Source organism: Microbacterium flavescens, assembly GCF_018588945.1.
In the GTDB taxonomy this organism is placed as follows: Bacteria; Actinomycetota; Actinomycetes; order Actinomycetales; family Microbacteriaceae; genus Microbacterium; species Microbacterium flavescens.
This window is the reverse complement of the sequence record NZ_JAFIWA010000001.1, coordinates 57,672-280,959: the sequence shown is the minus strand read 5'-3', so window position 1 is coordinate 280,959 and position 223,288 is coordinate 57,672. Positions and strand designations below refer to the sequence as shown.

The window sequence follows — 223,288 nt, the reverse complement described above, 5'->3', positions numbered from 1 at the left end:
TCCAGCTCGCGGTCACAGTGGTGGGTGGCCTGACCCCCGCCGGCATTCTCGCGATCTTCAGCCGAGGTCTAGGCGCGGCGCGAGGCCGCGTATCTGACCACCCGGAGAAGCCTGGCCGGGGAATCGAAGATAGATAGTCGCCTCAGCAAGGACGACCACGCCATGCTGACAGGGGCCGGCCAGAAGCTGAGCGCCTGTCTCCTCCAGACCTCCAGGAGCACCAGCGCCGCTGAGCAATTGGGAAGGACCCCCTGGGCGCAGCGCGCCCAGGGGTCCCTCCCGTGGTAGGACGCGTGCCGTCAGACACAGATCGAAGCATGCGGGCGTGCATGCATGGACCCTGCGGAGCCACCCCGACCGTGACAGAAGCCCACCTCAGCTAGCTGCCTGGGTCTCGACGACGCTCAGGATCTTCTCGAGACCGCCCGGCTGCTCTGCGCCCAGCACTGTCTGGAAGTTCGTCTGAGCTGCCACATTTTTCACGGGTGTAGTGAAGCGCTTTCGCTGCCGATCGAGCGGCACCGCAGTGATGCGGTTCTTCTCCGTGGAGAACCCTCGGAGGCCTCGGTACCCCTGGGGCACATCGTGGTGCAGTTTGGCTCGGTTCCCGCTGTCACCTGCGACAGCCTCACGAGGCCGCGGCTTGGATCAGCGGTCCGATGCCGTTTCGCACCGCAACAGGCATGCTCCGCAACGTGAAGTCGGTAATTGAGAACAGCAGAGCGTCAAGTGGCACCCCGCGCAATGCTTCGCTCGCGGCGGCCGCGTTTTCCTGCGACTTGATATCTTGCAACGTGGCAATTAGCACATCGCGGACATGCCAGCGGTTGTGGTTGGCGCCGAGACGCGCGAGCGCGGCAACAACCTGCCCCAGCACTCGTGAATCGTTCGTCGCGGTGATCACACGACGCATGAAATCCGCCAGGACGTCGCAATACTCAAACGTGAAGCTGTTTTCCCCGACGTAGGCCGTGAACCGTTCGATGACGCGACCGAACGCCTGGCGGTCGTGCGTCCAAAACCACTTGATGGACGCGACGTTCATCCACGGAAGCACCCGAATGAGTGCTTTCATGTCGTCTTCATCGTCCTCGTTCAGCGCGAGAGCCCATTCCAGGATCTGGACTAGGTCATCGGGTGCTGGACGGCCGAGTACGCGGTCGCGGAGGCGCTCTGCCTGCTCAGCGCGCGACTCCCACGCTTCATGATGGACCTTGGTTCCGAGTGCCCGATCAAGCGCATCCATAAACTCGCCCACCGACTGGTGCCGCGCCGCAGGATCGTTTGATGTCGCCTTCTCGATCACTGGTCGGAGCACGCCACCGGGCGGAATCTCCGGGCTAACGGGGAGTTCTCCGGTGGTCAGCTCCTGCAGGACCTTTCCAAGGCTGTAGATATCGGAAAGCGCGTTGGCGCTTCGAGCGCTGTGCCACTGCTCGGGTGCGGTGTAGATCCATGATCCGAGCCCCTGTCGAGCGGTCGACGTGAGAGGACTCGAGTCTCGCTCAGCCTGAACCGCGAGGCCGAAGTCTGAGATCGCCCAGCTGTCGGTCTCGCCATCACGCGATTCGAGGCGGAGGACATTGCCTGGCTTGAGGTCTCGGTGGTAGATCCCCTGCTCGTGAATGTACGCAAGGCCGGCACAGATCTGGCGCATGATGTCGACGATAATCGGCGGGTTCTTGTTGATCTGCGCCACGTAGTCGCTCAGGCTGCCTTGTGCGAGCGGCATCGCGTACCAAACATCGCCGTTGTCCGATGTGCCTTGCGCCAGCACAGGCACGACGTTGGCATGTGAGAGCCTCTCCATCATTCGGAGCTCGCGTTGGAATCGCTTGATCGCCTCGTCCTCGACGCCTGCCATATCGTGCAACATCTTGACCGCGACTGGATCCGCTGTCTTCTTATCTATAGCTCGGTAGACATTCGCGAACCCGCCACGACCGATCTCGGGAAGTTCGAGGAGGAAGCGGGCACCGAGCGTCCTGTTGGCTTCCGCTGCGGTTGGACGGCCCGCCTTGACCGAGCGAAGGCCCGAGTTTTGCCATGCATGGACGATATCCAGATCCCAGATAGGCCCTAGGGCGATCTCTCCGATCGGATCCGGGAAGTCTGGCCGCTGCCGGAGCACGGTGATCCTGGCGGCAGACACGCCCAGTTCCTTCGCCACTTCACTCGACCCGCCTAGCCGCATGTTGACCCCCATAATGGTTGTTGACACTTAACAATATCACTATTGGTTGTCGTAAGTTCACCATTACTCCGGCGTAGTTTCCGTCTCGTCGCGCGGGCTGAACGCCGCGGCTTCGAAAGCCGCAAGTGCTCCGAACGCTCCCGCGGGAAGATCGCGAAGGTGACGTCGCACCGACGCAAACGACCCGATGAGGGCTTCCCACGACTCCGGGTCAGCGGGGATCGGCATTTGGATCTCTCGCACGCCGTCGATGTAAAGCCGACGACGTACTGCGCCGCGGCTCTCCCGCTCGATCTCTGCTCGCCCCTGCTCGCTCTTGAGGAACATCAGAAGAAACTCGGCATCAAATGGTGCGTCCGGCGAAAGATGGAAGACCGTGTAGTCCGGGCTCACCCATCCCGCTTCGTCCTCCCGTCGACACAGCGCGATGGAACCGACATTCACACGCATCGGATTGAAAACGAAGTCTCCGGGTCGAATCTCGCGGTAGCGGGATGTGTCCCTCGCCGGAGCACCCTTGAACGGCGCGAGACCACCGTCGTTGCTAACGCCCACGAACTTGTCCGGCGTCGTCTTACCAGCGCGAGCACCGGCCTCAACGATCCAGGGACCAAGCTCGGTTGCGGCACCAAGCGGGTAGTCCTGAAGGTTCGCGTGTGCATCGGACAACGCCTCGGTGAGCTCAACGAGCGTCTGCAGTCGCACGTGCAGCGACTCAAGCCGTTCGCCCGCAGTGGAAGCATCACTTATCGATCCCGCTCCCGGCCACGGGATGTCGAGGTCGAAGCCGCGCTCGACGATGGTGTCGTAGTCGACCTCCCAGGAGTACTCGTCCGCGACGCCGTCGATGAGCCAAGACTCGACGCCCGCGAGGGTCGTGGCTGTGAGTGGATTCGTTTTGCTGTAGGAGCGCTTCCCTGCAGGCGAAGGCACCTGGTAGAAGCGGATACCGGAAGTCCGACCGCCTTTGCTGAAGAAGATGAGGTTGGTACGCGTGTCGGCTGCGGTCGGGAACACACCAGTGGGAAGGCGGACAATCGCCGACACCGTGAACTCGTTTAGGAGCCGACGGCGAACTGTGGAGAACGCCGTTTCGGTGCGATAAAGAATCCCGTCTGGGAGCACGATGGCCGCTCGCCCACCGTCGCGGAGCTTCGCCATGCAGTGCTGCAAGAACAGGAGTTCAGTCGCAGCGGACTTGCTTGGGAAGTTCTGCTGGACCTGCGGGTTCTCGGTCCCGCCGAACGGCGGGTTCGTAAGGATGACGTTGAACTGTTCGCTGGGGTTGAAGTTGCGAGCATCCTGCTCGAGCGTGTTCCGCCGCACGATCTGCGGATCCTCAACCCCGTGCAGGATCAAGTTCATCGTGCCGACAAGCGCAGCGATCTCGCCGGACTCTTGGCCGAAGAACGAGTTGGCGTTGAACTGATCTTGCTGTTCCGCAGTCTTGCTCTGAGGGGCCATATGCGTCGCGGAGCCGACCAAGAAGCCAGCCGATCCAGAGCAGGGGTCGTATACACGTTCCCCGAGCTGAGGGTTGATGATCCGGACCATCGAGTCGACGACTGGACGCGGAGTGTAGAACTCACCCGACCACCCTGCGTCGGCTGTCTGGCCGAGGAGGGTCTCGTAGATCACGCTCATTGCGTGATGGTTGTCCAGCGAGTGGAAGTCGATCGAGTCAACAATCGTCACGACTTCTTTGAGCGAGTAGCCCGACTTCATCACTGTTCGCACCTCCGCAAAGATCGCGGCGATGCGCTCAGCGCGAGGGCTTCCAGCAAGTGCTCGCAGGCACGGAAGCAGCTGATCGCCGACGAAGGCGATGAGGGCGTCGCCGGTGAGATCGCGGTCACGCGCCCACGTGCCCCACCTGAAACCCTCGGCAAGGAGCGGTCGATAGTTCTTGCCGTCGATCTTCGCAATAGTCTCGCGTTCCTCCTCCAGGGAGTCGAAGACTTTCAGAAACAGAAGCCAGGTGAGCTGCTCAAGATATTTGAGCGCGTTTTTTGTATTGTCGTCGGCCCGCATTTTGTCGGAGGCGGACTTGATCTTGAACTGGAGTTCCGAGAGCGTCATGCTGCTGTTTCTGTTTCGAAGAGGACGGTCTGAACCGTTTGAAGGAACTCGGCGACGGCGTCAACGCCACCGAACATGCGGCTGACGCCAAGTACGCCGCCCCAGTCGCCAGTGAACGGGGTGAGGGTGAAAAGCTCACTGCTAGCGACTTCAGCAACGCCACCGAGCCGGAACTTGTCGATCACTGCCGCATGGAACTCGGCGGATATCTGCGGGTAGCGAGTCTCCAGCTTCGGAAGTGCCGCCGAAGCTCGAGCATCCAGGCTGAGTGGCGTCGCATCGAATCCGACGGTGGCCACCAGGTCGAATGCCTCGACGTCGAGACGGCCAAGCACTAGCCCGAGCAGATCAGGAGTGACCTGACGCATGGCGAGGTACTCCTCGAGACCCGATCGAGACGCGCGCACTTGCCAGATCGAGCGCAAGCCGTCGAGATCCGGCACCCGCTCCGTAATCACGGACCGGGCGCGCGAGAGGTACTCGGCCGACTGAAGAACGTTGCCGTTACCAAGATCGACTTCCACCTCGTCCGCGATTGAGACGTCGACACCTGAGATGCGGACGCGGCGGTCTCCCTGTGATGGGTGCCGTAGCACGACGACCATACGCTCCGACTCGTCATCAGTCGTGTCCACGCGGAGCTGCCGGCGCGTGAAGCCGCTCGCCGTCACAAATACGTCAAGCACCGCAGCCGGGAGGTTCAGGACCTCGAATGCCCCGTCGTCGTCGGAGCGCGTTTCCATCAGCAGGCGGCCCGTGAGACGAACAGAGATCGAGGCGCCGGGGACCAAGTCGCCCGACTCTTCGTCTTGCACAACGCCGGCGATCGTCCGCGTTCCCGTCGTTGGGCCCGCGACAACCGGAAGCGTGGGCAGGTCCCAGTCGTCGAAGAGTCGTGTTGCGTTCGTGTAGTCAATGACGCGGAAAAAGGTCTTCTTCGTCAGGTCGTCTAGCCGGCTTCCGCGACCGATGATCTGCTTGAAGACTGTCACCGAGCCAATCGGTTTCATGAACACGATGTTGCGGACGGACGGCGCGTTCACACCGGTCGATAGAAGGTCGACAGTCGTGACGACGACGGGTTCGCTGCCGCTCGCGAGCTGGAACTGCTCGAGCAACGGCATGGCGTCGCGCTCCTCGCTGACGATGCGCGCGGCGTACAGGTTCTTCCCCGTTTCCGACCCGAGGAGACGCTGCATCTCGCTTCGGACCAGTTCCGCGTGCTCCATCGTGACGCAGAAGATCATGGTCTTGTCGAGCGCGCCATGCGTGCGGAGGACACCACCGAGGTGCTCACACATCACGCGGGTGCGGTCGGGCACGACGATGGCCCGCTCGAACTCCCGCATGTCGTAGGTGTCGCGTGGGGTCGTACCCTCGGGCACGATCAGCTCCGCGCCCTTCTCGACTTCTTCGCCGATGACGAGTCCGTCGTCGACGGTCGTACTGACCCGGAGCACCTTGTATGTCGCTAGAAAGCCATCGTCGATCCCGCGGCCGAGCGAGTACTCGTAGACGGGCCTCGGCTGCCCGTCGTGATCGAGGTTCTCCGCGGCGAAGTAGGCGAAGGTATTGATCGAGTCGTCTTGTTTGGGCGTAGCGGTCATCCCGAGATGGAAGGAACCATCGAAGTGATCGAGGATCGCACCCCAGTCGCCGTAACCGCTGCGATGGCATTCGTCGATGATGACGATGTCAAAGAAGTCCCTCGGATACTGCTCGTAGACCTTCGCCCCGTTAGCGGCATCGGCGTACAACGACTGGTAGATCGCGAAGTGCACGTCGCGCTGGAGTGGCACCCGCCCGTTCACCACGACACCCCGGCGATCGCCGAGGCCGCCGAACTCGTTGTAGGCCTGATCGCGAAGGCTCACACGGTCCGCGATGAAGAGGACGCGCTTGGCGTAGCCGCTGGCCAACAACTTGTGCACGAGGTTGAACGCGATGAACGTCTTGCCCGTGCCGGTCGCGAGTGACAAGAGGGCGCGAGACCGACAGAGAAGTATCTGTTCGATGGCAGATGAGACGGCACGCTCCTGGTAATAGCGCATCGATGGCGCACCTGGCATGGCGAAAGCAGGTTGCAATAGCGGATTCGGAACCGTCTCTCCCGATCGCGATGTGACATGCGCGCCGCGCGTCGGTCGCTCCCCGCGCCACCGCTCGAGGAGCTCAGCTGGGGTCGGAAATGTGTCGAGGCGTCGAACCGATGCCGAACGAGTGTCCTGTTCAACGATCCCGTGGCCGTTGCTGGACAGCGCAAACGGGGCATCAACATCGTGGGCATACGCCAGCGCCTGCTGGAGACCGGCTCCGGGAGCGTGGTCCTCATCCTTGGCTTCGAGTGCAGCAAGGATTGCCCCTCGCGGTTCGGCGCGCAGCACGTAATCCACGAACTGCGCCTCGTCACGAACAGTCTGCTCACCTAGGAGCCGAAGCCGACCTGCGCGGTACTGGTACTCGCGCTCGATGAGCGCATCGGTCCATCCCGCCGCCGCGAGCAGGGGGTCGATGAGCTGGGTGCGCGTATCGCGCTCGCTGAGGGTCACAAGCCGATTCTGACACAGAATCCAACCCGATGGCCACTATCTGACCATATTGGTCTGAGTAGAGGTATTAACGGATCCATGACCATATTCGTGCCTTCGAATCGACCCAGGGCCTGCCTCAGGCGTCAGGTGCAGGGATCGCCGCCGCGACGGTCCGGGCGAGTGATCGGAGTTGGCGCCTTCGGATACCCGCTCGCCATCTTCTTGCGCGTAGCGGCCGGAAAGGGATCGTGGTGCCCTCGGCTGTCCGCGGGACTCGCTCGGCGTGCTACATCGGCCAAGTTTGCGTCTTGGTCTCGCTGGCCCTCTTGCGGCTGATCTCCGCAGCGCGCTTCCGCATCGCATCGCTGTAGTGGATGTGCTCGACGTCGGTGAGGTCTCGCGACTGCAGGGTGAGCTGGAGCTTGGCGAGCGTCGTGCGCCAGGAGTCGGTCATGGTCAGTCCTCACGGGGTCGGGGGCATCGTGCGTCGGCGTCGACACTAGCGAGAGCCTCTGACGCGGGAAGCTGCGGCCGAACGCCTACGACCGGAAGGGAGCTCATCGTGCGCGCGTGCGTCCCGGTAACGGGCATCGCGCGAAGACGGATCGTTACCCAGACTCACTGCTCGACTCTGCCTCGGGTAATGCACCTTCCTCGACGAGAAGGAGCTGCTGGATTTCTCCTGACGGTAGTGCGATGTAGCGAAGCTCGGGCGCGCCTTCGCCAACATGTTCGTCGCTTGAAGATGCAGGCAAAGCCTTTGCCCGGAGCCTGCGCTGCCGGGCTTCGACCGACTTGTCCGACTTGATCCAGCGATCCTGGGCCACACCCCACCAGCGGCCCTTCAGCTCGATTTGGCTCAGACGATCCGTGAGGCTCGTCTCGATCTTGTCCGCTTTCTCGAGCTGCTCAGCTTTGCTTTCGAGGTCTCGGCGGAACGCCGCATAGGGATTCGACGGGTCATCGAGCGCGCTGCTCGCGGCGTCTGCGAGCAGCGCCCTCCGATACAAGGCGTTCGCCACTCTCGCCAGGTAAAGCTCGCCGATGAAGTAGTCGACGTCCCTCGTCTTGCCGCCAAGCGCCGCCTCGAGTCGCCGGAAGTCGACCTTGCCGTCATCGCCGAGGAGCTGGTCGATCACGTCGCGGTTTTCGTGGAGGAACTGCTGCGACGTGTGGAACTCGTCATATGCCCGCGCCGTCGCGATCTCAAGGTTCGGCTTCTTGCCGTCAAGCAGGAGGCTGATCGCCCTCGTCAGCTGACCGTCGAGACCGCGCTGGGACGCAATGCGCTCTTGATACGCACGGAGCTCCTGCCGGCCGAGTATCGTCTCCACCTTTCGCTGGAAGGCACGGTGTTCTCGCTGGGCGATCATGTCGACGACCATCACCGTTCCCGCTACGGCGAAGAGAGGCCATCCCGCAGCGAGCGCCCCGCCCGCAGCCACCGGCTTGAGGAGCGCTTGAGATGAGATGTGCGCGCCGTTGTGTGCCCATCCGCGGAACATACCCGGGGAGCCGACGGCCTGAACAAGCTTCTCCCCCGCCGGCAAAATCACTTTGAAGAGCGTGGGATCTTTGGGGTGGATAGCCTTGACGATCTCCACGAGCGACTGCTGCACGGTCGAGTTGACAGGCACCATTCGGTACCTCGTCAGTTCCGCCTGGCTTACGGGGTAATACTCGAGAGCAAGCGGCGTGGCCGTTTGCTGGAGGGCCGCGAGGATCGCGCTTGGGGACGAACCGGCATCAAAGACATCCTGCGGAACGACGACTCCCGCCACCGGCCACTGGGCCACGCTGCTGCTCATCGCCGCGGTGTTGGCCCGGGTGCGCCGACGGAGGAGGTACGAAGCGACCCCGATGCCGACGACGCCAACGACAATCGCGGCGACGAGAAGAAGTTCAGTCGGCATCTCCCTATCCCCCGAGGAGAGTTGCGTAGGCGTTGATGGCGAACGTCCCGGCTACTACCACGACGCCGATCACCACCGTCATAGCCCACAGCACGCGCACACGTCGCGCCCCGCGAACTTCGCGACGGAGCGCAGCGAACCCTGGCAGGTTTACCTGGAGTGCTTCCCCGGCGGCTGCAGTCCAGACTTCTGGGCGCGCCATGGTCTCGGCGAGGTGGTCGCGCACGTCAGGATCGAGCATTGCGGGGCGGCGGTTGAGCCAGCGAACAAATTCAGTGTGACGCAGCACTGCTACGTCCGCGGGTCGCTCTCGAATCGTGATGCTGCGGATGCCGACGAGAACGATCGCGGGGTGAGCGTCGACAGGTATCCCTGCGACCGAGGTCAGTTCGCGCGCGACGCGTTGCGCCTCGTAGCGGGCGTTGCGCAGGTGGTCGGTCTTCTGGCCGTTGACCAGCAGTCGTTTGCTGCCGACCCAGATGCGGGCACCTTCGTGGAACTTCGTGTTGATCGTGAAGACGCCCGCCGCGCCGATGACGACATGATCGATGTCGCTGCCGCGGTCGCCGATTGGGACGGAATGCAGCACCGTCCATCCAGGACCGAGCTTCGCCAACTGCTCTGCGACCTGCAGCTCGCCGAGTGCACCGAGGTACCACGGCTGCGAGTCGTCCGAGAGCGGCGATCGACCGAGCATGCGCGCCACACCCGATCGCGCGGGTACGGTTGCCTGGGCTTGCAGGCACGCGGCGATCACGGCCGCGGCGGGGATGCTTCCGAACTGCTCCGTCGCGTCAGTTGCGGTCATCGGCGCCGACGCCGTCGGGTCGGTGTGAGCTGGAGCCAGAGCGCTCCGACGACAATTCCCACGAAGAGAAGCGCCACCCACGGGTTCGCCGTCAGAGCTGCCCACATCATCCCGAATCCCGTGGCAACGCCGTCCCCAACGACTTCCCCATAGTCGACCATTCGGTCAGCCTACGGCTTGGCATCGACAGCGACCGTCGAGACGCGATCTCGCTCTTGTCCATCCCGGGCGGGGCCCATGAGCGGCCGCCCGCCGCCGTCGTGAATGCGAGCCAGCCCGCGCCCTCCGAAATCCAGCGCTTAGCGATGTGCTCGCATCACCACGCTCGCTCGACGGAGACGACCAGCTCGGTACAGATGGTGCGGAGAGCACTCGGGACAGGGTCGGTGGAGTCCGGGTAGGGGTCGCCGGCGCTGTAGATGCGGACGGCCTTGAGACCACCCTCGCGGGTGATCGAGCGGTAGTCGGGCGGGAGTATCGGGTCGACGTGCGCGCCTCCGAGCAGCGCAAAGGCTGATCTACCTCACCGCCCTCCGGCTCGTCGATGACGCGCCGGAGTCCGAGCAGCGTCACTCGCCTGAAGGCTCCGCCTCAGGCGCCGGCGACTTCAGCCTGGGGTCATTCAGGATGAATCGCTCGATCTTGTTGTTGATCAGCATGCGGATCTTCCGCTTCTGTGGCCCCGTGATCTTGTCCTTGTCGCGCATGTTGAACATCTTGAGCAGGAAGACCAGGTCGTTCTCGCCATCGCCGTCGTTGTACTGGTCAGGCATGAAGGCGCCCTCTCATACAGGTACTCGAGCACGGAGCGAGAGAAGTAATCAGATGTCATCGTGATGGGCGCTACCTGCTGCACAGCGATGCGCAGCTTGAGGAGGTCGGTGTAGAGGTTCACCTGGGCATCGAGGTCCTTGCTGCCGAACTTCTTCACGCACTTACTGCCGATCGGGTGCAGGATCGCCCCGTTGCGGCTGTTCTCGATGGTGAAGAGCTTCACGAGTTCGGGCTGCCCGCAGACGCAGACCCCGTCACCGGATGAGTCTTCCTCAAGCGCGACGACCTCCCACTCCGCGATCGCGGAGCCCAAGTCCTTCGACACTGACGCGCTGATGAGCCTGCGCGACAGTACCTCGAAGCTGTCTGCAACCATGTCCTCGCCCTCCGCCCGCGACAACAGTACAGAAGGCGTCGGGCGTTTGGGGCGGGGCTCGTGGATCGTGCGGAAACTCGAGACCAGCGGCCGAGAGTCAGGCCACTGGTAGCCATTGCCGCAGGTCGCGCGACGTGCCTCGCCCAGGCCGGTCACCGCACCGGACCGATCTTGATAATCGTCTTCGGGCCGATGGTCTCACAGCGCGGGATCAGCCGAGCCGAGACTGCACCCGTTGGATGGACTCGGCTCAATCGGTCGATGGTCTGCCGCTCACAGGCACTCCAGGGCTCCTCGCGCGGATGCGAGCGCGAGGATCCTCCATGACCCAATCAGTCGAGATCAATTGGGTACCGATCTCCGGGAGTCGCGAACTCGGCTACCTGCACGTTGAGGGATCCTTATCGTTCGATCGGGGCCCGCGCGCGCTCGCTTCGTTTGACGGTCTCCCCAGGGCGTGACGGGGCCGGCCGTTGCACGGCGCCGATCAGCATTAGTTCGACCTGTTTCGCGGTGGCGATCGCATCCGCATGCTTGAGGGACGCCCCGATCGACGTCTCGAGCACCTCCTCGATCGCGGAGCGGACGACGATCACTTCCGCCGGTTGACGAGGCTTTCCGCGACGGACGCGAAGGGTGTTCTCGAGCGTCGCGTCCTCGTGAAGCCGCGTGCGGTTACGGCCGAGATGCAGTTCGACGGCCGCGATCAGTTCAGCGACTCGACGCTCTCTCGCTGCCCGCTCAGCGGTTGATTTCGCACTTCGCACAGCTGCGCCGATCTCTCGACTGGTCAGCAGATCGACGCGTTTCATCCGCTCAGCCAGGACCTCGGCCGCACGAGCGTACATGAACTGCCGCGCATCGACTGGCGGCAGGCCTACGCGGACGCGGGTCGCGACGTAGGACTCCGCGAACCCAAGCAAGCGATCGCCGTGCTTCACCACTTCCTCCGACAACATCTCGGTGAAGATCGTGAATTGACGCAGTCGCTCTGGTAGTGCGGAGTCCCCGAAATACTCATCAGCTGATCGAGCATTCGCGCGTCTCTCGGCCGCCGTTGTGCGGTGTACGCGCTTGGGCGGCAGACCTGCTCGCTCGAGCCGGCGAGCCAAGCGCTTCGCCGCGGAGTTCGCATCGAGATCTGCCTGGTACTTCTCGGGATCGCTTCGCCGCTTCCGCTGGATCTCGGCAGTGCGCTCCTTGTTTCTGTCGGCCCACGCCTTTCGAGCCCGCCTCATCTTCTCGGGTGCGGAGTCGCGCCACGCGGTCGCGCGATCGTTGAGCTCCTCGCGATGCGTCCCTCGGTAGCGCGCGTAGTATTCCTGCAGTTTCTCGCGGTTCGCGGCGGCCCATCCTCGCCTGTAGGCCCGGACCTCGTCGGGGTGCGATACCTTCCAGCGCTTCGAGGCTTCGTTCGCCCGGCGACGCTTCTCCTTCAGCCGTCCATTCCGCGCGGCCGATCGCCGCGCTGATTCCCGGTTTAGCTCTCTCGAACGTTCGAGATTCTGCTCTCGCCACCGCCGGTTCAGCTCTCGAACCCGCTCGGGATTCGCTTCCTTCCATCGCCGCGTCGAAGCGGCGTGCTGATCGGGATGTGCGCGGCGGTATCGGCGGTTTCGTTCGCGGGCGGCCTCAAGATCACCATCCGCGCGATAGTTCTCTCCCGGTTCGGGCGCGGGCGGATGTGCGGAGTCATTCAAACTGTCGCCCATCGACTGGCTACTCCCCCGTCGGGTCCGGAGCGAGTTCAATGATGAGCTCGATGAGTTCAGCGCGATGAGCCGACGGGTTCGTGATGACGCGCCCAACCACGAGCCGCAGTTCCTCGAGGTCCGCGGCATCCAGCGCCATCACGGGCTCCAGGCAGTACGTGAGGTCGTTCTCAAGGCTGTAGTCGCGGTCGTCGACCGCGATCTCGGGGTAGTAGAAGAGCGACGCCAGCCCGGTTCGTTGCAGAAGTTCGTCGAATTGCTCTTGGGGCAGACTCATCAAGACCTCCGGGATCGATCGCCAGACCTGTGCACAGCCAGACTGGCCCGAATAGGAGGTGAGCGTACTCCCCCACGCGGCGGCAACGATCAGTGGAGAACTCGCGCCGGCGTCCGTGTCATCCGTCCGAGCGCCACGCCGTCGCTCATCACAGGCACTCGCGCACTGCGCCACGCTCTCGCCTCACGGGTGCGCACACGAATTAGCCAGATGAGGCTCACAGGGCCGGCGAAGACGAACTTGGCCGCGTTCCAGAGGAAGAGCAGCACGAGCAGGTTCACCCATCCTGGTGCGCCCTGTTCCGTCAGTCCCGCGCACAGCGCGGCCGCGAAGACGTACATCGCGGCGAGTGGAAGCGACAGCATCCCCCATTTCAAACCACGCCGAGTGAAGATCCTGGCGAGGAGGATGTTGGTCGGCATGTACCGACGTAGAAACGAGCGGAGTCGGATGCTGAGCATCCAGATTGCTCCGAACATGCGGCTGCCCTCCATACGTTCGGCAACGAGAACCTGGAAGGACTGGCCGGAGGGCCGTCGTGCCATCGCCACGAGCGACGGCGCATATGAGATTGCCTACTGCCGAGTGTAGAACCGGGCGACGACATGCAACAGGCCTACCTGCGCGGCGCACTCAGGTTGCGAGCGCTCCCCCGCGATCCGAGATTCTCGCCATGCTCGTCGCGGGCCAACCGCCGGGCTGCACCCATGGCCATGCGTGCCTGGACTGCGTCGCGCTCCTGAGCGGTCGTCACCGGCGCGGGCCCCAAGGGAGTCTGACCGGTGATGCCATACCGGTCGCGATACGCAGCGACAACGCGAGCCTGACGCCGCCATGCCGACCGGCTCGCTCCGTCCGGTTCCACGCCCAGGGTCGCGACCCACGACTCGCCGCCTCGAAGGGCCCTCTCGACGAGTTGTTGCGCGCGACGCTCCATGAGCCCGCGTCTCTCATCCAAGGCGCGACGCATTTCTGACGTCATCGCACCGCGGGCATCGGGAATGAGTCCAGCAATGAAGCGCGGAGCCTTCCTTCCCATGCCACGCGTTGTCTCGTGAGCGATCGCCTTGTCGAGCCTCGAGAGGAGCACCGCCGCGATATCCCCCGCACCGGCGAGGCTTCGCGCACCGACGAGCGCGCGGAGCAGGAGATCGACATCGTGATGGCGGGCCTCGGCACGCCTGAGACCGGCTGTCAGGGGCCCGAACGCATCAGAGCCCACGACCGCCGCCACGTCCGCAGTCGACAGCCCCGAACTTTGAACCAGCGACAACCAGCGATCGTGCTGCGCATTGGCCGCAATCGTCTCGTATTCGGCGGCGAGCTGGGCGATGCTCCCCCAGCGGTCCTGCTCGACGGCCATCGTCTGGTGTGCGGATAGCTCGGCGCCGACGTGGTTGAGCACGCCCCGCAGGATGGTCTGTGCGTTCGCATCGGACGGGTCGCCGGGGTGCGGCCCGGTGTGCGCGATCTCAGGACGATCGACGGCGACGTAGGCGATGTTGGACTCCCGCCCGCGGGTCATCGCGACATATAAGCTCTCCCGCGTCATCCCCGACCGCGCCACGACGTGAGCGGTGTCTGTCGTGATTCCCTGGGCGCGGTGCGCGGTGATCGCGTATCCCAGATCGACGTGCTCTGCGACATAGGCCGCTGGCAACATGATCGCCTGACCCGCAGGTCGATCGGCGCGACGGACCAGCATCCGTCCGTCGCGGAGGACGTCAATGACCCTCCATCTGTCACCGTTGCGAACCCATGAGCGGCCGGTTCGCAGATTCCGCTCGTTCCGCCGAGTGAGAACGATGTCGCCTGCCGCAGCGGCGGTACCGGCGCGCAGTGCGACCTCTGTGGTTCCGGAGATGTCACCGTCGACGATGCGCTCCGCTCGCGCGCGCACGTTCAGCACCGAGACAGCCTCATTCGAGTCGGCCACGAGGATGCTCGACTTTCCGCGACGAACGTCCTTGCGCCAGGCGAGGTAGGCCGCGCCGATCATTTCCTCAGATTCGCCATCCGCCAGCCGGTCATGCTCCGCGTAGATCTCGACCACGTCGATGTCGCCGTCCCTCAGCTGGACGGATGCTTGCTTCTCCCATGCGTGCCTGAATCGGTGCACATCGATGAGCTCGGGCACGTCGTCACGGTCACTGACGAGTAGGGCGAAGGCTCCGCCCGCTTCCACAGCCTGGAGCTGGGCATGATCGCCGACGAGGAGCACCTTGGCGCCGGCATCCTCGGCGAGGCTCGTGATGCGATCCAACGAGAGGGTGCCCGCGAGCGAGGCCTCGTCGACAATGACGAGCTGACCACGCGAGAACCTCTCCCCCCGAGTCAGGTGATTCGTCCACCATTTCGCGGTGTTCTCGGTCGGAATCCCCAGGTCTTCGGCGAGGACATGTGCAGCCGCGGCTGACGGCGCGAGACCCACGACGGATCCGTTGCCGTAGACCGCCTCCCAGGAATCGCGCAATGCGCGCATGGCAGAGGTCTTGCCGGTGCCGGCGGCGCCGACAAGCAGATCAACCGTGCGTCCGGAGTTCGCGATCTGGCTCAACGCCGCGACCTGATCGGGCGATAGTGCCTCATCGCCAATTTGCCTGCGAGATCTGGATGACCATGCGGGGGTCAGACGGGGCGCACTCATGTCGCGAGCCCGGTCAAGGATGCGGGACTCCGCATCGAGCAGGAGTCGGGCTGTGTAGACAGCACTTCGCCGGGCTCGGAAGACAGACGAACCGTCGGAACGCTGGAACGCGAGGGGACTCTCGGCCATCTCCGGCGGCGAGAGTCGGAGCGATGCGTTCTCGGCGGCTGCGGCGACGAGCTCGACAGCCGTCTCGCGATTGGATGCCGAGACGAAGCGCATCGGCATTGTCTGGCGCGCAGCCTCGGCGATGAGATTCCAGTGCCGCCAGGTTGTGCGCTTCTCGGCGACGGCAGCCATGACGTTCTCGCCGAGAGTGGCGATGGCGTCGAGGGAGAGGTCGGTAGCGTGCATCGGAGGAATTTGCGAATCGCTTTGCGTAGCGACCAATTCGGCCCATCGTGTCGCATCGCTGCCGAGCACCTGCGTCGCACGTTGCCGCCATCCCGCGCTGAGGTCAGCGAGCGAGTGGACCTGCTTCTCGGGGCGAGTAGCGAGAGTCGCCTGCGCGCGCAGCTTCATGATGGTGGCCGGGTTCGGGCGATGTCCGTGCGCCGTGACGAACGAGTCGATCAGCCGGTCGGTCTCATCGTCGATCGCCTGCGATCGCGTCGAGAAGTGGGCGATGAGTTCCTCGGGGACAGCAGAGATCGACCACGCCGGGTTTCGGTCACGGCCGCGATCTCGCGGCTCCCATCGCACGCCGATCGCACGGGTCAGCTCGTCGGTGAAGATCGCTTCGTGCAACTCCGAGAGCGCAACCACCGCCGCATGCAGCGGTCGACCGTCGAGCGAGCGCCACTTGTCGTCGAGCCCGGTCTGCACCTTGTTGCTCACGACGACGTGAGTGTGCAGATGGGGATCGCCCGCGCGACTGTCGAAGTGATCGAAGGCTGTTGCGATGATCCCTTTGACGCTCACCTGTGCAACCGCCCCGTCCCCGGCTGTCGCACCGGTACGCGTGGCTGCAACCTCGCGCTCCATGTAGGCAACAACGTGCGCGACAGCGCGGTGATGTGAGTTGACGATGAGCGCTTGCGTGGTTGCGTCTGCAACACCCCACAACACGCTCGCCGACTTCGGGATGGAGAAGGTGAAGTCGAAGCCGGCGACCGCTCGTTGATGGGATGCCGGCGCCTCATCTTCGTCGCGAGCGTTCCCATACTGGGGATATGCGCGTCCCAACGGATCCCCCGTGACGGGATGCCGCCCCATCCCGATCAGCAGCTGCAGCTGGGACTCGGTGACGGTGTCGCCAACATTGATGGTGCTTGCCAGCGAGGCGACGCCGGCCCCCACCCATTGGCCCGGCGGGGTGCCCGCTTCGCTGTAGTACCGAGTCAGTGGAGTCGAGAGCGACCGGGCTCCGTCTCCAGCGGCGACGGTGCGGAGGAAGTACTTGTACCCATCGCCTGCGCTCATGACCCGCATCGAGACAGTCACCGCGGCACCTCCGCTCCTCACGGAGGAGGTGCGCATCCTCGATCTGCAAGAGGCGTGGCACCTACTGATAGCGGGCTGCCTCGGGATCAAACCGGACCTCACGGACGCTGCGCTTCGCCTCAGTCGAGCGGCAACTGAGCCTTCAGCCAGGACGAAACCACGGTCTGCCAACGGTCGGAGTCGGAATTCCAGGTCATCGTGTGAGCGGCATCGAATTCTTCGAGCTGAACGGTGTCGGGAAGCAACCCGGCGAACGAACGCGCGACGCTCAGGGGCGCGGAATCATCGCGGGTGCCGTGCATGACGAGCGTCGGAGTCTTGAGCTCGTGGGCCCGCGCTATCCAGTCGAGCGCGCGGAGGGGAACTGGGGTGGGGAGTCCGATCGCCCGCGAGAGCGGAGCGAGTGTGAGCCAGGGCACGGCGAGCAGTGCAGCCGATGCTGGTAGGCCGGCACGAACGCAGTTCGCCCTGAGCGTCGCGACCCAATCGAGGACGGGTGACTCGAGGACGAGGGCATCGACCTGCCCTCGGCGCGTTGCACCGGCGACGAGCTGCATTGCGATCGCAGCCCCCATGGACCAGCCGAAGAGCACGATTCGTCGGGCTCCATGGTCGAGTGCAAATTGCACGGCTGCATCGACGTCTTGGGCCTCCGTCGCGCCGAGCATCGATCGCCCTGATCCGACGAGCGGACCCTCATCGTCGTTCCGGTAGCTCACGACCAGCGAGGTGTAGCCGAGACCAGCGGTGAGACGCGCTGCGCGAAGGGTGCCCGAGCGAGGGCTGCCCATCCCATGAATGTGGATTGCCCAGGTCGTCGCGCTGTCCCCATCGCCGTCAATGAGCCACGCAGGCGCCAAACCCGCGGGTGTCGAGACCTGAACGTCCAATGCCGCGAGCCCGGCCGCTGCTGGAGTCGAGAAGAAGATCCCGCTCCACGACACTCGATCGCCGCGTGACGGGGCGAGTCCGGGTGACATTCCCGTGAGCCGACGCGCGACCCTGTCCGGCCCACGATCGATGACTTGCTCGGAGAGCTGCGCCCAGCCATTCGCCTCGAACAGCAAGAAGTACCGGCCCGGAGCCGTCGTCTGCCGTGTGCGGTCGAGCACGATGAGGACGGCGGCGTCCTCCTGCTCGACATCGCGAACCGTCAGATCGAAGCGTCGAGCCGACGGTGGCGCGGTCAGCCGGCGTGCGATCAGTCCGCCGAGGCCGATCGCAGAAACGGCCGCAGCGCTGATCGTCCACGCCAGCACTCTCACCGACTGCACCTCTCGGCCCGCCCCTCTCTTCCGCGATGAGACTGACTCACCGCGCCTCCGAGCCAAGCAGATGCGCCTCCGCGCGTTCCAGTAGCTGGCGGTCATCGATCGTCGGATCGAACGTCACTCGGGGATCGATCATCGCGTCCCGAATCTCGACGACCTCGCGGTGCAGCACCGTCTCCGGGTCCTCCGGCCGGACGGTCGTCGGGCCGCGCTGGCTTAACCCTGGGCGGACTCGGTTCGCGGCATCCCACATCGGCGAGAGCTGCTCCACGTAGTCTCGCGTGCGCGCCAGTCGCCTCCTTTCAGCCATGTAGCGCAGAAACGGCTGACCGGCCAGGCCGACGCAGAGGAAGGCGAACGTGAGCAAGAACAGAGGGTAATAGAGGGTCCCGACCCCCAGCATCAGCTTCAGGTTCCCGGCGAGGTGTGCGATATCCATCACGATGACGACGATGCTCAGCGCCACCCCGAGCAGGGCGCCGATGATGAGTGAGGCAGCGGGAAGCCGCTGGATGCCGCTGCGAAGCCGATATTGGCGGATCGCGACCGCTGCCATGGCCGTAATCACGACTCCGAAGTACGTGAACTGGATGATCGAGTAAGCGGCCGCCGCCGGCTGCGCTCCGAGGTCGAGCATGAAGTTGGTGGTGGTCGACCCGCGATCGATGAGCGCGAACGAAACCACGATGCCCACGAGCGCGGTGACCAGCGTGATCGGCCCCAGTGCGATGCGCACAGGAAGCGGGTGATACTCGGCGACTTTCATGATGCCCCGGCCGAGGAAGAACAATCCGACCATAAGCGCGGCATCCGCGATCAGGGTCCCGATGTTCGAGCCGCCTAGTGCCGCGTCGACCGCCACGTACACGGCGTCAATGCCGAGGGTCATGGCGATCGCGATCGTGGTCGCCGCATAGGTGATGCTGCGTTCTGCTCGCCGGCGGCGAAGGACGAGCAGGCTGATCACCAGCACCCACATCAGCGCCGCGATGATCGGCTGGATCATCCGAATATCTCCAGATAGCGAGACTCCGCGAACGCCGACCCTCTGATAGCGGCTGCCAAATGATCAGCGAGCGACTCGGCGGCGATCTCGCTCTCGCTGTCCAGATCCTTCCTCGCCAGAAGGCGTCGACGAGTGTGCGGAGGAATGTCGGGAAGCAATGAATCGTCGTTGGAGAAGTCCTCGTCGTCACCATGGCCCAGGAGCATGTGCGCGAACTCATGCAGGACGAACTGCTGGCGGTGCAGGAGCGACTCGGTTGGGGCGTGGATGACGATGTCCTCGCTTTCCTTCACGAACCACAGGGCGCAGATCCCGTCTTGCTCGCCGAGGTCAGCCAGTTCGACTACTCGAAGAGTCCTTCGACGACGTTCTTGAAGGACGCTGACCAAATCATCGAAAGTGAAGGCGCTGCCGAGCGCGAGATCTTCCATGGCTGTAGAGACAGTCCGTTCGATATTCACGTGTCATCACTCCCTTCCGGGAGCATGCGCGCGGTCGGCGCGGCGAGGACCGGCGTGGGCGCTGCTCAGGTTTGTGTCATGTCGTCATCCAGGAACTTGCTGATCGCTTGCAACGCCTTCGGTGAAACATCGCCCAGTGTGCGCGCAGCATACGACTTCACCTTCGCGGCGCGCATCGAGCGGACAAGATCGAGCTGCGCGTGAACCTTCTCGGGGATCGGTGCCCCCTCCTCACCCAGAAGGAACGGCGCATCGACGTCGAAGAACGCCGCCAATCCGTCGACGATGAGGGGATCTCTCACGTAACGGTGCCCGTTCACCATGTACGTCCAACGCGATCGCGAGAGGTTCGCTCCCCGCGCCTCGAGGAACGACGCAATCTGCGCATACGTCGGTTCGGCGCCGGACTCCGCTATGGAGACATCCAGCAGGAGTCTGAGGCGCCTCGCAAGATCGGCCGCCGCCGCTCCGTTTTCGTCTTCTGTCATGTCTACTGGACCACCCATCGCCCTCGGGCAGGCAAGGCATCGTCGCTCGATTGATAACGCAGCCCATTGGTTGGGCATGATCAAACTACTCGTTGCGCATGATCAACACAAGGTATTGCGCATGCTCAACCAATGGTGCTAGACCAGGAGCAGGCGAGCATTTGAGCATGCTCAATTGGAGGCGACCCAGGACCGGATTCGATCCACCAGTGCGTCGGCCACCCGCCGGCACTCAGAGCGCGTCGCTCGGCCATCTGCCGAACGACCAGAGCTTGCACTCCCCCATTCTGATGACCCCGCCACGGCGGTGCGGTCTGACGGAGTGCCTCTTCTGCTCCCCATGGAGCACCTACGTGTCACGTAGCGCGCATCGCGGCGCGCCGTCACTAGGGAAGGTGAACGCCGTGTCCGACCAGTCGACAAGGTCCGATTCCGAATCCAGGCTCAGCCAGTTGCACGACCGACTCGTGCAATCCGTCGAAGCCCTCATCGACAGCGACGACTGGAAGCGCGCACTCGAGTTCGCGGCCAACTTCCGCTCGCGGTCTTTCAACAACACACTGCTGATCTGGGCGCAGCACAGCGCCGCGTTCGAAGCCGGCACTGTGTCGGAGCCGATGCCGACGTACCTCGCAGGCTTCAAGCAGTGGGAGGACCTCGGGCGCAGGGTCATCGCGGGTCAACACGGTTACATGATTCTCGCCCCCAGGACTGCGCGATTCGCGACGTCTACACCGATGGATGCCTCGTCCTGGCGCCGACTCGAACTGCGCGAGCGCCCTCGACCAGGCGAGGCCGTGCGCTCAGGAGTGGTCGGTGCTCGGCCGGCCTACGTGTGGGACGTCGCCCAGACGAGCGGCGCGCCGATTCCCGAGCAGCCCCGCCCCCAGCTGCTCCAGGGCGCAGCTCCTCCAGGCCTGTGGGATGGACTCGCGGGGTTGATCGAGCACGAGGGGTTCAGGGTGTCACTCGTGGCTGATGCGACTCGGATCGACGGCGCAAACGGCCAGACCGACTTCGTCAGCCAGCGTGTGAGCATTCGAGAAGACATGGATGCCGCAGCCAGGACGAAAACGCTGGCGCATGAGCTCGCCCATATCCGACTGCATGGGCCGGATCACCCTGGGCTCACGCATCGCGGTATCGGCGAGGTGGAGGCCGAGTCGGTTGCACTCATGATCGCGGCGGCCCACGGCATGGACACTCGCGACTACACGGTGCCGTACGTCGCCGGGTGGGCGACGACGGTCCCCGATGCAAGTGCCGTGGCCGTCGTGCAGCGGACCGGGGAACGCGTACGGCGTGCAGCAGTTGCCATCCTGGACGCCCTTCCGACCGAACAGGTCGGCGCGGGAAATCCGCCCGGTTTGGATCGCTCGGGGCCCGCCGCAGATCTCTCTCGTGCGGGTGCTACCCGGCCACCGAGTCGACGCGGCGCGCTGCACGTCGGAGCGCGGGGGCTGTCATGAGCATTGCCGATGTGCTCATGACGGTCGCTCGCCTCGGCACTCGCGAGGCCGCGTATGAGTTCGCTGCGGCGGGCCTGCCGATCTTCCCTTGTGAAGCCGGCGGCAAACGACCGCTGACTCGCGCCGGCTATCTCGACGCCACTCGCGACATCAACGCGGCTTCCGATTGGTGGCGACGCTGGCCTCAAGCGAATATCGGGATGCCGACGGGAAGACTCTCGGGCATTGACGTCGTCGATGTCGATGTCAAAGGCGAGACCTCCGGCTTCCCTATGCTCCACCGCGCCGTCGACGAGGGTCTCTTGGAAGGCGAGATTGCGCGCGTTCGCACACCGTCGGGCGGCATGCATATCTACTTCCCCTCTACGGGGCCAGACTCGCAACGATGCTGGCAAGCAGCGGGCGCTCACATCGACTTCCGCGGCGACGGCGGCTACGTGATCGTGCCCCCTTCGGTCGCCGTGGTGCAGAGCGGAGTAGCCGCCTATCGCCCCTTCTCACTTTCGTCCGCGCCCGCGCAGCCGATCGACGCCGCCGCACTGCGAGAGTTCCTCGATCCCCGGCCAGTCCGGCAGGAACGCGCCGCGGCCGGCGCAGTCAGCGGCGAAGATCTCGCTGTGTGGATGGCGAGGCTGCGGGAGGGCGAGCGCAACCACGGGCTGTTCTGGGCCGCGTGCCGATTGAGCGAATCGGGCGTGATCGCAGAGGCCATCGTCGAAGTTCTCGGTCCAGCTGCAGAGCGCATCGGACTGGACGCGCAGGAAGTCGAGCGCACCGTCTCCTCGGCGTGCCGCCACACACACTCCGCCCGCCGCGACGGCACGGCTCCGCGAGCCACGAATCACACCCCTCCGTCCGCGTCATGCAGCGGGCCGAGGAGGCTCCGATGAACCGAACTGGACCAGGCGGGATCCGGCTCGCGATGCTGACCGCGGTCGTCGGGACAGTATTCATCGCGGCCGGAGCCTTCTGGTTGTCGTTCACGTCGCTGGCCGACCTCGCACGGCGATCCGGCTTGGGCGGCGAGCAAGCATGGGCCTGGCCACTGATCGTCGATGGGATCATCGTCGTCGCGACCGTGGCCGTGGTCGTTCTCGGTGGATCACGGGGTGCGTGGTACCCGTGGATGCTGCTCTTCGCGGGCGCCGTGATCTCGGTCACCGGCAATGCCCTGCATGCTGTCGTAACCGCGACATCCGAGGTGCCGCTCGTGCTGGCAGCCGCAGTCGCCGCGATCCCTCCGCTCGTCCTGCTCGCGATCACACATCTCACTTCGGTGCTGACTCGGCACGCATCTGTGCCGGCGCTCTCGCCGGCGAGCGTGCCCCTCAAGGCCGAAATGACGCTCGACGTCGACTCCACGCCCCCGACAGATTCCAGCGCTGGACCGGTGGGCGCCGTGGAGCTGCACGCATCGGGTTGGTCGAACCGAGCGATCGCCCGACACCTCGGCGTGCACCCCTCGACCGTCGGCAGATGGCTTCGAGACCACGTGGCTGGACCGCAACCGCAGAGCGAACTACCAGAAGGGGGCTGAGCCATGGACGACCGATATGTCGACGAGGGAGCGGACGGGGGTCGGGAGCCGATCGGCGATCGGCCGACCGATCGGATGCCGGAAGGCCTTGAGCACGACGCGCATCGCCGTATTCTCCATACAGCCGAAGGGCAGGCGCAGGCGCCTCGCGGGATGCTGTCTGACCGCGGAGTCGCATGGGTCCGCATCTCTGACCTCATCAGCTCCGGCGCCGGCCGAGTCGCGGGCCGCGGCATCGACTTCGAGGCGGAGCTCGCGCGTCGCCTGCGACACCCCGCGGATGTCACGCGCCGCGCGATCCGTGATCGCAGCTCATCGCTGCCACCGCTCGATGCGTTCGGTCGGAGCCGTCCGCGCAGCGGGCACGAGGCACTCGGATCGAGGTGACGAGATGTATTCGGACTCCAGCCAATGGTCGGTCGGCCGTGCGGAGGACGCGGCGCGCACCTCTTCAACAGGAGGTGCATCGATGCAAGATTCGATCAGGGAGCGCGAGCTCACGTATGAGGACTCGGAAGGCCTGCGCGCAGTCCTCGAACGAATCAGCGGCAGCGAGGGCTCCTCATGGCAGTCCGATCCAGAAGTCGCACAGCTGATGACCTACGCGGCGCGCAGATATGCGGCGCTCGCGCGCAAACACGGACTGGATCCCTGGGAAGCGGCCGGATTCGCGTTCGATGCCATGCGCGGGGCATCCACGCGTCGTGCCGAGGATCCCTGGGCCATCGTCACGCGGGCTGTGCAGGTCACATGCGTCGCCGAGGAGCGGGCACGGGGACTCATGTGCTCCGTCCACCAGGCCCGCCGGCCGCGGTACTCAGTGTTCCATGACGCGGAGCGATTCAGCGACCGCGAGAATGCGCTCGTCGACTATCACCCCGCGTTCCGAGTCGACCCTCCGGACGACGAGTATGACGACCGATCCTCGCTGGTCGAGTCGGCGGTCGAGGACACGATCGCGCTGCTCAACCTCGTCGGTTGGCCGGCCGACACGGCTCGCGCCGGAGTGGAGTACATCTGTGCTCGGCTCGCCGACGCTACCTCTCGCGCATCCGCCTTTGAGCAGCTCCGGCGCGACCACGCTGCTCGAGCGCTTCTCGACCTCCGCCAGACCTCATGGCGGGCAATGCTCCGTGCACTGCTCGGTTGCCCCGATCCCGCTCAGGAGCACACGGCGGCCGGCCGCGGAATCCTTCTGCGTCTCTTGGTGGGGGAGTCACTGGAAGCCCTTCTGCACGACGATCGCCTCCTTGCGGACCTCCTCAGAAATCTGCCCTGCCGACGATCATGAAGCAACAAGGCCACATCGAGCTTGAAAGATCCGTCGACTCCATCCGCGTCGGATCGCGGCACCGCCTCGACCTGGGCGACATCGACGCCCTTGCCGACTCGATCGACCACCGAGGATTGCTGCAGCCCATCACCGTTACACCGGAAGGCGTGCTCGTGTGCGGCGCCCGACGACTCGCCGCGCTGCGTCAGCTCGGCGTCCGAACGGTCAATGTCTGGGTAAGGGCCGGCATCTCGGATCGACTCACGCAGCTCCTGGCCGAGCAGGACGACAACGCACTCCACAAGCCGCTGTCACCGACCGAAGCGGCTGCGCTCTACCGAGAGAGCAAGGCACTGCTGGTCGAGGATGCCGCGCGGCGCCAGAGCTCGTCTCGCTTCGGAGCCAGCGCCGAAGCCACTGGTCCGAGCGGTGCCGTTACGCTAACGGCACCGGCCAAGAGGAACGACGGAGACACTCGAACCCAGGCCGCACTGCTCGTCACGGGACGCCGCTCGTTCACCACGCTCGAGCGCATCGGTCGGTTGCAGGAGATCGCCTCAGACGAGACCGTCACCGTTGAGATCCGTGATCGAGCGAAGGCTGAACTCGCCGCCATCGAAGGCGGGGCCCCGGTCTTGCCGGCCTTCCGCAGAGTGAGCGGGACTCAGATTCTGGCAGAGCTCGACGCTGTGGCGGACTCGACCGATCGGTCGCCCGATACGCGGACCGCCGCCGCCGAGGCTGCGACGCAGATCCGGGAAGGCAACGAGCCATCCTGGGGTGAAGACCCCCGGCAGTTCGCGATCAAGGCGCTCGGCCGCACCCAGGTCGATCGGCCCGCGATCAGCCTCGCTCGGCGCCCCATACCCGCCGAGCTGAAGCGATTCGTCTTCACCTGGGACGACCTTGCCGACTGGTGGGACACCTACGACCCGTCGGTGATCGCTTCCGGTCTCACCGACGACGAATGGCATCGGTTCGAGCAGACTCTTGACGGGACGATCGCGTTCGCTGCTCGGGTTCGTGAACTTCGCCGAGACGCATCAACCGTCGAGCGACGCGTCGGCTGAATCGTTCCCGCGGGTGTGCGCGCGCACCTTTCCCTCGACTCCTTGCGGTACGACTCGACGGGATACCAAATGAACGCTGTGCGCCGCCGCCGAACGATTGTGGCCATGACCATCTCAGTCATCGGCATCTTGGCCCTGCTCGTCGGCGTCGGGGTCTATGGCCTTCTTCGAGGACCGTCCGCAACGCGGAACTCGGCGACGCCAACCAGCTCGGACACCATTGCGCCGACCACCGCACCCGTAGCAGAGCCGCGGCCGCTTGCGCCCTCCCCGCACTCCGAGGTGTTCGCCCGGACTGTTGCAGCCCGGCTCTTCACCTGGGACACCCGGAGTTCTGCAGGACCCTCCGAATGGGCGCAGGTACTCATCGACGTCGGGGATGACGAGGAGGTTGCGGGGCTGGCGTCCGACGTTCGCGCGTATCTGCCCTCGCCGGAGCAGTGGGAGCAGATCAGCACGTATGGCACCCGGCAGTGGCTCACGATCGGCTCCGTACGCGTTCCGGACTCTTGGGCGACTGCTGTCGCGCAAGCCGCGCCGGGGCAGCTTCCGCCTGGGGCGATCGCGTACACGATCGCCGGCACACGGCATCGCGCCGGCACATGGGCCGACCAGCCTACGACCACCGAAAGCGCCGTGACGTTCACTGTCTTCATCGCGTGTCCGCGTGCCGAGGACTGTCGGCTACTTCGACTCTCGCGCCTGGACGAGCCGCTCGGGTGATGCGATGGCGAAGCTCTTCGGCATCGTTCTCGTCCTCGTCCTCGCCGTGCCTTCCGTCGGGCTCGTCACGGTAGCGACAATCATGAGCCCAGCCATCACGTCCTGCACCGTCTCCAACCTGCTCATCGGCACGATCCCCGAGTCACTGACCACCCGAACCCGAGACGGCCACACCGTCACCCTGAACAGACAGCAGCTGACGCATGCGGCGTCGATCATCACAGTCGGCGCGCAGACACCCGGTGTCGGTCGCGCCGGCGTCCTCGTCGCGCTGATGGCCGGGCTCACCGAGTCGACACTTCGGATGCTCGCCAACTCGGCGACCTACCCGGAATCGATGACCTATCCCAACGACGGCGATGGCTCGGACCACGACTCGCTCGGCATCTTCCAGATGCGGCCGGCCGCGGGCTGGGGCGGCGTCGCCGACTTGATGGATTCGATCTACCAGGCGCGAGCCTTTTACGGAGGGCCGAGCGGCCCTAACGGTGGATCGCCACGGGGCCTGCTCGATCTCGCCGGATGGCAGTCGCTCGACCCGGGCGTCGCCGCTCAGTCCGTCGAAGTCAGCGCGTACCCGGACCGCTACCAGAACTATCAACCCGTCGCGGAGGCGATTCTGCAGGGACTGACCCGTGCACCATCGACGGCGGGTGATGGCGGTGGCGTCCTGGTGCCCGAGACGACGCGGGTGGTGTTCCCTCTCACTGCGAACAGCTACACCGACACCTCCAGCTACGGGTGGCGCACCGACCCGTTCACCGGCAAACGCACCTTCCACGAGGGCAGCGATCTCGCCGCCCCGGGCTGGACCCCAATCCTCGCGATCGCTGACGGTGTCGTCACCTTCACCGGCCACCGCGGCGGCTACGGCAATCTGATCATCCTCGAGCACACCGTCGGTGGTGAACGCGTCGCGTCGTACTACGCGCACATGTGGGATGACGGCGTGCACGTCGCAGTCGGCAGTACGGTCGCGGCCGGCCAGCACATCGCAGACGTGGGCTCGTCCGGGCGGTCGTCGGGCGCGCACCTGCACCTCGAGATCCACCCAGGAGGGGAAGCATCCCCATCGGTAAATGCCGTCGAATGGCTCGCCGAACACGGCGCCGAGGGCCTCACGGGTGCGGGTGTTGTTCCCGCCGGCTGCATCGCATCCAAAGGATGACCATGGACGTGTTCCCCGACTTCGGAGCCGTGGGCGGCGCCGCCCAACTGCGCGAGATCGTTGGCGCGCTCATGATGTTCGCCCTCATCACCTCGGTACTCATGCTTGTCGTCTGCGCCGTCGCGTGGGCGTTGGCGGCCAGCAACGGCAACTACCAGACCGCTTCTCGCGCCCGGATGGGCGTCTGGCTAGCGTGCGGAACCGCCGCACTGGCCGGTGCGGGAGTCGCCCTGGTGAACTTCCTCCTCGACGTCGGCGCCAGCCTGTAGCGGTCCCGCTACGTCAGGTAGCACTGGCGCTCCTCTCTTGCGACACCCATTCCGTCAACCGAGGAGCGCATCGTGATCGACATCGACCCGAACGGCACAGGGCTTCCTGGCATCGAGCAGCTTCGTGTCATCGTCGGCGCCGCGATGACCATCGGCCTCGTGCTCGCTGTGCTCGCCCTCATCGTCGCGGCGGTCGTCTGGGGCTTCGGCGCCAACTCGTCCAACCCCCACCTGGCCTCGCGCGGAAAGACGGGCGTGCTCGTCGCCTGCGGTGCCGCGATCGTCTGCGGCGCCGCAGTCACGCTCGTCAACTTCTTCTGGGGCGTCGGACAGACGGTCTGAGCTGATCCGCGATCGAGGGGCGTGCGATGAGCAGCGTCTGCGAAGTTCCAGTGATCGCCACCGTCTGCGACGCGGTCGGCGACAGCACCGCCTCGCTCATCGCCGCGCCGTTCGACTGGCTCGCCTACGCGATGGGTTCTGCGGCCGCCTGGCTGTTCGAAGCAGTCTGGAGCGCGTTCGACAGCACGACCTTCGTCGACATCAGTGCCCCCGGGTATGTCGATGTGTTCAACGTGCTGTTCGGTGTGGCCGTGTTCGTCACACTCATCTTCTTCTGCCTGCAACTCATCACGGGGCTCGTGCGACGCGACCCGGGTGCCCTCTCCCGAGCGGGTCTCGGACTGGCCAAGGCGATCCTGGGATCCTTCGTCGTCATCTCGCTCACCGGCCTGCTTCTCGAGATCACGGACCAGCTCGCGGTCGGTATCGTTCAAGCGACCGGCAACACCATGGCCGGCATCGGCGACCGGATCGCCCTTCTGGTCGCGGGACTTGCCGCGATCAATATCGCGACGCCAGGTGTCGGCGCGATCGTCACGATCTTCCTGGCGGGTCTGGCGATCAGCGCCGCCGCCATCGTGTGGTTCTCGCTCCTGATCCGCAAGGCACTTCTCCTGGTTGCGATCGTCTTCGGCCCGATCGCCCTCGCCGGCGCCGCATGGGACACGACGAAGGGGTGGTTCGGGAAATGGGCCGCGTTCGTCGTGGCGCTGATCTTGTCAAAGCTCGTCCTGGTCGTCATCTTCCTGGTAGCTGTCGCCCAGGTGTCTGCCCCCATCGATGCGGACCTGGCGTCGATCAGCGACCCGATCGCCGGCATCGTGCTGATGTTCATCGCCGCGTTCGCGCCCTACATCACGTACAAGTTCCTCAGCTTCGTCGGCTTCGACATGTACCACGCGATGTCCAGCGAGCAGGAGGCGAAGTCCTCCCTCAACCGGCCCGTCCCTGTTCCGACCGCACCGATGGCGGACAGCGCGGCGAAGATCTTGGGTGCTGCCGGGAAAGGCGGTGCCTCCGCTACCGGCGGTGGCGCAGCATCCAGCGCCGCCCCTGCCGCGGGCGGGGCAACGACGGCGGGCGCGGTCGGCTCCGGCATCGTCGCCGGCGCGGTTGTGGTTCACGGGGCAGCGACTGCCGGGCCGAAAGTGGGCGGCGCGGTCGCTCGGACGGCGGATGCCCCGATCGACGGCGCCGGTGCGACTGCTCCCCTGCCAACAAATCGTGCGGTCGGCAATCTGCATGACGCGCCCGCGGTGGGCGCCGCGCCCTCGCATGCGTCATCCGCGCCCCGCCCGCCCGCGCGGCTGCCCGAACGTCAAGGAGGACCCAGGCCGTGACTCGACCAGATCCGAGCTCAGCGTTCGAGTTGGGGGCGGTTCAGTTCTCTCGCCTGACCCGTCGCGGCATCCTCCTCGGCCTCTCCCTTCCTCAGCTCATTGCCGTCTCGATCGCCCTGCTGACCGTCGTTGTGTCGCTCTACACGTCCGGCGCGGGCGCGGTGATGTGGACGGCGCCGCTCTGGGGATCGGCACTCCTGGTCGCGACCGTCGGCGTGGGCGGCCGAAAGATCGTCGAGTGGACGCCCATCCTCTACCGGTGGGCGCATCGCGTGGTCTTCGGGCAGCTCAGCTACCGCAAACGGGTCGAGCGTCCACGCCCGGTCGGGACACTCGCTCTCCCCGGGGATGCGGCCTCCCTCCGCGAATGGCTCGATGCCGAATCGGGTGCGGTGATGATCCACGACCCCCACCTGCAGACGCTCACCGCGGTCCTCGCGATATCCCACCCGGCCTTCGTTCTCCTCGATCCGGCCGAGCAGCACCGCCGGGTAGCAGGGTGGGGTCGCGTGCTCGCGGGATGCTGTCGATCCGGCCGCATCTCACGGCTGCAGGTATCCGAACGCACGCTCCTCGACGCGGGGACGGGGCTGGAAGACTGGTGGCATCACCACGGCGTCGATGACGACAGTTGGGCCGCCGCGACCTATCGCGAGCTCATCGAGCGCGCGGGACCCGCCGGCGAAAGGCACGCGACCACCGTCAGCATCGCTCTGGACATGACGGCGGCGGCACGGCAAATCCGCGCGAGCGGTGGCGGCATGCGCGGCGCGGCAAGCGTCCTCCGACAGGAGATGACCGCGCTCACCTCAGCGCTTCGAGCCGCTGACCTTGGCATCGGGGACTGGCTCGACCCGAGCGACCTCGCCGTCATCCTGAGGTCGGCGTACGATCCGGCGGCGAGTCTCGATCTGGAGCGGCATCCGCCCACCGGACGTGTCCTCTCGGATGCCGGGCCGCTCGCCGTCGCGGAGAGCTGGGAGGGCCTGCGCACCGACACGGCGCACCACACGGTGCTGTGGATCAGCGAGTGGCCCCGCTCGCAGGTCTTCCCGGGCTTCCTCTCTCCGCTCGTGCTCTCCAACGGCGTCCTCCGCACGTTCGCGCTGCACTACATCCCGGTGCGTTCCGATCACGCGGCACGCGACATCCGTCGAAAGAAGACGGAGCTGATCAGCGACGCGCACCAACGGCGACGCATCGGACAGATCGAGGATGCCGCGGCCACCGCCGAGTTCGACGACGTACTGCAGCAAGAGGCCGACCTCACCGCCGGTCACGGCGTGCTGCGCGCCATCGGCCTCGTCAGCATCTCGGCGGCGACACACGCGGAACTGGACGTCGCCGTCGCCTCGGTCGAACAAGCCGCGATCCAAGCATCGTGCGAGGCCCGGAGACTCGTCGGCCAGCAGGCGCAGGCGTTCACCGCTGCCGCGCTCCCCCTCTGCCGACCGGCATGACACGTACCGGCTGAATCGAGTGGACAGGACAAGGTCATGGAACGAAACGAAGACGCCCACCGCGTCGCTGCGCACGCCTCGAGCGGGATGCGCGACCTCGCGCACTCGACGATCGTGATCGACGACCCGGCTGATCTCTACCCGTTGATCGGCGAGGTTCTCAGCACGGTCCGATCGCTCGCCCAGATCACCGATCAGCTCGCCCGTGCACACATGCACCATCGCGGGAGTGCTCGCACCGATGATGGCGACGCGACACTTGGCGGGCGAACGTCGGACAGTGCGGCATGGGCTCTCACTCGCGCGCGCGAGCTGCTCGACGCCGCCGAGGGAGCCATCGATCAGGCATCCAAGGACGCGGGACAAGTGATGTGGATGCCGGCATCCCGCACTGAGCGCTGGGTGAGCGTCGTCTTCCTGCAGGGCGCGGACGCAGACCAGATGCTCGGGCTCATCCACCAGCACGGTGCTGTGTCCGCGATCAGTCATCTTGTGCAGTGGGATCGCGGGGACGAGACCACCGAGGCCGCGCTCGTCAACGGCTACGTCTATGAGGGGATCCCGACGTGTCCGACGGATGTGGTCGCCGAAGACCACGAGATGGGATACGCGCTGAAGTACAACGGGACGTTGGGTTACGTCAGCTTGCTGCGGCGCGATCAGCGGGATGCCGTCGAGCACCGCCCGGTCGAGTCGGTTCAGACCCCGGTGGCATCGAGCACGTCGTGGTTCGTTCCGGCGTGGTTCGCGTCACCGCGGCCCGGTCTGAAGGACCACGTGCGGAGCCTGTCATTGTGATGGGCGACGAGCATCTTCACGCGACGACGCTGATCAATCCGCGCGAGGAGCATCGCCGGGACCGTCGCGGTCGCGAACGCGTGGTCGCCCGGCTCCAGACCGATGCGCGCAGGGCGGGTGCGCGCGAGGCGAAGAACCAATTGGCCCTCGAGCGGGCCGAGGCGCGAGCATCCGCGTACCTGCCCGCCTCCGGCGAGCCCGGTCGCGCCGCCTTGCGTACGCCCGGTCGGCTGCGCCTGCCCAAGCATCAGGACACCTCGGCCACGCTGGCGGGGCACTACCCATTCCTCGCCGAAGCGGGCCTGGGCTCGGCCGGGGTCTTCATCGGACAAGACCTCTACTCCGGAGGCTCATTCGTCTACGACCCGTGGGTGCTCTACCAGCGTGGGCTGATCACCGCCCCGAATGTGGTGCTCGCCGGGATCGTGGGATCGGGCAAGTCCTCGCTCGCCAAGTCGCTCTACACTCGCTCGCTTCCGTTCGGTCGACGAGTGTATGTCCCCGGCGACCCCAAGGGTGAGCACACCGCGGTCGCTGAAGCTGTCGGCGGCCGAGCGATCATCCTCGGCCACGGGCTCCGCAACCGTCTGAACCCGCTCGATGAAGGACTCCGGGCATCCTCGCTGTCCGACGCGGAGTGGGCCGCGCAGATCGCGGCCCGTCGACGAGACCTGATCGGCGCTCTTGCCGAGACGGTGCTCGAGCGTTCGCTCACGCCACTGGAGCACACCGCGATCGACCTTGCCCTCACCGACGTCGTACGCAGTGCGGATGTGCCCATCCTGCCCATGGTCGTCGAGCGGATCCTTTCCCCCGCCCCCGCCGCGGGACGTGACGACCGCTTGGCCGAGGACGGCCGGCTCGTGGGGCACGCCCTCCGGCGCCTCGTGGCGGGCGACCTCGCCGGCCTTTTCGACGGGCCGTCCACCGTACGATTCGATCCGTCCCTGCCGATGGTGTCGCTCGATCTGTCGCGGGTGGCCGAGAACTCCACCCTCATCTCAGTCCTGATGACCTGCTCGTCAGCATGGATGGAGTCGGCACTGGCCGACCCCGCCGGCGGGCAGCGCTGGGTGATCTACGACGAAGCGTGGCGGCTCATGGCTTACCCCTCGCTTTTGCGGCGCATGGATGCCCAATGGCGGCTCGCACGTCATTACGGGATCGCGAACATGCTCATCTTTCACAAGCTCTCCGACCTCGACAACGTCGGCGACTCCGGTTCAGCGATGCGCGCCCTCGCCTCATCGCTCCTGGCCAACGCCGAGACGCGCATCGTGTATCGGCAGGAACCCGATCAGCTCGGCGCAACCGGGGCTGCACTCGGTCTGACCCGCACCGAGATGAACCTTCTCCCGGCCCTCGGCACCGGTCAGGGTCTCTGGCGGGTGAAGGACCGCAGCTTCGTCGTGCAGCACCAGATGCACCCGGACGAACTCGCCGTCTTCGACACCACCGCCCGCATGACGGGATAGCCGCGGGTGCGACCCACGCACCTGTTCAACACAAAAGGAGGCATCATGGCCGACTCGTTCTCCGAAGACCGACTCGCCCGCATCACCCTGGCCGCGGCTTCCGAACCCGGCGACGCCGTGACCGGCGCTCTCATCGCCAGAGTGGGGGCCGTCGAAACCCTCGCGCTCGTGAGCGCCAGCGGGCCGCTGCCGGGGGCGATCGACCCCGCGGAAGCCGGTCTATGGCGGCGCCGGCTCGCACCCCGCCTCGACCCCGGGCACGGGGACCGCATCCGGGAGGACATGAATCGTCGCGACCTCACCGTCCTGACCGTCGAAGATCTGAACTGGCCCGCGGAACTGCAGCAGCTCGGCACTCATTCACCGATCGCGCTCTGGCTGAGCGGCCGGCCGAGCAGGCTCGAAGGCGCGACCGCCAACCGGATCGCACTCATCGGAGCGCGCGCCGCCACCAGCTACGGAGAGCACGTTGCCACTGAACTCGCCGCTGACCTCGCCTCCCAGGGGCGGATCATCATCTCGGGTGGCGCCTACGGCATAGATGGGGCCGCCCACCAGGCGGCGATGGCAGCGCATCCAGGTGCCACCGTCGCGGTACTCGCGACGGGTCTCGACCGGCTGTACCCGGTCGGCAACCAGCCCCTGTTCGACCGAATCAAGGAGTCCGGCGGTCTGCTCGTCAGCGAGCTGCCCCCGGGATCTGCACCCACCCGCTGGAGATTTCTGCAGCGCAACCGACTTCTCGCCGCCCTCGCCGGCGCCACCGTAGTGGTCGAAGCCGGGTATAGATCCGGCTCGCTCAACGTGGCAGGGCAAGCACACTCGCTGGGAAGACCGATCGGCGCCGTACCCGGACCCGTGACGAGCGCTGCGAGCGCCGGTTGCCACCGGCTCCTGCAGGAAGGGATCGCGACCATCGTCACCGACGCGCGAGACGCGACCGACCTTCTCGACTCCACGAACACGACGAGCCCGGATCGTTTCGTCGACTTCTCCTCATCTCCGGGTCGCCCGCGCCGCCTCGAACCCGACATCAGCCTCTGATGGAGCACTCGCGTTCGGTGACGAGATGAGCACTTCGAAGCCGATCACCTCGCACGGCGACGAGCTGACAAACCTCGGTCTGGGGCTCCTCCTCGCGGGCGCCGGCCTTGCGGTGATGCTCCGCGTCGCAGGTGGTTTGGCGGCGTGGATGACCGGCATCCCCCAACCCGTCGCGGGCATCGATGCCGGCCTCGCTGTGGTTCTCGACGCGTCCGATCCCGCGGCTGCGCTGCACGCCCCGGGACTCAATCCCGTGGCGTACTGGGGCTGCGTGGCGATGCTGATCCTCGTGGCCGGAAGCGGGATCGTGCTCGGCTGGCGACTCCTGCGTAGGACCCATCGACGGTCGACCGCCGACCCGTACCGGATCCCTGGAATCGCGGGAAGTCAGGACGTCGCGAAAGCGGCCTCCAAGTCCGCGCTGATGAAACGCGCAGCGCACTTGCGACCATCGCTGACAAACGCGAAGCCCACGGACGTCGGCTACCTGATCGGACACTCCCGCTCCTCCGCGGTCTGGGCGAGTGTCGAGGACTCGATCCTCGTCATCGGCCCACCACGGTCGGGCAAGGGCGCGCACATCGTGATCAACGCGATCCTCGACGCTCCGGGAGCGGTGGTGACGACATCCACCCGCCCCGACAACCTCACCGCAACGCTGCAGGCTCGCGCGCGGATCGGCCCCATCGCCGTCTTCGACCCACAGCAGCTCGCCGATGGAGTGCCGGCCGGCCTGCGCTGGTCACCGATCCGCGGCTGCGAGAACCCCTTGACCGCGATGATCCGTGCGGCCGGCCTCGCGTCAGGTACCGGGTTGGCGGCCGGCGGTGTGGAGTCGGGCGGATTCTGGGAAGCGAAGACCCGCACCGCGTTGCAATCGCTCCTGCACGCGGCCGCCCTCGCCGACCGTCAGCCCAGCGAACTCTTCCGCTGGACGCTCGACCCCGCCGTCGCAGCGGAAGCCGTGGCGATCCTCGTGAACGAGCCCCGGGCGGCGACCGGCTGGTCCGACTCGCTGCAGGCCATGCTGGAGTCGGATCCCCGCACCCGCGATTCCATCTGGCAGGGAGTTTCTCTGGCGCTGGGAGCCTTGGCCGACCCGCGGGTCCTCGCCGCTGTTTCCCCCGCCGATGGCGAATCCTTCGACCCGGAGACCTTCCTCCGCAGCAACGGAACCCTCTACCTGCTGGCAACGGGCGCCGGCGCGAACAATTCCGCCGCACTCGTTGCGGCCTTCGTGGAAGATGTCGTGGAGTCGGCCCGTCGGATCGCTGCGCACAATCCCGGCGCTCGCCTCGACCCCCCACTCCTGCTCGCGCTCGACGAGATCGGAAACCTCGCGCCCCTGCCCTCACTCCCCACGCTGATGGCGGAGGGCGGCGGCACCGGGATCACGACCATGCCGGTCCTGCAGTCTCTCACCCAGGCCCGCTCGAAATGGAGTGACAACGCGGCCGGCGCGATCTGGGATGCCTCGATCGTCAAGATCATCCTCGGCGGCGCGTCCAACTCCCGCGATCTCCAAGACGTCGCAACCCTCATCGGCGACCGAGACGAGACCACCGACTCCACGACGGTTGGTGACCGCGGCTCCCGTTCCTCGCAGCGCTCGATTCGACGCGTCGCCATCATGCCCCCGGACGTCATCAGAACTCTGCCTTTCGGTACCGGCCTCGTGATGCTCCGCGCTGCACCACCCATCGTGACCCGGCTTCGAACTTGGACCTCGCGACCCGACGCGAAGACACTGCTGGCTGACCGCGCCTTGCTCGAGGCGAAACTGCAGGAGCCGTCAGCCCAAATCATCGACGTATCTGACGTCGATGCCGAGGAAGTGGAGTAGACGGCGTTGAGGGGTGTGTCTGGTGATGTCTCCGCTCAACTTCAGGATCGGTGTTGTTCATCGCGCCCACCCGTGACCGCGGAACAGCCGGAGCCGGGCGACGCCCGATTCCAGTGTTCGGGGATGCCTGGCTCACCTCTTCCATGAAGCGGATCCCCCGCTTGAGCTAACGCGAGAGGTCAGTCCCATGGCTCTTCACACTCAGCAGTCCATCTCGGGCTTCATCGCCACCGATCCGCAGCGGACCACCACCGAGAACGGCGACGCGCGTCTGTACGTGCGGATCGGGCAGCCCCATTTCCGCCGCAACGATGACGGATCGTTCACGGAACTCGAGCCGAGCTTCCACGACATGGTCGCCTACCGCGCCACCGCGGAACGCGCACTCGCCAGATTCGCGAAGGGCGACAGCTTCATAGCCGAGGGCTACACCCGGACATTCCCGGTCGAACGCGACGGTCAAGTCGTCGAGGCCGAAGAATTCGTCGCAAAGAAGCTCGGCCACGACCTCGCTCGCACCAACTACGACGTCGACCGCGGCCGACGGGCGGGAGCCCCCGCGCGAGAGTCGATCGATCACGGCGCACCCGCCAACGAACCCGTGCGGCAAAGCCGCGTCGTCCGCGCCCTCGGATTCTGAGGATGACGATGTCGCCTCACCCAGCTGGTCCCAGTCGGGAGGAGCCTCCGGCGCGCTTCGGCTCCACGGACGCGGATGAGGACGACGGACCGACGACGGCCGACCCGCCCCACCCGGTCAACTGGAACCTGCTGAACGCCGAGGAAGCAGAGACGGCGTGGATCGCACTCAATCGATGGGTGAACTGGCTGCGTCGCACATATGGCCTCCCGGCATCCGTCATCCCACCCCTCTGGCACCGCCACCCTGAGCTCGTCTGGGAACTATCCGCGCTGCACCTGCACTGGCTCTGCGCCTACGACCCCGACCAGCACGGATCCGCCCCGATTGGATGGCTCCGCGACTTCGCTGACGCCCGCGAACGACTCCACGACTGGGTCACCAACTGCGGAACACGCCTCGACCGCGATCGCGCTACCCGGCAAGCCTCTTGGCCGGGAGAATCTCCAGCCGAGACCGTCGAGGACGTCGTCATCAAGAATCGCGACGAAGACTTCATCGCCTTCGTGGTTGGCGAAGTGGAAACGCGACGCGCGGCGGAGCAGGCGTTCTATGCGGCGATGCCTGACGGCGGAGGGTGAAAGAATCCGGCGGACGGCCGGCCGTCCCGGACCATGGCCGCCGCGCCTGCACTCGCCGACCAATGGAGCACCGAGGCGGACGAGCAGCATAAGAGCTCGCGCCACCGACCACGGAGAAAGAGGGAGCCTCCGAGGGAACGCAGGGTGGCGCGCATGGCGCTGGTTCGCCCACGCGTCCCACCTGTCTAATAACCAACTTGAAAGCTGCAACGCGAGTCGTCGGTTTCAACACGTAGTTACGAGAAGCCATGACGGGTCAGGATCGCGCACCACCAGACTCATCGGTACTGCTCGGGTCGAGACGCGTCATAAGGCAAGGGATTCGAGACAGCTGGCGGCCTCCACAGCGCGAGCGATCAGGGAACTCTCTCCCCGGCCCAGGTAGTATCTGCGTATGAGCGTAGATAAGCAGAATTGCGGGTACCGACCGGATAGCTCTTACGTGGAGCTGGCCGTCGAGGTGTTCGGGATGCTCGCAGACGCGACGCGGGTGCGGATCGTTCTCGCTCTCCAGGAAAGCGACGAGCTGTCCGTGAACAGTCTCGCCGAGGTTGTCGAGAAATCGCCCGCGGCGGTGTCGCAACACCTCGCCAAGCTCCGTCTGGCCCGCATCGTCTCGACTCGTCAGGATGGGCAGAAGGTGTTCTATCGGCTTGAGAACGAGCACGCATCCCGGCTCGTGGCAGACGCCATCTTCCAAGCCGAGCACTCTCTGGGTGGCACTCCCCGACACCATCATGCGGATCGAGTGCGCGAATGACCACCGACCACGAGCACCCCCATGAGCACGGGCACGGGCCCGGCGGGCACCCGCACCATGGGGACGACCACGGGCACGGCGCGCACAGGCACCCAACGGGGTTCAAAGGCTTCCTGTATGGACTGTTCGTTCCGCACTCCCACGACGCGGCGGACTCGATCGATGATGCGTTGGAGGCGAATAAGTCGGGCATCCGCGCGCTCAAGATCAGTCTTCTCATCCTGCTCGCCACCACCGTCCTTCAGGCAGTCGTGGTCTTCTTCAGCGGTTCCGTGGCACTCCTGGCAGACACGATCCACAACTTCTCCGACGCACTGACCGCCGTCCCATTGTGGGTGGCGTTCGTGCTCGGCCGCCGGGCGGCGTCACGGAGATACACCTACGGGCTGGGCCGTGCCGAGGACATCGCCGGCTTGTTCATCGTTTTCGTCGTCGCGCTCTCGGCGATCGTCGCGGCCTGGCAGTCCATCGACCGGATCCTGCACCCGCAGCCCCTCGATAACGTTATTTGGGTGATCGCCGCGGGCATCGTCGGGTTCCTCGGCAACGAGATCGTCGCGATCTACCGGATCCGCGTCGGCCAACGGATCGGGTCGGCCGCTTTGGTCGCGGACGGTATCCATGCCCGCACCGACGGATTCACCTCACTCGCCGTCGTCGTCGGCGGGGTCGGGGTGCTGATGGGCTTCCCCCTGGCTGATCCGATCGTCGGCCTGATCATCTCCGCAGCGATCATCGTGCTCCTGATCGGCACCGTCCGCAGCGTCGGCCGCCGCCTCCTGGACGGTGTGGAACCCGAACTCGTCGACAAAATCACGCACGCCCTGGACCACGTCGATGGCATCGATCGCGTCGACCGCATCCGGCTGCGCTGGAACGGGCACCGCCTCGAGGGCGACGCGATCCTCACCGTGAACTCGCAGGCGTCACGGGAGCAGGTGGAGATGATCGGCACCCAAGCGGCCCAAAGCGTCCGCGCCCACCTCCCGAACATGGACGAGTTTCTCGTGAGCACCCAAAACCACAGCAGGCCCTCCTACCCTCCCGGCAGGGATTAGGACCTTCAGTCGGTTTGCGTCGGCGCGGACGCGGTGATCGCCCGGGGGCGTTCACGTGCTGGCGGCATGAGGATCAGTGTGCGGGGTGCGGGTGGCCGTAGCGGTGGGGATCCGCGTCGAATGCGGCGGCACAGCCGTGTGAGCAGAAATAGAACGTGGCTCCATCGTGCTCGCGGGTGGTGACCGCTGTTTGCGGATCGATCTGCATCCCGCAGACCGGGTCGGTGACAAGCGTTACGTTCTCGGTGGTGTTCTCGTTTTGGTGTGACATGGAGCTTTCTCCTGGTGTGCTTGCTGGTTTCGATCTCGACTGCCAGATGACACTCGAGGCCCGCAGCCGCGTTGGCGCCGCCTGGGGCTACGGGCTGGGCCTCACGATCGACCGGCGCTGGGAACGGGAGTCACGGACGGGGAGGCCGCTGCCGCAGGTGAGGCCGGAGCAGGCAGCCGGAGCCGCTTCAGCATGAGCGCGTTGACGGCGACGATGACGCTCGAGCCGGACATGGTGATTGCGGCGATCTCGGGGGTGAGCATGATGCCCAGCGACGGGTAGAACACGCCTGCGGCGATGGGTAGTGCGACGGCGTTGTAGCCGATGGCCCATCCGAGATTCTGGCGCATTTTGCGGACGGTGCCTTTGCCGATGCGTAGCGCGGTTGCCACGTCGAGCGGGTCGGAGCGCATCAGTACGACGTCGGCGGTTTCGATGGCGACGTCGGTGCCGGCTCCGATCGCGATGCCGAGGTCGGCTTGTGCGAGTGCGGGGGCGTCGTTGACGCCGTCGCCCACCATGGCGACCTTCTTGCCTGAGCGTTGCAGTTCGGCGATCTTGGCGGACTTGTCCTCGGGGAGCACTTCGGCGATGACGGTGTCGATGCCCAGCAGCGCGGCAATGCGTTTGGCCGTGGGTTCGTTGTCGCCGGTGAGCATCACCACCTCGATGCCGGATTCGTGCAGTGCGGTCATCGCTGCGGCGGCGGTCTCGCGTGGCGCGTCGGCGAGGGCGATTACGCCGGCGGCTTTGCCGTCGACGGCGAATGCGATGGCGGTGCGTCCGGTGGCGGCTAGTTCGTTCTGGGCGGCGGCGATGGAGCTGATGTCGATTCCTTCGTCGGCCATCAGTCGGGCGTTGCCCATCACCACGCGGCGGCCATCGACCGTTGCAACGGCACCGAGGCCGGTGACGTTGCGGAATGAGCTGGCTGTGCGACGGGGGATGTTGCGGGCGTCGGCGTAGGCGACGACGGCTTTGGCGAGGGGGTGCTCGGACTCGCGCTCGGCAGCGGCGGCAAGGGAGAGAAGTTCGATGTCGTTCATCCCGATGGGGATGTAGTCGGTCACTTCGGGTTCGCCCTTGGTGAGGGTGCCGGTCTTGTCCAGGACCACAGTGTCGATGTGCGCGGCGGACTCCAGCGCGCCGGCGTTCTTAAACAGCACGCCGCGTTTGGCGCCGAGGCCGGTGCCGACCATGATTGCAGTCGGTGTGGCCAGGCCCAGCGCGTCAGGGCAGGTGATCACTACCACGGTGATGGCGAACAGGATCGCGGTGGGCACCGGGGCGCCGATCAGCCACCAGACCAGGAAAGTGACAGTGCCGCCAATCAGGGCGACCAGCACCAGCCAGAAGGCTGCGCGGTCCGCGAGCCGCTGCCCGGGGGCTTTGGAGTTCTGCGCCTCCTGAACGAGAGCGACGATCTGGGCCAGCGCGGTGTCGGCACCGACCTTGGTGGCCCGCACCCGCAGCGTGCCGGTGGTGTTGACGGTGGCGCCGATGACCGTGGACCCGGCGGTCTTGACGACGGGGAGGCTTTCGCCGGTGACCATGGATTCGTCGATCTCCGACGCGCCCTCCTCCACGGTCCCGTCTGTGGGGATCTTCGCGCCGGGCCGGACCAGCATGAGGTCCCCGGGGATGACATCGGAGGTGGGCACCTCGAGCTCTTCCCCGTTTCGGAGGACGACCGCGCGGGGCGGGGCGAGCTCGAGGAGGGTCCGGATGGCGTCGTTCGCGCCGCCGCGGGCGCGCATCTCCACCCAGTGGCCGAGCAGCACGAAGCTGGCCAGCACCGTGGCAGCCTCGTAGAACACTTCCCCGCCCCCGGTGAGGGTGACCACGACGCTGTAGAGCCAGCCGGTGCCGACCCCGACGGCGACCAGCACCATCATGTCCATTGTGCGAGCCCGAAGGGCACGCCAGGCGCCGTCGAAGAAGATCCAAGCCGAATAGAAGATCACCGGCAGGGAGAGGATCAGCGAGAACCAGTCATCGCGGAGCCCGAATGGTGCCGGAACGGTGAAGCCGAACACTTCCCGACCGATCGGGGACCACAGGATGATCGGCACCGACAGGACAGCGGCAACGATGAACCGGTTGCGCATATCGCGGATCATCGCCGCCATCGACATCCCCGCATGGCTCCCGCCGTGCCCCATCGCATCCTGGCTCGTACGAGCAGGCATCCCCTCCCCATGCCCGCTGTGGGCATCGTGCCCCGAAGGCTCAGCAGGGGCCACCGCATGATCGTGCATCGGCGTGCCCGCGTCGGCGCCGTGACCCGGGTGCGCATCTGCGGAAGGTCGGGTGGGCGCCACCGTCACGCCTGCGTCGTGTGCGTGGTCGGGGTCATGAGAGGGATCGCAGATGTGCTCGGGGACGGACTGCCCGGCGCAGTGGTAGCCGCAGTCGATGATCCACTGCCGCAGCTGTGCTTGTGAGGTGAGCTGCGGGTCGTAGGAGACGTTTGCGGTCTGGGAAACCGGGTTCGCCTCGACATCCGTTACCCCGGGCTGGCGGAGAAGCGTCGATTCGACGATCGACTTCGACGATGCCCAGGAGACTCCCTCGACTTCCAGGACGACTGTGCGCGTAGTTCCGTTCATTTCTGTTCTCCTGCTCCGTGATGCCGATGCGGCGTGCTCAAGAGGTGGGCTCGGTTCTGATGACGACTCGCCAGGTGTTCCCTGCGTCAGATGTGGTGCGGACTCCGCCCTCGTCGGCGATCGCGACGATCCCCTCCCAGCTGACGGCGATCGCGGACGCGGTGCCGGTGGCGTGCCCGGCAGTCCTCCACACCGCGTCGGGCGTTGTCGCCCCGGTCCAGATGGTGCCGTCGGTATCGACGCCGATGATCCCTTCCTCCACCGTCGGATCGGCCGTGATGACCAGCAGCGCGGGCGCGTTCGGCACAGGCGAGAAGGTGGTGCCGCCGTCGCGACTGACCTTCAGCCCGTCTGGGGTGGTGGCGGTGACGATGTCGGCCTGGGTGGTGTCGATGCTGATGTCACGGGCGGTCAGCGGGACAAGATCCGCCCAGGTCTGCCCGGCATCGGTACTCTCCGCCAGGACGGCCCGGTCCGAGGGGAGCCCGAGGAGGATCTCGGGTGCGGCGGGGGTGGCGGCGAGCATATGAAAGTCGGTGACGCCCGCCAACGACACCTGCTCCCAGCGGGCCTCGCTGTAGCGGACCAGGCCCACGTTGGGGGCTGTGAACGTGTGGTCCTGGTTGGCCGGGTCCGGGTGGCCGGACGCGAGGATCGTATCCCCCTGGACGGTGAGTCCCATCGCATCGAATGTGGTCTTACCGACGAGGGAGACCTCATCGGTGGTGAGGTCGACCAGATAGACACCGGTGTGCGCGCCGACCAGCAGCGCCCCGTCCAGGTCGAACGCGACATCGTGGACATGCGGAATGAGGGCGGGTGAGGCATCGCTGTCGGGGGACGCGGTGCACGCGGTGGCGGTCAGGGTAAGCGTCGCGGCGAGGGTGGCGACGGCGAGGGTGCGGGTGTGAGTGGTCATAGTGGCGTTCTCCGGAGGCAGCGGGCCGGCCGTCGGGTGCGGCCGGCCACTGCCGGTCAGAGGGTCGCGAGGATGTCCTCCATGGTGGCGATCTCGGTTGTCTGCGAGGCGATGATGTTCTCGGCAAGGGTGATCACATCGGGGTTCTGCCCGTTGTCGACCTCGTCTTGGGCCATCTCGATCGCACCCTCGTGGTGGACGATCATCTGCTCCAGGAACAGGCGGGATGCCTCGGCACCGGTGGCGTCCTCGAGGGCCTGCATGTCGGTGTCCGACATCATCCCCCCGTGATCCATTCCGTCCATGTCCCCCATCGGGGTGCCCCAGTCATCAAGCCAGGACTCCATCAGCTCGATCTCCGGGGCCTGAGCGGCTTTGATCTGCTCGGCGAGGGTGAGCACACGTTCGTCGATGCCGTCCTTGGCGAGGATCATGTCGGCCATTTCAACGGCCTGTTCGTGGTGCGGGATCATCATCATCGTGAACTGCATGTCGGCCATGTTCACGTCGGCGGCCGGGGATGCGGATGCCGATGAGCCCATTCCGGGCATGTTGTCCATCCCGCCACTGCTGGTGGTACTGGCGCAGCCGGCAAGGGCGAGCAGGGCGGTCAGGGTGATCGCGGCGGTTGCCGCGGCACGGTTGTTCATTAGAGGTCTCCTCAGTCGTATGTGAGGCGCACGAGCCGGTGCCCGGGCGCGCGAATGCTGTGCCCACCCGCAACGGGGTCGGCTAACAGCACTCCTCAGGTGCGACTGATGCAGAGAACCAGAAGAGACGGTGGTCGAGGAAGGACAGCGGCACGGGCGATCAGGGCCGGGCCGGCGCGCAGCGCGGCCCCCCAGGTGATGCCCACGCGCGGGAGGAAGAGCAGCAGCGAGACGATCAGGAGCGCGAGGACGCAGGCCATCGCCAGCATGCTGGCGTGCCCGCCACAGTCCGCGCAGTCCCCGTCGGTCGCCGGCTGGGTGGTGCCGTGGTCAGTGACGCCCACGCTGGCGGTGCCGTGCTCGTGCATCGCGGCCGCGGTTGCCGGTGCGGCGGTCTCGGTGTGACTGTTCAGGGAGTGCATCGCGAGCAGCCCGACGATGATCGCGGCAGTGACAGCGATGAGCAGCAGGACCGAGTGGCCCAGCCCGCGTGGGCCGGGGCGCAGACGTTGTGCCAGAGCGATCATCGACATGTCACCTCCCTCGTGTCCAGGGTAGACCGGCTCAGGCCGGCTGCACTGTCCGGTCGGCCGTCGCGGGCGCCGCAACAGCGGGTGCGGGGTGGGGGCGGAAGCTGCGCAGGCGGAGACTGTTGGTGACCACGAACACCGAGGAGAGCGCCATCGCGGCCGCGGCAACCAGGGGGTTGAGCAGGCCGAGCATCGCGATCGGGATCGCGGCGATGTTGTACGCGAATGCCCAGAACAGGTTGCCCTTGATGGTGCCCAGTGTGCGGCGGGACAGCCGGATCGCGTCGACCACGACGAGCAGGTCGCCGGAGGCGATCGTGACATCGGAGGCGGCGATCGCCGCGTCCGTGCCGCCGCCCATTGCGACACCGAGGTCCGCGGCGGCCAGGGCTGCGGCGTCGTTGACGCCGTCGCCGACCATGGCGACGACCCGGCCGGCGGCTTGCAGCTGACGGATCACCTCGAGCTTCCCGGCCGGGGTGACCCCGGAGCGGACCTCGTCGATGCCGACCTGGTTGGCGATGTGCTGCGCGGCGCCGGCGTTGTCTCCGGTGAGCAGCACCGGCGAGAGACCGAGGGCGCGGAATCGTGTGATTGCTTCGGCGCTGGTCGGCTTGACCGTGTCCGAGACGGCGATGGTGCCGAGGAACTCGCCGTCGCGGGCGACCGCAATCACGGTGGCACCGGCGGCTTCGAGGGTCTCTGCCTCTGTGCGGTGGGTGATCGACGGATGCACGCTCCACTGATCCTCAACCCACAGCGGCCGTCCAGCGACCACCAAGGCGCCGTCGACGACGGCCTGCACACCGAAACCGGCATGGGACAGGAAAGACTCGGCCTGCGGCGGGATGCCGTCGGCAGCGGTCACGATGGCACGGGCGACCGGGTGCTCCGAGCCCCACTCGGCCGCCGCCGCGGTGGCCAGGAGATCCTCGACGGTAACGCCGGGTGCGGGTGAGACTGTGGTGACGGTCATCGTGCCGTGGGTGATGGTGCCGGTCTTGTCCAGCACGATGGTGTCGACCTGGCGGGTCTGTTCAAGCACCTGGGGTCCGCGGATCAGGATCCCCAGTTGCGAGCCGCGGCCGGTGCCGACCAGCAGTGCGGTCGGTGTCGCCAACCCCAACGCGCAGGGGCAGGCGATGATCAGAGTCGCCACGGCCGCAGTGAACGCAACCTCGAGTGACCCGCCGACCAGCAGCCACCCCACGAACGCGACGATCGACAGGACGATCACGATCGGGACGAACACACCCGAGACCCGGTCGGCGAGCCGCTGCACCTTCGCTTTGCCTGTCTGGGCTTCGTCCATCAGCCGTTGCATCCGCGCGAGTTCGGTGTCGGCACCGACGCGGGTGATCTCCACGATCAGGCGTCCGCCGACATTCACGGTCGCGCCGATCACGCGGGAACCGGTGGTCACCTCGACCGGGACGGATTCACCGGTGAGCATGCTCGCGTCGATCGCGGATGCCCCATCGACCACGAGGCCGTCGGAGGGGATCTTCTCCCCGGGGCGCACCAGCACCCGGTCGCCGACGATCAGCTGGGAGACGGGGACCAGTTGTTCGACGCCGCCGACCAGGCGCGTGGCATTCTTCGCGCCCAGGTGCAGGAGTGCGCGGAGCGCTTCGGTGGAGGATTTCTTGGCGCGGGCTTCCGCGTATCGGCCGGCGAGGATGAACACCGTGACGAGGGCGGCGACTTCGAGGTAGATCTCGCCGCTGCCCGCTTCGGGGCTGCCGAACAGGGTGAAGGTCATGTGCATGCCGGGCATCCCGGCCATCCCGAAGAACAGCGCATACAGGGACCAGCCGAACGCGGCGATCACTCCGACGCTGATCAGCGTGTCCATCGTCGCAGCCCCGTGGCGGGCGTTCACGAACGCGGCCCGGTGGAATGGCCACGCCCCCCACACCGCCACCGGGGCGGTCAGCGTCAAGGCCAGCCACTGCCAGTACGTGAACTGCAGCAGCGGGATCATCGACATCAGCGCGACCGGCACAGCCAACGCGGTGCTGATCAGCAGTCGGCGACGCAGCGACACCAGCTCGGGGTCTTCCGCAGGGGTGTCGGTCGATGTGGGCTCGGGCGCGATAGGTGCCGGTAACGCCGCGGAGTATCCTGCGGATTCGACCGCCGCGATCAGCTCCGCCGTCTCGACACCGTTCGCGCGGACGCGGGCTTTCTCGGTCGCGTAGTTGACGGTCGCCTCAACGCCGGGGAGCTTGTTCAGTTTCCGTTCGATCCGCGTCGCGCAGGACGCGCACGTCATCCCGGAGATCTCGAGCTCCACATCGAGCGCGCTCATGCCGGGCTGCCGGCGAGGGCGTACCCCGCCTCCTCCACCGCGGCGCGCACGCGTGCCGCATCGATCGGGGCGGCGCTGTGAATGGTCACACGCGAGGAGCCGCCCGCGTTCAGATCGACCGACACGTTCTCAACCCCGTCGATCGCGGTGATCTCCTCTGTGACGCTCATCACGCAGTGCGAGCAGGTCATCCCGTCCACCAGAACATCCTGTGTGGTCGTCGATACGGCAACGCGCGTGTCGGTGGCGGACGCGGTGGAGCAGCAGCTGCAGCCGGCGGCGGCGGCGGAATCGGTCAGGCCCAGGTCGGTGCGCTCGTTCGTGGTCATGATGGTGTCCTCTCGGTCGGGGGGGTGTGGTTAGGAACGGACCAGGCGGGCGATCGCCTCGTTCGCTTCACGGATCTTCTCCGCAGCGACGGCGCCGCCCTCGGCGGTCGCTTCCGCGACGCAGTGCGACAGGTGATCGGCCAGGAGGGACAGCGCCACCGTCTCGAGTGCGCTGGTCGCGGCAGAGACCTGCGTGAGGATGTCGATGCAGTACTTGTCGTTCTCGACCATCCGCGCGATCCCGCGCACCTGACCCTCCGCGCGGCTCAGCCGCTTCAGAAGGTCGTCCTTGTTCCCTGCGTACCCGTTCATATCTCGATACTATACCCCCCTAGGGTAATTTGGCCTGATCGCCACTGATCCTTTTGGTATTGAAAGGCGCTGGCGGAGGATGAGGGAATGAACATCGAGGTCCTGCACATCGAGGACTGCCCAAGTTGGATCGAAACCGGGAGCCGCCTCCGCGAAGCGTTGGATGCGACCGGGTTCAGTGAGACGACCATCACGTACCGACTGCTCGGCACGTCCGCGGACGCAGCCCAGGTCCCCTTCGCGGGTTCTCCCACCATCACGGTCGACGGCCAGGACTTGTTCCTCAGTGGCGGGCGCACCGTGGACCTCGCGTGCCGGGTCTATCTGACTCCCACCGGGCTGGCAGGACTCCCCACGACCGAGCAGCTCATCGCAGCGATCGACGCACATGGACACTGACGCGGCCGTCCGGTGTTCCTGCTGCGGCCGAACCCTGCCCCGACGCAGAGTCCACGCGCTGCACGGCACCGCCGGATACGTGTGCCGGCGCTGCGGCCTATGGATCGCGCTGCGGCTGCACAACGACCGACGCGCGGCCGACTGACCACTCGCCAGGCGAACGCGCGGACCTGCTCCCGACCGAAACGCTATGTAGTCGGGTGCGAGTGCCGGTGGTGGCTGTCGGGATAGTGCTCGTGCGTATGGGTGAGCTCCGGGTAGCGCAAGACGATCCCCATCGGGGGCGCGAATATCAACCTTCGTCGCCGTCCGCGCTGCGCTCCGAACGGGCTTTGTGATCCGTTGGCTACGTGTACGCGGACCGAGGTGAATCAGTCCGTCAGCGCCCGGTTGAGGCTGCCTAAGGGGCCGTGCGGTGGCGGGTTCCAGCGCAACGGGGCGCAGGGGAACCAGCGGGCCGGGAGATACAATGGGCGCGAAATGAATCTCCCCGAGGATGTCCAGCCACGCTCGGACAACCGGGTTGTGTTGGCAGTGAAGGTCCTCACCACCTTTCTGCTTCTGGTAGCCGTTGGTGTCGTCGCTCTCGGCTCTCATGAGGGGCCGGGCGGGCTGGCCGAGGCCGGGCCGTCCGTGGCCGTTATCGCCTCGGACGCCGCGGCGAGTCAGCAGGTTGTCGCTGCTACGTCGGTGACCGATCCCGCGGCTGCCGCGTTGATGACGCTGTGCGCGTTCATCGCTGCGTGCTGTGCTTTCCTTGTTGCTGCGCGGTTCACGTGGAGGCGCGCCGGGCGGGGGCCTTTCTTGGCGGTCTCGCCGCGAGGTTCCCCACGCTGGTCGATACCCGCCGGTCGCCTCCCTCATCACCTTTCGCTTTCTCAGCTGTCGATCAGCCGCACCTGACTCACGGCCCCTGCAGGGCTACCTGCCCCTGTACCGGGGCTGTTCCGTGTGTGCTGAGTCGATTGTGTGAGGAGTGCTGTGAAGAGCCATGTGAAGCCGCTGGTCGCGACAGCGGCGGTGCTTGTTGTGTTTGTTCTTGCCGCGGCGATCTGGGTGATGGTGAATCGCCCCGCGGCCGCGGATGTGTCCGGAGACCCTCCCCCGACCGTCCGCGCGGACTCGCATGTGCTCGATGACGGCGGCGAGGGGGCCGTTGTGGTGGTCGAGTTCCTCGATTTCGAGTGCGAAGCGTGCGGGGCGGGGTATCCGTTCGTCGAGCAGTTGCGCGAGGAGTACGCCGGGCAGATCACTTATCTGGTCCGCTACTTTCCGTTGCCGGGCCATTTCAACTCAACAAATGCGGCAGTGGCGGCCGAAGCCGCAGCCCGGCAGGGCAAGTTCGAGGAGATGTACCACTCACTGTTCCGCTCTCAAGCGGACTGGGGTGAGGCTCAGGAGTCCCAGGCCGCCCTGTTCCGTTCCTTCGCGGAGGACATCGGGCTGGACATGCCCACATATGACGAAGATGTCGCAGACCCGGAGACGGCCGCCCGTGTCGGCTCCGACTTCGCCGACGGTCAGGTTCTCGGCGTTTCCAGCACACCCACGTTCTTCGTCAACGACCGCCCGCTCGAGTTGACTAGTTGGGCGGATCTGACGGACGCGATCGATGCGGAACTCGCCCGATGACTGGGAGCAGCGGCGCGCGGGGGGCCCGCGACACGGACAGGAGCAGGATCATGAGACGTAAGCGGGCGATCATGGTCGCCTTGGTCGTGGGCGCGGTCGCCCTGGTCATCGACCGGGTGACGAAGGCAATGGCGGAAGCGTGGCTGGAGCCGGGGGCGTCCGTCCCGGTCCTGGCCGATCTGCTGAGCCTGCGGTTGGTCTACAACCCGGGCGCCGCGTTCTCTCTTGGTGCTGGCAGCACCTGGATTCTGACTGTGCTGTCCCTTGTTGCGGTCATCGTGACGATCGTGTTCGCGGTTCGGCTTCGCGGCGTGTGGTGGGGAATTGCTTTGGGGTTGATCCTCGGTGGGGCCCTCGGGAACCTGCTCGATCGGCTGTTCAATCCGCCCTCTTTTGGGCAAGGGCATGTCACCGACTTCATCGCCTACGGCGACCTCTTCATCGGGAATGTCGCCGACATTCTCCTGGTCGCCGGCTTTGGCCTCATCGGCGTGCGAGCCGTCATTGGGTCCCATGATCGCCGGGCGGATGCCGCGGATGCGGGTGATGCCCCAGCTCCGGCGGATGCCGGGAACGGCGACCGGTGATGCGAACTCGACAGGCACGTTCGGCGAGGCTGAGCTGGGTCACGGCCCTGGGCTTGGCCCTGCTGCTGGGCGTGAGTGGTTGCGCGGCGACGGATGAGCTCGCCGCGCAGTACCGGTCAGGATCGAATAAGGGATACATCTCGGGGGATGGTCGCGTGGTGGAGATCCCCGCCGAGGACCGGGGGAACCCGGTCGTTTTCGAGGGTGTCATCGAGACCGGCGAGAAGGTCAGCAGCGACGACTACCGCGGGCAGGTTCTGGTGGTCAACTTCTGGTACGCCGCCTGCGGGCCGTGCCGGGTGGAAGCCCCTTACCTCGAAGAGGTTTACCAGGAGTTCGCGGAAAACGGCGCCGACTTCCTCGGCGTCAACACCTACGATCAGGCGGCCACCGCTCTTGCCTTCGCTGACACCTACGGGATCACTTACCCCAGCGTGATCGACGCACGAAACGGTCAAGTCAAGCTCGCGTTCGCGAAGGTCACCGCCGTCCTGGCCACGCCCACCACTCTGGTCGTTGACCAGGAAGGACGTGTGGCGGCTCGGATCTCCGGCCAACTCGACGGGTCGTCCACGCTGCGCGCCATTGTCCGCGACGTGATCAAGGAAAGCTCCTGATGGATCCCGGCGCGATCGTCTACGACGGAGCCCTCCTGGCCGCGATCCCCATCGCCGTGCTCGCCGGCCTGCTCTCGTTCCTGTCCCCCTGCGTGCTCCCCCTGGTCCCCGGCTACCTCGGGTTCGTCTCCGCAATGGCCACCGGTGGGCCCGGGACACAGACCTCCGGGGCCGCAGGCACGGGGGCCGCAGGCACGGGGGCCGCGGCGACAGCGGCGACGCTCGTCCAGCCACGGCGGAGACTGATCACGGGTGTCCTGCTGTTCATCTCCGGGTTCACCATCGTGTTCCTCGTCGCGTTCGTGATCACCGGATCTCTCGCGCTCTATCTGATCGAGTACCGCGACATCATCATCCGCGTCTCCGGAATCTTCGTCATCGCGATGGGCCTGGTCTTCATCGGCGCGTTCGGAACCCTGCAGCGCACCGTCCGACCCACGGTGCGCACCAACCTGGGTCTGGCCGGCGCACCGCTGCTGGGCGCGGCGATGGGAATCGGCTGGGCACCGTGCATCGGCCCCACCCTTGCCACCATCCTCGTCATCGCCGCCAACACCGGTGACGTAGCCCGCGCGGCCACGCTCGGCATCGCCTACTCCCTCGGCCTCGGCATTCCCTTCCTGCTGATCGCACTGGGCATCGGGTGGGCAAGCAGTGCCACCACCTTCCTCCGCCGCCACGTGCGCACCATCAACCTCATCGGGGGGGCCCTGCTGATTCTGCTCGGAATCCTCATGGTCACCGGCGTCTGGACCGCCGTAATGTCCACGCTGGGATCCCTTGTCGGAAGCATCCAACTCCCGCTCTGACCAAGGACATCCGCGCCACCCCGCCCGGTGAACCGCCCATTCTGGGCACCCTCATCCTGGGGACACCGCACGCGCTCCTGTTCTACCAGCGCTCGGGTCCTGCGGGCCGTCGGCTATCTTCCCGCCGCGAGGGGCCCGGTGTGAACTCCCGAGAGGACGGCGCTGCCGAACGACTCAGGTACCCGATGACGCGGCGGGCCGCCGAGAGTAGCGTCCTGATTGGCGGCAGCCGCCGCCGTCGCGAGAATCCGAAGGAGTTGTGCCGTGAACTCGATGATGATGGACATGATGTCCAAGGACATGGCCAAGGCCGGCATGAGCACGACGGATATGTCGGTCCTGGAGGCCTGTCTGGACGCCTGCTCGGCGTGCGAGCAGGCGTCCATCGTGTGTTCCATGGAAATGACGCCGTGCGCTCCGGCCTGCATGAACTGCGCGGCAATGTGCAACACGATGATGAACTGCATGCTGCGGATGCAGGGCATGACGCGGGAAGTGACCATGTCGATGCTGGACGCGACTATCGCCGTGTGCCAGATGTGCATGGACGAGTGCATGGCGCACGCAGACGACAGCGAAGTCTGCAAGATGTGTGCACAGTCCTGCAAAGCATGCATGGACGCCTGCATGGCACTCAAGAACAGTTTGATGAAGATGGCCTGACCGGGTCGGCAGGGTTCGATCCGCGCACCACGGCCCTGAGCAAACCCGATCCGTCCCCGCCGTCCCGCCCGTCCGGGACGGCGGGGCTAGCTCCGAGCTAACTCCGCGGTAGAGCCGTGCGCCGCCGACACCGGCGGCCGTATCAGGGCCTTGCGAGCGCCCCTGTCTCGGATTCGATCGCCCCCACGATGCGCAGGTCCTTTGAGCGCGCGGCGCGCAGCGCGTTGAGGATGATGACGAACTCTGAGGCCTCGTGGATGAGGACCACCATCGCAAGCCCGAGAACACCGAAGAGGGCGAGCGGGATCAAGACGCCGATCAGGACGAGGGAAACGACCACGTTCTGGAGCATGATTCGCCGGGTTCGGCGAGCGTGCGCGAATGCGCCGGGCAAAAGACGGAGGTCGTCTCCCATCAGCGCGACATCAGCCGTCTCGATCGCTACATCAGCGCCCATCGCGCCCATCGCAACACCCAGATCCGCTGTTGCCAGAGCGGGGGCATCGTTGACACCGTCACCGATCATCGCAGTGACGCGGCCGGTGCCGCGCAGCTTCGCAATCAGCTGCGACTTGTCCTCCGGCCGCAAGTCCGCGTGGACTTCGGTGATCCCGACCTGCTGCGCGAGCGCGTTGGCCGTCGCCTCGTTATCGCCGGTGAGCATCGCGACCGTGTAGCCGCGTTTGCGCAGGGTCGCCACCACTTCGGTCGATTCGGGGCGCAGCTCGTCCCGGACGGCGATCGCTCCCAGCACGGCACCGTCGCGTTCAACCAGAACGGTCGTGGCACCCGCGCCCTGGAGCCTTGAGACGTCGGCGGCCAGCGCACCGGGCTCGACCCATCCCGGTCTCCCCACCCGGATCGGCACGCCGTCGACGGTGCCGGTCAGACCCGCCCCGGTCACAGCGGTGACATCCTCAGCTACTCGTGGGGTGCCGGCGACGTCGAGGATCGCACGCGCTAGGGGGTGTTCGCTGCGCGCTTCCAGCGCCGCGGCGAAGGCCAGCACGTCGTCCTTGGAGTGCCCCGCGGAGACCGCGACTTCGATGACGACGGGCTTGTTGCGGGTGAGCGTGCCGGTCTTATCCAGCGCGATCGTGCGGACCTTGCCGAGGGTCTCGAGTGCTGTGCCGCCCTTGACCAGCACCCCGTGCTTGCTCGCGGCACCGACCGCGGCGACCACGGTCACCGGAACCGAGATCGCCAGCGCGCACGGGGCCGCTGCGACGATGACGACGAGGGCGCGTTCGATCCAGAACGCCGGGTCGCCGAAGATCGCACCAAAGATCGCGATGAGTGCGCCGAGGATCAGGATGCCGGGAACGAGGGGCTTGGCGATTCGGTCGGTGAGTCGCTGGGTCGAGCCTTTCCGGGACTGTTCCGTCTCGACGATGTGCACGATCCGGGCCAGGGAGTTGTTCTGAGCGGTTGTGGTGACCTCGACCTCGATGGCGCCGGTGCCGTTGATGGCGCCGGCGAACACCTCATCGCCGGGGGAAGCCTCAACCGGCATCGATTCGCCGGTGATCGCGGACAAGTCCAGGGCCGTGCGACCCGTGCGGATGATGCCGTCCGTGGCGAGTCGCTCGCCGGGCTTGACGAGCATCAGGTCGCCGAGGACCAATTCCGCGGTGGCAATCGTGCGCTCCGCGCCGTCGCGGCGCACGACAGCCTCGTCCGGGACCAGGTCGAGCAGTGCCCTGAGGCCCCGCCGAGTCTTGGCAACGGAGTACTCCTCGAGCCCCTCGCTGAGGGAGTAGAGGAAGGCAAGTGTTGCAGCCTCTTCGAACTGCCCCAACGCTGCGGCGCCGACCGCGCCGACCGTCATCAGGGTGCCGATGCCGATCTTGCCCTTGAACACGTCCCGCACAGCACCCGGCACAAACGTGGCGGCGCCGGCGATGAGCGCCGCGATGCTCAGCCAGAGCTCCCACGACTCGAAGCCGGCGAGCCCGAGCAGGAACCCGGCAAGAAGTAGCGCTCCGGACAGAACCCCGAGACGGATCTCGTTCACCTGCCAGATGTGCTCCACATCGTCATCGTCATCGTCATCATCGTCGGCGTCGTGGCGCGCGGCGGCGAGTTGGGTGCGGTCGGAGTCAGGGTCGAAGTCCTTGGGTGTCTTTTCGGGGTCGCTCATCATTCGCCTTCTGCGTCACGGTGATCTTGAAGGGCGTCACAACGGACCTGGATCCACGTGCGCGCTTTCATCGGTAGTCAACGATAACAACGTTGACTTCTGTTGCATACTCAGTTCGTCGAGTGGGGTGCGCTGCTGATCGGCACTCGGGGAGTCCGCGCACGCCAGCAAGGTATCATCGGCAAATGACGATGCTGACGTCGGCGGCCGCTCGGGCCGCCTTGGAGCCCGCGGTCTCACTGTTCCATGGCCTCGCGGATCCAGCGCGGCTGGCCATTCTGCAGCTGCTCATGGGGGGCGAGAAGAAGGTGGTGCAGATCACCGATCATCTCGGACTGGCACAGTCGACGGTCTCCCAGCACCTCGCCTGCCTGCGCGAGTGCGACCTAGTCAACGTGCGGCCGGAGGGGCGATCCTCCCTGTACTCAATCGCCCACCCCCAGCTCCTGGACATGCTTCTCTCGGCCGAGCAGTTGCTCGAGGCAGCCGGCGACAAGGTGGTCCTTTGCAAGAACTACGGGACCACGGCGCGATAACGACTGTGGGGGCGCGTAGGCCCGCCTGCTTAGGTATCTAGTCCCGGCAACGCGTTCGAAAGCGGCTGAGGCGTCCCAATTTCCCGGAACTGAGCGTAGTGGCCGGGCTTGCTGTCAACGTAGCCGTGAAGAACGACGGTCGTGCCAGCATGCATCCATCCGTGGATCTCCTCGAGCTGTTCCGCCCGAACCCGCACCTCAACGCGGCCAATGCGTCCGCTACTCGGACCGGGAGCCTGCACAACAATCTCCCCGAAGGGATCGTTCGGCTCGTGCTCGATTCGAATAATTGGCCCCACAACAACCCGGAGCGGGTCCTTCTGTGGGTCGGCGAGAATCCGGACGGCAGTCTGAATGTGCTGACGTGCCTCGGTGGGTATGACGACCCGCGAGGGTATCTCCTCGCCCACTGGCGCAGCTCCAGCCCACGAAAAGCGCATCTCCAGAAAGGAGATGTCGGGTTCTGCTAACGCCTCTCCCACCTTGGCAAGCAGCTCCTTTGTTCCGCCGGCGAAGACCATGGGCAGCAACGAACGCGACGTCGGCTCTACATCAGGAGTGACAACCTGGCGTTCGAACGCAGTGAGCGCCTGTGCCAACGTCCTGGTGACGCGTCGCTCATCGCTTTCCGGGATGACACTGTCAACGCCAGGTAGCGTGGCATGCTCCGTCGGCGACGGTTCCTGAATGTGCACCAGCACCGGGAAAACAAAGCTGCCCATCTCTGTATGGCCAAGTCGAGCGGCCCTGGCCACATCGTCGCCGAGCTTGGAGTAGTGGCGACCGATGCTCTGACGAGGTCGACGTGCCGCAGTTGCCGCAGCGCGGATCATGCCGAACGCAGAATTGATGACGGTCGCCGCTGACTCCAGCGGTATCGTCTCACCAGTGCTGTTGACGCGGAATCGCATCACGTCGTAACTGGTCTGCTCAATGGAACGCTCAACATCGACGGCCGTCTCCGCGTACGGGGCGCCGATCCGCTCCAGGACGCCGGCCCATTCCAATGTGTCCCGGCGCAGTGAATGAGGAACATAGAGTTCGGCAGAACCGTCAGGAAGGCTCCACAACGCAGCGCGGTCACTGGTGCGCACCCGGATCCAGCTACGTCGCAGCAGCAAGCCGGTGACGTCGGCGGCGGCCGTAGACGCCGGCATGCTAAGGCTGGCCTCTCGAGTCACCGGCGGCGCCACGGGACGGAAGGGCCGGGGCGTCACAGTGTCGCCCCGTCCGCGATCGCGTAGGCAAGGTCACGCCAGTCATAAACCGTCTCGCTGGTGATCTTGTCGGAGGCCGTGAACTTCATCGACTTGGTGTGGATGGAAGCATTGAACCGTTGTCCGAAGGCAACCGTGCGGTGGCGGGTGAAGCTCGGATCGTGTTCCAACCAGCTGGGGATATCCGCAGGCACCTTCACGACAACGACGAACACCGTGGTGTCGCTCTCCGCCCACTTTGCGACCCACTCCGGCTTCAGCTCCAAGGTCATATTGCCGTTGCCGACCTTGTATTTCGACGTGCACTTGATCTGAACGCGAACGGGCATCCGTGGATATTCGATCGTCGCGTCCACGGCGAGATTGTCGCTATCTAGCGAGCCCTCTTTGAAGTCGACGCCCGCGTGCGCACACAACGACTGGAGGTACGCGACTCCGTACCGAGCCTTACGCCCGTTGTCGTCAAAGCGGTGGTTTGCGGACTGAGCGAGACGGTCGCCAGGAATACCCGTCACCGTCGTCATGAGGCTCACTATATGGCGCGGACGATCTCCGCCTGATCACACCGAATCGATCTCACCTATCACGAGCGTGCTGGTGTCTAGCCCCGGCTCCCTCGGCGATGCGAGTCAGCGTTTCCTCGGCCGGCAACGCCGCTTGAACTTGTGGAGACAGTTCGTATCGGGAGACAGCCATCGGCTGCGCGGTTCCCGCCAGGGCGTATCTGACAACGGTCTCGTTTTTATCCGCAACGAGCAACATGCCGACGGTGGGGCGGTGTAGATCCGGGCGGCGGAGTCGGTCATCGACGAGAGCAACGTAGAACCCAAGTTGTCCGGCGTCACGGGGTTCGAACTTCGTGGTCTTCAGCTCGATGACGACGTATCGGAGTTGTTCCACGTGAAAGAACAGAAGGTCGACGTTATTCCCACCTCCGAATAACGTCGATACTTCCGACTCTCGGATTATTCCGATGGCCGCTTGACCTGCTCTGCGACAGGGTGCAGCCATCTGTCTGGCTCGGAATAATCTGCGCGCGCCCCAGAAGCTACCAAAGGGTAGTCGTCGGCACCTTTCCGCGGGACGGTAATGAGGTCGCGACCGTCATTCGGGGCGGTCCGCGACACCGTCCGATAGGAGGTTGGGGTCGTGAATGACGAAGCATCCGAGGTTGCCGAGGGCGTGTTGGCAGAGGCCACGCGAATCGGCCTGGCGCCGGGCTCGATCCGGTACTACCGGAGCTGCTGCCGGACCGTGGTTTGGTTCTGCCGCAGCCGAGGAATCGATCGGCTGACCGAGCGGGCCGTGGAGGAGTTCCTGGCGGCAATGGATGATCGAATGCGCCGAGGTGAGATCCGTTCTGTGTTGCGATCGAACTTGGAGAAAACTGCCCGGATGATGCTGGAGTTCCAGCAGACCGGCGCGGTCGTGTGGAAGCGGCGAAGGTCAAAATCGAGCCTGAGCGCGTCCGGCACGGTGGTTCTCCGCGACTTCGCTGAGTACGAGCAGAAGGACCTCGTGACCGGATCGGTGCGTGTTGTGGTCGCTGAAGCCCGAGGGTTCATCAGTTATCTGGAGCGCGTCGGCCGTTCGCTGGAGTCGGTCTCTGTCGACGATGTCGGAGCATTTCTCGTCGAAGCGAGGCCGCGTCACGCATCGGGCATGGGAAACACGGTGTGGGCGATCAAGCGGTTCTTCCAGTTCCTGAACCATCAGGGCGTGACCGACTTGAAGGTCGATGCCCTGCTGGCGCGGGTCGGGCCGAGACGGACGCGGGCGCTGCCCTGCTTCACCCTCGAGGAGACTGGCCGGATCGTCGCGGCAATCGAGACCGAAACCCCACACGGGAAGAGGGACTACGCGATGGTCCGGTTAGCGCTCTCGACCGGGCTTCGCTGCTGCGACATCGTGTCACTACGGCTCGACGAGATCGACTGGCACAGGGATGAGATCCGCGTGGTGCAAAACAAGACCTTGGCGCCGTTGACGCTGCCGTTGTCGGCGGAAGCCGGCTACGCGATCGCGGACTGGCTCCTGCAGGGAAGACCCGATTGCAGTGCGCCCGAGATATTCGTCCGTCTCTACGCTCCCTTCACGAAGCTGACGGGGCCAACGGGGGCTCTCATCATGGGTCGATGGCTTGACGAGGCCGGCGTGTCGCACCGCGCATATGACGGCAAGACGTTCCACGCTCTGCGACGCACGATCGGCACCCGACTTATCGAGTCAGGCGCCGAACTCGCGCTGACCGCGCAGCTGCTCGGTCACGCCAGCGTTGACTCCTCTCGGCGCTACATCGCGCTGGCCGACGAATCCCTTAGGGACTGCGCACTGCCTCTCGACAGCTTTGCCCCAGCGAAGGAAGGCCCGCGATGACCATCACATTCAGCAGCGGCTTCGCGACTCATATTGAGGCGATGCTCGAATGGCGTACAGCTCTGGGCTACTCGCGCCGCACACTCGCGTATCCGATGCTGAGCTTCGACCGATATTGCGTGGCACACCCGAACGGCGAGCCGATGCTGACCCGGGAACTGGTCACCGCCTGGTGCCGAGAAGGCAAGCGGACCGAATGGCCTGCGTACAAGGCCCACGCGATCCGCGAGTTCGGCAGGTACCTGCAACTGGTCGGCGTCGAAGCCTTCGTGTTGCCCGCGCAGTGGATCCGACCGCACCGCAGGAAGCTGCCCCACATGTTCAGTGACAGCGAACTGGCTGCCTTCTTCGCAGTTGCTGACTCGGTCACTCCGTCAGGGACCAACCCATTCCGTGAATACACGATCCCGGTGCTGTTCCGGCTGATGCTGGGTTGCGGGTTGCGGCCGCAAGAAGCCCGCCTGTTGCGTCGCGGGAATGTTGACCTTGGCGGCGCGATCGTGATGATCGAGCAGTCGAAACGGAACAAAGACCGCCGTGTCCCGGTGGACACCGGCATGGTCGCCCTGCTGGCTGGGTTTGACGAGCTCGCCGATCTGCGCCGACCCGGGCGGGAGTTCTTCTTCGAGGACCACCCCGGACAGCCCTACCCGGCTCGCTGGGTCACGGCCCACTATCACCGATGCCGTGAGAACGCTGGCGGTGTCGCACCCGGTTCCACGCCGTACACGCTGCGCCACAACTACGCCACCCGCACCCTGACGCGATGGGTCGAGGATGGCCGCGACCTCAACGTGTGGCTGCCCTACCTGTCGGCCTACATGGGTCACGACACCTACTCGGCGACTGCCTACTACATCCACCTGCTCCCCGAGCGTCTGGCCGCAACAGGCCTGACCAGCGCCGCGGGCATCATCCCGGAAGTGACATCATGACCACCCACACCGACAGCTTCTACCGGCACCTGCGCGAGTGGTTCACCGTCTTCATGCCCCGGCAACGCGGAGTCAGCCCTCACACGATCACCGCGTGCCGCCACACCTGGAACATGCTCCTGGGCTACGTCGCGGAGACCCGCGGGGTTCCGCTCGAGCGGGTGACGTTCGCGATCGTTGACCGGGTCTGCGTCCTCGAGTTCCTTGACCACATGAGGGCAACGCGTTCGTGGACCGGAACGACCTACAACCAGCGGCTCGCCTGCATCCGGTCCTTCTTCCGCTACGCCGCTACCGCCGAGCCAATACTCGCCGTCCACCTGGCTGACATCATCGGTGTCCCGCAACTGAAGACCGTAGCGACCAAAGCCGTCCACTATCTGACGACGGGCGCCGTGAAGGCGCTGCTCGCCGCGCCCGACCTCGCCACGAAGATCGGCCTTCGCGACCAGTTCTTCATGATCCTGATGTATGACCTCGCGGCCCGCGACGGTGAGATGCTCGCCCTGACCGTCGGTGACATCGATGTCAGGCGACTCACCGTCGACCTGATCGGGAAGGGCGCGAAACCGCGGCGGCTACCTATCACCAGCGAGACCGCTGCCCACTATCGCCGCTACGCCGAGGTGTTCCACCCCGAGCCCGCCGCTGACCAGCCGTTGTTCTACACGATCCACGGTCACCGCAAGACGTCCATGTCCGACGACAACGTCGGCCGATTCGTGCGCCAACATGCGAGCAGAGCCCGCGAGAGCTGCGCGGAGATCCCGGAGAAGGTTCACCCGCACATGCTGCGCCACTCCCGTGCCATGCACCTCTACCAAGCGGGCATGCCGCTGGCGCTGATCACCGAATGGCTCGGGCACACCGATCCCGAGACCACGCTCATATACGCCCACGCCGATACCGAGATGAAGCGTCAAGCCCTCGCCAAAGCCAGCGGTGGCGACACCACCAGCCCGCCGGCCATACCGATGTGGCACGACCGAGAAGACATCATCCGGCGACTCTGCGGACTCACCACGTGACCGGAGCATCCCGACCGACCGATGCTTCCATGTGGCGGGCGCGACGCTCGGTGGGCCAAGGCGTTCATTGCCCGCAAAATCCTTACGGAGCGGTGACGCGAGTAGACGTCAGCTGGCGTGCTCGTCGGGCGTGCTGTCTCCGGGCTGGACGGTCCAGGCGGGAGGCTCGTCCTTGCCGGTCGCTTCGTCCTGTTCGGCCTTGTCGCTGGTTTCCTGGGTGATGCCGGGTGCATGGTGAACGGGGGCGTAAATCGCGTAGAGGCGCAGCGGTTCGTCGCCGGTGTTGATCACGTCGTGCCACGTGCCGGCGGGGACCTGGACAGACCACCCGTCGGAGACGATTTGTTCGAAGTCGAGCTGGTCCTTGGCCGGGCCCATGACGGCCTTGCCGTCTCCCGCGTCGAGGCGTAGGAACTGATCGGTGTCCGGGTGGACTTCCAGGCCGATGGACTCCCCGACCGGGATGGACATCAGCGTGACCTGCAGGTACTTCCCGGTCCACGCCACGGTGCGGTAGTTCTCGTTCCGCCGGGTGGCTTCTTCGATGTCGAACGCGTTCGGGCGGGGCCCGACGTCGTTGATGGTCATTGTGTTCTCCTTTTGTGCTCGGACTTCGATTCCAAGTCAGGGTCATTCTTCTCGGGGAGTCAAGGGTGGGTGGGTTCGGCGAACCTCGTGGAGGCGAGGAGAGCGAGTACGGCGCCGGCCGCTGCACCGGCAGGTTCGGCGCCATCAGCACCGCGCCGAGCCCGACGCTCAGCACCAGGCACCCACCGAGCGCCCGCAGCTTCCGTTCCGGTTTCGTCTGCCATGACACTCAATCTACGACGGGAGCGTGTTGACGGATACCGCGCCTCGCGGCATCCGTCAACGTCCGTCGTGATCCGGTTCGGGATCCTGCGGTCCGCTCTCATCGTCGGGGGCTTCGCCGATGCCTCCGATGTCGCTGCGCATACTGCCGGTCTCGGCGTCGACCGCCGCACCCACCGTCGGCGGGAAGCGATCGGGCGGGAATCGTTCTGACATGCCGTGCTTCTGCATGAGGTCGCGGATCGGGCCCTTCACTTCGGCGAGTACCAGTTCGATCCCCCGCTGCTCGAGATACTCGTCGAGATCGACGAGGTCGTCCATCGCCGTCGTGTCGATGTCGGTGATGGGCTCTGCAGCGACGATGACCGTGCGGACCTCCGGGGCGCCGTTCGCGGCTTCCTTCGCCGCCTTCGTCACCACCGACCTCACCCAGCTGTCGAAGATGCCGGAGTTCGCGAAGAAGAGGGGGGCGTCCCACCGCACAATCACCGCGCCCGGGATCCGCTCCGCCTCGGGATTGCGGCGGCGGTCATGGTAGCCGCGCACACCGGGGATGCGCCCGAGCTCCGCGCGGTACGGGCGCCACGCATGCAGCACGACGGCGAGGAACGACAGGCCGATCGCAACCAGGATTCCCGCGAGCACGCCCGCAAGGAACACCCCCAGGAAGGAGGCGACCGAGAGCAGGGCATCCTGCCGGTCGATGTTCCAGAGACGCACCCACCCGGGGACGTCGATGAGGGTGATGACGGCGGTGATCACCACGGCACCGAGCACCGACTCCGGAAGGTACTGCGTGACGCCGGGGATGACGATCATGAACGCGAGCACCAGGAGCGCACCGACGACGCCCGCGAGCTGCGAGCGCGCACCCGCCGCCTCTGCGACGGGGGTGCGTGATGTCGAGCCCGATATCGGGAATCCGCCCAGCACGCCTCCCGCGACGTTGGCGATCCCGAGCCCGGCCATCTCGCGGCTGCCGCTCACCGTCTCGCCGCGCCGTGCGGCGAGCGTGCGGGAGAGCACGCCGGTGTCAGCGAACGCAATCAGGGCCACCCCGACGGCAGGTGCGGCGAGGGCCGCGGCATCCGCCCATTCCAGCCCGCTCAACGCGGGCGTGGGGAAGCCTTGCGGCATCTCGCCGACCACCGGGACGACGCGGCCGAGGTCGAAGACCGCAGTGATCACCATGGCGCCGACGACGACGACGAACACGCCAGGGATGCGCCCGCCCCACACGACGCGGAACAGGAAGATCACGGCGATCGCACCCACTCCGAGAAGTGCAGCGGGGATGCCGATACCACCGCCCGCGACGGTCGCGGCGATCCCGCCGACGTCGCGTAGCGGGTCGCGCGCTTCGATCGAGAAGCCGAGCAGCTTCGGCACCTGCGAGACGATGACGATGAGGGCGATGCCGTTGAGATAGCCGATGCGGATCGGCTTCGAGAGCAGATCCGTTACGAAGCCGAGGCGGAGGACGCCTGCGACAATGAGGATGGCCCCAACCATGACCGCGAGAAGTCCGGCGAGCGCAACCGCGCGTTTATCGTCGTCGAGCGCGAGGGGGATGACGGCGGCGGCGATGAGAGGAGCCAGTGCCGAGTCAGGCCCAATAATCAAGATCTTGGACGGCCCGAAAAGGGCGTAGGCGAGAAGGGGCACGATCGTCGCGTAGAGGCCGGTGTAGGCGGGCAGCCCGGCAGCCTGCGCATAGCCCATACCGGCGGGCACGAGCAGCGCCGTCAGGACGAGCCCCGAGCGGATGTCAGGCCACAACCATGCGCGCCTGTATGCGAGCGCCGTGTCCAGGCCCGGGATCCAGCGGCGTAGCGTCCGCACGGCACCGGTCACAGCGTCAGAGGCTGCGCCAGCACGGAAAGGGATGCCGAGCTCGCAATCATGGTGAGAGCCTACGAGCAGTCGCTGCAGACGCGTGCTCTGGCCAGTCGCGCTGGAGCGGAGTACCGTTCCCCACATGGACTAGCCAAGGGATCCCGTCGCGCTGGAGGCCAGTGTCTGTTGGCGCTTGCTTCGCACTGCCTCCCTCGGGCGACTCGCCATCGCGGCGACGAGCGGGCAGAGTCCTGACGTCTTTCCGGTCAACTTCAGCGTCCACGAGAACACCATCGTGTTCCGCACGGCCGTGGGAACGAAACTGTCGGCCGTGACGAACGGTGCGATGGTCACCCTCGAGACCGACGACGTGGACACCGACACCGGCAGGGCATGGGGCGTCGTGGCCAAAGGCCGTGCTGAAGAGACCTCTGTCGAAGACGGAACTGCCCAGGCTGCTGTTCCCGGTGCAGCCTGGAGCCAAGGAACATATCGTGCGCATCGATGTCGATTCGATCACCGGGCGACGGTTCAGAATCCAACTCCCCGATACCTCGGGATTGTCCCTCGACGAGGCCATGCGCGCCGGCCTCGAATGAGAGCACCGCACAGCGCTCCCGATGAGGTTCACGACCGCATGGGCCAGCGCCAGTCGGCGACCTCGGGGATGTCTTCGCCGTGCTCGCGCGTGTACTGGCGGGCGCGGATGCGGCGATCCTGCAGCTCCTGCCGAAACCCGGCGTACCGCTCGGCGAACCCCGGCACGCGGTCGATGGCGTCGATCGCGAGCCGATACCGGTCGAGGTCGTTGAGCATCACCATGTCGAACGGCGTGGTGGTCGTGCCCTTCTCCTTGTAACCGCGCACGTGCAGGTGCACGTGTCCGGCGCGTTTGTAGGCGAGCCTATGCACCAGCCACGGGTAGCCGTGGAAGGCGAAGATCACCGGCCGATCCGTCGTGAAGATCGCGTCGTAGTCATCATCGGATAGACCGTGGGGGTGCTCATGCGCGGACTGCAGTCGCATGAGGTCGACCACGTTCACAACCCGCACCTTGAGATCGGGAGTGCCCTCGCGCAGCAGCGATGCCGCGGCGAGCATTTCGAGCGTCGGAACATCCCCCGCCGCCGCGAGCACGACGTCCGGGGCTTCGCCGGCGACATCGGTGCCGGCCCAGTCGAAGGTGCCGAGTCCGCGCGTGCAGTGGCGGATCGCCTCGTCCATCGTGAGCCACTGCGGATGCGGCTGCTTGCCTGCCACGACCACATTGACGTAACCGCGCGAGCGCAGGCAGTGGTCGTACGTCGACAGCAGCGTGTTCGCGTCGAACGGCAGATAGACCCGCACCACCTCGGCGCTCTTGTTCACGACGACGTCGAGAAAGCCGGGGTCCTGATGCGTGAACCCGTTGTGGTCCTGCTGCCACACGTGACTGGACAACAGGTAATTGAAACTCGCGATCGGCTCTCGCCACGGCACTTGCGCAGCTGCCTGCAGCCACTTGGCGTGCTGGTTGAACATCGAGTCGACGATATGGATGAACGCCTCGTATGAGGTGAATACCCCGTGCCGACCGGTGAGCAGGTAGCCCTCGAGCCAGCCCTGGCACTGGTGCTCGCTGAGCATCTCCATGACGCGCCCCGCCGGCGCGAGGTCGCGATCGACGGGCAGTGTCTCGGCCACCCACTGCTTCGCGGTCACCTCGTACACGGCTGGCGCGAGCCGGTTCGAGGCGACCTCGTCGGGACCGAACAACCGGAAGTCGGTGGGATTTCGCCGGATAACCTCGGCCAAGAGCCCTCCGAGCACACGTGTGGCCTCGGCATCCGTCGCCCCTCGCTCGCGCTCGTCGACATCGACGGCCCCGTCACGGAAGTCGGGAAGGTCGAGCGGATGCCGCACCCCGGCGTTTGCGTGCGGCGAGGCGCTCATGCGCTTGTCGCCCATGGGTGCCAGGGCGATCGTGGTGGGCAGCGGGGAGCCGTCGCCGCCGAAGAGCTTCTCCGGTCGGTACGAGCGCAGCCATTCCTCGAGCAGCGCGCGATGCTCGGCGTTGTCGCGCACGCCCGACAACGGCACCTGATGCGACCGCCACGTCCCTTCGACCGGTTCGCCGTCGACCTGGGCGGGGCCGGTCCATCCCTTCGGGGAGCGCAGGATGATCATCGGCCACCGCGGACGCGTCTCGTCGCCATCGTTCGCCCGCTCGCGGATTGCGGCGATGCGATCGAGCGCATCGTCGATCACTCCGGCGAAGGCACGGTGCACCCGGTCGTGCTCATCGGATGCCTCGAACCCGACCAGCAGCGGCTCGTACCCGTACCCGCGAAACAGATCGAGCAGCTCCTCGTCGGGGATGCGCGCGAGCACCGTCGGGTTCGCGATCTTCCACCCGTTGAGGTGCAGGATCGGAAGCACCGTGCCGTCGGTGAGGGGATTCAGAAACTTGTTCGAGTGCCAGGCCGTCGCCAGCGGACCGGTCTCGGCCTCGCCGTCGCCCACGACGCCGACCACCGTCAGGCCGGGGTTGTCGAACGCGGCGCCGAATGCGTGCGACAGCGAGTAGCCGAGCTCGCCGCCCTCGTGGATCGACCCGGGTGTCTCGGGCGCCGCGTGGCTCGGGATGCCGCCGGGAAAGGAGAACTGCCGGAACAGCCGCTGCATGCCCGCTTCGTCGCGCGTGACCTCCGGGTAGCGCTCGGTGTACGTGCCGTCGAGCCACGCGCCCGCGACCATCGCCGGTCCGCCATGCCCGGGACCGGCGATGTAGAGCGCGTCGAGCTCGCGCTCGCGGATCGCGCGGTTCATGTGCGCATAGATCAGGTTCAGGCCGGGGACCGTGCCGAAATGCCCCAGTAGACGCGGCTTGATGTGCTCATTGGTGAGCGGATGCCGCAGCAGCGGGTTGTCGAGCAGGTAGATCTGGCCGACTGACAGGTAGTTCGCGGCTCGCCACCAGGCATCGAGGGCCTCGATGGTCGCGTCGTCGATCGGCACGGAGGTCTCCTTCGGTGGCGTTGTCGGTCCGCTGCCCACGCTACGGGTCCTTCCCGTCGGAGAATAGGACCAGGCTGATACCTGGCTTGTCCAGTATGGAGCACCACTCCCTTCCAAGACGGGGACTCGCGAGGTGCCTCACAGCGCCGCCGCGCTCTAGCCTGGGTGCACGACATCGAGCGATACGGGGGTTCTCATGGCCGCTCACTGGGGAAGCGGTTCTACTCCATCGCTCGCCCGAACGATCGCGCGCATTCTGCTGCTCGTCGCTTCCGGGGTACTGGGCTACTTTCTCTTCCTGGTTGGTGTGCTGCTGCTGCGGAGCCGCGGAAAGCCGAAACCCATTGTCGACGAAAATGGGCGGCAGCTTCCCGGCAGCATTTCAGAGAAGATCCGCGTCGACATCAACGGTGTGCAGCAGGGGATGCTCATCAAGAGTGCAGACGCAGCACATCCGGTGTTGCTATACGTACACGGGGGATGCCTGACTACTTCCTCACCCAGAGATACCCGACCGGAATGGAAGGGGAACACTCCCAATACGACGCCATGATCACCGCCATCGACCAGGCCGTGACCACCATCCAACAGATCACCGCCACCATCGACGAGAAGTGACGCCGGCCAGAGACCAGAACGCAAAGCTGTGCAAGTCGGGACTGCAGACGACTGTGCAGGACCACAGAGTCGTCACCGGCGACTCCGGACAGTGATACCCGGCCTCCGCGTTCCGCCGGAGACCAGTTCTCGCAGGACCCAATCCGCGAAAGCGCCCGGTGAGGGTGGGGAGCAAACGCAAGAGCTCTCAGTCGTCGGTCTCTCGCACTCTGATCCGCCACATGTTCACGTGGCGCATGTGGTGAGTTCACCTCTTGCCCCAACGGACGATTCCCGCTCAACTATCTGCAGCACGTTCCGCGCAACGTATCGCGGATGCGCAGCTTTACGTGGATCAGACAGCAGCTCATTATCCCGAGCCCGCCATGTGACTCCCCCACGCCGCAGTGGCCCGCTTACACGGCGATCGGAATAATACGAGAATCGGAACAATCGACGTAGAAATCGTCTCCATCGACTTCGAAGTGGACCTGGCGCCCGACGAACGCGAACCCTGCGCCGAGTTCACGGAGGGTGTCGACGATGCGTGCGGTGAGTCGTTCTTCCAGGTCGCGTTCGGTGGTATCGGCGCCGATGGCGAGAAAGTCGAGCGCGAAAGGGTCCTTCGTAATCTGTTGCGCGAGTTCGGAATCGACCGTCTCGAGCGCAGAGGAGAAGTTAGTGGGGGCGGCACCCTCGCGGTCATTGAGGCGGGTGCTGATCTGGTGGGTGAGCACAGCTCGGCTCCACCCGTTCTGGACGTCCTTGCCTGCGTACCAGTTCCGGAGCTCGGTGTTGTCGAGTTTGTCGAGGAGGTCGATGATATGGCTCCACGGCAATTGTCCAATGGGCTGTTGGACAATTGCCGCCTCGTCCGGCCAGGCCTCGGCGAACTTGCGCATGTAGAAGAGATTGGCGCGTGAAAATCCCCGCATCGAAGGGAACTCGGCGCGGAGATCGTCGGCGAGCCTGCCCATTACACCGCTCCCCCACGGCTCTGCCTTCTGTCGTTGCAGGATGGTTTTGCCGATGTGCCAGTACAGGCTGATCAGTTCCGTGTTGGCTTTGCGTTGCGCGGCAAACCGGGCCTCGCGGACACGTCGCTTCAGAGCGTCCAGCGTCTGCGCGTAGTCCGAGGGTTCGATCATTGCCACGCTTCCAGCATCCCCTAACCGCCCGACAGAGAAGTCCAACGGGCCATTGGACAATTGAGACCATCCAGGCGGCCGCCGGGGTGCGTGCTTCTGCCGCGTCAATCCAGCGGTTCGATAAGCGTTGGGTCGCTGGGGTCTGCGGTGCGAGTGTTGTTGACTTTCCGGGCGACGTCGTAGCTGGTGATTGTTCCGGCCACCCGGTCGGATTCGATGGTGAGCAGCTGCACCATGTCAGCCTTGCCGTCGTCGTCGAGCTTCTCCGGGGACAGGTATTCGTCCCACACTTCCGATTCGAGGAACACCGGCATCCGGTCGTGGATCTCCCCCGACGCGTCTCGTGCCGGCCGGGTGATGATCGACGCTGACACTTCCCAGTCGTCCTCGATCTTCCGGGCGGTGTAGATCCCGGCGGCCGCGAGGAGCCCGCCGTCTTTGGAGTGCAGGAAGTGCGGCTGCTTGTTGCCCGCGGTGCCTGTCCACTCAAAGTATCCGCGCATCGGAAACAGCGCCCTGGAGGATGCGAACGCGCCTTTCCAGAGCCCGTTGGTCGCGACGGTCTCGATGCGGGTGTTGAAGTTCGGGCGTTTGGAGTCCTTCATGAACGACGGGTGGAAGTTCCACACCGCCGCGTCGAGCTGCCGGCGGAACTCCCCCTTCGCCGGGTCGGCGCGTTCCCGTACGATCGGCACGATCTGGGTGGGCGCGATCGAGTACCTGGGGGTCCAGTCGCGGAAATCGCCGCCGTCGGCGACGAACTCGCGGATGATCTCATCGGTCTTGGCGTTCAGGGCAAATCTTCCGCACATGTCGCCCATTCTCCGCCTCCCGGCCGACTGCGCAGCCTCTTCTCGGCAGGCCGCCCCCGTGTCCTCAGTCGTGGGCTTCTGCGGTCGGTTGCTCGGGATCTCGCAGCCCTGCGACAGGGAGCTGCTGGCTCCACCAGGTGTCGTTTCCGCAGGCCGGGCAGGGGCCCATCGTTCCGGGGGCGAGGCTGGATTGCACGGCGACGAGTCCGCACTGCGCGCATTGCCAGACCTTCTGCTGGCCGGCTCTCATCGCGATGGTCGTTTTGAGCTCGAGCCCGAGCAGGGTGGGCTGGGTGTTCAGCACAGGGATCTCCTGGGGTGTCAGAACAGCGGCGCGAGGGGTGCGTAGTCGGGTCCGGGGATGGGTTCGGTGGTGACGGGGTGGATGCACGGTTCGCCTTGCTTGCCGCGGGGGTAGCGGTTCCGCACCTCGAGGTCGGTGTCTGCGACGCACCACACGATCTGCGCTTTCCACGATGTCGCCAGTTCGATGACGGCTTCCTCATAGGACTCGGCCCAGATCCCGATGATCCGACCGGTGTCGTTCTGTCCGGTCCACCACGCCCGTCCCGGTCCCGATGCTCCGTGGCGGGTCGCGGGTGGGGATGCCGAGCCGGATGAGTTCGGCGTCGATGGCGGCCCATTCGCGGCGCACTGTCTCGTTGGTCGCCCGTTCGACGTTGCCGGTGGTGGCCATGACGCGCTGTGCCGCCTCCCACAGAGTGACCAGGTCCGTGTTGCTTTCGCTCATCGCCCTCTCCCTTCACCGTTTCCCCGGCGTCGGGCCGGACACGTAGTGCCGGTGCCAGCGGAGGCGGCGCAGTGCCCGAAAGGAGCGGTTGCTAAGCGGATCCCGGAGCGCAGCGGAGGGTGGAGTCTGCAAAGAGCGACCGGAGAGAACGGAGCCGAAGGAGCTGGCTTAGGCTCGGAGTTTCCGGCTCGACCCTTGGGATCAAAGGACAGGCCGCGTAGCGGCGCGTTTAGTCGGTCGCAGGCCGGCTGCCTCTCCCCGGTTTGTCTGGGACTCTGAAAGCGCTGTGACTGGGTGGACACCGCGCGGCTGCGGTGGGAGGTTGGGCACATGAAGAAGCGGGAGCGGATCGCACGCGCCGCCGCGATCTCGAACGGCATGGTCTGGTTCGGCCTGTCGGTGTTTCTCGGGATCTTCGCCGTGCAGCTGGCACCGGCGGCGTTCGCGGGCGAGTGGTACACCATCGCCGGCTGGGTGCTGATCGCTCTCGCCGCGCTCGGCCTGCTCGTGATGGGCCTGTTTGAGCAGCGCACGATGCGCGCCGCGCGGATGAAGTACCGCCCCGCCCCCTGACCGACCGTGGACTACCTGGACGACGCCACCCAGCCCCACTGCCCCGAATGCGGGACAGTTCTGCACCAGCTTGAGTCGGCGTTTTTCTGCCGCTCCTGCGACTTGGTGTTCCTCCCGCGCGTGGATGCGCCCGACTAGCGCGAGCTGACACCCGACCGTCGTGGGGGTGCCGTATTCTCAAGACTCGGCCGGAGGAAGGAACCCGGCCCAGGGTGACCAAGAACAAGCGCTACGAGAAACACTATGACGCGCTGAACTATCAGCGCATCGCGCAGTCAGTCGCGCAGGACAGCCCGTGTACTCTGCCCGCTTCTGCCTATGGGCCGCAGCCGCTCGAGTGGGCGCGAGGCCGTGCGCCGGAAGTGTTGGCGTGGATCAGCTGGCGCGACGCTCCTGCGACGAAGATCCCCGCGGTGGCCGCGGGCTGGAACGACCGCGTGGTGATCGTGGAGTGGGAGGCGCCCGGTGGCCGGCGCAGCGTCGTCGTGTGGCGCAACGCCGTAACGCGCCGCTCCCCCGGGCATGACAGAGGGGGCGAAGCTTCCGCTCCGTCCCCTCCATGACGCCTTCATTCGTTGTCGTAATTGCTGCGTCCGAAGATGAGCATGAGCCCCTTACAGACCGCACCAAGGACAACCACGAGGACTAATCCTGACCAGATCCAGTCTGTGGGTTCCATGATCATTCGGTGAGCTTATAAGCGGCCACGGACGCGAACATCACGACGTCTCGCGGGGGGTGCGGGTGACGACGGCGGTCGCGCGTCCGAGGTCCGGGCCGATGTGTGTGGCATCGATCACGCGGCGGTAGACCACTCCCCCATCGGTGCCCTCGAACGACGCGTCTCGCTCATGACCGACCACGATCACCGCGTCGCCTTTGTGCAGCGACGACGCAGCCCCGACGCCGAGCTCAAACTTCGCTTCGACAGAGTGAGCTCAGCGGCTTCAGCCCCTCTACGCGCTGGTCGCCGCGGTATTCGGCGGTGTTCTCCAGCACGGTGAGCTTTGTTATGGAGACTTTGCCCGCTGCCTGCACTTCGGGGTCAGCGCCCAGGTTTCCAGTGATGAATCGAACGGACATTTCAGTACCTCTTTCTTCTAGCGGTGGGTGATGAGTCGGTCGATCTGGTCAGGCCGGAAGCCGCTCCAGTGGTCCTCGTCGGAGACGACCACGACCGGCGCTTCGCTGTAGCCGAGATCCTCGATCACGTAGTCGCGAGCTGCGCTGTTCTCCCGGATGTCGACCTCGGTGAAAGGGACGCCCTTCTGCTCGAGCACGCGCTTGGTCATGGTGCAACGGATGCACGCCAGCCCTGTCGTGTAGACCACAACTTCTGGCTCGTTCATCTGCTCATCCCTTCCCTGATCAACCGTTCTTCTTTTCAGATAGAGGCCCGTTCCCACGCCGCGTTGCGCTCCACTACGCCAAGGAGGTTGCGGAACCTCCAATGGTCGCGAGGGTCGGCCGAGGTCTTCGCGGTGGTTGAAGGTGGCAGGGGCGAGAAGATGCTGGATCTCCATGCCGGCTCCGCTGATTCGCTTGTGTCAGTCGTCGGGCGCGAACCGCTCGAGCACGGCTGCGGGAATGGGATTCACCGTCCGGTCAGGCTCCGCGTAGTGCTCCTTCGTGGTCTTCGTCGAGGTGTGCCCCAGGACGCCGGCCGCGGTCTCGATGCCGAGTTCGTTCGTGAGCAATGTGGCCCCAGTGCGTCGGAACGCGTGGGGTGTGATCTCGAGCCCTTCCAGCCCGGCAATCTTGAGCATCTCCCGGAAGGTCCGTCGCACATTGTGAGGCGCGAGCGGGGTGCCCTTCCGAGTGAAAAAGAGCAAATGCTCGGGTCCCTCCCCCGCGATCAACGCGAGCCGCCGCCGGACGACCGCGGCAGCGAATGGCGGAATCGCGACGACACGGTTGGATTCAGCTGTCTTCGGCTGGGGCTGCCGCAGCACACCAACGCCCTTGCGGACGACGATGGTCCCGCAGACATGCACAGTAGGCGGACTTGCGGTCATGTCGACATCGCATTTCCGGAAGGCCAGGGCCTCCCCGATGCGAGTGAGCGAGCCGAGCATCAGCTCAATGATGTCTCGCACCTGGCCGTCTGGGTGGGGGCCGAGCACCCCGGGCTGGGTTCGCCACTCTCGCGCCGCGGTTCGGATCGCGAGGATCTGTTCCGTCGTCAGCGCCTTCGGCACGCGCTTCGGCTTCCTCAGTCGAGAGGTGTCTTTGACAGGGTTCCGATTGATGATCTCGCGGCGGACACCGAACCCCAGCACAAAGCTCAAGATCGTCCGTGAATGCTTCGCACGGGGGTAGGACTTCGCAAGCTGGGTGTTGAGGAAGCGCTCGACACGGCCCACCGTGATCTCGCGCAGGGTGAAGTGCTGGAAGGTCGGTAGTACGAGCGAGTAGTACTCGCGCTCGTACACCTCCTTCGAGCCATCCGAAAGGGCCGGGTCGGTCTTCATCGCTTCCAGCCAGGCCGTCCCGAGCTCCACGAATCGCGAGTCCGCAGTGATCGCGGTACTGTCACCACCGATCCGCATGCGGTCCGCAAGCTGGGTCTTTAGCTCCGTCTTCGCGGCCCCCGCGGACTTCCCGGTCGCCGTCACCTGCCGGGTGTGCCCGTCCCAGTCCCGGAACCGCGCGGACGCACGGAATCTGCCGGACTGGAGCTTGCGCGTGGTGATCTCACCGAACGTTCCGACAGGCAGACGCGGACGGCCAGCCATCAGAGGTCACCGCCCTTCGGTGCAGCGACAGGCTCGGGCTCGTGTCGCTCATGCAGCCACCTGCGAATGTCCGATGGAGCGAACCGCAGCTCTCGACCCACCGGAATGCCGCGCGGGCCGCGCCCCTCGGCGCGCAGGTCATATATGGCCTGCACACGCAGGCCCAGGTAGTCGGCGAGTTCGCTGGTCGTCAGCAGTCGCTCGAGGCCGAGCTCTGCGAGCTGTTCGCTGTTCATATTCAGTAGGTGACCTAGGACTCCCCAGTTCAACCGAACCGGAGCGAGCACCCTACTTCTGAATGACGGCTCAAGACCGCCGTGGATGCGAAAGCGTTGGATAAGTGATGAACTCATCGAGTTCTTGTCCCTTCGTAGGGACAAGAAACCCTGGTCATGCGAGGTTTTCTGTAGCAGGAGCGGGGCTTGAACCCGCGACCTCACGATTATGAGTCGTGCGCTCTCACCAACTGAGCTACCCTGCCGCGTGACATCTCACGATGCTACGAGCCCCGAGTCAGGATTGAACTGACGACCCCTTCCTTACCATGGAAGTGCTCTGCCACTGAGCTATCGGGGCGTGCTGCCCGCACGCGGGCAACTAGAAGAGGATACCAGAGCAACAGCACCTCTCTGAATCGAGGTCAGCCTCCGGTGTGCTCTCGCAGCCACGGCAGCGGGTCGATCGCGGTCTTGCCGTTGAGGAGGATCTCGAAGTGCGTGTGGGCCCCGTACGAGCGGCCGGTGTTGCCCGTGCGACCGAGCACCGTGCCCACCGTGACCTGCTGACCGGTCGACACCTGGATCGACCCGTACTCCATGTGGGCGTAGTGGCTGGAGACCATCTGGCCGTCGATCACGTGGTCGATGATGACGTGCACGCCGTACGCGCCGCCAGCCTCGGACGCGACGCGGACGGTGCCATCGGCGATCGCCTGGATCGGGGCACCGGCGCCCGGTGTGAAGTCGATTCCCTCGTGCATGCGGCCGGACCGCATGCCGAACCCGTACGACATGGTGACGCCGACCGCGAAGGGCCACTGGATCGCCGCGTTCGGGTCGTTGACGAAGAGGTTCGAGAAGTTGCGGATGCCGGCCTCGGAGGCGAGTTCGGCGATCGTCGTGGTGCCGTAGTTCTCGGTGCGGTCGAGCGTGTCGGGCGCGATGCCGGCGGGCGCGACATACGCCTGGATCTCATCGGCGTCGACCTCGGTCACGGTGCCGGCGCCCGGCGCGATGATCGACAGCGTCGCCTCGGCGCCGTTCGCGGCGGCGACAGCCTCGGCGGGGGTGGTCATCCCGACGGTCATGAGACCGACGATGCCCATCACGCCCACCGAGAACGACGCCGCCGTCGCGCGCTTGAACGCGGTGCCGCGGCTTGCTCGCGCCTTGCGCGTGGCAGTGTGCGCGGTGGGTCGCGCCTCGGGCTCGGCAGCCGGCTCGCCCTCTTCGACCGTCTCGGGCTGCTCGCCCTGGACGGGAAGCTCACCGGTGAAGGAGAACAGACGGGCGGCAGCTTCGAAATCGTCGACATCGGATGCCTCGACCCGCGGCTCCGCAGACTCGGGGGCGGCCGGCTCGGCAGTGACCGGCTCGGCGACGACCGTGGGCTCTGCGACCGGCGTCTCATCGGGAACGACCTCGAGCACGACCTCTTCGGTCATCGGCGCGACGATGGGCTCGAGCAATTCGAACGGCTCGGCGGGCGCGAGGACGGCAGGCTGCTCGGTCGTCAGGGGGCTGCGGCGCGCGCGGCGGCTCAGCGGCGCGGCGGCCACAGGGGCCGGCGCGACGGGCGCGGCGGGCAGGTCGGTGAGCGGCTGTACGTGCACCGGGGTCTCGGCCTCGGCCGGGATCACCGGAGCGTCGACCGGCGCGGCGGGCGCGGCATCCTTCTGCTTGTCCTCGACCGGACGACCCCACACGACAGCGGGACGATCGGAGGACGATCCGGCGGCCCGGCGGCGGAGCTCCGCGCGCGATGTCCCGAGGGTCTCCGACGGGACCTGGACGGGCGTCGAAGAGGTACGGCTGGAACGGCGCGTGGGCGCAGGCTCAGCCATCGGGGCATCAAAAGGCAAGCGGGGAAAGCTCTCGGGTCGTGTCGCTCGGGGGGCAACGGTACGGACGTCGGGCAGCTGACGACTTCCGCCGTTCGGGTGGCGAAAGTAACGATCGGGTAAACACTACCCCGGGCGACCTGAGAATGCCATGAGCGCTGTGGACAAGTCCCCCGTTTCGTACGGAATCCTTGCGAAACACTCAGGCTGCGTCCGAGAGCGCGGCAGCCACGAGGCGCTCGAAGATGACGGGGGTGGACGCCACGGTCAGGTGCCGCGACCGCTCGGAGTCATCACGGACGAACGTGAACGACCCGCCGGCCTCGGTCACGAGCAGCGAGCCGGCCGCGTGATCCCACGGCGCGAGACCTCGCTCGAAGTAGCCGTCGAGCCGGCCGGACGCCACCCACGCGAAGTCGAGCGAGGCCGCGCCGCCGCGGCGGATGTCGCGCGCCATCGGCATCACGCGACCGACCCGCGCGAGATCGCCGGCATGGGTCGTGGGGTCGTAGCCGAAGCCCGTGGCCAGCAGGGCGCCGGCGGCCGACACCTCCGCGTTCACGGTGAGGGCCTGGCCGTGGAGCCACGCGCCCTCGCCTCGCGCGGCATGGAACAGCTCACCCGACGACGGCGCGAAGACGGCCGCCGCGACCGTCTCCCACTCCCCCGGCACGGGTTCGCCGATCACGGCGCCGATGCTCACCGCGTACGCCGGGATGCCGTACGCGTAGTTGACCGTGCCGTCGATCGGGTCGACGACCCACGTGACGTCGCTCTGCCCCCGCTCGGCGCCGGTCTCCTCGCCGAGGAAGCCGTCACCGGGCCGGGCGTCCGCGAGGCGCGCCCGGATCAGCTTCTCGACCTCGCGGTCCGCCTCCGTCACGATGTCGGCGAGCGCCGTCTTCGTCGCGGCGATGGCGACACCCTCGGACCGACGCTCCCGCGCGAGCTCGCCGGCCTCGCGAGCGATGTCCATGGCCAGCGATTCGAGTTCTTGCGCAAGGGTCATACCCTCACGCTAGCGACCACCCAGGGTCGCGGCATCCGCTCACCCGGCTCTCACCGGCCGCCGCCGCACCCGCGATGATGCTTCCCCTTCGACACGTCGATCTTCCAGACCTCCCCGTCGAGCGTGACGACGAACGCCGTGTCGCGGGAGAAGTCGACGGATGTCGGAAGATCGAGCCCTTCGGCGATGACCGAGAACGTGCCGTTCCGGTTCGCCTTCAGCAGCTCGCCGCTGTCCGGCAGCGCCGGCGAACCGGGCTCCACGTCATCGCCCGGCGAGTCGCCCTGCGACAGCGCATAGAGCCCGCACTTCCCCCATTCGACGTCGACGAGCAGGCTGCCACCCGAGGCGACGTCGCGGGGCTGCGGATTCCGCAGGCCGAACGACACCACCTTGCCGTCCGCCGGAAGGTGCGGCAGCGCGCCGGCCTCGGCCAGGTAGACCTTCGAACCGCGGACGTCCAGCCCGGTGGGAACGATGTTGCCGTACTGCGCCACGAGGCTGATCTCGCCTGAGAGCTTCACCTTCAAGAGGCGGTTCATATGGCCGTCGGTCACGAGGAATCCGCCGCGGGTCTCCTGCATGGCGAACTGCAGGCCCGCGGGCACGAAGTAGTCGAGGTCGGGCGGCGGCGGATTCTCGACGGTCCACGTGCCGAGGTCGGCGATCACGGTGAAGCCGTCGGAGTCGTCGACCCGGTAGATGCCCGCGACATCGTCCGTCGTATTGCCGGGCACTCCGTTGCCCACCAGCGTCACCAGCACGTAGGCCGTCCTGCCGATGAACGCGACGTCGATCGCACCGCCGAGCGGGAGGATCGCGGGCGGCAGGCCGGTGACGAGCGCCGACTTCGCACCCGTTCGAGGATCGATGCGCGTGACCTGGCCGATCACGCCTTCCGTGACGTACAGGGCGCCGTCCGGTCCGATCGTGCTGCCGCTGGCACCCTGCAATCCCGAAGCCAGGAGGGAGGCGGCGGGTTCGTCGCCGCCATGATGCGATCCCCCGGCCACCGCCGTCGCCCCCGCCGCGGGCGCGAGCAGCGTCGTCATCGTCAGGGCCGTCACCACGGCGGCCGTCAGCATCCTTCTCTTGATCCCCATGAGAGCCTCCTGGCCTCGGCATTCGTCAGCGCAGGTCGCCCTGCGGTTCCGACCGTCCTCCGGCAGGCGAGCACGGTCAACGTGCGGCGGCGCCTTTGAGGATCGCCCGTCGGAAAATGAGGGGGTGGGGCCTGCGATCTGAGGGTCGCCGGGCGAGGCATCCGCTCTCTCGATGCGGGGGACAGGCCCGAGTCGCGCACGAGTCCGGGCTAGCGTGGGGGGATGGCCGAGGATGCCCGCGCACACACCCATGACGTCGTGATCGTCGGCGGAGGCCACAACGGCCTCGTCGCCGCCGCCTACCTGGCTCGAGCCGGGCATTCGGTCGTCGTGCTCGAACGCCTCGACCATGTCGGCGGCGCTGCCGTCTCGGAGCGTCCGTGGGCCGGCGTTGACGCCCGGCTCTCGCGCTACTCGTACCTCGTCAGCCTGCTGCCGCAGCGCGTCATCGACGACCTCGGCCTCGACATCCGGCTGAAGCGGCGCAGGTACTCCTCTTACACGCCCGATCCCGGCGACCCGTCGCGCGGCATCCTGATCGATACAGCGGATGCCGCGGCCACCGCGTCCTCGTTCGCCCGCGTCACCGGGAGCACGAGTGAGGCCGATCGCTTCGCCGCGTTCTACGAGCGCCTGGCGCCGGTCGCCCAAGGGCTGTTCCCCACGGTCACCGAGCCACTCCTGCGCGCGGGCTCCGTGCGCAGCCTCATGGGCGACGTGTGGGCCGACCTCGTGGAGCGTCCGCTCGGGGCCCTGCTGCGCTCGTCGTTCGAGACCGACATCACCCGTGGCATCGCGCTGACGGACGGGCTCATCGGCACCTACTCGTCCGCTGACGACGAGAGCCTCCGCCAGAACCGGTGCTTCCTCTACCACGTGATCGGCGGCGGCACCGGCGACTGGGACGTGCCGGTCGGCGGCATGGGAGCGGTCAGCGGTGAGCTCGAGCGCGCGGCGCGAGCGGCGGGAGCCGAACTGCGCACACGTGCCGACGTCACGTCCATCTCGCCCGACGGCGAGGTCGAGGTGGTGCGCGACGGCGAGCGCGCCGAGGTGCTGCGCGGACGCGTCGTGCTGAGCGGCGTCGGACCCGCGGTCCTCGACCGGCTGCTCGGCGGCGCGGGCGAGCCGGCAGCCGACGTGCCCGAGGGCGCCCAGGTCAAGGTGAACATGCTGCTGCGGCGGCTCCCCCGGCTGCGCGACGCGTCCGTCGACCCGGCGGCCGCGTTCGCCGGCACGTTCCACATCAACGAGACGATGACCCAGCTCGACGACGCGCATCGGACGGCGGCGGGTGGCGGCATCCCGGATCCGCTTCCGGCCGAGATCTACTGCCACTCGCTCACCGATCCGTCGATCCTCGGTCCCGAGCTGAAGGCATCGGGCGCGCAGACCCTGACCTTGTTCGGCCTGCAGGTGCCGCATCGGCTGGTGGCAGGGCAGGATCGGGATGCCGCGCGCTCGGCGCTGCTCGCGGCCGCCCAGGCTTCGCTCGACTCCGTGCTGGCCGAGCCGATCGCCGACGTCGTTTTCGAGGCCCCCGATGGGTCGCCCTGCATCGAGGCGCGGACCACGGCCGACCTCGAGGACTCGCTCGGGATGACCGCCGGCGACATCTTCCATGGTCCGCTGTCGTGGCCGTGGGCGAGCGACGATGAGCCGCTCGAGACTCCGGGGCAGCGCTGGGGCGTCGCGACCGCGCACGACCGCATCCTGCTGTGCGGGTCGGGAGCCCGCCGCGGCGGAGCGGTCAGCGGGATCGGCGGCCACAACGCGGCGATGGCCGCGGCGGAGCTGCTGCGGGCCTGATCGGGAGACGCGCCGGCCCGGCCCGCAGCGTCCCGACTACTGGTGCGGCGGAAGCGGCGGCGGGGGCGGGTAGCCCTCGTAGCCGGGCGACTGCGCGGGCGCGGACGGGGCGGACGGGGCGGCGGGCTCCGGCGAGGCGGGTGCCGGCTGCGGCGCAGCCTGGGGGGTACCGAACACGTGCGCTCCCGGAGTCGGGTAGCCCGAGTAGTAGGCGTTCCAGTCGGGCGAGCCGTCGGGCAGCATCGGCAGCGGCGTGATGCCGTCGACGTAGTTCGGCCACGGCAGCAGCTCCTGCTGCGGTGCGCCGGCGGCGGGCGCAGCAGCCGCCGCCAGTGCGCCGTATGGCGGCAGCGCCGCAGCCCGGGGCCGCTTCGGCGCGAACAGCACGTTGACGAGCGGAATGAGGGCCGTGCCCACCGCTGCCAGAATCGCGACGGCGACCACGACGCGCCAGTAGATGTCGGGGAACCAGAGGTACTCGCTCAGCATCAGCGGCAGGATCAGCAGCACGACGAGCGCCACCACCAACACGATCGTGATGATCGCGACGGTGCGGGTGAACGGCGTGTCGTACCGCTGCAGTGCCTTCATGTAGAGGCGCACGTGCAGCAGTGCGAGCTGCAGGATCAGCACGATGAAGAGGAACTGGACGAACCGGGTGAAGCCGTCCCACGAGTAGCGCTCCGGCATCCAGATCAGCACGGCGCCGATCAGGAGGATGAGGATCCAGGTGCCCATGCTCGCGAGCGCGAACCAGGCCGGCCGCCGCGGCGCGAGATGCGCGTCGAGGATGGTGACGCCTGCGAACGCGACGAGCAGGAGGATCGTGAGGAACGCCTTGCCGACGATGTCGTTCTGATCGCCCACCAGCACCCACACGACGCAGACGATCGCCGAGGCGATGAGGGCGCCGATGGCGACCCAGATCGCCGCGCGCAGCAGCGACGAGACAGGCGCGTCAGCCTCCTGCGGGTGGGCCGGGGCGTGGGGATCGGGCACGGTCATGGCGGTCCTCTCTCTCGCGGGGCACTGCGTCCGCACGCTTATCCTGGCACGTTCACGCAAGCCCTTGCTTCGGGACGGATTCGTCTGGACGCTGGTGAGATCGCGGCGATCGGCCGGTTGGACGAGAGACGGCGAGCGTCGCAGCGCGAGCGATCTGGAAGGTGAGCCCGGCATGTGGGTCGAGTGTTTCGAGAACGATGTCCGATTTGACGGCGACACCCTCGAGGAACTCCTCGACAGGTTCCTCGAACACGTGCGTGCAACCCACGACGTGTCCTATCCCGATGAGGAATTGCTGGTGTGGGCGCGCAATTTCGCGGAGGCCTCCGTCCGTGCGGACGGACCGCTCGAGCGGCTTCCGTCGATCGGGCCGATCGAGGTGCATCCCGTCACCGAAGAGCGCATCGACGATTGGCTTCGGTTCTTCGATCGCGATGCCTTTCCAGACAACCCCGACTGGGGGTCGTGCTACTGCCTGCACCCTCACACCGGCGACACGCCCGAGCGGCCGTGGCGCGATGTGCGCGCAGATATGGTTGAGCGGCTACGGTCCGGAGTCACGCTGGGGTATCTCGCGTACGTCGGTGGCCGACCGGCGGGCTGGGTCAACGCATCGCACCGATCGACGTACGCGAAGTACGACGGCATCGATCGCGATGGCCCCTCTCCAGGAACCGTCCTGGGAGTGTCGTGCTTCGTGATCGCTCCGCCGTTCCGACGCCATGGAGTGGCGTCGGCGCTTCTGGACCGCGTCATCCGAGACGGCGAGGCGCGCGGGGCGCGATATATCGAGGGATACCCACGCCGTACGGAGCTCGGCGACGATTCGACGTCTTTCTGCGGGCCGCGGTCGATGTTCGATATTCGCGGTTTCTCCCCCGTCGAGCACCACGACCGATTCACGGTTCTCCGAAAGCCCGTATAGCCACTTGCCTCCGCTAGCGTGCAGGGGGAGGTGCGATGACGACGCTGACAGCCGCTGCCGACACACCGGCCGCGGTGCGGCCGGGACGGCGCGACCCGATCCTGCCCGCGCTGATCGCCGGTGCACTCGGATTCGTCGCAGCCGTCGCTCCCGCGGCGATCGCATCGTTGGCCCCTCCTCCCGCCAGCGACGTCGTGTTTCCTGACGAGGTCGCGACCTACACGTGGTTCACCGCGCACGGCGACCTCGGGGTGGCGGCGTCGGTGATCTACCAGAACGGCATCGGAGTGGAGTTCATGGACTTCCCGCAGGCCGTGGCGCTCGGCGTCGACGGCAGCACGTACCGGCGCATCGGGATCGCGGAGGGGCGTTCGACTCCGACTGACCAGGGCGACCCGGCGGCCATGGTGCTGTCGGCCGATGGGACGTTCGCTGTGATCGCGGGCGCGAACGGTCATGGCAGCGTCGCCGTCCAATCCTTCGTCGACGGGACCACACGAGAGGTTGAGATCGGGGTCGGGCGCAGCGCGGTGCCGTTGAGCATCGCCTCCGACGGCGATCACGTCCTGGTGCTCGTGGGTGATGGTGAGCTGAGCAGGTACACCGATCCGGCAATGAGCGGCACGCTGGCGATGCTCGACCTGTCGACGGGCGACCTGCTCGAGTATTCGCTCGAGCGGGTGACGTCCGCGGCTGTGTCACCGGACGGCAGCCGCGTCGCAGCGCAAACGTCGGAGGGCCCGGTGGTGATGGATGCCGCTGGGCGCGATCTCCGCGAACTCCCTTCTGAACTGAAGGGGCAGGCGTTAGGAGACGACGCCTGGTCGCCCGATGGCACGCGCCTTGTGACACTCGTCCACGAAAGCGAGCGGGTGGATGAACCTGCGGGCAGGAGGCTGACGACCTCCGCGACGATGCAGATCTCCGAGCCCTCGACCGGCGCGACGACGCTGCACCGGCTGGCGGGCGTGGAGTACGCGGCGGCCCTCGGCTGGCGCGACGACGGAACGATCGTGCTGCAGACATACGCCGACGACAACAGCGCGAAGTTCCAGTGGCTGGATGCGGACACGGGCGCCGTTGAGACCTTCTCGACCTACGAATCGGGTTTCACCGGGGCTTCGATCGGCTCCGCCGACCTGGCGCGGGATCTGGTCCCGGAGTGGGTGGTGGAACCGCGCCCTGTCGACCAGGGGTGGACGGCCGGCATCATCGCAGGCACCATGGTCGGGGCCATCGCAGCTTTCGCCGTCTGGATCCTCGCGCGGCGTCGTGCGACCTAGCGCCGCGCGATGCGTCCGTCGTGCCCGCCGGCCCCCCGTCGACCAGGCTCGGTCCCTCTCGCCGGTCGCTTCCCAGTGGCGCGCCGGTTAAACGAAAGAAGCCCCCGCGAAGGGGGCTTCTGTGGCGAGTGAGGGATTCGAACCCCCGAATGCTGAGCAGTCTGATTTACAGTCAGATCCCTTTGGCCGCTTGGGTAACTCGCCAGACGCATCCGTCCGACTTGTACAGACGACCGGAGGCGCGATTACACATCTTACGCTGTCTCACCCACTGCTCGAAATCGGCTCGCGAGCCGGATCGATCAGGTGCCGAGCCGGTCCATATCGAGTGCATTGAGCGCCGCCGGGGTGCGCAGCAGCGCCCCTTCGAAACGGCAGGTCGCGGCCGCGGCATCCATCGCACTCTTCAGCGTCTCGGCCCACTCTTCTTCGATCTGCGGCTCGCGGTCGAGCACCGCCTCGACGGCCGCCGCGAAGGCGGCGTCGCCCGCGCCCATCGTGTCGACGATCCTGCCGGGAAGCGCGGACACCGGGGCGGTCACCACGACATCGCCGCTCTCGAGGGTCGCACCTGCCGCGCCTTCCGTCGCCAGGACGACCGCGACTCCGAGGTCGACCAGACGCTCACGCAGCCAGTCGAGGGGCTGGCGATAGAGCAGCGTCGCGTCGTCCTCGCCGACCTTCACCAGGGTCGCACCGGCGGCGAGCCGCTCGAACCCGCGGACGAAGGCGTCCTCGTCGCGCAGCATGCCGCTGCGGGGGTTCGGGTCGATCGCGACGGGCACCCGCGCTTCCCGCAGCGCATCGGTGAGTTCCGCCGTCTGCTCGGCATCGTCGAAAGCGAAACAGCTGACGACCACGACGGGCGCGTCCGAGATGGCGCTCTTCTCGTCGGCACCGAAGCGGATGCGGCGCTGCTGCGACGCTTCGTTGAAGACGTACTCCGGCTCGCCTCCCCCCGCGCGCACGCTGATGGCACGGGCCGTGCCGAGCGGCGACGGAGTGGCCACGAGGTCGACGCCGTAGTCGCGCAGGTACGACCGAATGTGATCGCCGGCCTCGTCGTCGCCGACCATCGCGAGGAGCGTCGTGGGAACCCCGAGGCGGGACAAACCGACAGCGACGTTGAGCGCAGCTCCTCCGACGAACTCGCGGACACCGTTGTCGTCGCGCAGCTCGTCGATGAGCGCATCGCCCACCACGACCACGCGCCCGGTGGTCATCGCCGGCTCCCGGCGGTCTCGAGCACGCGCTCGACGAACGCCTCTGCACGGCGACGGGTGCCGTCGATCTTCAGGTCCACGCTCGCGCGCACCTCATTCGGAGCGAGCGGAAGCGCGAGCCGGACGTTCTCATGGCACGAGAGGTCGGTGCAGATGTAGGTGCCCACGCTGTCGCCGGCGTGACCGGCATCCCCCGCTTTGCGCGCGGTGAAGAGCGCGACCTGATCAGCCGGCTGCATCGTGTGGCAGAGGTTGCACATCGCCGAACGGGCGCTCGACGTGCCGTCGGCCGCGCGCAGCACCACGCCTCTCGGCTCGCCGTCGACCTCGGCGATCACGTAGCCGCGGCCGCGCGTGCGCGGGTCGCGCCACGCGAGGAAGTCGAGGTGATCCCAGTCGGCCAGCAGGAAGTCGGTCGGCAGGGCGACCAGTCGCAGCTCGTCGGGTGAGGCGTTCACGAACGCGGAACGCACGTCGTCTTCGGTCAGTGGGCGCATGGCACCTCCTCGCGCCCAGTCTACGAACGTGGGGCGATCTCGATACACCCGCTTCGCGGGCACTCGATCAGCGGGAGGTGTGCGCCGCGGGCACTCGATCAGCGGGAGGGGTGCGCCGCGGGCACTCGATCAGCGGGAGGGTCAGCGGGGGGTGGCCGGCTCCGCCGCGTCGTCCACGTCGGCGAGCTCGTCGTCGGACGCACTCCCGCGCTCGCGGATGAGGAAGCCGAAGCCGAACGCGATGAAGAACATCAGCACGCCGTAGACGGCCGCCGGCAGGCTAAGTTCGACCGACCCCAGGACGGTCTGCGCGATGACGATGGCCAGCGTGGCGTTGTGGATGCCGATCTCGAAGGATGCCGCGATCGCCTGTCGCTTGCCGACCTTGAGCAGCCGGGGCACGAGGTAGCCGATGGTGAGGCTGATCAGGCAGAAGACGATCGTGATGATCGACAGCCGTGCGAAGTTCTCGACGAGCAGCGTCCAGTTGGACGCCACCGCGCCGGCGATGACGACGATCAGGATGATGATCGACGCGATGCGCACCGGCTTGTCCATCGCCTTCGCGAACGCGGGCCACAGCCGCCGTACGACCATTCCGATCGCGACCGGAACGAGCACGATCGCGAACACCTCGAGCACCTTCGACCACTGCATGCCCAGCTGGCTGTCGAAGGGGTTGAAGTAGACGATCGCGAAGTTGGTGATGAGGGGCAGAGTCACCACCGAGATCACCGAGTTGACCGCCGTCAGCGAGATGTTCAGGGCGACGTCGCCCCGGAACAGGTGGCTGTACAGGTTCGCGGTGGTGCCGCCGGGCGATGCGGCGAGCATCATCATGCCGACCGCGAGCACCGGTGGCAGCTGGAACGCCAGCACGAGACCGAAGCAGATCGCGGGCAGCAGGATCAGCTGGCAGAGCAGCGCGACGATCACCGCCTTCGGCTGCTTCAGGACACGGGCGAAGTCGCCCAGGGTGAGGCTCAGGCCGAGGCCGAACATGATGATTCCGAGGGCCACGGGCAGGCCTATGGTGGTCAACGCTGACATGGCACTCAGTGTGCCCGATGCCGCGACCCCGTGTCACGCACCTGTGGAATCAGGAACGCCCGGTCAGTCCCCCTCCTTCACGATCTCGGCCGGGGTGTGCTCGTCGGCGCCGACGACCCCGCGCGGGACGTCGGCGGCCTCGTGCACCACCGCCGACACCGGCGCCGGCGCGCTCACGCCGGGCAGGATCCACACCGCGAACGCGGGGCCGTCGGCGGACAGGAGCACCGACCCGTCGTCGGCCACCGCGAGCGTCACGTCGCCGAACGCGGCCTCGGCGGACTCCGCGCCCGGGAGCGCGCCCGCCGGGATCGCGGCATCCGCATCTCCTCGCGTGGCGAGGACGAGCACGCTCTGCTCCGTAGACTCCCGCGCGAACACCACTGTCTCGTCGTCGACGTGAACCCAGCGGAATCCGCCGTCGTGGAGCGCCGGATGGCGGCGTCGCAGCGCGATGAGCTCGCGATAGAGGGCGAGGCGCTCGGCGACCTCGGGGTCGCCTTCGGTCCCCCACGGCATCGGCGTGCGACTGGCCTCGCCGTCGGCTCCGACCAGTCCGAACTCGTCGCCCGCGAACACCACGGGCAGTCCCGGCATCGTGAGCGAGAGGCCGCCCGCGACCGGGACCGTGCCGGGCGCCGCGTTGGTCGCGAAGCGAGCGGTGTCATGGGTGTCCAGGGGCTGCATGTTGCCCAGGCGCACGCGCCACGGGATGCCGGCCGTGAACCGCGTGACGGCCTCGGCGAAGTCGCGCGCCGTGTAGCGCGGGATGCCGCCGATCGGCTGGCCGAAGAACCACGACTCCGTCATCTCGCGGCCCTCGGCGTCGAGATACGGCGTGCCGGTCGGCTCGCTGAGCCATCCCCACACCGGCCGCGTGAACGACGGGTACGTCATCGCCCCGTGCCAGCCGTCGCCCTGCAGGTCGCTCACGGCGTCATTGGTCGACTCGCCCAGCAGGATCGTGTCGGGGTTGATCTCGAGCATGGTCTCGCGCAGCAGTTGCCGAACCTCGGCGTTCAGGTCGACGTCGCCGAGGCGCCCGGTCATGTTCGCCACGTCGATGCGCCAGCCGTCGGCGTTGTACGGCGGCTTCAGCCACTTCGCCACGACCGAGTCCTGGTCCGTGACGAAGCGGCGACGCAGCTCCTCCGACGACCAGTCGAACTTCGGCAGGCTGGCGTACCCGAGCCACGAGACGTACTCGGTGTTCGCGTCGTCGGTGAAGTAGTAGAAGTCCTCCTCGGGCGCCCCCGGGTGCCCGAGAGCCGCCCGGAACCACTCGTGGCTGTCGCCCGAGTGGTTGCTCGTGAGATCGCCGATCACGCGGATGCCGCGGCCATGCGCCTCCTCGACGAGCCGGACGTACGCCGCGTCCCCGCCCAGCAGAGGGTCGACGCGCTCGAAGCTGCCCGCGTCGTAGCGGTGGTTGGACTCGGCCGGGAACACCGGGGTGAGGTAGAGCAGGTTCACGCCCAGCGACACCAGGTGATCGAGCTTGTCGATCAGCCCGGGGAGGTCGCCGCCGTAGAACTGCTGCGAGCGCGCCGGCATCACCGGATCGACCGGGTCGGTCCACTGCGCGGGGATCGCCCACGCCGGCGCGGGGTGCGCATCCGCCTCCGCCGAGCGGGCGAACCGGTCGGGGAACACCTGGTACATCACCGACTCGTTCAGCCACGCCGGCGGTGCCGGATGGGCCACCAGCGCGAAGTCCTCGGCGTCGAGGGTCTCGATGCGGTGCAGGCCGGTCTGATTGAGCCACTCGACGCGGCCGTCGCCGTGCTGCAGCATCCATCGATATCCGTGCCGGCGGTTGCGCACCGTCACCGGCGCATCCCACCACTCCCAGCCGTCCGCGGCACCGGCGGGCGCGGCGTCGGTCCACTCCGGCTCGTGATCGGGGTTCGAGCGGGTGCGCACCGCGGCGAGCGGTCCGTAGCCTGAAGGAACACGCAGCCGCACGGTGACGACCTCGCCGAGGTCGGGAGCGAGGTTCGACACATAGAGCGACGAGCCGTCGTGATGGGGAACAAGGGTCATGACATGCCTTTCGAACGGGTCGGCAGCGCGCGCCGCCGGATGCGACGTGGTTGCACGGCCCGAGGCCATGACAGAGCCCTTGAGTTGTGAGATCCAGGATGCCGCGGTCCGCGGCATCCGTCTACTTCACGCTGCCCGAGACCAGACCGCCGGCGATGTAGCGCTGTGACACGAGGAAGAAGACCATCACCGGCAGGGCGGCGAGCACCGCACCGGCGGCGAAGACGCCCCAGTTCTGAGACATGAAGCCGGAGACCAGCTGGAACAGCCCGATCGCGACGGTCTGCTGCGCCGGGTCGTTGAGGATGACGCTCGCGATGGCGAATTCCCCGATGATGCCGATGAACGTCAGCAGGCCGATGACGACGAGGATCGGCGTGACCAGCGGCAGCATGATCGTGAAGAAGACACGCGCGTGGCCCGCGCCGTCGATCTTGGCGGCCTCGTCGATCGCCGTCGGCACGGTGTTGAAGAACCCGTACATGAGGAACGTGTTCACGCCCAGCGCGCCACCGAGGTAGATCATGATCAGGCCGGCGTGGGTTCCGAGGCCGATGGCCGGGAACACGTCGCTGATCTGGATCATGAGCAGGAAGATCGCCGTGATCGCCAGCAGCTGCGGGAACATCTGCAGCACCAGGAGCGTGGCCAGGCCGAAGCGGCGACCCGTGAAGCGCATGCGCGAGAACGCATATGCGCCCAGCGCGCACAGGAGCACGGTGAAGACGCTCGTGACGACCGCGATGACGAGCGAGTTCGCGTACCACTGCGGGTACGGGAGGTCGGGGTCGGTGAAGAGCCGGATGTAGTTCGTGAAGTCGACCTGCCGGAACAGCTGGTTCGAGCCGGTCAGCGTGCCGATGGGGTTGAGCGACACCGAGAGGATGTACAGCAGCGGGAAGAGCGCGAACACGATCGCCGCCCACGCGACGAGGTGGCGCCAGCCGGTGTCGGCGAACCAGGCGCGGAAGGAGCGTCGGCGGTCGGTCTTGGTGCGGCGTGTCGGCTTCTGGGCGAAGACGGTGATGCCGTCGGCGCCTGAGAGGTCGACGCTCTCGACCTCGCGGACATTCTGGTTGAGATCGCTCATCAGTTCAGGTCCTCCAGTGCCTTGGTCTGCCGGAAGCTGATCACGGCCACGATCGTGACGATGACGAAGATCAGGATGGAGAGGGCCGACGCGAGGCCGAGGTCGCGTCCGCCGCCGCCGCCGAACGCCACCTTGTAGACCATCGTGATCATGATGTCCGTCGCGCCGATGTCGAGCGTCGTGTCGGTGAACCGTGGATTGCCTCGGGTGAGCATGTAGATCACGCCGAAGTTGTTGAAGTTGTAGGCGAACGTCGCGATGAGCAGCGGCGCGACGGCCACGAACAGCAGGGGCATCTTCACGGAGCGGAAGATGCGCCAGGCGCCGGCGCCGTCCATCTTCGCCGCCTCGACGATGTCGTCGGGCAGCGACTGCAGCGCGCCCGTGCAGACGAGGAACATGTAGGCGTAGCCGAGCCACATGTTGACGAAGATGACGCTGAGTCTCGCCAGCCACGGATCGCCGAGCCACGGGATCTGGGCGCCGCCGAGCAGCACCTCGTTGATGAAGCCGAACTCGGTGTTGAGCATGCCCGCCCACACGAGACCGGTGAGGTAGGCCGGGAACGCATACGGGAGGATCACCAGCACGCGGTAGATCTTCTTGCCGCGCAGCGTCGGGTGGTTGAGGACGATCGCGAGGAAGAGACCCAGCGCGAAGCAGACGAGCGTCGAGAGCGCGGCGAAGACGAAGGTCCAGATCGTCACGCGCAGCAGCGGGTCGCGGATCTGCTCGTTCGTGAAGGCGAAGGCGAAGTTGTCCCAGCCGATCACGACTCGCCAGCCCGGCGTGAGGGTCTCGCCGCTCTCGGCGCGGAAGTTGCCCTCGCCGTCATCGGCGAAGACTTCACCGGTGTCGGTGTTGGTGAAGGTGTCTGCGGCCTCGTCGTACTCGAGGCTGGAGGTGAAGACGTAGGCCTTTCGTCCGTCCGATGTGCGGAGCGTGCCATCGTTGATGTCGTCGCTCACCGGCACGTTGAGCGCGAGGACCTCGTCCTGGAAGCGGATGATCTGGTTGAGGTTGAGCTGGTCCCAGCCGTCGGGCGCGCTGGAGGCGTCCTGGAGGGGCTGCTCGTTCGTGCCGAAGGCGGTGCCGCCGCCGGGCTCGGCTACGAGGAGTCCGAACTGGTCGGCCTGCCGGTAGACCTCGACCGTGTACTCGGGCGAGTCGGGCACGCGCTCCTGCGATGTGCGGACGATCTGCTCGATCGCATCCTGCTTGGTGCTGTTGTGCTGGTCGCCGGCGTTGGTGAAGGCGATGTACCCGGTGTAGATGATCACGAAGATCTGGAAGACCGCGAGGAACGCGAGCCCCGGCGCCAAGTACTTGCCCGGCAGGAGTCCGGGGCGCAGGTAGAGGTAGTTCACCCCGGCGACGACCAGGAGCAGCACGCCGGCGGCGATCCAGTCGCCCTTGGCGACGAGCACCCAGACACCGAAGACGGTGAGGGCGTCGATGATCGCGAGCAGCACGACCTTCACGACGAGGGCGACGATTCCCCCGGACGTGAGTCGCCGTGCCGGCTTGTGGAACGGATCGTCGCCCCAGGCACTCGGTGCCGCGGGCTTGGTCGCGGCGGACTTCACATCGGCCATGGAGGGACGCTCCTTCATCGCAGGTCTTCGGGATCAGAGTAGAGAGAAGGCGGGTGGAGCCGTGAGAGGCTCCACCCGCCTGTCACTTCGGCTGTCAGCCGATCTTGGACTGGATGTTGGTCGCGGCGGTCTCCCAGACCTGCGCCGGCTCACCCTCGCCCTTGATCAGCTGGAGCTCTGCATTGCCCCAGTCCGACCACACGGCGCCCATCTCGGGGATGGCGGGCATCGGAGCACCGGTCTGGCCGATCGCGCCGAACGCCTCGACGTCGGGGTCGGCTGCGGCAGCCGTCTCGTAGGCCGCGATCAGTGCCGGCGGGCGACCGCCGACCTCGAACAGGCTCATCTGAGCGTCCTCGGTGCTGAGGTAGTTCACGATGAAGTCGGTCGCCGCGAGAGCGTTCTCCGACTTGCTCGACAGGAAGAAGCCGTTGACGCCCACGAACGGACGGGCCTCCTCGCCACCGGCGCTGGGAAGCGGATCGATGGCGTAGTTGATGCCGGCCTCGGAGATCGCGGGGATGTTCCACGGACCGGTGAGGTAGTACGGCGACTTGCCCGCGATGAAGAACTCACGCGCCTTGTCACCGTCGATGTTGGCGTTGAGGATGCCGTCGGCGCCCCACTGCTTGAGTGCCGTGGCGAACTCGACGCCCGCCTCGTCGCCGAGCACCAGTTGCGACGGGTCGTACGAGCCGTCGGCGTTCTGAGCGAACACCTGCGAGCCGAACGAGGTCTGCAGCGGGTACAGGTGGTACGGGTCACCCTGCTCGGGCGAGAGCCCGACGAGGAACGGGTACTCGGTGGCCGCGGCCTTGCCGTTGGCGATGACCTCGTCGAACGTCTCGACGGGCTCGGCCACGAGGTCGGCGTTGCGGACCAGGGCGACGTTCTCAATCGAGTACGGCACGCCGTAGACCTTGCCGTCGTACGTCATGGCCTGAAGCGCCGCCTCGGCGAAACCGTCGGAGACGTCACCCAGCTCGAGCGGCGCGACGACGCCGGCCGAGACGTACGCGCCGAGCTTGTCGTGGGGGCTGACGATGACGTCGGGGCCCTTGCCGGTCGGAACCTGGCTGATGAAGTCCTGGTCGACCGTGGCGAAGTCCTTGGTGACCAGCTTCACCTCGACGCCGGTCTCCTCGGTGAAGGATGCCGCGACATCCTCGAGCGCGGGCTTGCGCTCGATGTCGACCCAGACGGTGATGGGGGTCGTGTCTGCATTCTCGCTGTCGTCGCCGCCGTTGTCTCCGCCGCCGCTTGCGCAGCCGGAGAGCACGAGCGCGCCGCCCGCGATGAACGCGCTGATCGCGAGCGCGCTCTTCTTGTTCACCTTCATCGGTGTGTGCCTCTCTCAAGTGCTGTTGGGTAAAGACCGGCCCGGGCCGGCGCACTGCACCGTCGAAGGCCGTTCTTCTGCTCGCAGAAAATGCAAGCGCTTACATTGTTATCACGATCGGTCAGAATCGCAACCCGCGATTGAGGCGATCGATACGAGTTCGTAACGTGCGATTAACGCGGATCGTCCGCGAAATGGCGCAATCTGCAAGCGCTTCCAAGCGGTTCCGGGTCTTCGCAGCGCCATGTGCGCGCGGATAGACTTCCCGGTATGGCTGATTCTTCGTTCGACATCGTCAGCAAGGTGGACCACCAGGAGGCGGAGAACGCGCTCAACCAGGCCCGCAAGGAGATCGAGCAGCGTTACGACTTCAAGGGCACCGGCGCCTCCGTCGAGTGGAGCGGCGAGTCCGTCCTCATCAAGGCGAGCACCGAGGAGCGCGCGAAGGCGGTGCTCGATGTCTTCCAGTCCAAGCTCATCAAGCGAGGCATCTCGCTGAAGAGCCTCGAGTCAGGCGAGCCCTTCGCGAGTGGCAAGGAGTTCCGGATCGTCTCGACGATCAAGGACGGCATCTCGTCCGAGAACGCCAAGAAGATCTCGAAGCTCATCCGCGACGAGGGCCCGAAGTCTGTGAAGTCGCAGATCCAGGGGGACGAGCTGCGCGTGCAGTCGAAGAGCCGCGACGATCTCCAGGAGGTCCAGCGCATGCTCAAGGCCGCCGACCTCGACGTCGATCTGCAGTTCGTCAACTACCGATAGCCCGCGCCCGCCCTCGGAAAGGTGAGCCGTATGCGGTTCCTCCGATCCATGTGGGCGTATCCGGTCATCACGGTGACCGTCATCGTGCTGGGAAGCGTCCTCGCACTCGTGGCCGCGGGCGACCTGCTGCTCGCTCGCGGGATAGCGGTCGTCTGGGTCGGCGCGGTCGTGATCTGGACCATCGTCGGCATGGTCCGCGATGTGCTCAAGGGCCAGGTGGGCCTCGACATCCTGGCGGTGGTGGCGATGGTGGCTACCCTGGCGGTGGACGAGTACATCGCATCGCTGATCATCGTGCTGATGCTCTCGGGCGGCGAGGCGCTGGAGGACTTCGCGCAACGGCGTGCCAAGCGCGACCTGACCGCGCTCCTCGACCGTTCGCCCCGGATCGCCCACATCGTCGAACACGCAGGCGACGCCGGCGCACAGGGAGCCGAGGTCGCGGACGTCACGGTCGACGAGGTCGTCGTGGGCGACGTCCTCCTCGTGCGGCCGGCAGAGATCGTCCCCGTGGACGGAGTGCTGCTCTCCGACGACGGCACCTTCGATGAATCCTCCCTCACCGGAGAGAGCCTGCCGGTGAGCAAGACCGTCGGGGACGAGGTGCTCTCCGGCTCCATAAACGGCAGCCGGATCGTGCGCATCCGGGCAGCGCGAGGCAGTGCAGACAGCCAATATCAGCAGATCGTCGCCCTCGTGCGCGCGGCGCAGGACTCTCGCGCACCGGTCGTGCGCCTCGCCGACCGATTCGCGATCCCCTTCACCGCGGTCTCGCTGGTACTGGCGGCTACGGCATGGGCGCTTTCGGGCGATTCCACGCGGTTCGCCGAAGTGCTGGTGCTGGCGACGCCGTGCCCACTGCTCATCGCGGCGCCCGTGGCGTTCCTCGGGGGCCTCTCGCGCGCTGCCAAGGCCGGTGTCGTCATGAAGGGCGGCGCGGTGATCGAGCAGCTGGCCGGGGTGCGATCGGCGGCCTTCGACAAGACGGGCACTCTCACACGCGGAAAGCCGGTGGTGGCGGCGGTGCGCGCCGTCGACGGCTTCCCGCCCGATGAACTCCTGCGACTGTCCGCCTCCGCCGAGCAGTACTCGACGCACGTCCTCGCCGACGGCATCCGGCAGGCCGCGGCCGAGCGAGGCCTCACGCTCCTCGCCGCCGAGGATGCGAGCGAAGTCGCCACGAACGGAGTGACCGCACGACTGGGCGGCCGGACCGTCGTCGTGGGCAAACCCGCCTACGTCTCGTCCATCGCACCCGAGACGCAGCGGACGGAGCTCGCTCCTGGACAGGCCGCGGCCTACGTCGCAGTCGACGGCCGCTACGCGGGAACGATCCTGGTCGCCGACGAACCCCGGCCCGAATCGCGGGCGGTGATCTCGTGGCTGCGGAGCAACGGGGTGGAGCGCATCACGATTCTCACGGGCGACGCAGAACCCACTGCCCGGTCGGTCGCAGATGCTGTCGGCATCGAGGAGATCCACGCGGAGCTGCTCCCGGGTGAGAAAGTGCAGCTCGCGGCCGAGCTCAGCCCGCGGCCCGTGCTGATGGTGGGCGATGGGGTCAACGACGCGCCGGTGCTAGCGGCCGCGGACATCGGCATCGCGATGGGGGCGAAGGGCGCAACCGCGGCAGGGGATGCTGCAGACATCGTGATCCTCGTCGACTCGATCGCCAAGGTGGTCGACGCCATCGCCATCGCCCGGCACACTCTGCGGGTCGCGCTCACCGCGATCTGGATCGGCATCGGGCTGAGCATCGGACTGATGCTCGTCGCCATGACCGGACTCATCCCCGCGGTCGCGGGGGCGCTGGTCCAAGAACTGGTCGACCTGGCGACCATCCTCTACGCGCTGCGAGCGCTGCGGGGGCCCGTCAACGCCCTCCCGCCAGCGACCGAAGCGGTGAGCGGCTCCAGCGTCGGCACTCCGCGCAAGTCGTGAACATCGGCCGGCCGAATGGACCTGGTCGGTGGTCCCGCGCCTACGCTCGGCGATACGATTTCGGTATGGCCACTCCTCACCCGGGGCAGCGATACGCGACCGATTCACCCGCTCCTCACTCGAGTTCTCAGGTCGATACCCATGAGCACTGATATCACCGCCACCCTCGCCGAACTCGAGCAGGCCGCCGGCCGGCCGGAGCGGTTCAGCAGGGTCTTTCTCGAGGTGCTGCCGGTGACGGGTGCATCCGTGTCGACGATCGGCGATGTGCTGGGCAGCGAGACCATCTCGGCGACAGACGATCTCGCCGGCCGCCTCGACGAGTTGCAGTTCGACCTCACCGAGGGTCCGTGCTGGGACGCGATCCGCACGGATTCGGTGATCTCGGAGCCCGACTTCACGGGTAAGGGCGCCCAGCGCTGGCCCACCTTCGGGCGGGCGGTCCCCAGCGGCGAGGTCGCTTCGATGTTCGCCTTCCCTCTCTCCGTCGGCGAGCTCCGGTTCGGTGCGGTCGACCTGTATTGCCGGTCCACGACCACGCTGGATCGGCGACAGAGTGCACTGGCGACGGCCATGACGGAGGTCATCGGCCGGCACGTCCTGCGTGAGGCGCTCGGCCCGGCCGACGGGGGTGCCGCGGCGAGCAAGTACTCGCGACGCATCGTCCACCAGGCCACCGGCATCGTGCTGGCTCAGCTCGACCTCCCGCCGAACGACGCACTGCTGGTCATCCAGGCGCGGGCCTTCTCGACCGGCCAGAGCATGATGGACGTTGCGCAGCAGATCGTCGACGGCGGACTGCGGTTCGATCGCGCCGGTGACGGCGAGGCAACCTCGTGACTTCACTGACCCGCGAGGCGCGCCTCCTCGATCTCTTCGCCACCCTGGCCGACACACTGACCGACGACTACGACGTCGTGGATCTGCTCCAGACTCTCGTGGAATCCTGCAAGGAGCTGCTCCACACCGACGACGCGGGCATCCTCCTGGCTGACGCCGACGGCGATCTCGAGCTCATCGCGTCGACGAGCGAGGCCACGCAGCTCGTCGAGGTGATCCAGCTCGCCGCCGAGGACGGTCCGTGCATCCAGTGCTACCGCACCGGCAAGCCGGTGTCCGTGGTCGACATCGCCGCCTCACACGAGTGGCCGGCCTTCCGCAGCAGCGCGGCCGCCCACGGGTTCGCCGCCATCGACGCCATCCCGATGCGCCTGCGCAACTCCACCATCGGCACGCTGAACCTCCTCCGCTCCGAGCCTGGTGCGCCACTCGCCGAAGACCTGACGGCCGCGCAGGCCCTCGCCGACGTCGCGACCATCGGCATCCTCCACGAGCGAACGGTTCGGGAGGCCGAGACGCTCTCGCAGCAGCTTCAGACAGCGCTCAACAGCCGGGTGACCATCGAGCAGGCCAAGGGCGTCGTGTCGTTCACCGCTGGCGTGCCCGTCGACCAGGCGTTCACGCTGATCCGGCGGTATTCCCGTGCGCATGGGCTGCGTCTGAGCGACGTGTGTGCACGGATCGTGCGTCGGGACCTCAGCATCACCGCCGCCGACGTCTGACACGCTCGCGCGCTGGGAGGCGGCATCCGACTCTCGTTCGCTCACGGGAATCAGCCCATCGGCGCGTTGCTCCCCCGCTCGAAAACTCGCCTGAATACTAGTGTCGTAACGGAGCCTCACCCCCAGACCCCGGGTGAGCCCTACGCGACGACCGGCTGCTCTGGTGGGCCTGAGTCGTCGCGTCCTCCGACCGCGGGTCTGGAGGTGATGCGCGATGGGTCAGCTGTTCTACGACGACTCCCCCGAGCCGATCGAGATCGACGACCGTCTGCTGGCTCACCTCAAGGTCGTGGTCTTCGCCAAGCTCCGGCGTCGAGAGCCCCTCACACTGTCCTGGGCTCACTCGCCGGAGGCCCCGGGAGGAAGCTCCACCCTGTGGGTGCATCCTTCGATCCCGCTCCGCTTCATCTTCGACACGCCGGAACGACCCGAGCTCAATCGCGAATGGCTCAGAGTTCTCGCGGCATCGGCGAACCTGACACACGGCATCCAACTCGCGCGCGACGACGACGACGGCGACGGTGGCTCGCTCAGCGTGCCTCCTGACCAGGGCTGAGGGGCGTCGACCGGCGGAAGCGCCTCAGATCTCGTCTTCCGCTGCCACCAGGTACGACATTTCCTCGGGGCTCAGCGGCGCGTCGCCGCTCGGCGTCAGCCCTCGCGCACGTTCGCGAAGCTCGACCAGCAGATCGTCGTCGTGCAGCTCGTCGTGGTTTCCCGCGTGATGCGCCGCAGCGAGAGGGATGCGCCAGCCGACCGTGAGCCGCACGAGACCGACGCTCCCGTGATCGTCGGTCTGGACATACGGGACGTCGACGACGTCGACGCGCTGCTCGTTGGCCAGCGCGACCCCGAAGCTCAGCACCGCGTCCGCGATGTCCGCCCCGGTGAGGTACGTCCCCGCACCGTTCGACAGCAACTTCACCGAAACCCCCGTCCCCTGTCACATTTCTGTGCCGGGGTCTCGGGCACAGCGCAAGTCTACGCCTCACGCGTCGGGGCGGGGCCAGGCGAAGCGAGCGCCCCGACTGACGGAACGACACTTGTCAACCCCATGGGCGGCGGGTGGACCGCCCGCGCATGCTGGCTCCGTGAAGCACCTCTCCTTCGCTGACAAGACCTTCTTCGTCGACGACGCGACCGCCGACACCATGATCGAGTACGCAGGCGTGCTGGGTGCAGAGAACACCGCAGACACCATCCGGATCCGGGGCATCGGGCCCGACGGCAACGAAGTGGACATGGACTTCGTGCTCAACTCCGCCACCAACCTCATGTCCGAGTCGACGAACTCCGATCTCCAACCGCCCACCAACGAAGAGGCGGTGGCGTATATGCGGGAGCGCATCAGCGTGCTGCGCCTCGGCACGTCGGGCCTGCCGCTCGACGAGGCGGAGTCGCTCGCCGCCGAAGACTTCTGAGCACCCGACCTTCGGCGCCGTACCGCGCCGCCGGCTGATGCACCCTGGCGCCGCCTCCCACCCGGGTGCACAATGGGCGCCATGGCCGTCGACCCGCCCGTCGACCGGGAAGCCGACGACGCCTCACCCGAGCCGCATTCGCCGGAGTCCGACGCTGCGCTCGCGCGACGCGCGCAGATCCTGGCCACTGAGCACTGGGGTCTGCTCGCCGCGCGCGGCACGGCGCAGAGCGAAGTGCTCACCCGGATCACGATCTTCCTGACGCTGGTCTCGGCCGGCCTCCTCACGATCGGGCTGCTCGGGCAGGCCACCGGGTTCGATGACTGGTTCGCGGCCGCCGCGCTCTCGATCCTCGGCTTCCTCGCCCTGGTCGGGCTCATGACGCAGATGCGGGTGTTCAACGTCGCCGAGGAGGACCTCATGTACGTCGTCGCGATGAACCGCCTGCGCGGCGCGTACGTCGACCTCGATCCGAAGGTGGAGCGCTATTTCCTCGCGGCGATCGCCGACGACCAGCCCGGATCCCAGCGCACCTACTCGTTCCTGCGCGCGCGCAGCTTCAGCCACCTGTTCGGCAGCTCGTTCATCCTGATCATCGTGGTGAACGCGTGCGTCGTCGGCCTGCTGATCGGAAGCGTGATCCTGACGGCGGGCGGCACGATCGGCTGGGCCATCGCCGCCGGCGCCATCGCGGGCGCGCTGCTGATAGTCGGCTTCGCGCGCTACGGCTTCTGGACGTACCGCGAGGCTTGGCGCAACCACCGGCCGCTGCGAATCACACCGGATGTCACAGCGCCCGCATCCACCGCTCCAGCGTCCGATACGCCGAGCTACGAGCGTCCGGACGCGACAGGAACACGTCGTGGATCGCGCCGTCGATCCGCCCGATCGTGACGAGCCTGCCGATCCGCGTCGCGCTCTTGGCGATGTCGTCGACGACGATCACCGAGTCCGTCGACGTCATGGTCTCGTTCCAGGCGAGCGGGGGCGTCGAGCGGGTGGACAGCAGCACGAGGGCGGGACACCCGACGTCCACACCCGCGGCGACCCGCCGGTGGCCGTCGAGGATCGCCGCCAGCCAGGCGGGTCGCGTGGGGAACCCGCGCTCCGGTCGCCAGTCGGCCCGATCGAGGGCGAGGGGCAGCACTCCCAGCTCGGTCTGCGCTCGCGTGTAGAAGCCGAGGTCGACGGCCGGCTGATGGCCTCGCGGATCAATCCGGGCGCGGGCGCTCACGAGCGGAGCGATCGCCTGGCGTCCGACCGCCCCGAACTGGAACTCGAGCCAAGGACTGTTGAGCACGAGTGCGCTCGTACGCCCCGGGTGGCGCGCCGCCCACAGCGTCAGGGTGAGCCCGCCGGTCGAGTGGCCGAGGAGCACCAGCCGACGGCGGGGCGCGGCATCCGTCCCATGCCCCATCGCCGCGAGCGCCGCCTCGATGTCGGCGTCGTAGTCGTCGAGCGCATCGATGTAGCCGGGCGCGTCGTCGGGACGCAGGCTTCGGCCGTAACCGTGCAGATCGAGGGCGTGGAAGCGGGCGCCGAGGCCGGTCCAGAATCGGGCGAGGTCGGCCTGGAAGAAGAAGTCCGACCAGCCGTGCACGTAGAGCACGTCGACGTCGCGCAGGGGCTGCAGCACCGCCACGACCGGATTCGGCAGGAGCCGGACGAGCGTCGCCGAGAGCGGTCCGTCCTCATCCTCGACGCCGAGATCGAGCGCGAGCTGCTCGAACGGCTTCCCGAGGACGTCGGTCTGCCACTCGCCCGCCATGACCCGAGCCTATCCAGGCGGGCGGCCCTCACCGGGGACGACCGCCCGGCTGCGCCTCAGTCGCGCGAGATGGTCACCATCTCGTCACGAGGAACGACCTTGACGCGGGCGCGGCCGTGCGGCGCGCCGAGCGCCATCTCGTGCTCGTCAAGGCGGTGCCAGCCGTCGAGGTCGGTCCAGATCACGCCGCGCGACGCGAGGAGCGCAGGGATCGCGTCCTCGGACGGGTCGGCCGGCTGCCACCACGAGCCCTGGTCGTTGATGAGATGCCGCACGGTCTCCATCGCGTCGGACTTGGTGTGGCCGATCAGGCCCACCGGGCCGCGCTTGATCCACCCCGTCGCGTAGACGCCGGGCACGCGCTCGTTGGACTCGCGACGCAGCACCTGGCCCTCGTGATTCGGGATCACTCCGTGGCGCTTGTCGAAGGGCACGCCGGGCAGCGGCGAGCCGAAGTAGCCGACGGCGCGGTAGATCGCCTGGATCGCCACCTCGCGCACCTCGCCCGTGCCGACGACCCCGCCCTCGCCGTCGGGGCGCGTGCGCTCGTAGCGGAACGCGCTGACGCGGCCCTCGGCATCCTTCACCACTTCCAGCGGCTTGGCGTAGAAGTGCAGATGCAGGCGACGGGATGCCTCGCCCCCGGCGTTGTTGACCGAAGGGCGCTTCCGCCACGACTGCAGCACGCGATCGATGACCATGACCTGCTTGTTGCTGGCGATCGCGGCCTTCGACGCGTCGTCGTAGTCGAAGTCCTCGTCGTAGACCACCATGTCGACGTCGCGCAGCTCACCGAGCTCGCGCAGCTCGAGCGGCGTGAACTTCACCTGAGCCGGCCCGCGACGACCGAAGACATGCACGTCGGTGACGGGGCTGGCCACGAGGCCCGCGTGGACGTTGTCGGGGATCTCGGTGGGCAGGAGGTCTTCGGCGTGCTTGGCGAGCATGCGCGCGATGTCGAGCGCGACGTTGCCGTTGCCGATGACGGCGACCGATTCCGCGTCGAGCGGCCACTCGCGCGGCACGTCGGGGTGACCGTCGAACCAGCTCACGAAGTCGGCGGCGCCGTACGAACCCGTCGCGTCGATACCGGGGATGTCGAGGCCGGTGTCGCGCACCGCACCGGTAGCGAAGATCACCGCGTTGTAGTGGTGCTTGAGGTCGTCGAGCGTGATGTCCTCGCCGAAGCGCACATTGCCGAACAGGCGGATGTCGCCTCGGTCGAGCACCTCGCGCAACGCCGTGATGATGCCCTTGATGCGCGGGTGGTCCGGGGCCACGCCGTACCGAACCAGGCCGTAGGGAGCGGGGAGCTGCTCGAAGAGATCGATCGAGACGTCGAACTTGCGCTCGGCCTTGAGCAGGATGTCGGCCGCGTAGATGCCTGCCGGGCCCGCGCCGACGATCGCCAGTCGGAGCTTGGTCATGGTGATCCTTTCAGGGTGCCTCGCTCGTTGAGCGAGCGAAGCGACGAAACGGGGTCGGGCCTCAGCTCGAGCGGTCGGCGACGGCCTGCGCGAATCGCGTCAGCCCCTCGCGCACAGGGCCGTCGGGAAGGGGCTCCAGCGCATCCACGGCTTCTCGCGACCACGCGTTGGCGAGGTCGAGAGTCGCCTGCGTCGCCTCGTGCTCGCGCAGCTCGGCGAGAGCGTCGTCGAGGATCGCGGGGTCGGCGCCGTCGGAGATGCGGGCGACGCCGTCGTCGATCTCCTGGCGCAGGGCGATCGCCCCGGCGTCGGTGCGCTGCCCGAGGACGAGGTAGGGCATGGTGGGCACGCCCGCACGCAGGTCGGTGCCGGGCACCTTGCCGGTCTCGTCGGGGTCGGCGGAGAGGTCGATGACGTCGTCGAGCAGCTGGAAGGCGACGCCCGCCTTCTCGCCGAACGTCACCATCGGCGCCTCGAACTCGCTCGGCCCGTTCGAGAAGATGACCCCCGCCTGCGCGGCGGCGGCGATGAGCGAGCCGGTCTTGTCGGACAGCACCCGCAGGTAGAAGTCGACCGGGTCGTCGCCCTCCTGCGGGCCGACGGTCTCGTGCATCTGGCCGAGCACGAGCCGCTCGAAGGTGTCGGCCTGGAGCTTGATGGCGGCATCGCCGTACCGCGCCATGATCTGGCTCGCCCGGGAGAAGAGGATGTCGCCGGTGAGGATCGCGATGCTGTTGCCCCAGATCGCGTGGGCGCTGGGCACTCCGCGGCGCTTGTCCGCGGCATCCATCACATCGTCGTGATACAGCGAGCCGAGGTGGGTCATCTCGAGCGCGGTCGCCCCGTCGATGACGCGATCGGTCGCGCCGTCGCCGAGCTGAGCCGTGAGGAGGGCGAGCATGGGGCGGACGCGCTTGCCGCCGGCCTCGTAGAGATACCGGCTGGTGGCGTCGGCGAGCGAGTCGGCGACGCGCAGCTCACGCTCAAGCGCGTCGTCCACGCGCTTCAGGCCCGCCTCGACCGCGGAGAAGAGCTTGCGAGACCTCGGTCCCGCGAAGACGCGGTCGGTGAGGCCCAGCTTGCCCGCGATGCGCGAGCCCGGCGCTGAGGGAGTCACGTCCCCAGCCTACCGGGGCTGTGTTCGGCCGAGCGCCGCGCGCTCAACGGCCGGCGGGGGCGGGGGTCGGCTTCGTGGCGCGGTGCAGGGCGACGATGCCCATCGAGAGATTGCGGTGCGCGACATCCGTCCATCCCGCCTCGCGGATCCACGTCGCGAGCGTGCGCTGGTCGGGCCAGTCGCGGATCGACTCGTTGAGGTAGTCGTACGCCTCGGCGTTCGAGCTGACCGTCTTGGCGACCACCGGAAGCACGCGGTCGTTGTAGAAGCGATAAAGCCCGTTGAAGACGGGCGACGGCGGATGCGAGAACTCGCAGATCACGAGCCGGCCGCCGGCCCGCGTGACCCGCAGCAGCTCGGCGAGCGCCTTCTGCGGCTCGTTCACGTTGCGCAGCCCGAACGACATCGTCACCGTGTCGAACTCCTCGTCGTCGAACGGCAGGTCGGTCGCGTCCGCCTGGACGAAGGACAGGTTCGGGATGCCGCCATGCCGGCGCCGCCCTTCGGCGATCATCCCCGGCGAGAAGTCGGCCGCGACGACGTCCGCGCCGCTGCGGGCGAGGGCGACGCTCGACGCGCCGGTGCCGGCGGCCAGATCGAGGATGCGCTGGCCCGGCCGTGGCGCGACCGTCCGGGTGGTCGCCGCCCGCCAGAAGCGGTCGTTGCCCATGCTCAGCACGGTGTTGGTGCGGTCGTAGGCCGGCGCCACCTGGTCGAACATGCCGCTGACGCGCGACGGGTCCTTGTGCAGGTCGGCGCGGTTCGGCTCGTTCTCGGAGGGGTGGGACGCCACCCGTCGAGTCTAGGCGGCGGGCGGGTAGGGGGCGGCCGGAGTCACTCCAGGCCGAGCTCGGCGAGACGGCGGAGCCAGTCCTCCGCCGTCGCCTCGTCGAACGGCGGGGTGCGCTGGAGGACCTGCTGCTCGAGCTCGGCGGCGAGCGCCTCCAGTCGCTGGACGAGGTCGATCGGGTAGTCGTACGCGACGCGGTGCTCGTCCCACTCGTCCTCGTCGTCGATGTAGACGCCGCGGTCGGTCCGCTCGACGACGTCGAGGTCCATGTCGATGCCGGTGGGCTCGCTGCCCTGCCAGCGGAGGTCCCACGCGATGTCGATGTAGACGCGGGTGTGATGCGGCGCCGCGTTGTGCGTGTAGGCGTAGTCACCGCTCGGCGGGAGCAGGGTGACGTTCGGATGCTCCGGCTCGAAGACACGGCCGGGTCGGGAGCTGTCCCAGCCCGGCAGCTGGCCGAACCAGTCGCCCCAGCGGTCGCAGCCGAGGTACACGCACTCGTGCACCCAGTGGGGTCCGCCGTCCCATTTGCGCCAGCGGAAGAGCAGGCGGGTGCCCGGAGCGGGGCGTTCGGAGACGGCGTCGTCGGTCACGTGGCGAGTCTAGGCTTGTCGTGTGACCTCTCCGCTCCGCCTGCCGAAGCTGGTGGTCGAGACCCGTGAGATCGCGGCCGTCGACGATCTGCTGTCGTACGCCGATGCGGATTCACCGCTTGCCTGGCTGCGCCGGGGCGAGGGAATCGTCGGCATCGGTCAGGTCGGCGGCTTCGAGACAGGCGGGGCCGGCGATGCCGTGCCCGGCGGTGCGTTGCCGGGCGCCTCGCAGCCGAGCCCGGCCGACTGGTGGCGCGCGACATGCGCCGACGCCGAGATCGATGATCCCGTCGGCCTCCACGGAACGGGTCTCGTCGCCTTCGGCGCCCTCGTGTTCGACAGGCGGTCGGCAGCGTCGAGCCGTCTGATCATCCCGCAGGCTGTCATCGGGCGGCGCGGCGGGCGAACGTGGCTCACCCGCATCCGATCCTCGGTGGGCTCGCTCACCGACCCGCCTGCGCAGCCGGTGCCGTACGGCCCGTACTGGTCGGCCACGCTCGGCCCCGGCGCGCTCGACCCCGAGGGGTATCAGGCCGCCGTGCGCGCCGGACTCGACGCCATCGCCGCCGGCGAGGTGGGCAAGGTCGTGCTCGCCCGCGACCTCGTGGGCACGGTGCCCGCCGGATCCGACCTGCGACGACTCGTGCGCGCGCTGTCCACCGGCTACCTCGACACGTGGACCTTCGCCGTCGACGGCCTGATCGGCGCGAGCCCCGAGACGCTCGTGACCGTGTCGGGCGGGGAGGTGACCGCCCGCGTGCTGGCCGGGACGTTCCCGCGCGGCGCCGACGCAGACGACGACGCCGCGGCATCCTTCCGCCTCTCCCACAGCGGGAAAGACCTCGACGAGCACCAGTACGCCGTGCAGAGCGTGCTCGACGCGCTCGCCCCGCACGTCAGCTCCGTACGCGCCGACGACGAGCCGTTCGCGCTCGAGCTGCCGAACCTGTGGCACCTCGCGACCGACGTCGCCGGCGAGATCGCCGACCACGCCTCGGCGCTCGACCTCGTCGCGGCCCTGCACCCGACTGCGGCGGTGGCCGGAACGCCGACGGATGCCGCGCTCGAGGTCATCCGCAGGCTCGAGCCCTTCGACCGACGTCGCTATGCCGGTCCGGTCGGGTGGGTCGATGCGAACGGCGACGGCGAGTGGGCGATCGCGCTGCGGTGCGCGCAGATCGGCGCAGAGCCTGCTCGGCGCTTCGCCGAGTACAGCGACACCATCCCGGTCGTTGCCCACGCGGGTGCGGGCATCGTGGCGGGCAGCGACCCCGAGACGGAGCTGCTCGAGACCCGGGTGAAGTTCCGCCCGATCGTCGACGCCCTCGCCTGAGCGCGCTCGGGCAGTTGCCGTCAGCCAGCTGGCGTCAGGCCGACGACCGCGTTGCGACGACGGGCCGGTCGACCGCGGCCGAGCGGCGCGCGACACCGACGACGAGGATCGACTGGGTGCTCATCGCGACGACGATCAGCAGTCGCTGGACGAGCCCGGCCATTCCCTCGTTCCCGCCCGCACCGCTCGCGTCGAACGTCGCCATGAAGATGGCGAAGAGCAGCAGCGTGACGACGCCGCCGCCCAGGGCCACGCGAGCGAGCGCGCGGTCGAGCTTCCGCAGGGAGCCTCCGGCGAAGATGAAGCCGACCGCGGGCAGCGGGATCGCGAGGAGGAAGCCGAGCAGGTGCAGCATCATCGCCTCGAGCGTGAACGCGCCGCATGCGATCATCCCCACGCCCATCAGCGACATGAGCACGGCCGCGGCGATGCCGCGCCGGCCGAGGCTGCGCCAGACGCCGGCCGACGCGAGCGTGCCGACCAGGACCAGGATCCCGCCGACGATGAAGGCGCCGTTCATCCACGGCCCGGTGACGCCCAGCCCGAGCCCGCTCACGGGCTGACTGACCCACGAGTACGGGGCGATGACGGTGCCGAACAACTCGTAGCCCGGGCTGATCGCGCCGAGCACGAGCCAGGAGACCGTGAACAGGATCGCGCCGACGGGCACGAGGAGCGCGAGACGGGAGTGAACAGGCACGGGTCAGGACTTCGTGTCGGGGCCGAAGAGCATCCGCGCGAGGACGAGCATCATCGCCGCGAAGCCGCCGGCGAACGCCACCGGCGCCCACCACCAGCCCACGGTGAAGACGAGCACCGCGACCACGGCGAACGTGACGATCCAGATCGCGACCGTGTAGATGCCGAAGCGCGCGGCGGTCTCGGGCTCGCGCTCGAACCGGTTCGCGGGCTCGCGAGCGAGCGCCTGGCGGGTCCACGCCTTGTGACGGTTCGTCTGGCTCGCACCGAGGAACGCGAACAGGATGATCGACGCGATCACGCCCAGCGCCGCGAACACGACGCACCAGACCGGAAGCGCGCCGACGGCGACCATGAACCCGAACGCGATGCCGTAGGCGGCGAGGAAGGTCGCCCCGGCGAAGCTGCCGGCGCGGTTCTCGGGCATCGGGTGGTTGGTCGTCGTCTCCTGGGAGAGCGTGTCGCCGACGAGGAGTCCGAGGCCGGTCGACGCCATCCCGAACAGGCCGATGATCGGGCCCACGACGAGCGGGATGACCCCGGTCGCCCCGAGCACACCGAGCACGATGCCCACGATCGCCGCGAGCGACCAGACCACGGCGCGCACGACATAGCCGACCTTCGGCTTCACGCGGTAGCGCTGCTGCAGGGCGGCGTAGTCCTCACGATGCACCGAGGCCGCGGCATCCGTCGACTCGTCCACCAATTCGCGCACGTCGCCCAGCTCCGCGACCGCCTGCCGGGCGGCGTCGGCCGGCGTGCGGCCCGCCTCCTCCAGCTCGGCGGCGCGGGCGAGGAGGTTCGCGCGCACCTCCTCCTTGAGGTCCTGTGCGTCAGGGGTCATGTCGACGCCCCGGAACGCCTCGTCGAGGAGGCGATGGATGTCGGTGTTCTCTGTCATTTCTCCGTGCCCTTCACGTCGAGAAGCGAGTCGATGATGCGGCGGGTGGCGTTCCACGCCGCGACGTTGTTGCTGAAGACCGCGCGGCCGGCGTCGGTGATCCGGTAGTACTTGCGCCGGCCCCCCTGCGTCTCGTCGCCCCAGTACGACTCGACGAGTCCGTCTTTCTCGAGGCGCCGGTAGGTGGCGTAGAGCGTGGCCTCTTTGATCTCGTAGTCGCCGCCGGTCGCGTCGCGGATCGTCTTGTAGATCTCGAAGCCGTACTGGTCACCGCGCCGCAGCACGCCGAGCACGATCGTGTCGGTGTGCCCGCGCAGCAGATCGGCTGCGAACGCGTCGTCCTTTGTCATGTCAAGTACTGTACCAGATCAACTACCTGATCGGATACCCATCTATACCGCATCCACAACGCGGATCTAGACTGCGGGCATGTCGTTCGATGTCGCGGCCGAAGCGTACGACCGGTTCATGGGGCGCTACTCTGTGCCGCTGGCCGAGACCTTCGCCGACTGGGCGCGGCCGCCCGAGCACGGCCGCTCGCTCGATGTCGGCTGCGGTCCGGGCGCATTGCTCGGCGTGCTGTCACGGCGGTTCGGCCCCGACGACGTCGCCGGCGTCGACCCCTCCGAGAGCTTCGTCGCGGCGGCACACGAGCGTCACCCGTGGGCGGACGTGCGCCACGGCAAGGCCGAGGCGCTGCCCTTCGACGACGACACGTTCGACGCGACGCTGGCCTCGCTCGTGGTGCACTTCATGACGGATGCCGCGGCCGGTGCCCGCGAGATGGTCCGGGTCACGCGGCCCGGAGGCGTGGTGGCGGCGTGCGTGTGGGACTTCTCGGGTCAGCGGGCCCCGCAGTCGGCGTTCTTCTCGGCACTGTCGGAGGTGGCCGACGGCATCGACGATGAGACCGACCGTGCGGGCGCCGCGGCGGGCGACCTCGGCGCTCTGCTGCGCGGCGCCGGGTGCGCCGGGGTCGAGGAGACGGAGCTGTGTGTCGACGTCTCCTACGCGGGGTTCGACGAGTGGTGGGAGCCGTACACGCTCGGGGTCTCCCCCGCCGGCAAGCAACTGCAGGCGCTGCCGGAGGAGCAGCGCGTGCTCGTGCGCTCGCGGTGCGCCGGGCTGATGCCTGCCGGGCCGTTCACGGTGACGGCCACCGCCTGGGCGGCGCGGGGCATGGTGCCGCGCTGACCCGCGGACCAGGTCAGGTCAGAGCGAGGCGCTTCTTCTCGGCCTCGACGTCGAAGGTCGCCTTCGGCCACTGCGGATCGATCTGCTCGAGAGCTTCGAGGAGCAGATTCTGCACGGCGAGGCGCGCGTACCACTTGCGGTTGGCGGGAACGACGAACCAGGGGGCGTGATCGGTCGACGTGCGCTCGAACACCAGCTGGTAGGCGTCCATGTACTTCGGCCACAGCTGCCGCTCGTCGACGTCGCCGGGGTTGTACTTCCAGTGCTTGTCAGGACGGTCGAGCCGCTCGGTGAGCCGCTCCTTCTGCTCGTCGGATGAGATGTGCAGCATCACCTTGACGACGCGCGTCCCGCCCTTGACGAGCTGCTCCTCGAAGGTGTTGATCGCTCCGTAGCGCCGCTCGATCTCGTCAGGCGGGGCGAGCTCGCGCACCCGGCCGATGAGGACGTCCTCATAGTGCGAGCGGTCGAAGACCCCGATGATGCCCGGCTCGGGCACACGCTTCGCGACGCGCCACAGGAAGTCGTGCTCGAGCTCCTCCGGCGTGGGCTTCTTGAACGCCGTGATCGCGACCCCCTGCGGGTCGACGGATCCCACGACGTGGCGGACGATTCCGCCCTTCCCTGCCGAGTCCATCGCCTGCAGCACCAGCAGCACGGCGGCGTTCGTCGCGTCGACGCGGCTCCGGGCGAAGAGGCGCTCCTGGTACTCGTCGAGCTGCGTCGAGCCGGCGGCCAGATCCTCGGCCGCCTGAATCTTGTCGCGCTCGTACCCCGGTGTCGCCTGCGCGTCCACGTCGGCGAGCCGGAAGCCCTCCCGCACACGGAGCAGCTCCGTGACGTCGCCGGTCCAGTGCTTCTGACTCTTCGCGATCATGTGCCCATCATGCCCACCCCGGCGGGTGCGCGCACGCGGCGGTGCGAAGTCAGGAGAGCGGACGCCGCGGCTAGCGCGCGAGCGGAACCTCGATGAGCTGGCGCCCGCCGACCGGCGAGGTCAGCGCCTGGTCGAGAGCGACGCGGGTCGTCACGCGCTGGTACTCCCACCCGTACGCGAGCGCGAGATGCTCGAGCCGCACGGAGTGCGGCGTGTACAGCACGCGGTTCATCGCCTCGGAGCCGGCCACCCCGGCGACTTCGAGGCCGTCGAAGATCGTGCCGCCTCCGTCGTTGCCCACGATCACCTGGATGCGCGGCTCGGGCTCGCCGGGTGGAAGGAGCAGCGCCCCGACGTCATGCAGCAGGGCCAGGTCGCCGAGCAGTACGCGCGTGATGCCCGCCCGGCCCGCGGTCTGGCTGGCGATGGCGATGCCCGTCGCGGTGGCGACCGTGCCGTCGATGCCCGCGAGGCCGCGGTTCGCGTGCACCGGCACCTTCTTGCCGCCGAGGACGCCGTCGGCCACGCGGACCAGGCGCGAGGAGCCGAACACGAGCCGGTCGTGGGGCCACGTCGCGCGCCAGACCGCGTCGACCAGCACGGCGCGGTCGACCGGTGTCCGGACCGCGGCGAGCTCGGCGGCGATCGCGCCGAGCCGCTCCTCGGGGACGGCGGAGACCAGCCCCTCGGCGTCGGGAGGCGGCGGAGCGAGATCGACGGATGCCTCGCGCGACGCCTGCAGCCACGCCCCGAGCCACTTCCGATCGGCGTCTCCGGTGGCGACGGCGACGGTGTCGACGGCCGTGGTCGCGCCGTTGAGGTTGAGGGGCTCCCCCGGCCCACGGAGCGCGACGACCTCGACCTCGGGGTCGGAGAGCAGGGCGGCGACCTCGCGGCTGAGGGTGGGATGCCCCAGGACGACGACGCGCTCCACGCGGCCGCCGAGCTCGGGATCGCGCAGCAGCGCCCGGTACCCGTGGACGAGGTAGCGGCCGAAGCGTGCTCCGCTGACGATCTCGGCGATGAGGGGCCAGCCGCCGGCGTGCGCGAGCACCTCGGCGTCGGGTCCGGCGTCGGATCCGGCGACGACCACCGTGCGCGGCCCGCGGGTGAGGAGGAAGGGCTGCTCCTCGGGATCGTCCGGCACGTCGGAGACCCCGATGCCCCCGCCACCCTGATAGAGCGCACCGGATGCCTCGTCCTCGCCAGCCTGATCGGGCACGGGCGGGCCGTCGGGGTCGTCGTCGACCGTCGCCGCGAGCTCCGCCGTGGGCACGCCGAACCAGGCGGGCAGGTCACCCGCGAGCGGTTCGCGGTAGGGAAGATTGAGGTGCACCGGCCCGGCTGAACGCAGCCCTGCGCCGAGAGCGGCTGCGACGGCCTCCTCGGCGACGCGACGCAGGATGACGCTCTGCTCCTCGTCGCCGTCGGCATCGCTGCCCTCGGGCACCGGCAGATCGGCCTCGTAGCGGACGCTCGGCGAGAACATGCCGGGCTGCCGCGTGGTCTGGTTCGCCCCGACGCCGCGCAGCTCGGGCGGCCGGTCGGCCGTGAGCAGCAGCAGCGGCACGCCGGCGTGGTGAGCCTCGAGCGCGGCGGGCAGCAGGTTGGCCACCGCCGTGCCGGAGGTGCAGATCACGGCAGCCGGCATCCGCGACTCTCGTCCGATCCCGAGCGCCGTGAAGCCCGCGACGCGCTCGTCGACGCGGACGTGCAGGCGCAGCGCATCGCGGCGCTCGAGTTCGGCCGCCACGAGGGCGAGCGCCTGGGAGCGTGAGCCGGGGCTGAGCACCACGTGCTCGACGCCGAGTTCGACGAGTCGGCAGAGCAGTGCCGCGGCGGCATCGGTGGCAGCGGAGGCGAGTCCGCTTCTGCCGGTGCTCACGTCAGCTGACGGCTCCGCGCTGGCCGCGCTCGTCACCTTCGTCGGACGGGCGGACGGGCGGGTCGGCGGGGGCGTCGGGCGAGGGCGTCACAGCACCCGGCGCTGTGCCGGGGGCGGTCGGGCCGGCTGCGGCAGCGGGTCCGTCGATGCCCCAGCGGGGGTCGTCGTCTTCGGCGTCGAGCTGCGCGAGCTCTTCCTCGAGACGGCGGATGCGCTCGTCCTGGTCACTCACTGCGCCGAGGCGCCCGAGGAACTCGGGATCGTCGTCGGGGGCGCGCCGTGCGGCGATCGCGGCGCGACGGGTGCGACCGACCAGCAGCCAGAGGACGCCGCCCAGGACGGGGATCAGCACCACGATCAGGATCCAGATGGGCTTGCTCACACCGCGGTGCCGCGTGGGAGGCTGCACCGCGCAGTCCACGATCGTATAGACCCAGAAAGCCGTCGCCACCAGGGCCAGGATGAGCAGGGCCCGTGTCATGCCCTCCATCCTAGGCGAGCAGGACGCGCCGCGGCCCGGTCGTGACCGAACCGTCTTCTCCGGACGGGGTGCCCGCCGGTCCGCACGGCGCGCTCGATTACGATGGTCGGGTGAAATCCCGCTCTGCCCTCGTCTACACGGTGCTGCGGCTCCTCGCCTTCCTCGTGCCGTTCGGCCTGCTCATGCTGCTGCCGATCATGCGCGAGTACTACTGGCTCGCCGCCATCTTCGCCGCGCTCATCGGCTTGAGCCTGTCGATGATCTTCCTGCGCAGGCCGCTCGATGAGATGACCACGGGCCTGGCCGAGCGCCGTGATCGGGTGCGCGCTGAGCGTGCGGTGAAGGACGAGGACGTGGAGGATGCCGCGACCGGCTCCTCCGAGTCCCGCTCCGCCGACTGATCCGGGCCGCCGCGCGGCGAGCGCTCAGCCGATGAACGCCCACGCGAGGAACGCGGCGTAGGCGATCGACGTCAGCGACGTCAGGCCGAGGGCGACCACGAGCTCGCGCGGGTCCCGGTACGTCCACACGATGAGGATGGCCGGGATCGCCGCCAGCAGCACCAGCAGCGACAGCCACGCGATGGGGTAGAAGAGCGCGAGGTACGCGGCGATGACGAACGGCACGAGCACGAAGATCGTGAACAGCCAGCGCGTGGCGGTGCGCCCGATGAGTGTCGTGAGGGTGCGCTTGCCCGCGGCGCGGTCCTGGTCGATGTCGCGGAGGTTGTTCGCGAGCAGCACGGCGCACGCCAGCAGACCCGCGGCGACCGCGCCGAACCACGCCTCCTGGGGCAGGGCGAACGCCTGCACCCACGTCGTCCCGAGGGTGGCGACGAGACCGAAGAACACGAACACGAAGAGCTCACCGAGGCCGTAGTAGCCGTACGGCCGCTTGCCGCCGGTGTAGAACCACGCGGCGAGGATGCACAGGGCGCCCACGGCGAGGAACCACCACTGCTGCGTGCGGATCGTGAGCGCGAGTCCCGCCACGGCGGCGATGGCGAAGAAGACGAGCGCCACGGCCAGCACGACCCGCGGCTTCACCTTGCGCGAGGCCGTGAGGCGGGCCGGCCCCACGCGGTGGTCGTCGGTGCCGCGGATGCCGTCGCTGTAGTCGTTGGCGTAGTTCACGCCGATCTGCAGCGACACCGACACGATGAGGCAGAAGAGAGCGATCACCCAGTGGAAGACGTCGGCGACGAGGATCGCGGCGGCGGTGCCGATGATGACCGGGCTGATCGCGAGGGGCAGCGTGCGCAGGCGCGCGGCGCCGATCCAGTCGCGCGCGGTCGCCGGCTCGACGGCACGGGGGTCGCCCGACTGACGCGGCTTCTGCGGGTTGCCGCGCGGGGGCTGCTTCTTGGGTCCGGGGTGCTTGCGCTTCTTGCTGGAAGTTCCTGCCACGAGTCGTCATCCTAGAGGGCCGCGCGCCGGGCCGTCACGAGGCGGCGCCGGGTTGTGGACACCCGACCCCCCGGTCGTTGAGCGAGCGAAGCGAGACGAAACGCCCCTCGCGGAGCCACCGCGTTTCGTCTCGTCGCTCCGCTCCTCGCTCAACGACCTGAGGGGGGAGCCGAGGTCAGTGGAGGGCAGCGACCGCGCGGCGGATGGCCTCGCGGTCGGGCTTGCCCGAGGGCAGCGTCGCCAGCTCGTCGACCAGCACCAGCCGCGCCGGGCGCGCGTGGGCTCCGATCGCCTCCTTCACGGCGGCGCGGGCTTCCTCGAGCTGGATCGACTCGCTCCGCCGCAGCGACTCGCCCCTGGTCGCGACGACGACGGATGCCTCGCCCCAGCGCTCGTCGGGCACGCCGACGACCACCGCGTCGGTCAGGCCGGCCACGGTGCGGACGATCCGCTCGACACGGTCGAGGGAGACGTTCACCCCGCCGGAGACGATGACGTTGTCGATCCGTCCGCGGACACGCAGGACGCCGTCTTCCAGAAGACCCGCGTCGCCGGTGCGATACCACCGCGTGCCATCGGGCGAGCGGGGGAACGCGGCATCCGTCAGCTCTCCATTACCGAGGTATCCCTCGGCCAACACGGGGCCCGAAACCTGCACCTCGCCGCGCAGCACCCGAAGGTTCACCCCGCGGAGCGGCACCCCGTCGTACACGCAGCCGCCGGAGGTCTCGGTGGACCCGTACGTGCGGACGATGCGCGCACCCGCGGTCTCGGCTCGCTCGAGGGTCACCGGCGGCAGCGCCTGCCCGCCCACGAGTATGGTCTCGAACGAGCGCAAAGCGGTCAGCACCGTTCGGTCCTCGTCGGCGGCGTCGAGCAGGCGTGACAGCTGTGCCGGGACGAGCGACGTATAGGTCGGGATGCGCTGGCCCCGATCACTCGAAGCCATCATGGACGCCGCTGCGGTGAAGGACTGCGGCGTGAAGGAGCCGCTGAGGATCGCCGGCTCGCGATCGGCGACGATCGAACGCACGAGCACCTGCATGCCCGCGACGTAGCTCGCCGGGAGCGCGAGCAGCCACGCGCCCTCGCCCACCCGGTCGGCGGTGGCCAGCGCGCTGGCGGTGAGCGCGTCGCGGCTGAGGACCACGCTCTTGGGCACGCCGGTGGAGCCCGACGTCGTCACCACCACGGCGGTTCCCGGACGCACCTCGCCGGGAAGCTCGCTCACCAGGCCGAGACCGAGAGCAGGGCCGGCGCCGTGCAGGGCGCTCTTCAGCGCGCGGAGAACGTCGCGCGGATCGTCGCCGGTGACGGGCTCGAGCTTCATCGGCTCAGTACTGCCACGGATACGGCGACCAGTCGGGGTCGCGCTTCTCGAGGAACGCATCGCGCCCCTCGACCCCTTCGTCGGTGCCGTAGGCGAGCCGGGTCGCCTCGCCCGCGAACACCTGTTGGCCGACCAGGCCGTCGTCGACGGCGTTGAACGCGAACTTCAGCATGCGGATCGCGGTCGGCGACTTCGTGAGGATCGTCCGCGCCATCGCGATCGCCTCGCGCTCGAGTTCGGCGTGCGGCACCACACGGTTCACGGCCCCCATCTCGTACGCGCGCTGCGCCGAGTACTCCTCCGCGAGGAAGAAGACCTCGCGGGCGAACTTCTGCCCGATCTGCCGGGCGAAGTACGCCGAGCCGTAGCCCGCGTCGAAGGATCCGACATCCGCATCCGTCTGCTTGAAGCGGCCGTGCTCGGCACTCGCGATCGACATGTCGCACACCACGTGGAGGGAGTGGCCGCCGCCGGCAGCCCACCCCGGGATCACGGCGATCACGACCTTCGGCATGAACCGGATGAGCCGCTGCACCTCAAGGATGTGCAGCCGCCCGGCGCGCGCCGGGTCGGTGACCGTGTCGGTCTCGGAGTACTTGTAGCCGTCGCGCCCGCGGATGCGCTGGTCGCCGCCCGAGCAGAACGCCCAGCCGCCGTCCTTCGGGCTCGGCCCGTTGCCCGTGAGCAGGATGACGCCGATGCCCGGGTTCTGACGGGCGTCGTCGAGCGCCCGGTAGAGCTCGTCGACCGTGTGCGGGCGGAAGGCATTGCGCACCTCGGGGCGATCGAACGCGATGCGCGCGATGCGCCCGTCCTTCGACACGTGCGAGGTGATGTCGGTGAAGCCGGATGCGCCGGGTGCCGGCATCCACGTGTCTTCGTCGAAGAGCTCGGAGACCATGGGCTTCAGCCTAGAGCGCGGGATGCCGCGACTCATGCGCCGTTCTTGGCGTCACGCCACCGCAGCCACGACTTCACGAGGTCGTAGTCCCAGTCGGGACCCTGGAACGCGAGTGTGAAGAGCCGCACGCCGGCGTCGTACAGCTGGTCGCCGGATGCCTCGTCCCGTCGGTGCAGCTCATTCGACACGACGAGGTTCGAGGTGTCGCGCTGCTCCTTCTCGGCCCACCGCTCGATGACGTCGAGCTTGTGGGGCAGCTCGTCCGGCCGCACGAAGCTGTGCCAGATGTCGGCGTGCCGGGCCACGAGCCGCAGGGTCTTCTGCTCGCCCTTGCCGCCGATCATGACGGGGATCCGTCGCGTCGGCGCGGGGTTGAGCTTCTCCCAGCGCGCCTCGACGCGGGCGAGGCCCTCGGCGAGGTCGTCGAGCCGCGAGCCGGCGGTGCCGAACTCGTAGCCGTACTCCTCGTAGTCGCGGGCGAACCAGCCTGAGCCGGTGGCGAAGACGAAGCGGCCGGTGCCGTCCTTCGCCGAGATGTGGTCGATGGTGCGCGCCATATCGGCCTGCAGATCGGGGTTGCGGTAGCTGTTGCAGTTCACCAGTGACCCGAGCTCGACGCGCTCGGTCTGCTCCGCCCACGCGGCGAGCATCGTCCACGACTCGAAGTGCAGGCCGTCCGGGTCGCCCGACAGCGGGAAGAAGTGGTCCCAGTTGAAGAGGATGTCGACGCCGAGGTCTTCGAGCCGGAGGACGGCGTCACGGAAGGCGGAATACGGAGCGTGCTGCGGCTGCAGCTGCACGCCGAGGCGCACCGGAGTATCCAGAAGGGGCATGGGAAAAGCCTAGGGCGGGTGAGAGGCCGGAGGCTCCGGCATCCCACCCGCCCCGTTTCCATTCAGCGCGAGCGGTGCGCCTTGAGGAAGGCGTCGACACTGTCCCATACGGCGATCGCGATGATTCCGAAGCCGAAGAGAGTCGAGACGACCGTGCTGACCGTGTCGGCGGAGTCCGCCGGGATGATCGCCGGGTAGAACTCGGGGTTGATCAGCTGCTGTTGCGCGAGCAGCCAGAGTGCACCGCCGGCGATCACGAGGTTGAGGAACACGTTGACGGTCGCAGATCCTGCGTCCCACCGGCCCTTGGCATAGACCGAGATGGCCAGAAGCGCTTCGAGCACCATCAGCACGAACAGCGCGCCGATCCACCACGGCCACAGGTCGGGCGACAGGAACGGCATCCAGCCCTCCGCCGAGGTGTACACGAACCCGATGAAGTGGTCCCACAGGACCGCGCCCGCAGCAAGGGCGAGGAAGACCAGCGACGCGACGAGGTCGCTGAGGCCCGCGCCCCGTTCCCTGATCTCGGGCAGATCGTCGGGCGTCCATTCCCCGACGATGCGGGGATCGTCTCCGCGCTCGGAGCGCTCGACGATGAAGAAGACCAGCGTCGTCCAGAATCCGATGTGCACGATGACGCTCAGCGTGACGGAGACGACGGCGCCGACCGTCGTGCCGAAGTCCTCACCCGCGAGTGTCTGGGCGAGGGCGACACCGAAGGCGGCGCACGCCGGCACGATCGCCCACAGCAGCTTGAGCAGGCGCCACCACGTCAGGTAGTAGCGCGGGCCGATCAGCCAGAGCGGCCGCTCGGTGTATCCGGCGGCGAGTTTGTCAGGATCGCCGAGCTCGGTCAGCACAGCGCGCTCGGCTTCGTCGAGCGCCTGGCCCTCGGCGACGCGGGCTTCGATCTGGTCGTCGATCGAACCGCGCAGCTCGGCGGCCAGATCGGTGCGCTGAGCCTCGGGGACGGTGCGCATCGCGGCGTCGACGTAGCGGTCGATGAGTGTGGCGTTGGTCATGTCAGTCCTCCTCTGAAAGGGCGTCGATCGCCGTGGCGATCGCGCGGAACTCGTCGGTGAGAGCGCCCGCGAGACGCGTTCCCGCGGCGCTGGTGCGGTAGAACTTCCGAGGCCGGGCCTCGTCGGTGTTCCACTCGCTCGTGAGATGCCCCTGCTTCTCGAGCCGGCGCAGCAGCGGGTACAGCGTGTTCGCATCGGTGGGGAAGCCGCGCTCCCCCAGCTGCTCGAGCAGTCCGTACCCGTACCCCGGCTGCTCGAGCAGCCGGAGGCAGGCCAGCACGATCGTTCCGCGCCGCAGCTCCTGCAGGTGCGTGTCGAGGATCTCGGATTCGCTCATGTCTCACACTGTACTGTGCGACACACACTATAGGCAAGCACACATTGTAATTGTCGTCACGTTGTTTGCTGGCGGCCACTCCGCGAGGCCGCAAGTGCCTTGAACCGGCGACCCCGCGGTTCAAGACTCGGGTGATGGTCTTCATCGGATACCACGCCTCGCACGAGCAGCTCCCCCCGAGCGCGCTGCTGACCTCCGTCGTCGGCGCAGAGAACGCCGGCTTCGACGGAGCGATGTGCTCCGACCACCTCGCCCCGTGGGGAGTCCGGCAGGGCGAGTCGGGCTTCGCGTGGTCGTGGCTCGGCGCGGCCCTCGCCTCGACGTCCTTCTCCCTCGGCGTAGTCAATGCCCCCGGTCAGCGCTACCACCCGGTCGTGATCGCCCAGGCCATCGCCACCCTCGAGGAGATGTTCCCTGGCCGGTTCTGGACGGCGCTCGGCAGCGGCGAGGCGATGAACGAGCACGTCACCGGCGACCCCTGGCCGTCGAAGGACGACCGCAACACGCGGCTCGAGGAGTCCATCGACGTCATTCGGCGCCTGCTCGCGGGCGATGAGGTCACGCACGACGGGCACGTGCGCGTGCACCGCGCCCGGGTGTGGTCGCTGCCCGACGCGCCCCCGCCGCTGTTCGGTGCGGCGGTCAGCGCTGAGACGGCGGGCTGGCTCGCCGGCCGCGTCGACGGCCTCGCCACCGTCGCCCAGGACCCGGAATCGCTGCGCCGCGTCGTCGAGGCCTACCGCTCGGCCGGCGGAGAAGGACCGTGCGTCCTGCAGGTCCACCTGTCGCTGGCGGAGACGGATGCCGCAGCCCTCGCCCTCGCGAAGGATCAATGGCGGAACGGCCTCATCGGCCCCCCGCGAGCCTGGGACTTCGACCAGCCCGAAGACTTCGACGCCGCGGTCGGCGATCCGGACGAGGGCGAGCTGCGCAAAGCCGTGCTGGTGGACACGGATGCCGCGGCCCTCGCGCAGCGGATCACCGAGCTCACCCGCATCGGCTTCGACCGCGTCTACCTGCACCACGTCGGCAAGGACCAGAACGCGTTCCTCGATCGCGCCGCGTCCGAACTGCTCCCGGCCCTACGGAGGTTCCAGTGAAGATCACCGACACGAGCGATCTGTGGTGGAAGACGAGCGTCGTCTACTGCCTCGACGTCGAGACCTACCTCGACTCCAACGGCGATGGCATCGGCGACCTCACCGGTCTCGGCAGTCGCATCGACTACCTCGCCGACCTCGGCGTGACGTGCCTGTGGCTCATGCCTTTCTATCCGACCGCCGACCGCGATGACGGCTACGACGTGACCGACTTCTACGGCGTCGATCCGCGCCTGGGGACGCACGGCGACCTCGTGGAGATCGTGCGCACGGCGCGCGACCACGGCATGCGCGTGATCGTCGACCTCGTCGTGAACCACACGTCCGACAAGCACCCCTGGTTCGTCGCCGCGCGGCGGTCGAAGACGTCCCCCTTCCGCGACTTCTACGTGTGGCGCGACGAGCCGCCCGAGAATAACGTGAACGCCGTCTTCCCCGGTGAGGAGAGCACCCTGTGGGAGCTCGACGAGAAGACCGGGCAGTACTACCTGCACAGCTTCTACAGCCATCAGCCAGATCTCAACATCGCCAACCCGACCGTGCGCGACGAGATCGCCAAGACGATCGGCTTCTGGCTGCAGATGGGCATCTCGGGCTTCCGAGTGGACGCCGTGCCGTTCCTCATCGAGGTGCCGGAGGGCAAGGAGTTCGCCGATCCGCACCAGTACCTGCGCGACCTGCGCCAGTTCCTCCGGCGGCGGTCCAGGGAGGCCGTGCTGCTCGGCGAGGTCAACCTGCCGTACCGCGAGCAGACCGCCTACTTCGGCAGCGGCAAGGGCGAGGAGCTCACCCTCCAGTTCGACTTCAACGGCATGCAGGCGATGTACCTCTCGCTCGCACGGTCCGACCCCCGGCCGCTGGCGAAGGCGCTCCGCGCTCGGCCGGCCATCGCGACCGAGGCGCAGTGGGCGAACTTCGTGCGCAACCACGACGAGCTGACGCTCGACAAGCTGACCGACAAGGAGCGCGACGAGGTCTTCGAGGCCTTCGCACCCGACGAGCGACAGCGCGTGTTCGGTCGAGGGATCACGCGCCGCCTGCCCCCGATGCTGGGCGGAGATCCACGCCGCGTGCGCATGGTCTACAGCCTGCTCTTCTCGCTTCCGGGCACCCCGGTGCTGTTCTACGGCGAAGAGATCGGAATGGGCGAGAATCCCGACGTCGCCGGGCGCCTCGCCGTACGAACGCCGATGCAGTGGAGCGACGCCCGCAACGGCGGCTTCTCCACGGCGGCTCCCTCGCGACTGGCAGCACCGCTGCCCGAAGGCGGGTACTCCCCCGCCCACGTCAACGCGTCGGCTCAGCTCAACGACGAGGAGTCGCTGCTGCACTTCATCCGCCGCCTGGCGGCGCGCTACCGGATCTCCCCCGAGATCGGGTGGGGCGAGGTCGAGATCCTCGAGCACGATGCGCCGTCGGTGCTCGCCCACTCGGTGAGCGCGGACGTCGGGCGCATGATCGCCCTGCACAACTTCGCCGACGAGCCGGCACGGGTGACGCTGTCGCTGGCCGAAGAGCCCGACGGCACACAGCTCAGCAACCTCTTCGGCCCGGACCGCTTCGAGCTCGACGACCGTGGGCGAGTGGAGTGCGAGCTGCCCGCGTACGGCTGGGCCTGGATGAGGGTGGCTCGGCCCGGCGACGGACGCATCGGCTGAGGCGGTTCACAAATGTGATTGCCGAGCCGCCCGCCCCGTGCGACGATGACCCGAAGGAGGCCACCATGACCGCCAAGCCCTCGCTGTTCACCCGCATCCGGCACGCCGTGTTCGGCAAGCCCTTGAGCCACGAAGAGGCACAGGCGCGTCACGAGGCGCAGGTGGCCGCCGCCCGCAGCGCCGGCGAGGCGAACAACCGCTCTGGCGCGCGGTCGGTGCAGAACCAGACGTATTACTTCTGACCTGGGCATGATGGGTCGCGTGAGCAACTCCGTCCCGCCTCTATCCGAACTCCTCGCTTCGGCGCGGGTCGTCGCACTGCCCCTCGCCGCGCGCTTCCGCGGCATCGAGGTGCGCGAGGCGCTGGTGTTCGAAGGCCCGGAGGGCTGGACCGAGTTCTCCCCCTTCGCCGAGTACGACGATCGCGAGGCGGCCACGTGGCTCACCGCCGCCATAGATTTCGGATGGATGCCGCAGCCCGCCGCCGTCCGGCAGGAGATCCCGGTCAACGCGACGGTGCCGGCGGTGGCCGCGGCATCCGTCCCCTCCGTCCTCGCGCGCTTCGACGGCTGTCGCACGGCGAAGGTCAAGGTCGCCGAGGGCGGGCAGCGACTGTCGGACGATGTCGACCGCGTGCGCGCGGTGCGCGAGGCCATGGGGCCGGAGGGGCGCGTGCGCGTCGACGCGAACGGCGGCTGGAACGTCGATGAGGCCGAGCGGGCGCTGCACGCGCTTGCCGAGTTCGATCTCGAGTACGCCGAGCAGCCGTGCGCCGCCGTCGACGAGCTCGCCGAGCTGCGCCGCCGCGTGAAGTACATGGGCATCCCGATCGCTGCCGACGAGAGCGTGCGGAAGGCGTCGGATCCCCTCGCCGTGGCGCGCGCCGGTGCCGCAGACCTCCTCGTCGTCAAGGCTCAGCCGCTCGGCGGCGTGCGGCGAGCGCTGGCGATCGTGGCGGAGGCCGGGCTGCCGGCCGTCGTGTCGAGCGCGCTCGACACCTCGATCGGGCTCTCCATGGGCGCGGCTCTCGCCGCCGCGCTTCCCGAGCTCGACTACGACTGCGGTCTGGGAACGGCCTCGCTGTTCACCGCCGACGTGACGACCCCGCCGCTCGCACCCGTGGGCGGGATGCTGCCGGTCGGGCGCGTGGCGCCCGACCCGGAGCTGCTCGCTCGGCACGAGGCATCCGCTGACCGTCGTGAATGGTGGCTCGACCGGCTGGCGCGCTGCCACGCCTTGCTCGCGGGCGCCGCGATCTGACCCGCTGCCGATCGGTGCGGCGGCGGACGCTCAGTCGCCCGACGGCTCGATGAGCAGCTGCGCGACGCGGGCGAGCTCTTCGTTCGTGGCGCGCTGCAACTGGGCCTGGTCGGCGCCGGCCATGACCGACCGCACGGCCGCGCCCTCCCATACCGTCAGCATGAGGCGTGCCGCGTCGAGCGGCTCGAGCCGGAAGGTGAACGCCTCGGCGCGCCCGATGTCGTCGATGATCTGCGCGACGCTCTCCAGCATCTCTTCGGTCTGCGCCAGGTACGCAGCGGCGAGCGCCGGCGTGCGCAGCGCGTGGATGCGGATCTCGCTCATGAGCAGGACGCCCAGGCGGTCATCCGCCGACATGTCGAGCACCTGCTGCACGATCTGGAGGGCGTTGGCGGGGACATCGGCGAACGCACCGTCGCGCTCGAGCTCGGCGACCCGTGCGCGCACCGCGGAGACGCGCTCGCGCGACACACGTGCGGCCAGTTCGAGGAACAGCTCGTCCTTCGTCTCGAAGTTCGAGTAGAACGCACCACGCGTGAAGCCGGCGCGGTCGCAGACGGCTTCGACGGATGCCGCATCCAGCCCCACCTCGGCGAAGACCTGGGCGGCGGCATCCAACAGCTTCTGCCGCGTCGCCTCGCGGCGAGGCGACGTGACGCTCGTGTCGCTCAAGAGATCCTCCTTCGCCAGTCTCACACGCAGTACTCAGTTTCAGGACGGCAACCCGCCTTACGATACACTCATGTATCCGATACAGCGCTGTATCGCAATCTTGAACCCGTCCTGAACGCGGAGGCGCTGTGTCCACCCTGCTGTATGCCCTCGGCCGTTGGTCCTACCGTCACCCCTGGCGGGTGCTCGTGGCCTGGGTGCTCCTGCTCGGCATCGCCGGCGGCGGCGCGCTGGCCTTCATGAAGGGCACCGACAACTCCTTCTCGATCCCCGGGACCGAGGCGCAGGAGGGCATCCAGCTGCTCGACCGCAGCTTTCCGCAGGCCAGCGGCACGAGCGCGCAGCTCGTGATCGTCGCCGCCGACGGCGAGACGGTCACCCAGGACCCGTACGCCGCCGAGATCGACGACACGGTGGCTCGTCTCGAGGACATCGACGGCGTCATCGCCGTCACCGATCCGTTCAGCGAAATGGTCACGGGCATGGTCTCGGACGACGAGTCCGCCGCCATCATCCGCCTGCAGTTCGACGGGCAGTCCACGGACGTCTCCGACGAGACCAAGGACGCTCTCGAGCAGGTAGCCGACGACCTTGGCGAGACGCTGCCCGACGGCTCGCAGGTCGCCATGGGCGGCGATCTGTTCTCCACTTCGGTTCCCGCGCTGTCCCTCATCGAGGCGGTCGGCGTGCTCATCGCTCTGTTCGTGCTCATCGTGACGTTCCGCTCGGTCGCGGTCGCGTGGTTCCCGCTCATCTCCGCGCTCATCGGCGTCGGTCTCGCGATCGCGCTCATCTACGTGTCGACGGCGTTCGCATCGATCTCGTCGACCACGCCGATGCTCGCGATCATGCTCGGGCTCGCGGTCGGCATCGACTACGCCCTCTTCATCGTCGCGCGACATCAGGACCAGGTGCGCACCGGCGTGGAGCCCGAGGAGTCCGCCGCGCGCGCCACCGGAACCGCCGGCTCGGCCGTCGTGTTCGCCGGCGTCACCGTGCTCATCGCGCTCATCGGACTGGGCTTCGCCGGCATCCCGTTCCTCACCACCATGGGCATCGCCGCGGCCGTGGCGGTCGCCATCGCCGTGGTCGTGGCCATCACCCTGACGCCGGCGCTCCTCGGCTTCGCCAAGGGCCGGGTCGCCGGCTGGGGGCACGCCACGAAGCACCGCGGTGTCGCGCTGCCCGTCGGGCGACGCGGATCACGCGCCGCCGGCGACGAGGCTGAGACGGAGACGGATGCGAGCGAGGCACCCGTCGCCACGGCCGCGCCGAAGAAGATGAACCGCTGGGTCATGCTCGTCACGAAGCATCCGATCGTGACCACCATCGCCGTGATCCTCACGCTGGGCGTGATGGCGATCCCCGCGGCGAGCCTCGGACTCGCACTGCCCAACGCGGGCCAGCAGCCCGAGACGAGCCAGGCGCGTCAGGCCTACGACCTCACGGCCGAGCACTTCGGCGCGGGGGCGAACGGCCCGCTCATCATGACGGGGACCATCGTCACGTCGACGGATCCGCTCGGGCTGATGGCAGACCTCGCCGACGAGATCGAGCAGGTCCCCGGCGTGAAGGAGATCGCGCTCGCGACCCCGAACGAGACGGCCGACACCGGGCTCATCCAGATCGTGCCGGAGACGGCACCCGACGACCCGGCGACCGCCGACCTCGTCCGGGAGCTGCGCGCGCTCGCGCCGGAGCTGGAGGAGCAGTACGGCGTCGACCTCAAGGTGACCGGTTTCACCGCCGTCGGCATCGACATCTCCGACCGCCTGGGCGCGGCCCTGCTGCCCTTCGGCATCTTCGTCGTAGGCCTGTCGCTCGTGCTCCTGATGATCGTGTTCCGGTCGATCTGGGTGCCGATCAAGGCCGCCCTCGGCTACCTGCTGTCCGTGCTCGCCGCGTTCGGCGTGGTCGCCGCCGTCTTCGAATGGGGCTGGGGCGCCGACCTGCTGCACGTGACCCGCGAGGGTCCGGTCATCAGCTTCATGCCGATCATCCTCATGGGAGTGCTGTTCGGGCTCGCCATGGACTACGAGGTCTTCCTCGTCAGCCGGATGCGGGAGGACTACGTCCACGCGCGCCGCGCCACGAAGGGACACGCGACGCGCAGCGACCGCGACACCGCGCTCGGCGCCGTGCGCTCGGGCTTCACCGCCTCAGCCCGCGTCGTGACGGCTGCCGCCGTGATCATGTTCGCCGTGTTCGCCGCTTTCGTGCCCGAGGGCGACTCGTCGATCAAGCCGATCGCGCTCGGCCTCGCGGTGGGCATCGCCGTCGACGCGTTCCTCGTGCGCATGACGCTCGTGCCGGCCGTCATGGCGCTCCTGGGTGAGAAGGCGTGGTGGATGCCTCGCTGGCTCGAGCGGGTTCTGCCGCACTTCGACATCGAGGGCGAGGCGGTCGAGCGCGAGCTCTCCCTGGCCGACTGGCCCGAGCCGAACACGACCGCCGCGGTCGTGGGTGAGGATGTGGCCGTCCGCGCCGACGGCGGCGCGGCGGGCGACGTGACGCTGTTCGACGGCGCGTCCTTCCGCGTCGAGCCCGGCGGCACGCTCATCGCGACGGGCGACCCCCGTGCCGGCCGTGCGTTCGGGCTCGCGATCGCCGGCCGCGTCGCGCCGAGCGACGGGCGGCTGCGCGTGGCCGGGCACCTGCTCCCCGAGCGGGCGGCGTGGGTGCGTGCCCACGTCGGTGTCGCGATCCTCGCCGACTCGGACGATCCCGTGGGCGAGCTGCGCCGGGCACTGAGCGGCCGCACGACCCTCGTCGTGATCGACGGCCTCGACACCCTCGACGCCGCCGACCGCGACCAGGCCGCCGCGCTGCTGCGCGATGCCGAGGCCGCCGTCCGGGCGCGGTCGGACGCGGCATCCGCTCGTCTCACCGTCATCGCGACCGCGAGGATCGAGGGTCCCGCGCTCGCACTCCTGGCCGATGCCCGCCGGTCCGGCGTGAGTTCGCTCGCGCTGCGCGCCGCGACCAGCCCCGATTCCTCCTCTCTTGTCGCCGAGGTGACCGCATGACCCTCCACATCGAACGCGCGCGCTCGCGCCGGCCCGTGACCTGGCTGACGCTGATCGGCGTGCTCCTGCTGCCCGTCGTGATCGGCGGCGTCCTCGTCGCCGCGCTGTACAACCCCGTCGAGCGTCTCGACGGCCTTCAGGCCGCCATCGTGAACGAGGACGAAGCGGTCACGATCGACGACCAGCTCGTCCCGCTGGGGCGTCAGCTCACCGCGGGTCTCGTCGAGGGCTCCGACGAACAGCCGAGCAACCTCACCTGGACCATCTCCAACGCCGACGATGCGGCGGAGGGTCTCGCCGACGGCACCTACGCGGCGGTCGTGACGATCCCCGAGAACTTCTCGGCGGCTGCCACGTCGACCCAGCCGGGCGAGACGCCGGAGCGCGCGACCATCGAGGTGCAGACACCGCCCGACAGCCTCATCGTCGACGACGCCATCACGGCTCAGGTCACGACGGCCGCGGCATCCCTCATGGGCGATCAGCTCTCGCAGGTCTACCTCGAGAACGTCTTCCTCGGCTTCACGACGCTGGGCGACCAGCTCGGCGAAGCCGCGTCGGGCGCGCACGAGCTCGCGGACGGAGCCGGCCAGGCCGCTGACGGCGCGACCCAGCTGGCCGACGGGATGCCGCAGCTGGCGTCGGGTGCCGACGGTCTCGCGACGGGAGCCGGCGACCTGCAGAGCGGCCTGGATCAGATCGCGGGCGGCATCTCAGGTGCGGCCGGCGGGGCGCGCGACCTCGCGGCCGGGCTCGACACGGCGGCCGCGCAGGTCGTCAATCAGGAGCTTCAGGATGCCGCGGACGCGACCGCGAGCTACGCCGGCGCGGCCGCGGACGAAACCCTCGCCCTCGCCCTGCTGCTGGGCAACGACGACCCCGCCAACGGTCCGCTGGGCCTCGCGCAGACGCTCGGCGGGCTCGCCCAGCAGTGCGTGGCGTCGGGCGGCTCGGTGGAGCTCTGCACACAGGTCGGCGCCGCCGCCGCGACCGCGGGCGCGGCCGCCCAGAACGCGGGAGCCGCGGCGACGAGCGCCGGCTACGCGGACGGCTACGCCGCCGGGACCGCGTCGGGCATCTCGGAGCTCATGTCGCAGACCAGCGCGGGGCTCACCGAGGCTGCGGGCGGCGCGCGCTCGCTCGCCGGCGGCCTCGACCAGCTCGCCTCCGGAACGACGCAGTCCGCCGACGGTGCGGGTCAGCTCTCGTCGGGCGCGTCGCAGCTGGCGGGCGGGATCGGCCAGGCGGGCGAAGGGGCGACCTCGCTCGCCGATGGAGTGACGGCCTTGGCCGACGGCACGTCGACGCTCGCGGACGGCCTGGACGAGGCATCCGCTGCTCTCCCGTCCTACTCGGACTCCGAGGCCTCCAGCCTCGCGGAGGTCGTCGCGAACCCGGTCGAGGCCGAGGGCGTCGGCACGTCGCTGTTCGGCGCCTCGGCAATCCCGCTGCTGTCGACCCTCGCGCTGTGGTTCGGCGGGCTCGCGACGTTCGTCGCACTGCAGGCGGTCTCGCGGCGCGCGCTGACGGCGCGAGAGCCGTCGGTGCTACTGGCGCTGCGCGGGTTCGCCCCCGCGGCGGTCCTGGGTGCGGCGCAGGGTCTCCTCGTCGCCGGCGTCGTGCAGCTAGCGGCATCGTACGAGTGGAGCCAGTGGTGGGCGTTCGCCGGCGTCAGCGTCGTCGCGGGCATCGCGTTCGCCGCGGTCAACCAGGCGCTGGTGGCCGTCTTCGGCGGGGCCGGGCGCTGGGCGTCGGCGCTCATCGGCGTGCTGGCCGTCGCGACCGGCGTGGTCTCGACGGTGCCGGGCGTGCTGGCCGACCTCGCGGCGCTCATGCCGACGTCCCCCGCGTACAACGGGATGGTGGCCGCGCTCACCGAAGCGGGTGCGATCGGCGCGGCCTTCGCCGGGCTCGTCGTCTGGACCGTCCTCGCGTTCGGCGCGACGATCCTCGCGGTCGCGCGCCGGCGCACGACGTCGGCGAGGGCGATCCTCGAGGCGGCCCCCGCCGCGGCCTAGCCCTCACGCGCTCCGGGCGCCCCGCCCCCACCTTTTCGTTGAGAGTCCAGGACCCGCCGTGGTCGCCCGCCCTGGCGCGGCGTGTCCTGGACACTCAACGGGGTCGGACCGGCCGGCTCCGACCCCGCTCGGCCTCGGCTCGCGCTCGCGTGGCCCCCGGCTCGGCCTCGCGCTGCCCCGGCTCGCCCTCGCGCTGCCCCGGCTCGCCCTCGGGTCGCCCCTTCTCGTTGAGAGTCCAGGACCCGCCGCCTCTTCGCCCGTTTGCGCGGCGCGTCCTGGACACTCGACACGGTGTGAGGCGTCGGCGTCCGTCCTCCACAAGGGCAGGGCGAACGGACCAATGCACCGATTCGGCCGAGAGCGCCACAGGGTCGCACCGAGGACGGCTCCGATGGACGGGTGAAGCCATCCCCGCTGCCGCCGGAGTTCTCCGACGTCGCCTTCACGGTCAGCGAAGCGCACGATGCGGGCTTGCGCCCGCGCAGACTCCGGGCCGCCGATCTGCGCACGCCGCACCACGGCGTGCGCGCGCCCGCCGATGCGGTCAGCGCGTCGCTCGAGGCACGGTGCGGAGACCTGCTTCCGAGGTTGGAGCCGCTCCACATCTACGCCGGGCCGACCGCTTTGGCGCTCTGGGGCGCCCCGCTTCCCGGCTGGACCGAGCGATACCTCCACGTCGGTGCGCTGCTGGGAGTCCGAGAGCCGCGAATTCCGGGTGTCGTCGGGCATCGATTCGCCTTTCTGCCCGAAGACGCGACGCTCCTTCGCGGACTTCCCGTCCCGCCGCCTGCCGAAGCCTGGGCGCAGTCAGCCGATCGCTGCGGCTCGCCGAACCCGGAGCGCGGTCGATACGAGCGCAGCCGGCGTCCGCCAGATCCGCTGAAGCGCAGATTCCTCACCGTCGACGAGTTGACGGCTGCTGCCGACTACCTCCTCACCGACGGACTGGCCGACCGTGAGGAGCTGGTGCGCGTTGCGGAGGTCGCGCGGCGACGTGGCGCGGTCGCCCTTCGTGAGGCCGCCGAGTTCGCGCGAGCGGGTTCCGAGTCGCCGAAGGAGAGTGAGCTGCGGCTGCTTGTCGTGCGCGGAGGGCTGCCCGAGCCTGAGCTGAACTGGAACTTGACCGACGCCTCGTCGGCTCTCGTAGCACGTCTCGATCTGGCATATCCGCAATACCGCGTCGCGGTCGAGTACGACGGGCGACACCATGCCGAGGCATCCCAGTTCTCACGCGACGCCGACCGCTGGGCTGCGATCGCCGACCATGACTGGATCCTCATCCGCGCAGTCGCGCACGACCTCGCCGACGAGCCCCGCCGCCTCCTCCGTCGGATCGAACGCGCTTTGCGTTCGCGAGGCTGGCCAGACGACTGACCCTCGCCCGACGCTCTGGGCGTCCCGCCCACCCCCTTGTTGAGTGTCCAGGACACGCCGTCGACCAGCCCCAACGCACGGCGCGTCCTGGCACTCAACATGAAGTGGCCGCGGAGTGGCGGCGCGGGCTACGGTGCGGTGCCGCGCCGGCATGGCCCGCCCACGCGGCGTCGGCCCCGGGTTGAGTGTCCAAGACACGCCGCCGAGCGGCCTCGGCTCGCGGCGCGTCCTGGACACTCAACATGAAGCGCAGGGCGCAGCGGCGGGGGTCAGCTCAGGCCGGAGTACGCGTGCAGGCCCTTGAAGAACATGTTCACGATCGTGAAGTTGAACAGCACGGCCGTGAAGCCGATGATCGACAGCCAGGCCGACCGCGATCCGCGCCAGCCGCGCGTCGCGCGGGCGTGGATGTACCCGGCGTAGAGGACCCAGATCACGAAGGTCCAGACTTCCTTGGTGTCGAAGCCCCAGTACCGGCCCCACGCGTCGTTCGCCCAGATCGAGCCGGCGATGAGGGTGAACGTCCAGAAGATGAACCCGAGGATCGCGAAGCGATACGCGAGCGACTCGAGGGCGTCGGATCCGGGCAGGGTTCCGAGGAACCGCGGACCCGTCTTGACAGGCTGAGCGGATGCCTCGGCCCACGCCGCGGCGAGCGCGAGCACCTTGCGCTCGCGCCGCGCCTGCATGAGCTGCAGCACCGACAGCCCGAAGGCGAGGGCGAACAGCGCCGTCGCCAGCGTCGCCACGAACACGTGGATGACCAGCCACACTGACTTGAGCGGGTCGGCGAGCGGCGTGATCTCGACGTAGAACGCCAGCGTCGACGCCCCGAGCAGCACGAGGGTGAGACCCGTGATGAACGAGCCGAGGAAGCGCAGGTCGTAGCGGATCAGCACCACGAGGTAGACGGCGACGATGAGCATCGTGCCGGTGAGGGCGAACTCGTACATGTTCGACCACGGCACGCGTCCCGCCGCGATGCCCCGTGTGACGTCGCCCGCGACGTGGAACAGGAAGCCCAGCACCGTCAGCGATGTACCGATGCGCGCCCACACGAACCGCTTCCGGCGTCCGATCGGGGCGTTGAGGTTCGCCTCCGCTGCCTTCTCCTTCGCGCGCAGCTCACCGGCCGAGTCGCCGGCCGAGGCGCCGCCCGCGGCGACCAGTTCGCGTTCGCGCACCTTCAGCTGCGCGTCCTTGGCGTCGACCGCGTCGGCCCCGCGGCGCGCGAGGTCGACGGCGTACGCGATGAAGGCGAGCGCGTAGATGGTGATCGCGGTCCACACCAGCAGCACCGACACGGAGTCGAGCGTGAGAGCGGAGGATTCAGGCATTGTCTCAGTCTACTTTCGGGTGTGTCGGCGACTGCAGGCCGTCGCGGTGACGCTGGGCGAACTGTTCGACCGCGGCCGCGAGCGTCGGGTCCTCGCCGCGGGCGAGCCCGGCGTACTCGACACCCAGCGTGCGACCGCGCGGGGTCACCTTCACCCACATGCGCCGGCGGGGCACGAAGAGCGCGGCGAGCAGGCCCGCGGTCGCGAGCACCGCGAACACGAGCACCCACGTCGCCGCGGCATCCCGGTGGATCGACAGCGACACGTAGCGCTTCACCGACTGCTCGTATCCCTGCGCTCCCGCGGGCGACTCGTTCTCGAACGTGATGGTGCCGTACCCGTCGGGCAGGTCGACGGTGTCACCGGGAGCGAGCTCGATCGGTTCGACGTCGGTGCCGCGCCCGGCCAGCTGGGTCATGTCGGAGGGATCGAGCGTGTAGACCGACCGCGGCGTGCCGTCGTCGATCCCGAGGTCGCCGACCCAGACGTTGAGCGAGACGACCGGGTTGACCAGCGCCGGGAAGGCCGACGCGAACGCGCCCGTGTGCAGCGGGGCCTGCGTGGGGTAGAAGAAGCCCTGCAGCGCCATCTGGTCGGGCAGCCCGTCGGGGATCTTCACGACCCCGAGCGAGGTCATGTTGGTGTCCTGCGGCAGGAAGGGGACCGACTCCGAGAAGACGATCTCGTCGTCGGCGTTGCGCACGGTCAGGGTCGGCGCATAGCCGTTGCCCATCAGGTAGATGCGGTCGCCGCCCATGTCGAGCGGGTGGTTGACGCGCACCTCGCCCGTGCCGGCCTCCTCACCGGCGTACTGCGTGGTCAGGTGAGCGACGAAGTCGCCGGCCTGGCCCTGACCCTGCGCGCCCAGCGGCTGGTACGTGACATCGAAGCGATCGAGCGTCAGCGCGTACGGATCCAGCTCCTCCTCGTGGACGAAGCGCCCCGGGTTGAACGACGTGTAGTCGAGCATGGTGTTCACGAAGGTGCGGCCCTCGATGATCACCGTCTGCCCGGTGTAGGTGAACCCGCCGCCGAGGCCGACCGCGAGCAGCACCCCCACGAGCGCGGCGTGGAAGACCAGGTTGCCGGTCTCACGCAGGTATCCCCGCTCGGCCGACACCGACAGCGCCGCACCCGAGTCGTAGCGCTCGACGCGGTAGCCGGACTTCTTGAGCTGCGCCTGCGCGGCCTCCATCGCCGATGCGGCGGCGGCCGCGGCATCCGTCTCCGACTCGAACTCGACCGTCTCGGAGCGGTGCGCGTCCAGGCGTGCGAGCCGGGCCGGCGTCCGCGGCGGCTTCGCGCGAAGCGCCTTCCAGTGGTGCTTCGTCCGCGGGATGACGCACCCGATCAGCGAGACGAACAGCAGGATGTAGATCGCCGAGAACCAGGGCGACGAGTACACGTCGAACATGCTCAGGTTGTCGAGCACCGGCGCGAGGTCGGGGTTGTCGGCGAAATACTGCGTGACGCCGTTGGGGTCGGCGCTGCGCTGGGGCACCAGCGAGCCGGGCACCGCGGCGATCGCGAGCAGGAGCAGCAGCACGAGGGCCGTGCGCATCGAGGTGAGCTGCCGCCAGCCCCAGCGCAGCCAGCCGACGACGCCGAGCGCGGGCTGGGAGATGTCTCCGGATGCCTCGGCCTCGGCGTCGGCGTGATCGGAGGGCCGCAGCGGGTCGGCCGTGGTGGCGCCGGCCTCAGAGCGGGAGCGGGACATTCGCGAACACCCCCTGCAGGCTCGCCATGATCTGGGTCCAGACGCCGGTCACCATGAGCACGCCGAGCACGATCAGCAGGGCTCCTCCGATCAGGTTCACCACGCGGATGTGGCGGCGGATGAACGTCACCGAGCGCGTCGCCCACCCGAATCCGAGGGTGAGGAGGACGAAGGGGATGCCGAGACCCAGCGAGTACGCCAGGCCCAGGGTCGCCGCGCGCGCGGCCGATCCGGAGTCGAACGCCATCGCGAGGATCACGGCGAGCGTGGGGCCGATGCACGGCGCCCAGCCGATGCCGAGTGCGATGCCCAGCAGCGGCGCGCCGATGAGGCCGAGGTTGCCTCTCACCTGCGGGCGGGCGATGCGCTGGGCGAGGCCGAACACGCCGATGAAGACGAGCCCCAGCGCGATGATGACGACGCCGAGGATCCGCGTGATGAGGTCGGCGTACTCGATGAAGAAGCGGCCGAGCGTTCCGCCGAGCGTCGCCACGCTGACGAACACGAGCGTGAAGCCCGCGATGAACAGCAGCACGCCGACGAGCAGCCGGCCGCGTCCGGGCTCGGGCGCGTGCGCCAAGTCGGCGCGTTTCGTCTCGTCGCTGCGCTCCTCGCTCAACGACCCGGATGCGCCGCCGGCCGTGACGGCCACGGGTGCCGGGCGCGGGCTCACCGCGCCGCCGATGAACCCGAGGTAGCCGGGCACGAGCGGCAGCACGCACGGCGACAGGAAGGACAGCAGCCCCGCGAGGATCGCGATCGGCACGGCGACGAAGAGCGACCCGCCGGCGACGAGGTCGGCCGGACTCACGACTCCTCCAGCGCGTCGCGCACCAGCGTCTGCAGGATCGACGCGCTCTCGAGCTGGCCGATGATGCGCGCCGCCACGCGCCCCTGCTTGTCGAGCACGAGCGTCGTCGGCGTCGCGTTGATCGGCGTCTTGTCGGCGAAGGCGAGCTTGATCGCGCCGTCCTGCGCGGCCATGAGGCTCGGGTACGTGACGCCGTACTGCTCGGCGAAGGCCGTCGCGGTCTCGGGTGCGTCACTCGTGTTGATGCCGATGAACGACACGTCCTTGCCCTCGAACGACGCGTTCGCCTTCTCGAGCGACTCCGCCTCGGCCCGGCACGGACCGCACGCGGCGTACCAGAAGTTCACCACCACGACGTCGCCCGCAACGTCCGCGCTGCCGAGCTTCTCGCCCGTCTCGGTCGTGCCCTCGAAGTCGACCGGCTCGGTGCGCTCAGCCTCGGGGATCTCGACGATCTGGAACCCGTTGGCGGCGATGAACCCCTTGTTGTCACCGGCGCGGTACTGCTCCGCGAGGGGGTCGTTCGTGCACGCGGCGAGCCCGCCGGCGAGCGAGAGCACGAGGAAAGTGGATGCCGCAGCCCGCCCGCGCCGACTCCCCGAGCGCTCGCGCGCCCATGCCCGTGCCCCCATCACACCGCTCCCACGTCGACCGAGCCCGACAGCGACGCCGGCTCGGCGTACGCGATCTCGGTCCACTTGCCGCCCGTCATCTCGAAGCTGGTCACGCTCGACAGCGCGCAGCGGCGCACGCGAGGGTCGTGGCGCAGCGGCAGCGCGGCGACCGCGAGGTGGGTGATCCAGATAGGCAGCTGGTGCGACACGATGACGACGTCACCGGAGGGCGCGGCATCCCACGACTCCGTCATCGCCTGATTCATGCGACCGACGACGTCCGCGTACGGCTCGCCCCAGCTCGGGAGCGCGGGCTTGCGCAGGTGGCGCCAGTTCCAGGGATTGACGAGGGCGCGCGCCATGCGACGGCCCTCGAAGACGTTGGTGGGCTCGATGACGCGCTCGTCGATGCGCGGCTCGAGGCCGAACAGCTCGGTGAAGGGCTCGGCAGACTCCTGCGTGCGCTGCAGCGGCGAGCACACCAGGGCGGTGACCGGACGATCGAGCGACTGCACGTACTCGGCCGCCTGTCGGGCCATGCTGCGTCCGTCGACGCTGAGTCCGTACCCGGGCAGTCGTCCGTAGAGCACGCGGCGGGGGTTGTGGACCTCCCCATGGCGCACGAGATGGAGGCGATCGGCGGGCACCCGCCCAGTCTACGTGGGCGCGATCTGTGGGGCGGCTGAGCGTCAGCCCGCGCGCTCGGTCACCGACTCGCGCGCGTCGTCTTCGACGGGGGAGCTGCGACGACGGGACGCCGCGACCGCCGCCCGCGTGCGGACGAACCCGAACCATGCGACCGCCAGGGCGGCCCCGCCGATCACGAGATACTGCAGCACATCCGCGTACCGCTCGATGATGTGCCACGACTCGCCGAGCAGGTACCCGGCGAGGACGAAGACAGAGTTCCAGATCAGACTTCCTGCGCCCGTCAGGAGGATGAACCGCCATACCGGCATGCGCGCGACGCCGGCCGGGATCGAGATGAGGCTGCGAAAGATGGGGATCATCCGGCCGAAGAACACGGCCTTGCTCCCGTGGCGGTGGAACCAGCCGACGGTGCGGTCGACGTCCTGAGGGTTCAGCAGCGGGACGCGCGCGGCGACCCGCCGCAGCCGGTCGACGCCGACCGATGCACCGAGGCCGTAGAGGAGCAGGGCACCCACGATCGACCCCGCCGTGGTCCATGCCAGCGCCTCGAACAGCGTGAACGATCCGGCACTGGCCGCGAGGCCGGCCATCGGCAGCACGACCTCACTCGGCAGAGGCGGGAACAGGTTCTCGAGGGCGATGGCGACACCGGCCCCCGCGGGGCCGATGACGTCCATGAGCGAGACGGTCCAGTCGAGGAGGCCCGAGAGCCACGAGGTGTCGGACGAGGTTTCGGTCATCGGGGGCTTCGCCTTCGGTGATCGGATGCCGCGGCCCGGCCGGGCCGCCTCAACGACGCTAGACGGCCGACGCGGGGTGTTTCCTGGGTGCAGACCCCCGGATCCCTGCCCGGGTCGCCCCCGCCGGCTCTGGCAGGCGTTGAACCCACCCGCACGTAGACTTGTGCCTCGTGACTGAACGCGTCCTCGTCAACCAGCTCCTCGGCCTCGCCGACGGCCCCGTCTCCGTCTCCGGATGGGTCGAGACCGTCCGCGATCAGAAGAAGGTGCAGTTCGTCATCCTTCGTGATGAGACGGGCGCGGTGCAGCTGGTGAATCCGGCCACGCGTCCGGCTGAGGACGGCTCCGAGCAGGATGCCGCGGCCCTGGCTCTCACCGACCTCATCTCGAACCTCTCGACGGGCACCTTCCTGACCGTGACGGGCCAGCTCAAGCACGACGAGCGCGTGAAGCTCGGCGGCGTCGAGATCAAGATCGGCGCGCTCGACATCGCCGCCGCGGCCCTTCCCGAGACGCCCATTGCAGCCGACTCCGGTCTCGACAAGCGCATGGACTGGCGCTTCCTCGACCTGCGCCAGCGTCGCAACAACCTCATCTTCCGGGTGCAGACGACCCTCGAGCACGCCATGCGCTCGTACTGGGTCGACCGCGACTACATCGAGGTGCACTCCCCCAAGCTCATGGCATCGGCATCCGAGTCCAACGCCGAGCTGTTCGAGGTGCCCTACTTCGAGGACAAGACCGCTTACCTCGCCCAGTCGCCGCAGTTCTTCAAGCAGATGGCGCAGGTCGCCGGCTTCGGCAAGATCTTCGAGATCGCCCCAGCGTTCCGCGCCGACCCCTCATTCACGAGCCGCCACGCGACCGAGTTCACCTCGATCGACGCGGAGATCAGCTGGATCGACTCCCACGAGGACGTCGCCGCGATGCAGGAGGAGCTGCTCGCCACGGCGTTCGCCGCCGTCAAGGAGAAGCACGGCGCCGAGATCGAGGAGCTGTTCGGCATCGAGGTGCAGGTGCCGGCCATTCCGTTCCCGCGCATCCCGCTCGCCGAGGCGCTCGAGATCGTGAAGAGCCGCGGCTACGAGGTGCCCCGCACCGACGGCGACCTCGACCCGGAGGGCGAGCGTCAGATCTCGGCGTACGTCGAGGAGACCTACGGCCACCAGTTCGTCTTCATCACCGACTACCACCCCGAGATCCGCGCTTTCTACCACATGCGCGACGAGGAGACCGGGCTCACCAAGAGCTACGACCTCCTGTTCAACGGCGTGGAGATCACGACGGGCGCGCAGCGCGAGCACCGCGTCGACGTGCTGATCGAACAGGCGAAGGAGAAGGGGCTCGAGCCCGAGCACCTCGACTTCTACCTCGACTTCTTCCGGTACGGCGCCCCGCCGCACGGCGGCTTCGGCATGGGCCTCGCGCGAGTGATGATGCTGCTGCTCGGCCAGGACTCGATCCGCGAGGTCACTTACCTGTTCAGAGGCCCGACGCGCCTCGCCCCCTGACCGAGAGCCCGGGGCGGGTCGTCAGCTCGGATCTGGCGCCGCGCCGAGCGCCGCGCGTAGCCGATCCGGCGACACACGCCAGTGCCCGTGCAGCTCTCCGCCGACGAGCACGACCGGGATCTTCTCCCACCACTGCGCGTAGAGCGCGGGGTCGTCGGCGATCGACAGCTCCTCGACCTCGACGGAGTCGTCGGGCAGCTCGGCGAGAACCGTCTCGATCACCTCGCGTGCCACATCGCACAGGTGGCAGTCGGGCTTGCTGATCAGCGTGAGGGTGGTGGACACCGGCCGGCTCACGCCTCCACGGGGTATCCGGCAGCGATCCACTCGTCGGTGCCGCCCTCGACGTTCGTCGCCTCGTAGCCGCGAGCGGCCAGCGCCTCGACCACGCGGCCGGATCGCCCGCCCACTTTGCAGATCACCGCGAACGCGCCGTCGGGCAGCTCGTCGAGGTGCTCGCCGAGCGTCGACATGGGCAGATTGACTGCTCCGGGGACGCGCCCTCCCTCGAACTCCCACGTCTCGCGCACGTCGATCACGGGTGTGCCGGGGTTCTCGCGGAGCTGATGGACGGTGATCGACTGCATGGCGGCCTCTCGCGTGCGGGGATGACGGGTGGATACACGAAGCGCCCATCCGGAGACAGGCGCTTGGTGTCGGTGCCGCTTTACTTCTTGTTGCGGCGCTGGTGGCGAGTCTTGCGAAGCAGCTTGCGGTGCTTCTTCTTCGCCATGCGCTTGCGGCGCTTCTTGATGACTGAACCCACGGAAACCTCACAATGTCGGGGTCTGGGCGCGACGCGTGCGCGACCGGGAACGGGCAGATGCGAAAAATGCCTCGGGACAGTCTAGCCGACGTCGGCGATGGGCCGTTGCAGAGCTTCGGTCACCGCGGATTCGGGAACCCGGTAGCTGCGACCGAAGCGCACCGCCGGCAGCTCGCCCGAGTGGACGAGGCGATAGACCGTCATCTTCGAGACGCGCATGAGTTCTGCGACCTCGGCAACGGTCAGGAAGCGCACGTCGGGCAGTTCCGGCATGTCAACCCTTTCCCCAGAGTGATCGGGGCTCGTTCCCCAGTGCTGAGCACACTCTAGAGGGCAGGAGGGACACGTGTAAACCTGTGTGACTCGTGGGGATCCTGTGATCCGTCGGCTCAGGCACCGCCCCGCAGCCGCGCGCGGCGCTCGTGCGCGTCGCGGGCGGCCTGCCGCTCCGCCTTGCGGGCGTCGCGCAGCGCCTTCTCCGCCGCGTGGACCGCCTTGCGGGCCTCACGGAATCTCTTGTCGTCGGCGATGTCTGCGTCGTCCATCCCCGTCCACGGAGCGCGCTCCGCGTGGCGTCCCTGCTCCACCGCGGAGATGTAGGCCGCGACGCCGTCGAGGCTGCGTTCGAGGTTGAAGGCGAAGGGGTCGGACTGGTCGAGGAAGACGCCCGCGTCGATCGCCGCGCGCAGATCCGGATAGGCGTCGGCCGTGATGAGCTGGCGGTAGAGCGCGTCCTCGAAGCGCGTGATGTCGTCTTCCCGCACCCCGCGGTCGCGCTCCATCCGGGCGTAGCCGGCCAGCACCATCCCGGTCCACCGTGCGTGGCCGGTCACGAGCAGCATGACCGACAGACGCTCCTCGTAGGTGAGGCCGGTTTCGGCGAGCGCGTGCAGGCCGGCATCCATCCAGGCGGCACTGTTCGGCGTGGTCGGCGAGCCGGTGATGGGCACATCGAGCACCCACGGGTGCTGCAGGTAGCGCTGCACCTGCTCCTGATAGAGCGCCTGCAGCTGATCGCGCCACGTGCCGGCAGAGCGACTGGCATCGCTGGGGATGCCGGTCGCCTCCTCCTGCATGAGAAGCAGGAGGTCGTCCTTGGCGGTGACGTACCGGTAGAGCGACATCGGCGTGTAGCCCAGGCGAGCGGCCACCGCCGCCATCGAGACCGCAGCCAGCCCATCGGCATCGGCGATCTCCATGGCCGCCTCGACGATGCGCTCGACGCTCATCTCCCGCTTCGGCCCGCGCTGCGGGTTCGCCGCCACACCCCAGGCGAGGGCGACGCCTCGAGGCAGCTCGATCTCCGCAGCATCCGTCATGGCGTCAGTCTAGGACTGTTTATACGGTAAACAGTCTGGTACGGTCATAAACAGTTTCGGTCATACACAACACTCTGCCCCATACACAGTGAAGGGATCCTCATGGCACACGACAGCACTCCACCGGCCATCGACGTCCGCGGACTCCGCAAGGCCTTCGGCACACAGGTCGTCCTCGGCGGCCTCGACCTCGCCGTGCATCGCGGGGAGGTGTTCGCGCTGCTCGGCCCGAACGGAGCCGGCAAGACCACGACGATCAACGTCCTGACGACGCTCACTCGTCCCGACGCCGGAACGGTGACGGTGGCCGGCGTCGACGTCGCCGCCGATCCCGACGGCGTCAAGCGGCGCATCAGCCTGACAGGTCAGTCCACCGCCGTGGATGACGTGCTGACCGGCATCGAGAACGTCACGATGCTCGGCCGGCTGTCCGGTCTGTCACCGCGCGCGGCGCGAGCGCGGGCCGCCGAACTGCTCGAGCGCTTCGAGCTGTCGGATGCCGCATCCAAGCGCGTCGGCGCCTACTCCGGCGGCATGCGGCGCCGCCTCGACCTCGCTCTGAGCTTCGTCGTCACTCCGGAGGTGCTGTTCCTCGACGAGCCCACCACAGGTCTCGACACGCGCAGCCGGCGCGAGCTGTGGGACGTCATCCGAACGCTCGCCGCCGCAGGGACGACGGTCTTCCTCACGACGCAGTACCTCGAGGAGGCCGACCAGCTCGCCGACCGCATCGCCGTCCTCGACGGGGGCCGCGTGGTCGCGACCGGGACCGCCGCGCAGCTCAAGTCGCGCGTCGGCGGCGACACCGTCGAACTGCACGACGCCCACGGCGACCTTCTGCGGGAGGTCCCGACCGACGGCAGCGTCTCCGACCTGCGTCGCGCGCTCGACGTCCTCGACGAAGCCGGCGCCGAAGGCGTCGTCACCCTGCGGCGTCCGAGCCTCGACGACGTGTTCCTCGCCCTCACCTCGCCCGAAGCCCGCCGCACGGCGGCTGCCGAAAAGGAGATCGCATGACCACCCTGACCATCGCCCCCGAGGCGCCCGCGCTGCGCCCCCGCATCGGCGGACTCGTCGCGGAGAGCGTGTTCGTCGGCCGGAGTCTCCGGCACTCGCTGCGCGACGGCGAGTCGCTGCTGATGGCGATCATGCTCCCGGTCCTGCTGATGCTGCTGTTCACCTACGTGTTCGGCGGGGCGATCGATCCGACCGGCGGCTACGTCGACTACGTGGTGCCTGGGATCATCCTGCTGTGCGCCGGGTTCGGGGCATCCAGCACAGCGGTCTATGTCGCGAGCGACATGAAGGCGGGCATCATCGACCGCTTCCGGACGATGCCCGTCAGGGCGAGCGCGGTGCTCACCGGACACGTCGTGGCGAGCCTCCTCCGCAACCTCGTGGCCACGGGCCTCGTGGTCTGCGTCGCACTGCTCGTGGGCTTCCGCCCGACCGCCGGCGCGTGGGGCTGGATGGGCGCACTCGGGATGATCGCGCTGTGGATCCTCGCCATCACCTATCTGTTCGCCGCCCTCGGCCTCGCATCGAAGAGCCCGGAAGGGGCGAACGCCTACGGCTTCATCATCCTGTTCCTGCCATACCTGTCGAGCGCGTTCGTGCCCGTGGACACGATGCCGCAGTGGTTGCAGTGGGTGGCCGAGAACCAGCCGGTCACGCCGATCATCGAGACCATCCGCGGCCTCCTCATGGGCACCCCGATGAACGGACAAGCCTGGTGGGGCATCGGCTGGTGCGTCGCGATCCTCGTGGTCTCGTTCGCTTGGGGCGCCTGGTTGTTCCGTCGCAAGGCCGGAGCGCGCTGAGGCTGGGGTGCGCTACGGCGTGTCAGGCCGGCGAAGCATGCCCCCGGCGGCCTCCTTCGTCGGTCGCCTCCCGCCAGACCCGATGCCAGCTTCGCCGGCCTGACACGCCTCCGCTCTCGCGTCGGCGGGGTTCCGTCCCTGCGGGTCGGGTGAGGAAGAGGGTAAGGGGGTCAGCGACCGGGGAGCTTCTTCAGGGCATTCTCGATCGCGTACTTGGCGGATGCCGCGGCCCGGCCCACCACGTCGGCGGCATGAGCTGCGGAGTCGGGCAGCGAGCCGGCGTACTGCGGCGCGTCCTCGTCGCCCAGGAACGGCACGAGCCAGTCGTCGACCTCGTCGAGCGGCTCGGCCGACAGGCTGTAGTAGCGGTGCTGCCCCTCCTCGCGCACCGAGACCAGGTGCGCCTCGCGAAGCACCTTGAGGTGCTTCGACACCGTCGGCTGACTCGCCCCGAGCTCGTGCACGATGTGCGAGACGCTCGTGCCCCGCTCCCCCGCGGCGGCACGGTCGAGCAGGAGTCGCAGGATGTCGCGACGTGTGCCGTCCGCGATCACGTCGAAGATGTCCGCCATGTGCTCAGATTAGTCAAGAGCCCCGCGGAGTACCATGACGGGAGTCTCGTGGCGAAGGGGGCGACATGGCGACTGACCCGGCTGGGTCGCTCGTGCGCCGCGCCACGTCGGCGCTGAAGGCCGCGTGGGACCGTCTGCGGAATCTCACGACGTCCTCCCCCGCGCGCTTCGCGGTGCTGGTGTTCGCCTCGCTCATCCTGCTGTTCACCGCCCTGCTGTCGCTGCCCGCGGCCAACGCCGACGGTCGCCGCCTGCCCCTGGCCGATGCGCTGTTCACAGCCGTGTCGACCATCTGCGTGACCGGACTCACGACCGTCGACATCGCCACGACGTTCTCGCCGCTGGGCAAGGTCTTCATCTTCATCGGCGTCAACATCGGCGGAATGGGCGTGCTGACGCTCGCGTCGATCCTCGGCCTCGTGATCTCGAAGCGGCTCGGCCTGCGCGCCAAGCTCATCGCCGCGAGCGACTCGAACCCGCTGCGCTCGCACGGCGGACCGGTCAACGAGGGGCAGACCGTGCGACTGGGCGAGGTCGGCACGCTGCTGCGCACCGTCGCCCTGTCGACCCTGCTCATCGAAGCCCTCGTCGCCATCGCGCTCTACCCCTCCCTGGTCTTCGCGGGCATCCGCCCCCTGGAGGCCCTGTGGGAGGCGCCGTTCTACGCGGCGATGGCCTTCACCAACACCGGCTTCACGCCGAACCCCGGCGGCATCGCCCCGTTCGCCGACGACTACTTCCTCCTCACGGTGCTCATGGCGGGCGTCTTCCTCGGCAGCATCGGCTTCCCCGTCATCTACGCGCTGTGGAAGAACTACTGGCACGTGCGCCGCTGGCCGCTGCACACCAAGCTCACGATCATCACGACGGTCCTGCTGTTCTTCGCGGGCGCGGGGGCCTTCCTCGCGCTCGAGTACAGCAACCCGAAGACCTTCGGCTCGATGGACGCGTGGGACACCACGTTCCAGGCGTTCTTCCTCTCGGCGATGACCCGCTCCGGCGGGTTCGCCGTCGTCGACATCGGCGATCTGTACGGCTCGTCGGTCATCGTGGGCTGCATGCTCATGTTCGTCGGCGGCGGCTCGGCGTCGACCGCCGGCGGCATCAAGGTGACGACGCTGGCCGTGCTCGCCCTCGCGGTGTGGTCCGAGGCGAAGGGTCGCCAGTCCGTCGAGGCGTTCGGCCGCCGCATCCCGAGCGACGTGCAGCGCGTCGGCCTCTCGGTCGTCGCGTGGGGCGCCACCATCGTCGCGCTGTCGACCATCACGATCGCGCAGATCAGTCAGGCGCCGGTCTCGAACGTCCTGTTCGACGTGATCTCCGGGTTCGCCACGGTGGGCCTCTCGACCGGTCTCACCGCAGAGCTCAGCGACCCGGCGGTGTACGTCATGGCCCTGACGATCTTCATGGGGCGAATTGGTACAGTGACACTCGCCGCGGCGGTGGCCGCGACATCCCGTTCGCAGCTGTACTCGCTGCCGGTGGAAAGGCCGATCGTTGGTTGAGCGCATCAGGAGCGACGCACCGGTTCTGGTGATCGGACTCGGACGGTTCGGCGCCGCCTGCGCCGGCGAGCTCGACCGGCTCGACCGCGAGGTCCTCGCCATCGACGAGAACCTCGAGCTCGTCCAGAAGTGGTCAGAGCGCGTGACGCACACGGTCCAGGCCGATGCCCGCAACATCGACGCGCTCAAGCAGATCGGCGCGCAGGACTTCCAGGTCGCCGTCGTCGCGGTCGGGTCGTCGATCGAGGCATCCGTCCTCATCACCGCCAGCCTCGTCGACCTCAAGGTCCCGCAGATCTGGGCGAAGGCGGTCTCGCAGTCGCACGGCAAGATCCTCGCCCGCGTCGGCGCCAACCACGTGATCTACCCCGAGCGCGAGGCCGGCGAGCGCGTCGCCCACCTCGTGAGCGGCCGCATGCTCGACTTCATCCGCTTCGACGACGACTTCGTGCTCGCGAAGATGTACCCGCCGAAGTTCATCCGCGGAGTGGGACTCAACGAGTCGGGCGTGCGCACCAAGTACAACGTGACCGTCGTCGGCGTGAAGAGCCCCGGCAAGCCGTTCCGCTACGCCGAGGCGAACACGGTCGTGACGAATCACGACCTCATCATCGTGTCGGGCACGAACTCCGACATCGAGCGCTTCGCCGCCCTCGACCGCTAGCGGATGTCGCAGCCCGGGACGAGACTCGGGTGATGATCGAAAGAGCTGAAGCGGATGCCGCGGCCCGCCGCTGGATCGACCGCTACGTACGCGCGTGGAACAGCAACGACGAGGTCGACATCCGCGCACTGTTCACACCGGGCGCACGGTACGCCTACGAGCCGTGGCGACGACCCATCGAGGGCGCCGACGCGATCGTCGCCTCCTGGCTGGAACGGCGCGACGAACCCGGCACCTTCACCTTCGAGGGTGACGTCGCAGGGGTCGACGGGCGCACGTTCTTCTACAGCGGCGTGACGCGCTACGACCCCGGCACCGTCTACAGCAACCTGTGGATGGTCGAGCTCGCCGACGACCTCGAGCGGGCGGAGTCGTTCACGGAGTGGTGGATGGACCAGGCCGAGAAGAGCGGGGACTAAGCGCCGGCGGCGAGTTCCTTCGCGCGCTCGAGCGCGGCGTCGGTCGCGCGGGCGAAGACGTCATCGAGCCGGGCGTCCTGCAGCACCGCAACCGCGCGCTCGGTCGTGCCCTTCGGGCTGGTCACGCGGCGACGCAGCTCAGCAGGGTCGTCGCCGGATGCCTCGAGCAGCGCCGCGGCGCCGATGAATGTCTGCTCGGCCATGAGCCGGGCGTCCGGCTCGGAGAACCCCTTGCCGATCGCTGCCTTCGTGAACTCCTCGACGACGAGGAAGAAGTACGCCGGACCGGAGCCGGAGATGGTCGAGAGCGCATCGATCTGCGACTCCACCACCTCGATCACGGTGCCCACGGTCTCGAACAGCCGGCGCACGACCGCCACGGCGGCGCCGTCGGCGTGCGTGCCGGCGGCCAGCCCCGTCACGCCGCGGCCCACGAGCGACGGGGTGTTGGGCATCGAGCGCAGCACCGCGATGTCGTCGCCCAGGAGCGACTCGAACGTCGCTACGGTGACGCCGGCCGCGAGGCTCACCACGATCGTCCCCGGGCGCAGCGCCGGCGCGATCTCGCGCACCAGGTCGGGCACCATGGCCGGCTTGACCCCGACGAGCACGATGTCGGCGGCAGCTGCGGCATCCGTGTTCCCGGTCGGCTGAGACTCCAGGGCGATGCTCGTCACCCCGGCGAGGCCCTCGAGCTCGGCGGCCTTCGCGGCGCTGCGGTTGGTGGCGGTGACCCCGCCCGCCGCGAGACCGGAGCGGACGAGGCCGTGCAGGATCGCACCGCCCATCGAGCCGGCGCCGAGGATCGCGATCGGGGGAAGGGCAGGGGTGTCGGTCATGGCGCCATCCTACGAGCGCGCGGGCGCGGCATCCGATCTTCTTCAGTCTTGACTTATATAAGTCACGATGCAATCATCACCCTATGCACGCACTCGATGTCCTCGGCGATCCGGTTCGCCGGCGCCTGCTCGAACTGCTGGCGGACGGAGAGCGAAGCGCGGGCGACCTGGGTGAGATCGTGCAGGGCGAATTCGGGATCTCGCAGCCCGCCGTCTCGCAGCACCTCCGCGTGCTGCGGGAGTCGGGCTTCGCCATCGTGCGACCCGAGGGCACACGGCGGCTGTACGCGATCGACCCTGCGCCGCTCGAGGCCGCAGACGGCTGGTTCGATCCGTTCCGGCGGATGTGGCAGCCCAAGCTCGACGCCCTCGGCACCGAGCTCGCGCGCGGAAGGCGGGCACGCCGGCTGGAGGCCGACGCGCCGACCGCCGACCCCGAAGAACCGGCAGCAGACGCCGGCACCAACGACAACGGCAGCACCGACACCGAAAACGACAAGGAGACCTGACATGGACGTCAACGCCCAGATCGAGGCGGTCGACCGCACTCTGCGCACCACCGAGCTGGACGGTGAGCAGGCGCGGGTCCAGTCGCTCGCGCAGACCTACCCCTCGCCGCTCGACGACGTGTGGGATGCCGTGACCACCGGCGAGCGCATTGCGCGATGGTTCGCTCCGGTGGAGGGCGACCTGCGCCTCGGCGGCCGCTACCAGGTGGTCGGCAACGCGGGCGGCGAGGTGCTCGCCTGCACTCCCCCGCACGATGATTCGGCTTCCTACCGGGTGACGTGGGAGTACGGCGGTGCCGTCTCCTGGCTGGAGATCAGCCTGACGCGGGTCGACGCCCAGAGCACGCGACTCGAGCTCACGCACACCGCGCAGACCGAGGGGCTGCCGCCGGGATTCTGGGAGATGTACGGCCCGGGCGCCACCGGCGTGGGCTGGGACATGGGACTCCTCGGCCTCGCACTGCACCTCACCTCCGGCGAGCGCATCGCACCGGAGGATGCCGAGGCCTGGCAGGTGAGCGACGAGGGCAAGCGATTCTCGCGCGCCGCGGCCGACGGCTGGGCGAAGGCGCAGATCGCGGATGGAGCGGATCCGGATGCCGCGACCGCCGCCGCGACGAACACCTACCTCTTCTACACCGGGCAGACGGCCGAGGAGGCGCAGGACGAGTGACCAACCTGAGAGTCCATTCACCCTCACGCTCGGCAGGTCTATAGTCGAGACAGCGGGGGCGAGGCGTCCCCGGCGCGACAGCGGAGGACCCGATCATGACCCTCTTCGATGGCATCACGCAGCGCGTCATCGAGACGCCGCGGCTGAACGTCAGCATCCTGGAGCGTGCGGGCGACAGCGACGCGACACCCGCCGATCGCACGGTCGTCCTCATCCACGGCAACGTCTCGTCGTCGCTGTTCTGGCAGGAGCTCATGCAGGACCTGCCCTCCGATCTGCGCGTGATCGCGATCGATCTCCGAGGGTATGGCGGGAGCGAGCACGCGCCGATCGACGCGACGCGCGGCCTCCGCGACTTCAGCGATGACGTGCACGCGACGCTCGAGGCACTCGGCATCCGCCGAGCGCACCTGGTCGGGTGGTCCATGGGCGGCGGCGTCGTGATGCAGTACGCGCTCGACCACGGTGCGCTGAGCCTCACCCTGGAGTCTCCGGTCTCGCCCTACGGCTTCGGGGCCACCCGTCGTGACGGCTCGCGGCTCTCCGACGATGACGCGGGCTGCGGCGGCGGCGGTGCGAACCCCGACTTCGTCCAGCGGCTGATCGATCACGACGAGTCCGACGAGGCTGCCACGTCGCCGCGCAACGTGTTCCGCTCGAGCTACGTCGCTCCCGGGTTCGTCACCGAGCACGAAGACGTCTGGGTCGCCTCGATGCTCACGACCTCGACGGCGACCGGGAACTATCCCGGCGACAGCACGCCGAGCGAGCACTGGCCCGGCTTCGCCCCCGGCACCATCGGCGTGCTCAACACCATGGCGCCGAAGCACTTCGACGTGTCCGGCATCGCCGACCTCGCCGACAAGCCGCCGGTGCTGTGGGTGCACGGCCTCCTCGACCCGATCGTCTCGGACGCGTCGCTGTACGACTTCAACAACCTCGGCAAGCTCGGCATCGTGCCGGGATGGCCCGGCGACGAGGTCGCCCCGCCGCAGGAGATGGTGTCGCAGATGCGCGACGTCCTGGCGCGGTACTCGGCCGGCGGTGGCGACGTCACCGAGATCGCCCTCGAGGACGTCGGCCACACGCCGCACCTCGAGCGGCCCGCCGAGTTCCGGCACGCGCTTCTCACCGTCATCGGATACGTCGGACCATCGGCCCACCCGGCGCCGCCGACCGAGGCGATCATCATCCGCTCCGCCGACTGATCCGATCGCGATCGCGCTGACCAGCGGCCGCGGCATCCGTAGACTCGTCGCATGAGTGCTTCCGGCGGCGGCAAAGCGATCATCGCGGCGTTCCTGGCGAACATGGGCATCGCCCTGGCGAAATTCATCGCATGGTTCATCTCGGGTTCGGCCTCGATGCTCGCCGAGGCGATCCACTCGGTCGCCGACTCGGGCAATCAGCTGCTCCTGCTGCTCGGCGGACGGCGCGCCAAGCGCGCAGCCGACCGCGACCACCCGTTCGGGTACGGCCGCGAGCGCTACGTCTACGCCTTCGTCGTCTCGATCATCCTGTTCTCGGTCGGCGGCCTGTTCTCGATCTACGAGGGCATCGAGAAGCTCACGCATCCACATGAAGTCACGAACTACTGGGTGCCGATCGTGGTGCTCGTGGTCGCCATCGTGCTGGAGTCGTTCTCGCTTCGCACCGCGGTCAAGGAGAGCAACCACATCCGCGGACGCCGCCAGTCATGGGTGTCGTTCGTGCGGCATTCGAAGGCCCCCGAGCTTCCCGTGGTCCTGCTCGAAGACGTCGGGGCCCTCATCGGTCTGATCTTCGCCCTGTTCGGCGTGGGGATGACCGCCGTCACGCACAACCCGCTCTTCGACGCCCTCGGCACGCTCATGATCGGCACGCTCCTCATCGTCATCGCGATCGTCCTCGGCATCGAGACCAAGAGCCTCCTCGTCGGCGAGGGTGCGACGGTCGCCGACCACGACCGCATCGTGAGCGCGATCACGGACGGCCCCGAGATCGAGAAGCTCATCCACATCAAGACGCTCTACCTCGGCCCCGACGAGCTCCTGGTCGCGGCCAAGCTCGGGTTCTCGTCCGACAAGCCGCTCGCGGCGGTGGCCGCCGACATCGATCGCATCGAGACACGCGTGCGCGAGGCCGTGCCGACCGCGCGCGTGATCTACTTCGAGCCCGACATCTACCGCCCGGGCGACGACCCCGCGCCGCCGACGTCCGACTTCGTCATCCGCTCGGCCGACTGACGCGATGGAGTACTGCCTCTTCACGGAGCCTCAGCAGGGCGCCACGTACGACGATCAGCTGGCGTTCGCCCGCACCGGCGAGCGACTCGGCTTCGACGGGTTCTTCCGCTCCGACCACTACCTGCACATGGGCGACGGCGACCCGCTTCCAGGCCCGACCGACGCCTGGACCACCCTGGCAGGGCTCGCCCGCGAGACATCCCGCATCCGGCTGGGAACCCTCGTGTCGTCGGTCACCTACCGCCAGCCCGGCATCCTCGCCATCCAGGTCGCGCAGGTCGACGCGATGTCGGGCGGCCGCGTCGAGCTCGGGCTCGGAACGGGCTGGTTCGAGCGGGAGCACCGGGCCTACGGCATCCCGTTCCCCGCGAAGCGATTCGACGTGCTCGAAGAGCAGCTCCACGTCATCACCGGCCTGTGGGGCACCCCCGCCGAGGAGCGATTCTCCTTCTCAGGCTCTCACTACGAGTTGACGGATGCTCCGCCCCTGCCCCGTCCGGTGCAGGAGCGCATCCCGGTGATCGTGGGCGGAGCCGGTCCTCGTCGCACGCCCGAGCTCGCCGCGCGCTTCGCCACGGAGTTCAACATCGGTTTCCGGCCCGAGCACGAGATCGCGGAGCGGTTCGCCGGCGTGCGCGCCGCCTGCGAGCGCGTCGGTCGCGACCCGAGATCGCTCAAGCTGTCGGTTGCCCTGCCGACGCTGGCCGCGGCATCCGCTCCGGAACTCGACCGGAGGGCGGCGAACATCGGGCGCACCGTCGACGAACTTCGCGGCGACACGAACATCGTCGGCTCGCGCGACGAGATCGTCGCGAAGGTGGAGCGGCTCGCCGCGCTCGGGGCCGACCGCGTCTATCTACAGCTGATGGACCTGCAGGACGTCGAGCAGGTCGAGTATCTCGGACAGGACGTGCTGCCGCACCTGCCGCGGTAGGTCAGCGCCGCGTGATCGGCAGCCGGTACGAGGGCAGTCCCCGACGCCGCACCATCCACTCGGCCACCACGAGATTCGGCAGCCAGCACAGGAACGGCACCGCCGCGTACGCGTTCGCGAACGCAGGATCGAACTCCCAGGGCTGACCGAGCAGCAGCGGTGCGAGCAGCAGCAGCGGCAGCCAGAGTCGCAGGGTCACCCCGGCGTACGTGAGGCTGTAGTTGCGGATCATCCACGCCTGGTGACTCGGCACGTCCCGACGCCGGATCGCCCGGTAGGCGCGCCAGCCCGTGATCAGCCACAGCACGGCGAGCGCACCGAATCCGAAGAATCCGACGTACCCCGCCGGGCTCGAGGGGGCGATCACGAGCCCCGCGACACCGCCGACCGCGACCCCGGCGAGGTACACGCGGCCCGTCAAGCGGTGCACTCGCGGCGCGCGCTCGCGCAGGCCGCGCCAGAACTGCAGCGCGCCGAGGACGAGCGCGGTCGCGCCGCCGACGATGTGCACGTAGAAGGCGGCCTGCACGAACATCGGCGCCTCGGCGTACGTCGGGGCGAGTCCGACCTCGTCGCCGGCGAGCTCCCGCAGCGACGCGGTGAAGTACGGCACGGCGGAGAACGCCACGACCGCCAGCGCGGTGAGCAGCACGAAGGCCCATCCCACGCGGCGGCTCGCGGGCGAGACCGGCGTGGCGACGGGGGCGGTCCTGACGGGTTCGATGAGGCGGGTCACGCCTGTCACGGTAGGGACGCGGCGCCCCCGCGGGCAGGGGGCAGACCCCCGGATGACCCGTGCGTGAACCCCCGGATTCCCGCAACCACTGGTGCCTGTCGCCGTCCGCTCGACAGGAGTAGCCTGCGGTCATCGATTGCGGGGTGGCACCATGCCCGACCGGATCCATGCGCGGCCGCTCCACGTCGCGATCATGACGCTCCTCACCGCGACGCTGTGCGGCTGCGCCGCCGCCTCACCGTCGCCCACGCCGGTCGACGTGTCGCTCCCCCAGGCCCCGTCGACGCTGCGATCGATCATCGAGGCGGAGGCGGAGCATCCGGTCTTCGAACTCGTGCAGGAGACGACGGACTTCGACGGCGACCACGCCGACGTCGTGTCGTACGTGAGCGGCGGCCTGGAGGTGCGAGCGGTGATCCGCCGGCCGCCGTCGGGCGCCGCGGACAGCCCCGCCATCGTCTTCGTGCACGGAGCCGTCGACCCCGACCAGTATTCGGGGCTGACGGAGTACGACGACGTGATCGATCATCTCGTGGCAAGCGGGTACACAGTGGTGGCACCCGACCTGCGCAATCACGGCGAGTCGGACGACGACCCCGCGTGGGAGACGGACATGGACGTCGGATCGACCCTCGATGTCGTCAACGCGGCCCTCGCGACCGCCGCCGATCCGCTCGTGGACGCCGACCGGGTCGCCCTCGTCGGGCACTCCCTCGGCGGTGCCGTGGCCGTCAAGGCGGCCGTGGTCGCACCGGACTCCGCCCGGGCCGTGGCCGCTCTGGCCCCCTCGCACGTCGAACCGTGGGAGGACGTGAAACACTACATGGCCGGCACCCCGCTCTACGACGCGATCGTGGGTGCGCACGGCGATCCCGACGAGTCCCCGGAGTTCTGGAGCGATGTCTCGGCCCTCACCTTCGTCGACCGCATGACGGCACCGCTCCTCGTCGTCCACGGCACGCACGACGACATTGTGCCGATCGGCTGGTCGCGGTTCCTCAACGCGCAGTGGACCGAGGCCGGCAGGGACGTGACGCTCGTGGAACTCGACGAGGTGGATCACAGCATGGGGGACGTCGCCGCGGTGACCAGCCTCATCACCGACTTCCTCGCCGAGACGATGCCCTGAGGACCCATCCGGCGCAGGGGTCAGCGCCGCGCGTCGAAGAAGGCGCGCAGGAGAGCGGATGCCTCGCCCTCACGCACCCCGGCGACCACCTCCGCGCGATAGGGCAGCCGGCGGTCGCGCACCACGTCGTACATCGATCCGGCGGCGCCCGCCTTCTCGTCCCAGGCGCCGAACACCAGCCTCGACACGCGCGACTGGAGCACGGCTCCCGCGCACATGACGCAGGGCTCCAGGGTCACGACCAGCGTGCAGCCCTCGAGGTTCCACGAGCCGAGGGAGGCGGCGGCCGCGCGCAGCGCGACCACCTCCGCGTGCGCCGTGGGGTCGTGCTCGACCTCGCGGAGGTTGCGGCCTTCGCCGATGGCCCGGCCTGCGGCATCCGTCACCACCGCCCCCACCGGCACGTCGCCGGCTTCACCCGCGGCGACGGCAAGCGCGAGCGCCCGGTCCATGGCGGCGAGGTCGGCGGGGTCGAAGGTCACAGCACGAGCGTAGGGCCGACGGCGTCGTGCGCGAACTCGCCGCGGGTGCGCGGCCCGCCACGCACTACCCTGGGCGTATGCGCCTGCACGTCGCCGACCACCCCCTCATCACCCACAAGCTCACGGTGCTGCGCGACCAGCGCACTCCGTCGCCGGTCTTCCGCCAGCTGACGGAGGAGCTCGTGACGCTCCTCGCCTACGAGGCGACCCGCAGCGTGCGGGTGTCGCCGCTCGAGATCCAGACCCCGGTCACGACGACCACGGGCGTGAAGATCAGCGAGCCCCGGCCGCTCGTCGTGCCGATCCTCCGCGCCGGGCTCGGCATGCTCGAGGGCATGGTGAAGCTCATCCCGACCGCCGAGGTGGGCTTCCTCGGGATGGTGCGCAACGAGGAGACGCTCGAGCCCTCGACCTACGCCGAGCGGCTGCCCGACGACCTCAGCGACCGGCAGTGCTTCGTGCTCGACCCGATGCTCGCCACCGGCGGCTCTCTGGGCGCGGCGATCGAGTTCCTTTTCGCCCGCGGCGCGCAGGACGTCACCGCGATCTGCCTGCTCGGCGCCCCCGAGGGCGTCAAGGCCATCGAGAAGCAGGTCGACGGCCGCGACGTGACCCTCGTGCTCGGCGCGATGGATGAGCGGCTGAACGAGAAGGGCTATATCGTGCCCGGTCTCGGCGACGCCGGAGACCGGCTGTACGGAACCGTCTGACGCAGGGCCGTCGGCCCCCGTGACCGTCACACGATGCTCACGGTGCGGCGATCGGATGCTGCGACGGCGGTCACCTCGCCGGTGGTGAGCCCCCGGCCCATCACCGCGATGGGGGTGAGCGCCCGGCCGTTGAACCGCGTCGCCGTGACGGCGGTGTACGCGCCCATCGCCGGACTCACCAGCAGGTCGCCGACGGCGAGCTCGGGCAGCAGCACCTCGCGGGCGATCACGTCGGAGGAGTCGCAGGTCGGTCCGCCGAGTGTCGCCCACCGGTGGCTCGCTGCATTGGACGGACCGTCACGCAGCTCCTCCTCGGCGAACACGAGCGGGTGGACGTCTTCCGCGACCACGTTCGAGTACGACCCGTAGACCCCGTCGTCCAGGTAGTACCAGCGTCCGTCGCCGCGCTCGGCGACACCGACCACGCTCGTGACGAGCGTCATCGCCTCGGCGACCATCACGCGTCCGGGTTCGGCGATGATGTCGAGTCGGCCGGCGTGCGGCTCGAGGATCGGCCGCAGACGGGTCGCGACCTCTTCGACGGTCGCGCTGGGCGTGTCGTACGCCACCGGGAATCCCCCACCGATGTCGAGAGTGTCGAAGCGGACCCGGAGCCGGCGCTCGAGGTCGTCCATCAGAGCGAGCGTCTCACTGACGGCGTCGGCGAACCGGGCGGGATCGTCGAGCTGACTGCCGACGTGGAAGCTGAATCCGGCGATGCGCAAGCCGCGTCGCTTCGCCTGCTCGACCAGCCGCGCGGCCTCGAACGGGCCCACGCCGAACTTGCTCGACAGGTCGCTCTTCGCGTGCGGGCTGCGGTACGCGAGCCGAACGAGCAGGCTCACGTCAGCCGGCGCGTCGGAGAACTTCGCGAGCTCGACCTCGTTGTCGACGACGAACGTGCGGACGCCCGCGGCGAGAGCGGCGACGATCTCGGAAGGCTTCTTGACGGGGTGCGTGTGGATGATGCGCGCCGCAGCGATGCCGCGGCGCGTGAGCAGGTCGAGCTCCTCGCCGGTCGCGATGTCGAACCCGCTGCCGACGTCGTCGAGCGCGCCGATGACCGCGTCGTGTGCGAGGGCCTTGACCGCGTAGTGGAAGCGCACGAAGGGCAGGGCGTCCCGCAGCCGCCGGTACTGCCGCCGGACCCGCTCCGGGTCGAGCAGCAGCAGCGGTGTGCCGTGCAGGGCGAGCGCCGCCCGCGCGGCGTCGGTGGCGAGGAGCGCGGATGCCTCCGCCCGACGCCTCTCGATGAGAGTGCGCGCCGCGCGCCGCTCGGGGCGGGTCTCGGTGTCGATCATGAGGCCGGCTCCTCGGCACGGGAGCCGTCGCGCAGGCCCGTGCGAGCGGTGAGCGTGAATGCCCCGGCGGCGATCGCGTAGAAGACGACGTCGGCGACCACCTTGCCGGCGAGGAGGCCCCACAGCGGATCGGCGAACAGCCAGACTCCCGCCAGCAGCAGTGCGGGCCGGACGAGCAGGGTGTCGAGAACTTCGGCGATCCCGAACTCGGCGAGCAGCAGCATCACCGTGCGGGCGAGGGCCAGCCGGCGGGTGCGCGAGATCGGGGATTGCTCCACGTAGATGGTGACGGCCAGGACGAGGTAGAAGCCGAGGGTCTCGCCGACGAGGGCGGCCAGGGCGATGACGGCCGCGTTGTCGGTCCAGATCGTGACGCCGAGGCCCGCCAGGAGCATGGCGGCGGTGCCGACGATCTCGGCCGGCAGGTAGCGCCTGATCCAGAAGACGATCCCCCGACGGCGCGCGGCGGGAGCAGCATCCGCAGTCGTCTGCTGTGCTGCAGTCGCGGCGTGGGCGATCGTGGCCATGTCGCACCCCCTCACCCGTGAGAGAGGGTGGCGCGGAGTGCGTGATACCCGAAAGAAAGTGCGGCATCCGCCCCTCGCCGAACGAATGCCGCACCCGCGCCTAAGCGACGCTAGGTCAGCGTACGCGGGGGAAGGGGACGCCGAGATGGGGTTGACATGCTCGCGCCGGTTGTCTAGGGATCAGCTGTCGAGGAGGGGGTCCTGCGGATTGCGCCTGCCGGTCTCCTGCTCCCAGAACTCCAGCTGCTGCGTCAGGGCCTTCGCGAGCTCGAAGACCTGCTCCGGAGGGATGCGGATCCGGCTCACCACGCGCGCGGGCACGATCGTGTGCCGCTCGCCCGTCTCGGCGTCGACCTGCTCGCGCGGGGGCTGCGCGAGGGTGAGGAAATCCATCACGAACACGGTGGGCGTGTGCCAGACGTTGGCGAAGTCGGCGTAGGCCCCGCCGATGTGCTCCGGCGGAAGGTCGATCTCGAACTGCCGGGGCGCTTCCTCGGCCATGCGCACCTCCTGGGTCGCTGTGTGCGCGAGTCTACGCGCGGCTCAGCCGCGGCCGACCAGCCGGGCGAATCCGCTGAGACGCGCGACCCCCTCGGGCGTATAGGGCAGATCGTCGAGCAGCGCCGGCGAGTGCACCAGGTATGCCGTGTGCTTGGCGCGGGAGATCGCGACGTTGAGCCGGTTGCGCAGCAGCAGGAACTCGAGCCCGCGCGGCGCGTCGCGCCCCGAGGACGCGGCGAGCGACACGATGGCAACGGCGGCCTCCTGCCCTTGGAAGCGGTCGACGGTGCCCACCGGGATGGCGGCGTATCCGGCGGCGGCCAGCGCCTCCTCGACCGCGACCTGCTGCGCGTTGTAGGGCGTCACCACGATGATGTCGCTCTGCTCCAGCGGCCGGGCCGGCAGCGGCGTGGTCGTTCCGTCGTCGTCCACGCGGATGTCGGTCCACGCTCGGCCGATCAGGCCGCGCACGATCTCGACGACCACGGCCGCCTCCTCGGGCGACTGCGTCGCGTTCCCCCGGTGTCGGACCGGAAGGGGACGCAGGCCGGGCTCGATGCCATCGAGGGTGCGCAGCGCGGTGGAGGGGTGCGCAGCGAGCTCGCCGCGATACGACAGCCGCGACACCGGCGAGGCCACCGCGGGGTGCATCCGCCATGTGCGCGCCAGGAAGTAGCCGTACTCGGGCAGGACGACGTCGGCGCCGTCCATCACCCAGCCCAGCGCCGACGTGTCGACGGGTTCGGGGTGCGTGCCCTGGCTCACCTGGGGAAGCTGCTGCGGGTCTCCGAGCAGCAGAAGGCGCGGCGACGCGAGCGACACCGCGATGGTCGAGGCGAGCGAGAACTGCCCGGCCTCGTCGATCACCAGGAGGTCGAGACTGCCGCGCGGGATGCGGCCCTGATGGCTGAAGTCCCACGCCGTGCCGCCGACCACGAAGCCGGACTCTGCGCGCTCGGCGGTGAACTCCGCGATGCCGTTCTTGCGCAGCGGGGTGAAGCAGTACTCCTCGCGCTCCGTCTTGGGCGCCTTGCCGACGAGGTCTTTCGGGACGCCCGCCGAGACGATCCGCTCGAGCATGTTCTCGACGACGGCGTGCGACTGCGCGACCACTCCGACCTTGAACCCGCGCTCGCGCACGAGCCGGGCGATGACGTGCGAGCCGACGTAGGTCTTGCCCGTTCCGGGGGGTCCTTGCACCGCGAGGTAGCTGTGGTCGAGATCGGCGACCGCCCGCACGATCGCGTCGACGTCGTCACCGGCCGAGGCGGGGAGACCGCCGGTGAGGGTGCGCGGTGGACGGCGGGCGAGGATGTCGGTCGCCGGGTCGCCGGGAAGCGACGGGGCCGCCTCGATCACGGCGTCGGCCCAGGCGTCGATCGCCGACTGCTGATTGCCGGCGGAGGGCGGGGCCATCGGCGTGAGTGCGATGGGCAGCCGGGACCAGGTGACGCCGTCGACCGCCGTCTCCTCGACGAGGGCGCCGTCGTCGAGCACCTCGAGCACCGTCACCGACCGGTACGAGTGGATCCACCGCGGGGAGCCCTCGAAGGGGTAGGGGGCGGGCAGCTCGTAGAGCGCGAACGGCTGACCGCCCTCGCTCAGCCGGGTGCCGGGCGCCAGCTCGCCGCGGAGCTCGACCGTGCGGCGCTCACCGCCGCGACCGCTCTCGGCGAAGTGCCAGTCCTCGACCACCCGCGAGCGGGCGGGATCGATCACGGCGACGTCGCGGGTCTCCTCCCACAGCGAGACGGGCTCGCGCAGGCGCAGGAAGTGGGTCGCCCAGAACGTCTTCGACTCTCGCGGGTAGTAGTCGATCGCCGCGGCCCCGAGCCGCAGCGCCTGCGCGTCGGCGGAGTCGACCGGATGCTCGAGCGCGAGCCGATCGAGCGCGGTCGCGCGGGGCGACGGCTCGTACGCCCGTTCGTCGGGCTCGCCGTTCGGCGAGGGCCGGAGCCCGGCCTCGCGCGCACGGTCGACGAGCCAGTCGCGGAGCCGGCGCGTCGACACGCAGTCGTAGCGGTTGTAGTCGGCGAGGTCGTCGAGGATCTGCTGCGCGGCCGGCTCGTCGCCGTCGGCGGCGAGCGCGCGCGCCTCGACGTACCGGACGATCGAGTCGTCGCCCTTCTGCACGTCGCTGGTGCGCACCTCGTCGCCCATGTAGAGCGGCTCGAGCTTCTTGATCGAGTACGAGCGCGAACCCACCCTCAGAGCGCGGCGGACGATCGGATAGAGGTCGACGAAGATGCCGTCGCGCAGCAGCCGGTCGACATCGGCCTCGCGAACGCCGTGGCGCGCGGCCATCGCGAGCAGGTGCGAGGGCTCGTACGGCGCGTAGTGGTAGATGTGCATGCCGGGATGCTGCAGTCGCCTCAGGTTGACGATGTCGAGGAAGGTCTCGAGCGCGCGCTTCTCATCGGCGAACGTGTGAGCCCACAGCGCGCTGTACTGCTCGCGCTCGTCGACCCACCCGAACAGGTAGTCGATGCCCCACTGGGTGAGCTCGCCCTCGCGGCCCGGCTGCGGCGCCTCGGTGTGCAGCGGATCGCCCTCGAAGTCGAAGAACAGATCGCCGTGATCGGGGCGCGGCAGGGCGCCGAGAGCGGTCGGCGCGACGACCTCGAACGTCGGCAGGGGCGGCGCGGCGGAGTGGTCCGACGGCGCAGCGACGAGCGGGGGCGTCCCGGCGGGACTGTCGAGCTGCAGCCGCGCCTGGGTGCGCAGCATCCCGAATGTGTCAGGGTTCATCCCGACCGGACCCCGCGAGGCCATCGCGAGCTCTTCGATGGTGCGCACGCCCGCCGAGCGCAGTCGCTGCCGCTGGACGGGGCGCATGCCGGCGACGAGGAGGAGGTCGCGGGATGCCACGACCTCGGCGTCGCACGTCGCGCACCGGCCGCACGCGACGACGTCGAGCTCGCCCCGCGGGTCGCCCCACGCGATCGCCTCGCCGGCCCCGCCGAGATCGAGCCGCCGGTCGGCGATGAGGGCTGCAAGGCGCTCGCGACGCAGGCGGAAGACCGGAAGGAGGTCGTCGACCTCGTGCTCGCTGACGCTGCCGTCGCCGAGCAGCAGCTCGACGCGATCGGACCGGGCAACGCCGAGCCGGTCGAGCTGGTCGACGTACGCCGCGAGCTGCATGAGCGCCGTCACCCGGGCGTGCCGCGCGAGCTTGGTGTCCTGCACGACCCACCGGCCGTCGGCGTCGCGCACGAGGAAGTCGGCGAACCCCACGAAGTCGGACGTCGCGAACGCCGCCTGGTAGACGACGTCGGCGTCGGACGCCAGCGCCGCATCGGTCAGGGCGACCACCTCAGAGAGGGCCGCGGCGTCGGAGGAACGTGCCTCCGGGATCTCGACGACCCCGTCGCCGAAGCGCTCGACGTACTCGGCGAGCACGCGACGCTCGTGCACCGTGCCCAGGCGCCCGGCGCGCACCAGGGTGAGGTCTTCGGGCTCTTCGACCGCCGCCACACGCCCCAGCCGGGCGTCGATCGCACGCAGCCACGAGAACTCGCACTCGGCCGCGGCCTTGAGGTCGCTCGCGCTCCAGACGATCCGGCCCTCGTCTTCGATGTATCGCATTCCTGCCCTTCTCCTCCACGACCCTAGCCGCGGCATCCGACAGCCCTTCCCCGCCCCACCCACCCCCCGTTGAGAGTCCAGGACACGCCGCGCCCGGACCCGGCCGGGCGGCGTGTCCTGGACGCTCAACGGTGGGGCAACGCGTTTCGTCTCGCTTCGCTCGCTCAACGACTCGGGGCCTCGCTCGCTCGACGACCCGGCGCCTCGCTCGCTCGACGACCGATGGTTCCGGTCGTTGAGCGCGGGCGCGGAGCGACCGAGACGAAACGCGTCGCCGGAGCGCAAGCCCTCGCCCGGATCGGGGCCGCCCTGCCAGACTGAGGGGATGAGCCTCCCCTTCGAGAGCGCCTACCGGCACGGGTTCGCGCGCATCGCGGCCTGCACCATCCCGATCACGATCGCCGACCCGGCAGCCAACGCCGGTGCGGTGCTCGCCACCGCGCGCGAGTGCGACGCCGAGGCGGTCGCCGTCGCCCTGTTCCCGGAGCTGTGCCTCACCGGCTACTCCATCGAAGACCTGGTGATGCAGGATGCCGTGCTCGACGCCGTCGAAGCCGCGATCGAGCGGCTGGTCGAGGCATCCGCTGATCTCTTCCCGGTGCTCGTCGTCGGCGCGCCGCTGCGCCACCGCAACCGCCTCTACAACTGCGCGGTCGTGATGCACCGCGGCGAGCTGCTCGGCGTCGCGCCCAAGTCGTACCTGCCCACCTACCGCGAGTTCTACGAGCGGCGCTGGTATGCCGCCGGCGACGACCAGCTGGGCGACGACATCCGCGTCGGCGAGCTCGAGGCGCCGTTCGGGCCCGATCTGCTCTTCGAGGCGCTCGACGTGCCGGGCCTCGTCGTCCACGCCGAGGTGTGCGAGGACGTGTGGGTCCCGATCCCGCCGTCCGCCGGCGCAGCGCTGGCCGGGGCGACCGTGCTGCTCAATCTCAGCGGCAGCCCGATCACCATCGCGCGCGCCGAGGACCGCAAGGATCTCTGCCAGTCGCAGTCGCTGCGCTGCCTCGCCGCGTACGCATATGCCGCCGCCGGCATGGGCGAGTCCACGAACGATGTGTCGTGGGACGGCCAGACGATGATCTACGAGGGCGGCAACCTCCTGGACGAGACGGAGCGCTTCCCCGACGGACCGCGCCGCTCGGTCGCCGACGTCGACCTCGACCGCCTGCGGCAGGACCGCCTGCGCCAGGGCACGTTCGACGACAACCGCCGCACCTACGACCCGCAGTTCCGCGTCGTGCACTTCCTGCTCGAGCCGCCCGCCGCCGACATCGGCCTGCGCCGCGCGCTCGACCGCTTCCCCTTCGTGCCCGACGACCCGGGGCGCCTGGCCCAGGACTGCTACGAGGCCTTCAACATCCAGGTGTCCGGACTCGTGCAGCGCATGCAGTCGATCGGCGGCCCGAAGCCCGTCATCGGCGTGAGCGGCGGTCTCGACTCGACGCACGCGCTGCTCGTCGTCGCGCGCGCGATGGACCGCATGGGCCGGCCGCGCAGCGACATCCTCGCGTACACGATGCCGGGCTTCGCGACGAGCGACCACACCAAGTCCAACGCCATCGCCCTGGCCGAGTCGGTCGGCGCCTCGATCGAGACGATCGACATCCGGCCCCTCGCGACCGAGATGCTCGAGCGCCTCGACCACCCGTTCGCCGACGGCGAGCCGGTGCACGACATCACTTTCGAGAACGTGCAGGCGGGCCTGCGCACCGACTACCTGTTCCGCCTCGCGAACCACCACGGCGGCATGGTGATCGGCACGTCCGACCTGTCCGAACTCGCCCTGGGCTGGGCGACGTACGGCGTCGGCGACCACATGAGCCACTACGCCGTGAACGCGGGCGTGCCCAAGACCCTCATCCAGCACGTGATCCGCTGGGTGATCTCCCACGAGGGCGAAGGCTCGACGGATCTGTCGGCCGACGCCAAGCGCGTGCTGCAGTCGGTGCTCGACACCGAGATCAGCCCCGAGCTCGTGCCCGCCGGGCAGGACGGCAAGATGCAGTCCACCGAGGACCGCATCGGACCCTACGCGCTGCACGACTTCGCCCTGTACCACGTGCTCCGCTTCGGCTTCCGCCCGTCGAAGATCGCGTACCTCGCCGCGAACGCGTGGGGCGACAAGGATGCCGGAGCCTGGCCTCCCGGCTTCCCCGCCGACGACCGCTTCGCGTATGACCTGCCGACGGTCGCCACCTGGCTGCAGGTCTTCCTGCGGCGCTACTTCGCCTTCGCGCAGTTCAAGCGCTCGGCGATCCCCAACGGACCGAAGGTGTCGCCGGCGGGCTCGCTCTCACCGCGCGGCGACTGGCGCGCGCCCTCCGACGGCAACGCGAACGCGTGGATCGCCGAGCTCAAGGCCGCTCTCCCCGAGCTCGTGGAGGAGTGAGCGGATGCCGCGGCCGCGGCATCCGTCGCCCGTATCGTCCGCTCAGACCGGCGCCGCGCCGTACGCGAGCGTGATGATCCAGCTGTCGCGCGACAGGTCGGCGAGCCGGTAGTAGACGCGGCGGTCGGGGATCCAGCCCTTGGTGCGCGGGCTGTCCAGCCGCACGTGATCGGCCGCCACCCGCGCGCCGCGGCCGTCGGCGTCGCGCACCGCCTGCACGCGCGTCCAGTGCTGCAGGAGCTGGTCGACGTCGCTCGCATCGTAGAGGTGCGAGTGCCGCTTCATCTCGCGCAGCGTCGGCTCATCGGGGTGCGCGTCGCGCAGGTCGAGACCCAGCGGGATCGCGGGGTCGGCGACGGCGACCACCGTGGCCGCGCGGAAGTTGGCGTTGCGGATGCCCAGCGGCACCTCCTGCCCCTGCACCTCTGCGGTGAGCTGGGTATGGAAGCCGAACGTGGCCGGGGCCTCGCGCTCGATGCGCACGTCCTTCGGGTCGACGCCGAGCTGCGACGCGACGATCTCCCGCGCGAGCGCGCGCTTGCGGTCATGCTCGGACAGCTTGGGGTCCCACCCGAGCCGGGCCGTGATCCCCGCCGGAGTGTCCAGAAGCACCGATTCCATGGTCCACCTCTTCCCGCGGGCGCTCCGCTCTCTCATCATGTCGCGGGTTCCCGGAACGAGGAAGGCGCCGCGCGAGGGATGCCGCGGCCCGGCGCTACGCCCGGTCCGCGGCATCCGCAACCCCCGTGCACCACAGGTCGGGGGCGGTGCCAGGATGGTGCCATGGCCAGACGCGCGACCGTGGTCGGCAGCGGACCGAACGGGCTGTCGGCCGCCGTCGCGCTCGCCCGCGCGGGCTACGAGGTGCAGGTGCTCGAGGCGTCGGCCACCGTGGGCGGAGGTGTGCGCAGCGCCGAGCTGACCCTTCCCGGGTTCGTGCACGACGTGTGCTCGGCGGTGCACCCCGCCGCCCTGTCGTCGCCGTTCTTCCGCGCGTTCGGACTCGGCGAGCGCATCGAGTGGATCCGTCCCGACGCGTCGTACGCCCAGCCGCTCGACGGCGGGCGCGCCGCGATCGCGTGGCGTGACATCGAGCGCACGGCCGAGGGACTCGGCCGCGACGGCCGGATGTGGCTCGCGGCGCTCCGCCCGCTGAGTTCGCACCTCGACGCCGTGGTCGACTTCACCGGATCGCAGCTGCTGCGTTGGCCGCGGCATCCGATCACCACCGTCCGCTACGGACTGCGAGCCCTTCAGCTCGGCTCACGCCTCGGCCGCGGAACATTCTCGACCGAGGAGGCGAACGCGCTCCTGGCGGGGGTGCTCGCCCACTCGAACTCGCGGCTCCCGAGCGTCGGGGCGTCGGCATCGGGGCTGTTCCTCGCCGCGCATGCGCACGCGACCGACGGATGGGCCTTTCCTCGCGGCGGCGCGCAGCGCATCGCCGATGTGCTCGCCGACGACCTCCGCGAGCACGGCGGCACGATCGAGACCGACCAGCACGTCACGACCCTCGACGGCCTCGACTGGGGCGACCCCGCGGCGGGCGACCTGCTGCTCCTCGACACCAGCCCGCGCCTCGCGCTCACGCACCCCGACATCCCGGCGCGGTACGCGAGTGCGATCAGCCGGTACCGCTACGGCGCGGCGGCGGCCAAGGTCGATTTCGCGCTCGACGGACCCGTGCCCTGGGCGCATCCCGACGTCGCGCAGGCGCCGACCGTCCACCTCGGCGGGACCCGGGCCGAGGTGGAGGCGAGCGAGAACGCCGTCGCCCTCGGCGTGGTCACCGACCGGCCGTACGTGCTCACCGTGCAGCCGACGGTCCTCGATCCGAGCCGGGCACCCGCAGGCAAGCACGTGCTGTGGACGTACATCCACGTGCCGGCGGACTCGACGCTCGACGCGACCGACCTCGTCACGCGTCAGGTGGAGCGGTTCGCCCCCGGCTTCCGCGACCGCATCGTCGCGACGAGCGCCATGACCGCGGCCGAGAGGTCCGCATACAACCCGGCAGACATCGGCGGCGACATCCTCGGCGGAGCCTTCACCTTCGCGCAGGCCGTGCGCCGGCCGACCGTCTCGCCGACGCCCTGGCGCACGCCGATGCGGGGCGTCTACCTCGCATCGGCGGCCTCGCCTCCCGGCCCCGGCGTGACCGGCATGCCGGGGTGGTATGCGGCCCGGCAGGCGCTGCGCGACACCCAGGGCGTCCGCCTGGCGCCCGAGGATCTGTTCCGGACGTGACGGCATGGACGGCTTCGCAGCGGTCGACTTCGGGTTCGCGCGGGAGGTGCTCCAGCGGGGCATCGCCGCGCTGTACGTCGTCGCGTTCGTCTCGACGCTGAACCAGTTCCGTCCGCTGCTCGGCGAGCACGGGCTGCTGCCGGCGAACGAGCTGCTGGCCTGGGCGAGGTCGTCGGCGCGCGGGCGGCGCCTCCTGCATCCCACCCTGTTCCGGCATGTGGCGTACTCCGACCGCCGGCTGGTGGCCCTGTGCTGGGCGGGCATCGTGGTGGCGGCTGCGGTGGTGTGCGGCATCCCGCAGCTGTTCACTCCGTGGGCTCCGATGGCGTGCTTCCTGGCGCTGTGGCTGGGGTACATGTCGATCGTCAGCGTCGGCCAGACGTTCTACGGCTTCGGCTGGGAGATGCTGCTGCTCGAGGCCGGCTTCCTCGCCGCGTTCCTGGGGTCGGCAGCAGACCCGCCGCCCACCGTGGTGATCGTGCTCTTCTGGTGGCTCGTGTTCCGGCTCGAGTTCGGGGCCGGGATGATCAAGATCCGCGGCGGCCGCGAGTGGCGCGACCTGACCGCCCTCACGTACCACCACGAGACCCAGCCGATGCCCGGGCCCCTCAGCCGGCAGGCGCACCTCCTCCCCCGCTGGTTCCACAAGGCGGAGGTGATCGGCAACCACTTCGCCCAGCTCGTCGTGCCCTGGTTCCTGTTCGCGCCGATCCTCGGGCTGTGGGTGCCCGGACCAGGTCCAGCGATCGTGGGGGCGGTCGCCGGCGCGATCGTCATCGCGACCCAGCTGTGGCTCGTACTGACCGGCAACTTCGCCTGGCTCAACTGGATGACGATCGTCCTGGGCTTCTCTGCCATCGGGCTGCCGTCCGCAGACGGGTCGCCTCCTCGGCAGGACCCGCCGTGGACCGTCGACGGTCTGCCGCTCCCCTGGCTCATCGTCACGTGCGCCGTCGGAGCGCTCTTCGCGGTGCTGAGCTGGTGGCCGCTGCGGAACCTCTTCGCGCACCGGCAGCTCATGAACGCGAGCTTCAACCGGTGGCAGCTCGCGAACGCCTACGGCGCCTTCGGCACGGTCACCAAGCAGCGCATCGAGATCGTCATCGAGGGGACGAGCGACGACGACCCGGATGCCGCGACCTGGCGCGAGTACTCGTTCAAGGGCAAGCCGGGCGACGTGCGGCGCGTGCCGCGGCAGTTCGCTCCGTACCACCTGCGGCTCGACTGGCTCATGTGGTTCCTGCCACTCGGCCGCTCGCTCGACGACTGGTTCACGGTGCTCCTGATCCGATTCCTCGAAGCGGATGCCGCGACCCTGCGCCTGCTCGCCGACGATCCGTTCCGCGGCGAACGGCCGGTGTGGGTGCGCGCCGTCGCCTATCACTACCGCTTCACCACCCATGCGGAGTTCCGCGTCACCCGCGCGCGCTGGCATCGGGAGCTGCGCGGAATCGTGCTCGGTCCGATGGCGCTGCGCCCGGGGTGAGTCATCCGAGCGCTGCCGGTTCCGCGCGCGACGGGCGGATGTTCAGGCGCGGGCGACGACAATGGAGGGGTGAAGCTCCTCGTCGCGGCCCTCGAGGCCGAACTCGTCGCGTTCCCCCTCGATCTCCCCGGCTTCGACCGGCTCGTGACCGGTCCGGGCAAGCTGCAGGCCGCCTACGCGCTGACCCGCGCCCTCGACGCCCGCTCGTACGACGAGATCGTCGTGGTCGGGACCGCCGGCGCCATCGATGCCCGCCTCGACGCGGCCGTCTACGAGATCGACGCGGCGATCCAGCACGACGTCACCGACATCGACGGCATCGTGGGCCAGCACGTGTCGCTGCCCACCCGGGTGGAGCTCGGCCGCGAGGGCGTGACCATCGCGACCGGCGACCACTTCGTGGACGACGCCGAGGCGGTGTCGGTCATCCGTCCGCTGGGCGCCGGCCTGGTCGACATGGAGACGTACGCCTACGCGTGGGTGGCCGAGCAGTTCGGCGTGCCGATCCGGGTGCTCAAGGCGGTCTCCGACCGCGCGCAGGACGACGCGATCACCGACTGGCGTGCCACCGTGACGGCCTGCAGCCACCAGCTGCGCGACACGATCCGCGACGAATACGGCGTCTGACCGTCACTCCCTGCGCGAGAACATCCCGCGCAGCACGAAGAAGACGACGACCGCGACGACCGCGACGATGACGAGCTTCCCGATGAACCACAGCAGTGAGAACAGCACATCGACCAGCACCCAGGCGATGACGATCGCGGCGATCACTCCGAGTACGGTCCAGACGGTGCTCTTGTTCACCCTGACAGCCTAGATAGTCTGGAGGGCCCGCGGGGTTCGTCCTGGCTTCCGCGCGTCCGCTTCCGCAGCAAGGAAATCATGAGCGACCCCACGCCTCCGCCGTCCGACGGCTCGACTCCGCCGGTCCCCGACACCACCCCCGAGGGCACGACGCCTGCGCCGCCGGCCGACGCACCGCCGAGCGACGCGCAGCCTACCGAGGCTTACGCGCCGGCTGACGCACAGTCCACCGAGGCTTACCCGCCCGCCGACGAGTACCCGACCGCCGCGTACCCCGACGACCAGCCGACGGCTGCGTACCCGCCGGCCTACGGGCAGCCCGCCCAGCCGGGGTACGGGCAGCCGGCACAGCCCGGATACGGGCAGCCGAGCGACCCCGCCGCGTACGGCCAGCCGGCCTACGGCCAGCCCGCGTACGCGACCGCCGTCGCCGCACCTGCAGATCTCTCCGGCCGTCCCCGCACGCTCGGCTGGGTCTCCCTCGGTCTCGCGATCGGCGGTGCCGTACTCGTGGGCGCGGCCTACCTTCCGCTGGCGTGGGTCTCGCTGGTCCTCGCGCTGCTGGGCGGACTCCTCCTGCTCGTCGCGCTCGTCCTCGGCATCATCACGCTCGCCAGCAAGAAGCAGGGCGGCAAGGGGCTCGGGATCGGCGCGATCGCGGTTTCGGTCCTTGGCGGCATCGCCTGGATCGGCGCCGTGACGCTCGCCTTCCTCTGGATCGGCCTGGCGGCCGTCGGGTCGAACTCCGGCGACGCGCTCGATCCGGCGCCGAGCGTCTCGGAGTCGGCGCCGGCCGAAGAGGGCGCCGAAGAGGGCTCGGAGGGCGAGGCATCCGGCACCTACGACGAAGCCGCGTACCTCGCGGCGGTCCGGCCGGAGATCGTCGCGATCATGCAGGAGATCGACCCCAGCATCAGCGAGGAGATCACGGCCCAGTTCTACACCGACGAGATGCTGGTGTCCGTCGGGCAGAGCGTCCTGGTGATGGGCGACGCGGGCGTCGAGGCCGCGATCACCGGGATCGTGCAGGGCAGCGATGGAATGTTCGATGAGGAGCAGGCGACGCGCTTCATCACGACCATCCACGAGGCCGCGAAGCAGCACCTCGTCGAGTAATCGACGAAACGAGGAGGGCGGGCCGGTTCACAGAACCGGCCCGCCCTTCTGCGTCAGCCCGTCATGACACCCACTGCGTCTTGGCCCACGTGAGCGACGCCAGCGTCGCCTGACCCGACAGCGACGGGTGGAAGTAGTCGCGCGTGGAGATGTCCGCCCGCGTGAACGCGTAGCCGGCGACCGTCCCGCCGTCGTGCCGGCACCACGCGTACGCCGAGCATGCTTCGACGAGTGCCTGGTTGTACTCGTCGACCCTCTGCTGCACGGCCGCGCGGCGCTGGACGTCGGCGGCCTTCGTGCTGGACGGGTTCGCCAGCATCGACTTGCAGGTCCCGAGCAGGGCCCATGCGAGCCGGGCGCTGATGCTGGACCTGTTGAGCTCGTACATCCGCTGCAGGTTCGGGATGCCGGCCACGAAGACCTGTGGAGCGGCGGCGCTCTTCGACAGCGTGGCGAGGGCGGTCTGCACGTTGGTCTTGAACGTGGCCGTCGGGGTCATCGCACCGACGGTCTTCGTGCAGGCGTCGTTCGCGCCGATCTCGATCGTCACGTACTGGGCCCCCTGCGCGACCGCCTTCGCGACCTGTGCGTTGAGCGCGCCCGACGCGGCCCCCGCGACCGCGTTGTTGTAGCCGACCGCGTTGTCGGGCGCCGCCGTCGCTCTCAGGCGGAGGAGATGCGAGCCCACCGAGGCGCTGGACCCCGTCGCCCATGAGTTGGCCGGGCAGTTGATGAGACTGCTGCAGGTCATCGAGGCCTGGGTGATGGAGTCGCCCAGGGCGGCGACGACCCGGACGTTGTCGGGCGGCAAGGGGGCCGCGTAGGCGGTGGTGGCGGTGAAGAGGCTGCCGGTGACGATGACCGCCGAAGCGGCGAGCGTGGCGAGGGCGCGGCGCGCCCGGGTAGAGGTGCGCATGTGGAGGTACTCCGTACGGCGTCGTGGAATGAAGCGTGCGCGGCGCGCAGCCGCGACCGGACGGAGCCGGCGAGTCGGGCACGATCGCATCCCCAGGAGCGATCCTGCGCGAACCATACACCCGTGTATCGGCGGGGACAATGGGCGGCTCAGACGAGCTGTCGCGCCTCCTGGCGGATCACGCTCGGCCCCTGCACCGTGGCCTCGACGGCGAGCTGCGCGGGGAGCTGCTCCTTCATCGCGGAGACGTGGCTGATGAGCCCGACCGTGCGGCCGCCCTGGCGAAGCTCGTCGAGCGTGCGCATCGCCAGCTCGAGGGTCTCGTCGTCGAGCGAGCCGAAGCCCTCGTCGATGAACAGGGTGTCGAGCCGGACGCCGCCGGCCCGTGCCGTGACCACCTCCGCGAGCCCGAGGGCGAGGGCGAGAGACGCCAGGAAGGTCTCGCCGCCCGACAGGGACTGCGCCGGCCGGGCGATGCCGGTGTGGGCGTCCATGATCGCGAGGCCGAGCCCCGACGACGCGCCCCGCGCCGCGAGGGCGTCGCTGTGCTGCAGGCGGTACCTGCCCGACGACATGTCGGCCAGGCGCAGGTTGGCCGCCTCGACGATCTCCTCCAGCTCGGCCGCGAGCACGAACGATTCGAGCGTCATGCGGTGCGTGTTGGGCCCGCGTCCGGCCACGGTGTGGGCGAGCCGTGCGATGACGGCGTAGTCGTCGGCGAGGCCGGCGATGGCGTCGTGGGCCGCCGTCGCACGGACGACGAGGTCGGTGAGCCGCTCCGCCGTCTGCGAGGCGTGCGCCGCTCGGTCGACGGCCGCGCTCCACTGGTCGCGGGCGGCGTCGCGGGCGCGTGCCGCGGCGGCGACGTCGGCCGGCTCCTCGGGCGTCCCGGCGAGCTCGAGTTCCAGGTCGCGCAGGCGGTCACGCTCGGTCCGCAGCGAGACCTCGTGCTCGCGGATGCGCTCCTCCAGCGCCGCGCGCACATCGGCAGCGCGCAGCGCCGCGGTCGCGTCGGCGGCGTCGGCGAAGTCGGATGCCGCGACCCGCGCATCCCTGTCGGCCTCCGTGGTGCGGGCCGTCGCGCGAGCCGCGTCGGCGGACGTCAGCGCATCGAGGAGGGCGGTCGCGAGGGCGCGTCGGGCAGTGGCGTCGGCGATGCGCGCCGCGACGCTGTCGAACTCACCGCGTGCGTCGTCGACGGCGCGGCGAGCCGAAGAAGCGTCGGCCGTCAGCCCGGCGAGGCGTTCACGCAGAGTGCCGAGCTCGGCGGCCAGGGACTCGCGCTCGGCACGGGCCTCGGTTTCGGCCACCGCGAGCTGGGCGCGCTCGGCCGTCAGCCGCTCACGACGCGCGACGGCCTCGGTCGCTGCGACGACAGACGCCTCCGCGGTCGCGAGCTCGGGAGTCAGCTTGTCGACGTCGGCGCCCCCCGCTCGGGCGACCGCGGCCGCGAAGGCGGCGCGCGCCTCCTTCGCGCGCGCGGCGACGAGCTTCTCCGCTTCGGCGGCCACATCGCGGGCCTGCTCTGCGGCGGTGATCTCGTCGTCGGAGACCGGCGCCTCGGTGATCGGGGCGGGTGTCGGATGCTCGGTCGCTCCGCACACGGCGCACGGCTCGCCGTCGGCGAGACCGGCGGCGAGCTCCCCCGCACGGCCCGCGAGGCGTCGCTGCAGGAGGGCGGTGACGGCTGAACGCGCGTCGTCGAGCTCGGCGCTCGCCCGGAGGTACGCGGCGTCGGCGTCGCGCGCGGCGTCGCCCAGCCGCACGGCGTCGTGGGCGGCGGTCAGCCGGACCGCGAGCGCGTCGCGGTGCGCGGTAGCCGCCTCCAGGCTGCCTGCCGCGCCCTGAGCCGCGCTGAGGTCGTCGTCGATCGTCGCCAGGCGTGCCGGGAATGCTGCGCGCGCCTCGTCGAGGCGGCCGAGGATCTCGTCGTACTCCGACGCGCGGGCCGCACCCGCGGCGAGCTCGGCGGTCAGCGCGGCGAGTTCGCGTTCGCGGGCCTCGGCGGCCGCCCACACGGCGAGGTCACCGGTCAGCTGCTCGACGAGCGCCGTGAGCGCCGCGAGCGACTCGTCCGCCGCGGCAGCGTCGGCTGCACCGGAGCCGCTCCACTCGGCACGCGCGCGCTCCACGCGCGCCTCGGCGTCGGCGGCTGCCTGGACCGCCGTCGCGGCGGCCTCGATCGGCGCCCGCAGCGCTTCGGCCGCGAGGGCGCGTCGCAGGGACGCACGGTCGGCGGCGATGGCCGGCTCGGCCGCCTCGAGCGCGGCGAGCGCAGCCCGCGACCGCGCCCGCTGCTCCTGCTTGTCGCGCAGCGCCTTCGCGGCCGCGTGCGCCGCCTCAGCGGCGCGGTGCGCCGCGTCGGCGTCGGCGCGCTCGCGCGCGAGCGTTTCGACGCGGTACTGCGCGCGCTGGACTCCCACGTCGGCCGCAGCGAGCCGATCGGCCGGCGCGCTCGTCTCGGCGGGAGCCGTGCCTTCGAGTTCTTCGGCAGCCAGGAGCCGCTCGGCCTCGCTGAGGAGGAGCTCGACGCCGTCGCCTGCCGCGGCGAGCTCGCGCTCGGCATCCTTCCTCCGCTGTTCCAGGGCGAGCTGGTACGCCTCGTACGTGCGCGTGCCGAACAGCCGGCGCAGCAGCCGCTGCCTGTCGTCGTTCTTGGCCAGCAGGAACTCGGCGAAGCGGTTCTGCGCCAGAAGGATCACCTGGAGGAACTGCTGCTGACTGAGCCCCAGGATGTCGTCGAGCTCGCGGGCCACGTCGACGGGGCGCGCGGCGCGGCCGATCCACTCGCCGCCCACTTCTTCGTCGAGCTGGGCGCGGTGCGGCTCGGTGGTCATGCCGGTGCCGCGCTGCTTCGGACGCTCGTACTCCGGCGAGCGCGTCACCCGCCAGCGGCGGCTTCCGGCGCTGAACTCGACGGTCACGCTGGTCGGGTCTTCGGGCGCGCAGTGGTCGCTGCGCAGCCGCTTCTCGGATCCGTCGTAGCGCGGCACGCCGCCGTACAGCCCGAAGGTGACGGCGTCGAGCACGCTCGACTTCCCGGCCCCCGTACGGCCGGCGATGAGGAAGATGCCGTCGTCGGCGAAGGCGTCGAAGTCGACCAGCTGGCGCTCGCGGAACGGCCCGAACCCGGTGACCTCGAGCCGGTGCAGCCTCACGCGCGGGCCTCGGCGAGCGTGCGCTCATCGATGACGTCGCGGATGACCTCGGCCTCGCGCTCGGACGCGCCTTCGCCCTCGCGCACGTGCACGAGGAAGGCGTCGACGAGCTCGGCGTCGGTGCGGGCCTGGCGCACCCGATGCGAGTAGCTGAGTCCGTCGTCGCCCCGCACGCCCTCGGGCGTGTGCATCACCGTGGCGCAGTGGGGGAATCGCGCCTGCAGGCGGCGCATGGGGTCGGACTGGGGCGTGGCATCGGTGTACTGCGCGCAGACCCAGGCGTCGGCGGCGTCGGCGAAGCGCTCGTCGCCGAGGAGCTCGTCGAGCGGGCCGCGGATCGTCACGAGCCGGCGCGGCACCGGGAGGTCGAGCCACACCGCGGACGCCAAGCCCTCGGCGTCGAGCTCGACCAGCCACGAGCCGCGGGGCTTGTCAGCCTCGCCGAAGCTGTAGTGCAGCGGCGCACCCGCATAGCGCACGCGCTCCGACAGCCGCTGCCGGCCGTGGATGTGGCCCAGAGCGACGTAGTCGGGGCCGTCGAGTGCGGCGAGCGGGACGACGTCGAGGCTGCCCTGGCGGATCTCGCGCTCGACGCCGGGCGTGGCATCGACGCCCGCAGCGAAGCAGTGCGCGATCGCCACCGAGCGCCCTCCGCGCTGTCCTGCGTCGGCACGGACCAGCCCCATCGCGTGTTCGATCGCGAGCCGCTGCGAGCGGATCTCGGCGTCGGGCCACAGGTGGCGCACGAGCGCCGGCTCGAGGAAGGGGATGCCGTAGAAGTGAACCGGTCCGTGCGCGTCGTCGACGGTGACCGGCGTGCCGGTGGACAGCGGATCGGTGATGACGTGGATGCCCGGCCGCAGCAGCGCGGACTGGAACCCGAGGCGTGCCGCCGAGTCGTGGTTGCCGCTGGTGACGACCACCGTCGCGCCGGTGTCGGAGAGCGCGGCCAGCGCGTCGGTGAGCACGCCGTAGCACGCGGCGGCGGGCGCGGCGGAGTCGAACACGTCGCCGGCGACGATCACCACGTCGACCTCGTGCGCGCGCACCTGGCCGACGAGTGCGCCGAGCACGCCGCGGAGCGCATCGAGCGTGGCGTGGCCGTGGAACGACCGCCCGATGTGCCAGTCCGAGGTGTGCAGGATCCGCATGGTCTCACCGTACGTTCGCCCGCCGACATACCGGCCGAGACAGGCCGGGCGAGGCCGAGCGGATGCCCCGGCTCCAGGGCGTAGCCTGCTCGCATGGCCTTGCCCGAGGTGTGCGTCGTCTTCCTGATGCGCACCGGCACGGACGGCCTGGAGGTGCTCCTCGGCGACCGGCGCACCGGCGCCGGACGCGGACGCCTCACCGGCCTCGGGAACGCGGTCCGCCGCGGCGAGGCCGCCCACGGTGCGGCGGTGCGGGGCGTCCTGGAGGAGGCGGGGGTCGGGGTCGAGGCATCCGATCTCCGCGAAGCGGGCGTGGTCGAGCGGCACTTCCCCACGCGCCGGGCCCTCTCGGAGCGGGCGACGGTCTTCGTATGCCGCCGTTTCACCGGCTTGCCGGTCCCGAGCGAGGCGATCGCACCGCGGTGGTTCGCCCTCGCCGACGTCCCCTACGGGCGGATGCGCGCCGACACCGCGCGGTGGCTGCCGGGCGTGCTGCGCGGCGGCAGCGTCGACGCGCGGTTCACCTTCGGGGTGGACCTGTCGACGGTGGTGCTGGAGGCGAACTGAGCGGATGCCGCCACCCCGCGGTGTCGTCGCCCCGCACGTCGACGCTCCGACGTATCGTGGAATATGGCGCCCTCAACGGAACCCGCCCCGCGATCCACGGTCGTCGCGCTCGTGGGCGGAGACAGCGAGCCGCTGCTGAGCGGTCTCTCGGATGTGCCGGCCGTGCGCGCCCTGTCGCTCCGAGAAACCGACCCCGCCGAGGCGGCGTGGGCCGTCACCTCGGCCGACTGCCCCTACGTCGTGCACGACGCCGACCCGCTCGAGCACGTCGCGGCGGCCTGGGTCGAGCTGTACGAGGAGCGGGCGACCCTGGGCACCCTCGAGATCGAGGTCGAGACCTTCCTCGACCTCTTCGCCCTCGGTGAGGCGGTCATGCCCGACTACTACGTCGTGGTCGAGCCGCAGTCGATCGAGGGAACCTGGCGGCACTGGTGGCTCGGTGCGCTCGCCCATCGCGCGCCGTCGCGCGTGCTGCCGGTCGAGGCGTCCGCCTCGGCGCTGCGGGCCCGGCTGCGGGCGCTACCCGCATCGCGCCCCTGGCCCGACCCGGAGTGGCTGCGGCGGGTTCAGTTCGACATCCCCGACCGGGTCGGTCTGCGCGATCAGGCCGGAGACGCGTGATCGGGTCGCATACGCTTCATAGGTGAGTCCGGCGCGCGAGTTCTCCTTCGCCGGCGCGACCCTCGTGGTGGAGCGCCGGGGCGCGGGCGACCCCGTCTACGTGCTCATCCACGGCATCGGCATGGGCCGAAGCGTCTTCGCCGACCTGGTCGCCCATCTCGACGACCGCGCCGAGGTCATCGCCCTCGACCTGCCCGGCTACGGCGAGGCGCCCGAGCCGCGCCGCGTCCTCACGATGGAGCGCACGGCGGATCTCGTGGCGGCCTACCTCCGACGACACGTCGACGGACCGGCCGTCGTGATCGGCCACTCGATGGGAGCGCAGATCGCGCTCGAGGTCGCGGCGCGGCATCCGTCCACCGTCTCCACGCTCGTGCTCGTCGGACCGACCGTCGACCCCGCGGCCCGCACGGCGCCGAGGCAGCTCGGCCGGCTGCTGCGGGACATCGCCGTCGAGAGCCCCAAGGTCATCGCGCTCGGCGCCCGCGAGTATGTGCGCGCCGGACCGAACACGGGCACGAAGTTCCGCGCCATGCTCGTGCACCGGCCGGAGGACGTGCTGGCCGCGGTCACGGCCCCCACGCTCGTGCTGCGGGGCGAGAACGACCTCGTCGCGCCGCGCGACTGGTGCGAACGCATCGTCGGCGCGATGCCGGATGCGCGGCTCGCGCACGTCCCCGGGCGCGGTCACGAGACCATGATCCGGGATGCCGCGCCCGCCGCCGCACTGATCACGGCGTTCGTCGCCGAGCGGTGACGGACTGCCGCATCGCGGCGGAATCCTGCCACCTCCGCAGCACCCGGCAATGTCGTACCCCCGGCGTACGTTCGAGTCATCGGAAGCAACGGAGGAAACAATGCTCTCGCTCGTCACCGCCGCCGAACAGCAGTACCGCCACGAGTCCCAGATGCGCGATCGCGAACTCGCCCTGCTGGGTTCGATCCGGGCCCGCCGCGAGGCGCAGGAGGCCGCTCCGGTCGCCGCGCTCGTCGCCCCGTCCGCCGCCCCGGCAACCGCCGCACCCGCCCGTTCGAAGGGCGCGTGGGCCCGGCCGATCGGCGCCCGCGCCTCGGTCGCCGATTCCTGCCCGACCGTCTGCGCGGTCGCCTGACGCCTCGATGCCCGCCCCCGTGAGAGGGCGGGCATCGGGTCGTCACGCCGAGTTCGGCGTCAGGACTGGCCGGGCGGTCAGGCCTCGTCGGGGGCCGCGGCGTCTCCCGTCGCGATCTGGTTGGCCAGCTCGTCGACATCGGCCTCGGGCAGATCGACGCCGGCCTGCTCGAGGCGCTGCTGCAGCACCTCGGCGATCCGGCTCACCGGCTCGGTCCCGACGTCTGCGCGCGTCTGCGCGACGATGCCCGACACCTTGTCGATGGCCCCGGCATCGTTCTGCGACATCGCGGGGAGGCGCTGCTCCTGCTCCGATCCGAGGCCGCCCCGCTCGCGCTGCGCCTCGCCGACGGTCAGGGTGTCGCGCCCTTCGTCCTGGCCGTGGTGGTCTTGTCCGTCACCGGAATCCATCACGCCGATCCCCACGGCCTCGTGGCTGGGCTCTGCCGCCGCGGGGGCCGCAGGCTCCTGGTCCTGAACCGGTCCGTCGCGTGTCGGCTCCTCGGCATCGGGAGTGGCGGTCGCGCCCCCGCCGTCGCCTCGGTCGGGGTAGTTGACACCGGGCTGCTCGAACTCGTTCCCCGTGGTGCTCACGGCTCCTCCTCGCCTCGCTGGTCGGACACTCCGAGATCGGGGTCGGCGCCCTGCCGGGCCGCCTCCCCCTCGACCGGGTCATCGGGCTGCAGTGCAGCATCGGTCAGCAGCATCTCGGCGTCCGCCGATTCGGCGCTGCGTTCCTGGGCTTCGGTGTCACCGATCTCATCCCACCCACCGGGCGGGTCGGCGTTGATCACGCCATCGGGCAGATCACGATCCATGAGGCGCTCCTCTCGTCACACTCCACCCTGCGCGGAGGCCCCGTGGGGCGTCAGGGGGTTGACAAGCCGAGTCAGCGGCTCTCGACGGCGGCCCCGCCCGAGCCGGCCGCGGCACGGGTGGCCGCGCGATCACGCGCCACCGCGTCGCCGACCATCTGGCCACCGCTGCGGGTGAGCACCCGGCGCCACGGCAGCGTCCCCTCGATCTCGATCTGGATGGACATCGACAGCAGCGTGCGGATCAGGACGATGAGCCCGAGGATCGCCGCATCCTCGAGGGACGGCTTCGACGTGATGGTCCGGATGAGGTCGGCGGCGACGAGCACCTCGAGACCGAGCAGGATCGCCGCGCCGAGGGTCGTGCGCAGCGTCGTGAAGGCCGCCGATCCCCCCTCATGACGCGCGAGCGAGCGGCCCCCCAGCACCAGGGCGATGACGAAGCCGATGATCATCGCCGCGGCACCCACGGCCTCGAACCCCACGGCCACCGCGGTGAAGACCTCTTCCATGCGCACGCGGCCAGCATAGGACCGCGCGGCGGCGCGAACGGCTAGGCGGAGCGCTGTCCGGCGAGGATGCCGCCGCGGCCGGGGTGGGCGGCGAACCAGTCGGCCACGTACCAGCAGACCGGGACGACCGACCGGTCGCCCGATCGCTCCAGCTCTGCGACGGCCCGGGCGACCAGCTCGCCGGCATATCCGTGGCCGCGGAAGGTCGGGATCGTGTACGCGCGCGTCATGGCGACGGTGCGGCCGTCGTCGCGGTAGTCCAAGACGCTGACGAGGTCGTCCCCGCGATACAGCGTGTAGCGCGAGGCATCCGATTCATGCGTGAAGCGCAGCTCAGTCACCTCGACAGGCTAACCCCGCCCGCCCGCGTCGGGACGCGGAAGCACACCCGACGTGGCCAGCTCGGAGTACCAGCGCCCGCTGTCCTTGACGGTCCGCTCGAGCGTGTCGAAGTCGACGCGCACGATGCCGAACCGCTTAGCGTAGCCGTAGCCCCACTCGAAGTTGTCGAGCAGCGACCACACGAAGTATCCGCGCAGGTCGACGCCCTGCTCCATCGCGCGGTGGGCCGCGGTGAAGTGGCGGCGCAGATAGTCGAGCCGCTCGGGGTCGGGCACGGTCCCGTCTTCGGCGACGACGTCGGCGAACGCCGCGCCGTTCTCGGTCACCATCAGCGGCTGGCCGGGGAACTCCGCCTTCAGCGCGAGGAGAAGCTCCTCCAGGCCTTCGGGGGCGATGTTCCAGCCCATCTCGGTGTACGGCCCGGGCTGGTCGACGAACTCGACGAGCTGGTCGCTGCCCGGCCATGCGGTGCCGCCGGCGGCCCCCTTGTGGCCGTCGTTCATCTGCTTCGGCGAGACGCCGTCCCAGAGCTGCACGGTCGCCGTGGAGTAGTAGTTGACGCCCAGCACGTCGATCGGCTGGTGGATCGCCGTGAGGTCGCCATCGCGCACGAACGACCAGTCGGTGACGGATGCCGTGTCCTCGAGCACGTCGGACGGGTACTCGCCCTTCAGCAGCGGGTGCGTGAAGACGCGGTTCGCGAGCCCGTCGATGCGCCGCATCGCCTCGGCTGCGCCGTCGCCGACCCCGCGCAGCACGTGGAAGTTGAGCGTGACCGAGTAGTCCGGGTCGCCCGCCGACGTCGCGCGCAGCGCCTGGACGGCGCGGCCGTGCGCCAGGTTGAGGTGGTGCACCGCCGCGAGTGCGGCGGCCGGCTCATGGCGCCCGGGGGCGTGTCCGCCCTGCCCGTAGCCGAGGTAGGCCGAGCACCACGGCTCGTTGAGGGTCGTCCAGGTGTGAACGCGGTCGCCCAGGGCCGCGCCCATGACCTCGGCGTAGCGCTCGAACGCGTCCGCCGTCGCGCGCACCGGCCAGCCGCCGGCATCCTCCAGCGCCTGCGGAAGGTCCCAGTGGTACAGCGTCGCCACCGGACGGATGCCGCGACCGAGCAGTCCGTCGACCAGCCGGGAGTAGAAGTCGATTCCCGCCTGGTTGACCTCGCCCGTGCCGGTCGGCATGATGCGCGGCCAGGCGATCGAGAAGCGGTACGCCCCGAGCCCCAGGTCCTTCATGAGGTCGAGGTCGGAGTCGACGCGGTGGTAGTGGTCGCACGCCACGTCGCCGGTGTCGCCGTTCCAGACCCTGCCGGGCGTCTTGCTGAAAGTGTCCCAGATCGAGGGGCCGCGGCCGTCCTCGTCGAAGGCACCCTCCACCTGGTACGACGCCGTCGCCGACCCGAAGGTGAATCCGGGCGGAAAGACGAGACCGGTGTCGCGATAGTCGGGGCTGCCGTGGGTGCGTTCCGTCTCGCTGCGCTCGCTCAACGACCGATTCATAGCTGTCATCGTGTCACCTCCGTGAGGTCTGCCGTGAACGTCTCGCTCCGGCCCTCGGGGGTCGTCACCGTCACGTCGCGCGTTCCCGAGCCGCCCGGGAACACGCGCAGCGTCAGCCCGTCGAGATAGTCGTAGTCCGGACGATCGGTGCGCGCGCCCCAGGGGAGCACAGCCCCCGGCCGGACGTAGAGCGGCAGGCTGTCGAAGGCGTGCGTCTCGCGACGCCATCCGCCGCCCGTCACCGTCTCGCCGGTGAGCAGGCTCGTCCACTCCCCTGCCGGGAGGTAGAACTCGACCTCGCCGCCCTCCGAGAAGACCGGCGCGACCAGGATGTCGCCGCCCAGCATGTACTGCCGGTCGAGGTGACGAACGGCCGGGTCGTCGGGGAACTCCAGGAGCATCGGCCGAAGCAGCGGCAGACCGGTGGCCGCGGCATCCACTCCCACCTGGAAGAGGTAGGGCATGAGGCGCATCTTGAGGTGCGTGAAGCGCCGGGTGACCTCGACGGCCTCCTCGTCGAAGGCCCACGGCACGCGGTACGAGCCGGAGCCGTGGAAACGGCTGTGGCTGCCGAGCAGGCCGAACGCGGTCCAGCGCTTGTAGACCGCGGCATCCGGTGTGCCTTCGAAGCCCCCGATGTCGTGACTCCAGTGGGCGAACCCGCTGTACGCGAGCGACAGCCCGCCGCGCAGCGTCTCGGCCATCGACACGAACGTCGACGTCGAGTCGCCGCCCCAGTGCACCGGCATCGTCTGGCCGCCGGCCGTCGCCGACCGCGCGAAGAGCACGGCGTCGCTCTCGCCCCGCGCCTCGACGAGCACCGCGTGGACGGCCTCGTTGTAGAGCTGCGTGTAGAGGTTGTGCATCCGCTGCGGGTCGGAGCCGTCCGCCCACTCGACGTCGACGGGGATCCGCTCGCCGAAGTCGGTCTTGAAGCAGTCCACGCCCTGGTCGACCAGCCGCCGAAGATGCGACTGATACCACGCGGTGGCCTCGGGGTTCGTGAAGTCGACGAGCCCCATGCCGGCCTGCCACAGGTCCCACTGCCAGACCGAGCCGTCGGCCCGCTTCACGAGGAACCCCCGCTCAGCGGCCTCGGCGAACAGCGGCGAGCGCTGCCCGATGTAGGGGTTGAGCCACACGCAGACGCGCAGGTCCTTCTCGTGCAGCCGCGCGAGCATGCCATCGGGATCCGGGAAGGTGCGCGGGTCCCACTCGAAGTCGCACCAGTTGAACTCGCGCATCCAGAAGCAGTCGAAGTGGAACACCGACACGGGCAGCTCGCGCGCTGCCATCTCGTCGATGAACGACGTCACGGTCGCCTCGTCGTAATCGGTGGTGAACGACGTCGACAGCCACAGTCCGTACGACCACGCCGGCACGACCGGCGGACGGCCGGTGAGCGCGGTGTAGCGGGTCAGCACGTCCTTCGGGGTCGGGCCGTCGATCACGAAGTACTCGAGCACCTCGCCGGGCACGGAGAACTGCACGCGCTCGACGGCTTCCGAGCCGATCTCGAACGACACGTGGCCCGGGTCGTTGACGAGCACCCCGTAGCCGCGATCGGAGAGGTAGAACGGCACGCTCTTGTAGGCCTGCTCGCTCGAGGTGCCGCCGTCGGCGTTCCAGATCTCGACGCTCTGGCCGTTCTTGACCACGGGGCCGAACCGCTCGCCGAGGCCGTAGACGTGCTCGCCCACGCCCAGGTCGAGCTGCTCGTGCACGAAGACGCGCTCGACGGGTGCCGGCGCCCCCGTGCGGGCGTTGTCGACGATCCCCCGGTCGACCTGCGCTCCGGGAGCCAGTCGCACGTAGCCCTGCGACTTGTGGCCGCTCGAGGTCAGCACCCGGCCGTCGTGCTCGAAGGACAGCGACCACGGCGCACCGGCGGCCACGCGTGCGGTGAGACCGCCGGTGCGGAGCGTGCCGCCGTCGGAGGTGACGGATGCCTCGCCCGCGCCGCCGTCGACGGCGCCGGGCAGCGGGAACCCGCCGTGCCACCGGCCGCCCTCGTGGTGGGCGATCCGCACCCGCACGACGCCCTCGAGGGGCGACGAGAGCGTCACGGTGAGCACCGGGCGGTTGAGGGTGTCGCCGCGCTTGGCGATCACGGACGTCGGCGCGGTGACCACGAGGCCGGGGCCGTCCGGCGTGCGGTCGGCCTCCCAGACGTCGTACGCCTCCTGGGCGTACAGCGCCTCGACTCCGGGCCGGAGCTGCCAGAACCCGTCGGTGAACTTCATTACTTGACTGCTCCTGCCGTGATGCCCCGGGTGAGGGTGCGCTGGAAGATGAGGAAGAAGATGATGGTCGGGATGATGCTGATGAGCGCCGCTCCCGCCGTGGTGGTGACATCCATGAGGCGATCGCCGGTCAGCACGCTGATCGCGACCGGAACCGTCTGGTTGGCGTTCGAGGGCAGGAACGTCAGCGGGATCAGGAACTCGTTCCAGGTCCAGATGAAGAAGAAGATGAGCAGCACCGACAGCGTCGGGCGGCTGATGGGGAACACGACCCGCCACAGGATCTGCCAGCGCGTCGCGCCGTCGAGCGAGGCGGCCTCGAGGACTTCCTTGGGGAACGTGCCGTACACGGAGGCCAGCAGATACGTGCCGAACGCCGCTTGGACCACCGTGAAGACGATGATCACCGACCACACGCTGTCGTACAGCCCCACCGACTTGAACATGTAGTACAGCGGGTAGAGCAGCGCCTCCTGCGGCAGCAGGTTCGCCAGGAGGAAGAGGAGCACGATCCACGTGCGTCCGCGGACCCGCCCGATGCCGATCGCGAAGGCGTTGAGCACCGAGATCAGCACGGCGAGCACCGCCACGACCCCCGAGATGAAGATCGAGTTCCAGACCTTCTCGGGGAAATTGACCCGCTCCCAGAACGCCTGGATGCCGGAGAGATCGATCGCCTGCGGCAGGGCGAACGGGCCCGAGGTCGCGTAGTCGACCGGCGACTTGAAGGCGTTCACGAGGATCAGGTAGAACGGCACCAGCACGACGAGCGCGCCGAGGATGACGCCTGCGAGCAGCACCCAGTCGAGCGCGCGCTTCTTGGTCATGCCGCCGCGGGAGCGGACGCGGGCGGGCTTGCCGCCGGTGATGATTGCGGTCGTCGCGGCCATCAGAGTCCCGCCCTTTCCTTGCGCTCCAGCGAGTTCTGCACCCGGATGAAGATGACCGAGACGATGACGACGAGGATCGTGAGAACCGTCGCGATGGTCGCGCCGTAGCCGATGTTCCGCTTCGTGAAGAACTCGGTGTAGGCGTAGTACGCGGGCACCAGGGTCGCTCCGGCCGGCCCGCCCTGGGTGATGACGTAGACCGGCCCGAACACCTTCAGCGCGGCGATCGTGCACGTGAGCGTGACGACGAAGACCTCCGGACGGATGATGCTGAGCGTGATGGCGCCGAATCGCTGGAACCAGTTGGCGCCGTCGAGCTCGGCGGCTTCGTAGAGCTCGGGGTCGACGCGCTGCAGCGCGGCCATGAAGACCACGATCGGGTATCCGATCTGCACCCACACGAGCACGACCATGAGGACGAGGAGCGCCGACGGCATCTGGCCGAGCCAGTCGAAGGCCGGGATGCCGAACACGCTCAGGATCTGGTTCATGGCACCGGTGTCGCCCGGGCGGAACAGCCAGCCGATCACGATGCCGGCGACGGCGATCGGAAGGATCTGCGGAAGGTAGTAGCTGGCGCGCAGGAAGCTGCCCACCTTGCCGCCGAACTTGCGCCCGACGACGTCGAACAGGAGTGCCGCGACGATGAGGCCGACGACCGTCGGAACGACGACCATCGCGATGACCATCCAGATCGAGTTCGCGAACGAGGTCCAGAACTTCTCGTCCGTGAAGATCTTCATCCAGTTGTCGAGTCCGATGAACTCGGGCGTGCGGACGCCGCGCCACTTCGTGAACGTCAGATAGACGTTGAAGAGCAGTGGGATGACGATGACGACGAGCAGCAGGACGAACCCGGGCAGGAGGTAGAGCCAGTACCCGGCGGTTCCGCCGCCGCGCTGCGGGATCGAGGGCTCCTCGCCGGGGATCCTCGTGGGGGCGCCGCGCTCGGCGCGCGTGATGACAGTCATGATGCGACTCCTCTGGGGCGGTGGGCGGCGCTGCCGCCGCCCACCGCGGACGGGTCAGCGGAAGTCCGCTGTCCCTGCTTCGTACTCGGCGCCGAGGTTCTCGTTGGTCGTCGCGGCGTCCTGGGTGCCGGTCACGAGGCCCTGGAGCTGCTGGACGATGACGTCGTAGAAGCCTGCTGCGGGCCAGTCCGGGTAGAACGAGAGGCCGTCGACGTCGAGCACGCCGTTGAACGCGGCGATGAGCTCCTGGCTCTTCGGGTCGGTGATGTCGGCCGGGTCGGCGGCCACGGGCACGCCGCCGTTGTTGCCGATGATCGCCTGGATCTCCGGGCGCATCGTGATGTCGATGAACTCATACGCGAGCTCCTTGTTCGCCGCGTTCTCCGGCACGACCCAGAGGTTGCCCGACGAGCCCAGCGACAGCTGCGTGTCGGGGAACGCCTGCAGCGTCCAGTCGAAGCCGGCCTCCTCGACGAAGCGGCCGAACCACCACGAACCCGAGACGAAGATCGGCGCGGTGCCGTTGATGAACGAGACACCGGCGTCCTCGGCCTTGACCGACGAGACGTCGGAGGCGACGTAGCCCTTGTCGACGTACTCGGCCAGCGTCTCGGTCGCGTAGGTCAGCTCCGGACCCTGCCAGTCGACGGGGTTCTCGTACAGCTGGTAGTCGTTGACGAACTGGCGGTCGCCCTGGGTCAGCGCGAGCTGGTACCAGAGCTGTCCGAGCGGGTACTCGGCGCCGGCCTCGGCCAGCGGCGTGACGCCCTTCGCGACGAACGCGTCGAGCACGTCGACGAACTCGTCGTACGTCGTCGGGATCTCGAGGCCCGCCTCGGCGAACGCGTCGTTGTTGTAGTACACGCCGACGAACTCACCGTAGTTCGGGATGCCGTACCAGGTGTCGCCGCCCATGACGCCGTCTTCGGAGTACTTGGCGGTCGTCTGCAGCGACGGCGCGAGCTTGTCGGCCCAGCCGTACTCGTCGACGGCGTCCGAGATGTCGGAGATCAGGCCCGTCGACGCGAGGAAGCCGGCGGTGGCGTTGCCCTTGTTGAACTCCATGAGGTCGGGCGCGGCATCCGAGTCGAGCACCTGGCTGGCCGTCTTCTGGATCTGCTCGAACGACTTCTGCTCGAACTCGACGGTGGCGCCCGTCTCCTCCTCGAAGATGTCGATGGCCTCGTTCCAGGCCTTGGCCATGGCGCTGTCCTCGCCCTCGTAGTGCCACAGCTTGAGGGTGTCGCCGTCGCCCGAGTCGGACGATCCGCCTGCGCAGCCGGCGAGGGCGATCGCGCCGACCGTGACGGCGCCGACGGCGGCGAGGCCGCGCCGGGCGTTCTTGCGAGTAATTCGTGCCATCAGTGGCACTCCTTTCTTGGTGACCTTCGTCGGTCGAGGTGGGATTCAGTTGTGTCGAAGCGCTTCGATTTCGGACACGAAGCGACGATCGGATGCCGCGGCCTCAGTCCGCCGCGGCTCCCGACGGCGAGGGGGCCGGGGGTGCGGCGATCGTGCCGCGGGCCTCGTAGACGGGCGGGATGAGCCGCAGGCCCGGCTCGGGACGATCGGGCCCGAGCATCTCGAGCGCAAGATCGACGGCGAGGTCGCACGACTCCTCGGGCACGAGCGGGATGGAGTCGACCGGCACCGTCAGCGTGCTGAGGTCGAATGAGGCGCCGACGGAGATCACCGAGACATCCTCGGGCACCCGCAGTCCGCGGGAGTCGAGCTCGGCGAGCACCGCCGCGTGCGCCTCGTCGGCGCAGTGGAGGATCAGCGCTGTCGCGCCGCCGTCGAGCAGCTGACCGGCGGTGCGCCGGGCGGAGGCGCGATCGGCGTGCTTCCTGCCGGTGGTGCCGTACGCGACGTCGATCCCCCGCTCCGCTCCGCGGGCGAGGACACTCGCGCGGACGCGGGGCGGGAAGTTCGACTTGACGTAGGCGGTCTCGGTCTGGCCGACCAGGCCCACCGAGCAGTGTCCCGCATCGGCGAGCAGATCGACGGCCTCCGCGGCCGCCGCCTCGAAGTCGAGGTCGACGCAGACCAGCCCCTCGTTGTCGTCGGGGATGCCGATGAAGACGGTCGGCGTCGAGATCTGGCGGGCGAGCGCGACGCGGGCGTCGTCGGGTGCCACGTCCAGCACGAGGATCGCGTCGACGAGGCCGTTGGCGGCGACCCGGCTCATGCCGGCCTGGGCCTGCTCGTCGGTGAGGAGCAGCACGTCGTAATCGTGCCGGCGGGCGGCGACGGCCGTGGCCAGCACGAACGACATGTGCGTCGGGGCGTGGGTGTCCTTCCGCAGCGGCTCGGTGAGCGCGAAGATCTGCGTGCGCGATCCGGCGAGCATCCGGGCGCCGGCGTTCGGGCTGTAGCCGAGCTCGCGGACCGCCTCCTCGATGCGGCGCCGGGTGTCGGAGGCCACGGGGCGCTTGCCGCTCAGCGCGTACGAGACCGTGCTGATCGACACACCGGCGGCCTCTGCCACCTCGTTGATGTTCGCCACGCTCGACCTCGTCGTCTGTCGGAAGTTGAAGCTCGAAGCGCTTCGCGGAAACGCTTCGACAGGCATGTTACGCACACTTCGCCCGACGGTGCAAGGCATTTGTGGAATTGAACAACATAAGTGCCCGCCGGTGAGCGCAGAAGACCCCGATGCGCGAGGCGGTGCCCGGCGGGCTGCCGATTGAGCAATGTGTCACATTTCGTCATGATCGGAATGCCTCATCCGTGCGATTTGACGCATGGGGACGCACTCCGTCATAATCGGCCACATGACTGACAACGCACGCTCACTGTCCGCCTGGGAGGCGAACGGAGCTGCCGGCATGATGATGGCCGGCCGCGTTGCCATGTGTTGTCGAATGTGCCACTAGCACGGTGACCCCCGCCGGATTCGCACGCCGCTTCTGAAACAACGGCCGAGCGAGTCCCCCGAAGCACCGGATTCGTGCGTCGATCACGCGCACCCGGATGCCTCGCACATCGCCCGACGACGGGCAGCCCGCACCGGGCATCGCCCTCCCCGGGCATCAGCACATCCGAACCCGTTCGCGCCGCCTCCCGGCCCGGGTTCCCTTCCGCAAGGACCATCATCATGTCGAACACCGCCCTTCTCGAGCGCCCCACCGCCGCCCCGAGCGCGCCCAGCGCCCCTGTCCGCCACCTCCGCGCCGTCACGCGTCCGGTCCCGACCGTCGACACGTCGGCGCCCGCCACCGCTCCGGCCGCCCCGGCTGCGCCCGCGCAGCCTGCGCGCCACCTGCCGCCGGGCACCGCTCCCCGCGGCTTCGCGCTGTACGTCGGCATCGACGAGGCCAAGGCCGCCGCATCCGGCGTGAGCCTCGGCGTGCTGGTCGAGGCGCTGCGCCGCACGCTCGGCGAGCTCGCCCCCGACGCCGAGACGTACGCCACCGTGGCGCTGGCCCCGGTCGGCTCCGGCGGCCGCGACGTCGACGTGGTGCGCCTCGCTCTGCACGAGCCGTCGGCGATCGCCCGAACGAAGAACGAGGAGCCGGAGGACGAGGACCGCGCCGCCGGCGGCGTCGTCGTCGACATCTCGCGCAAGCGCGTCCTCATCGACGGGGAGTCGGCCGCCTTCACCTTCAAGGAGTTCGAGCTGCTGCAGTACCTCGTGCTCCGCGAGGGCCGCACGATCGAGCGCACCGAGCTCGTCACCTCGCTGTGGCAGGGCGCGACCGAGGACGAGGCTCCCGGTGAGCGCACGATCGACGTCCACGTGCGGCGCCTGCGCGCCAAGCTGGGCCGTTATGAGGACATCGTGCGCACCGTGCGCGGTGTCGGCTACCGCTTCGACCGCCACGCCGACGTCGCCATCCGCTACGGCCACGGCACGCCTTCGCCCGACCGCTTCTGAGAGGCGGATGTCGGAGGGCGAGGCGTATCGTCGAGGCATGACCTTCGTCGCGCCGACCCGCCGCTCCGGCGCGGCCGTGCGCGACCCTCGGCCCGATTCCGGCCGGCCGATCGAGACGGAGTACCGGCCGCGGCATCCGCTCGATCTGCGGCGCACGCTGCTGTTCCTGCGCCGCGGCGCGAACGACCCCACCATGACGGTGTCGGGCTCCGTGATCTGGCGTGCGAGCCGCACGCCCGAGGGCGTCGCGACGATCGCCATCCGAGAGACCCACCCGGGCGTGATCCGCGGTGCGGCTTGGGGCCCCGGACGCCAGTGGGCGCTCGCCCAGCTGCCCGACCTGTGCGGCGCCGCCGATGACCCGTCGCCGTTCGACGGGTCGCGGCATCCGCTCATCGCCGAAGCCCACCGGCGCAACCCCGGCCTGCGGATCGCGCGCACCGGCCTCGTCTTCGACGCCCTCGCCTGCGCGATCTTCGAGCAGAAGGTCACCGGCATGCAGGCCTTCGCGGCGTGGCGTCGCATCGTCACGTGGTGCGGCGAGCGCGCACCTGGGCCGACCCCGCGCCCGATGTTCGCGCCCCCGACGATCGAGGGCTGGCGCACCGTGCCCTCGTGGGCCTGGCACCGCGCCGGACTCGAGCCGCCGCAGTCGAAGACGGTCGTCCGCGCCGCCCGCCGCGGCGAGTCGCTCGTGCGTGCGGTCCTCGCCGCCGACGACGGCGAGGCCGTCGACCGCGTCCTCGTCAGCCAGGCCGGCATCGGCCCGTGGACCTCGGCCGAGACCCGCATCCGGGCGCTCGGCGACCCCGACGCCGTGAGCGTCGGCGACTTCCACCTGGCGCACGAGGTCGGCTACGCGCTGACCGGCGAGCGAGTGGACGACGATGGGATGCTGCGTCTTCTCGCGCCCTGGGCCGGGCAGCGCCAGCGGGTCATCCGGCTGCTCTACGCGAGCGGCGTGAGCGAGCCGCGGCGGGGGCCGCGGCTGCACCCCGAAGACCACCGCGACCGCTGACGCGGAGGACGAGTGGGATGCCGCGGCCATGCCCGGAGGCTCGGGCCGCGGCATCCGCTCAATCGCCCTTCACGTTGACGAGCTGGCGCAGCGTGTGACGGATCGACACCAGGTCGGCGGCGTCGGCCATGACCTGGTCGATCGGCTTGTACGCCTGGGGGATCTCGTCGATGAAGGCGTCGGTGTCACGGAACTCGATACCGGCCATCGCCTCGCGGAGCTGCGCGTGGGTGAAGGTCCGGCGAGCTGCGGAACGCGAATACTCACGGCCCGCACCGTGCGGCGACGAGTTCAGGGACAGCGGGTTGCCGAGCCCCTCGACCACATACGACGCCGTGCCCATCGACCCCGGAATAAGACCGGGTCGACCGGCGTCTGCCTGGATGGCGCCCTTACGCGACACCCACACCTGCTTGCCGAAGTGCTTCTCGGACTCGGTGAAGTTGTGGTGGCAGTTGATGCGCTCGTGCTCGACGACGGTCTCGCCCATCACCTCCGAGAGCTGCCGCGCGACGCGATCCATCATCTCCTCGCGGTTGAGGAGCGCGAAGTGCTGCGCCCACCGGAGCTCCCGGATGTATCGAGTGAACTCCGGCGTGCCCTCCACCAGGTACGCGAAGTCGGGGTCGGGGAGCTCGATCCACCACTGCTTCGCGAGCCGCTGCGCGACGGCGATGTGGTGCGTGGCGATCTTGTTGCCGACGCCCCGGGATCCCGAGTGCAGGAACATCCACACGCGGTCGAGTTCGTCGACCGACACCTCGATGAAGTGGTTTCCCGAGCCGAGCGACCCGAGCTGCAGGCGCCAGTGCCCTGCATACGCCGACGGATCGAACCCGGCCTTCTCAGCGAGCGACTCGAGTTCGGCGACCCGAGGCTCTGCGGTCGCGACGACCTTGCGGTTGGCGTGACCCGCCGACAGCGGGATGGCGCGCTCGATCTGCTCGCGCAGAACGGCGAGCTCTCGCGAGACGAGCTGCTCGCGAGTGAACTGAGTGCGGACGGCGATCATGCCGCAGCCGATGTCGACGCCGACGGCGGCCGGCATGATGGCGCCGAGGGTCGGGATGACCGACCCTACGGTGGCGCCCTTGCCGAGGTGCGCATCCGGCATGAGCGCCAGGTGCGGGTGGATGAACGGCATGCTCGACGAGGTGCGAGCCTGCTCGACGGTCTTGTCGTCGAGCATGCTCGCCCACGAGAGCAGCCGGGTGGAGAGCCTCTCCATGGTTCCTTTCCTTCTGGAGGGTCCTGACGGACGGGGGCGGCGGACTCACGGCCCGCTGCGAATCCCTGGAAAGAGGAAACGCCCCGGACCTGTGCGGTGCGGGGCGTGGAAGAGCGGATGCTGCTACACGGCCTGCGCCGGAGGGGACGACTCGATGCGGTCGCCGGGCTGATTGCCCAGGACCAGCTCGACACGGAGTTCGCGCTGCGCGTTCATCCGTCGTCCTCTCGGCTCGCCTGTGGTGCTGTGCCGGTCGGCACGGACTCGCCAACTTAGTGGAGCCGCCGCCGCAAGGTCAAGCGCGCGGCGCCCTTGCGGATGTCGGAGGCCGGCGCGACACTGAGTCTCGCCACGCGGCCGGGCGCGGCATCCCTCCCCCAACATGTCGATCAGGAGCGCGCTATGCCCAGCCTCAACCCCTATCTCTCCTTCAAGAGTCAGGCCCGCGAAGCCATGACGTTCTACCAGAGCGTGTTCGGCGGCGACCTCGACATCTCGACCTTCGGCCAGTACGAGGGGATGGTGCAGGATCCGTCCGAGAACGACCTCGTGATGCACGCGCAGCTCACGAGTCCCGACGGATTCGTGCTGATGGGCGCAGACACGCCGACCGGAATCGAGTACCGCGAGCCCGCCGGCATCTCGGTCTCGGTGAGCGGCGACGACGAGGCATCGCTGGAGGCGTACTGGGACAAGCTGGCCGACGGCGGCACGATCGTCATGCCCTTCGACACCCCGCCCTGGGGTGGGCGGTTCGGCATGCTGACCGACCGATTCGGCATCGACTGGATGGTCGCGGTCAACGCCCCGACCCAGTAGGCGCGGAGCGGTCGCCATCCGCCCGCGGCCCTAGGCTGTCCCCATGACCACACCTCGCAAGCGCTGGACCCGCGGTCACTCCGGGTGGGCTTTCGGCACCGCGCTGATCTTCGCGGTCGGCATCATCTTCGGTCTGATCTGGGGCCAGCTGCTCGTCGGGCTCATCCTCGCCCTCGCGGTCTCGATCGGGTGGCTGATGGCGTACGAGTCGTGGCGGGGCCGCAACGTCGGCCTCGAGAACCGCGACGACGATGGAGCGCAGCTGTAGCGGCATCCGGCTACCGCTCCTCGCGCACCCGTCGTATCGTGTGCGCGAGGAGGTGATCCGAATGCGAGCCAGCGTGGGAGACCGCGTGATCATCCACGGACGCGTCGTCGGGGCAGCGGAACGCGCCGGCGAAGTCGTCGAGATCCGCGGCGATGACGTCACCCCGCTGCTCGTCGTCCGGTTCGACGACGGGCACGAGGCGATCCTGTCACCGGGCAGCGACTGCGAGATCCGTCACGAGTCCTGACCCGCCGACGACCGTCAGCCGAGCAGCTCGGGGCGCGTCGGCGTCTCGCCGAGCACGTGCTCGGCCAGGAACGCGAACACGGTCTCGTACCAGACGACGGCGTGCTGGGGCTTGAGGATCCAGTGGTTCTCGTCGGGGAAGTACAGGAACCGGTGCGGCATGCGGCCCTCGTCGTCGGCGTGATGCTCGGCGAGCTCCGACCACAGCCGCAGTCCCTCCCCGATCGGCACGCGGTAGTCCTTGTCACCATGCACGACGAGGAGCGGAGTGCGGATGTCGCGCACGAACCGATGAGGTGAGTTCTCGGCCATCGCCTCGGGCGTGAAGATCTCCTGCCAGTACACCGACATGTCGGTCGTGCCGGCGAACTGGTCGAGTGCCCACAGGCTCGCATGGGTGACGATCGCGCGGAAGCGGTCGGTGTGACCGGCGACCCAGTTCGCCATGTAGCCGCCGAAGGACCCGCCCATCGCGGCGGTGCGCGACGCGTCGATGTCGTCGCGCGCCTCGACCACGTCGGTGATCGCGAGCAGGTCGGTATACGGGGCGGCGCCCCACGCGTTCCAGCCGCGAGCGATGAAGTCCAGGCCGTACCCCGTGGACAGCGCGGGGTCGGGCAGGAGCACCGCATAGCCGCGCGCAACGGCCAGAAGCGGCGCCCAGCGCCAGCTCCACGCGTTCCAGCTGCTCAACGGTCCGCCGTGGATCCAGAGCAGCAGCGGCGCCGGAGCCTCCGCCGTGGCGCCGTCGGGCAGCAGCAGCCAGCCGCGCACCCGCGCGCCGTCCTCGGCCGAGGTCTCGACCTCGACGATCGAGCCCGGCGCCTCGGGCGTCGCGGCAGGGGTCGGCAGCGGCGTGATCGCGCCGTCGCGCGCGATCCGCACCGGGTGGGGCGGCACCACCCACGAGGACCGCAGTGCGACCAGGTCGCCCGTCGTGCGCTCCACCGACACGTGCGAGTAGGTGAAGTCGTCGGCGGTCAGAGACTCGGGCGCGCCGCCGTCGAGCGGGATCCGGAACACGGGTCCGCGTCCGTTGTCGTCCGCGGTCGCGATGATCGCCGCGTCGCCGGCGTCCCACGCGAGGCTCGTCGCCCAGCGGTCCCAGTCCGCTGCCAGCCGGCGCGGGTTGGCGCCGTCGATGTCGGCGATCCAGAGCTCCGCGTCGGCGGGTCCGGCAGGAGTCGACTTGGCGGCCCGCGAGTAGGCGATGGTCGATCCGTCATGGCTGACGACCGGGCTGTCGAAGTCGACCCGCTGCTCGTCGAACAGGGTGGTCTGCGTGCCGCTGTCGGTGTCGATCGAGACGAGCACGTAGCGCCCGCCGCGCTGCTCCTGACGCTGCATCGACACGATGAGGGTCTTCCCGTCGGGCGTGAGCGACGCGCCCGCGATGTCGGCCGACCGACCGGGGCGCGGGGTCAGGTCGCGCGGTCGCGGCAGGGTCGCGGGGTAGGGCTTCTCGTCGGACTCGCGCGACTCCGGCGCACCGGCGGCGTCGGCCGCGGCATCCGCCTTCTCCTCCGTCTCGGCGGCGGTGTCGTCGACGGCCGCGGCGATCGTGTCGGCCAGGGCGTCGGCGTCGAGCGCGAGCAGATGCGGCTCTGCGGGCCCCAGGTCGTGGTCCCAGAACCGCACCGGATATGTCTCGTGCAGGATCGCCGATACCTTCTTCTTCTTGCGGCGCGCGCGCAGGCTCGCCTCGGCTTCGAGCGTGTCGGCGCCGGGGAGGAGGGATGCCGCGATCACGACGCGGTCGCTCGCCTCCGCGGTCGCCGCCACGGCGTCGGCGCCGCCCGCGAGCCGTGTGACCGGGCGGGCCTCGCCGCCGGCGGCGGGCAGCAGCCACAGCTGACCCGACTCGTCGTCGGCATCGCCCTCGGCATCGGGACGCGCCGAGACGAAGAGCAGATCACCGCTCGCCGTGAAAGCCGCTCCGGCCTCGCCCTTCGCCGAGCGCGTCAGCCGGCGGGGCGTGCCCGAGCCGTCAGCCGGAACGCTCCACAGGGAACGGTCGTAGCCGGTGCCGTCCTTCTTCAGGGCGGCCACCGTGAGCACGGCGGTGCGTCCGTCCGGCGAGAGCGCAACGGCCTCGGTCCGGGGAAGTGCGATGAAGTCGTCGAGGGAGTCGAAGGGGGTCGCCATTCCCCCACGCTAGCCCGCGCAGGCGTGCTGCCGTCAGCGCCAGAGGGTCAGCTTGTCGGGATTGCGCACCATGTGGACGGCGGTGACGCGCCCGCCCGTCACGACCAGCGACATCACGGAGTCCGCGCGACCGTCGACCGTGACGAGGAACGCGAGCCCGTCCGCGGTCAGCGTGGGGGCGACCTCCGCCTCGGGCAGCAGATGCGGCAGCCCGAGCAGGAAACGGGCGACGCGGTCGGCGCCGAACACCGGGCGTCGCGCGGCCGACACGAGCCCGCCGCCGTCGGCGCGCAGCACGACGTCCGGATCCAGGATCGCCACGAGCGCGGCGAGGTCGCCGGTGGCCGCGGCGGCGGCGAACGCCCGTGCGACCGCGTCGTGCTCCTCCCGGGTGGCAGCACCTGCTCGACGCTCGCGCACGCGGCGCCGGGCCTGCGACGCGAGCTGTCGCGCGGCATCCGGCGTCCGTCCCACCGTCTCGGCGATCTCGGCGAACGGGACGCCGAAGACGTCGTGCAGCACGAAGGCCACGCGCTCCGCCGGGGTGAGCGACTCGAGCACGACGAGCAGCGCGGTCGACACCGACTCGTCGAGCGTCACCCGATCGAGGGGGTCGAGAGGAGCGGATGCCGCGATCAGCGACCCCGCCGGAACCGGTTCGGGCAGCCACTCGCCGACGTACGACTCGCGACGCGCGCGCGCTGAGCCGAGCATGTCGAGGCACACGCGGCTCGCCACGCGCGTCAGCCAGGCCGCGGGGTTGCGGATGTCGGCGCGTTCGTCGTCGGTCAGGCGGTACCAGCGCACGTACGTCTCCTGGACTGCGTCCTCGGCGTCGGCGACCGTCCCCAGCATGCGATAGGCGAGCCCGATCAGGCCGCGCCGCTCGCTCTCGAGAACGTCCACGTCCTCCATATCGGTCTCCTCTCACTCCATCGACGACGTGGCGACCACGGATGTGAGTCGGCACCTCACATTCTGGAGCCCTGCGTCGTCGAAGGGCAGGAGCGCGTGAACGCGCCGAGAGGAGAAGTCCGATGAGAATCGCCATCGCCGGGGGAACCGGCACCGTGGGCCGCCCGACCGTCGACGCCGTCCGCGCCGCAGGCCACGAGCCGGTCGTGCTCGCCCGCAGCACCGGGGTCGACGTCGTGAGCGGAGCGGGGCTGGACGCGGCCCTCGAGCACGTCGACGCCGTGATCGACACGACGAACGTCACCACCCTGTCGGCCGACACGGCCGCGAAGTTCTTCACCACGGCCACGGGGAACCTTCTCGCCGCCGCCGGGCGGGCAGGAGTAGGCCACGTCGTGGTGCTCTCGATCGTGGGCGTCGACCGCATCCCGTACGACTACTACGCGGGCAAACTCGCGCAGGAGCGCGTGGTCGAGGCATCCGCCGTCCCCTGGACGATCCTGCGGGCGACGCAGTTCCACGATTTCGCGGCGCAGCTGTACGACCGGGCGAAGCTCGGACCGCTGCACGTCGCGCCCCGCGCACGCGTGCAGCCGGTCGCGGTCGCGGAGGTCGGCGCGCGCCTGGCCGAGCTCGCCGCGGCGGGGGCCCAGGGCCGGGCCGCGGACCTCGCCGGTCCGCGGGAGGAGAAGCTCGACGAGATGGTGCAGGCGTACGCACGTCACATCGGCAAGCGCGGCTGGGTTCCGTCGATCAGCCTCCCCGGCGCGCAGATGAAGGGGATGCGTGCGGGTCACGCGCTGCCCGGGCCCGGCGCGCAGCTCGGCGCGGAGACGTTCTCGGCGTGGCTCGCGCGGCAGCCGTCCGGCTCAGCGTGACGGCGCGGGGCTACATCTCTTCGTGGCTGTTCGGGTCGGCGCCCCACAGGCGACCGCGCTCGAGCGACGCGATGGCCTCGACCTGGTCGTCGGTCAGGGTGAAGTCGAACACATCGGCGTTCTCGCGCTGCCGGTCGGGGTCGGCCGACTTCGGAATGGGCGTGGTGCCCAGCTGCACGTGCCACCTCAGCACGATCTGCGTCGGCGTGACCTCGTAGACGACGGCGAGCTCCTGCAGCAACTGCTCCGTCAGGAGCTCGCTGCGCCGGGCGAGCGGGCTCCAGCTCTCGGTGCGGATACCGTGGTCGGCGTGGAAGGCGCGCAGCGCAGTCTGCGGGAAGTAGGGGTGCAGTTCCACCTGATTGACGGCGGGCGTGACTCCCGTGGCGTCGATGATCTCGGTGAGCATCGCCTCGGTGAAGTTCGAGACCCCGATCGAGCGGACGAGGCCACGCTCACGCGCCTCGACCATGCCGCGCCAGGTGTCGACGTACTTGCCGACGCTCGGGTTCGGCCAGTGGATCAGCTGGAGGTCGATGCGCTCGAGTCCCAGCAGACCGAGCGAGCCCTGGATGCTGTCGATGGCCTGCTCGAACCCGTGGTGGCGGCCGGGGATCTTCGACGTGACGGTCAGCTCGTCGCGGTCCACCGGGCTCCGCCGCACGGCCTCGCCCACCTCGTGCTCGTTCTCGTAGTTGACGGCGGTGTCGAGCAGACGGTAGCCCGAGCCGATGGCCTCGACCATCGCCTCGATCCCCTCCTCGCCGCGGAGGTGGTAGGTGCCGAGCCCGAGCTCGGGGAACTCGGCGCCGTCGTTCAGGGTCACGGTGGGGATCGAGATCATGAGTACATCCTGCCGCGCTGCGGACGCCGCGGGCGGACCGCCGTCACGGTCGGTCGTCGACCTCGCCGTCCAGGGTTCCCTCCGTCGCGGCACGCTCGTCGGCAGCGGCGCTGGAGACGGCGTCGTCATCGAGGTCGGGGTCGAGCGGACGGTCGTCGTCGCCGGTCAGGACGTCGGGGTCGCCGGCGGCGACGTCGCCGCCGCGGTCGTCCGCCACGTCACGGGTGACGTCGTCACCGTCGCCGGGAGCGGCGGGAGGCTGGTCAGGGTAGGACATGATGTGCTCCGATCCTCGGTCTACGCTGCGACCGTAGCCGCGGGCGCACCCCTGCCTGCAGGGGGTTGCGGGTGCGGCGGCGGCGAGGTAGCGGTTGCCGGTGTCGGCGGCCGCGGCTATCGTCGCCGCGGACGCAGCACCCCTGCGCGAGACGGAGGACGACGATGACCGACGAGCAGAGAGAACAGGGCGACGGAGCGGATGCCTCGGCCGCGCAGCGGTCGAGAGTGACGGCGAAGGCCTTCCATGACTGCCCCGGAGTGGAGGACTGGAGGGTGCTGTTCTGGGGTGCGCACGTGTTCTACGCCACGCGGTCGTTCGCCGAGGCTGCCGCCTTCGTGGCGGGGATCGCCGAAGTGGTGGCGGAGGTGGGCCACGAGCCCGACCTCGACGTGCGCCCGCACGGCGTGACGGTGCGCACGTTCTCGCGCAAGGACGGCGCGCTGGGTCCGATCGACGCCGAACTCGCCGCCGCGGTCTCGCGCGCCGCCCGTGGGCTCGGTCTCGAGCCCGACCCCGCACACCTCCAGACCGTCGGCATCGCCGTCGCCCAGGGCGCGGGCGTCGACACTCGGCCGTTCTGGGCGGCGGCGCTCGGGTACGAGGACAACGGCGACGAGGATGCCACCGATCCGCTGCGGCGCGGCCCGCACCTATGGTTCCATCCGCTCGACCCGGCCAAGCCCGGGCGCGGGCGTACGCACATCGACGTGTCGGTGCCTCGCGACATCGCCGAGGCACGCGTGGCGGCAGCCGTCGCCGCGGGCGGGCGCGTCGCGCGATCCAACGCCCCGCACTGGTGGACGATCGCCTCCCCCGACAACCACGGCATCGACATCGCGGCGTGGGCCGACTTCGAGGACGGCGAGGAGGGCTGACCTCAGCCGGGATCGACGGAGCGGATCCGTTCGCGGGGACCCGGGATCCGCCGTTCCACGCGCCGCCACCCGTCACCGTCGCGCACGTCGTAGGCCGCGAACGCGCAGGCCATGCCTCGCGCGTCCATCAGATCGGCGGAGTCCATCAGCTGGAAGTGCAGGTGCGGCGAGGTCGAGTTGCCGGTGTGCCCCACGCGCCCGAGCAGATCGCCGGCGTGCACCCGCTCCCCAGCCGCGACGGCGACGGTTCCGGGCGCGAGGTGCGCGAAGCCGGCGTAGACGTCGCCCGCGCGCAGCACGATGTGGTTGCCCAGGATCGACGGGATCTTCTCTGGCCGGAACGAGAGGCCGTTCCAGGTCATCCGCGCCGCCTCGCGGAACGGGTTGATCCACGGCCGCTCCGCGACGCCGTCGGCGGCGGCGACCACCTCCGCGTCGAACGGAGCGTGGATCGTCGCCCCCCAGGCGTAGCACTCGCGGGTTCGCCCGCCGAGGGTGGCGGCGCGCAGCGTCGACGCCGGGTGCACGTGCAGTCCTGGGCGGTCGTCGACCTTCACGAAGTCGTAGGCGTAGCGCTGGCCCAGGATGTCGACGCCGTGGCTCGGAATGCGGGCGGCAGGCGTGGTCACGGCCACCCAGCCCTCGCCCCGCAGCGGAAATGCCACCACGACCGGATCATCGAGCGCCCGAGACACGGTCCGAGCGTAGCGGTCGTGCGCGCGCACGACGGCGGCAGCGGCCTCCTTGGAGAGACCGCGGCCGCCGTGCGCGGGTCAGCGCTTGGCCTCGATGACGAGGTTGAACGGCGTCTCGGCGACGATCCGGACCCGCGTGAATCCCGCGGCGCCGAGCACCTCGGTGAGGCGCGCCGGTCCGGCCTGCGCACCCAGCACGAGGTCGCCGCCATCCGACAGGGAGTGGGCGGCGCAGATCATGCTCGAAGCCGCGTAGTAGGTCTGAGCCACGACCGAGAGGTTGTCCTCCAGGCGGTCGGCCGCGTTGGGCTCGACCAGGAGCAGCGCGCCGTCCGGCGTGAGGGCCTTCGCCGCGCGCTCGAGCGCCCCGACGGGGTCACCCATGTCGTGCAGCGAGTCGAAGAAGCAGATGAGGCCGAAGCCCAGCAGGTCGTACTCGTCGGCGTGGACCTGAGCGAACGAAACGCGCTCCTCCACGCCCGCAACCCGGGCGTTGCGTCGCGCCTCCGAGACGGACGGCGCGTGGCTGTCGTACCCGTAGAAGCGCGAGTTCGGGAACGCCTCCGCCATGAGCACCGTCGTATGGCCGTGCCCGGATCCGACGTCGGCGACGGCGATGCCCCGCTCGAGGGCCGCCACGACGCCGTCCATGGCGGGCAGCCACTGCGAGGTCAGGCTCGCGCGGTAGCCGTTGCGGTAGAACGCCGCGGTGCCGTGCGCCAGCCGAGGGTCGTGGTCGCCCCACGCGATCCCCTCACCGGTGCGGAAGGCGTGGAGCGCCTTCGCCTCGTCGGACCACATGGCGGCGGGCACGTTCCAGGCGGGCGGGATGTAGACCGCGCTGGACTCGTCGGCGAGCACGAGTGCCTGCTCGGGCCTGAGCTCGAAGGTCGCGTCGGCGGGGTGGTAGTCGAGGTAGCCGGCCGCCGCCTGCGACGAGAGCCAGTCACGCAGGTACCGCTCGGCGCAGTCGGTGCGCCCAGCGAGCTGCGCAGAGGTGAGCGGGCCGCTCTCGGCCAGGGCGCGATACAGTCCGAGCCGCGACCCGATGCTGACCATCACCCCGAGGTAGCCTGCGGCGAGGTCGTCCACTGCCTTCAGGACGAAGGCCTGCAGTGCGGTCTCGTCCACGGTTGTCGTTGTCATGATTCGGTCCTTTCAGGGGCCGTTCGTTCGGTGTCCTTCCATGCTCGGGATGCCGCGCCCCGGCGTTCAGTGGCATCCGGACCCTCGTTCGGTCCATTCGTGCCACGATGTGGACTCAAGGAGGACCCATGGCTGCAGAGCGCACCCTGAGCGTGTCGGTCGTGGCGCTGCCCGACACGGGTGTCGCGACGATGTTCGGCGTTCTCGACGTGATGAACTCCTTCGCTCTCATGGGCATCGGCGGCGCCGACGCGCGGCCGCCCTTCCGCGCTCAGATCGTGGGCGCGGAGGCTGGTCCGCTGATGGGAGTCAGCGGGGTGCCCGTCCCGGTCGGCGAGGGCGTCGCCGACATCGCGCGAACCGACATGGTCATCGTCCCCTCGGTCGTGCTGGGCCCGGCCGGCTGGAAGGGCGGACGCTACCCCGAGATCGTCGACTGGGCGGCGCGCATGCACGACCAGGGCGCACTGCTGTGCTCGGCATGCTCCGGCATCTTTCTCCTCGCGGAGACGGGGCTGTTCGACGGCCGGGACGTCACCGTCCACTACGACTACGCCCGTCATCTGCAGGCAGCGCACCCGGACGTGCGCATCCATCCCGAGCGCGCGCTCATGGTCGCCGGCGACCGCGACGAGCTCATCACCTCCGGGGCATCGACGACCTGGCACGACCTGGTGCTGTACCTCACCGGCCGCTACGCCGGGGCGTCCGTCGCCCAGGAGGTCGCCCGCATGTTCGCGCTCCAGTGGCACCAGGACGGACTCGCGCCGTACATGGTGTTCGAAGGGCGCTCGGACCACGGCGACGCGGTCGTCGCCGACGCTCAGGACTGGCTGCGCACCCACTTCTCGGTGTCTGCGCCGGTCGAGCAGATGGTCGTCAGATCGGGCCTGGCTGAGCGGACGTTCAAGCGTCGCTTCACCGACGCGACCGGAGTCAGCCCGCTCGCCTACGTGCAGCGCATCCGCATCGAGGAGGCCAAACGACGCCTGGAACGCACCGAGGAGTCGGTCGAGGCTGTCGGCTGGCACATCGGCTACGAGGACCCGGCTTTCTTCCGGCGGCTGTTCAAGCGGGTCACCGGCCTGACTCCCGCCTCCTACCGCAAGCGCTACCGGGTGCCGTTCATCACGACCCCGGCGTGACCCCCGGGCTGACCACCGGCGAAACCGTCGCGGGAGCGCCGGACGCGGCATCCGCTCGCTCTTCTCCATCGGTGTGGAGCGACGGCGGCGCAGTGGCGTAGGCCTCGGAGAGCTGGCGATACGGCTTCGACGCGAACGCCAGCAGCACGACGACGAGCAGCACCGCACTCGCACCCACGAACGCCAGCGCGATCCCTCGTGCCTCGCCCGGCCCGAGCAGCCAGCCGAGTGAGTCCTGGCCCGCCTGGGAATCCATGAACGGGATGAGCCAGAACTGCGCGAGCGGGCCGATGAGGAACGCCGAGATCGGCGCCGCCGCCGACTCGACGCTGGCCGCGAAGCCGAACACTCGGCCCTGCTTCTCGAACGGCACCACCCGCTGGACGATGGTCTGCTCGGATGCCTCGGCGATGGGCATGAGGCACATGAACACCAGGATGCCGACCGCGTAGAGCCACCACACTTCGCGGATCGCGAAGGTCATGCCGAGGATCGCGATGCCGACGTTGACGAGCAGCATGGTGCGCACCGGATTCTTGCCCAGGCCGAACTTGGCGACGAGCCCGCCGCCGATGATGAAGCCCACGCTGGTGATGCCCAGGATGACGCCCCAGATCTCGACCGAGAACAGCTCGAGCCCGTACGGGTCCATGAGCGCCATGAACACCCCGCCGACGAGGTTGTTGAACGTCGAGAAGAGGATCAGCGCGAGCAGGCCGGGCACGATCATGACGGCCGGGATCACTTCCTTGAAGCCGAACCCCTTCGGCGCCTCGCCCTCGACGTGGACGACGCCGCGCTCGGGGATCGGGACGAAGAGCAGGTGAGTGAGCGCGACGGCCGTCGCCACGATCGCGATCACGACGGTGGCGCCCATGCCGAGGAGGCCGACCGACAGACCGGAGAACACGCTCGTCACCATGAACGCGATGCCCTGGACGGCCCCCACCAGCCCGTTCGCGCGGTCGCGGCGGTCGGACGGCACGAGCAGCGTCACGGTCGTCGACAGGGCGATGTTGCGGAGGTTCTCGACCACTCCGCCGATGAGGATGACGCCCGCGAACACCCAGAACCACGGACCGCCCCAGTTGATGAGCACGCTCTCGGGGAAGGCGAGGTAGAGGGCGCCGGCGATGAGGTACGTGGACAGCGTCACGACGCTCGACAGCACCATGACCGCCTTCTTCTTCATGTGGTCGACGAGCGCCCCGAACACGACCCCGAGCACGGCGACCAGCAGCATGTACGAACCGCCGATGATGGCGGTCGCGAGCACCGAGCGGGTCTCGAGGTAGGCCCAGAACGTCAGCGCCCACCACAGGTAGCTCGAGGTGACGTTGGCGACGGCGGTGTTGGCGAGCACCTGGTAGAACGCGCGCATCGTGCGCGGACCGGGGCGCACCTGGACGGCTTCGTCCTCTGTGTTCGCCGGAGGGGTCGGCTGGCTCATGGATGGGTCCTTCTGGGCGTGTCGTGGGGGCGGGGTCGGTGGCGAGGTAGGCTGATGTGGACACCGTACACATCGATGTTCACACCGTACACATCCGAGCGGGGCGACGCAATGGTCGTGCAGACGCGCACCTATCATCACGGGGACCTCCGACGTGCACTCGTCGAGCAGGGACTTCAGCTCGCGCGCACCGGTGGCCAGTCGGCGGTGTCGCTGCGGGAGGTGACCCGCGCCGCGGGCGTCTCGCCGAACGCCGCGTACCGTCATTTCGACGATCGCGACGATCTCATCCGCGCGGTCGCGGCCGAGGCGCAGACGGCCCTCGCCCGCGCGATCATCGCCCGGGTCGATGCGACCCCGTCCGACCTCTCCGAGGCGGAGGCCTCGGTCGAGCGGCTCCGGCGGGTGGGGCTGGCGTACATCGATTTCGCCCGCGCCGAGCGCGGCTGGTTCGAGCTGGCCTTCGCGACGCAGGATCAGCAGGCCAGCGAGGGCATCGTCACACTCGACGACGAGGTCGTCGCCCCGTTCCAGCTGCTCCTCGACACGCTCGACGCGATGGTGGATGCCGGCGCCCTGGCTCCCGAGCGACGCCCGAATGCGGAGTGGGCATGCTGGTCTTCCGTGCACGGCTTCGCCGAGATCGCCGTCCGCGGCCCGGTGCAGTGGCAGCCCGCTCCCGTGATCGACGCGCTGGCGGCCTCCGTCGTCGAAGCGGCGATCGTCGGGGCGCGCGGCACGACAGCCCCGGTGGAGGATGCGTCCGCGCCGGAGTGATCGGCTGAGGCATCCGCTCGCCCTTGCCTCGTGCGACGCTGGGCACGACACTCGGAAGAGGACGAGGAGAGCGAATGACAGGTGACCGCCCCGGCGCCATTCGGCAAGCGCTGTGGTGGGCCGCCGACTACCTCTACGCCGCGCGCCGTCAGCTGTCGGTCGTGTCGCTCCCGTGGACCTTCGGCCGACCGCGGCCGGCGCCGCCGGCGTGGGCGCACGGCGCGGCGGACCTCCCCGAGGTGGTGCTCCTTCCCGGGGTGTACGAGCACTGGACCTTCCTGCGGCCGCTCGGCGACGCGCTGTCTGCTGCGGGGCACCGGGTCGTGGTCATCCACGGACTGGGCGTGAACCGCCGGAGCATCCCCGAGACCTCCGAGCGTCTGGGCCGGCTGCTCGCCGCGGAGCCCCTGCCACCGGCCGGGCGCGTGCTGGTCGCGCACAGCAAAGGCGGCCTCATCGCCAAGCACCTCCTCGTGACCTCGGGCGCCGCGGGAGCGGCAGCGGGCGAGGCATCCGCCGGCGGCGACCCCGCCGAGGCTGCGGCGAGCGCCACTCCTGCGACCGGCGGACCGCCGCTCGGCGTACTGGGACTGGTGGCCGTCGCCACGCCGTTCCGGGGTGCCCGCCGCGCTCGGCTGTTCCTCGATCCGAGCATCCGGGCATTCCTGCCGGGCGACGAGACGATCGTGATGCTCGGGCGCGAGACGTCGATCAACGGACGGATCGTCTCCGTGTTCGGCCCCTACGACGCGCACATTCCCGAGGGCAGCGCGCTCGAGGGCGCCACGAACGTCGCGGTGCCGACACCCGGCCACTTCCGCGTGCTCGGCTCGCCGAAGACGCATGCCGCTGTGCTCGAGGGGATCCGGCTGCTCACGGCAGAGTGATCCGCCGGTACACCACCCTCAGGGGTCAGGCGGACTCTCCGGCCGGCCGCCACACCAGCGTGTGCCCCGTCGCCTGGAACGCCTCGTTGCCGGCGAGCTTCCCCGTGGTGGTCGTCTCGAGCACGAATCCGAGGGCCTCGTAGAACGCCCGCGCACTGTTGCCGGCGAGCACCTCGAGCTCCACCGGACCGGTCGCGCGATCGAGCATGTGCTGCAGCAGCGCGCGTCCGACGCCGCGGCGGTAGAGAGCGGGGTCGACGTACGCCCACGTGATCTCGCCTGACGAGCCGGCGATGAACCCGGCCACGCGCCCGTCGGCCTCGGCGACCCACACCTCGTCGTCGAAGAGGCCCTCGTTCTCGAACGTCGCCTCGAGGTCGAGGTACGCCTCGAGCAGGCCGGCGCCACGGAGCTCGTCGAGCCGCGCCGCGTCGTGGATGCGGCAGATCTCGGCCCAGTCCGCGGCCTCGTAGGGGCGGATGACGATGGTCATGCGAGGTCTCCCGTCGATCGCCAGGCCTGCAGGATCTCGACGTGCCGAAGCAGGAAGGCGCGCTCGTCCAGTCGTTTGCGGCGCAGCCACCCGGTGACCTCGTCGTTGCTCTTGCTCGCGTTGCAGGACCGGCACGCCGGCACGACGTTCTCGAACGTGTAGCGGCCGCCCCGCGAGATCGGAAGCACGCAGTCCCGCTGGAACGGGCCGACCGCGTGCCCGCAGTACGCGCAGGCGCCCCACGCCTCGACGATGGCCCCCCACTCGTCGGGCGTGAGGTCGTTGTCGGCCGCCGCCACGCGACGCGCGCGACGGCGCGACGCGCGGGCCCTGCGGGACTGGCTGACGGTCACTCGGCGAGCGTACCGGGGTGGCGAGACAGCGGGGGTGAGGGATGCCGCGGGCCGCGGCATCCCACCCTCCGATCTCTCCTCACCGGCCTCATGATCAGGCCTTTCCCGGCCGCTCGCTCTCATGGTCCGTCCAGGCTCCACTGCGGATTCGTCCAGACCGAGGGAGCAGACTCGATCCTTTGCGTCCGACCCGAGGATGCCCAGCGCCGCTCTGCCGGCGCGCAACACCGAAGGATTCAGCGTTTCCCCATGCCTCAGAAGCACTCCGCCGCGCCTGCGCGCGCTCCCCGTTCCCGCCGCCGCACGACGGCCCTCGTCGCGACCGGGCTCGTTCTCGGCCTCGCCGGCGCGAGCGCCCTCGCCGCCACCACCCCGGCCTTCGCCGCCACCACCCCGGCCTTCGCCGCTCAGACCGCGGCCGTCGACCTTGCCCCTGTGACCGCCGCCACGCCCGCCCTGCTCGCCGCGACGCCCGGCGCGATCACGCTGCGTGAGGTCGGCGACGATGCCCGCGCAGCCGTCGGGGCGGCGCGCGCCGCCCTGGCGGACGCCGGCGCGCTCGAGGCGGACATCGCCACGGCTCAGCTCGACCTCGGGGTGACCGACACGACGGTGGACACCGTTCCCCTGCTCCACGCCATGGCCGGGCTCGACGACATGGACCTCATGCCGGTGCTCCTACTGCCCGAGGTCACCGAGGAGCTCGTGGCCGCCACCGGCGACGTCGACACCCGCGTCGCCGGCCTCCGCGCCCGTCTCGATGCGGCGCTCGAGAAGAAGGCCGCCGAGGAGGCCGCCGCGGCGGCAGCCGAGGCGAAGCGCAAGGCGGAGGAAGCCGCCGCCGAGGCCGCGCGGATCGCGGCCGCCGCGAACACCCCCGAGGGTGCGAAGGCGACCGCACGCAGCATGGCCTCGGCGAACTACGGCTGGGGCGCCGACCAGTTCTCGTGCCTCGAGTCGCTGTGGACGAAGGAGTCGGGCTGGAACTACCAGGCCTACAACGCCTCCAGCGGTGCCACGGGCATCCCGCAGTCGCTGCCGGGGAACAAGATGGCCAGCGCCGGCGCCGACTGGCAGACGAACGCGTCGACTCAGATCGCGTGGGGCCTGCAGTACATCGCGTCGGCCTACGGCACCCCGTGCAGCGCGTGGGGCCACTCGCAGGCGACCGACTGGTACTGAGCGGCGCACGCCCGGAGGCGGTGACCCGCCACGCCGCTACGGCGTTGCGTCGTCGACGCTCTGCGCGCGTCGCGTGCCGCGGACCAGCGCAGCCCGGGCGCGTCGCCGGTCGCGGACGCCGACGATGATGGTCGCGATCCCGTAGAGGAACAGTCCTGCGACGACGATCGGCAGCGCCCAGGCGCGGGCCTCGCCCGTGACGACGTTGTTGATCCAGCCGATGTAGGGCACGGCGTACCAGAGCTTGCCGACGATCTGGACGCCGCGGACGGGGTCGGCATCGTCGGCATCGTTGGCGTCGCCGCGGGTGATCAGGAGCGGCTCGCCGTCGGCGGCCGCGCCGATCCCCACGACGCGGTGCGTGACGACCTCGGGACGACCCGACTCGAGCTGGTAGGTGATCACGTCGCCGAGGTTGATCTCGCTGACGTCGGCGGGCTTGACCACGACGAGGGTCCCGGGCGAGTACTGCGGCACCATCGAGCCGGTGAGCACCGTGTACGGCTTCGAACCCGTCGCCAGCGGCATGATGACGACCGCGATCGCGAGCAAGGCGACCAGCACCAGCACCGCCCACGAGAGGGCCGTCAGGATCATGCGTGGGACCGACACCCGCTCGTCGGCATCCCGGCGGATGCGGGAGCGGGATGCCGGGGCTGCGGCATCCGTCATGCTCTGCTCGCTGGATTCGGCGACCTCATCGTTCGCGGTCAGGGTCTGAGGGTTCATGCGCACACCAGGCTCTTGGTGAAGAAGACGAGCAGAAAATAGGACGAGCGGAAGCTGAGGTTGGCGACCCCGACAACGGACCCTTGAGCGTTCTTGACCGTGACGTAGGTCTCCGCGGTCTCGGTGCCGAAGCTGGCCGGATTCGTCAGGGTGAGCGTCCGGCCCGCCGATGACGTGGAAGCGGTGAATGTGGCTCCCGTGTCGTCACGGGTCACGGTGTAGCTTCCGGCGGGCACGCTGGCCGGGAGGGTCAGCTGAGCGCTGTTGCCGGTCGTCGTGCACGCCGCCCACCCGGTGCTCGAGATTGCGAGCTGCGCCTGCTCCTGGTCGGTCCAGCCGCGCTGCGCCGCGGTCGCCGTGGTGGTGAGGGTCAACGTCGGCGCGGGGGCCTGGCCGGTGTTGCTGTGGGTGTCCGTGTCGGTGACGACGAGCTTGATGCAGGCGTGGAGCGTTCCTCCGCCGGCGACGACCGTGGTCGATGACCACGTCGACGCGGCGAGCGCGCTGCGCGCGGTGATGCCGGAGTAGGTCGCTTCGTTCTGGCAGGCGCTCGCGGAGGCGGTGAAGGCCACCTGCACGGTCGCGACGGCGGCAGGACCGAATCCGGATGCCGCAGCCAGCGCCACCGTCTCGGATGCCCACGGAGTCGTGCCGCTGTTGGTGAGCGGGGCCGCGTAGAACTGGGTCGTCTTCCAGCCGGTGAAGCTGGTCGATGATGCAGGCGAGGCCGGCGCGACCGAATAGGGCGAGAGGGCGAAGGTGCTCGCCTGCGCCGTCAGAGCGAGCGGGGCGTTCACCGACCAGTAGGCCACGGCGGCGAGGGGCGAGACGACGACCAGACCGATCGCGGCGACCAGCGCCGTGATGAGCTTCGCGCGTTTCGTCATGGGGTGCCTTCTGGGGAGGAGTGTCGTTGGGGGTGGTCGTGGTCGACGCGTCAGGGTGCGGTCTGAGTGCCGGTGATCGTGACGCTCACCGCGGCCGTCTGACCCTGCGTGCCGTTCGGCGCGTTCGCAGCCAGACTCTGCCAGACGCACAGCGTGCGGCTGGCGCCGGCGGCCACGGTGGTCGGCACGGCGGCCGTGGTCGCTGCGGTCGTGCCCTGCCAGCGTCCGGCGTCGGCGGGCCACGTCGCCGGCGGGGTTGCGGCGCAGGCGGCGGACTGGACGCTCACCGTCAGTATGACGCTGCTCGCGAGACCGCCGGTCGCGGTGAACGCGGACGCCAGACCGAGCGAGACGTCGCCGGTGTTGGCGATCGCGCGGGACGCGATGAGCTGCGCGGGCCCGCCGGGGTACACACCCGAGTTCGAGCCTCCCGTGCCGGTGATCGACAGCGCGGCCTCGCCGGTCGACACCGAGACGGCGGGCGCCTCGGTGCTCGACACGAAGTAGCTCAGCGTGCCCGGAGCGAGGAGGACGGCCACCGCGACGACACCGGCGATGAGCCCGGCGACGCCGAGCGGTGCCTTGGCCTTGTTGCGCGACATCCGTCTGCCTGTTCTGTGCGATTCGACGAGTGGTAGGTGTGGAACGAGATGGCGGGAGAGGCCGACCGGGGTTCGGGCCCCCACCCGGCCCCTCCCTGTCGATGGAGCGGGCTCAGGACGCGCCGTTGGCCGTCTGGGTGACCGTGACGGTGGTGGCTCCGAGGTTCCAGCTCTGGTTCATGGTCGACGCGGTGTCGTTGGAGGCGCCGGTGCCGAAGGGCCAGGTCAGCGTGAAGACGAGCTGTCCGTTGGCCGTGCCGCTCGCGACGGTGAACGCGCCGCCCGTGATGGCGGTGCTGTTGTAGGTGCCCGCGACGCTCGACGTGAGGTGCGCCGGGACGGCCGCGTAGCCGCCCCAGTTGATCGCGCCGCCGGCGGTGAGGTTCGTGCCGTTCGCCTTGGTCTGGAAGGGCACCGTGTAGATGACGGTGTCGCCCGGGACCATCTTGAAGGTGGCGAGCGTGCTCGTGATGTCGGTCGTCGTGCTGCCGCGCTTGACCTGCCAGGTCGCACCCGTCGTGAGCGCGACGTTCAGCTCGCCGGTCTGGATGGTGGCCGAGGCGACCTGCGCCGTGCCCTGCCAGTAGGCGAGCGATCCGCCGCCGCCGAGCAGCAGCGCGATTCCGGCGGCGATGGCGATCGTGCCCTTCGTGGACTTCTTCATGGTGTTCCCCCCAAGGGATCCTGCGGGTCTGGGGCCCGCCTTGTCATTCGGCTCAGCAGTGCGCCGGCCTGATGAGAACAGTCTGGAAAACGGACCGCCCGATTCGCGCACGGGATCCGCAACGTTGCCGCAAGAGAACCCCGAGGGTTCTGACGAACCTCAAGACGCGGGGGTGTGGAGGCTCAGGGCGGGGGATGGCGCGCGCGTTCAGGCGGTGCGGGGGTTCCCGGGGTCGCCTTGCTTCGTCCGCTCGAGCAGAAGGGGCGACGCCGTGAACCCGGCTCGCGCGTACAGGCTGATCGCTCGCGAGCTCGAGCTCACGATGGCGCGTGGGACGCCCCGCCGGTCCGCTTCGCGACACAGCTCGTCGACGATCTCCGCCGCGATGCCGCGGCCGCGGTACGCAGGTCTGACGTACACGCTCTGGATGTCGGCGGTCAGCCGGCGCGGGTCATCGAGGTTGGGGACGCGCTCGAAGACCACCATCCACCCCATGCCGACGATCTCGTCCCCCGCCACCGCCGCCATGGGGACGAGACCGTCGGCGTGACGCTCCATCCAGTCGCCGAGCACGGTCGCGAATGCGTCGATTTCGGCATCCGTCGGCGCTTCAGCCCGCTGGGCCCACTCGGCCTTGAGCGAAGCCAGTCCCGCGACGTCGAGCCGCGATGCGCGCCGCACCACCACGGGCGCGGGAGACGGCGATGCGGCGGCAGCCATGACGCCATCAAACCACCCGAGGGGCGATAGCGGCGGGGCGTGAAAATGAATCACGAAAAGATAACGCCGGACCCTTGTCGTCGTTATCTTCTCGTTATAGAGTGCTCTCAACGGTTAGTTGTTTGCTGTGGCAGCTACCGTCATGTGATTGCAGGACACTCTTGGTGCAAGGGACAAGGGCCGGTCGGTAGCCTCTCCGACCGGCCCTTACTCTTGCCGCGCGTCCCCCCGCTGATCGAGTAGGCGCGAAGCGCCGTATCGAGATCCCCTGCACTCGCACACCCTCCTCCACAGCCCCCGTCCAATCGCCGCTTTCCACAGCCTGATCAGGCGTTCTTAGGCTCCAGCAATGTCGGAGGCTCTCGGCACAATGGAGACGTGACCAGCTCCACCGCCCCGCTGATCGAGGCCCTCCAACTCCTCGACGCAGACCTGGGTGCGCTGCTCACGCCGGCCCTTCTCGACGACGCTCCGCGAGGGATGACGGATGCCTCGATCCTCGACCTCGCCCGCACCGTCGAGTCGCTCGGCCGCCGTATCGACGCCATCCGCATCGCCATCGCGGGCGAGGTCGACGATCGCTCCCGATCGGAGCGAGGGGAAGCCCGGCTGTCCGCACGACTGGGATGCGCGAATGCCGCCGAGCTGCTCGTTCGGCTCACCCGCGTCGCCGCGAGCACGGCGAGGGAGCGCATCGCCGCCTCTCGTGTGGTCGCTACCCGGACGTCGCTGACGGGCGACACCCTGCCCGCCGCCTTCTCCTCGCTGCGCGAGGCTGCTGCCAACGGCAACGTCGGCGTCGACACGATCTCGGCGATCACGCGCACGCTCGGCTCGATCTCCGACCGATGCCGTCTCGGTGAGATCGAGGCGGCCGAGTCCGAGCTCGTCCGCGCGGCCATCGGTGCGGCCGACGTGCCGCCATGCGCCGCCGACGAGACGCGAATGCAGGCTCGAGTGTGGGCCGCAGTACTCGACCCCGACGGCGCACTACCCGAGCATGAGCGCTCGATGCGGCGTCGCGGTCTCGTCGTCGGCCGGGAGCGCGGGGGCCTGACGCGGGTGACCGGCGACCTCATCCCCGATGTGGCCGCGCAGTTGACGCGCCTCCTCGACGCTCACCTGTCGCCGCGCGTCGAGGACCGCACCCTCACTCCCGTGCCCAACGGCCCGACATTCACCCCCGACGCAGAGGTCGGTTCGGCGCCGCCAGACCCGCGCACTCGAACTCAGCGGCAACACGATGCGCTCGCCGCCCTGCTGGGCGCTGCCGCGCGCTCGGCGGAGACACCCACGCTCGGCGGTGCCTCGCCGACGCTGCTCGTCACGATCGCGGCTTCCGAACTGGAGTCAGACCACGGCATCGGCCACATCGACGGGACCGAGACGACAGTTCCGGCATACGTCGCCCGCCATGTCGCGTGCAGTGGCGGAGTCCAGCGACTCGTCTTCGACGATGCCGGGCGGGTCATCGAGCTCGGCAGCCCGCAGCGCGTCTTCACGGCCGCCCAGCGACGCGCGATCACTGCACGCGATGGCGGATGCGTGATTCCCGGATGCCACGTCCCCGCCGCCTGGTGCGAGTTCCACCACGTTGAACCGCACGCCCGCGGCGGAAGCACTCACACCGACAACGGCGTCATGCTGTGCTGGTTTCACCACCGCACGCTCGCGACTAACGGCTGGGCGGTGGCGGTCATCGAGGGCGTGCCACACGTTCGCGCTCCTCGCTGGCTGCAACCCGACGGCGACTGGCAGCCGACGACCGGTTCCGCGCACCTGCAACGGCAACGACTCAAACGACGACGATCGAGCGCATGACATACGGATCAATCACCGGCGGCTTCGTGCTCGCCTCGCCACTCCTCTCCTCGCCTCGCGTCGCCGACACCGAGCGGGGTTCGGAGCCCACTTCGGCCCGGGGCTCACACCCCGCCACCACCTCCGCCGCCGCCTCCGCCGCCCGCCGAGCCGCCGCCGCTCGACCCGCCGGACGTGGACGACGACGAGGCGGTGCTCGACGACAGCGTCGAGATGCCCGCCGAGAACGAGGCCGCGTTGAATCCGCTCGTCCCGGAATACCAGCCCGGCGAGTTGCCCGGACCGTACAGCACCGCCAGTTCGCGCGCCCACTCCTTCTCCTGGCCGAAGACGACGGCGTACGGAAGCAGCGCCTCATACAGGCGCAGCATCGATCGGGGGTCGTTCGTGTCGATCCGCACCCGCTCAGCGCCCTGCGGCGATTGCAGCATCCGGATCCGGTCGGCCTCGGCCCACTCGATGAACTCCTTGAGCCCGAACAGGTGGTCGCGCGTCTCCGCGCCGGCGGCCGTCAACGGCTTGCGCGACACCATGCCGCCGACGATGACCGTGGCGACCACCGACACGATGATCAGCACGATCGGCACCAGCGGCGACACCATCGCCTCGAGGGCGGCGAAGCCGGTGAGGAACACCACCACGGTCGCCACGATCGCTGCGAGCAGCGGCCACACCCGCAGGCGCGCCGGCACCGGGCGTCGCAGCCCGCGATTCACCAGCTCCTGGTTCGCGGCCTTCAAGATGCTCTGCGCAGCCGACGAGAACCGCGTGTCCGTCCGGCCGAACTCGAACTGCTCCCCCGGCACCCCCGACGGGAAGAGTCCGTCGAGCAGCATCCGCCCATCACCGTCCGCCTTCGACGGGTCGACCAGCTCGGCGCGCAGCTTCACACCGCCGAACATCTTCGGCTCGCCCTCCACGATCCGGATGCTGCCCACCACCGCCTGCTCGAGCACCTCGGCGGGAATCGCCTTCGTCGTGAGCCCCAGCATCACCGCGCTCTCGAGCGCGTCGACGGCCTGGGGCGGCGTGTACTCCGCGATGATGACCGGCCGGCCCGGCCCATCCCGCAGGTGGCGCGACCGAGTCACTCCGGCGAACACGAGAGCACCCACGGCGCCGAGCCCCGCGATCCCCTGCAGCCAGCCCCACGGCGACGCGAAGTACGACGAATCGAACTCCGTGAACGTGTCCGCCTCGAACCCGATCGCGATCGTCATGGTCTGGTGGGGCCCCAGCGGACCAGCGGATGCCTCCACCGCACCGTCGACGGACGCGATGGCGCACGTCTCGGTCGAACCCTCCGACCCGACATAGCAGGCCTGCGCGCCGGTGAGCCGATCGGCGATGTCTGCCGGCATCGTGACCCGGGCGGTCACGCGCCCGAAGGGCTGCTGCCACTCCGTGCCGTTGACGTTCCAGTAGAATTCGTCGACACCGGTGTCGTCGAAGAAGCGCGTGACGTTCTGCAGCGTGTAGGTGAAGACATAGGTCTGACGCCCGTGCACGTAGTCGCCGGCGCGCGACGTCATGACGTAGTAGTCGTCCTCGTCGGACTCCACCTCGCTCTCGCGCTGCTCGCCGTCGCCGTCGGTGATCGAAACGAGCTGCGGGTGCAGCGGAGCGCCGAGATACGACTCCGGGATCCGCCGCTGCATCCCGCGGTTCTGATCGAAATCGGGGAACACGGCGACGAACGTCTCGACGACCGTCAGCGAACTGGTGCCGTCCTCGGCGCGATCGAGCCGGTACTCGACGTCGAGGCTCTCGAACGAGAAGTCGTTGACGTCCGCACGGGCGGGGACGGCTCCGATCCCGGCGACGACCCCCGCCGCGCCGAGCAGGAGCGCGAGCAGCCAGACGGCGAGCGCGCGGCCCACCGGTCGCGCCGCTCGGGACACGGACGAGACAGTCCCCATGCACCCAGCCTAGGGGGCGGCAATGGTCGTACTCTTGTCGTCATGACGGATCGCCGCCTCGCCATCGACGCCTGGGAGAGCCTGTTCCGGGCGCAGCATGAGGTGTTCGGCGACATCAACGAGGACTTCGAGGACGACACCCTCAGCCAGGCCGAGTACGACGTGCTGCTGACGGTCACCCGCGGCGAGAACATGACGGCCCGACTCCGCGACGTCACCGCGAACATGCTGATCAGCCAGCCGAGCGTTTCGCGCCTCGTCGAGCGCATGGCCGCACGCGGCCTCATCTCGAAGTGCGCCGACCCCGACGACGGCCGCGGAGCCCTGGTGCGGGCGACGGATGCCGGAGCATCGCTCTTCCGCAGGCTCGCGAGTGCGCACGGCCGGGCGATCGCGGAGCGGATGTCGCTGCTCAGCGACGACGAGCTCGCGCAGCTCCGCGACCTCACCGCGAAGCTGCGCAAGAAGCAGCCCGAGTCCTGACGCGCGCCCGAGGCGTTTCGTCTCGGTCGCTCCGCTCCCTCGCTCAACGACCGAGCCGCCCGGCGCAACGCCCCGCTCCTACGGGGTACGCCGCCGCAGCGTCAACGACGCGAGGATCAGCGAGCCGAGCAGAAACGCCGCCACGACGAGCAGCGGTCCGTACACATCCCAGCCCTCATCGCCCGCGGTCACCGCGTTGATCGCGTCGATGGCGTAGCTCAGCGGCAGCACGTTCGAGATCGCATACAGCACGTCGGGCATGTCCTCGCGCGGCATGAAGAGGCCACCGAGCAGGATCTGCGGGAAGACGATGAGCGGCATGAACTGCACCGCCTGGAACTCGGTGCGAGCGAACGCACTCGCCAGCAGCCCGAGGGCCATGCCCAGCACAGCGTCGGTCACCGCGACGAGCCCCAGCTGCCACACCGGTCCCTCGGTGTCGAGCCCGCACACCCACACGGCGAACGACACCGTCACGACCGCCTGAAGCGTCGCCATGAGACCGAACGCGAGCGCGTAGCCGACGATGAAGTCCGCCTTCCCCAGCGGAGTGGTCATGAGGCGCTCGAGCGTGCCGGACCGACGTTCGCGCAGCGTCGTGATCGAAGTGATCAGGAACATGATGATGAATGGGAAGAGCGCGAGGATCGGCGGGCCGTAGCTGTCGAAGACGCCGTCCTGTTCACTGAAGAGCCAGGCGAACAGCCCGACGAGGAGGCTGGGCGCGACCAGCATCAGCGCGATCGAGCGCGGGTCATGGCTCAGCTGGCGAAGAATCCGCGCGGCGGTCGCGAGCGTGCGCGTCCCGTTCACTCGTCGGCCTCCTCTCGAGCCTCGCGACGGGTGGATGGCCGGTGCTCGACCGAGCCGGCGACATCCCGTTCGATGAGCGCGAGGAACGCGGCATCCGGGTCGGTCTCACCGGTATCGGTGAGGAGTCCCTGCGGTGTCGTGTCAGCGATGATGCGTCCGGCCCGAAGGAGGATCAGGCGGTCGCACCTCAGCGCCTCATCCATCACGTGACTGCTGACGATGATCGTCGAGCCGGTGTCGGAGATGCCGCGGAACATGTCCCAGAGCTCGGCGCGCAGCACGGGGTCGAGGCCGACGGTCGGCTCGTCGAGAACGATCAGCTCGGGGGTTCCGAGCATCGCGACGGCCAGTGACACCCGGCTCTCCTGACCGCCGCTGAGCGAGTCGACCGTCTGGCGAGCCTGCCCCGACAGCCCGACCCTGTCGATCACGCGGTCGACATCCGACCGCGGGGCTCCGATGACGCGCGCGAAGTAGCGGAGGTTCTGCTCGATGGTCAGGTCGCCGTAGACCGACGCGGCCTGGGTGTCGTAGGCCACTCGGCGGCGCTGCGCAGCCGTGCCTGCCGGGGCGTCCAGCACCGTGACACTGCCCCCCGCGACCTTCTGAACGCCGACGATCGACCGCATGAGCGTGGTCTTGCCGCAGCCCGACGGACCCATCAGGCCCGTGATCTGACCACGCGGCACGTCGAAGTCGAGCCCTCGGAACACCTCGGTCGAACCGCGACGGACGTGCAGCCCTCGCACCTCGACAGCGTTGCCGGGCGATTTATTCATCACGCGATGAATTATTCGCCTGTGCCGCCTTCAGGTCAAGGGCTGCGGATGCGGATTCGTCGCCTTGCCGTCGAGCCAGAGCGTGTCGGACGGGTCGGAGTGCGTCGTGCCGGTGCCGACGTGCTTCGCGCTGATCTGCGGCCCCTTCGTGATGACGTGCACCAGTGCCATCGCATGCCCGCGGCCGAGCCCGTAGTCCTCACCGAGCCACGTCACGATCTCGCCCGCCTTGGTGCCGGGTCCGAACCCCTTCTCGGACGCGAGGTCGATGAACTGGCGCGGAGTGAGTCCGGTCTTCTCTTCGATGTTGTCGAGATATGCCTGGAATGTCATGTGTTCCTTCAGCCGGGTCGTCGTCAGTCGAACAGGTAGCGCTGGAGGGTCGGGCCGACGCGCGCGACGATGTCGTCGACGGATGCCTCGGCCAGCGCCGGCAGACGCAGCACGTACCTGGCGATCAGTATGCCCGCCACCTGTGACGCCGCCAGCGTCGCGCGGAGATCGGCATCGGGCACCGCGAGCAGATGCGCGATACGGCCGACCAGTTCCCGCGACAGGAAGCCCGCGAGAAGCGGCGTCGTGAGCTTGTTGCCGATCGCGGTGCGCAGCAGTGCCACGCCGCGGCGCCGCACCTCCGGCTGCTCCCACGCCTCGAGGACGTAGCGCACGATGCGCGGGCCGACGTCGTCGCGCGGCCCCGCGAGGATCTCGGGCAGTGCGAGGTCGGGCCGCATCGGCGCGTCGATGATCGCGCCGAACAGGTCGGCCTTCGTTCCGAAGTGGTGGTGGACCAGGGCGGAGTCGACGCCGGCTCGCGCAGCGATCGCCCGGATCGTCGCGCCGTCGTAGCCTGCTTCGCCGAACTCCTCGATGGCCGCCGCGAGGATCCGCTCGCGCGCATCCGACTCGCCGGCCCGCGGGCGACCCCGACGCCGCTTCGGCGCGGGCACCACGAATTCCACCACGCGCTCAGCCTACGACCGCGCGCCGCGGACGGGATGCCCACCGGGCGAGTGCGGCCGCGGCATCCGCTCACCAGCGGTTGTGCACCTCTTCGGCCCAGCCGACGATGCCGTCGAACGCGATGTCGTCGCCCTCGGCGGTGCGGAACGTGCCGCTCCACGTGCCGAAGCACTGGTCGGTGCTCGACGAGACGACTCCGAGGTCGGTGCGGGTGCGTTTGTCGAAGAACGGGACGAAGGATGCCTCGAGCCCCCCGCCCGACACCCGCCAGGGCTGGCGCCACCGCCAGATGTCGTAGTCCCAGGTGAGCTCGTCGTGGATCTTGTGCAGTCGTCCGTCGATCAGCACGGCGTTCTCGGTCGCTCCGGTCCCCTCGGTCCACTTGCCGCCGACCTGGAGGCCGATGACGCGCCCGTCCGAGATGCCGGAACCGGCTCCCCAGTTCCAGCGGATGTCGTACGGCCACCGTCCGCGGCCGTGGTCGAGCACGGCCCACGACTCCCCTGCCGGCACGTCGAAGATCTCGCCGTCGAAGGCGACGCGTCCGGACGCGGGCCGCGCGACGTCCTTGACGGTGTACTGGAAGCGGCGCGCACTCCAGGGCACGACCACGGCGAGGCGCTCGTGGCCGTCCGGGAGTTCGGCCACGACGTCGAACGAGGCGCGATGGGTCGCGGCCCGTAGCCGGGTGCCGCCGGGGACCTCGTCGATGTCGATCGCGAGGTCCTTCGCCCGCGCACGCGAGGGACCCTGTTCGAGACTCGCGGGAAGAGTGGCCCGCCCGAGCACCGCTGAGACGTTCGTGCCGATCTCACGCTGCGTCGCGCGGTCGAACACCCACACCTCGCTGACCGCGGCGTAGTCGATGGACGACACGGTCAGCGCCATGATGTGCGTCGGCGTGATGACGTTCCAGTACTCCCAGCGCTTGTTGCGCCCCCACCCGCGGCCGATCCCGCGCCCGATCCCGCTGGTGTCGACGAGCGGGCGTCGCGCCCACCCGACCGCGTCGGGGTTCAGCGCGCCGCCCGGAAGCGTCAACGACACCGGCGAGGTCAGTTCGCGTTCGGGCACGCGTCGATCCTAGGCACGCACGGGGCCGCCCCGCAGCCGAGGGCTGCGGGGCGGCATCCGTTCACCGTCGGATCACTGCTCGATCGGCTGCGGCTCCTCGCGGTTCTCCTGCGCGGTGATGGTCCGCGCTCCTGCACCGGTGCGCACCTCGATCTTGCGCGGCTTGGCCTGCTCGCTCACGGGGATCGTCACACTCAGCACGCCGTTGCTGTAGTCGGCGGTGATGTTCTCGGTGTCGATGCCCTGACCGAGGTTCAGCTGACGCAGGAAGCTGACGGCCTCGCGCTCGCGGGTGATCCACTTCACTCCCTCACCGGTGGCCAGCGACCGCTCGGCGCGGATCGTGAGCAGCTGGCCGTCGACGTCGATGTCGACAGAGCCGGGGTCGATGCCCGGCATGTCGGCGGTCAGCACATAGTGGTCGCCGTCGCGGTAGAGGTCCATCGGCATGCGGCGGGGTCCGCGGCGGACGTCCATCAGGCTCGACGCCAGTCGGTCGAAGTCGCGGAACGGGTCATAGGTCGCCATGTTTTTGCTCCTTCTGTGCGATGTGGTCGGTTGATCTGAGAGTTGAGCCGACTCGGCTCAACTACGCCCAGATTAGCACTCTTCTACCGAGAGTGCCAAGACCAGGGACGCCATCCAGAAGGCGGAAAATCAGCACTCGATGACGTTCACCGCGAGACCGCCCTCGCTCGTCTCCTTGTACTTGTGCGACATGTCGATGCCCGTCTGCCGCATGGTCTCGACGACCGCGTCGAGCGAGACGTAGTGCGAGCCGTCGCCGCGCAGCGCCAGCCGCGCGGCGGTGACTGCGGTCGACGCGGCGATCGCGTTGCGCTCGATGCAGGGAATCTGCACGAGGCCGCCCACCGGGTCGCACGTGAGGCCGAGGTGATGCTCCATCGCGATCTCGGCGGCGTTCTCGATCTGCCGGTTGGTGCCGCCCATGACGGCCGTGAGGCCGCCCGCCGCCATCGCGCACGCCGAACCGACCTCGGCCTGGCAGCCGCCCTCGGCACCCGAGATGGACGCATTCGCCTTGAACAGCGATCCCAGCGCGGTCGCGGTGAGCAGGAAGCGACGGATGCCTCGGCGGCGGTTCGCCTCGGCCACAGCCGCGTCGTCCCAGCCTTCCGCCTGGTCGCGCACAGCCGCGTGGCCGTCGTAGCCGAGCAGCGCACTGCCGACCAGCTCGCCGTAGGGCGTGACGGCGTTGCCTGCACCGAGCCCCGAGTCGGCGAGGAACCGCCACCAGTACATCGCCACGGCCGGCAGGATGCCCGCAGCACCGTTGGTCGGAGCGGTGACGACGCGGCCTCCCGCGGCGTTCTCCTCGTTCACGGCGAGCGCGAACGCGCCCAGCCACTCGCCCGGCAGCTCCCGGCGGCCGTCGGCCTCGGCGGCGTCGAGCTGCACCCGGATCGCGCCGGCCCGCCTCTTGACCTGCAGCATCCCGGGCAGCACGCCGTCGGCATGGAGTCCCACCTCTACGCAGCCGGCCATCGCGTCCCAGATGGCGTCGAGTCCTGCGGCGATCTGCTCGTCGTCGTGCAGCGCCTCCTCGTTGATCCGCGCCAGTTCTGCGATGGTCAGTCCGTGCTCGTCGCACAGCGCGATGAGCTCGTCGGCCGTGCGGTAGTCCAGCGGGAAGCTCGCCGCCCGTACGCGGGGCGGCTCACCCTCGCGCCGGATGAACCCGCCGCCGACGGAGTAGTAGGTCTCGCGAAGCACCAGCCCGTGGTCGTCGCCGGCGAGGTCGACCGAGGTGGTGGCGGCGCCGGAGCCGAGGGCGAACGCCGCACCGGTCTCGCGGACGGCCGAGGCCGCGGCATCCGCTCCGATCCGTCTCGGTCGCGCGGCGCCGGCCGTCGACCAGGCCTCGAGCGTCATGGCGTTGGGGTGTCCGGGCAGCCGGGTGCGCGGCTCGAACACCACGTCGTCCTTGGCGAAGGCGATCGCGTGCGTGCCGGCCAGCGGCAGTTCGGCGCCTTCGCGCCAGGCAGCCCACGCCGACCGCACGTCATCAGGATCGACGGTCTCGGGCTCGAGTCCCGTCAGCCCTGCCACAATGGCGTCGGGCGTGCCGTGGCCGATGCCCGTCGCACCCAGCGAGCCGTACAGCGTGCACGTGACGCGCGCGACGGAGTCGAGCAGTCCCTCCTCGCGCAGACGGACGACGAAATCGAGGGCGGCCCGCATGGGGCCGACCGTATGGGAGCTCGAGGGTCCTACACCGATGGAGAACAGCTCGAACGCCGAGACGTAGGCGCTCACCCTTCCAGGCTACGCTGTCGCAACGGCAGACTGCCCACCGTGATGACATCGAGATGAGCAGGATGCCTCGCCTTGACGCGCTCAGGGCGCACAGTGCGCGAGCGCTCAGTGCTTTTCGAAGAACTCGACCGCCACCTTCCGGAAGACGCGGGATCCCGGTGCGTTGAAGTGGTGCCGGTCGGGCAGCTCGACGAACTCGCCGTGCGGCGTCGACGCGGCGAGCCGACGCGACCGCTCGAGGATCGCATCCTCCGATCCCGTGGCGAACAGGACGGTCTGCTGCGGCGGGTGCGCCGGATCGGGATCGGCGTCACCCAGGCGCATCCCCTCGGCGAGCGCGATCAGCGCACGGAGGTCGTTGTCCTGCACGCGCTCCGCGAGAGTGACGTAGTTGCGCGTGACCGGATCCTCGACCGGCGTGCCGTGCTCGGCGTACGCGCGCGCCTGCTCGATCTGCAGCCGCGCGAGCGGGCGGCCGTCGGGGATGCCGCCGAGCACTGCGCGATCCACGTGCTCGGGCGCGTTCACGGCGAGCTGCCACCCCACGCGCGCGCCGAGCGAGTATCCCGCGTACAGCACCGAGTCGAGGAGGTACGTGTCGAGCACGGCCACCAGATCGGCGGCGAGCGCGTCCATGCCGTACGCCTCGGGCTCATGGGGCTTGTCGCTCGCGCCGTGACCGCGCTGATCCACCCCGAGCACCCGGAAGCCCGCGCGGGTGAGGTCGCGCACCCACCCGGTGTTGACCCAGTTGTCCCGGCAGCTCGATGCGAAGCCGTGCACGCACAGCACGGTCGGTCCGTCGCCGTCGCCCCAGGAGTACGTGGCGATGCGATGCCCCTCCGCCGACATGACGAACTGCGGGGCGGGCATCTCGGTCAAGGCGGGGAACGCGGCATCCACTCGCCCATTCTGTCGGGATGGATGCCGCGGAGCGAGCGCTACGGACGCTGGAACGCGATCAGGCCGACGGTGTTGCCCTCGGAATCGCGGATGAACGCCTGCCACTCGTCGTGCCCCGACGGCCCCAGTGCGTCGTCCTCGTGCCGGAAGATGACGTGCGGCCTGGAGACCACGTCGACGATGCCGTCGAGCCGCTCGAGCACCTCGTGCACATTGTGCACGTGCAGGTAGACGAGCGACGTCGGGGCGTTGCGGTCGAGGAGCAGGCGCACGCCGTCCAGGTCGAAGAAGAGCAGCCCGGGAGGGTCGAACAGCGCCGTGGGCGGCGTCTCGAGCAGTGCGGTGTAGAAATCCGCGGCCCGGTCGAGGTCGTCGGCGTGCTGGGCGATCTGCACGAGTCTCATGCGGCACATTCTCACCCGAGCGGATGCCGCGCACCAGCGCGTGTGCCGGCGAGCAGTCCGGCGCCCGATGTCAAGCCCACTCCCGGCCGCAAGGCAGGTGCGCAAGAGTAGGCCCCATCGAGCAAAACCGGAGGTCGACCATGCTCTTCGCTCTCTACATCATCCTGCTTCTCGGGGGCATGTACCTCGTGGGCGTCTCCTTCGCATCGCCCATCCTCCCCGGGCTGATCTTCATCGCGGGGATCCTGTGCATCAGCGCGGCGGTGGCGGTTCCGATCGTGATCCAGCGCGCCGACAGCGGCCCGCATCGATCCCGCGAGTGACCGGATTCCGTGCCCTTCCCGACGTCACGGCGCGGATAGTACCGCGTCTGGGGCCCGCTGGGTATAGGTCGGCGCGAACAGTCAGCACCTTGTTAGCGTGACGGACGCATGACGAGCACCGCGCACCCCGGCGGAGCTCACAACGGAGGAGGAATCATGCTCTGGACAATTCTCGGTCTCATCATCATCGGCCTGATCGCCGGACTGATCGCCCGCGCGATCATCCCCGGAAAGCAGAGCATGGGCATCCTGATGACCATCGTGCTCGGCATCGTCGGATCGTTCGTCGGCGGCTTCCTGGGCTTCCTGATCTTCGGCAGTGACCCGAACGGCGGCTTCCTGCAGCCGGCCGGCATCATCGGCTCCATCATCGGCGCGATCATCGTGCTCGGGCTGTACGTCTTCTTCGCCCGCCGCAACAGCACTCGCACCACCCGCTGACGCAGGCGCAACCGGGGCCGGCTCCGATCGGAGCCGGCCCCGATGTCGCCTTCGAGCACCTTGCCGGTGTCGGCGGCCCGTGATTCGGTAGCGGCATGGAGACGACCACCTCTGCAGACGGAACCGCGATCTGCTTCGGCCACGTGGGCGACGGTCCCCCCGTCGTGATCGTGGGCGGAGCGTTCTCGCTTGCCGCAGACGCCGGCCGGCTGGCTGCGGCACTTGCGGATGCCGGCTCCCGCGCCGTCACGGTCGACAGACGCGGCCGCGGCTCGAGCGGTGACAAGCGCGACTCTCAGCCGGCCGACGAAGCAGCCGATCTCGCGGCGGTGATCGAGGCGATCGGCGGCCAGGCCGCGGTGCTCGGTCACTCGTCCGGTGCCGTGCTCGCGCTGTATGCCGCGTCGCAGGGCGTGCCGATCACCGCGCTGTTCCTTTCCGAGCCGCCGTTCCGCTTCGGCGAGGACGAGCCCGGCCCCGAGCTCGCCGATCGGCTGCAGCGGCTCGTCGACGACGGCCGGAGTGAGGACGCCGTCGTCACGTTCCAGCTCGAGGGCGTGGGCCTGCCGCGCGACATGGTCGCGGGCATCCGGCAGAGCGAGCACTTCGCCGCACTTGTCCCGCTCGCCCAGTCGACGGTCTACGACGCACGCCTCACGGCGCAGGTGTCCACGCCTTCGAGCGAAATGCTGACGGTGACCGCGCCCGTGACGATCCTGCGGGGAGAGCAGACGTTCCCTCTTCTGGTGACGGCGGCCGACCGGCTTTCCGAGGCGATGCCCGACGCGGAACTCGTGATCGTGCCCGAGTCGGTCATGCACCGCCCCGACCCGGTCGCGACCGCTCGGATCGTCCGCGAGCGCCTCTGACGGCGCACCCGCAGTCCGCTTCGGGTCGCGGCGCCGCGGCCGCGCTACGATCGCGGACGTGGGGTTCTCGGTCTCCGTCGCAAGTGCGGCCGACGTCAGGCTGATGGCGCGCTGGGCAGCGGACGAGGGCTGGAACCCCGGTGTCACCGACAGCGATGCGTTCTTCGGCGCGGATCCGACCGGCTTCCTGATGGGGAGGCTCGACGGACGGCCGGTGACCTGCATCTCCGTCGTCCGGTACGGCGACGATCTCGCCTTCCTGGGCATGTACATCGCCCGGCCCGAGGTGCGCGGTCGGGGTTACGGCATGCAGACGTGGCAGGCAGGGCTCGCCCGGGTTCACGGCAGAGGCATCGGACTGGACGGCGTGCCCGCCCAGCAGGCCAACTACCGCGCGTCGGGATTCCGTCTGGCGTGGTCCACTCAGCGATTCGAGGGCGCTCCACCGACGGTCGCCACACCGACGGGAATCGAGATCGTCGACGCACGATCGATTCCGTTCGACCAGCTCGACGACTACGACCATCGGCACTTCGGTGCGCGCCGGTCCGGTTTCCTCGCGGCGTGGATCACTCTTCCCGAGCGGTCCGCAGCGGTCGCTCGGCGTGACGGCGAGATCGTCGGGTTCGCCGTGCTGCGATCCGCACCGGCGGCGTCGCGCGTGGGTCCGCTGTTCGCCGAGTCCCCGCAGATCGCCGAGGCGCTCGTTTCGCACCTCGCGTCGGCCGCCGGGGCGACGACCGTGGCGGTCGATGTGCCCGGCATCAACGCGATCGCCGCCGATTGGGCCGCCGACTGCGGGTGGACCCCCAGCTTCGAGACCGCACGCATGTACACGTCGGAACCGCCGGTGTTCGAACACCCCGAGGTGTTCGGCATCACGAGCCTGGAGCTCGGGTGACCACGGCACCGGCCGGGAACAAGAAAAGCGCCGGCGAACCGGCGCTTCTCTCATTGGTACTGTCTCAACACAGTGCGCGCCCGAAGGGACTCGAACCCCTAACCTTCTGATCCGTAGTCAGATGCTCTATCCATTGAGCTACGGGCGCTCGGCCTGCACTCTCGCGCGGGCCAGCGTCCAGAATACCCGACGGCGCGTCACGGAGCGAATCGAGCACCCTGCCGCCCCGATCCCGGGCGTGTCCGCCCGATGGACCACGACGTCAGCGCGCGTCGAGTGCGCGCAGCTGGCGTTGGAGCGCGACCTGCCGGTACGAGGTGTCGAGGAGCTCGGCGAGCAGCGTCCAATCGCCCGAGTCGGGCGTGATCCGCAGCGCGAGCCAGCCGTACGCCCCCTCGTACGGCGGTACGAAGATGTCGTCCCGCTCGAGCAGAGCCGGTCGCTCACCGGCATCCGGAATGAACTCCACCGCCCCGTCGTCGTCGTGCGCGGCGCCGACGATGGCGAACTGCCGCTTGCCCGCACGGAAGGTGCAGCGTCCGTGGGAGATGACTTCGGCCGCCTCGGGGTAGGGCATGCACAGCTCCCGGACGCGCACGCTCAGCGGGTGGTCGGGCGGAAACCTCATCGGGTGGCCGGCGGCATCGACGTCCATGCCGCCGAGCGTACGCCGACGGTCCGACGTCAGGCGTCGAGCTCGCTGAGGTCGATGCCCGACGCACGCGGCGACGGTGTGACGTCGGGGGCATCCCCCTCCGACTCGGCCTCGACGGCCTGGCGCCGGTGGGCGGCGAGGCGCGGCAGGTCGACGAGCCGGAGCGACTGCATCCGCGCCGCCCGCAGCTTCTCGTAGTCGGGATCAAGATCGGGCCGCATTCCCTCCACGATGAGCCGGCGTTCGAGGTTCGCCTCGACGTCGCCCCATGCGGCATCCCTCGCCTGCTCGACCAGGGTGCGCACGGCGTGCGGGTCGTCGGCGATGCGGCGGAGCTCCTTGGCCACGCCGATGTACTGCTGGTACCGCTTGCGGAGGTTGCGGGTATCGCGGTCGCGGTAGTCGTGGGTGCCGTCGGGGTCGGTGAACTTGCCCCACGCCTTCTTGCGCAGGCGCTTGGCCAGCGCCGCGGCCTCCTCCTGCTCCTCGGCGAGCGCGACGAGGGTGTCGTGGGCGAACGGCGCGACCCGGGCGAGCTCGAAGGTCTCGTCGTGGGCGATCGTCTCGACCAGGATGTGGTTGCGCACCGCCAGCCGCGCCGCGGCGGACGCGATGGACACACCTTCGGCGATCGCCTCCGCGGTCTTCCCCATCGCACCTCCTGCATCGAGGCTAGCGTCAGCGAGGCCGTCGCGAGTCCGCGACAATCGTTGGGGACGGTCGATGAGGACGAGAGGGACGGACATGGCGCGGATACGGCGGCTCGAGGTGCGCGGCACGACGACGGTGATCACCGGTGCGGCGAGCGGGATGGGCGCCGAGGTCGCACTCGAGCTGGCCCGCCGGGGCGCGAAGCTGGCGCTCGTCGACCGCAATGCGGAGGGTCTCGAGGCGACCCGTGCCCGGCTGACCGGAACCGGGCACACCTCCCACGTCGTCGACCTCACCGACGACGCCGCTGTCACCGCACTCGCCGCCGAGGTCGAGGCATCCCACCCCCGCATCCAGGCCTTGATCACGTGCGCCGGATCGTCCATGCTCGGCGACATCGACCAGCTCACGATGGACGAGATGCGCTGGCTGATGGACGTCAATCTGTGGGGAACCGTCAACATCACGCAGGCGCTCCTGCCCGCGCTGCGCCGTGAGCCGGCCGCGCACATCACGCACCTGGTGAGCATCTACGGGCTGGCGGCACCGGCGGGGCGGATCCCGTATGCGATGAGCAAGTTCGCCGTCCGGGGGTTCACCGAGGCGCTGCGACACGAGCTCGAGCGGTCGACCGTGAGCGTCGGCGCGATCTACCCGGCAGGGGTCAAGACCGGGATCATCGGTCGCGGCCGGTTCGCGGCCGCCATCGACCCGGCTGTCGCCGAGCGCGCCGCCGCCGCGCAGGCCGCGATGTACCACACGGAGCCCGCCGATGCCGCGGTGCGCATCGTCGAGGCGACCGTGCGCCGGCGGGCGCGCGTGATGATCGGGCGCGAGGCCCGCCTCGTCGACGTGCTGACGCGCCTCACCCCGACCGGCTACTGGGCGCCGATGCGCCGGCCGCTCCGCGAGGCGATCGACACGACGACGCCCGTCCGCTGAGTCCTGCCGCCTGAGACCCGGCGGCGGGCCGCCCGCGTGGTGGAGTGCGCCTACCAAGCGTTCCAGCGCCTGCGCAAGCCCCCCGGTCCATTCGTCCGCTGCACCTACCGTCGTGCGTGCACTCATTCCGGATCGTGCAAACCGATCCGGTGCGCAGTCCGAACAGTCACAGCACGCGGCGTCCGCCGCCAACGAACAGGAGAACGCTCATGCGCTCGTCACCGAACCGCCTCGTCGCCGTCATCTTCGGCGCGGTCTACCTCCTCGTCGGAGCCCTCGGCTTCGCCGTCACGGCCGGCGTCGAGTTCCTCGCCACCGAGGGCGAGCTGCTCCTCGGCATCTTCGAGGTCAACCCGTTCCACAACATCGTGCACCTCCTGATCGGCGCTGCGCTCCTCATCGCCGGCCTCAGCAACGCGCGCGCTGCCAAGGCCGTGAACATCACCGTCGGTGCGGTCTACCTGCTGCTGGGCGTCGTCGGATTCTTCCTCGTCGACACCGAGCTCAACATCCTCGCGCTGAACACGGCCGACCACTTCCTGCACCTCGCCACCGCGCTGGTGCTGCTCGGAGTCGGGCTCGGTGCGGAGCGCGGCGTCCGCGCCGACACGTCGAACCGCACGGTCTGACGGCCGGACGGAAGAGATCATGACCACCGCGCTCACGTCGGGCCATGCGAGTCCGGACGCCTCTTCGCAGGCGCACCGGATGCGTGCGGCCGTCCGCGGCGGCCTCTTGTCGGGGGCGGCCGTCGCGGCGTGGGGTGCGGGCCTCATCGAGCTCGCGCTGGGCGCGGGAGCTGTGACGCAGGGGGGGTGCCGCCCGGGGGGCCGGCGTCGTCCTCGTCGCTCTCGGCGCCGGCGCACTCGCCTGGGGAGCCGCGACGCTCGTCCGCGGACGCCTGGTCGTCCCGCGGACGGGTGTCGCGGCAAGTCTCGCCGGCATCGCCGCCGGTGCAGCGGTGCTCGCGGCGGATCCGGTGCGGACCAGCATCGCGGCGGTCGCCGCGGCCGCCCTCCTCCTGCTCGCCACGGCGCTCGCGTGCGCCACGCGGCTGCGGGCTCGTGACGGGCGAGCGGATGCCGCTCCCCCGCGCGTCTGGGCGATCGTGGCGGCGTCGGTCGTCGTCGCCGCCCTGGTGACGCCTGCCCTGGCCGCGACGGATGCGGGCCGCAGCGCGGTGCCGCACGGGGAGCACGGGATCCTCGATCCCGGGCACCACTGACGGACCCTGAGCCCGCCGAAGGGGCGAGGGTGCCACCGAACCCCTTCGGCGGGCTCAGCCGCGCCGGTCAGCCGATCGCGGCGATCCGCCAGGAGGCCTCCGTGGACGCGTCGGGCTCGAGGACGATCAGCCCGGCGTCGAAGGAGTAGTTCGGGGCGTTGAACGCGTCGGGAGCACACGTCATGGGCTCGACGGCCAGGCCCAGGCGGCTCTGCGCCGCGTCGGGCTTGTCGGCCGTGTGGATCTGGACCCACGGGCACGCGGCATCCCACGCCAACTCCACGCCGGCACCGGAGTCGTCGGTGACGCGGACGGTGGCGATGCCGTCGTCACCGCGCGAGAGGGCGGTGTACGCGTGGTCGATCTCGACGGCGCCGATGCGTCGTGCCGAACGGAAGTCGAACCGCTCGGGGTCGTCGGTGTCGACCGCCACGAGGTCGGTCGGGATGAGCCGATCGGGCGTGACGGCGAGAACCTCGTCGGCCGGGAGCTCGAGCGTCCAGTCGTCGACGCGACCGGCGCCGGCGACGAGGTACGGGTGCGGCCCCGTGCCCCACGGCGCGGGCGCACTGCTCTCGTTGCGGGCGGTGACGGTCTGCGTCAGGCCGTCGGGGCCGAGCGAGAAGGTCGTCTTCACGACCAGGCGCCACGGGTAGGCGGTCTGCGGCTGCACGACGGCGGCCAGGGTGACGTGGTCGGGCCCCTTGTCGATGGCTTCGAAGTCGAGCCAGGCGACGAGGCCGTGGAGCGCGTGCGAGCGCGCCGGCTCGCTCAGCGCCAGGCGGCGCTCCTCGCCGCCGAACGTGTAGCGGCCGTCGACGACGCGGTTCGGCCAGGGAGCGAGCGTGGCCCCGCGGTAGCCGGGACGCACCTCATCGGCCTCGAACGGCACGACCAGATCGCGCCCGTCGTAGGTGAGCGAGCGGAGCGTGGCTCCGACGCTGGCGATGACCGCCTCGTAGTCGCCCGCGCGGAGCGCGTGCTGGGTGCCGGACGAGGGGATGCGTGCCATGGGTTCAGATCCTCAGGTGGTGTGTGGGGAGAGTCCCAGTATCCCGCCACAGGCGGAGGGCCCGCGACCTGCGCCGCGGGCCCTCCGTCGTCGGTCTACTGGCAGGTGGCGGCCGCGACCGTCACCGTGGAGGTGTGGGTGCGGCCGTCGGCGGCCTCACCCGTGATCGACACGGCGTGCGCCGCGATCGAGGCGACGCGTGTCGTGAACGAGGCGGACACGGTCTTGCCCGCGGCGACGGTGACCGTCTTGCTGCCGTAGGCACCGGCGATCCTGACGGTGGCCGCCGCGTCGTCGGCGTTGGTGACGCTGACGACCTCGGTGACCTTCCCCGAGATGCAGCGCGTCGTGGCCGACGCGGTCAGCTCGAGGCCGAACGAGATGGCCGAGGACGTCGAAGGGCTCACGGCCCCATCGGCGTAGCCGTCGTAGTGGGCGGTGACGCTGCCCACTCCGGCCGGGACCGTGACCGACGCCGAGCGGGCCTCGAGGTCGACCGTCTCGGACCACGACCCGCCCGAGAAGGTGACGGTGCCCGCCACCTCGCCGCCGTCCTCGGCGGTGACCTCGGCGGTCGCAACGCGGTCCTCGGCGGTCAGCGCCGTCGTGGAGGGCACGGCCGCGACATCCGTCCAGTCGTGCATCGCATCGAGCACGGTCTGCGTCACGCTCACGAACGAGCCGTGGCGCGGGCTGGCGGGAAGCCCGCCGACCGGGCGCACGTTCCAGTCCGCGCGGCGCGACAGACGGTCGCTCTGGCTGCTGCTGGCGATCTCGGCGCCGGTGGTGACGAACGCGCGGTAGCCACCGGCGGCGAAGTTGTCCACGAGGAACGCGAAGCCGTCGTTGGAGGCCGTGTTGTTCGGGTCGCCCTCGTTCAGCTTGACGATCTGCGGCCCTTCACCCACCTGATTGGTCTCCAGCCGCGTCATGTAGGTGTCGGTGAGCTGCCAGGTGGTCTCCGGGTCGGCGTTCCAGTCCGAGCGTGTCGTCGGAGCCGTGAGCACCTTCGAACGCTCGAGGAAGATGTCCTTGCCGATCTCGAGCCCGTCGGCGGCGCCGCCGTCCTCGTTCTTGGTGAAGCGGTAGTAGTAGTCGTCGATCTTCTGGATCGTGGAGTCGATGCGCGCGTATCCGGTGTTCTGCCATTCGACCGGCGGGTACGTGAACGTCTGGAAGTCGCGCGTGAGCACGTAGAAGACCCGAGCGTGCAGGTTGTCGCCGTTGGTGTGCGACTCGTCCGCGTACAGGCGTGACGAGAAGTGCACCACGTACGACTGCAGCGCGTCGTCCCAGTACGCCTCAGGCGCCCAGGTCATGCCGGCGCGCGGCTGGTTCACCGTGATCGCCGAGTTGACGCCGTTGGTGCGCGTCCAGTGGACGAGGTCGGTCGACTCCCAGACGTTGATCTTCAGGCTTCCGGCCGACTGGGCGGGACCCCATCCGGTGCCGCAGCTGATGCACAGGTCGGTGGCGACCATGTAGTACTTGTCGCCGTCCTTCGAACGGAGGATGTACGGGTCGCGCAGACCTCGGGTGTCGGCGGTCGACGTGATCACCGGAGCACCGGCGTTGACCGGCGAGAACGAGAAGAAGTCGTTGCCGGCCGTGGCCGCCTGGTAGATCTTCTCGTCGCCGTCGGACTTGAAGTACGCCGCTGCGTACCCGGCGTCGGGGGCCCAGCGGCCCTCCTCTGCCACGGTGACCTCGAAGGTGCGCTCGGCGGTGCGGCCGCCGAGGGTCGCAGTCGCGGTGAGCGTCACTTCGCGGTCGCCTTCGCCGTACGCCGGGCGTGCGACGAGGCCGCCGCCGCGGAAGGGATCGGGTGCACCGACGGCCGGAGCCTGGTAGGAGGCATCCGTGGGTGTCACCAGCTCAGGATCGGACGACGTCCAGGTGATCGACGCGCCGTTGACCGCGCCCTTCGTCGCGAGCGGGAGGTGCTCGGTCGACCGGTCCGCGAGCGTGATCGCGTCGAGGTCCGCCGACACGCTCGGGGCCAGCACCGTCGCGTCGAACGTCAGCGTGCTTCCGAGCGACGTCGTCGCCGTGAGCGTGACGACGGTGTTGTCGGTGATCGCCCGTGACACCACGCCGGCCGTGGAGATCACAGCCGGGTTCGACGACGCCCACGTGAGGGTGACGCCGTTGACCGAGGCCGGGAGCGTGAGGTTGGTGGACACCTGAGCGAGCGACGGGTTCGCACCCAGCATGTTCGCCAGCACGTCTCCGCGCAGCAGTGCCGCGGTCGAAGCCGTCTTGTCTGCGGCGCTCGGCATGCTGCTCGAGACCTCCTCGGCGGTCAGCGCCACGTCCCAGAACTTGACGTCGGACACGTCGGCGCGCAGCAGCGAGTCGCCCTGGTAGAGCGAGCGGCCGAGGTAGCCGAGCACGTTGCCGCTCGGGATGATCGCGCTCATCGACTTGTCGTGCGTCAGCGTCGACATCACGACGCCGTCGCGGTACAGCGTGAGGGTGTTGCCGGATCCGACCATGGTGAGGGTCGTGAAGCCGGGGTTCAGGCCGCCGCCCGCCGGCATGCGCGTCTCGCCGTTGCCCTCGGGGGTCTTCACGCGGATGGCCGCGAGCACCTGG

227 protein-coding genes, 4 tRNA genes and 1 pseudogene (1 of these 232 running past the window's edge) are annotated in these 223,288 nt (G+C 69.0%); 96 read left to right on the top strand and 136 right to left on the bottom strand.

Annotated elements, in window-relative coordinates:
- Window positions 1-375 precede the first annotated feature (375 nt).
- From JX005_RS01315 to JX005_RS01240, 16 genes are all read right to left on the bottom strand, one after another.
- A complete protein-coding gene (locus tag JX005_RS01315) occupies window positions 376-582 on the bottom strand; it encodes a DUF4238 domain-containing protein (protein ID WP_214465602.1) in 207 nt (68 codons plus the stop codon).
- Between the two features lie 46 nt (window positions 583-628).
- A complete protein-coding gene (locus JX005_RS01310) occupies window positions 629-2,170 on the bottom strand; it encodes a serine/threonine-protein kinase (RefSeq protein ID WP_214465601.1) in 1,542 nt (513 codons plus the stop codon).
- An 87-nt stretch (window positions 2,171-2,257) separates the two neighbouring features.
- Entirely contained in the window at window positions 2,258-4,273 is a 2,016-nt protein-coding gene (locus JX005_RS01305) for an N-6 DNA methylase (RefSeq protein ID WP_214465600.1), read from the bottom strand.
- Window positions 4,270-6,822, bottom strand: a complete 2,553-nt coding sequence (gene hsdR, locus JX005_RS01300; protein WP_214465599.1) for an EcoAI/FtnUII family type I restriction enzme subunit R — start codon at window positions 6,820-6,822, stop codon at window positions 4,270-4,272. The genes JX005_RS01305 and hsdR overlap by 4 nt, the downstream gene beginning before the upstream one ends.
- A 268-nt stretch (window positions 6,823-7,090) precedes the next feature.
- Window positions 7,091-7,258, bottom strand: coding sequence for a hypothetical protein (locus JX005_RS01295; protein WP_214465598.1), 168 nt, complete (start codon window positions 7,256-7,258; stop codon window positions 7,091-7,093).
- A 154-nt stretch (window positions 7,259-7,412) separates the two neighbouring features.
- On the bottom strand, window positions 7,413-8,717 hold the full coding sequence (locus tag JX005_RS01290; RefSeq protein ID WP_214465597.1) for a hypothetical protein: 1,305 nt from the start codon (window positions 8,715-8,717) through the stop codon (window positions 7,413-7,415).
- A gap of 4 nt (window positions 8,718-8,721) precedes the next feature.
- A complete protein-coding gene (locus tag JX005_RS01285; protein ID WP_214465596.1) occupies window positions 8,722-9,525 on the bottom strand; it encodes a nuclease-related domain-containing protein in 804 nt (267 codons plus the stop codon).
- 569 nt (window positions 9,526-10,094) lie between these two features.
- The gene (locus JX005_RS01280; protein WP_214465595.1) at window positions 10,095-10,298 is read right to left on the bottom strand and encodes a hypothetical protein; all 204 of its coding nucleotides are present in this window, start codon (window positions 10,296-10,298) and stop codon (window positions 10,095-10,097) included.
- Between the two features lie 778 nt (window positions 10,299-11,076).
- Window positions 11,077-12,387, bottom strand: coding sequence for a hypothetical protein (locus tag JX005_RS01275; protein WP_214465594.1), 1,311 nt, complete (start codon window positions 12,385-12,387; stop codon window positions 11,077-11,079).
- A gap of 7 nt (window positions 12,388-12,394) precedes the next feature.
- On the bottom strand, window positions 12,395-12,664 hold the full coding sequence (locus JX005_RS01270; RefSeq protein WP_214465593.1) for a hypothetical protein: 270 nt from the start codon (window positions 12,662-12,664) through the stop codon (window positions 12,395-12,397).
- Window positions 12,665-12,753: 89 nt separating this feature from the next.
- A complete protein-coding gene (locus tag JX005_RS01265; protein WP_246533392.1) occupies window positions 12,754-13,086 on the bottom strand; it encodes a sulfate permease in 333 nt (110 codons plus the stop codon).
- A 194-nt stretch (window positions 13,087-13,280) separates the two neighbouring features.
- Complete coding sequence (gene mobF, locus JX005_RS01260) at window positions 13,281-16,742, bottom strand: MobF family relaxase (protein ID WP_214465591.1); 3,462 nt, start codon at window positions 16,740-16,742, stop codon at window positions 13,281-13,283.
- Window positions 16,743-16,873: 131 nt separating this feature from the next.
- Window positions 16,874-18,019: an alpha/beta hydrolase gene (locus JX005_RS01255; protein ID WP_307858469.1), complete on the bottom strand. Its 1,146-nt coding sequence runs from the start codon at window positions 18,017-18,019 to the stop codon at window positions 16,874-16,876.
- Between the two features lie 46 nt (window positions 18,020-18,065).
- A complete protein-coding gene (locus tag JX005_RS01250) occupies window positions 18,066-19,031 on the bottom strand; it encodes a DUF6545 domain-containing protein (protein ID WP_214465589.1) in 966 nt (321 codons plus the stop codon).
- A complete protein-coding gene (locus JX005_RS01245; RefSeq protein ID WP_246533391.1) occupies window positions 19,028-19,462 on the bottom strand; it encodes a hypothetical protein in 435 nt (144 codons plus the stop codon). The genes JX005_RS01250 and JX005_RS01245 overlap by 4 nt, the downstream gene beginning before the upstream one ends.
- A gap of 95 nt (window positions 19,463-19,557) precedes the next feature.
- Window positions 19,558-19,980 carry a hypothetical protein gene (locus JX005_RS01240; RefSeq protein WP_214465587.1) on the bottom strand — a complete coding sequence of 141 codons (423 nt, stop codon included), beginning with the start codon at window positions 19,978-19,980 and terminating at the stop codon, window positions 19,558-19,560.
- Between the two features lie 353 nt (window positions 19,981-20,333).
- On the opposite strand from JX005_RS01240, the gene JX005_RS01235 reads away from it, so the two are divergent.
- The 19 genes from JX005_RS01235 to JX005_RS01145 all read left to right on the top strand — a co-directional run bounded on the left by JX005_RS01235 (window position 20,334) and on the right by JX005_RS01145 (window position 38,830).
- Window positions 20,334-21,449, top strand: a complete 1,116-nt coding sequence (locus tag JX005_RS01235) for an ArdC-like ssDNA-binding domain-containing protein (protein ID WP_307858485.1) — start codon at window positions 20,334-20,336, stop codon at window positions 21,447-21,449.
- Window positions 21,450-21,466: 17 nt separating this feature from the next.
- On the top strand, window positions 21,467-22,339 hold the full coding sequence (locus tag JX005_RS01230) for a bifunctional DNA primase/polymerase (RefSeq protein ID WP_214465585.1): 873 nt from the start codon (window positions 21,467-21,469) through the stop codon (window positions 22,337-22,339).
- On the top strand, window positions 22,336-22,986 hold the full coding sequence (locus JX005_RS01225; protein WP_246533389.1) for a DUF2637 domain-containing protein: 651 nt from the start codon (window positions 22,336-22,338) through the stop codon (window positions 22,984-22,986). The genes JX005_RS01230 and JX005_RS01225 overlap by 4 nt, the downstream gene beginning before the upstream one ends.
- Before the next feature lie 469 nt (window positions 22,987-23,455).
- Window positions 23,456-24,277: a hypothetical protein gene (locus JX005_RS01220; RefSeq protein ID WP_214465584.1), complete on the top strand. Its 822-nt coding sequence runs from the start codon at window positions 23,456-23,458 to the stop codon at window positions 24,275-24,277.
- On the top strand, window positions 24,274-25,329 hold the full coding sequence (locus JX005_RS01215; protein WP_214465583.1) for a ParB N-terminal domain-containing protein: 1,056 nt from the start codon (window positions 24,274-24,276) through the stop codon (window positions 25,327-25,329). The genes JX005_RS01220 and JX005_RS01215 overlap by 4 nt, the downstream gene beginning before the upstream one ends.
- A gap of 105 nt (window positions 25,330-25,434) precedes the next feature.
- Window positions 25,435-26,052 (top strand): hypothetical protein, encoded by a 618-nt coding sequence (locus JX005_RS01210; RefSeq protein ID WP_246533388.1) that lies wholly within the window; start codon window positions 25,435-25,437, stop codon window positions 26,050-26,052.
- A complete protein-coding gene (locus tag JX005_RS01205; RefSeq protein WP_307858468.1) occupies window positions 25,997-27,220 on the top strand; it encodes a M23 family metallopeptidase in 1,224 nt (407 codons plus the stop codon). Before JX005_RS01210 ends, JX005_RS01205 begins: the two co-directional genes overlap by 56 nt.
- Window positions 27,217-27,489, top strand: coding sequence for a DUF6112 family protein (locus JX005_RS01200; protein ID WP_372447303.1), 273 nt, complete (start codon window positions 27,217-27,219; stop codon window positions 27,487-27,489). Before JX005_RS01205 ends, JX005_RS01200 begins: the two co-directional genes overlap by 4 nt.
- Before the next feature lie 72 nt (window positions 27,490-27,561).
- Window positions 27,562-27,831, top strand: a complete 270-nt coding sequence (locus JX005_RS01195) for a DUF6112 family protein (RefSeq protein ID WP_214465581.1) — start codon at window positions 27,562-27,564, stop codon at window positions 27,829-27,831.
- Window positions 27,832-27,857: 26 nt separating this feature from the next.
- Entirely contained in the window at window positions 27,858-29,171 is a 1,314-nt protein-coding gene (locus JX005_RS01190; RefSeq protein WP_214465580.1) for a TrbL/VirB6 family protein, read from the top strand.
- The gene (locus tag JX005_RS01185) at window positions 29,168-30,631 is read left to right on the top strand and encodes an SCO6880 family protein (protein ID WP_214465579.1); all 1,464 of its coding nucleotides are present in this window, start codon (window positions 29,168-29,170) and stop codon (window positions 30,629-30,631) included. Before JX005_RS01190 ends, JX005_RS01185 begins: the two co-directional genes overlap by 4 nt.
- 36 nt (window positions 30,632-30,667) lie before the next feature.
- Window positions 30,668-31,429 carry a hypothetical protein gene (locus JX005_RS01180; protein ID WP_214465578.1) on the top strand — a complete coding sequence of 254 codons (762 nt, stop codon included), beginning with the start codon at window positions 30,668-30,670 and terminating at the stop codon, window positions 31,427-31,429.
- Window positions 31,429-32,904 carry a putative type IV secretion/conjugal transfer ATPase gene (locus tag JX005_RS01175; protein ID WP_214465577.1) on the top strand — a complete coding sequence of 492 codons (1,476 nt, stop codon included), beginning with the start codon at window positions 31,429-31,431 and terminating at the stop codon, window positions 32,902-32,904. The genes JX005_RS01180 and JX005_RS01175 overlap by 1 nt, the downstream gene beginning before the upstream one ends.
- Window positions 32,905-32,949: 45 nt before the next feature.
- Window positions 32,950-33,948 (top strand): DNA-processing protein DprA, encoded by a 999-nt coding sequence (dprA, locus tag JX005_RS01170; RefSeq protein ID WP_214465576.1) that lies wholly within the window; start codon window positions 32,950-32,952, stop codon window positions 33,946-33,948.
- 25 nt (window positions 33,949-33,973) lie between these two features.
- Window positions 33,974-35,791, top strand: coding sequence for a type IV secretory system conjugative DNA transfer family protein (locus tag JX005_RS01165; protein ID WP_214465575.1), 1,818 nt, complete (start codon window positions 33,974-33,976; stop codon window positions 35,789-35,791).
- 187 nt (window positions 35,792-35,978) lie between these two features.
- Window positions 35,979-36,431 carry a single-stranded DNA-binding protein gene (locus JX005_RS01160; protein ID WP_214465574.1) on the top strand — a complete coding sequence of 151 codons (453 nt, stop codon included), beginning with the start codon at window positions 35,979-35,981 and terminating at the stop codon, window positions 36,429-36,431.
- Window positions 36,432-36,439: 8 nt separating this feature from the next.
- Window positions 36,440-37,012 (top strand): hypothetical protein, encoded by a 573-nt coding sequence (locus tag JX005_RS01155; RefSeq protein ID WP_372447315.1) that lies wholly within the window; start codon window positions 36,440-36,442, stop codon window positions 37,010-37,012.
- A gap of 394 nt (window positions 37,013-37,406) precedes the next feature.
- A complete protein-coding gene (locus JX005_RS01150; protein ID WP_214465573.1) occupies window positions 37,407-37,772 on the top strand; it encodes an ArsR/SmtB family transcription factor in 366 nt (121 codons plus the stop codon).
- The gene (locus JX005_RS01145) at window positions 37,769-38,830 is read left to right on the top strand and encodes a cation diffusion facilitator family transporter (RefSeq protein WP_214465571.1); all 1,062 of its coding nucleotides are present in this window, start codon (window positions 37,769-37,771) and stop codon (window positions 38,828-38,830) included. Before JX005_RS01150 ends, JX005_RS01145 begins: the two co-directional genes overlap by 4 nt.
- Window positions 38,831-38,903: 73 nt before the next feature.
- Here JX005_RS01145 and JX005_RS01140 read toward each other — a convergent pair whose 3' ends face one another.
- The 8 genes from JX005_RS01140 to JX005_RS01105 all read right to left on the bottom strand — a co-directional run bounded on the left by JX005_RS01140 (window position 38,904) and on the right by JX005_RS01105 (window position 46,761).
- Window positions 38,904-39,101: a YHS domain-containing protein gene (locus JX005_RS01140; RefSeq protein WP_214465569.1), complete on the bottom strand. Its 198-nt coding sequence runs from the start codon at window positions 39,099-39,101 to the stop codon at window positions 38,904-38,906.
- Window positions 39,102-39,202: 101 nt separating this feature from the next.
- Window positions 39,203-41,710, bottom strand: coding sequence for a heavy metal translocating P-type ATPase (locus JX005_RS01135; RefSeq protein ID WP_214465568.1), 2,508 nt, complete (start codon window positions 41,708-41,710; stop codon window positions 39,203-39,205).
- A gap of 37 nt (window positions 41,711-41,747) precedes the next feature.
- Window positions 41,748-42,629, bottom strand: a complete 882-nt coding sequence (locus JX005_RS01130) for a WD40/YVTN/BNR-like repeat-containing protein (RefSeq protein WP_214465567.1) — start codon at window positions 42,627-42,629, stop codon at window positions 41,748-41,750.
- Between the two features lie 56 nt (window positions 42,630-42,685).
- A complete protein-coding gene (locus JX005_RS01125) occupies window positions 42,686-43,279 on the bottom strand; it encodes a DUF305 domain-containing protein (protein ID WP_214465565.1) in 594 nt (197 codons plus the stop codon).
- A gap of 95 nt (window positions 43,280-43,374) precedes the next feature.
- Window positions 43,375-43,812, bottom strand: coding sequence for a DUF6153 family protein (locus tag JX005_RS01120; protein WP_246533386.1), 438 nt, complete (start codon window positions 43,810-43,812; stop codon window positions 43,375-43,377).
- A gap of 31 nt (window positions 43,813-43,843) precedes the next feature.
- A complete protein-coding gene (locus tag JX005_RS01115; RefSeq protein WP_214465563.1) occupies window positions 43,844-46,120 on the bottom strand; it encodes a heavy metal translocating P-type ATPase in 2,277 nt (758 codons plus the stop codon).
- Window positions 46,117-46,449 carry a heavy-metal-associated domain-containing protein gene (locus JX005_RS01110; protein ID WP_214465562.1) on the bottom strand — a complete coding sequence of 111 codons (333 nt, stop codon included), beginning with the start codon at window positions 46,447-46,449 and terminating at the stop codon, window positions 46,117-46,119. Before JX005_RS01110 ends, JX005_RS01115 begins: the two co-directional genes overlap by 4 nt.
- A gap of 30 nt (window positions 46,450-46,479) precedes the next feature.
- Window positions 46,480-46,761: a metal-sensitive transcriptional regulator gene (locus JX005_RS01105; protein ID WP_214465560.1), complete on the bottom strand. Its 282-nt coding sequence runs from the start codon at window positions 46,759-46,761 to the stop codon at window positions 46,480-46,482.
- Between the two features lie 87 nt (window positions 46,762-46,848).
- Here JX005_RS01105 and JX005_RS01100 point away from each other — a divergent pair, with 87 nt between their 5' ends.
- The 7 genes from JX005_RS01100 to JX005_RS01070 all read left to right on the top strand — a co-directional run bounded on the left by JX005_RS01100 (window position 46,849) and on the right by JX005_RS01070 (window position 51,468).
- Entirely contained in the window at window positions 46,849-47,160 is a 312-nt protein-coding gene (locus JX005_RS01100; protein ID WP_214465558.1) for a thioredoxin family protein, read from the top strand.
- Between the two features lie 480 nt (window positions 47,161-47,640).
- The gene (locus JX005_RS01095) at window positions 47,641-48,063 is read left to right on the top strand and encodes a hypothetical protein (RefSeq protein ID WP_214465556.1); all 423 of its coding nucleotides are present in this window, start codon (window positions 47,641-47,643) and stop codon (window positions 48,061-48,063) included.
- 78 nt (window positions 48,064-48,141) lie between these two features.
- A complete protein-coding gene (locus tag JX005_RS01090) occupies window positions 48,142-48,792 on the top strand; it encodes a DsbA family protein (protein WP_214465554.1) in 651 nt (216 codons plus the stop codon).
- Window positions 48,793-48,842: 50 nt separating this feature from the next.
- Window positions 48,843-49,379 (top strand): signal peptidase II, encoded by a 537-nt coding sequence (gene lspA, locus JX005_RS01085; protein WP_214465552.1) that lies wholly within the window; start codon window positions 48,843-48,845, stop codon window positions 49,377-49,379.
- A gap of 53 nt (window positions 49,380-49,432) precedes the next feature.
- The gene (locus tag JX005_RS01080) at window positions 49,433-49,996 is read left to right on the top strand and encodes a TlpA family protein disulfide reductase (RefSeq protein WP_246533385.1); all 564 of its coding nucleotides are present in this window, start codon (window positions 49,433-49,435) and stop codon (window positions 49,994-49,996) included.
- Window positions 49,996-50,805: a cytochrome c biogenesis CcdA family protein gene (locus JX005_RS01075; RefSeq protein WP_214465549.1), complete on the top strand. Its 810-nt coding sequence runs from the start codon at window positions 49,996-49,998 to the stop codon at window positions 50,803-50,805. The genes JX005_RS01080 and JX005_RS01075 overlap by 1 nt, the downstream gene beginning before the upstream one ends.
- Window positions 50,806-51,078: 273 nt before the next feature.
- Complete coding sequence (locus tag JX005_RS01070; RefSeq protein ID WP_246533455.1) at window positions 51,079-51,468, top strand: four-helix bundle copper-binding protein; 390 nt, start codon at window positions 51,079-51,081, stop codon at window positions 51,466-51,468.
- A 142-nt stretch (window positions 51,469-51,610) separates the two neighbouring features.
- Here JX005_RS01070 and JX005_RS01065 read toward each other — a convergent pair whose 3' ends face one another.
- Entirely contained in the window at window positions 51,611-53,608 is a 1,998-nt protein-coding gene (locus JX005_RS01065) for a heavy metal translocating P-type ATPase (protein ID WP_246533384.1), read from the bottom strand.
- Window positions 53,609-53,793: 185 nt separating this feature from the next.
- Between JX005_RS01065 and JX005_RS01060 the strand changes: the two genes are divergently transcribed.
- The gene (locus JX005_RS01060) at window positions 53,794-54,144 is read left to right on the top strand and encodes an ArsR/SmtB family transcription factor (RefSeq protein ID WP_214465546.1); all 351 of its coding nucleotides are present in this window, start codon (window positions 53,794-53,796) and stop codon (window positions 54,142-54,144) included.
- Window positions 54,145-54,173: 29 nt separating this feature from the next.
- Here JX005_RS01060 and JX005_RS01055 read toward each other — a convergent pair whose 3' ends face one another.
- Genes JX005_RS01055 through JX005_RS01045 form a run of 3 tightly spaced genes read right to left on the bottom strand, consistent with a single transcriptional unit; the run spans window position 54,174 to window position 56,372 of the window.
- Complete coding sequence (locus JX005_RS01055; protein WP_214465545.1) at window positions 54,174-55,301, bottom strand: hypothetical protein; 1,128 nt, start codon at window positions 55,299-55,301, stop codon at window positions 54,174-54,176.
- A 56-nt stretch (window positions 55,302-55,357) separates the two neighbouring features.
- A complete protein-coding gene (locus JX005_RS01050; RefSeq protein ID WP_214465544.1) occupies window positions 55,358-55,885 on the bottom strand; it encodes a DUF4365 domain-containing protein in 528 nt (175 codons plus the stop codon).
- 52 nt (window positions 55,886-55,937) lie between these two features.
- Window positions 55,938-56,372: a PDDEXK nuclease domain-containing protein gene (locus tag JX005_RS01045; RefSeq protein WP_214465542.1), complete on the bottom strand. Its 435-nt coding sequence runs from the start codon at window positions 56,370-56,372 to the stop codon at window positions 55,938-55,940.
- A 138-nt stretch (window positions 56,373-56,510) separates the two neighbouring features.
- Between JX005_RS01045 and JX005_RS16340 the strand changes: the two genes are divergently transcribed.
- The 3 genes from JX005_RS16340 to JX005_RS01030 are packed head-to-tail and all read left to right on the top strand — an operon-like array spanning window position 56,511 to window position 59,700.
- On the top strand, window positions 56,511-57,737 hold the full coding sequence (locus JX005_RS16340) for a tyrosine-type recombinase/integrase (RefSeq protein ID WP_214465541.1): 1,227 nt from the start codon (window positions 56,511-56,513) through the stop codon (window positions 57,735-57,737).
- Window positions 57,734-58,672, top strand: a complete 939-nt coding sequence (locus JX005_RS01035; protein WP_214465540.1) for a tyrosine-type recombinase/integrase — start codon at window positions 57,734-57,736, stop codon at window positions 58,670-58,672. The genes JX005_RS16340 and JX005_RS01035 overlap by 4 nt, the downstream gene beginning before the upstream one ends.
- On the top strand, window positions 58,669-59,700 hold the full coding sequence (locus tag JX005_RS01030) for a tyrosine-type recombinase/integrase (protein ID WP_214465539.1): 1,032 nt from the start codon (window positions 58,669-58,671) through the stop codon (window positions 59,698-59,700). Before JX005_RS01035 ends, JX005_RS01030 begins: the two co-directional genes overlap by 4 nt.
- Before the next feature lie 108 nt (window positions 59,701-59,808).
- Here JX005_RS01030 and JX005_RS01025 read toward each other — a convergent pair whose 3' ends face one another.
- Both JX005_RS01025 and JX005_RS01020 read right to left on the bottom strand, forming a co-directional pair.
- Window positions 59,809-60,288 carry a cupin domain-containing protein gene (locus JX005_RS01025; protein WP_214465538.1) on the bottom strand — a complete coding sequence of 160 codons (480 nt, stop codon included), beginning with the start codon at window positions 60,286-60,288 and terminating at the stop codon, window positions 59,809-59,811.
- A gap of 279 nt (window positions 60,289-60,567) precedes the next feature.
- Window positions 60,568-62,289, bottom strand: coding sequence for a SulP family inorganic anion transporter (locus JX005_RS01020; protein WP_246533383.1), 1,722 nt, complete (start codon window positions 62,287-62,289; stop codon window positions 60,568-60,570).
- Between the two features lie 250 nt (window positions 62,290-62,539).
- On the opposite strand from JX005_RS01020, the pseudogene JX005_RS16450 reads away from it, so the two are divergent.
- A pseudogene (locus JX005_RS16450) lies at window positions 62,540-62,869 on the top strand (pyridoxamine 5'-phosphate oxidase family protein); the annotation flags it as partial.
- Between the two features lie 104 nt (window positions 62,870-62,973).
- Here JX005_RS16450 and JX005_RS01010 read toward each other — a convergent pair.
- Entirely contained in the window at window positions 62,974-65,343 is a 2,370-nt protein-coding gene (locus JX005_RS01010) for a phosphoketolase family protein (RefSeq protein ID WP_307858467.1), read from the bottom strand.
- A gap of 480 nt (window positions 65,344-65,823) precedes the next feature.
- Between JX005_RS01010 and JX005_RS01005 the strand changes: the two genes are divergently transcribed.
- Complete coding sequence (locus tag JX005_RS01005; protein ID WP_214465533.1) at window positions 65,824-65,961, top strand: hypothetical protein; 138 nt, start codon at window positions 65,824-65,826, stop codon at window positions 65,959-65,961.
- Between the two features lie 395 nt (window positions 65,962-66,356).
- On the opposite strand, the gene JX005_RS01000 is transcribed toward JX005_RS01005, so the two are convergent.
- The 4 genes from JX005_RS01000 to JX005_RS00985 form a co-directional block, all read right to left on the bottom strand.
- Window positions 66,357-67,088, bottom strand: coding sequence for a PDDEXK nuclease domain-containing protein (locus JX005_RS01000; protein WP_214466036.1), 732 nt, complete (start codon window positions 67,086-67,088; stop codon window positions 66,357-66,359).
- A 104-nt stretch (window positions 67,089-67,192) separates the two neighbouring features.
- A complete protein-coding gene (locus tag JX005_RS00995) occupies window positions 67,193-67,909 on the bottom strand; it encodes an SOS response-associated peptidase (protein WP_214465531.1) in 717 nt (238 codons plus the stop codon).
- A gap of 55 nt (window positions 67,910-67,964) precedes the next feature.
- Window positions 67,965-68,204, bottom strand: coding sequence for a hypothetical protein (locus JX005_RS00990; protein WP_214465529.1), 240 nt, complete (start codon window positions 68,202-68,204; stop codon window positions 67,965-67,967).
- A gap of 198 nt (window positions 68,205-68,402) precedes the next feature.
- A complete protein-coding gene (locus JX005_RS00985) occupies window positions 68,403-68,651 on the bottom strand; it encodes a hypothetical protein (RefSeq protein WP_214465527.1) in 249 nt (82 codons plus the stop codon).
- Between the two features lie 330 nt (window positions 68,652-68,981).
- On the opposite strand from JX005_RS00985, the gene JX005_RS00980 reads away from it, so the two are divergent.
- Together JX005_RS00980 and JX005_RS00975 are read left to right on the top strand one after the other, a co-directional pair.
- Entirely contained in the window at window positions 68,982-69,224 is a 243-nt protein-coding gene (locus JX005_RS00980) for a hypothetical protein (RefSeq protein ID WP_214465526.1), read from the top strand.
- A gap of 212 nt (window positions 69,225-69,436) precedes the next feature.
- Window positions 69,437-69,787: a hypothetical protein gene (locus JX005_RS00975; RefSeq protein ID WP_214465524.1), complete on the top strand. Its 351-nt coding sequence runs from the start codon at window positions 69,437-69,439 to the stop codon at window positions 69,785-69,787.
- A 156-nt stretch (window positions 69,788-69,943) separates the two neighbouring features.
- On the opposite strand, the gene JX005_RS00970 is transcribed toward JX005_RS00975, so the two are convergent.
- The 9 genes from JX005_RS00970 to JX005_RS00930 form a co-directional block, all read right to left on the bottom strand.
- Window positions 69,944-70,093: a single stranded DNA-binding domain-containing protein gene (locus tag JX005_RS00970; RefSeq protein WP_214465521.1), complete on the bottom strand. Its 150-nt coding sequence runs from the start codon at window positions 70,091-70,093 to the stop codon at window positions 69,944-69,946.
- A 231-nt stretch (window positions 70,094-70,324) separates the two neighbouring features.
- Window positions 70,325-70,573 (bottom strand): glutaredoxin domain-containing protein, encoded by a 249-nt coding sequence (locus JX005_RS00965; RefSeq protein ID WP_214465520.1) that lies wholly within the window; start codon window positions 70,571-70,573, stop codon window positions 70,325-70,327.
- Window positions 70,574-70,771: 198 nt separating this feature from the next.
- Complete coding sequence (locus JX005_RS00960; RefSeq protein WP_214465517.1) at window positions 70,772-71,959, bottom strand: tyrosine-type recombinase/integrase; 1,188 nt, start codon at window positions 71,957-71,959, stop codon at window positions 70,772-70,774.
- The gene (locus tag JX005_RS00955) at window positions 71,959-72,195 is read right to left on the bottom strand and encodes a helix-turn-helix transcriptional regulator (RefSeq protein ID WP_214465515.1); all 237 of its coding nucleotides are present in this window, start codon (window positions 72,193-72,195) and stop codon (window positions 71,959-71,961) included. Before JX005_RS00955 ends, JX005_RS00960 begins: the two co-directional genes overlap by 1 nt.
- Window positions 72,196-72,366: 171 nt before the next feature.
- Window positions 72,367-72,440: transfer RNA gene (locus JX005_RS00950), tRNA-Met, on the bottom strand.
- 23 nt (window positions 72,441-72,463) lie between these two features.
- Window positions 72,464-72,535, bottom strand: a tRNA-Thr gene (locus JX005_RS00945).
- Window positions 72,536-72,599: 64 nt separating this feature from the next.
- Window positions 72,600-74,021: a M23 family metallopeptidase gene (locus JX005_RS00940; RefSeq protein ID WP_214465513.1), complete on the bottom strand. Its 1,422-nt coding sequence runs from the start codon at window positions 74,019-74,021 to the stop codon at window positions 72,600-72,602.
- A gap of 199 nt (window positions 74,022-74,220) precedes the next feature.
- The gene (locus JX005_RS00935; RefSeq protein ID WP_214465511.1) at window positions 74,221-75,027 is read right to left on the bottom strand and encodes an inositol monophosphatase family protein; all 807 of its coding nucleotides are present in this window, start codon (window positions 75,025-75,027) and stop codon (window positions 74,221-74,223) included.
- A gap of 50 nt (window positions 75,028-75,077) precedes the next feature.
- Entirely contained in the window at window positions 75,078-76,130 is a 1,053-nt protein-coding gene (locus JX005_RS00930) for a ScyD/ScyE family protein (RefSeq protein ID WP_214465510.1), read from the bottom strand.
- Window positions 76,131-76,352: 222 nt separating this feature from the next.
- Between JX005_RS00930 and JX005_RS00925 the strand changes: the two genes are divergently transcribed.
- Window positions 76,353-77,939: a phytoene desaturase family protein gene (locus tag JX005_RS00925; RefSeq protein ID WP_214465509.1), complete on the top strand. Its 1,587-nt coding sequence runs from the start codon at window positions 76,353-76,355 to the stop codon at window positions 77,937-77,939.
- Window positions 77,940-77,975: 36 nt separating this feature from the next.
- Here the strand turns inward: JX005_RS00925 and JX005_RS00920 are convergent, their stop codons facing one another.
- Window positions 77,976-78,944: a hypothetical protein gene (locus JX005_RS00920; protein ID WP_214465508.1), complete on the bottom strand. Its 969-nt coding sequence runs from the start codon at window positions 78,942-78,944 to the stop codon at window positions 77,976-77,978.
- Here JX005_RS00920 and JX005_RS00915 point away from each other — a divergent pair.
- Together JX005_RS00915 and JX005_RS00910 are read left to right on the top strand one after the other, a co-directional pair.
- A complete protein-coding gene (locus JX005_RS00915; RefSeq protein WP_214465507.1) occupies window positions 78,943-79,869 on the top strand; it encodes a GNAT family N-acetyltransferase in 927 nt (308 codons plus the stop codon). The two genes, JX005_RS00920 and JX005_RS00915, sit on opposite strands and share 2 nt — an antisense overlap.
- A 35-nt stretch (window positions 79,870-79,904) precedes the next feature.
- Window positions 79,905-81,152, top strand: a complete 1,248-nt coding sequence (locus JX005_RS00910; protein ID WP_214465506.1) for a WD40 repeat domain-containing protein — start codon at window positions 79,905-79,907, stop codon at window positions 81,150-81,152.
- Window positions 81,153-81,274: 122 nt separating this feature from the next.
- Here JX005_RS00910 and JX005_RS00905 read toward each other — a convergent pair.
- From JX005_RS00905 to JX005_RS00870, 8 genes are all read right to left on the bottom strand, one after another.
- Window positions 81,275-81,356, bottom strand: a tRNA-Tyr gene (locus JX005_RS00905).
- A 98-nt stretch (window positions 81,357-81,454) separates the two neighbouring features.
- Window positions 81,455-82,375, bottom strand: coding sequence for a PfkB family carbohydrate kinase (locus tag JX005_RS00900; RefSeq protein WP_214465504.1), 921 nt, complete (start codon window positions 82,373-82,375; stop codon window positions 81,455-81,457).
- A complete protein-coding gene (locus JX005_RS00895; protein WP_214465503.1) occupies window positions 82,372-82,872 on the bottom strand; it encodes an FBP domain-containing protein in 501 nt (166 codons plus the stop codon). The genes JX005_RS00900 and JX005_RS00895 overlap by 4 nt, the downstream gene beginning before the upstream one ends.
- A gap of 141 nt (window positions 82,873-83,013) precedes the next feature.
- Complete coding sequence (locus JX005_RS00890; RefSeq protein ID WP_214465502.1) at window positions 83,014-83,922, bottom strand: bile acid:sodium symporter family protein; 909 nt, start codon at window positions 83,920-83,922, stop codon at window positions 83,014-83,016.
- 63 nt (window positions 83,923-83,985) lie between these two features.
- Window positions 83,986-85,965 (bottom strand): alpha-amylase family glycosyl hydrolase, encoded by a 1,980-nt coding sequence (locus JX005_RS00885; protein ID WP_214465501.1) that lies wholly within the window; start codon window positions 85,963-85,965, stop codon window positions 83,986-83,988.
- Window positions 85,966-86,086: 121 nt separating this feature from the next.
- Window positions 86,087-87,055: a sugar ABC transporter permease gene (locus tag JX005_RS00880; RefSeq protein ID WP_214465500.1), complete on the bottom strand. Its 969-nt coding sequence runs from the start codon at window positions 87,053-87,055 to the stop codon at window positions 86,087-86,089.
- Window positions 87,055-88,650: an ABC transporter permease subunit gene (locus JX005_RS00875; RefSeq protein ID WP_214465499.1), complete on the bottom strand. Its 1,596-nt coding sequence runs from the start codon at window positions 88,648-88,650 to the stop codon at window positions 87,055-87,057. The genes JX005_RS00880 and JX005_RS00875 overlap by 1 nt, the downstream gene beginning before the upstream one ends.
- A gap of 94 nt (window positions 88,651-88,744) precedes the next feature.
- Complete coding sequence (locus JX005_RS00870; protein ID WP_214465498.1) at window positions 88,745-89,989, bottom strand: sugar ABC transporter substrate-binding protein; 1,245 nt, start codon at window positions 89,987-89,989, stop codon at window positions 88,745-88,747.
- Between the two features lie 270 nt (window positions 89,990-90,259).
- Between JX005_RS00870 and JX005_RS00865 the strand changes: the two genes are divergently transcribed.
- The 5 genes from JX005_RS00865 to JX005_RS00845 all read left to right on the top strand — a co-directional run bounded on the left by JX005_RS00865 (window position 90,260) and on the right by JX005_RS00845 (window position 94,807).
- The gene (locus JX005_RS00865) at window positions 90,260-90,748 is read left to right on the top strand and encodes a YajQ family cyclic di-GMP-binding protein (RefSeq protein WP_214465497.1); all 489 of its coding nucleotides are present in this window, start codon (window positions 90,260-90,262) and stop codon (window positions 90,746-90,748) included.
- Between the two features lie 30 nt (window positions 90,749-90,778).
- Complete coding sequence (locus tag JX005_RS00860) at window positions 90,779-92,689, top strand: heavy metal translocating P-type ATPase (protein WP_214465495.1); 1,911 nt, start codon at window positions 90,779-90,781, stop codon at window positions 92,687-92,689.
- Between the two features lie 141 nt (window positions 92,690-92,830).
- A complete protein-coding gene (locus JX005_RS00855; protein WP_214465493.1) occupies window positions 92,831-93,529 on the top strand; it encodes a GAF and ANTAR domain-containing protein in 699 nt (232 codons plus the stop codon).
- Window positions 93,526-94,251, top strand: a complete 726-nt coding sequence (locus tag JX005_RS00850) for a GAF and ANTAR domain-containing protein (protein WP_214465491.1) — start codon at window positions 93,526-93,528, stop codon at window positions 94,249-94,251. The genes JX005_RS00855 and JX005_RS00850 overlap by 4 nt, the downstream gene beginning before the upstream one ends.
- 214 nt (window positions 94,252-94,465) lie before the next feature.
- Complete coding sequence (locus JX005_RS00845; RefSeq protein WP_214465489.1) at window positions 94,466-94,807, top strand: DUF7882 family protein; 342 nt, start codon at window positions 94,466-94,468, stop codon at window positions 94,805-94,807.
- Between the two features lie 24 nt (window positions 94,808-94,831).
- Here the strand turns inward: JX005_RS00845 and JX005_RS00840 are convergent, their stop codons facing one another.
- Window positions 94,832-95,176 (bottom strand): hypothetical protein, encoded by a 345-nt coding sequence (locus tag JX005_RS00840; RefSeq protein WP_214465488.1) that lies wholly within the window; start codon window positions 95,174-95,176, stop codon window positions 94,832-94,834.
- A gap of 166 nt (window positions 95,177-95,342) precedes the next feature.
- Here JX005_RS00840 and JX005_RS00835 point away from each other — a divergent pair, with 166 nt between their 5' ends.
- Window positions 95,343-95,672: a hypothetical protein gene (locus tag JX005_RS00835; protein WP_214465487.1), complete on the top strand. Its 330-nt coding sequence runs from the start codon at window positions 95,343-95,345 to the stop codon at window positions 95,670-95,672.
- Between the two features lie 81 nt (window positions 95,673-95,753).
- Window positions 95,754-96,566 carry a hypothetical protein gene (locus JX005_RS00830; protein ID WP_214465486.1) on the top strand — a complete coding sequence of 271 codons (813 nt, stop codon included), beginning with the start codon at window positions 95,754-95,756 and terminating at the stop codon, window positions 96,564-96,566.
- Here the strand turns inward: JX005_RS00830 and JX005_RS00825 are convergent.
- The 5 genes from JX005_RS00825 to JX005_RS00805 all read right to left on the bottom strand — a co-directional run bounded on the left by JX005_RS00825 (window position 96,460) and on the right by JX005_RS00805 (window position 101,367).
- Entirely contained in the window at window positions 96,460-97,440 is a 981-nt protein-coding gene (locus JX005_RS00825; RefSeq protein ID WP_214465485.1) for an alpha/beta hydrolase, read from the bottom strand. The two genes, JX005_RS00830 and JX005_RS00825, sit on opposite strands and share 107 nt — an antisense overlap.
- Window positions 97,441-97,496: 56 nt before the next feature.
- Window positions 97,497-98,867 (bottom strand): FAD-dependent oxidoreductase, encoded by a 1,371-nt coding sequence (locus tag JX005_RS00820; protein WP_214465484.1) that lies wholly within the window; start codon window positions 98,865-98,867, stop codon window positions 97,497-97,499.
- Between the two features lie 61 nt (window positions 98,868-98,928).
- Complete coding sequence (locus JX005_RS00815; RefSeq protein WP_214465483.1) at window positions 98,929-99,984, bottom strand: polyprenyl synthetase family protein; 1,056 nt, start codon at window positions 99,982-99,984, stop codon at window positions 98,929-98,931.
- Between the two features lie 43 nt (window positions 99,985-100,027).
- Window positions 100,028-100,777 carry a demethylmenaquinone methyltransferase gene (locus JX005_RS00810; RefSeq protein WP_214465482.1) on the bottom strand — a complete coding sequence of 250 codons (750 nt, stop codon included), beginning with the start codon at window positions 100,775-100,777 and terminating at the stop codon, window positions 100,028-100,030.
- Window positions 100,778-100,818: 41 nt separating this feature from the next.
- On the bottom strand, window positions 100,819-101,367 hold the full coding sequence (locus JX005_RS00805) for a DUF402 domain-containing protein (RefSeq protein ID WP_214465480.1): 549 nt from the start codon (window positions 101,365-101,367) through the stop codon (window positions 100,819-100,821).
- Between the two features lie 22 nt (window positions 101,368-101,389).
- Between JX005_RS00805 and JX005_RS00800 the strand changes: the two genes are divergently transcribed.
- Window positions 101,390-102,700, top strand: a complete 1,311-nt coding sequence (locus tag JX005_RS00800) for an isochorismate synthase (protein WP_307858466.1) — start codon at window positions 101,390-101,392, stop codon at window positions 102,698-102,700.
- Window positions 102,701-102,734: 34 nt separating this feature from the next.
- Here the strand turns inward: JX005_RS00800 and JX005_RS00795 are convergent, their stop codons facing one another.
- Genes JX005_RS00795 through JX005_RS00785 form a run of 3 tightly spaced genes read right to left on the bottom strand, consistent with a single transcriptional unit; the run spans window position 102,735 to window position 104,650 of the window.
- Window positions 102,735-103,400: a DUF998 domain-containing protein gene (locus JX005_RS00795; RefSeq protein ID WP_214465479.1), complete on the bottom strand. Its 666-nt coding sequence runs from the start codon at window positions 103,398-103,400 to the stop codon at window positions 102,735-102,737.
- A 3-nt stretch (window positions 103,401-103,403) separates the two neighbouring features.
- Window positions 103,404-104,300 carry a permease prefix domain 1-containing protein gene (locus tag JX005_RS00790; RefSeq protein ID WP_214465478.1) on the bottom strand — a complete coding sequence of 299 codons (897 nt, stop codon included), beginning with the start codon at window positions 104,298-104,300 and terminating at the stop codon, window positions 103,404-103,406.
- Entirely contained in the window at window positions 104,297-104,650 is a 354-nt protein-coding gene (locus JX005_RS00785) for a PadR family transcriptional regulator (RefSeq protein WP_214465477.1), read from the bottom strand. Before JX005_RS00785 ends, JX005_RS00790 begins: the two co-directional genes overlap by 4 nt.
- A 79-nt stretch (window positions 104,651-104,729) precedes the next feature.
- On the opposite strand from JX005_RS00785, the gene JX005_RS00780 reads away from it, so the two are divergent.
- Window positions 104,730-105,494: a class I SAM-dependent methyltransferase gene (locus JX005_RS00780; RefSeq protein WP_214465476.1), complete on the top strand. Its 765-nt coding sequence runs from the start codon at window positions 104,730-104,732 to the stop codon at window positions 105,492-105,494.
- A 13-nt stretch (window positions 105,495-105,507) separates the two neighbouring features.
- Here JX005_RS00780 and JX005_RS00775 read toward each other — a convergent pair whose 3' ends face one another.
- The 3 genes from JX005_RS00775 to JX005_RS00765 form a co-directional block, all read right to left on the bottom strand.
- Complete coding sequence (locus JX005_RS00775; RefSeq protein WP_214465475.1) at window positions 105,508-106,371, bottom strand: PPK2 family polyphosphate kinase; 864 nt, start codon at window positions 106,369-106,371, stop codon at window positions 105,508-105,510.
- 70 nt (window positions 106,372-106,441) lie between these two features.
- A complete protein-coding gene (gene menD / locus JX005_RS00770) occupies window positions 106,442-108,256 on the bottom strand; it encodes a 2-succinyl-5-enolpyruvyl-6-hydroxy-3-cyclohexene-1-carboxylic-acid synthase (RefSeq protein WP_214465474.1) in 1,815 nt (604 codons plus the stop codon).
- A 1-nt stretch (window position 108,257) separates the two neighbouring features.
- Window positions 108,258-108,737, bottom strand: coding sequence for a PLD nuclease N-terminal domain-containing protein (locus tag JX005_RS00765; protein WP_214465472.1), 480 nt, complete (start codon window positions 108,735-108,737; stop codon window positions 108,258-108,260).
- 110 nt (window positions 108,738-108,847) lie between these two features.
- Between JX005_RS00765 and JX005_RS00760 the strand changes: the two genes are divergently transcribed.
- Window positions 108,848-109,138 carry a DUF4229 domain-containing protein gene (locus JX005_RS00760; RefSeq protein ID WP_214465471.1) on the top strand — a complete coding sequence of 97 codons (291 nt, stop codon included), beginning with the start codon at window positions 108,848-108,850 and terminating at the stop codon, window positions 109,136-109,138.
- Between the two features lie 24 nt (window positions 109,139-109,162).
- On the opposite strand, the gene JX005_RS00755 is transcribed toward JX005_RS00760, so the two are convergent.
- The 6 genes from JX005_RS00755 to JX005_RS00730 form a co-directional block, all read right to left on the bottom strand.
- On the bottom strand, window positions 109,163-110,143 hold the full coding sequence (locus JX005_RS00755; protein ID WP_214465470.1) for a 1,4-dihydroxy-2-naphthoate polyprenyltransferase: 981 nt from the start codon (window positions 110,141-110,143) through the stop codon (window positions 109,163-109,165).
- Window positions 110,144-110,318: 175 nt separating this feature from the next.
- Entirely contained in the window at window positions 110,319-111,473 is a 1,155-nt protein-coding gene (locus tag JX005_RS00750; protein WP_214465469.1) for an AMP-binding protein, read from the bottom strand.
- 4 nt (window positions 111,474-111,477) lie between these two features.
- Window positions 111,478-112,374 carry a 1,4-dihydroxy-2-naphthoyl-CoA synthase gene (locus JX005_RS00745; protein ID WP_214465468.1) on the bottom strand — a complete coding sequence of 299 codons (897 nt, stop codon included), beginning with the start codon at window positions 112,372-112,374 and terminating at the stop codon, window positions 111,478-111,480.
- A 32-nt stretch (window positions 112,375-112,406) separates the two neighbouring features.
- Window positions 112,407-113,207, bottom strand: coding sequence for an LLM class F420-dependent oxidoreductase (locus tag JX005_RS00740; RefSeq protein WP_214465467.1), 801 nt, complete (start codon window positions 113,205-113,207; stop codon window positions 112,407-112,409).
- Between the two features lie 62 nt (window positions 113,208-113,269).
- Window positions 113,270-114,232 carry a permease prefix domain 1-containing protein gene (locus tag JX005_RS00735; protein WP_214465465.1) on the bottom strand — a complete coding sequence of 321 codons (963 nt, stop codon included), beginning with the start codon at window positions 114,230-114,232 and terminating at the stop codon, window positions 113,270-113,272.
- Window position 114,233: 1 nt separating this feature from the next.
- Window positions 114,234-114,569 (bottom strand): PadR family transcriptional regulator, encoded by a 336-nt coding sequence (locus tag JX005_RS00730; protein WP_214465464.1) that lies wholly within the window; start codon window positions 114,567-114,569, stop codon window positions 114,234-114,236.
- A gap of 134 nt (window positions 114,570-114,703) precedes the next feature.
- Between JX005_RS00730 and JX005_RS00725 the strand changes: the two genes are divergently transcribed.
- The 4 genes from JX005_RS00725 (at window position 114,704) to JX005_RS00710 (ending at window position 118,587) form a co-directional block, all read left to right on the top strand.
- A complete protein-coding gene (locus JX005_RS00725) occupies window positions 114,704-115,669 on the top strand; it encodes a TIGR03885 family FMN-dependent LLM class oxidoreductase (RefSeq protein WP_214465463.1) in 966 nt (321 codons plus the stop codon).
- A complete protein-coding gene (locus JX005_RS00720; RefSeq protein ID WP_214465462.1) occupies window positions 115,666-117,327 on the top strand; it encodes an alpha-amylase family protein in 1,662 nt (553 codons plus the stop codon). Before JX005_RS00725 ends, JX005_RS00720 begins: the two co-directional genes overlap by 4 nt.
- Window positions 117,328-117,392: 65 nt before the next feature.
- Complete coding sequence (locus JX005_RS00715; protein WP_214465461.1) at window positions 117,393-117,569, top strand: hypothetical protein; 177 nt, start codon at window positions 117,393-117,395, stop codon at window positions 117,567-117,569.
- Window positions 117,570-117,588: 19 nt separating this feature from the next.
- On the top strand, window positions 117,589-118,587 hold the full coding sequence (locus tag JX005_RS00710) for an o-succinylbenzoate synthase (protein WP_307858465.1): 999 nt from the start codon (window positions 117,589-117,591) through the stop codon (window positions 118,585-118,587).
- 30 nt (window positions 118,588-118,617) lie between these two features.
- Here JX005_RS00710 and JX005_RS00705 read toward each other — a convergent pair whose 3' ends face one another.
- Window positions 118,618-119,259: a TetR/AcrR family transcriptional regulator gene (locus JX005_RS00705; protein ID WP_214465460.1), complete on the bottom strand. Its 642-nt coding sequence runs from the start codon at window positions 119,257-119,259 to the stop codon at window positions 118,618-118,620.
- Window positions 119,260-119,387: 128 nt separating this feature from the next.
- Between JX005_RS00705 and JX005_RS00700 the strand changes: the two genes are divergently transcribed.
- From JX005_RS00700 to JX005_RS00690, 3 genes are all read left to right on the top strand, one after another.
- Window positions 119,388-122,285 carry an MMPL family transporter gene (locus JX005_RS00700; RefSeq protein ID WP_214465459.1) on the top strand — a complete coding sequence of 966 codons (2,898 nt, stop codon included), beginning with the start codon at window positions 119,388-119,390 and terminating at the stop codon, window positions 122,283-122,285.
- Window positions 122,282-124,303: a YhgE/Pip domain-containing protein gene (locus tag JX005_RS00695; RefSeq protein ID WP_214465458.1), complete on the top strand. Its 2,022-nt coding sequence runs from the start codon at window positions 122,282-122,284 to the stop codon at window positions 124,301-124,303. The genes JX005_RS00700 and JX005_RS00695 overlap by 4 nt, the downstream gene beginning before the upstream one ends.
- 399 nt (window positions 124,304-124,702) lie before the next feature.
- Complete coding sequence (locus tag JX005_RS00690) at window positions 124,703-125,677, top strand: endonuclease domain-containing protein (protein ID WP_214465456.1); 975 nt, start codon at window positions 124,703-124,705, stop codon at window positions 125,675-125,677.
- A gap of 269 nt (window positions 125,678-125,946) precedes the next feature.
- On the opposite strand, the gene ccsB is transcribed toward JX005_RS00690, so the two are convergent.
- The 6 genes from ccsB to JX005_RS00660 are packed head-to-tail and all read right to left on the bottom strand — an operon-like array spanning window position 125,947 to window position 131,547.
- Entirely contained in the window at window positions 125,947-127,014 is a 1,068-nt protein-coding gene (gene ccsB / locus JX005_RS00685) for a c-type cytochrome biogenesis protein CcsB (protein ID WP_214465452.1), read from the bottom strand.
- A 4-nt stretch (window positions 127,015-127,018) separates the two neighbouring features.
- Window positions 127,019-128,731 carry a cytochrome c biogenesis protein ResB gene (resB, locus tag JX005_RS00680; protein WP_214465449.1) on the bottom strand — a complete coding sequence of 571 codons (1,713 nt, stop codon included), beginning with the start codon at window positions 128,729-128,731 and terminating at the stop codon, window positions 127,019-127,021.
- A complete protein-coding gene (locus tag JX005_RS00675; protein ID WP_214465447.1) occupies window positions 128,712-129,542 on the bottom strand; it encodes a cytochrome c biogenesis CcdA family protein in 831 nt (276 codons plus the stop codon). Before JX005_RS00675 ends, resB begins: the two co-directional genes overlap by 20 nt.
- The gene (locus JX005_RS00670; protein WP_214465445.1) at window positions 129,539-130,174 is read right to left on the bottom strand and encodes a TlpA family protein disulfide reductase; all 636 of its coding nucleotides are present in this window, start codon (window positions 130,172-130,174) and stop codon (window positions 129,539-129,541) included. Before JX005_RS00670 ends, JX005_RS00675 begins: the two co-directional genes overlap by 4 nt.
- Window positions 130,174-130,803, bottom strand: a complete 630-nt coding sequence (locus tag JX005_RS00665; protein ID WP_214465444.1) for a histidine phosphatase family protein — start codon at window positions 130,801-130,803, stop codon at window positions 130,174-130,176. The genes JX005_RS00670 and JX005_RS00665 overlap by 1 nt, the downstream gene beginning before the upstream one ends.
- Before the next feature lie 42 nt (window positions 130,804-130,845).
- On the bottom strand, window positions 130,846-131,547 hold the full coding sequence (locus tag JX005_RS00660; protein ID WP_214465442.1) for a DedA family protein: 702 nt from the start codon (window positions 131,545-131,547) through the stop codon (window positions 130,846-130,848).
- Between the two features lie 170 nt (window positions 131,548-131,717).
- Between JX005_RS00660 and aspS the strand changes: the two genes are divergently transcribed.
- Complete coding sequence (gene aspS, locus JX005_RS00655) at window positions 131,718-133,058, top strand: aspartate--tRNA(Asn) ligase (protein ID WP_214465440.1); 1,341 nt, start codon at window positions 131,718-131,720, stop codon at window positions 133,056-133,058.
- A 21-nt stretch (window positions 133,059-133,079) separates the two neighbouring features.
- Here the strand turns inward: aspS and JX005_RS00650 are convergent, their stop codons facing one another.
- The 5 genes from JX005_RS00650 to JX005_RS00630 form a co-directional block, all read right to left on the bottom strand.
- Complete coding sequence (locus tag JX005_RS00650; protein WP_214465439.1) at window positions 133,080-133,343, bottom strand: glutaredoxin family protein; 264 nt, start codon at window positions 133,341-133,343, stop codon at window positions 133,080-133,082.
- Window positions 133,344-133,351: 8 nt separating this feature from the next.
- Window positions 133,352-133,645 carry a rhodanese-like domain-containing protein gene (locus JX005_RS00645; protein ID WP_214465438.1) on the bottom strand — a complete coding sequence of 98 codons (294 nt, stop codon included), beginning with the start codon at window positions 133,643-133,645 and terminating at the stop codon, window positions 133,352-133,354.
- Window positions 133,646-133,725: 80 nt separating this feature from the next.
- Window positions 133,726-133,824, bottom strand: coding sequence for a 30S ribosomal protein bS22 (locus JX005_RS00640; RefSeq protein ID WP_003792170.1), 99 nt, complete (start codon window positions 133,822-133,824; stop codon window positions 133,726-133,728).
- A gap of 81 nt (window positions 133,825-133,905) precedes the next feature.
- On the bottom strand, window positions 133,906-134,097 hold the full coding sequence (locus tag JX005_RS00635) for a helix-turn-helix domain-containing protein (RefSeq protein ID WP_214465437.1): 192 nt from the start codon (window positions 134,095-134,097) through the stop codon (window positions 133,906-133,908).
- A 116-nt stretch (window positions 134,098-134,213) separates the two neighbouring features.
- A complete protein-coding gene (locus tag JX005_RS00630) occupies window positions 134,214-135,143 on the bottom strand; it encodes a TetR/AcrR family transcriptional regulator (protein ID WP_214465436.1) in 930 nt (309 codons plus the stop codon).
- Between the two features lie 102 nt (window positions 135,144-135,245).
- Between JX005_RS00630 and JX005_RS00625 the strand changes: the two genes are divergently transcribed.
- Window positions 135,246-136,160 (top strand): ATP-binding cassette domain-containing protein, encoded by a 915-nt coding sequence (locus tag JX005_RS00625; RefSeq protein WP_214465435.1) that lies wholly within the window; start codon window positions 135,246-135,248, stop codon window positions 136,158-136,160.
- Window positions 136,157-136,963 carry an ABC transporter permease gene (locus tag JX005_RS00620; RefSeq protein WP_214465434.1) on the top strand — a complete coding sequence of 269 codons (807 nt, stop codon included), beginning with the start codon at window positions 136,157-136,159 and terminating at the stop codon, window positions 136,961-136,963. The genes JX005_RS00625 and JX005_RS00620 overlap by 4 nt, the downstream gene beginning before the upstream one ends.
- 170 nt (window positions 136,964-137,133) lie before the next feature.
- Here the strand turns inward: JX005_RS00620 and JX005_RS00615 are convergent, their stop codons facing one another.
- Window positions 137,134-137,535 (bottom strand): ArsR/SmtB family transcription factor, encoded by a 402-nt coding sequence (locus JX005_RS00615; RefSeq protein WP_214465432.1) that lies wholly within the window; start codon window positions 137,533-137,535, stop codon window positions 137,134-137,136.
- Between the two features lie 65 nt (window positions 137,536-137,600).
- On the opposite strand from JX005_RS00615, the gene JX005_RS00610 reads away from it, so the two are divergent.
- Genes JX005_RS00610 through JX005_RS00600 form a run of 3 tightly spaced genes read left to right on the top strand, consistent with a single transcriptional unit; the run spans window position 137,601 to window position 140,123 of the window.
- Window positions 137,601-139,040: a TrkH family potassium uptake protein gene (locus JX005_RS00610; RefSeq protein ID WP_214465431.1), complete on the top strand. Its 1,440-nt coding sequence runs from the start codon at window positions 137,601-137,603 to the stop codon at window positions 139,038-139,040.
- Window positions 139,033-139,704 (top strand): potassium channel family protein, encoded by a 672-nt coding sequence (locus JX005_RS00605; RefSeq protein WP_214465429.1) that lies wholly within the window; start codon window positions 139,033-139,035, stop codon window positions 139,702-139,704. The genes JX005_RS00610 and JX005_RS00605 overlap by 8 nt, the downstream gene beginning before the upstream one ends.
- A gap of 32 nt (window positions 139,705-139,736) precedes the next feature.
- On the top strand, window positions 139,737-140,123 hold the full coding sequence (locus JX005_RS00600) for a nuclear transport factor 2 family protein (protein WP_214465426.1): 387 nt from the start codon (window positions 139,737-139,739) through the stop codon (window positions 140,121-140,123).
- Here the strand turns inward: JX005_RS00600 and proC are convergent.
- Complete coding sequence (gene proC / locus JX005_RS00595; RefSeq protein WP_214465424.1) at window positions 140,120-140,962, bottom strand: pyrroline-5-carboxylate reductase; 843 nt, start codon at window positions 140,960-140,962, stop codon at window positions 140,120-140,122. The two genes, JX005_RS00600 and proC, sit on opposite strands and share 4 nt — an antisense overlap.
- Before the next feature lie 83 nt (window positions 140,963-141,045).
- Here proC and JX005_RS00590 point away from each other — a divergent pair, with 83 nt between their 5' ends.
- From JX005_RS00590 to JX005_RS00570, 5 genes are all read left to right on the top strand, one after another.
- Window positions 141,046-141,471 carry an ArsR/SmtB family transcription factor gene (locus tag JX005_RS00590; RefSeq protein ID WP_214465423.1) on the top strand — a complete coding sequence of 142 codons (426 nt, stop codon included), beginning with the start codon at window positions 141,046-141,048 and terminating at the stop codon, window positions 141,469-141,471.
- Between the two features lies 1 nt (window position 141,472).
- A complete protein-coding gene (locus JX005_RS00585) occupies window positions 141,473-142,144 on the top strand; it encodes an SRPBCC family protein (protein WP_214465422.1) in 672 nt (223 codons plus the stop codon).
- Window positions 142,145-142,239: 95 nt separating this feature from the next.
- Window positions 142,240-143,352 (top strand): alpha/beta hydrolase, encoded by a 1,113-nt coding sequence (locus JX005_RS00580; RefSeq protein ID WP_214465421.1) that lies wholly within the window; start codon window positions 142,240-142,242, stop codon window positions 143,350-143,352.
- 51 nt (window positions 143,353-143,403) lie between these two features.
- Window positions 143,404-144,369: a cation diffusion facilitator family transporter gene (locus tag JX005_RS00575; protein WP_214465420.1), complete on the top strand. Its 966-nt coding sequence runs from the start codon at window positions 143,404-143,406 to the stop codon at window positions 144,367-144,369.
- Between the two features lie 4 nt (window positions 144,370-144,373).
- Window positions 144,374-145,303, top strand: coding sequence for an LLM class F420-dependent oxidoreductase (locus JX005_RS00570; RefSeq protein ID WP_214465419.1), 930 nt, complete (start codon window positions 144,374-144,376; stop codon window positions 145,301-145,303).
- A gap of 1 nt (window position 145,304) precedes the next feature.
- Here JX005_RS00570 and JX005_RS00565 read toward each other — a convergent pair whose 3' ends face one another.
- Window positions 145,305-146,039, bottom strand: coding sequence for a DUF2306 domain-containing protein (locus tag JX005_RS00565; protein WP_214465418.1), 735 nt, complete (start codon window positions 146,037-146,039; stop codon window positions 145,305-145,307).
- A 151-nt stretch (window positions 146,040-146,190) separates the two neighbouring features.
- Here JX005_RS00565 and JX005_RS00560 point away from each other — a divergent pair, with 151 nt between their 5' ends.
- Window positions 146,191-147,168, top strand: coding sequence for an alpha/beta hydrolase family protein (locus JX005_RS00560; protein WP_214465416.1), 978 nt, complete (start codon window positions 146,191-146,193; stop codon window positions 147,166-147,168).
- Window positions 147,169-147,188: 20 nt separating this feature from the next.
- Here the strand turns inward: JX005_RS00560 and JX005_RS00555 are convergent, their stop codons facing one another.
- Window positions 147,189-147,620: a nucleoside deaminase gene (locus tag JX005_RS00555; RefSeq protein WP_214466033.1), complete on the bottom strand. Its 432-nt coding sequence runs from the start codon at window positions 147,618-147,620 to the stop codon at window positions 147,189-147,191.
- Between the two features lie 107 nt (window positions 147,621-147,727).
- Between JX005_RS00555 and upp the strand changes: the two genes are divergently transcribed.
- Window positions 147,728-148,360, top strand: a complete 633-nt coding sequence (upp, locus tag JX005_RS00550) for a uracil phosphoribosyltransferase (RefSeq protein ID WP_214465414.1) — start codon at window positions 147,728-147,730, stop codon at window positions 148,358-148,360.
- Between the two features lie 26 nt (window positions 148,361-148,386).
- Here the strand turns inward: upp and JX005_RS00545 are convergent, their stop codons facing one another.
- From JX005_RS00545 to JX005_RS00530, 4 genes are all read right to left on the bottom strand, one after another.
- Window positions 148,387-149,661: a type III PLP-dependent enzyme gene (locus JX005_RS00545; RefSeq protein ID WP_214465412.1), complete on the bottom strand. Its 1,275-nt coding sequence runs from the start codon at window positions 149,659-149,661 to the stop codon at window positions 148,387-148,389.
- Window positions 149,658-150,188, bottom strand: a complete 531-nt coding sequence (locus tag JX005_RS00540; protein ID WP_214465410.1) for a hypothetical protein — start codon at window positions 150,186-150,188, stop codon at window positions 149,658-149,660. Before JX005_RS00540 ends, JX005_RS00545 begins: the two co-directional genes overlap by 4 nt.
- A gap of 180 nt (window positions 150,189-150,368) precedes the next feature.
- Window positions 150,369-150,689 carry a DUF3467 domain-containing protein gene (locus tag JX005_RS00535; RefSeq protein WP_214465408.1) on the bottom strand — a complete coding sequence of 107 codons (321 nt, stop codon included), beginning with the start codon at window positions 150,687-150,689 and terminating at the stop codon, window positions 150,369-150,371.
- A gap of 42 nt (window positions 150,690-150,731) precedes the next feature.
- Entirely contained in the window at window positions 150,732-154,274 is a 3,543-nt protein-coding gene (locus JX005_RS00530; RefSeq protein ID WP_214465406.1) for a TM0106 family RecB-like putative nuclease, read from the bottom strand.
- A gap of 325 nt (window positions 154,275-154,599) precedes the next feature.
- Between JX005_RS00530 and JX005_RS00525 the strand changes: the two genes are divergently transcribed.
- The gene (locus tag JX005_RS00525; protein WP_214465404.1) at window positions 154,600-156,666 is read left to right on the top strand and encodes an NAD(+) synthase; all 2,067 of its coding nucleotides are present in this window, start codon (window positions 154,600-154,602) and stop codon (window positions 156,664-156,666) included.
- A 42-nt stretch (window positions 156,667-156,708) separates the two neighbouring features.
- Here JX005_RS00525 and JX005_RS00520 read toward each other — a convergent pair whose 3' ends face one another.
- On the bottom strand, window positions 156,709-157,287 hold the full coding sequence (locus JX005_RS00520; protein ID WP_214465398.1) for a hypothetical protein: 579 nt from the start codon (window positions 157,285-157,287) through the stop codon (window positions 156,709-156,711).
- Between the two features lie 162 nt (window positions 157,288-157,449).
- Between JX005_RS00520 and JX005_RS00515 the strand changes: the two genes are divergently transcribed.
- The 3 genes from JX005_RS00515 to JX005_RS00505 all read left to right on the top strand — a co-directional run bounded on the left by JX005_RS00515 (window position 157,450) and on the right by JX005_RS00505 (window position 161,026).
- A complete protein-coding gene (locus JX005_RS00515) occupies window positions 157,450-158,913 on the top strand; it encodes a phytoene desaturase family protein (protein ID WP_214465396.1) in 1,464 nt (487 codons plus the stop codon).
- A 4-nt stretch (window positions 158,914-158,917) separates the two neighbouring features.
- Window positions 158,918-160,399 (top strand): lipase maturation factor family protein, encoded by a 1,482-nt coding sequence (locus JX005_RS00510; protein WP_214465394.1) that lies wholly within the window; start codon window positions 158,918-158,920, stop codon window positions 160,397-160,399.
- Between the two features lie 69 nt (window positions 160,400-160,468).
- Window positions 160,469-161,026 (top strand): phosphorylase family protein, encoded by a 558-nt coding sequence (locus JX005_RS00505; protein ID WP_214465393.1) that lies wholly within the window; start codon window positions 160,469-160,471, stop codon window positions 161,024-161,026.
- Between the two features lie 3 nt (window positions 161,027-161,029).
- On the opposite strand, the gene JX005_RS00500 is transcribed toward JX005_RS00505, so the two are convergent.
- Window positions 161,030-161,206, bottom strand: coding sequence for a hypothetical protein (locus JX005_RS00500; protein WP_214465390.1), 177 nt, complete (start codon window positions 161,204-161,206; stop codon window positions 161,030-161,032).
- 78 nt (window positions 161,207-161,284) lie between these two features.
- On the opposite strand from JX005_RS00500, the gene JX005_RS00495 reads away from it, so the two are divergent.
- Window positions 161,285-162,322 carry a hypothetical protein gene (locus tag JX005_RS00495; protein WP_214465389.1) on the top strand — a complete coding sequence of 346 codons (1,038 nt, stop codon included), beginning with the start codon at window positions 161,285-161,287 and terminating at the stop codon, window positions 162,320-162,322.
- A 61-nt stretch (window positions 162,323-162,383) separates the two neighbouring features.
- Here JX005_RS00495 and JX005_RS00490 read toward each other — a convergent pair whose 3' ends face one another.
- From JX005_RS00490 to JX005_RS00480, 3 genes are all read right to left on the bottom strand, one after another.
- Window positions 162,384-163,238, bottom strand: a complete 855-nt coding sequence (locus JX005_RS00490; RefSeq protein ID WP_214465388.1) for an SGNH/GDSL hydrolase family protein — start codon at window positions 163,236-163,238, stop codon at window positions 162,384-162,386.
- 149 nt (window positions 163,239-163,387) lie between these two features.
- The gene (locus tag JX005_RS00485; RefSeq protein WP_214465386.1) at window positions 163,388-166,396 is read right to left on the bottom strand and encodes an AAA family ATPase; all 3,009 of its coding nucleotides are present in this window, start codon (window positions 166,394-166,396) and stop codon (window positions 163,388-163,390) included.
- The gene (locus JX005_RS00480) at window positions 166,393-167,547 is read right to left on the bottom strand and encodes an exonuclease SbcCD subunit D (protein ID WP_214465384.1); all 1,155 of its coding nucleotides are present in this window, start codon (window positions 167,545-167,547) and stop codon (window positions 166,393-166,395) included. Before JX005_RS00480 ends, JX005_RS00485 begins: the two co-directional genes overlap by 4 nt.
- A gap of 93 nt (window positions 167,548-167,640) precedes the next feature.
- On the opposite strand from JX005_RS00480, the gene JX005_RS00475 reads away from it, so the two are divergent.
- From JX005_RS00475 to JX005_RS00460, 4 genes are all read left to right on the top strand, one after another.
- Window positions 167,641-168,114, top strand: coding sequence for an NUDIX domain-containing protein (locus tag JX005_RS00475; RefSeq protein ID WP_214465382.1), 474 nt, complete (start codon window positions 167,641-167,643; stop codon window positions 168,112-168,114).
- Window positions 168,115-168,177: 63 nt separating this feature from the next.
- Window positions 168,178-168,735, top strand: a complete 558-nt coding sequence (locus JX005_RS00470) for a hypothetical protein (protein WP_214465381.1) — start codon at window positions 168,178-168,180, stop codon at window positions 168,733-168,735.
- Window positions 168,736-168,757: 22 nt separating this feature from the next.
- Window positions 168,758-169,492, top strand: coding sequence for an alpha/beta fold hydrolase (locus JX005_RS00465; RefSeq protein ID WP_214465380.1), 735 nt, complete (start codon window positions 168,758-168,760; stop codon window positions 169,490-169,492).
- Between the two features lie 100 nt (window positions 169,493-169,592).
- Complete coding sequence (locus tag JX005_RS00460) at window positions 169,593-169,847, top strand: hypothetical protein (protein WP_214465379.1); 255 nt, start codon at window positions 169,593-169,595, stop codon at window positions 169,845-169,847.
- Window positions 169,848-169,924: 77 nt separating this feature from the next.
- Here the strand turns inward: JX005_RS00460 and JX005_RS15955 are convergent, their stop codons facing one another.
- The 10 genes from JX005_RS15955 to JX005_RS00410 all read right to left on the bottom strand — a co-directional run bounded on the left by JX005_RS15955 (window position 169,925) and on the right by JX005_RS00410 (window position 179,621).
- Window positions 169,925-170,440, bottom strand: coding sequence for a hypothetical protein (locus JX005_RS15955; RefSeq protein ID WP_246533381.1), 516 nt, complete (start codon window positions 170,438-170,440; stop codon window positions 169,925-169,927).
- On the bottom strand, window positions 170,437-170,664 hold the full coding sequence (locus tag JX005_RS00450; protein WP_214465378.1) for a hypothetical protein: 228 nt from the start codon (window positions 170,662-170,664) through the stop codon (window positions 170,437-170,439). The genes JX005_RS15955 and JX005_RS00450 overlap by 4 nt, the downstream gene beginning before the upstream one ends.
- A 71-nt stretch (window positions 170,665-170,735) precedes the next feature.
- Window positions 170,736-171,173 carry a DUF1622 domain-containing protein gene (locus tag JX005_RS00445; RefSeq protein WP_214466031.1) on the bottom strand — a complete coding sequence of 146 codons (438 nt, stop codon included), beginning with the start codon at window positions 171,171-171,173 and terminating at the stop codon, window positions 170,736-170,738.
- A 41-nt stretch (window positions 171,174-171,214) separates the two neighbouring features.
- Window positions 171,215-171,514 (bottom strand): GNAT family N-acetyltransferase, encoded by a 300-nt coding sequence (locus tag JX005_RS00440; RefSeq protein WP_214465377.1) that lies wholly within the window; start codon window positions 171,512-171,514, stop codon window positions 171,215-171,217.
- Between the two features lie 9 nt (window positions 171,515-171,523).
- Complete coding sequence (locus JX005_RS00435) at window positions 171,524-173,011, bottom strand: glycoside hydrolase family 1 protein (protein ID WP_214465375.1); 1,488 nt, start codon at window positions 173,009-173,011, stop codon at window positions 171,524-171,526.
- 5 nt (window positions 173,012-173,016) lie between these two features.
- Entirely contained in the window at window positions 173,017-175,254 is a 2,238-nt protein-coding gene (gene yicI / locus JX005_RS00430; RefSeq protein WP_214465373.1) for an alpha-xylosidase, read from the bottom strand.
- On the bottom strand, window positions 175,254-176,144 hold the full coding sequence (locus tag JX005_RS00425) for a carbohydrate ABC transporter permease (RefSeq protein ID WP_214465371.1): 891 nt from the start codon (window positions 176,142-176,144) through the stop codon (window positions 175,254-175,256). Before JX005_RS00425 ends, yicI begins: the two co-directional genes overlap by 1 nt.
- Window positions 176,144-177,115, bottom strand: coding sequence for a carbohydrate ABC transporter permease (locus tag JX005_RS00420; RefSeq protein ID WP_214465369.1), 972 nt, complete (start codon window positions 177,113-177,115; stop codon window positions 176,144-176,146). Before JX005_RS00420 ends, JX005_RS00425 begins: the two co-directional genes overlap by 1 nt.
- Before the next feature lie 54 nt (window positions 177,116-177,169).
- Window positions 177,170-178,477, bottom strand: a complete 1,308-nt coding sequence (locus JX005_RS00415) for an ABC transporter substrate-binding protein (RefSeq protein ID WP_214465367.1) — start codon at window positions 178,475-178,477, stop codon at window positions 177,170-177,172.
- Between the two features lie 103 nt (window positions 178,478-178,580).
- Entirely contained in the window at window positions 178,581-179,621 is a 1,041-nt protein-coding gene (locus tag JX005_RS00410) for a LacI family DNA-binding transcriptional regulator (protein WP_214465366.1), read from the bottom strand.
- 591 nt (window positions 179,622-180,212) lie between these two features.
- Here JX005_RS00410 and JX005_RS00405 point away from each other — a divergent pair.
- Window positions 180,213-180,992: a winged helix-turn-helix domain-containing protein gene (locus JX005_RS00405; protein WP_214465365.1), complete on the top strand. Its 780-nt coding sequence runs from the start codon at window positions 180,213-180,215 to the stop codon at window positions 180,990-180,992.
- Window positions 180,993-181,029: 37 nt separating this feature from the next.
- A complete protein-coding gene (locus JX005_RS00400) occupies window positions 181,030-182,010 on the top strand; it encodes a DNA-3-methyladenine glycosylase family protein (RefSeq protein ID WP_246533379.1) in 981 nt (326 codons plus the stop codon).
- A 58-nt stretch (window positions 182,011-182,068) separates the two neighbouring features.
- Here JX005_RS00400 and JX005_RS00395 read toward each other — a convergent pair whose 3' ends face one another.
- A complete protein-coding gene (locus tag JX005_RS00395) occupies window positions 182,069-183,238 on the bottom strand; it encodes an RtcB family protein (protein WP_214465364.1) in 1,170 nt (389 codons plus the stop codon).
- Between the two features lie 402 nt (window positions 183,239-183,640).
- Here JX005_RS00395 and JX005_RS00390 point away from each other — a divergent pair, with 402 nt between their 5' ends.
- The 3 genes from JX005_RS00390 (at window position 183,641) to JX005_RS00380 (ending at window position 184,572) form a co-directional block, all read left to right on the top strand.
- The gene (locus tag JX005_RS00390; protein WP_214465363.1) at window positions 183,641-184,057 is read left to right on the top strand and encodes a VOC family protein; all 417 of its coding nucleotides are present in this window, start codon (window positions 183,641-183,643) and stop codon (window positions 184,055-184,057) included.
- 43 nt (window positions 184,058-184,100) lie between these two features.
- Window positions 184,101-184,325: a hypothetical protein gene (locus tag JX005_RS00385; RefSeq protein ID WP_214465362.1), complete on the top strand. Its 225-nt coding sequence runs from the start codon at window positions 184,101-184,103 to the stop codon at window positions 184,323-184,325.
- A gap of 61 nt (window positions 184,326-184,386) precedes the next feature.
- Window positions 184,387-184,572: a DUF1918 domain-containing protein gene (locus JX005_RS00380; protein WP_214465361.1), complete on the top strand. Its 186-nt coding sequence runs from the start codon at window positions 184,387-184,389 to the stop codon at window positions 184,570-184,572.
- 14 nt (window positions 184,573-184,586) lie between these two features.
- On the opposite strand, the gene JX005_RS00375 is transcribed toward JX005_RS00380, so the two are convergent.
- Window positions 184,587-186,716, bottom strand: a complete 2,130-nt coding sequence (locus JX005_RS00375; protein WP_214465360.1) for a S9 family peptidase — start codon at window positions 186,714-186,716, stop codon at window positions 184,587-184,589.
- Window positions 186,717-186,749: 33 nt separating this feature from the next.
- The gene (gene sigJ / locus JX005_RS00370) at window positions 186,750-187,631 is read right to left on the bottom strand and encodes an RNA polymerase sigma factor SigJ (protein ID WP_214465359.1); all 882 of its coding nucleotides are present in this window, start codon (window positions 187,629-187,631) and stop codon (window positions 186,750-186,752) included.
- 122 nt (window positions 187,632-187,753) lie between these two features.
- Here sigJ and JX005_RS00365 point away from each other — a divergent pair, with 122 nt between their 5' ends.
- Entirely contained in the window at window positions 187,754-188,509 is a 756-nt protein-coding gene (locus tag JX005_RS00365) for an SDR family oxidoreductase (protein ID WP_214465358.1), read from the top strand.
- Between the two features lie 10 nt (window positions 188,510-188,519).
- Here the strand turns inward: JX005_RS00365 and JX005_RS00360 are convergent, their stop codons facing one another.
- Together JX005_RS00360 and JX005_RS00355 are read right to left on the bottom strand one after the other, a co-directional pair.
- Window positions 188,520-189,353, bottom strand: a complete 834-nt coding sequence (locus tag JX005_RS00360) for an aldo/keto reductase (RefSeq protein WP_214465357.1) — start codon at window positions 189,351-189,353, stop codon at window positions 188,520-188,522.
- A gap of 43 nt (window positions 189,354-189,396) precedes the next feature.
- Window positions 189,397-189,630, bottom strand: a complete 234-nt coding sequence (locus JX005_RS00355) for a hypothetical protein (RefSeq protein WP_214466086.1) — start codon at window positions 189,628-189,630, stop codon at window positions 189,397-189,399.
- 164 nt (window positions 189,631-189,794) lie between these two features.
- On the opposite strand from JX005_RS00355, the gene JX005_RS00350 reads away from it, so the two are divergent.
- Window positions 189,795-190,508, top strand: coding sequence for a VOC family protein (locus JX005_RS00350; protein ID WP_214465356.1), 714 nt, complete (start codon window positions 189,795-189,797; stop codon window positions 190,506-190,508).
- Window positions 190,509-190,510: 2 nt separating this feature from the next.
- On the opposite strand, the gene JX005_RS00345 is transcribed toward JX005_RS00350, so the two are convergent.
- Entirely contained in the window at window positions 190,511-191,203 is a 693-nt protein-coding gene (locus JX005_RS00345; RefSeq protein WP_214465355.1) for a M23 family metallopeptidase, read from the bottom strand.
- Window positions 191,204-191,281: 78 nt separating this feature from the next.
- A complete protein-coding gene (locus tag JX005_RS00340; RefSeq protein WP_214465353.1) occupies window positions 191,282-192,349 on the bottom strand; it encodes a methyltransferase domain-containing protein in 1,068 nt (355 codons plus the stop codon).
- A 128-nt stretch (window positions 192,350-192,477) separates the two neighbouring features.
- Between JX005_RS00340 and JX005_RS00335 the strand changes: the two genes are divergently transcribed.
- Complete coding sequence (locus JX005_RS00335; RefSeq protein WP_214465351.1) at window positions 192,478-193,494, top strand: GlxA family transcriptional regulator; 1,017 nt, start codon at window positions 192,478-192,480, stop codon at window positions 193,492-193,494.
- On the opposite strand, the gene JX005_RS00330 is transcribed toward JX005_RS00335, so the two are convergent.
- Entirely contained in the window at window positions 193,478-194,944 is a 1,467-nt protein-coding gene (locus JX005_RS00330; protein WP_281421982.1) for an MFS transporter, read from the bottom strand. The two genes, JX005_RS00335 and JX005_RS00330, sit on opposite strands and share 17 nt — an antisense overlap.
- Window positions 194,945-195,019: 75 nt before the next feature.
- Between JX005_RS00330 and JX005_RS00325 the strand changes: the two genes are divergently transcribed.
- Window positions 195,020-195,721 (top strand): TetR/AcrR family transcriptional regulator, encoded by a 702-nt coding sequence (locus tag JX005_RS00325; protein WP_246533378.1) that lies wholly within the window; start codon window positions 195,020-195,022, stop codon window positions 195,719-195,721.
- Window positions 195,722-195,795: 74 nt separating this feature from the next.
- The gene (locus JX005_RS00320; RefSeq protein WP_214465350.1) at window positions 195,796-196,608 is read left to right on the top strand and encodes an esterase/lipase family protein; all 813 of its coding nucleotides are present in this window, start codon (window positions 195,796-195,798) and stop codon (window positions 196,606-196,608) included.
- A gap of 25 nt (window positions 196,609-196,633) precedes the next feature.
- On the opposite strand, the gene JX005_RS00315 is transcribed toward JX005_RS00320, so the two are convergent.
- Together JX005_RS00315 and JX005_RS00310 are read right to left on the bottom strand one after the other, a co-directional pair.
- The gene (locus JX005_RS00315) at window positions 196,634-197,101 is read right to left on the bottom strand and encodes a GNAT family N-acetyltransferase (protein ID WP_214465347.1); all 468 of its coding nucleotides are present in this window, start codon (window positions 197,099-197,101) and stop codon (window positions 196,634-196,636) included.
- Window positions 197,098-197,454: an HNH endonuclease gene (locus JX005_RS00310; RefSeq protein ID WP_214465346.1), complete on the bottom strand. Its 357-nt coding sequence runs from the start codon at window positions 197,452-197,454 to the stop codon at window positions 197,098-197,100. The genes JX005_RS00315 and JX005_RS00310 overlap by 4 nt, the downstream gene beginning before the upstream one ends.
- Window positions 197,455-197,703: 249 nt before the next feature.
- On the opposite strand from JX005_RS00310, the gene JX005_RS00305 reads away from it, so the two are divergent.
- Window positions 197,704-198,636 (top strand): aggregation-promoting factor C-terminal-like domain-containing protein, encoded by a 933-nt coding sequence (locus JX005_RS00305; RefSeq protein WP_214465344.1) that lies wholly within the window; start codon window positions 197,704-197,706, stop codon window positions 198,634-198,636.
- A gap of 36 nt (window positions 198,637-198,672) precedes the next feature.
- On the opposite strand, the gene JX005_RS00300 is transcribed toward JX005_RS00305, so the two are convergent.
- The 5 genes from JX005_RS00300 to JX005_RS00280 all read right to left on the bottom strand — a co-directional run bounded on the left by JX005_RS00300 (window position 198,673) and on the right by JX005_RS00280 (window position 202,238).
- The gene (locus tag JX005_RS00300) at window positions 198,673-199,365 is read right to left on the bottom strand and encodes a signal peptidase I (protein ID WP_214465342.1); all 693 of its coding nucleotides are present in this window, start codon (window positions 199,363-199,365) and stop codon (window positions 198,673-198,675) included.
- Window positions 199,362-200,252 carry a hypothetical protein gene (locus JX005_RS00295; RefSeq protein ID WP_214465340.1) on the bottom strand — a complete coding sequence of 297 codons (891 nt, stop codon included), beginning with the start codon at window positions 200,250-200,252 and terminating at the stop codon, window positions 199,362-199,364. Before JX005_RS00295 ends, JX005_RS00300 begins: the two co-directional genes overlap by 4 nt.
- A 50-nt stretch (window positions 200,253-200,302) precedes the next feature.
- Complete coding sequence (locus tag JX005_RS00290; protein WP_214465338.1) at window positions 200,303-200,854, bottom strand: hypothetical protein; 552 nt, start codon at window positions 200,852-200,854, stop codon at window positions 200,303-200,305.
- A 112-nt stretch (window positions 200,855-200,966) separates the two neighbouring features.
- Window positions 200,967-201,518: an alternate-type signal peptide domain-containing protein gene (locus JX005_RS00285; RefSeq protein WP_214465336.1), complete on the bottom strand. Its 552-nt coding sequence runs from the start codon at window positions 201,516-201,518 to the stop codon at window positions 200,967-200,969.
- Between the two features lie 207 nt (window positions 201,519-201,725).
- On the bottom strand, window positions 201,726-202,238 hold the full coding sequence (locus tag JX005_RS00280; RefSeq protein ID WP_214465334.1) for a GNAT family N-acetyltransferase: 513 nt from the start codon (window positions 202,236-202,238) through the stop codon (window positions 201,726-201,728).
- A 378-nt stretch (window positions 202,239-202,616) separates the two neighbouring features.
- Here JX005_RS00280 and JX005_RS00275 point away from each other — a divergent pair, with 378 nt between their 5' ends.
- Entirely contained in the window at window positions 202,617-204,059 is a 1,443-nt protein-coding gene (locus JX005_RS00275) for an HNH endonuclease signature motif containing protein (protein WP_214465332.1), read from the top strand.
- Window positions 204,060-204,163: 104 nt separating this feature from the next.
- On the opposite strand, the gene JX005_RS00270 is transcribed toward JX005_RS00275, so the two are convergent.
- Entirely contained in the window at window positions 204,164-205,978 is a 1,815-nt protein-coding gene (locus tag JX005_RS00270; protein WP_214465330.1) for a DUF2207 domain-containing protein, read from the bottom strand.
- Window positions 205,979-206,020: 42 nt separating this feature from the next.
- On the opposite strand from JX005_RS00270, the gene JX005_RS00265 reads away from it, so the two are divergent.
- Complete coding sequence (locus tag JX005_RS00265) at window positions 206,021-206,461, top strand: MarR family winged helix-turn-helix transcriptional regulator (RefSeq protein WP_214465329.1); 441 nt, start codon at window positions 206,021-206,023, stop codon at window positions 206,459-206,461.
- A gap of 78 nt (window positions 206,462-206,539) precedes the next feature.
- Here JX005_RS00265 and JX005_RS00260 read toward each other — a convergent pair whose 3' ends face one another.
- From JX005_RS00260 to JX005_RS00220, 9 genes are all read right to left on the bottom strand, one after another.
- The gene (locus tag JX005_RS00260) at window positions 206,540-207,274 is read right to left on the bottom strand and encodes an ABC transporter permease (protein ID WP_214465326.1); all 735 of its coding nucleotides are present in this window, start codon (window positions 207,272-207,274) and stop codon (window positions 206,540-206,542) included.
- A complete protein-coding gene (locus JX005_RS00255) occupies window positions 207,271-208,053 on the bottom strand; it encodes an ABC transporter ATP-binding protein (protein WP_214465324.1) in 783 nt (260 codons plus the stop codon). The genes JX005_RS00260 and JX005_RS00255 overlap by 4 nt, the downstream gene beginning before the upstream one ends.
- Before the next feature lie 30 nt (window positions 208,054-208,083).
- A complete protein-coding gene (locus JX005_RS00250) occupies window positions 208,084-208,386 on the bottom strand; it encodes a DUF4287 domain-containing protein (protein ID WP_214465322.1) in 303 nt (100 codons plus the stop codon).
- Window positions 208,387-208,409: 23 nt separating this feature from the next.
- The gene (locus JX005_RS16335) at window positions 208,410-209,018 is read right to left on the bottom strand and encodes a TetR/AcrR family transcriptional regulator (protein WP_307858464.1); all 609 of its coding nucleotides are present in this window, start codon (window positions 209,016-209,018) and stop codon (window positions 208,410-208,412) included.
- A 67-nt stretch (window positions 209,019-209,085) separates the two neighbouring features.
- Window positions 209,086-210,090: a DUF2804 domain-containing protein gene (locus JX005_RS00240; RefSeq protein WP_214465320.1), complete on the bottom strand. Its 1,005-nt coding sequence runs from the start codon at window positions 210,088-210,090 to the stop codon at window positions 209,086-209,088.
- Window positions 210,091-210,162: 72 nt separating this feature from the next.
- Window positions 210,163-210,618, bottom strand: coding sequence for an Hsp20/alpha crystallin family protein (locus JX005_RS00235; RefSeq protein ID WP_214465318.1), 456 nt, complete (start codon window positions 210,616-210,618; stop codon window positions 210,163-210,165).
- Between the two features lie 129 nt (window positions 210,619-210,747).
- Window positions 210,748-212,367, bottom strand: a complete 1,620-nt coding sequence (locus JX005_RS00230; RefSeq protein ID WP_214465316.1) for an L-serine ammonia-lyase, iron-sulfur-dependent, subunit alpha — start codon at window positions 212,365-212,367, stop codon at window positions 210,748-210,750.
- A gap of 105 nt (window positions 212,368-212,472) precedes the next feature.
- Entirely contained in the window at window positions 212,473-213,270 is a 798-nt protein-coding gene (locus tag JX005_RS00225; RefSeq protein ID WP_307858463.1) for an alpha/beta fold hydrolase, read from the bottom strand.
- 38 nt (window positions 213,271-213,308) lie between these two features.
- Complete coding sequence (locus JX005_RS00220; RefSeq protein WP_214465315.1) at window positions 213,309-213,674, bottom strand: VOC family protein; 366 nt, start codon at window positions 213,672-213,674, stop codon at window positions 213,309-213,311.
- 140 nt (window positions 213,675-213,814) lie between these two features.
- On the opposite strand from JX005_RS00220, the gene JX005_RS00215 reads away from it, so the two are divergent.
- The 4 genes from JX005_RS00215 (at window position 213,815) to JX005_RS00200 (ending at window position 216,208) form a co-directional block, all read left to right on the top strand.
- A complete protein-coding gene (locus JX005_RS00215) occupies window positions 213,815-213,997 on the top strand; it encodes a hypothetical protein (RefSeq protein ID WP_214465314.1) in 183 nt (60 codons plus the stop codon).
- Window positions 213,998-214,153: 156 nt separating this feature from the next.
- Window positions 214,154-214,438, top strand: coding sequence for a GlsB/YeaQ/YmgE family stress response membrane protein (locus tag JX005_RS00210; RefSeq protein WP_214465313.1), 285 nt, complete (start codon window positions 214,154-214,156; stop codon window positions 214,436-214,438).
- 95 nt (window positions 214,439-214,533) lie between these two features.
- A complete protein-coding gene (locus JX005_RS00205) occupies window positions 214,534-215,307 on the top strand; it encodes an alpha/beta fold hydrolase (protein WP_214465312.1) in 774 nt (257 codons plus the stop codon).
- Window positions 215,308-215,365: 58 nt separating this feature from the next.
- Window positions 215,366-216,208, top strand: coding sequence for a GNAT family N-acetyltransferase (locus tag JX005_RS00200; protein WP_214465311.1), 843 nt, complete (start codon window positions 215,366-215,368; stop codon window positions 216,206-216,208).
- A gap of 75 nt (window positions 216,209-216,283) precedes the next feature.
- Here the strand turns inward: JX005_RS00200 and JX005_RS00195 are convergent.
- The 3 genes from JX005_RS00195 to JX005_RS00185 all read right to left on the bottom strand — a co-directional run bounded on the left by JX005_RS00195 (window position 216,284) and on the right by JX005_RS00185 (window position 217,516).
- A tRNA-Arg gene (locus JX005_RS00195) sits at window positions 216,284-216,356 on the bottom strand.
- A gap of 114 nt (window positions 216,357-216,470) precedes the next feature.
- Window positions 216,471-216,863: an MmcQ/YjbR family DNA-binding protein gene (locus tag JX005_RS00190; RefSeq protein WP_214465310.1), complete on the bottom strand. Its 393-nt coding sequence runs from the start codon at window positions 216,861-216,863 to the stop codon at window positions 216,471-216,473.
- Between the two features lie 29 nt (window positions 216,864-216,892).
- The gene (locus JX005_RS00185; RefSeq protein WP_214465308.1) at window positions 216,893-217,516 is read right to left on the bottom strand and encodes an asparagine synthase; all 624 of its coding nucleotides are present in this window, start codon (window positions 217,514-217,516) and stop codon (window positions 216,893-216,895) included.
- Window positions 217,517-217,607: 91 nt separating this feature from the next.
- On the opposite strand from JX005_RS00185, the gene JX005_RS00180 reads away from it, so the two are divergent.
- From JX005_RS00180 to JX005_RS00170, 3 genes are all read left to right on the top strand, one after another.
- Window positions 217,608-218,456 carry an SDR family NAD(P)-dependent oxidoreductase gene (locus JX005_RS00180; RefSeq protein WP_246533376.1) on the top strand — a complete coding sequence of 283 codons (849 nt, stop codon included), beginning with the start codon at window positions 217,608-217,610 and terminating at the stop codon, window positions 218,454-218,456.
- Between the two features lie 209 nt (window positions 218,457-218,665).
- Window positions 218,666-219,085: a DUF4383 domain-containing protein gene (locus JX005_RS00175; RefSeq protein ID WP_214465306.1), complete on the top strand. Its 420-nt coding sequence runs from the start codon at window positions 218,666-218,668 to the stop codon at window positions 219,083-219,085.
- A gap of 350 nt (window positions 219,086-219,435) precedes the next feature.
- Entirely contained in the window at window positions 219,436-219,681 is a 246-nt protein-coding gene (locus JX005_RS00170; RefSeq protein WP_214465304.1) for a hypothetical protein, read from the top strand.
- Between the two features lie 67 nt (window positions 219,682-219,748).
- On the opposite strand, the gene JX005_RS00165 is transcribed toward JX005_RS00170, so the two are convergent.
- Both JX005_RS00165 and JX005_RS00160 read right to left on the bottom strand, forming a co-directional pair.
- On the bottom strand, window positions 219,749-220,693 hold the full coding sequence (locus JX005_RS00165; RefSeq protein ID WP_214465302.1) for an aldose 1-epimerase family protein: 945 nt from the start codon (window positions 220,691-220,693) through the stop codon (window positions 219,749-219,751).
- A gap of 95 nt (window positions 220,694-220,788) precedes the next feature.
- Window positions 220,789-223,288, bottom strand: partial view of an immunoglobulin-like domain-containing protein gene (locus JX005_RS00160; RefSeq protein ID WP_214465300.1) — the 3' portion only. It continues 485 nt past the right edge of the window; only the last 2,500 of its 2,985 coding nucleotides appear in the window; the start codon falls outside the window, past its right edge; its stop codon occupies window positions 220,789-220,791.

Excerpts from the sequence above, each read along its gene's own strand:
- JX005_RS01305 (WP_214465600.1), bottom strand. The coding sequence starts at position 4,273 with ATGACGCTCTCGGAACTCCAGTTCAAGATCAAGTCCGCCTCCGACAAA.
- JX005_RS01295 (WP_214465598.1), bottom strand. The coding sequence starts at position 7,258 with ATGACCGACTCCTGGCGCACGACGCTCGCCAAGCTCCAGCTCACCCTG.
- JX005_RS01290 (WP_214465597.1), bottom strand. The coding sequence starts at position 8,717 with ATGCCGACTGAACTTCTTCTCGTCGCCGCGATTGTCGTTGGCGTCGTC.
- JX005_RS01285 (WP_214465596.1), bottom strand. The coding sequence starts at position 9,525 with ATGACCGCAACTGACGCGACGGAGCAGTTCGGAAGCATCCCCGCCGCG.
- JX005_RS01280 (WP_214465595.1), bottom strand. The coding sequence starts at position 10,298 with ATGCCTGACCAGTACAACGACGGCGATGGCGAGAACGACCTGGTCTTC.
- JX005_RS01275 (WP_214465594.1), bottom strand. The coding sequence starts at position 12,387 with ATGGGCGACAGTTTGAATGACTCCGCACATCCGCCCGCGCCCGAACCG.
- JX005_RS01270 (WP_214465593.1), bottom strand. The coding sequence starts at position 12,664 with ATGAGTCTGCCCCAAGAGCAATTCGACGAACTTCTGCAACGAACCGGG.
- JX005_RS01265 (WP_246533392.1), bottom strand. The coding sequence starts at position 13,086 with ATGCCGACCAACATCCTCCTCGCCAGGATCTTCACTCGGCGTGGTTTG.
- mobF (WP_214465591.1), bottom strand. The coding sequence starts at position 16,742 with ATGCGGGTCATGAGCGCAGGCGATGGGTACAAGTACTTCCTCCGCACC.
- JX005_RS01250 (WP_214465589.1), bottom strand. The coding sequence starts at position 19,031 with ATGATCCAGCCGATCATCGCGGCGCTGATGTGGGTGCTGGTGATCAGC.
- JX005_RS01245 (WP_246533391.1), bottom strand. The coding sequence starts at position 19,462 with ATGGAAGATCTCGCGCTCGGCAGCGCCTTCACTTTCGATGATTTGGTC.
- JX005_RS01240 (WP_214465587.1), bottom strand. The coding sequence starts at position 19,980 with ATGACAGAAGACGAAAACGGAGCGGCGGCGGCCGATCTTGCGAGGCGC.
- JX005_RS01230 (WP_214465585.1), top strand. The coding sequence starts at position 21,467 with ATGACGGTCGCTCGCCTCGGCACTCGCGAGGCCGCGTATGAGTTCGCT.
- JX005_RS01225 (WP_246533389.1), top strand. The coding sequence starts at position 22,336 with ATGAACCGAACTGGACCAGGCGGGATCCGGCTCGCGATGCTGACCGCG.
- JX005_RS01220 (WP_214465584.1), top strand. The coding sequence starts at position 23,456 with ATGCAAGATTCGATCAGGGAGCGCGAGCTCACGTATGAGGACTCGGAA.
- JX005_RS01215 (WP_214465583.1), top strand. The coding sequence starts at position 24,274 with ATGAAGCAACAAGGCCACATCGAGCTTGAAAGATCCGTCGACTCCATC.
- JX005_RS01210 (WP_246533388.1), top strand. The coding sequence starts at position 25,435 with ATGACCATCTCAGTCATCGGCATCTTGGCCCTGCTCGTCGGCGTCGGG.
- JX005_RS01200 (WP_372447303.1), top strand. The coding sequence starts at position 27,217 with ATGACCATGGACGTGTTCCCCGACTTCGGAGCCGTGGGCGGCGCCGCC.
- JX005_RS01190 (WP_214465580.1), top strand. The coding sequence starts at position 27,858 with ATGAGCAGCGTCTGCGAAGTTCCAGTGATCGCCACCGTCTGCGACGCG.
- JX005_RS01180 (WP_214465578.1), top strand. The coding sequence starts at position 30,668 with ATGGAACGAAACGAAGACGCCCACCGCGTCGCTGCGCACGCCTCGAGC.
- JX005_RS01175 (WP_214465577.1), top strand. The coding sequence starts at position 31,429 with ATGGGCGACGAGCATCTTCACGCGACGACGCTGATCAATCCGCGCGAG.
- dprA (WP_214465576.1), top strand. The coding sequence starts at position 32,950 with ATGGCCGACTCGTTCTCCGAAGACCGACTCGCCCGCATCACCCTGGCC.
- JX005_RS01165 (WP_214465575.1), top strand. The coding sequence starts at position 33,974 with ATGAGCACTTCGAAGCCGATCACCTCGCACGGCGACGAGCTGACAAAC.
- JX005_RS01160 (WP_214465574.1), top strand. The coding sequence starts at position 35,979 with ATGGCTCTTCACACTCAGCAGTCCATCTCGGGCTTCATCGCCACCGAT.
- JX005_RS01155 (WP_372447315.1), top strand. The coding sequence starts at position 36,440 with ATGTCGCCTCACCCAGCTGGTCCCAGTCGGGAGGAGCCTCCGGCGCGC.
- JX005_RS01150 (WP_214465573.1), top strand. The coding sequence starts at position 37,407 with ATGAGCGTAGATAAGCAGAATTGCGGGTACCGACCGGATAGCTCTTAC.
- JX005_RS01145 (WP_214465571.1), top strand. The coding sequence starts at position 37,769 with ATGACCACCGACCACGAGCACCCCCATGAGCACGGGCACGGGCCCGGC.
- JX005_RS01140 (WP_214465569.1), bottom strand. The coding sequence starts at position 39,101 with ATGTCACACCAAAACGAGAACACCACCGAGAACGTAACGCTTGTCACC.
- JX005_RS01135 (WP_214465568.1), bottom strand. The coding sequence starts at position 41,710 with ATGAACGGAACTACGCGCACAGTCGTCCTGGAAGTCGAGGGAGTCTCC.
- JX005_RS01130 (WP_214465567.1), bottom strand. The coding sequence starts at position 42,629 with ATGACCACTCACACCCGCACCCTCGCCGTCGCCACCCTCGCCGCGACG.
- JX005_RS01125 (WP_214465565.1), bottom strand. The coding sequence starts at position 43,279 with ATGAACAACCGTGCCGCGGCAACCGCCGCGATCACCCTGACCGCCCTG.
- JX005_RS01120 (WP_246533386.1), bottom strand. The coding sequence starts at position 43,812 with ATGTCGATGATCGCTCTGGCACAACGTCTGCGCCCCGGCCCACGCGGG.
- JX005_RS01115 (WP_214465563.1), bottom strand. The coding sequence starts at position 46,120 with ATGAGCGCGCTCGATGTGGAGCTCGAGATCTCCGGGATGACGTGCGCG.
- JX005_RS01110 (WP_214465562.1), bottom strand. The coding sequence starts at position 46,449 with ATGACCACGAACGAGCGCACCGACCTGGGCCTGACCGATTCCGCCGCC.
- JX005_RS01105 (WP_214465560.1), bottom strand. The coding sequence starts at position 46,761 with ATGAACGGGTACGCAGGGAACAAGGACGACCTTCTGAAGCGGCTGAGC.
- JX005_RS01100 (WP_214465558.1), top strand. The coding sequence starts at position 46,849 with ATGAACATCGAGGTCCTGCACATCGAGGACTGCCCAAGTTGGATCGAA.
- JX005_RS01095 (WP_214465556.1), top strand. The coding sequence starts at position 47,641 with ATGAATCTCCCCGAGGATGTCCAGCCACGCTCGGACAACCGGGTTGTG.
- lspA (WP_214465552.1), top strand. The coding sequence starts at position 48,843 with ATGAGACGTAAGCGGGCGATCATGGTCGCCTTGGTCGTGGGCGCGGTC.
- JX005_RS01075 (WP_214465549.1), top strand. The coding sequence starts at position 49,996 with ATGGATCCCGGCGCGATCGTCTACGACGGAGCCCTCCTGGCCGCGATC.
- JX005_RS01070 (WP_246533455.1), top strand. The coding sequence starts at position 51,079 with ATGATGATGGACATGATGTCCAAGGACATGGCCAAGGCCGGCATGAGC.
- JX005_RS01065 (WP_246533384.1), bottom strand. The coding sequence starts at position 53,608 with ATGAGCGACCCCGAAAAGACACCCAAGGACTTCGACCCTGACTCCGAC.
- JX005_RS01060 (WP_214465546.1), top strand. The coding sequence starts at position 53,794 with ATGACGATGCTGACGTCGGCGGCCGCTCGGGCCGCCTTGGAGCCCGCG.
- JX005_RS01055 (WP_214465545.1), bottom strand. The coding sequence starts at position 55,301 with ATGCCGGCGTCTACGGCCGCCGCCGACGTCACCGGCTTGCTGCTGCGA.
- JX005_RS01050 (WP_214465544.1), bottom strand. The coding sequence starts at position 55,885 with ATGACGACGGTGACGGGTATTCCTGGCGACCGTCTCGCTCAGTCCGCA.
- JX005_RS01045 (WP_214465542.1), bottom strand. The coding sequence starts at position 56,372 with ATGGCTGCACCCTGTCGCAGAGCAGGTCAAGCGGCCATCGGAATAATC.
- JX005_RS01035 (WP_214465540.1), top strand. The coding sequence starts at position 57,734 with ATGACCATCACATTCAGCAGCGGCTTCGCGACTCATATTGAGGCGATG.
- JX005_RS01030 (WP_214465539.1), top strand. The coding sequence starts at position 58,669 with ATGACCACCCACACCGACAGCTTCTACCGGCACCTGCGCGAGTGGTTC.
- JX005_RS01025 (WP_214465538.1), bottom strand. The coding sequence starts at position 60,288 with ATGACCATCAACGACGTCGGGCCCCGCCCGAACGCGTTCGACATCGAA.
- JX005_RS01005 (WP_214465533.1), top strand. The coding sequence starts at position 65,824 with ATGCCTGACTACTTCCTCACCCAGAGATACCCGACCGGAATGGAAGGG.
- JX005_RS01000 (WP_214466036.1), bottom strand. The coding sequence starts at position 67,088 with ATGATCGAACCCTCGGACTACGCGCAGACGCTGGACGCTCTGAAGCGA.
- JX005_RS00995 (WP_214465531.1), bottom strand. The coding sequence starts at position 67,909 with ATGGGCGACATGTGCGGAAGATTTGCCCTGAACGCCAAGACCGATGAG.
- JX005_RS00985 (WP_214465527.1), bottom strand. The coding sequence starts at position 68,651 with ATGAGCGAAAGCAACACGGACCTGGTCACTCTGTGGGAGGCGGCACAG.
- JX005_RS00980 (WP_214465526.1), top strand. The coding sequence starts at position 68,982 with ATGAAGAAGCGGGAGCGGATCGCACGCGCCGCCGCGATCTCGAACGGC.
- JX005_RS00965 (WP_214465520.1), bottom strand. The coding sequence starts at position 70,573 with ATGAACGAGCCAGAAGTTGTGGTCTACACGACAGGGCTGGCGTGCATC.
- JX005_RS00960 (WP_214465517.1), bottom strand. The coding sequence starts at position 71,959 with ATGGCTGGCCGTCCGCGTCTGCCTGTCGGAACGTTCGGTGAGATCACC.
- JX005_RS00955 (WP_214465515.1), bottom strand. The coding sequence starts at position 72,195 with ATGAACAGCGAACAGCTCGCAGAGCTCGGCCTCGAGCGACTGCTGACG.
- JX005_RS00940 (WP_214465513.1), bottom strand. The coding sequence starts at position 74,021 with ATGGCTGAGCCTGCGCCCACGCGCCGTTCCAGCCGTACCTCTTCGACG.
- JX005_RS00935 (WP_214465511.1), bottom strand. The coding sequence starts at position 75,027 with ATGACCCTTGCGCAAGAACTCGAATCGCTGGCCATGGACATCGCTCGC.
- JX005_RS00930 (WP_214465510.1), bottom strand. The coding sequence starts at position 76,130 with ATGGGGATCAAGAGAAGGATGCTGACGGCCGCCGTGGTGACGGCCCTG.
- JX005_RS00925 (WP_214465509.1), top strand. The coding sequence starts at position 76,353 with ATGGCCGAGGATGCCCGCGCACACACCCATGACGTCGTGATCGTCGGC.
- JX005_RS00915 (WP_214465507.1), top strand. The coding sequence starts at position 78,943 with ATGGCGGTCCTCTCTCTCGCGGGGCACTGCGTCCGCACGCTTATCCTG.
- JX005_RS00920 (WP_214465508.1), bottom strand. The coding sequence starts at position 78,944 with ATGACCGTGCCCGATCCCCACGCCCCGGCCCACCCGCAGGAGGCTGAC.
- JX005_RS00910 (WP_214465506.1), top strand. The coding sequence starts at position 79,905 with ATGACGACGCTGACAGCCGCTGCCGACACACCGGCCGCGGTGCGGCCG.
- JX005_RS00900 (WP_214465504.1), bottom strand. The coding sequence starts at position 82,375 with ATGACCACCGGGCGCGTGGTCGTGGTGGGCGATGCGCTCATCGACGAG.
- JX005_RS00895 (WP_214465503.1), bottom strand. The coding sequence starts at position 82,872 with ATGCGCCCACTGACCGAAGACGACGTGCGTTCCGCGTTCGTGAACGCC.
- JX005_RS00890 (WP_214465502.1), bottom strand. The coding sequence starts at position 83,922 with ATGTCAGCGTTGACCACCATAGGCCTGCCCGTGGCCCTCGGAATCATC.
- JX005_RS00885 (WP_214465501.1), bottom strand. The coding sequence starts at position 85,965 with ATGACCCTTGTTCCCCATCACGACGGCTCGTCGCTCTATGTGTCGAAC.
- JX005_RS00880 (WP_214465500.1), bottom strand. The coding sequence starts at position 87,055 with ATGAGCGATCTCAACCAGAATGTCCGCGAGGTCGAGAGCGTCGACCTC.
- JX005_RS00875 (WP_214465499.1), bottom strand. The coding sequence starts at position 88,650 with ATGGCCGATGTGAAGTCCGCCGCGACCAAGCCCGCGGCACCGAGTGCC.
- JX005_RS00870 (WP_214465498.1), bottom strand. The coding sequence starts at position 89,989 with ATGAAGGTGAACAAGAAGAGCGCGCTCGCGATCAGCGCGTTCATCGCG.
- JX005_RS00865 (WP_214465497.1), top strand. The coding sequence starts at position 90,260 with ATGGCTGATTCTTCGTTCGACATCGTCAGCAAGGTGGACCACCAGGAG.
- JX005_RS00860 (WP_214465495.1), top strand. The coding sequence starts at position 90,779 with ATGCGGTTCCTCCGATCCATGTGGGCGTATCCGGTCATCACGGTGACC.
- JX005_RS00855 (WP_214465493.1), top strand. The coding sequence starts at position 92,831 with ATGAGCACTGATATCACCGCCACCCTCGCCGAACTCGAGCAGGCCGCC.
- JX005_RS00845 (WP_214465489.1), top strand. The coding sequence starts at position 94,466 with ATGGGTCAGCTGTTCTACGACGACTCCCCCGAGCCGATCGAGATCGAC.
- JX005_RS00830 (WP_214465486.1), top strand. The coding sequence starts at position 95,754 with ATGGCCGTCGACCCGCCCGTCGACCGGGAAGCCGACGACGCCTCACCC.
- JX005_RS00825 (WP_214465485.1), bottom strand. The coding sequence starts at position 97,440 with ATGGCGGGCGAGTGGCAGACCGACGTCCTCGGGAAGCCGTTCGAGCAG.
- JX005_RS00820 (WP_214465484.1), bottom strand. The coding sequence starts at position 98,867 with ATGACCAAGCTCCGACTGGCGATCGTCGGCGCGGGCCCGGCAGGCATC.
- JX005_RS00790 (WP_214465478.1), bottom strand. The coding sequence starts at position 104,300 with ATGACAGAGAACACCGACATCCATCGCCTCCTCGACGAGGCGTTCCGG.
- JX005_RS00785 (WP_214465477.1), bottom strand. The coding sequence starts at position 104,650 with ATGACAAAGGACGACGCGTTCGCAGCCGATCTGCTGCGCGGGCACACC.
- JX005_RS00780 (WP_214465476.1), top strand. The coding sequence starts at position 104,730 with ATGTCGTTCGATGTCGCGGCCGAAGCGTACGACCGGTTCATGGGGCGC.
- JX005_RS00775 (WP_214465475.1), bottom strand. The coding sequence starts at position 106,371 with ATGATCGCGAAGAGTCAGAAGCACTGGACCGGCGACGTCACGGAGCTG.
- JX005_RS00765 (WP_214465472.1), bottom strand. The coding sequence starts at position 108,737 with ATGACACGGGCCCTGCTCATCCTGGCCCTGGTGGCGACGGCTTTCTGG.
- JX005_RS00750 (WP_214465469.1), bottom strand. The coding sequence starts at position 111,473 with ATGAAGCTCGAGCCCGTCACCGGCGACGATCCGCGCGACGTTCTCCGC.
- JX005_RS00745 (WP_214465468.1), bottom strand. The coding sequence starts at position 112,374 with ATGGTCTCCGAGCTCTTCGACGAAGACACGTGGATGCCGGCACCCGGC.
- JX005_RS00740 (WP_214465467.1), bottom strand. The coding sequence starts at position 113,207 with ATGCCCCTTCTGGATACTCCGGTGCGCCTCGGCGTGCAGCTGCAGCCG.
- JX005_RS00735 (WP_214465465.1), bottom strand. The coding sequence starts at position 114,232 with ATGACCAACGCCACACTCATCGACCGCTACGTCGACGCCGCGATGCGC.
- JX005_RS00730 (WP_214465464.1), bottom strand. The coding sequence starts at position 114,569 with ATGAGCGAATCCGAGATCCTCGACACGCACCTGCAGGAGCTGCGGCGC.
- JX005_RS00725 (WP_214465463.1), top strand. The coding sequence starts at position 114,704 with ATGGTCTTCATCGGATACCACGCCTCGCACGAGCAGCTCCCCCCGAGC.
- JX005_RS00715 (WP_214465461.1), top strand. The coding sequence starts at position 117,393 with ATGACCGCCAAGCCCTCGCTGTTCACCCGCATCCGGCACGCCGTGTTC.
- JX005_RS00695 (WP_214465458.1), top strand. The coding sequence starts at position 122,282 with ATGACCCTCCACATCGAACGCGCGCGCTCGCGCCGGCCCGTGACCTGG.
- ccsB (WP_214465452.1), bottom strand. The coding sequence starts at position 127,014 with ATGCCTGAATCCTCCGCTCTCACGCTCGACTCCGTGTCGGTGCTGCTG.
- resB (WP_214465449.1), bottom strand. The coding sequence starts at position 128,731 with ATGTCCCGCTCCCGCTCTGAGGCCGGCGCCACCACGGCCGACCCGCTG.
- JX005_RS00670 (WP_214465445.1), bottom strand. The coding sequence starts at position 130,174 with ATGGGGGCACGGGCATGGGCGCGCGAGCGCTCGGGGAGTCGGCGCGGG.
- JX005_RS00660 (WP_214465442.1), bottom strand. The coding sequence starts at position 131,547 with ATGACCGAAACCTCGTCCGACACCTCGTGGCTCTCGGGCCTCCTCGAC.
- JX005_RS00645 (WP_214465438.1), bottom strand. The coding sequence starts at position 133,645 with ATGCAGTCGATCACCGTCCATCAGCTCCGCGAGAACCCCGGCACACCC.
- JX005_RS00635 (WP_214465437.1), bottom strand. The coding sequence starts at position 134,097 with ATGCCGGAACTGCCCGACGTGCGCTTCCTGACCGTTGCCGAGGTCGCA.
- JX005_RS00630 (WP_214465436.1), bottom strand. The coding sequence starts at position 135,143 with ATGACGGATGCTGCGGAGATCGAGCTGCCTCGAGGCGTCGCCCTCGCC.
- JX005_RS00625 (WP_214465435.1), top strand. The coding sequence starts at position 135,246 with ATGGCACACGACAGCACTCCACCGGCCATCGACGTCCGCGGACTCCGC.
- JX005_RS00620 (WP_214465434.1), top strand. The coding sequence starts at position 136,157 with ATGACCACCCTGACCATCGCCCCCGAGGCGCCCGCGCTGCGCCCCCGC.
- JX005_RS00615 (WP_214465432.1), bottom strand. The coding sequence starts at position 137,535 with ATGGCGGACATCTTCGACGTGATCGCGGACGGCACACGTCGCGACATC.
- JX005_RS00610 (WP_214465431.1), top strand. The coding sequence starts at position 137,601 with ATGGCGACTGACCCGGCTGGGTCGCTCGTGCGCCGCGCCACGTCGGCG.
- JX005_RS00600 (WP_214465426.1), top strand. The coding sequence starts at position 139,737 with ATGATCGAAAGAGCTGAAGCGGATGCCGCGGCCCGCCGCTGGATCGAC.
- proC (WP_214465424.1), bottom strand. The coding sequence starts at position 140,962 with ATGACCGACACCCCTGCCCTTCCCCCGATCGCGATCCTCGGCGCCGGC.
- JX005_RS00590 (WP_214465423.1), top strand. The coding sequence starts at position 141,046 with ATGCACGCACTCGATGTCCTCGGCGATCCGGTTCGCCGGCGCCTGCTC.
- JX005_RS00585 (WP_214465422.1), top strand. The coding sequence starts at position 141,473 with ATGGACGTCAACGCCCAGATCGAGGCGGTCGACCGCACTCTGCGCACC.
- JX005_RS00580 (WP_214465421.1), top strand. The coding sequence starts at position 142,240 with ATGACCCTCTTCGATGGCATCACGCAGCGCGTCATCGAGACGCCGCGG.
- JX005_RS00575 (WP_214465420.1), top strand. The coding sequence starts at position 143,404 with ATGAGTGCTTCCGGCGGCGGCAAAGCGATCATCGCGGCGTTCCTGGCG.
- JX005_RS00570 (WP_214465419.1), top strand. The coding sequence starts at position 144,374 with ATGGAGTACTGCCTCTTCACGGAGCCTCAGCAGGGCGCCACGTACGAC.
- JX005_RS00560 (WP_214465416.1), top strand. The coding sequence starts at position 146,191 with ATGCCCGACCGGATCCATGCGCGGCCGCTCCACGTCGCGATCATGACG.
- JX005_RS00555 (WP_214466033.1), bottom strand. The coding sequence starts at position 147,620 with ATGGACCGGGCGCTCGCGCTTGCCGTCGCCGCGGGTGAAGCCGGCGAC.
- upp (WP_214465414.1), top strand. The coding sequence starts at position 147,728 with ATGCGCCTGCACGTCGCCGACCACCCCCTCATCACCCACAAGCTCACG.
- JX005_RS00545 (WP_214465412.1), bottom strand. The coding sequence starts at position 149,661 with ATGATCGACACCGAGACCCGCCCCGAGCGGCGCGCGGCGCGCACTCTC.
- JX005_RS00540 (WP_214465410.1), bottom strand. The coding sequence starts at position 150,188 with ATGGCCACGATCGCCCACGCCGCGACTGCAGCACAGCAGACGACTGCG.
- JX005_RS00535 (WP_214465408.1), bottom strand. The coding sequence starts at position 150,689 with ATGGCCGAGGAAGCGCCCCGGCAGTTCGAGATCGACCTTCCGCCGGAG.
- JX005_RS00530 (WP_214465406.1), bottom strand. The coding sequence starts at position 154,274 with ATGCGATACATCGAAGACGAGGGCCGGATCGTCTGGAGCGCGAGCGAC.
- JX005_RS00525 (WP_214465404.1), top strand. The coding sequence starts at position 154,600 with ATGAGCCTCCCCTTCGAGAGCGCCTACCGGCACGGGTTCGCGCGCATC.
- JX005_RS00520 (WP_214465398.1), bottom strand. The coding sequence starts at position 157,287 with ATGGAATCGGTGCTTCTGGACACTCCGGCGGGGATCACGGCCCGGCTC.
- JX005_RS00515 (WP_214465396.1), top strand. The coding sequence starts at position 157,450 with ATGGCCAGACGCGCGACCGTGGTCGGCAGCGGACCGAACGGGCTGTCG.
- JX005_RS00510 (WP_214465394.1), top strand. The coding sequence starts at position 158,918 with ATGGACGGCTTCGCAGCGGTCGACTTCGGGTTCGCGCGGGAGGTGCTC.
- JX005_RS00495 (WP_214465389.1), top strand. The coding sequence starts at position 161,285 with ATGAGCGACCCCACGCCTCCGCCGTCCGACGGCTCGACTCCGCCGGTC.
- JX005_RS00490 (WP_214465388.1), bottom strand. The coding sequence starts at position 163,238 with ATGCGCACCTCTACCCGGGCGCGCCGCGCCCTCGCCACGCTCGCCGCT.
- JX005_RS00480 (WP_214465384.1), bottom strand. The coding sequence starts at position 167,547 with ATGCGGATCCTGCACACCTCGGACTGGCACATCGGGCGGTCGTTCCAC.
- JX005_RS00475 (WP_214465382.1), top strand. The coding sequence starts at position 167,641 with ATGGCCTTGCCCGAGGTGTGCGTCGTCTTCCTGATGCGCACCGGCACG.
- JX005_RS00470 (WP_214465381.1), top strand. The coding sequence starts at position 168,178 with ATGGCGCCCTCAACGGAACCCGCCCCGCGATCCACGGTCGTCGCGCTC.
- JX005_RS00460 (WP_214465379.1), top strand. The coding sequence starts at position 169,593 with ATGCTCTCGCTCGTCACCGCCGCCGAACAGCAGTACCGCCACGAGTCC.
- JX005_RS00450 (WP_214465378.1), bottom strand. The coding sequence starts at position 170,664 with ATGGATCGTGATCTGCCCGATGGCGTGATCAACGCCGACCCGCCCGGT.
- JX005_RS00445 (WP_214466031.1), bottom strand. The coding sequence starts at position 171,173 with ATGGAAGAGGTCTTCACCGCGGTGGCCGTGGGGTTCGAGGCCGTGGGT.
- JX005_RS00435 (WP_214465375.1), bottom strand. The coding sequence starts at position 173,011 with ATGAATCGGTCGTTGAGCGAGCGCAGCGAGACGGAACGCACCCACGGC.
- yicI (WP_214465373.1), bottom strand. The coding sequence starts at position 175,254 with ATGAAGTTCACCGACGGGTTCTGGCAGCTCCGGCCCGGAGTCGAGGCG.
- JX005_RS00425 (WP_214465371.1), bottom strand. The coding sequence starts at position 176,144 with ATGGCCGCGACGACCGCAATCATCACCGGCGGCAAGCCCGCCCGCGTC.
- JX005_RS00420 (WP_214465369.1), bottom strand. The coding sequence starts at position 177,115 with ATGACTGTCATCACGCGCGCCGAGCGCGGCGCCCCCACGAGGATCCCC.
- JX005_RS00415 (WP_214465367.1), bottom strand. The coding sequence starts at position 178,477 with ATGGCACGAATTACTCGCAAGAACGCCCGGCGCGGCCTCGCCGCCGTC.
- JX005_RS00405 (WP_214465365.1), top strand. The coding sequence starts at position 180,213 with ATGTCGAACACCGCCCTTCTCGAGCGCCCCACCGCCGCCCCGAGCGCG.
- JX005_RS00400 (WP_246533379.1), top strand. The coding sequence starts at position 181,030 with ATGACCTTCGTCGCGCCGACCCGCCGCTCCGGCGCGGCCGTGCGCGAC.
- JX005_RS00395 (WP_214465364.1), bottom strand. The coding sequence starts at position 183,238 with ATGGAGAGGCTCTCCACCCGGCTGCTCTCGTGGGCGAGCATGCTCGAC.
- JX005_RS00390 (WP_214465363.1), top strand. The coding sequence starts at position 183,641 with ATGCCCAGCCTCAACCCCTATCTCTCCTTCAAGAGTCAGGCCCGCGAA.
- JX005_RS00385 (WP_214465362.1), top strand. The coding sequence starts at position 184,101 with ATGACCACACCTCGCAAGCGCTGGACCCGCGGTCACTCCGGGTGGGCT.
- JX005_RS00380 (WP_214465361.1), top strand. The coding sequence starts at position 184,387 with ATGCGAGCCAGCGTGGGAGACCGCGTGATCATCCACGGACGCGTCGTC.
- JX005_RS00375 (WP_214465360.1), bottom strand. The coding sequence starts at position 186,716 with ATGGCGACCCCCTTCGACTCCCTCGACGACTTCATCGCACTTCCCCGG.
- sigJ (WP_214465359.1), bottom strand. The coding sequence starts at position 187,631 with ATGGAGGACGTGGACGTTCTCGAGAGCGAGCGGCGCGGCCTGATCGGG.
- JX005_RS00365 (WP_214465358.1), top strand. The coding sequence starts at position 187,754 with ATGAGAATCGCCATCGCCGGGGGAACCGGCACCGTGGGCCGCCCGACC.
- JX005_RS00360 (WP_214465357.1), bottom strand. The coding sequence starts at position 189,353 with ATGATCTCGATCCCCACCGTGACCCTGAACGACGGCGCCGAGTTCCCC.
- JX005_RS00355 (WP_214466086.1), bottom strand. The coding sequence starts at position 189,630 with ATGTCCTACCCTGACCAGCCTCCCGCCGCTCCCGGCGACGGTGACGAC.
- JX005_RS00350 (WP_214465356.1), top strand. The coding sequence starts at position 189,795 with ATGACCGACGAGCAGAGAGAACAGGGCGACGGAGCGGATGCCTCGGCC.
- JX005_RS00340 (WP_214465353.1), bottom strand. The coding sequence starts at position 192,349 with ATGACAACGACAACCGTGGACGAGACCGCACTGCAGGCCTTCGTCCTG.
- JX005_RS00335 (WP_214465351.1), top strand. The coding sequence starts at position 192,478 with ATGGCTGCAGAGCGCACCCTGAGCGTGTCGGTCGTGGCGCTGCCCGAC.
- JX005_RS00330 (WP_281421982.1), bottom strand. The coding sequence starts at position 194,944 with ATGAGCCAGCCGACCCCTCCGGCGAACACAGAGGACGAAGCCGTCCAG.
- JX005_RS00325 (WP_246533378.1), top strand. The coding sequence starts at position 195,020 with ATGTTCACACCGTACACATCCGAGCGGGGCGACGCAATGGTCGTGCAG.
- JX005_RS00320 (WP_214465350.1), top strand. The coding sequence starts at position 195,796 with ATGACAGGTGACCGCCCCGGCGCCATTCGGCAAGCGCTGTGGTGGGCC.
- JX005_RS00315 (WP_214465347.1), bottom strand. The coding sequence starts at position 197,101 with ATGACCATCGTCATCCGCCCCTACGAGGCCGCGGACTGGGCCGAGATC.
- JX005_RS00305 (WP_214465344.1), top strand. The coding sequence starts at position 197,704 with ATGCCTCAGAAGCACTCCGCCGCGCCTGCGCGCGCTCCCCGTTCCCGC.
- JX005_RS00300 (WP_214465342.1), bottom strand. The coding sequence starts at position 199,365 with ATGAACCCTCAGACCCTGACCGCGAACGATGAGGTCGCCGAATCCAGC.
- JX005_RS00295 (WP_214465340.1), bottom strand. The coding sequence starts at position 200,252 with ATGACGAAACGCGCGAAGCTCATCACGGCGCTGGTCGCCGCGATCGGT.
- JX005_RS00290 (WP_214465338.1), bottom strand. The coding sequence starts at position 200,854 with ATGTCGCGCAACAAGGCCAAGGCACCGCTCGGCGTCGCCGGGCTCATC.
- JX005_RS00285 (WP_214465336.1), bottom strand. The coding sequence starts at position 201,518 with ATGAAGAAGTCCACGAAGGGCACGATCGCCATCGCCGCCGGAATCGCG.
- JX005_RS00280 (WP_214465334.1), bottom strand. The coding sequence starts at position 202,238 with ATGGCTGCCGCCGCATCGCCGTCTCCCGCGCCCGTGGTGGTGCGGCGC.
- JX005_RS00270 (WP_214465330.1), bottom strand. The coding sequence starts at position 205,978 with ATGGGGACTGTCTCGTCCGTGTCCCGAGCGGCGCGACCGGTGGGCCGC.
- JX005_RS00265 (WP_214465329.1), top strand. The coding sequence starts at position 206,021 with ATGACGGATCGCCGCCTCGCCATCGACGCCTGGGAGAGCCTGTTCCGG.
- JX005_RS00255 (WP_214465324.1), bottom strand. The coding sequence starts at position 208,053 with ATGAATAAATCGCCCGGCAACGCTGTCGAGGTGCGAGGGCTGCACGTC.
- JX005_RS00250 (WP_214465322.1), bottom strand. The coding sequence starts at position 208,386 with ATGACATTCCAGGCATATCTCGACAACATCGAAGAGAAGACCGGACTC.
- JX005_RS00235 (WP_214465318.1), bottom strand. The coding sequence starts at position 210,618 with ATGGCGACCTATGACCCGTTCCGCGACTTCGACCGACTGGCGTCGAGC.
- JX005_RS00220 (WP_214465315.1), bottom strand. The coding sequence starts at position 213,674 with ATGAGACTCGTGCAGATCGCCCAGCACGCCGACGACCTCGACCGGGCC.
- JX005_RS00215 (WP_214465314.1), top strand. The coding sequence starts at position 213,815 with ATGCTCTTCGCTCTCTACATCATCCTGCTTCTCGGGGGCATGTACCTC.
- JX005_RS00210 (WP_214465313.1), top strand. The coding sequence starts at position 214,154 with ATGCTCTGGACAATTCTCGGTCTCATCATCATCGGCCTGATCGCCGGA.
- JX005_RS00205 (WP_214465312.1), top strand. The coding sequence starts at position 214,534 with ATGGAGACGACCACCTCTGCAGACGGAACCGCGATCTGCTTCGGCCAC.
- JX005_RS00190 (WP_214465310.1), bottom strand. The coding sequence starts at position 216,863 with ATGGACGTCGATGCCGCCGGCCACCCGATGAGGTTTCCGCCCGACCAC.
- JX005_RS00185 (WP_214465308.1), bottom strand. The coding sequence starts at position 217,516 with ATGGGGAAGACCGCGGAGGCGATCGCCGAAGGTGTGTCCATCGCGTCC.
- JX005_RS00180 (WP_246533376.1), top strand. The coding sequence starts at position 217,608 with ATGGCGCGGATACGGCGGCTCGAGGTGCGCGGCACGACGACGGTGATC.
- JX005_RS00175 (WP_214465306.1), top strand. The coding sequence starts at position 218,666 with ATGCGCTCGTCACCGAACCGCCTCGTCGCCGTCATCTTCGGCGCGGTC.
- JX005_RS00165 (WP_214465302.1), bottom strand. The coding sequence starts at position 220,693 with ATGGCACGCATCCCCTCGTCCGGCACCCAGCACGCGCTCCGCGCGGGC.